214 protein-coding genes, 4 tRNA genes and 1 pseudogene (1 of these 219 running past the window's edge) are annotated in these 224,850 nt (G+C 67.5%); 149 read left to right on the forward strand and 70 right to left on the reverse strand.

All coding sequences use genetic code 11. The features are described 5' to 3' along the window. Positions 1-240: 240 nt before the first annotated feature. The 3 genes and pseudogenes from PIB44_RS05830 to PIB44_RS05840 all read left to right on the forward strand — a co-directional run. Positions 241-999, forward strand: a complete 759-nt coding sequence (locus PIB44_RS05830) for a M48 family metallopeptidase (protein ID WP_253120471.1) — start codon at positions 241-243, stop codon at positions 997-999. Positions 1,000-1,091: 92 nt separating this feature from the next. Beyond that, positions 1,092-1,168, forward strand: a tRNA-His gene (locus PIB44_RS05835). A gap of 46 nt (positions 1,169-1,214) precedes the next feature. Continuing rightward, positions 1,215-1,613 (forward strand): annotated as a pseudogene (locus tag PIB44_RS05840) (methyltransferase domain-containing protein); the annotation flags it as partial. Between the two features lie 241 nt (positions 1,614-1,854). On the opposite strand, the gene PIB44_RS05845 reads toward PIB44_RS05840, so the two are convergent. Next, entirely contained in the window at positions 1,855-3,714 is a 1,860-nt protein-coding gene (locus PIB44_RS05845) for a patatin-like phospholipase family protein (protein ID WP_278070725.1), read from the reverse strand. A gap of 79 nt (positions 3,715-3,793) precedes the next feature. On the opposite strand from PIB44_RS05845, the gene PIB44_RS05850 reads away from it, so the two are divergent. From PIB44_RS05850 to metG, 7 genes are all read left to right on the forward strand, one after another. Beyond that, positions 3,794-5,386 (forward strand): carboxyl transferase domain-containing protein, encoded by a 1,593-nt coding sequence (locus PIB44_RS05850; protein ID WP_278070726.1) that lies wholly within the window; start codon positions 3,794-3,796, stop codon positions 5,384-5,386. A 49-nt stretch (positions 5,387-5,435) separates the two neighbouring features. Next, the gene (locus PIB44_RS05855) at positions 5,436-5,921 is read left to right on the forward strand and encodes a hypothetical protein (protein ID WP_278070727.1); all 486 of its coding nucleotides are present in this window, start codon (positions 5,436-5,438) and stop codon (positions 5,919-5,921) included. Between the two features lie 68 nt (positions 5,922-5,989). After that, positions 5,990-6,892 (forward strand): enoyl-CoA hydratase-related protein, encoded by a 903-nt coding sequence (locus PIB44_RS05860; RefSeq protein ID WP_025978299.1) that lies wholly within the window; start codon positions 5,990-5,992, stop codon positions 6,890-6,892. Between the two features lie 136 nt (positions 6,893-7,028). Further along, positions 7,029-9,023 carry an ATP-binding protein gene (locus PIB44_RS05865; RefSeq protein WP_278070728.1) on the forward strand — a complete coding sequence of 665 codons (1,995 nt, stop codon included), beginning with the start codon at positions 7,029-7,031 and terminating at the stop codon, positions 9,021-9,023. Positions 9,024-9,175: 152 nt separating this feature from the next. Then, positions 9,176-9,571 carry a DUF1489 family protein gene (locus PIB44_RS05870; RefSeq protein WP_278070729.1) on the forward strand — a complete coding sequence of 132 codons (396 nt, stop codon included), beginning with the start codon at positions 9,176-9,178 and terminating at the stop codon, positions 9,569-9,571. Positions 9,572-9,634: 63 nt separating this feature from the next. Further along, positions 9,635-10,975, forward strand: a complete 1,341-nt coding sequence (locus PIB44_RS05875; RefSeq protein WP_278070730.1) for an MATE family efflux transporter — start codon at positions 9,635-9,637, stop codon at positions 10,973-10,975. 123 nt (positions 10,976-11,098) lie between these two features. Next, positions 11,099-12,805: a methionine--tRNA ligase gene (metG, locus tag PIB44_RS05880; protein WP_278070731.1), complete on the forward strand. Its 1,707-nt coding sequence runs from the start codon at positions 11,099-11,101 to the stop codon at positions 12,803-12,805. A gap of 196 nt (positions 12,806-13,001) precedes the next feature. Here the strand turns inward: metG and PIB44_RS05885 are convergent, their stop codons facing one another. From PIB44_RS05885 to rlmB, 3 genes are all read right to left on the reverse strand, one after another. Then, positions 13,002-13,568, reverse strand: a complete 567-nt coding sequence (locus PIB44_RS05885) for an IPTL-CTERM sorting domain-containing protein (RefSeq protein ID WP_278070732.1) — start codon at positions 13,566-13,568, stop codon at positions 13,002-13,004. Between the two features lie 136 nt (positions 13,569-13,704). After that, positions 13,705-14,553 (reverse strand): TerC family protein, encoded by an 849-nt coding sequence (locus tag PIB44_RS05890; protein ID WP_278070733.1) that lies wholly within the window; start codon positions 14,551-14,553, stop codon positions 13,705-13,707. A gap of 73 nt (positions 14,554-14,626) precedes the next feature. Further along, positions 14,627-15,505 (reverse strand): 23S rRNA (guanosine(2251)-2'-O)-methyltransferase RlmB, encoded by an 879-nt coding sequence (gene rlmB, locus PIB44_RS05895; protein ID WP_278070734.1) that lies wholly within the window; start codon positions 15,503-15,505, stop codon positions 14,627-14,629. A 149-nt stretch (positions 15,506-15,654) separates the two neighbouring features. Here rlmB and PIB44_RS05900 point away from each other — a divergent pair. From PIB44_RS05900 to PIB44_RS05920, 5 genes are all read left to right on the forward strand, one after another. After that, positions 15,655-15,738, forward strand: a tRNA-Tyr gene (locus PIB44_RS05900). 96 nt (positions 15,739-15,834) lie between these two features. Next, positions 15,835-15,908: transfer RNA gene (locus PIB44_RS05905), tRNA-Gly, on the forward strand. Positions 15,909-15,968: 60 nt separating this feature from the next. Next, on the forward strand, positions 15,969-17,159 hold the full coding sequence (gene tuf, locus PIB44_RS05910) for an elongation factor Tu (RefSeq protein WP_064108282.1): 1,191 nt from the start codon (positions 15,969-15,971) through the stop codon (positions 17,157-17,159). Between the two features lie 314 nt (positions 17,160-17,473). Further along, a complete protein-coding gene (locus tag PIB44_RS05915) occupies positions 17,474-19,057 on the forward strand; it encodes a PAS domain-containing hybrid sensor histidine kinase/response regulator (RefSeq protein WP_278070735.1) in 1,584 nt (527 codons plus the stop codon). A 122-nt stretch (positions 19,058-19,179) separates the two neighbouring features. Then, positions 19,180-20,493: a hemolysin family protein gene (locus PIB44_RS05920; protein ID WP_025976254.1), complete on the forward strand. Its 1,314-nt coding sequence runs from the start codon at positions 19,180-19,182 to the stop codon at positions 20,491-20,493. A 45-nt stretch (positions 20,494-20,538) separates the two neighbouring features. On the opposite strand, the gene PIB44_RS05925 is transcribed toward PIB44_RS05920, so the two are convergent. The 3 genes from PIB44_RS05925 to cydD all read right to left on the reverse strand — a co-directional run bounded on the left by PIB44_RS05925 (position 20,539) and on the right by cydD (position 24,430). Next, positions 20,539-20,910, reverse strand: coding sequence for a hypothetical protein (locus PIB44_RS05925; protein WP_025976255.1), 372 nt, complete (start codon positions 20,908-20,910; stop codon positions 20,539-20,541). Between the two features lie 197 nt (positions 20,911-21,107). Beyond that, complete coding sequence (locus PIB44_RS05930; RefSeq protein WP_278070736.1) at positions 21,108-22,772, reverse strand: amino acid ABC transporter ATP-binding/permease protein; 1,665 nt, start codon at positions 22,770-22,772, stop codon at positions 21,108-21,110. Further along, complete coding sequence (gene cydD, locus PIB44_RS05935) at positions 22,769-24,430, reverse strand: thiol reductant ABC exporter subunit CydD (RefSeq protein WP_278070737.1); 1,662 nt, start codon at positions 24,428-24,430, stop codon at positions 22,769-22,771. Before cydD ends, PIB44_RS05930 begins: the two co-directional genes overlap by 4 nt. A gap of 184 nt (positions 24,431-24,614) precedes the next feature. On the opposite strand from cydD, the gene PIB44_RS05940 reads away from it, so the two are divergent. The 4 genes from PIB44_RS05940 to PIB44_RS05955 all read left to right on the forward strand — a co-directional run bounded on the left by PIB44_RS05940 (position 24,615) and on the right by PIB44_RS05955 (position 28,341). After that, entirely contained in the window at positions 24,615-26,180 is a 1,566-nt protein-coding gene (locus PIB44_RS05940) for a cytochrome ubiquinol oxidase subunit I (RefSeq protein ID WP_278070963.1), read from the forward strand. A gap of 24 nt (positions 26,181-26,204) precedes the next feature. After that, positions 26,205-27,353 carry a cytochrome d ubiquinol oxidase subunit II gene (gene cydB / locus PIB44_RS05945; protein ID WP_278070738.1) on the forward strand — a complete coding sequence of 383 codons (1,149 nt, stop codon included), beginning with the start codon at positions 26,205-26,207 and terminating at the stop codon, positions 27,351-27,353. A gap of 22 nt (positions 27,354-27,375) precedes the next feature. Beyond that, positions 27,376-27,495, forward strand: coding sequence for a cytochrome bd-I oxidase subunit CydX (gene cydX, locus PIB44_RS05950; RefSeq protein WP_024355286.1), 120 nt, complete (start codon positions 27,376-27,378; stop codon positions 27,493-27,495). Between the two features lie 192 nt (positions 27,496-27,687). Continuing rightward, the gene (locus tag PIB44_RS05955; protein ID WP_278070739.1) at positions 27,688-28,341 is read left to right on the forward strand and encodes an OmpW/AlkL family protein; all 654 of its coding nucleotides are present in this window, start codon (positions 27,688-27,690) and stop codon (positions 28,339-28,341) included. Between the two features lie 64 nt (positions 28,342-28,405). Here PIB44_RS05955 and PIB44_RS05960 read toward each other — a convergent pair whose 3' ends face one another. Both PIB44_RS05960 and PIB44_RS05965 read right to left on the reverse strand, forming a co-directional pair. Next, positions 28,406-29,146: a Crp/Fnr family transcriptional regulator gene (locus PIB44_RS05960; protein WP_278070740.1), complete on the reverse strand. Its 741-nt coding sequence runs from the start codon at positions 29,144-29,146 to the stop codon at positions 28,406-28,408. Positions 29,147-29,205: 59 nt separating this feature from the next. Further along, positions 29,206-29,736, reverse strand: a complete 531-nt coding sequence (locus tag PIB44_RS05965) for a hypothetical protein (RefSeq protein WP_278070741.1) — start codon at positions 29,734-29,736, stop codon at positions 29,206-29,208. Between PIB44_RS05965 and PIB44_RS05970 the strand changes: the two genes are divergently transcribed. From PIB44_RS05970 to rplL, 12 genes are all read left to right on the forward strand, one after another. Next, positions 29,735-30,265 carry a pyridoxamine 5'-phosphate oxidase family protein gene (locus tag PIB44_RS05970; RefSeq protein ID WP_029972303.1) on the forward strand — a complete coding sequence of 177 codons (531 nt, stop codon included), beginning with the start codon at positions 29,735-29,737 and terminating at the stop codon, positions 30,263-30,265. The genes PIB44_RS05965 and PIB44_RS05970 overlap by 2 nt on opposite strands. A 138-nt stretch (positions 30,266-30,403) precedes the next feature. Continuing rightward, positions 30,404-30,479 (forward strand) — tRNA-Trp (locus tag PIB44_RS05975). A gap of 70 nt (positions 30,480-30,549) precedes the next feature. After that, the gene (gene secE / locus PIB44_RS05980) at positions 30,550-30,849 is read left to right on the forward strand and encodes a preprotein translocase subunit SecE (RefSeq protein ID WP_025976264.1); all 300 of its coding nucleotides are present in this window, start codon (positions 30,550-30,552) and stop codon (positions 30,847-30,849) included. 13 nt (positions 30,850-30,862) lie between these two features. After that, on the forward strand, positions 30,863-31,438 hold the full coding sequence (gene nusG, locus PIB44_RS05985; protein ID WP_025976265.1) for a transcription termination/antitermination protein NusG: 576 nt from the start codon (positions 30,863-30,865) through the stop codon (positions 31,436-31,438). Positions 31,439-31,635: 197 nt separating this feature from the next. Next, positions 31,636-32,067: a 50S ribosomal protein L11 gene (rplK, locus tag PIB44_RS05990; RefSeq protein ID WP_024355292.1), complete on the forward strand. Its 432-nt coding sequence runs from the start codon at positions 31,636-31,638 to the stop codon at positions 32,065-32,067. Positions 32,068-32,070: 3 nt separating this feature from the next. After that, positions 32,071-32,760: a 50S ribosomal protein L1 gene (gene rplA / locus PIB44_RS05995; RefSeq protein WP_134580334.1), complete on the forward strand. Its 690-nt coding sequence runs from the start codon at positions 32,071-32,073 to the stop codon at positions 32,758-32,760. A gap of 218 nt (positions 32,761-32,978) precedes the next feature. Beyond that, positions 32,979-33,635, forward strand: a complete 657-nt coding sequence (locus PIB44_RS06000; RefSeq protein ID WP_025976267.1) for a DUF47 domain-containing protein — start codon at positions 32,979-32,981, stop codon at positions 33,633-33,635. Between the two features lie 7 nt (positions 33,636-33,642). Further along, complete coding sequence (locus PIB44_RS06005; RefSeq protein ID WP_134580335.1) at positions 33,643-34,644, forward strand: inorganic phosphate transporter; 1,002 nt, start codon at positions 33,643-33,645, stop codon at positions 34,642-34,644. Then, positions 34,644-35,081 (forward strand): NUDIX hydrolase, encoded by a 438-nt coding sequence (locus tag PIB44_RS06010; protein ID WP_134580336.1) that lies wholly within the window; start codon positions 34,644-34,646, stop codon positions 35,079-35,081. Before PIB44_RS06005 ends, PIB44_RS06010 begins: the two co-directional genes overlap by 1 nt. A 63-nt stretch (positions 35,082-35,144) precedes the next feature. Next, positions 35,145-35,663, forward strand: coding sequence for a DUF2059 domain-containing protein (locus tag PIB44_RS06015; RefSeq protein ID WP_278070742.1), 519 nt, complete (start codon positions 35,145-35,147; stop codon positions 35,661-35,663). Positions 35,664-35,960: 297 nt separating this feature from the next. Beyond that, positions 35,961-36,476 (forward strand): 50S ribosomal protein L10, encoded by a 516-nt coding sequence (rplJ, locus tag PIB44_RS06020; protein ID WP_024355300.1) that lies wholly within the window; start codon positions 35,961-35,963, stop codon positions 36,474-36,476. Between the two features lie 55 nt (positions 36,477-36,531). After that, the gene (rplL, locus tag PIB44_RS06025; RefSeq protein ID WP_025976270.1) at positions 36,532-36,912 is read left to right on the forward strand and encodes a 50S ribosomal protein L7/L12; all 381 of its coding nucleotides are present in this window, start codon (positions 36,532-36,534) and stop codon (positions 36,910-36,912) included. 274 nt (positions 36,913-37,186) lie between these two features. Here the strand turns inward: rplL and PIB44_RS06030 are convergent, their stop codons facing one another. The 3 genes from PIB44_RS06030 to PIB44_RS06040 all read right to left on the reverse strand — a co-directional run bounded on the left by PIB44_RS06030 (position 37,187) and on the right by PIB44_RS06040 (position 42,178). After that, on the reverse strand, positions 37,187-39,184 hold the full coding sequence (locus tag PIB44_RS06030; protein WP_278070743.1) for a M61 family metallopeptidase: 1,998 nt from the start codon (positions 39,182-39,184) through the stop codon (positions 37,187-37,189). Between the two features lie 232 nt (positions 39,185-39,416). Then, positions 39,417-41,360, reverse strand: coding sequence for a M61 family metallopeptidase (locus PIB44_RS06035; RefSeq protein ID WP_278070744.1), 1,944 nt, complete (start codon positions 41,358-41,360; stop codon positions 39,417-39,419). Positions 41,361-41,662: 302 nt separating this feature from the next. Beyond that, positions 41,663-42,178: an FKBP-type peptidyl-prolyl cis-trans isomerase gene (locus PIB44_RS06040; protein WP_278070745.1), complete on the reverse strand. Its 516-nt coding sequence runs from the start codon at positions 42,176-42,178 to the stop codon at positions 41,663-41,665. A 458-nt stretch (positions 42,179-42,636) separates the two neighbouring features. Between PIB44_RS06040 and rpoB the strand changes: the two genes are divergently transcribed. Together rpoB and rpoC are read left to right on the forward strand one after the other, a co-directional pair. Next, positions 42,637-46,752 (forward strand): DNA-directed RNA polymerase subunit beta, encoded by a 4,116-nt coding sequence (gene rpoB, locus PIB44_RS06045; protein ID WP_253120414.1) that lies wholly within the window; start codon positions 42,637-42,639, stop codon positions 46,750-46,752. A gap of 99 nt (positions 46,753-46,851) precedes the next feature. Further along, the gene (gene rpoC, locus PIB44_RS06050; protein ID WP_025976276.1) at positions 46,852-51,045 is read left to right on the forward strand and encodes a DNA-directed RNA polymerase subunit beta'; all 4,194 of its coding nucleotides are present in this window, start codon (positions 46,852-46,854) and stop codon (positions 51,043-51,045) included. A 206-nt stretch (positions 51,046-51,251) separates the two neighbouring features. Here the strand turns inward: rpoC and PIB44_RS06055 are convergent, their stop codons facing one another. Beyond that, entirely contained in the window at positions 51,252-52,094 is an 843-nt protein-coding gene (locus PIB44_RS06055) for a hypothetical protein (protein ID WP_278070746.1), read from the reverse strand. A 370-nt stretch (positions 52,095-52,464) separates the two neighbouring features. Here PIB44_RS06055 and rpsL point away from each other — a divergent pair, with 370 nt between their 5' ends. The 4 genes from rpsL to tuf (PIB44_RS06075) all read left to right on the forward strand — a co-directional run bounded on the left by rpsL (position 52,465) and on the right by tuf (PIB44_RS06075) (position 56,881). Continuing rightward, the gene (rpsL, locus tag PIB44_RS06060) at positions 52,465-52,839 is read left to right on the forward strand and encodes a 30S ribosomal protein S12 (protein WP_003165508.1); all 375 of its coding nucleotides are present in this window, start codon (positions 52,465-52,467) and stop codon (positions 52,837-52,839) included. A 39-nt stretch (positions 52,840-52,878) separates the two neighbouring features. After that, entirely contained in the window at positions 52,879-53,352 is a 474-nt protein-coding gene (rpsG, locus tag PIB44_RS06065; RefSeq protein WP_025976278.1) for a 30S ribosomal protein S7, read from the forward strand. A 148-nt stretch (positions 53,353-53,500) separates the two neighbouring features. Then, positions 53,501-55,579, forward strand: a complete 2,079-nt coding sequence (gene fusA, locus PIB44_RS06070) for an elongation factor G (RefSeq protein WP_278070747.1) — start codon at positions 53,501-53,503, stop codon at positions 55,577-55,579. A 111-nt stretch (positions 55,580-55,690) separates the two neighbouring features. Then, entirely contained in the window at positions 55,691-56,881 is a 1,191-nt protein-coding gene (gene tuf / locus PIB44_RS06075; protein ID WP_064108282.1) for an elongation factor Tu, read from the forward strand. Positions 56,882-56,990: 109 nt separating this feature from the next. Here the strand turns inward: tuf (PIB44_RS06075) and PIB44_RS06080 are convergent, their stop codons facing one another. Further along, positions 56,991-57,155 carry a hypothetical protein gene (locus PIB44_RS06080; RefSeq protein WP_278070748.1) on the reverse strand — a complete coding sequence of 55 codons (165 nt, stop codon included), beginning with the start codon at positions 57,153-57,155 and terminating at the stop codon, positions 56,991-56,993. Between the two features lie 147 nt (positions 57,156-57,302). Between PIB44_RS06080 and PIB44_RS06085 the strand changes: the two genes are divergently transcribed. The 3 genes from PIB44_RS06085 to PIB44_RS06095 all read left to right on the forward strand — a co-directional run bounded on the left by PIB44_RS06085 (position 57,303) and on the right by PIB44_RS06095 (position 60,382). Next, the gene (locus tag PIB44_RS06085; protein WP_278070749.1) at positions 57,303-58,436 is read left to right on the forward strand and encodes a GNAT family N-acetyltransferase; all 1,134 of its coding nucleotides are present in this window, start codon (positions 57,303-57,305) and stop codon (positions 58,434-58,436) included. Positions 58,437-58,472: 36 nt separating this feature from the next. Next, complete coding sequence (locus tag PIB44_RS06090) at positions 58,473-59,405, forward strand: cupin-like domain-containing protein (RefSeq protein WP_278070750.1); 933 nt, start codon at positions 58,473-58,475, stop codon at positions 59,403-59,405. A gap of 86 nt (positions 59,406-59,491) precedes the next feature. After that, positions 59,492-60,382, forward strand: a complete 891-nt coding sequence (locus tag PIB44_RS06095) for a GIN domain-containing protein (protein WP_278070751.1) — start codon at positions 59,492-59,494, stop codon at positions 60,380-60,382. Positions 60,383-60,539: 157 nt separating this feature from the next. On the opposite strand, the gene PIB44_RS06100 is transcribed toward PIB44_RS06095, so the two are convergent. Further along, entirely contained in the window at positions 60,540-61,298 is a 759-nt protein-coding gene (locus tag PIB44_RS06100) for an outer membrane protein (RefSeq protein WP_134580346.1), read from the reverse strand. Positions 61,299-61,879: 581 nt separating this feature from the next. On the opposite strand from PIB44_RS06100, the gene rpsJ reads away from it, so the two are divergent. The 29 genes from rpsJ to PIB44_RS06245 all read left to right on the forward strand — a co-directional run bounded on the left by rpsJ (position 61,880) and on the right by PIB44_RS06245 (position 79,918). Further along, positions 61,880-62,185 carry a 30S ribosomal protein S10 gene (rpsJ, locus tag PIB44_RS06105; protein ID WP_003164367.1) on the forward strand — a complete coding sequence of 102 codons (306 nt, stop codon included), beginning with the start codon at positions 61,880-61,882 and terminating at the stop codon, positions 62,183-62,185. A 23-nt stretch (positions 62,186-62,208) separates the two neighbouring features. Then, positions 62,209-62,955, forward strand: coding sequence for a 50S ribosomal protein L3 (gene rplC / locus PIB44_RS06110; protein WP_025978157.1), 747 nt, complete (start codon positions 62,209-62,211; stop codon positions 62,953-62,955). Next, a complete protein-coding gene (rplD, locus tag PIB44_RS06115; RefSeq protein WP_025978156.1) occupies positions 62,955-63,593 on the forward strand; it encodes a 50S ribosomal protein L4 in 639 nt (212 codons plus the stop codon). The genes rplC and rplD overlap by 1 nt, the downstream gene beginning before the upstream one ends. Further along, the gene (locus PIB44_RS06120) at positions 63,593-63,898 is read left to right on the forward strand and encodes a 50S ribosomal protein L23 (protein WP_003170030.1); all 306 of its coding nucleotides are present in this window, start codon (positions 63,593-63,595) and stop codon (positions 63,896-63,898) included. The genes rplD and PIB44_RS06120 overlap by 1 nt, the downstream gene beginning before the upstream one ends. Before the next feature lie 4 nt (positions 63,899-63,902). Then, entirely contained in the window at positions 63,903-64,739 is an 837-nt protein-coding gene (rplB, locus tag PIB44_RS06125) for a 50S ribosomal protein L2 (RefSeq protein WP_025978155.1), read from the forward strand. A gap of 2 nt (positions 64,740-64,741) precedes the next feature. Further along, the gene (gene rpsS / locus PIB44_RS06130; protein WP_003164372.1) at positions 64,742-65,020 is read left to right on the forward strand and encodes a 30S ribosomal protein S19; all 279 of its coding nucleotides are present in this window, start codon (positions 64,742-64,744) and stop codon (positions 65,018-65,020) included. A 3-nt stretch (positions 65,021-65,023) separates the two neighbouring features. Continuing rightward, positions 65,024-65,404, forward strand: a complete 381-nt coding sequence (gene rplV / locus PIB44_RS06135; protein WP_003170028.1) for a 50S ribosomal protein L22 — start codon at positions 65,024-65,026, stop codon at positions 65,402-65,404. After that, positions 65,404-66,147 (forward strand): 30S ribosomal protein S3, encoded by a 744-nt coding sequence (gene rpsC / locus PIB44_RS06140; protein WP_025978154.1) that lies wholly within the window; start codon positions 65,404-65,406, stop codon positions 66,145-66,147. The genes rplV and rpsC overlap by 1 nt, the downstream gene beginning before the upstream one ends. A 6-nt stretch (positions 66,148-66,153) precedes the next feature. After that, entirely contained in the window at positions 66,154-66,591 is a 438-nt protein-coding gene (gene rplP / locus PIB44_RS06145; protein WP_003164375.1) for a 50S ribosomal protein L16, read from the forward strand. Next, complete coding sequence (gene rpmC, locus PIB44_RS06150) at positions 66,591-66,788, forward strand: 50S ribosomal protein L29 (protein ID WP_003164376.1); 198 nt, start codon at positions 66,591-66,593, stop codon at positions 66,786-66,788. The genes rplP and rpmC overlap by 1 nt, the downstream gene beginning before the upstream one ends. A gap of 10 nt (positions 66,789-66,798) precedes the next feature. Beyond that, entirely contained in the window at positions 66,799-67,041 is a 243-nt protein-coding gene (rpsQ, locus tag PIB44_RS06155) for a 30S ribosomal protein S17 (RefSeq protein WP_003164377.1), read from the forward strand. Between the two features lie 18 nt (positions 67,042-67,059). After that, positions 67,060-67,428 (forward strand): 50S ribosomal protein L14, encoded by a 369-nt coding sequence (gene rplN / locus PIB44_RS06160; RefSeq protein ID WP_003164378.1) that lies wholly within the window; start codon positions 67,060-67,062, stop codon positions 67,426-67,428. Between the two features lie 2 nt (positions 67,429-67,430). After that, on the forward strand, positions 67,431-67,739 hold the full coding sequence (gene rplX, locus PIB44_RS06165; RefSeq protein WP_025978153.1) for a 50S ribosomal protein L24: 309 nt from the start codon (positions 67,431-67,433) through the stop codon (positions 67,737-67,739). Beyond that, positions 67,739-68,296, forward strand: coding sequence for a 50S ribosomal protein L5 (gene rplE / locus PIB44_RS06170; RefSeq protein WP_025978152.1), 558 nt, complete (start codon positions 67,739-67,741; stop codon positions 68,294-68,296). The genes rplX and rplE overlap by 1 nt, the downstream gene beginning before the upstream one ends. Positions 68,297-68,315: 19 nt before the next feature. After that, complete coding sequence (gene rpsN / locus PIB44_RS06175; RefSeq protein ID WP_003170022.1) at positions 68,316-68,621, forward strand: 30S ribosomal protein S14; 306 nt, start codon at positions 68,316-68,318, stop codon at positions 68,619-68,621. A gap of 15 nt (positions 68,622-68,636) precedes the next feature. After that, positions 68,637-69,035: a 30S ribosomal protein S8 gene (gene rpsH, locus PIB44_RS06180; protein WP_025978151.1), complete on the forward strand. Its 399-nt coding sequence runs from the start codon at positions 68,637-68,639 to the stop codon at positions 69,033-69,035. Position 69,036: 1 nt separating this feature from the next. Then, complete coding sequence (rplF, locus tag PIB44_RS06185; protein ID WP_024353168.1) at positions 69,037-69,570, forward strand: 50S ribosomal protein L6; 534 nt, start codon at positions 69,037-69,039, stop codon at positions 69,568-69,570. A 3-nt stretch (positions 69,571-69,573) separates the two neighbouring features. After that, entirely contained in the window at positions 69,574-69,930 is a 357-nt protein-coding gene (gene rplR / locus PIB44_RS06190) for a 50S ribosomal protein L18 (protein WP_025978150.1), read from the forward strand. 13 nt (positions 69,931-69,943) lie between these two features. Next, positions 69,944-70,543 carry a 30S ribosomal protein S5 gene (rpsE, locus tag PIB44_RS06195; protein ID WP_024353167.1) on the forward strand — a complete coding sequence of 200 codons (600 nt, stop codon included), beginning with the start codon at positions 69,944-69,946 and terminating at the stop codon, positions 70,541-70,543. A 3-nt stretch (positions 70,544-70,546) separates the two neighbouring features. Next, complete coding sequence (gene rpmD, locus PIB44_RS06200) at positions 70,547-70,741, forward strand: 50S ribosomal protein L30 (protein WP_025978149.1); 195 nt, start codon at positions 70,547-70,549, stop codon at positions 70,739-70,741. A 162-nt stretch (positions 70,742-70,903) separates the two neighbouring features. Next, on the forward strand, positions 70,904-71,497 hold the full coding sequence (gene rplO, locus PIB44_RS06205) for a 50S ribosomal protein L15 (RefSeq protein ID WP_025978148.1): 594 nt from the start codon (positions 70,904-70,906) through the stop codon (positions 71,495-71,497). 159 nt (positions 71,498-71,656) lie between these two features. After that, complete coding sequence (gene secY / locus PIB44_RS06210) at positions 71,657-73,033, forward strand: preprotein translocase subunit SecY (RefSeq protein ID WP_025978147.1); 1,377 nt, start codon at positions 71,657-71,659, stop codon at positions 73,031-73,033. 24 nt (positions 73,034-73,057) lie between these two features. After that, positions 73,058-73,621: an adenylate kinase gene (locus PIB44_RS06215; RefSeq protein WP_227157328.1), complete on the forward strand. Its 564-nt coding sequence runs from the start codon at positions 73,058-73,060 to the stop codon at positions 73,619-73,621. A gap of 84 nt (positions 73,622-73,705) precedes the next feature. Further along, positions 73,706-74,392, forward strand: a complete 687-nt coding sequence (locus PIB44_RS06220) for an energy transducer TonB (protein ID WP_278070752.1) — start codon at positions 73,706-73,708, stop codon at positions 74,390-74,392. A 141-nt stretch (positions 74,393-74,533) separates the two neighbouring features. Next, positions 74,534-74,902 (forward strand): 30S ribosomal protein S13, encoded by a 369-nt coding sequence (gene rpsM, locus PIB44_RS06225; RefSeq protein ID WP_025978145.1) that lies wholly within the window; start codon positions 74,534-74,536, stop codon positions 74,900-74,902. Between the two features lie 16 nt (positions 74,903-74,918). After that, positions 74,919-75,308 carry a 30S ribosomal protein S11 gene (gene rpsK / locus PIB44_RS06230; protein WP_003164390.1) on the forward strand — a complete coding sequence of 130 codons (390 nt, stop codon included), beginning with the start codon at positions 74,919-74,921 and terminating at the stop codon, positions 75,306-75,308. Positions 75,309-75,396: 88 nt separating this feature from the next. Beyond that, positions 75,397-76,416 (forward strand): DNA-directed RNA polymerase subunit alpha, encoded by a 1,020-nt coding sequence (locus PIB44_RS06235; protein WP_024353160.1) that lies wholly within the window; start codon positions 75,397-75,399, stop codon positions 76,414-76,416. Positions 76,417-76,532: 116 nt separating this feature from the next. Further along, positions 76,533-76,952 carry a 50S ribosomal protein L17 gene (rplQ, locus tag PIB44_RS06240; RefSeq protein ID WP_025978144.1) on the forward strand — a complete coding sequence of 140 codons (420 nt, stop codon included), beginning with the start codon at positions 76,533-76,535 and terminating at the stop codon, positions 76,950-76,952. 203 nt (positions 76,953-77,155) lie between these two features. Further along, entirely contained in the window at positions 77,156-79,918 is a 2,763-nt protein-coding gene (locus tag PIB44_RS06245; RefSeq protein ID WP_278070753.1) for a M14 family metallopeptidase, read from the forward strand. A 75-nt stretch (positions 79,919-79,993) separates the two neighbouring features. Here PIB44_RS06245 and PIB44_RS06250 read toward each other — a convergent pair whose 3' ends face one another. Further along, entirely contained in the window at positions 79,994-81,421 is a 1,428-nt protein-coding gene (locus PIB44_RS06250) for an amino acid permease (RefSeq protein ID WP_278070754.1), read from the reverse strand. Between the two features lie 300 nt (positions 81,422-81,721). On the opposite strand from PIB44_RS06250, the gene PIB44_RS06255 reads away from it, so the two are divergent. The 14 genes from PIB44_RS06255 to PIB44_RS06320 all read left to right on the forward strand — a co-directional run bounded on the left by PIB44_RS06255 (position 81,722) and on the right by PIB44_RS06320 (position 97,089). Beyond that, on the forward strand, positions 81,722-83,227 hold the full coding sequence (locus tag PIB44_RS06255; RefSeq protein ID WP_278070755.1) for a beta-helix domain-containing protein: 1,506 nt from the start codon (positions 81,722-81,724) through the stop codon (positions 83,225-83,227). A gap of 89 nt (positions 83,228-83,316) precedes the next feature. Next, the gene (locus PIB44_RS06260) at positions 83,317-86,022 is read left to right on the forward strand and encodes a TonB-dependent receptor domain-containing protein (protein WP_278070756.1); all 2,706 of its coding nucleotides are present in this window, start codon (positions 83,317-83,319) and stop codon (positions 86,020-86,022) included. A 252-nt stretch (positions 86,023-86,274) separates the two neighbouring features. Then, positions 86,275-87,087, forward strand: a complete 813-nt coding sequence (locus PIB44_RS06265; protein WP_278070757.1) for a type II secretion system protein N — start codon at positions 86,275-86,277, stop codon at positions 87,085-87,087. Continuing rightward, complete coding sequence (gspD, locus tag PIB44_RS06270) at positions 87,084-89,204, forward strand: type II secretion system secretin GspD (protein WP_278070758.1); 2,121 nt, start codon at positions 87,084-87,086, stop codon at positions 89,202-89,204. The genes PIB44_RS06265 and gspD overlap by 4 nt, the downstream gene beginning before the upstream one ends. Beyond that, positions 89,201-90,694, forward strand: a complete 1,494-nt coding sequence (gspE, locus tag PIB44_RS06275; protein ID WP_278070759.1) for a type II secretion system ATPase GspE — start codon at positions 89,201-89,203, stop codon at positions 90,692-90,694. Before gspD ends, gspE begins: the two co-directional genes overlap by 4 nt. Continuing rightward, positions 90,694-91,905 (forward strand): type II secretion system inner membrane protein GspF, encoded by a 1,212-nt coding sequence (gene gspF / locus PIB44_RS06280; protein WP_278070760.1) that lies wholly within the window; start codon positions 90,694-90,696, stop codon positions 91,903-91,905. The genes gspE and gspF overlap by 1 nt, the downstream gene beginning before the upstream one ends. A gap of 11 nt (positions 91,906-91,916) precedes the next feature. Continuing rightward, positions 91,917-92,369, forward strand: coding sequence for a type II secretion system major pseudopilin GspG (gspG, locus tag PIB44_RS06285; RefSeq protein WP_191743141.1), 453 nt, complete (start codon positions 91,917-91,919; stop codon positions 92,367-92,369). Positions 92,370-92,484: 115 nt separating this feature from the next. Further along, positions 92,485-92,874 carry a GspH/FimT family pseudopilin gene (locus PIB44_RS06290; protein WP_278070761.1) on the forward strand — a complete coding sequence of 130 codons (390 nt, stop codon included), beginning with the start codon at positions 92,485-92,487 and terminating at the stop codon, positions 92,872-92,874. Positions 92,875-93,067: 193 nt separating this feature from the next. After that, positions 93,068-93,385 carry a type II secretion system minor pseudopilin GspI gene (gspI, locus tag PIB44_RS06295; protein WP_278070762.1) on the forward strand — a complete coding sequence of 106 codons (318 nt, stop codon included), beginning with the start codon at positions 93,068-93,070 and terminating at the stop codon, positions 93,383-93,385. Next, complete coding sequence (gspJ, locus tag PIB44_RS06300) at positions 93,382-93,969, forward strand: type II secretion system minor pseudopilin GspJ (RefSeq protein ID WP_278070763.1); 588 nt, start codon at positions 93,382-93,384, stop codon at positions 93,967-93,969. Before gspI ends, gspJ begins: the two co-directional genes overlap by 4 nt. Beyond that, on the forward strand, positions 93,966-94,952 hold the full coding sequence (gene gspK / locus PIB44_RS06305) for a type II secretion system minor pseudopilin GspK (protein ID WP_278070764.1): 987 nt from the start codon (positions 93,966-93,968) through the stop codon (positions 94,950-94,952). Before gspJ ends, gspK begins: the two co-directional genes overlap by 4 nt. Further along, positions 94,949-96,052, forward strand: a complete 1,104-nt coding sequence (gspL, locus tag PIB44_RS06310; protein ID WP_278070765.1) for a type II secretion system protein GspL — start codon at positions 94,949-94,951, stop codon at positions 96,050-96,052. The genes gspK and gspL overlap by 4 nt, the downstream gene beginning before the upstream one ends. Beyond that, complete coding sequence (locus PIB44_RS06315; protein ID WP_278070766.1) at positions 96,049-96,516, forward strand: type II secretion system protein M; 468 nt, start codon at positions 96,049-96,051, stop codon at positions 96,514-96,516. The genes gspL and PIB44_RS06315 overlap by 4 nt, the downstream gene beginning before the upstream one ends. Before the next feature lie 69 nt (positions 96,517-96,585). Further along, positions 96,586-97,089, forward strand: coding sequence for a hypothetical protein (locus PIB44_RS06320; protein ID WP_278070767.1), 504 nt, complete (start codon positions 96,586-96,588; stop codon positions 97,087-97,089). On the opposite strand, the gene PIB44_RS06325 is transcribed toward PIB44_RS06320, so the two are convergent. The 4 genes from PIB44_RS06325 to PIB44_RS06340 all read right to left on the reverse strand — a co-directional run bounded on the left by PIB44_RS06325 (position 97,086) and on the right by PIB44_RS06340 (position 102,450). Continuing rightward, on the reverse strand, positions 97,086-99,383 hold the full coding sequence (locus PIB44_RS06325) for a CHASE2 domain-containing protein (protein ID WP_278070768.1): 2,298 nt from the start codon (positions 99,381-99,383) through the stop codon (positions 97,086-97,088). The two genes, PIB44_RS06320 and PIB44_RS06325, sit on opposite strands and share 4 nt — an antisense overlap. A 1-nt stretch (position 99,384) precedes the next feature. Beyond that, entirely contained in the window at positions 99,385-100,722 is a 1,338-nt protein-coding gene (locus tag PIB44_RS06330; RefSeq protein ID WP_278070769.1) for a FecR domain-containing protein, read from the reverse strand. A 21-nt stretch (positions 100,723-100,743) separates the two neighbouring features. Next, positions 100,744-101,454: a response regulator transcription factor gene (locus tag PIB44_RS06335; RefSeq protein ID WP_134580362.1), complete on the reverse strand. Its 711-nt coding sequence runs from the start codon at positions 101,452-101,454 to the stop codon at positions 100,744-100,746. A gap of 102 nt (positions 101,455-101,556) precedes the next feature. Next, positions 101,557-102,450 carry a LysR family transcriptional regulator gene (locus tag PIB44_RS06340; protein ID WP_278070770.1) on the reverse strand — a complete coding sequence of 298 codons (894 nt, stop codon included), beginning with the start codon at positions 102,448-102,450 and terminating at the stop codon, positions 101,557-101,559. A gap of 103 nt (positions 102,451-102,553) precedes the next feature. On the opposite strand from PIB44_RS06340, the gene PIB44_RS06345 reads away from it, so the two are divergent. Continuing rightward, positions 102,554-104,056 (forward strand): CoA-acylating methylmalonate-semialdehyde dehydrogenase, encoded by a 1,503-nt coding sequence (locus PIB44_RS06345; RefSeq protein ID WP_278070771.1) that lies wholly within the window; start codon positions 102,554-102,556, stop codon positions 104,054-104,056. 138 nt (positions 104,057-104,194) lie between these two features. On the opposite strand, the gene PIB44_RS06350 is transcribed toward PIB44_RS06345, so the two are convergent. Further along, complete coding sequence (locus PIB44_RS06350; RefSeq protein WP_278070772.1) at positions 104,195-105,607, reverse strand: short-chain fatty acyl-CoA regulator family protein; 1,413 nt, start codon at positions 105,605-105,607, stop codon at positions 104,195-104,197. Between the two features lie 144 nt (positions 105,608-105,751). Between PIB44_RS06350 and PIB44_RS06355 the strand changes: the two genes are divergently transcribed. From PIB44_RS06355 to mce, 5 genes are all read left to right on the forward strand, one after another. Beyond that, positions 105,752-107,287, forward strand: a complete 1,536-nt coding sequence (locus tag PIB44_RS06355; RefSeq protein WP_278070773.1) for an acyl-CoA carboxylase subunit beta — start codon at positions 105,752-105,754, stop codon at positions 107,285-107,287. A 9-nt stretch (positions 107,288-107,296) separates the two neighbouring features. Further along, entirely contained in the window at positions 107,297-109,273 is a 1,977-nt protein-coding gene (locus PIB44_RS06360; RefSeq protein ID WP_278070774.1) for an acetyl-CoA carboxylase biotin carboxylase subunit, read from the forward strand. A gap of 223 nt (positions 109,274-109,496) precedes the next feature. Beyond that, entirely contained in the window at positions 109,497-110,873 is a 1,377-nt protein-coding gene (locus PIB44_RS06365; protein ID WP_278070775.1) for a methylmalonyl-CoA mutase family protein, read from the forward strand. After that, positions 110,870-113,026 carry a methylmalonyl-CoA mutase gene (scpA, locus tag PIB44_RS06370; protein ID WP_278070776.1) on the forward strand — a complete coding sequence of 719 codons (2,157 nt, stop codon included), beginning with the start codon at positions 110,870-110,872 and terminating at the stop codon, positions 113,024-113,026. Before PIB44_RS06365 ends, scpA begins: the two co-directional genes overlap by 4 nt. After that, positions 113,026-113,448 (forward strand): methylmalonyl-CoA epimerase, encoded by a 423-nt coding sequence (mce, locus tag PIB44_RS06375; RefSeq protein ID WP_278070777.1) that lies wholly within the window; start codon positions 113,026-113,028, stop codon positions 113,446-113,448. The genes scpA and mce overlap by 1 nt, the downstream gene beginning before the upstream one ends. Positions 113,449-113,646: 198 nt before the next feature. Here mce and PIB44_RS06380 read toward each other — a convergent pair whose 3' ends face one another. After that, a complete protein-coding gene (locus PIB44_RS06380; protein WP_278070778.1) occupies positions 113,647-116,430 on the reverse strand; it encodes a TonB-dependent receptor in 2,784 nt (927 codons plus the stop codon). Between the two features lie 234 nt (positions 116,431-116,664). Next, on the reverse strand, positions 116,665-118,791 hold the full coding sequence (locus PIB44_RS06385) for a TonB-dependent receptor domain-containing protein (RefSeq protein ID WP_278070779.1): 2,127 nt from the start codon (positions 118,789-118,791) through the stop codon (positions 116,665-116,667). Between the two features lie 145 nt (positions 118,792-118,936). On the opposite strand from PIB44_RS06385, the gene PIB44_RS06390 reads away from it, so the two are divergent. Together PIB44_RS06390 and PIB44_RS06395 are read left to right on the forward strand one after the other, a co-directional pair. Further along, positions 118,937-119,827: a DUF4232 domain-containing protein gene (locus PIB44_RS06390; protein ID WP_278070780.1), complete on the forward strand. Its 891-nt coding sequence runs from the start codon at positions 118,937-118,939 to the stop codon at positions 119,825-119,827. 51 nt (positions 119,828-119,878) lie between these two features. Next, entirely contained in the window at positions 119,879-121,069 is a 1,191-nt protein-coding gene (locus PIB44_RS06395; RefSeq protein WP_278070781.1) for a glycine C-acetyltransferase, read from the forward strand. Between the two features lie 24 nt (positions 121,070-121,093). On the opposite strand, the gene PIB44_RS06400 is transcribed toward PIB44_RS06395, so the two are convergent. Together PIB44_RS06400 and xrtH are read right to left on the reverse strand one after the other, a co-directional pair. After that, entirely contained in the window at positions 121,094-121,744 is a 651-nt protein-coding gene (locus PIB44_RS06400) for an exosortase H-associated membrane protein (RefSeq protein ID WP_278070782.1), read from the reverse strand. Further along, on the reverse strand, positions 121,744-122,277 hold the full coding sequence (gene xrtH / locus PIB44_RS06405) for an exosortase H (RefSeq protein WP_278070783.1): 534 nt from the start codon (positions 122,275-122,277) through the stop codon (positions 121,744-121,746). Before xrtH ends, PIB44_RS06400 begins: the two co-directional genes overlap by 1 nt. A 219-nt stretch (positions 122,278-122,496) precedes the next feature. Between xrtH and tdh the strand changes: the two genes are divergently transcribed. Further along, positions 122,497-123,543: an L-threonine 3-dehydrogenase gene (tdh, locus tag PIB44_RS06410; RefSeq protein ID WP_025978110.1), complete on the forward strand. Its 1,047-nt coding sequence runs from the start codon at positions 122,497-122,499 to the stop codon at positions 123,541-123,543. Positions 123,544-123,559: 16 nt separating this feature from the next. On the opposite strand, the gene PIB44_RS06415 is transcribed toward tdh, so the two are convergent. Then, positions 123,560-124,561, reverse strand: coding sequence for a DNA topoisomerase IB (locus PIB44_RS06415; RefSeq protein ID WP_278070784.1), 1,002 nt, complete (start codon positions 124,559-124,561; stop codon positions 123,560-123,562). A 216-nt stretch (positions 124,562-124,777) separates the two neighbouring features. Here PIB44_RS06415 and rlmJ point away from each other — a divergent pair, with 216 nt between their 5' ends. After that, positions 124,778-125,599 (forward strand): 23S rRNA (adenine(2030)-N(6))-methyltransferase RlmJ, encoded by an 822-nt coding sequence (gene rlmJ / locus PIB44_RS06420; protein WP_278070785.1) that lies wholly within the window; start codon positions 124,778-124,780, stop codon positions 125,597-125,599. Here the strand turns inward: rlmJ and PIB44_RS06425 are convergent. Then, the gene (locus PIB44_RS06425) at positions 125,596-125,904 is read right to left on the reverse strand and encodes an antibiotic biosynthesis monooxygenase family protein (RefSeq protein ID WP_278070786.1); all 309 of its coding nucleotides are present in this window, start codon (positions 125,902-125,904) and stop codon (positions 125,596-125,598) included. The two genes, rlmJ and PIB44_RS06425, sit on opposite strands and share 4 nt — an antisense overlap. Positions 125,905-125,996: 92 nt before the next feature. Here PIB44_RS06425 and PIB44_RS06430 point away from each other — a divergent pair, with 92 nt between their 5' ends. After that, positions 125,997-126,713, forward strand: coding sequence for a type 1 glutamine amidotransferase (locus PIB44_RS06430; protein ID WP_278070787.1), 717 nt, complete (start codon positions 125,997-125,999; stop codon positions 126,711-126,713). 88 nt (positions 126,714-126,801) lie between these two features. Next, complete coding sequence (locus PIB44_RS06435; protein ID WP_278070788.1) at positions 126,802-129,303, forward strand: hybrid sensor histidine kinase/response regulator; 2,502 nt, start codon at positions 126,802-126,804, stop codon at positions 129,301-129,303. Between the two features lie 10 nt (positions 129,304-129,313). Here the strand turns inward: PIB44_RS06435 and hemF are convergent, their stop codons facing one another. Further along, complete coding sequence (gene hemF, locus PIB44_RS06440; RefSeq protein WP_376787738.1) at positions 129,314-130,168, reverse strand: oxygen-dependent coproporphyrinogen oxidase; 855 nt, start codon at positions 130,166-130,168, stop codon at positions 129,314-129,316. A gap of 250 nt (positions 130,169-130,418) precedes the next feature. On the opposite strand from hemF, the gene PIB44_RS06445 reads away from it, so the two are divergent. Then, positions 130,419-131,705 (forward strand): dipeptidase, encoded by a 1,287-nt coding sequence (locus PIB44_RS06445; protein WP_278070790.1) that lies wholly within the window; start codon positions 130,419-130,421, stop codon positions 131,703-131,705. Positions 131,706-131,757: 52 nt separating this feature from the next. Here the strand turns inward: PIB44_RS06445 and PIB44_RS06450 are convergent, their stop codons facing one another. Further along, positions 131,758-132,213, reverse strand: a complete 456-nt coding sequence (locus PIB44_RS06450; RefSeq protein ID WP_278070791.1) for a tRNA (cytidine(34)-2'-O)-methyltransferase — start codon at positions 132,211-132,213, stop codon at positions 131,758-131,760. A gap of 195 nt (positions 132,214-132,408) precedes the next feature. Here PIB44_RS06450 and petA point away from each other — a divergent pair, with 195 nt between their 5' ends. The 5 genes from petA (at position 132,409) to PIB44_RS06475 (ending at position 138,664) form a co-directional block, all read left to right on the forward strand. Further along, the gene (gene petA, locus PIB44_RS06455) at positions 132,409-132,963 is read left to right on the forward strand and encodes a ubiquinol-cytochrome c reductase iron-sulfur subunit (protein WP_025978101.1); all 555 of its coding nucleotides are present in this window, start codon (positions 132,409-132,411) and stop codon (positions 132,961-132,963) included. Between the two features lie 17 nt (positions 132,964-132,980). Beyond that, complete coding sequence (locus PIB44_RS06460; protein WP_025978100.1) at positions 132,981-134,279, forward strand: cytochrome b; 1,299 nt, start codon at positions 132,981-132,983, stop codon at positions 134,277-134,279. Positions 134,280-134,284: 5 nt separating this feature from the next. Further along, positions 134,285-135,160 (forward strand): cytochrome c1, encoded by an 876-nt coding sequence (locus tag PIB44_RS06465; protein WP_025978099.1) that lies wholly within the window; start codon positions 134,285-134,287, stop codon positions 135,158-135,160. Positions 135,161-135,303: 143 nt separating this feature from the next. Further along, positions 135,304-136,953 (forward strand): M28 family metallopeptidase, encoded by a 1,650-nt coding sequence (locus PIB44_RS06470; RefSeq protein WP_278070792.1) that lies wholly within the window; start codon positions 135,304-135,306, stop codon positions 136,951-136,953. A 106-nt stretch (positions 136,954-137,059) separates the two neighbouring features. Next, positions 137,060-138,664, forward strand: a complete 1,605-nt coding sequence (locus tag PIB44_RS06475) for a M28 family peptidase (protein ID WP_278070793.1) — start codon at positions 137,060-137,062, stop codon at positions 138,662-138,664. 76 nt (positions 138,665-138,740) lie between these two features. Here the strand turns inward: PIB44_RS06475 and PIB44_RS06480 are convergent, their stop codons facing one another. The 6 genes from PIB44_RS06480 to PIB44_RS06505 all read right to left on the reverse strand — a co-directional run bounded on the left by PIB44_RS06480 (position 138,741) and on the right by PIB44_RS06505 (position 145,740). Continuing rightward, entirely contained in the window at positions 138,741-140,012 is a 1,272-nt protein-coding gene (locus PIB44_RS06480) for an O-acetylhomoserine aminocarboxypropyltransferase/cysteine synthase family protein (RefSeq protein ID WP_278070794.1), read from the reverse strand. Positions 140,013-140,142: 130 nt separating this feature from the next. Then, complete coding sequence (gene ychF / locus PIB44_RS06485; RefSeq protein ID WP_025978095.1) at positions 140,143-141,240, reverse strand: redox-regulated ATPase YchF; 1,098 nt, start codon at positions 141,238-141,240, stop codon at positions 140,143-140,145. A gap of 73 nt (positions 141,241-141,313) precedes the next feature. Then, on the reverse strand, positions 141,314-141,808 hold the full coding sequence (locus PIB44_RS06490; protein ID WP_278070795.1) for a copper chaperone PCu(A)C: 495 nt from the start codon (positions 141,806-141,808) through the stop codon (positions 141,314-141,316). 14 nt (positions 141,809-141,822) lie between these two features. Then, on the reverse strand, positions 141,823-143,205 hold the full coding sequence (locus PIB44_RS06495; protein ID WP_278070796.1) for a PepSY-associated TM helix domain-containing protein: 1,383 nt from the start codon (positions 143,203-143,205) through the stop codon (positions 141,823-141,825). Beyond that, a complete protein-coding gene (locus PIB44_RS06500) occupies positions 143,205-145,274 on the reverse strand; it encodes a TonB-dependent receptor family protein (protein ID WP_278070797.1) in 2,070 nt (689 codons plus the stop codon). The genes PIB44_RS06495 and PIB44_RS06500 overlap by 1 nt, the downstream gene beginning before the upstream one ends. A 79-nt stretch (positions 145,275-145,353) precedes the next feature. Further along, complete coding sequence (locus PIB44_RS06505) at positions 145,354-145,740, reverse strand: DUF2946 family protein (RefSeq protein ID WP_024353107.1); 387 nt, start codon at positions 145,738-145,740, stop codon at positions 145,354-145,356. A gap of 130 nt (positions 145,741-145,870) precedes the next feature. Between PIB44_RS06505 and PIB44_RS06510 the strand changes: the two genes are divergently transcribed. Then, the gene (locus PIB44_RS06510) at positions 145,871-147,289 is read left to right on the forward strand and encodes a DUF4139 domain-containing protein (RefSeq protein WP_278070798.1); all 1,419 of its coding nucleotides are present in this window, start codon (positions 145,871-145,873) and stop codon (positions 147,287-147,289) included. A 4-nt stretch (positions 147,290-147,293) separates the two neighbouring features. Next, positions 147,294-148,907, forward strand: a complete 1,614-nt coding sequence (locus PIB44_RS06515; protein ID WP_278070799.1) for a DUF4139 domain-containing protein — start codon at positions 147,294-147,296, stop codon at positions 148,905-148,907. Positions 148,908-149,074: 167 nt separating this feature from the next. Here PIB44_RS06515 and pth read toward each other — a convergent pair whose 3' ends face one another. The 4 genes from pth to PIB44_RS06535 all read right to left on the reverse strand — a co-directional run bounded on the left by pth (position 149,075) and on the right by PIB44_RS06535 (position 152,684). Next, positions 149,075-149,680, reverse strand: a complete 606-nt coding sequence (gene pth, locus PIB44_RS06520) for an aminoacyl-tRNA hydrolase (RefSeq protein WP_025978089.1) — start codon at positions 149,678-149,680, stop codon at positions 149,075-149,077. A 127-nt stretch (positions 149,681-149,807) separates the two neighbouring features. Further along, on the reverse strand, positions 149,808-150,425 hold the full coding sequence (locus PIB44_RS06525) for a 50S ribosomal protein L25/general stress protein Ctc (RefSeq protein WP_025978088.1): 618 nt from the start codon (positions 150,423-150,425) through the stop codon (positions 149,808-149,810). A gap of 150 nt (positions 150,426-150,575) precedes the next feature. Then, positions 150,576-151,640, reverse strand: coding sequence for a hypothetical protein (locus PIB44_RS06530; RefSeq protein ID WP_134580388.1), 1,065 nt, complete (start codon positions 151,638-151,640; stop codon positions 150,576-150,578). Positions 151,641-151,748: 108 nt separating this feature from the next. Then, positions 151,749-152,684: a ribose-phosphate pyrophosphokinase gene (locus PIB44_RS06535; RefSeq protein WP_025978086.1), complete on the reverse strand. Its 936-nt coding sequence runs from the start codon at positions 152,682-152,684 to the stop codon at positions 151,749-151,751. Between the two features lie 211 nt (positions 152,685-152,895). Between PIB44_RS06535 and PIB44_RS06540 the strand changes: the two genes are divergently transcribed. Next, entirely contained in the window at positions 152,896-153,777 is an 882-nt protein-coding gene (locus tag PIB44_RS06540; protein ID WP_278070800.1) for an outer membrane protein assembly factor BamD, read from the forward strand. Between the two features lie 95 nt (positions 153,778-153,872). After that, a complete protein-coding gene (recN, locus tag PIB44_RS06545; RefSeq protein WP_278070801.1) occupies positions 153,873-155,570 on the forward strand; it encodes a DNA repair protein RecN in 1,698 nt (565 codons plus the stop codon). Between the two features lie 33 nt (positions 155,571-155,603). Here recN and PIB44_RS06550 read toward each other — a convergent pair whose 3' ends face one another. From PIB44_RS06550 to PIB44_RS06565, 4 genes are all read right to left on the reverse strand, one after another. Next, on the reverse strand, positions 155,604-156,524 hold the full coding sequence (locus tag PIB44_RS06550) for a cobalamin biosynthesis protein CbiG (protein ID WP_278070802.1): 921 nt from the start codon (positions 156,522-156,524) through the stop codon (positions 155,604-155,606). A gap of 73 nt (positions 156,525-156,597) precedes the next feature. Continuing rightward, positions 156,598-157,140 (reverse strand): hypothetical protein, encoded by a 543-nt coding sequence (locus tag PIB44_RS06555; protein ID WP_025978082.1) that lies wholly within the window; start codon positions 157,138-157,140, stop codon positions 156,598-156,600. Positions 157,141-157,143: 3 nt separating this feature from the next. Beyond that, positions 157,144-157,929 carry an exodeoxyribonuclease III gene (locus PIB44_RS06560; RefSeq protein ID WP_025978081.1) on the reverse strand — a complete coding sequence of 262 codons (786 nt, stop codon included), beginning with the start codon at positions 157,927-157,929 and terminating at the stop codon, positions 157,144-157,146. 109 nt (positions 157,930-158,038) lie between these two features. Continuing rightward, positions 158,039-158,950: a hypothetical protein gene (locus tag PIB44_RS06565; RefSeq protein WP_278070803.1), complete on the reverse strand. Its 912-nt coding sequence runs from the start codon at positions 158,948-158,950 to the stop codon at positions 158,039-158,041. Positions 158,951-159,083: 133 nt separating this feature from the next. Between PIB44_RS06565 and PIB44_RS06570 the strand changes: the two genes are divergently transcribed. The 6 genes from PIB44_RS06570 to PIB44_RS06595 all read left to right on the forward strand — a co-directional run bounded on the left by PIB44_RS06570 (position 159,084) and on the right by PIB44_RS06595 (position 163,988). Further along, complete coding sequence (locus PIB44_RS06570) at positions 159,084-160,157, forward strand: MBL fold metallo-hydrolase (RefSeq protein WP_278070804.1); 1,074 nt, start codon at positions 159,084-159,086, stop codon at positions 160,155-160,157. Continuing rightward, positions 160,154-160,927, forward strand: coding sequence for an enoyl-CoA hydratase (locus PIB44_RS06575; protein ID WP_278070805.1), 774 nt, complete (start codon positions 160,154-160,156; stop codon positions 160,925-160,927). The genes PIB44_RS06570 and PIB44_RS06575 overlap by 4 nt, the downstream gene beginning before the upstream one ends. Before the next feature lie 63 nt (positions 160,928-160,990). Further along, positions 160,991-161,503, forward strand: a complete 513-nt coding sequence (locus PIB44_RS06580; protein ID WP_278070806.1) for a GNAT family N-acetyltransferase — start codon at positions 160,991-160,993, stop codon at positions 161,501-161,503. Positions 161,504-161,551: 48 nt separating this feature from the next. Next, positions 161,552-162,112 carry a DUF1285 domain-containing protein gene (locus PIB44_RS06585; RefSeq protein ID WP_278070807.1) on the forward strand — a complete coding sequence of 187 codons (561 nt, stop codon included), beginning with the start codon at positions 161,552-161,554 and terminating at the stop codon, positions 162,110-162,112. Continuing rightward, entirely contained in the window at positions 162,109-162,783 is a 675-nt protein-coding gene (locus PIB44_RS06590) for an NUDIX hydrolase (RefSeq protein ID WP_278070808.1), read from the forward strand. The genes PIB44_RS06585 and PIB44_RS06590 overlap by 4 nt, the downstream gene beginning before the upstream one ends. Further along, positions 162,780-163,988, forward strand: coding sequence for a CCA tRNA nucleotidyltransferase (locus tag PIB44_RS06595; RefSeq protein WP_278070809.1), 1,209 nt, complete (start codon positions 162,780-162,782; stop codon positions 163,986-163,988). Before PIB44_RS06590 ends, PIB44_RS06595 begins: the two co-directional genes overlap by 4 nt. On the opposite strand, the gene PIB44_RS06600 is transcribed toward PIB44_RS06595, so the two are convergent. Then, positions 163,969-164,919, reverse strand: a complete 951-nt coding sequence (locus PIB44_RS06600) for an endonuclease/exonuclease/phosphatase family protein (RefSeq protein WP_278070810.1) — start codon at positions 164,917-164,919, stop codon at positions 163,969-163,971. The genes PIB44_RS06595 and PIB44_RS06600 overlap by 20 nt on opposite strands. Positions 164,920-165,134: 215 nt before the next feature. On the opposite strand from PIB44_RS06600, the gene PIB44_RS06605 reads away from it, so the two are divergent. The 14 genes from PIB44_RS06605 (at position 165,135) to PIB44_RS06670 (ending at position 176,243) form a co-directional block, all read left to right on the forward strand. Next, entirely contained in the window at positions 165,135-166,622 is a 1,488-nt protein-coding gene (locus tag PIB44_RS06605) for a DUF2793 domain-containing protein (protein ID WP_278070811.1), read from the forward strand. A 4-nt stretch (positions 166,623-166,626) separates the two neighbouring features. Continuing rightward, positions 166,627-166,818 (forward strand): hypothetical protein, encoded by a 192-nt coding sequence (locus PIB44_RS06610; protein ID WP_278070812.1) that lies wholly within the window; start codon positions 166,627-166,629, stop codon positions 166,816-166,818. Further along, positions 166,815-167,072, forward strand: coding sequence for a hypothetical protein (locus PIB44_RS06615; RefSeq protein ID WP_003166816.1), 258 nt, complete (start codon positions 166,815-166,817; stop codon positions 167,070-167,072). Before PIB44_RS06610 ends, PIB44_RS06615 begins: the two co-directional genes overlap by 4 nt. Continuing rightward, positions 167,069-167,452: a M15 family metallopeptidase gene (locus PIB44_RS06620; protein ID WP_278070813.1), complete on the forward strand. Its 384-nt coding sequence runs from the start codon at positions 167,069-167,071 to the stop codon at positions 167,450-167,452. Before PIB44_RS06615 ends, PIB44_RS06620 begins: the two co-directional genes overlap by 4 nt. After that, positions 167,449-167,871: a hypothetical protein gene (locus PIB44_RS06625; protein WP_278070814.1), complete on the forward strand. Its 423-nt coding sequence runs from the start codon at positions 167,449-167,451 to the stop codon at positions 167,869-167,871. Before PIB44_RS06620 ends, PIB44_RS06625 begins: the two co-directional genes overlap by 4 nt. 4 nt (positions 167,872-167,875) lie before the next feature. Further along, positions 167,876-168,055: a hypothetical protein gene (locus tag PIB44_RS06630; RefSeq protein ID WP_134580402.1), complete on the forward strand. Its 180-nt coding sequence runs from the start codon at positions 167,876-167,878 to the stop codon at positions 168,053-168,055. A 258-nt stretch (positions 168,056-168,313) separates the two neighbouring features. Beyond that, a complete protein-coding gene (locus tag PIB44_RS06635) occupies positions 168,314-169,099 on the forward strand; it encodes a flagellin (RefSeq protein WP_025976663.1) in 786 nt (261 codons plus the stop codon). A 92-nt stretch (positions 169,100-169,191) separates the two neighbouring features. After that, the gene (locus PIB44_RS06640) at positions 169,192-169,473 is read left to right on the forward strand and encodes a flagellar protein FlaG (RefSeq protein WP_278070815.1); all 282 of its coding nucleotides are present in this window, start codon (positions 169,192-169,194) and stop codon (positions 169,471-169,473) included. Between the two features lie 119 nt (positions 169,474-169,592). Beyond that, positions 169,593-170,474 carry a flagellin N-terminal helical domain-containing protein gene (locus PIB44_RS06645; RefSeq protein WP_253120725.1) on the forward strand — a complete coding sequence of 294 codons (882 nt, stop codon included), beginning with the start codon at positions 169,593-169,595 and terminating at the stop codon, positions 170,472-170,474. Positions 170,475-170,723: 249 nt separating this feature from the next. Then, positions 170,724-173,435, forward strand: coding sequence for an NHL repeat-containing protein (locus PIB44_RS06650; protein WP_278070816.1), 2,712 nt, complete (start codon positions 170,724-170,726; stop codon positions 173,433-173,435). An 81-nt stretch (positions 173,436-173,516) separates the two neighbouring features. Next, on the forward strand, positions 173,517-174,185 hold the full coding sequence (locus PIB44_RS06655; protein ID WP_025976667.1) for a hypothetical protein: 669 nt from the start codon (positions 173,517-173,519) through the stop codon (positions 174,183-174,185). Positions 174,186-174,187: 2 nt separating this feature from the next. After that, positions 174,188-174,610 (forward strand): hypothetical protein, encoded by a 423-nt coding sequence (locus PIB44_RS06660; protein ID WP_025976668.1) that lies wholly within the window; start codon positions 174,188-174,190, stop codon positions 174,608-174,610. A 91-nt stretch (positions 174,611-174,701) separates the two neighbouring features. Beyond that, positions 174,702-175,196: a single-stranded DNA-binding protein gene (gene ssb, locus PIB44_RS06665; RefSeq protein WP_025976669.1), complete on the forward strand. Its 495-nt coding sequence runs from the start codon at positions 174,702-174,704 to the stop codon at positions 175,194-175,196. A gap of 90 nt (positions 175,197-175,286) precedes the next feature. Continuing rightward, the gene (locus PIB44_RS06670) at positions 175,287-176,243 is read left to right on the forward strand and encodes a DMT family transporter (protein ID WP_134580403.1); all 957 of its coding nucleotides are present in this window, start codon (positions 175,287-175,289) and stop codon (positions 176,241-176,243) included. Between the two features lie 6 nt (positions 176,244-176,249). Here the strand turns inward: PIB44_RS06670 and PIB44_RS06675 are convergent, their stop codons facing one another. Further along, positions 176,250-176,861, reverse strand: a complete 612-nt coding sequence (locus PIB44_RS06675) for a superoxide dismutase family protein (RefSeq protein WP_278070817.1) — start codon at positions 176,859-176,861, stop codon at positions 176,250-176,252. A gap of 123 nt (positions 176,862-176,984) precedes the next feature. Between PIB44_RS06675 and gyrA the strand changes: the two genes are divergently transcribed. The 5 genes from gyrA to PIB44_RS06700 are packed head-to-tail and all read left to right on the forward strand — an operon-like array spanning position 176,985 to position 182,875. Further along, positions 176,985-179,759 carry a DNA gyrase subunit A gene (gyrA, locus tag PIB44_RS06680; RefSeq protein WP_278070818.1) on the forward strand — a complete coding sequence of 925 codons (2,775 nt, stop codon included), beginning with the start codon at positions 176,985-176,987 and terminating at the stop codon, positions 179,757-179,759. Positions 179,760-179,765: 6 nt separating this feature from the next. Further along, on the forward strand, positions 179,766-180,569 hold the full coding sequence (locus PIB44_RS06685; protein ID WP_278070819.1) for an aminotransferase class IV: 804 nt from the start codon (positions 179,766-179,768) through the stop codon (positions 180,567-180,569). Between the two features lie 54 nt (positions 180,570-180,623). After that, positions 180,624-181,109 carry a pantetheine-phosphate adenylyltransferase gene (coaD, locus tag PIB44_RS06690; RefSeq protein WP_253108227.1) on the forward strand — a complete coding sequence of 162 codons (486 nt, stop codon included), beginning with the start codon at positions 180,624-180,626 and terminating at the stop codon, positions 181,107-181,109. A 26-nt stretch (positions 181,110-181,135) separates the two neighbouring features. After that, a complete protein-coding gene (locus PIB44_RS06695; RefSeq protein ID WP_278070964.1) occupies positions 181,136-181,957 on the forward strand; it encodes a peptidylprolyl isomerase in 822 nt (273 codons plus the stop codon). A 33-nt stretch (positions 181,958-181,990) separates the two neighbouring features. Beyond that, positions 181,991-182,875, forward strand: coding sequence for a peptidylprolyl isomerase (locus tag PIB44_RS06700; RefSeq protein ID WP_278070820.1), 885 nt, complete (start codon positions 181,991-181,993; stop codon positions 182,873-182,875). 7 nt (positions 182,876-182,882) lie between these two features. Here the strand turns inward: PIB44_RS06700 and PIB44_RS06705 are convergent, their stop codons facing one another. Further along, positions 182,883-183,995, reverse strand: coding sequence for a Ppx/GppA phosphatase family protein (locus PIB44_RS06705; RefSeq protein ID WP_278070821.1), 1,113 nt, complete (start codon positions 183,993-183,995; stop codon positions 182,883-182,885). A gap of 201 nt (positions 183,996-184,196) precedes the next feature. Between PIB44_RS06705 and phhA the strand changes: the two genes are divergently transcribed. Next, positions 184,197-185,072 (forward strand): phenylalanine 4-monooxygenase, encoded by an 876-nt coding sequence (gene phhA / locus PIB44_RS06710; protein WP_278070822.1) that lies wholly within the window; start codon positions 184,197-184,199, stop codon positions 185,070-185,072. A gap of 359 nt (positions 185,073-185,431) precedes the next feature. On the opposite strand, the gene astB is transcribed toward phhA, so the two are convergent. From astB to PIB44_RS06730, 4 genes are all read right to left on the reverse strand, one after another. Continuing rightward, on the reverse strand, positions 185,432-186,763 hold the full coding sequence (gene astB, locus PIB44_RS06715) for an N-succinylarginine dihydrolase (protein ID WP_278070823.1): 1,332 nt from the start codon (positions 186,761-186,763) through the stop codon (positions 185,432-185,434). A 173-nt stretch (positions 186,764-186,936) separates the two neighbouring features. Continuing rightward, positions 186,937-188,352: a succinylglutamate-semialdehyde dehydrogenase gene (gene astD, locus PIB44_RS06720; protein WP_278070824.1), complete on the reverse strand. Its 1,416-nt coding sequence runs from the start codon at positions 188,350-188,352 to the stop codon at positions 186,937-186,939. Between the two features lie 184 nt (positions 188,353-188,536). Next, the gene (gene astA, locus PIB44_RS06725; protein ID WP_278070825.1) at positions 188,537-189,544 is read right to left on the reverse strand and encodes an arginine N-succinyltransferase; all 1,008 of its coding nucleotides are present in this window, start codon (positions 189,542-189,544) and stop codon (positions 188,537-188,539) included. 4 nt (positions 189,545-189,548) lie between these two features. Next, positions 189,549-190,808, reverse strand: a complete 1,260-nt coding sequence (locus PIB44_RS06730) for a hydrolase (protein ID WP_278070826.1) — start codon at positions 190,806-190,808, stop codon at positions 189,549-189,551. 117 nt (positions 190,809-190,925) lie between these two features. Here PIB44_RS06730 and PIB44_RS06735 point away from each other — a divergent pair, with 117 nt between their 5' ends. The 3 genes from PIB44_RS06735 (at position 190,926) to PIB44_RS06745 (ending at position 192,501) form a co-directional block, all read left to right on the forward strand. Then, positions 190,926-191,384: a hypothetical protein gene (locus tag PIB44_RS06735; protein ID WP_253120225.1), complete on the forward strand. Its 459-nt coding sequence runs from the start codon at positions 190,926-190,928 to the stop codon at positions 191,382-191,384. Positions 191,385-191,411: 27 nt separating this feature from the next. Further along, positions 191,412-191,753, forward strand: coding sequence for an ArsC/Spx/MgsR family protein (locus PIB44_RS06740; protein ID WP_278070827.1), 342 nt, complete (start codon positions 191,412-191,414; stop codon positions 191,751-191,753). A gap of 394 nt (positions 191,754-192,147) precedes the next feature. Next, on the forward strand, positions 192,148-192,501 hold the full coding sequence (locus tag PIB44_RS06745; RefSeq protein WP_278070828.1) for an ArsC family reductase: 354 nt from the start codon (positions 192,148-192,150) through the stop codon (positions 192,499-192,501). 14 nt (positions 192,502-192,515) lie between these two features. Here the strand turns inward: PIB44_RS06745 and PIB44_RS06750 are convergent, their stop codons facing one another. Further along, the gene (locus tag PIB44_RS06750) at positions 192,516-192,752 is read right to left on the reverse strand and encodes a DUF2188 domain-containing protein (protein ID WP_278070829.1); all 237 of its coding nucleotides are present in this window, start codon (positions 192,750-192,752) and stop codon (positions 192,516-192,518) included. Between the two features lie 189 nt (positions 192,753-192,941). On the opposite strand from PIB44_RS06750, the gene PIB44_RS06755 reads away from it, so the two are divergent. The 6 genes from PIB44_RS06755 (at position 192,942) to der (ending at position 198,334) form a co-directional block, all read left to right on the forward strand. After that, on the forward strand, positions 192,942-193,325 hold the full coding sequence (locus PIB44_RS06755; protein WP_278070830.1) for a DUF6249 domain-containing protein: 384 nt from the start codon (positions 192,942-192,944) through the stop codon (positions 193,323-193,325). A gap of 25 nt (positions 193,326-193,350) precedes the next feature. Then, complete coding sequence (locus PIB44_RS06760; RefSeq protein ID WP_278070831.1) at positions 193,351-193,908, forward strand: RNA polymerase sigma factor; 558 nt, start codon at positions 193,351-193,353, stop codon at positions 193,906-193,908. Continuing rightward, positions 193,898-194,320, forward strand: a complete 423-nt coding sequence (locus PIB44_RS06765; protein ID WP_278070832.1) for a hypothetical protein — start codon at positions 193,898-193,900, stop codon at positions 194,318-194,320. The genes PIB44_RS06760 and PIB44_RS06765 overlap by 11 nt, the downstream gene beginning before the upstream one ends. Before the next feature lie 146 nt (positions 194,321-194,466). Further along, the gene (locus PIB44_RS06770; RefSeq protein WP_278070833.1) at positions 194,467-195,231 is read left to right on the forward strand and encodes a tetratricopeptide repeat protein; all 765 of its coding nucleotides are present in this window, start codon (positions 194,467-194,469) and stop codon (positions 195,229-195,231) included. Positions 195,232-195,255: 24 nt separating this feature from the next. Next, positions 195,256-196,677, forward strand: a complete 1,422-nt coding sequence (locus PIB44_RS06775; protein ID WP_025976691.1) for a PQQ-like beta-propeller repeat protein — start codon at positions 195,256-195,258, stop codon at positions 196,675-196,677. Positions 196,678-196,708: 31 nt separating this feature from the next. Beyond that, a complete protein-coding gene (gene der, locus PIB44_RS06780) occupies positions 196,709-198,334 on the forward strand; it encodes a ribosome biogenesis GTPase Der (protein ID WP_278070834.1) in 1,626 nt (541 codons plus the stop codon). A gap of 188 nt (positions 198,335-198,522) precedes the next feature. Here the strand turns inward: der and PIB44_RS06785 are convergent, their stop codons facing one another. The 6 genes from PIB44_RS06785 to radA all read right to left on the reverse strand — a co-directional run bounded on the left by PIB44_RS06785 (position 198,523) and on the right by radA (position 204,747). Beyond that, the gene (locus PIB44_RS06785) at positions 198,523-199,833 is read right to left on the reverse strand and encodes an O-antigen ligase family protein (RefSeq protein WP_278070835.1); all 1,311 of its coding nucleotides are present in this window, start codon (positions 199,831-199,833) and stop codon (positions 198,523-198,525) included. Positions 199,834-199,840: 7 nt separating this feature from the next. Further along, positions 199,841-200,602, reverse strand: coding sequence for an SDR family NAD(P)-dependent oxidoreductase (locus tag PIB44_RS06790; RefSeq protein WP_278070836.1), 762 nt, complete (start codon positions 200,600-200,602; stop codon positions 199,841-199,843). A gap of 262 nt (positions 200,603-200,864) precedes the next feature. Further along, positions 200,865-201,206, reverse strand: coding sequence for a VOC family protein (locus PIB44_RS06795; RefSeq protein ID WP_025976695.1), 342 nt, complete (start codon positions 201,204-201,206; stop codon positions 200,865-200,867). A gap of 6 nt (positions 201,207-201,212) precedes the next feature. After that, entirely contained in the window at positions 201,213-202,718 is a 1,506-nt protein-coding gene (gene purF, locus PIB44_RS06800) for an amidophosphoribosyltransferase (protein WP_278070837.1), read from the reverse strand. A gap of 81 nt (positions 202,719-202,799) precedes the next feature. Then, positions 202,800-203,336, reverse strand: a complete 537-nt coding sequence (locus PIB44_RS06805) for a CvpA family protein (RefSeq protein WP_278070838.1) — start codon at positions 203,334-203,336, stop codon at positions 202,800-202,802. 37 nt (positions 203,337-203,373) lie between these two features. After that, positions 203,374-204,747, reverse strand: coding sequence for a DNA repair protein RadA (radA, locus tag PIB44_RS06810; RefSeq protein ID WP_025976698.1), 1,374 nt, complete (start codon positions 204,745-204,747; stop codon positions 203,374-203,376). Between the two features lie 161 nt (positions 204,748-204,908). On the opposite strand from radA, the gene PIB44_RS06815 reads away from it, so the two are divergent. After that, positions 204,909-205,526, forward strand: coding sequence for a Yip1 family protein (locus PIB44_RS06815; protein ID WP_278070839.1), 618 nt, complete (start codon positions 204,909-204,911; stop codon positions 205,524-205,526). 28 nt (positions 205,527-205,554) lie between these two features. Here the strand turns inward: PIB44_RS06815 and alr are convergent, their stop codons facing one another. The 8 genes from alr to rpsF all read right to left on the reverse strand — a co-directional run bounded on the left by alr (position 205,555) and on the right by rpsF (position 213,540). Continuing rightward, on the reverse strand, positions 205,555-206,604 hold the full coding sequence (gene alr, locus PIB44_RS06820; protein ID WP_278070840.1) for an alanine racemase: 1,050 nt from the start codon (positions 206,602-206,604) through the stop codon (positions 205,555-205,557). Positions 206,605-206,824: 220 nt separating this feature from the next. Then, positions 206,825-208,330, reverse strand: coding sequence for a replicative DNA helicase (locus tag PIB44_RS06825; protein WP_278070841.1), 1,506 nt, complete (start codon positions 208,328-208,330; stop codon positions 206,825-206,827). Positions 208,331-208,450: 120 nt separating this feature from the next. Continuing rightward, a complete protein-coding gene (locus PIB44_RS06830; protein WP_278070842.1) occupies positions 208,451-208,852 on the reverse strand; it encodes a hypothetical protein in 402 nt (133 codons plus the stop codon). A 49-nt stretch (positions 208,853-208,901) separates the two neighbouring features. Continuing rightward, complete coding sequence (locus PIB44_RS06835) at positions 208,902-209,276, reverse strand: hypothetical protein (protein WP_025976703.1); 375 nt, start codon at positions 209,274-209,276, stop codon at positions 208,902-208,904. A gap of 180 nt (positions 209,277-209,456) precedes the next feature. Beyond that, positions 209,457-211,901, reverse strand: a complete 2,445-nt coding sequence (locus tag PIB44_RS06840; protein WP_278070843.1) for a TonB-dependent receptor plug domain-containing protein — start codon at positions 211,899-211,901, stop codon at positions 209,457-209,459. Positions 211,902-212,289: 388 nt separating this feature from the next. Further along, positions 212,290-212,874 carry a 50S ribosomal protein L9 gene (gene rplI / locus PIB44_RS06845; RefSeq protein ID WP_025976705.1) on the reverse strand — a complete coding sequence of 195 codons (585 nt, stop codon included), beginning with the start codon at positions 212,872-212,874 and terminating at the stop codon, positions 212,290-212,292. A gap of 1 nt (position 212,875) precedes the next feature. Next, on the reverse strand, positions 212,876-213,151 hold the full coding sequence (rpsR, locus tag PIB44_RS06850) for a 30S ribosomal protein S18 (RefSeq protein ID WP_003167100.1): 276 nt from the start codon (positions 213,149-213,151) through the stop codon (positions 212,876-212,878). 11 nt (positions 213,152-213,162) lie between these two features. Further along, a complete protein-coding gene (gene rpsF / locus PIB44_RS06855) occupies positions 213,163-213,540 on the reverse strand; it encodes a 30S ribosomal protein S6 (RefSeq protein WP_024353035.1) in 378 nt (125 codons plus the stop codon). A 269-nt stretch (positions 213,541-213,809) separates the two neighbouring features. Between rpsF and fabD the strand changes: the two genes are divergently transcribed. The 8 genes from fabD to PIB44_RS06895 all read left to right on the forward strand — a co-directional run bounded on the left by fabD (position 213,810) and on the right by PIB44_RS06895 (position 220,609). Then, a complete protein-coding gene (gene fabD, locus PIB44_RS06860) occupies positions 213,810-214,754 on the forward strand; it encodes an ACP S-malonyltransferase (protein WP_278070844.1) in 945 nt (314 codons plus the stop codon). A 106-nt stretch (positions 214,755-214,860) separates the two neighbouring features. Beyond that, complete coding sequence (gene fabG / locus PIB44_RS06865) at positions 214,861-215,601, forward strand: 3-oxoacyl-[acyl-carrier-protein] reductase (RefSeq protein ID WP_025976707.1); 741 nt, start codon at positions 214,861-214,863, stop codon at positions 215,599-215,601. Between the two features lie 186 nt (positions 215,602-215,787). Next, positions 215,788-216,027, forward strand: coding sequence for an acyl carrier protein (locus PIB44_RS06870; RefSeq protein ID WP_003165440.1), 240 nt, complete (start codon positions 215,788-215,790; stop codon positions 216,025-216,027). A 118-nt stretch (positions 216,028-216,145) separates the two neighbouring features. Then, positions 216,146-217,426: a beta-ketoacyl-ACP synthase II gene (gene fabF, locus PIB44_RS06875; RefSeq protein ID WP_278070845.1), complete on the forward strand. Its 1,281-nt coding sequence runs from the start codon at positions 216,146-216,148 to the stop codon at positions 217,424-217,426. 1 nt (position 217,427) lies between these two features. Further along, positions 217,428-218,633: an endolytic transglycosylase MltG gene (gene mltG, locus PIB44_RS06880; protein ID WP_278070846.1), complete on the forward strand. Its 1,206-nt coding sequence runs from the start codon at positions 217,428-217,430 to the stop codon at positions 218,631-218,633. Beyond that, complete coding sequence (locus PIB44_RS06885; RefSeq protein ID WP_278070847.1) at positions 218,630-219,520, forward strand: YicC/YloC family endoribonuclease; 891 nt, start codon at positions 218,630-218,632, stop codon at positions 219,518-219,520. Before mltG ends, PIB44_RS06885 begins: the two co-directional genes overlap by 4 nt. Continuing rightward, positions 219,510-220,151 (forward strand): guanylate kinase, encoded by a 642-nt coding sequence (gene gmk, locus PIB44_RS06890; RefSeq protein ID WP_025976711.1) that lies wholly within the window; start codon positions 219,510-219,512, stop codon positions 220,149-220,151. The genes PIB44_RS06885 and gmk overlap by 11 nt, the downstream gene beginning before the upstream one ends. A gap of 5 nt (positions 220,152-220,156) precedes the next feature. Next, entirely contained in the window at positions 220,157-220,609 is a 453-nt protein-coding gene (locus tag PIB44_RS06895) for a nucleoside deaminase (RefSeq protein ID WP_278070848.1), read from the forward strand. On the opposite strand, the gene PIB44_RS06900 is transcribed toward PIB44_RS06895, so the two are convergent. The 5 genes in view from PIB44_RS06900 to PIB44_RS06920 are tightly spaced (at most 36 nt apart) and all read right to left on the reverse strand, a layout consistent with a single transcriptional unit that may run on beyond the window. Beyond that, a complete protein-coding gene (locus PIB44_RS06900) occupies positions 220,606-221,652 on the reverse strand; it encodes a L,D-transpeptidase family protein (RefSeq protein WP_278070849.1) in 1,047 nt (348 codons plus the stop codon). The two genes, PIB44_RS06895 and PIB44_RS06900, sit on opposite strands and share 4 nt — an antisense overlap. 36 nt (positions 221,653-221,688) lie before the next feature. Continuing rightward, a complete protein-coding gene (locus PIB44_RS06905) occupies positions 221,689-222,846 on the reverse strand; it encodes a pyridoxal phosphate-dependent aminotransferase (protein ID WP_278070850.1) in 1,158 nt (385 codons plus the stop codon). Continuing rightward, positions 222,843-223,655, reverse strand: a complete 813-nt coding sequence (rsmA, locus tag PIB44_RS06910; protein WP_278070851.1) for a 16S rRNA (adenine(1518)-N(6)/adenine(1519)-N(6))-dimethyltransferase RsmA — start codon at positions 223,653-223,655, stop codon at positions 222,843-222,845. Before rsmA ends, PIB44_RS06905 begins: the two co-directional genes overlap by 4 nt. Positions 223,656-223,663: 8 nt before the next feature. Continuing rightward, positions 223,664-224,683 (reverse strand): 4-hydroxythreonine-4-phosphate dehydrogenase PdxA, encoded by a 1,020-nt coding sequence (gene pdxA, locus PIB44_RS06915; RefSeq protein WP_278070852.1) that lies wholly within the window; start codon positions 224,681-224,683, stop codon positions 223,664-223,666. Further along, positions 224,680-224,850, reverse strand: partial view of a peptidylprolyl isomerase gene (locus PIB44_RS06920; protein ID WP_278070853.1) — the 3' end only. Its footprint extends 1,197 nt past the window's final position; the window shows 171 of its 1,368 coding nt (coding positions 1,198-1,368); its start codon lies beyond the right edge, outside the window; it ends in the stop codon at positions 224,680-224,682. The genes pdxA and PIB44_RS06920 overlap by 4 nt, the downstream gene beginning before the upstream one ends.

Genomic DNA, 224,850 nt, shown 5'->3' on the forward strand with positions numbered 1-224,850 from the left:
GGTCATGGGCGTGGTCTCTTGCGTCCCTCATCTTCGGGCCTGTTCCGAGGATCCGAGCACGGCTCACAAGCCGTTTTGAGCGATCCGTGCGGATTACGGCTCGCATTGAGGGACTGGTTACTTGTGCGAAGGCGATGATGAGCCAGTCCGAGCCGCGCTGCCGCCGCTCAAGGTGAAGAGAGCGTGGAGCCGAGCCGACAGGCTGTGCATTATGGGACCAGAATGCTGTCTGGAGGCCCCATGTCCCACAAACCCATCCTCGTTGCTCTGGCCGTTGGCGCGAGCGTTCTTGGCGTCGGCGTCGGCGGCTGCGCCTATAATGAGGCGCTGGGGCGCAGCCAGTTCGTTCTGATGGACGACAGCGCCCTGATCCAGCAGTCGCAGGCCGCCTGGGCCGAGACGCTGAGGACGCAGAAGGTGTCGAACAACGCCGCCCAGAACGCGCGCGTTCGCCGCGTCGGCGATCGAATCGTCCAGGCGGCGAACCTGACCAATCGTCACTGGGACTATGCGGTGTTCGACGACGCCACGCCGAACGCCTTCGTGCTGCCGTCCGGCCATATGGGCGTGACGACGGGCCTGCTCGCCATCGCCAAGAACGATGACCAACTGGCGGCCGTGATCGGTCACGAGGTCGGCCACGTCGTTGCGCGCCATGCGGCTGAGCGGGCGTCGACGACGCAGACGACGGGTCTGGTGCTGGGGGCCGTGCAGAGCCGGGCAGGGGACTATGGCCAGGCGGTGCAGGCCTTCGGCGGCCTGGGCGCCCAGTTGGGCGTGCTGCTGCCTTTCTCGCGCAGCCATGAGCTGGAGGCGGATCGGCTGGGCGTCGATTACATGGCGGCGGCCGGCTACAAGCCGTCCGAGTCGCTGACGTTGTGGCGCGCGATGGCGGCAGGGCGTCAGTCGGGCACGCCGGAGTTCGCCTCGACCCACCCGTCGGACCAGACCCGGATCGCCCAGTTGCAGCAGTATATCGCCAGCCGCGGCTGGAACTGACGGGTAAAGAAGATAAAATCCGCGCGAGGGCGAAAAGGCCGCTTGCCCCCGACGGCGAGGCCCGCTAGAGAACCGCCCTCGCGCAGAGATGTGCAGCCTTAGCTCAGCTGGTTAGAGCGCCGGTTTGTGGAGCCGGAGGTCCTCAGTTCAATCCTGAGAGGCTGTACCATTCTCGCTCGAATCGCTTTCGCGATGATCGAGGGAGAATAACGACGATGACGTCGCCGGCGTGGGATCCCCGCCAATACAATCGTTTTGACCCCCAGCGTGATCGCGCGGCCATCGACCTGCTGTCGCATCTGCCGGACGATCTGGACCCGCATGAGGTCTGGGACATCGGCTGCGGCACGGGACAGCACGCGGCCCTGCTGAAACGACGCTGGCCGGGCGCGCGGGTGCATGGGCTGGATTCCAGCGCGGCTATGCTGGAACAGGCGCGCGGCCTGCCGGACGACGTGCGCTGGGTGCAGGGCGATCTGCAGAGCTGGGCGCCGGATACGCGCGTCGATCTGATCCTGGCAAACGCCTTGCTACAGTGGGCGCAGGATCATGCGGGCCTGTTCCGGCGGATGACCGAGGCGCTGGCCCCGGGCGGCGTGCTGGCGGTGCAGATGCCGATGGCGTGGGAGACGCGCCATCATGCGCTGATGCGCCAGACGGCGGCGGACGGCCCGTGGAGCGAGCGGCTGAACGGCGTGGACACCATTCAGCCTCTGCTGGGGGCCGAGGCCTATTACGACGCCGTGGCGGATCTGTGCGAGGAGGTCGACATCTGGTCCACCACCTATCTGCATGTGCTGGAAGGCGACGACGCCGTGCTGGAGTGGATGAAGGGGACGGCGCTGCGACCCTATCTCACCGCGCTTTGCGAAGACCCAGCCAGCCGCGACGCCTTCCTGACGCGCCTCGGCCAGGTGTTGGGCCAGGCGTTTCCAAAACGTCCTGAGGGAAGGACGCTTCTGCCATTTCCTCGACTGTTTCTTCTGGCGCGCCGGCGCGGCGGCGCCGGTGCAGGGTCTCGACCGGGCCGTTGAGGCTGTCCAGGGCGGCGCGCGCGGCCTCATAGCCGGCGGCGACGCCGGGCTCATAGGCCTTCCAGTCGCGGATATCGACGCCGTCGGAGGGCGGCAGGATCAACAGATCGGTCTCGGCGCGGGCCTGAATCCGTTCGGCCTCGCTGGACAGGGTGGCCGCGCGCATCAGGATAGAGACGATCGGCGGGCCGTGCTTCCACGCCCCCGACAGGATCCAGCGCCACCAGGAGGGCGGATTCTCCAGCGCCTTGGCGTCCACGCCGCGCGACTGGGACACGTCGACGCCGACGAGCGGGCCGCTGTTCAGCCGTCGCATCACGTCGCTGGGGAAGTTGCGCAGAACGGCGCCGTCGACCAGCACCTGGCCGTTCATCACCACAGGCGGCATGACGCCGGGAATGGAGATGGAGGCGCGCAAGGCGTGGCGCAGCGTGCCTTCGCGATGCACCTCCAGCTTGCCTGCGGTCAGATTGGTCGAGACGGCGAAGAAGGGCAGCAGCATGTCCTCCATCTGCACGTCGCCGAAGGCCTCCTTCATCAGCGCCTTGACCTTGCGGGCGTGGGTCATGGCGATGATGGGCGGGGCGATATCGGCCAGAGGGTCGGACAGGACGAAGGCCTGGCGGATGTGGTGCTCCAGCTCTTCGTCGGACCAGCCCAGGGCGGGACCGGCGCCGATGACCGCCCCCATCGAGGCGCCGCCGATGAAGTCGATGGGCGTGCCAGACTCGCGCAGGGCCTTCAGCGCGCCGATGTGGGCATAGGCGCGCGCGCCGCCGCCGGACAGCACCACCCCGACGGAGGAGCCGGTGATCAGCCGGGCGATCCGCGCCGTGTCGTCGAACAGGCCCTCGACCGCGTGGAACCAGCGGCCGGGTTTCAGCACGTCCAGCCAGGCGCGGGTGTTGCTGGGGCGCGGCATCCGCGGGTCGCGCAGCAGGATCAGGTCGGTGCGCTGCCCGGCGTCGTTCCATTCCTCGGCCACAGGCGGGGCGGGGGGCGGCGGGCGGTCGGCGGCGCCGACCAGGAACAGGCGGTCGACCTGACGCGCGCACAGGGCGGCCCAGTTCGGCTCGTTCGCCTCGGCGACATAGAGGACGTAGTCGTGGGCGTCCTCGACCCGCGAAAACCACTCGGCGGCGGATGACAGGGCCGAGCTGTCGATGACGTGGCAGGTGGCGCCCTGAGCCTCGACCGCGCGGGCGACGCGCTCGACGAAGGCGCGGATCGGCTTGTCGCGGGCTGAGACGAAGCCGAAGACATTGGGCTCGGTCCCGCCGCCGCGTTCACGCGCGCGGGTCAGCATGATCTGACCCAGTTCCGACATCAGCAGGGGATCAGTGCGCGCCGCGTCGAAGAAGGCCTCGCGCGGCAGGGCCAGCACGTCGCTGTCGCGCAGGGCGACCACGTCCGACATGTGCGAGGTGCCCGCCAGCATGGCCAGTTCGCCGACCGGCTCGCCGGGTTTGATGACCGCGATCATCTGCGGGACGCGGCCGTCGTCGCGACGGAAGACGCCCAGCCGCCCGGCGCGCAGCAGATAGAGGGTGTCGGCCCGGTCGCCGGCGGAAAACAGCCGCTCGCCCCGCGTCAGGGCGAACCAACTGGCGCGGCTGTCCTGCGCGCCCTCGAAGGCGCGGGTCAGGGCGGCGGCGAGGGTGTCCGGTCGAAGCGGGGCCATGAGGAGGAGATATAGCGGATTTCGTCTTCGGTGAACCGAACGGCTTCCCCCCGGCGCGGAAGCCTCCTAAACCTTAGGCATGCCCAAGCTGATTTCCGCCGTCGATCGCAACAGTCCTGCTTTCAAGTCGCTGGATGCGCACAATCGCGCCCTGCGGGACGAGCTTTATGAAAAGGTCGCCATGGCGGCCCGGGGCGGCTCGGACGCCAGCCGCGAGCGCCATGTGGCGCGGGGCAAGCTGCTGCCGCGTGATCGGGTCGAGCGCCTGCTGGATCCGGGCTCGCCCTTCCTGGAGGTCGGTCAGCTGGCCGCCAACGGCATGTATCGAGACGAGGCGCCGGGCGCTGGCATGATCTGCGGCGTCGGCCGGGTGTCGGGGCGCGAGGTCATGATCGTCGCCAACGACCCGACGGTGAAGGGCGGCGCCTACTTCCCCATGACGGTGAAGAAGCACCTGCGGGCGCAGGAGATCGCCGAGCAGAACAATCTGCCGTGCGTCTATCTGGTCGATTCGGGCGGGGCCAACCTGCCGCACCAGGCCGAGGTCTTCCCGGACCGCGATCACTTCGGCCGCATCTTCTTCAACCAGGCGCGGATGAGCGCAAAGGCCATCCCGCAGATCGCCTGCGTCATGGGCAGTTGCACCGCGGGCGGCGCCTATGTGCCGGCCATGTCGGACGAGACGGTGATCGTGCGCAATCAGGGCACCATCTTCCTGGCCGGGCCGCCGCTGGTGAAGGCCGCGACCGGCGAGGTCATCTCGGCTGAGGAACTGGGCGGGGCCGAGACCCACGGGCGCAGGTCCGGCGTGGTCGACCATGTGGCCGAGAACGACGAGCATGCGCTGGAGATCGTGCGCTCCATCGTCGCCAATCTGAACACCACCAAGCCCCAGCCGCTGGACGTGCGCGAGCCGCGCGCCCCGGCTTACGATCCGGCCGAGCTCTACGGCATCATCCCCGAGGATGTCCGCGCCCCTTATGACGTGCGCGAGGTCATCGCCCGCATCGTCGACGGCTCGGAGATGGACGAGTTCAAGGCGCTGTACGGCACGTCGCTGGTGTGCGGCTTCGCCCGCATCTGGGGCCAGCCGGTTGTCATCCTGGCCAACAACGGCGTGCTGTTCAGCGAAAGCGCCCAGAAGGGCGCGCACTTCATCGAACTGGCCTGCAAGCGCAAGATCCCGCTGCTGTTCCTGCAGAACATCTCGGGCTTCATGGTCGGCGGCAAATACGAAGCCGAAGGCATCGCCAAGCACGGCGCCAAGCTGGTCACGGCCGTCGCCAGCGCCGAGGTGCCCAAGTTCACCGTCCTGATCGGCGGGTCGTTCGGGGCCGGCAACTACGGCATGTGCGGCCGGGCCTATTCGCCCCGCTTCCTGTTCACCTGGCCCAACAGCCGCATCAGCGTGATGGGCGGCGAGCAGGCGGCCAGCGTCCTGGCCACCGTTCACCGCGACGCGGACACATGGACGCCGGAGGAGGCCGAGGCCTTCAAGGCGCCGATCCGTCAGAAGTACGAGGACGAGGGCAATCCCTATTACGCCACCGCCCGCCTGTGGGACGACGGCGTCATCGATCCGGCCCAGACGCGCGACGTGCTGGGCCTGGCCATCAGCGCCAGCCTGAACGCCCCCATCCCCGAGACGACCTTCGGCGTGTTCCGGATGTAATGACCGCCGCGCCCCGTCGGGGCCGAATGCCCGCCACGAGGACTGAGACATGAAGAAGACCGCGGCCCTGATCGCTTTGACGGCCTTGCTCGCAGCCTGCCGATCGCAGGCGGACGCTCCGACGCCAGAGGTGGCCGAGCCTGCGTTGGAAGCCGCGGCACAGCCCCAGGCCGACCCGGTTTCGGCGGCGGAAGAGGCTGCTGCCCGCGCGGGCGAACCGGCGCAGGCGGTCTTTCCCGTCGGCTATCGCGGTGAGTGGGACTATAGCGACGACGGCTGCGCCAGACAGGAAAGCGGCACGCGCTTCGTCATCACAGCCACCGAGATCAAGGGCTATGAAGACACCTCCAGGCTGGTGGCGCTGGAGCCGCTGAAGGATCAGGGCGAGGCTATTCGGGTGGTGCTGGAGAACCAGTCCTCTGAAGGCGACCAGACCATGGTTCAGATCCTGCGCCTGTCGCCGGTGGCCGGGGTGTCGCTGCGGATCGAGCAGGACGGCAAGACCGTTCGGGCCAGCCGCTGCGATCCGGTCTAGGCGGGATATTTCTCTGCGGCGCGCCGTGACGCCGCCTGATGCGTTCTACCGGCTGAGAGGAGCCGACCATGACTGATCAAAACCCTAACGAAGACGAGCTGAACGCTCTGGACATCACCGACGCCGAGGCGGCGGAGATGAACGCCATCGCCCATCCCTTCGTCGCCGACCCGGCGCCGGACGCGAACGACGATCTGGTGCAGATCGACGCCACGGCCGACGGCGTGGTCTTCGTCACCATCAACCGGCCGCAGAAGAAGAACGCCTTCGACGCCGCCACCATCGCCGCCCTGTACGAGGCGTTTGAGACCCTGCAAGGCGCCGACCGGGTGCGCGTGGTCTTCATCCGCGGCGCCGGCGGGACCTTCAGCGCGGGCGCTGACCTGAACTGGATGCGCGACGCGGCCGACTGGTCCGAAAGCGACAACCGCGACGACGCCATGGGCCTGGCCAAGATGCTGAAGGCCCTGCACGACGTGCCGGCGCTGACGGTGGCCCTGGTCGAGGGCGCGGCCATGGGCGGCGGGGCGGGCATCGTCGCCGCCTGCGACATGGCGGTGGCGGTCGAGGGGACGCGCTTCGCCTTCTCCGAGGTCAAGCTGGGCCTGATCCCGGCCACCATCGCCCCCTATGTCATCGAGGCGGTCGGCGCGCGCCGCGCGCGCCAGCTGTTCCTGACGGCCAACATTTTCGACGCCGATTACGCCGCCCATGCAGGGCTGATCGACATGGTCCTGCCCGAAGGCTCGGTGGAGGAGTTCATCTCCATGCTGACCGACAGCCTGTCGGCCAATGCGCCGGGCGCGATGGGCGACGCCAAGCGGCTGGTCAACGATGTCGCGGGCGAGGATATCGACAACCGTCTGCTGGAAGAGACCGCCAAGCGCATCGCCCGCGCCCGCGTCTCGCCCGAGGGCCAGGAGGGCGTCCGCGCCTTCCTCGACAAGCGCGCGCCGAACTGGGCGCAATGAGTGGTGAGTGGCGAGTGACGAGTGGCGAGGCTGACTCGTCGACGGATCTCGCCACGCCGACTCTTTTCGCGCGACGCATGATCGCCCGCGCCTTCTCGTCACCCGCCACTCGTCACTCGCCACTTCGGAAAGCCTGATGTTCAAATCCGTCCTGGTCGCCAATCGCGGCGAGATCGCCTGCCGCGTCTTCCGCACCGCCCGTCGCATGGGCCTGCGCACCATCGCCGTCTATTCCGAGGCCGACGCCAACGCCCTGCATGTGCGCGAGGCGGACGAGGCGGTGCTGATCGGCCCGGCGGCGGCGCGCGAGTCCTATCTGGACGCGGCCAAGGTGCTGGCGGCGGCCAAGGCGACGGGGGCGGAGGCCATCCACCCCGGCTACGGCTTCCTGTCCGAAAACGCCGACTTCGCCGAGGCGGTGGCGGCGGCCGGCATCGTCTGGATCGGCCCCAAGCCGTCGTCGATCCGCGCCATGGGTCTGAAGGACGCGGCGAAAAAGCTGATGATCGAGGCGGGCGTGCCCGTCACCCCAGGCTATCAGGGCGAGGACCAGTCGCTGGAGACCCTGGCGGCCGAGGCGAACCGTATCGGCTTCCCGGTGCTGATCAAGGCGGTCGCGGGCGGCGGCGGCAAGGGGATGCGCAAGGTCGACCGGCCTGAGGACTTCGCTGAAAATCTGGCGTCGGCTCAGCGCGAGGGGCAGTCGTCCTTCGGCGATCCGCGCGTGCTGATCGAGAGCTACATCACTCGCCCGCGCCACATCGAGGTGCAGGTCTTCGGCGACAGCCACGGCAATGTCGTCCACCTGCATGAACGCGACTGCTCGCTGCAGCGCCGCCACCAGAAGGTGATCGAAGAGGCGCCTGCGCCTGGGATGGATCAGGCCACGCGCGACGCCGTCACCGCCGCCGCAGTCCGCGCCGCCAAGGCCGTGGACTATCAGGGCGCCGGCACCATCGAGTTCATCGCCGACGCCTCCGACGGGCTGAAGGCCGACCGCATTTGGTTTATGGAGATGAACACCCGGCTGCAGGTCGAGCACCCGGTGACGGAAGCCATCACCGGCGTCGATCTGGTCGAATGGCAGCTGCGCGTCGCGGCAGGCGAGCCGATCCCGCTGGCGCAGGCCGACATCCAGATGAAGGGCTGGGCCATGGAGGCCCGCCTCTATGCTGAGGACCCGGCCAACGGCTTCCTGCCGTCGATCGGGCGTCTGGAGCACTTCGTCATGCCCGACGACATCCGCGTCGACACCGGCGTGATGCAGGGCGGCGAGGTCAGCCAGTTCTACGACCCGATGATCGCCAAGCTGATCGTCCATGAAGACACCCGCGAAGCTGCCGCCGCCCGCCTGGCCGACGCCTGCCGCGAGGTCGAGGTCTGGCCGGTGAAGACCAATGCGGGCTTCATGGCGCGTTGCCTGGAGCATCCGCGCTTCATTGAGGGCGACGTGGACACGGGCTTCATCGCGGCGGAGGAGGGAGCGCTGATCGCCCCGGCTCAGGTTTCCGCTCGCGCCCTGGCCGCTGCGGCCGGTCAGATCGGGCTCGAGGCGGACGCCGCCGCCTTTGACGCGCCGGACAATGTCCTGGCGCCCGCTCGCGCAGGCCTGTTCGGTTTCCGCCTGAACGCCGCGCCGCAAGCGCATACGGCGGTTCACCATGACGGCGCGGCCCACGCCCTGACTCTGACGGGCGAGCCCGGCTGGTACGGCCGATCGTCCAGCTTCACGGTGAACGGCGACTTCGGCTCGGCTCAGGTCTATGGCGAGCCGGGCATGGTGGTCGTGAACGGCGAGGCGGTCAGCACCCTGTCGCCCGACGCCGAGCGGGTGCTGGTGTTCGACGGCGGCGACGTGGTCGAGTTCCGGCGCCGCAAGTCCAGCGGCCCGGCCGGCGGCGCCGCCTCCGACGGCGGCCTTCGCGCGCCCATGCCGGGCAAGATCGTCGCCGCGCCCGCCAAGGCCGGGGACGCCGTGACCAAGGGGCAACCGGTCGTGGTGCTGGAGGCCATGAAGATGGAGCACGCCCTGACCGCGCCCTTCGACGGCGTGGTGGCCGAGTTCAATGTCGCCGTCGGCGATCAGGTCACCGACGGCGCGGTGCTGGCCGTAGTAAAGGCGGCGGACTAAACCCCCGCTCATCCCGGCGGACGCCGGGATCCAGTTCTCTGGCCTCATCGCCGAGGTCGGGAACTGGGCTGAGCGTTTTGTCGAGCGTCGCGTGCGGGGCTCTTACTGGGTCCCGGCGTCCGCCGGGATGAACGGAGTAGAGGCGGCGTTTCATGCCCCTGCACATGATCAAGCTCTGCGTCGGCGTCTCCGAGGTCGAGACCCTGGAAGCGAACGCCAAGCGGTCCGACTGGCGCATCGTCCACACCCGCATGACGCCCAAGCGCGCCGCTGAGATCGAGGACGGCGGCTCGCTGTACTGGGTAATGAAGGGCGTCGTGACCTGCCGTCAGCGCATTCTGGACATCACGACGGTGGGCGAGGGCAAGGCCAGCCGGTGCGAGATCAAGCTGGACAGCGAGGTCATCCGCACCGCGCCGCTGGCCCGGCGGCCGTTTCAGGGCTGGCGCTATTTCGACAAGGACGTTCCGCCGGACCTGTCGGTGGCCGAGCCGACGGACCTGCCGCCCGAGCTGGCGCGGGAGCTGCGCGAACTGGGCGCCTGGTAGGCGCCCGAAGCGCTCGGAAAATCGATTGACGCGCGCATGGGCGCGTGGCTGTTGCGGCCTCCGATGACCTACGCCCTGTTCAGCTTCAAAACCCGCGCCACCCTGTCCGAGCTGCTGAAGCTGGCCTGGCCGGTCGTCATGGCGCGTCTGGGCATCATGACGATGGGGCTGACGGACGCCATCGTCGTCGGCCATTACGCCAGCCGCGAGCTGGCCTTTCATTCCCTGGCCTGGGCGCCGTCCTCAGTCGTGCTGACCACGGCGGTCGGCCTGATGATGGGGGTGCAGGTCATGACCGCCCGCCTGCTGGGCGAGGGCAGGGGCGACGAGGTCGGCGCCGTCCTGAGGCGCGGCATGACCTATTCGCTGCAGATCGGTCTGGTCTCGATGATCGGTCTGCTGCTGCTCGGACCGTTCGGGCTCGTTCATATGGGGTTGGAGGACGGTTTGGGCGAGGGCGCGACGCCCGCCCTGATGGTCTTTGCGCTGTCGATGCCGGCCTATCTAATTTCGGTCTGCGCCCAGTTCTTCCTTGAGGGACTGCACCGGCCCAAAGCGGGCATGGTCGCCATGTGGGTGGCCAATGCGGTCAATCTGGCGCTGAACCTGCTGCTGGTGCCGGACCTGCTGGGCATCGGCCTACACGGCGCCGTGGCCTCGGCCTGGGCGACGTTCGGCGCGCGCACGGCGCTGGCGATCTTTCTGGTCATTTTCATCCTGCGTCTGCCCGAGGCGCGGGCCTGGGGCGTGTTCAAGAAGCCCAAACGCGACAAGGCGGTCGAGAGCCAGCAGATGAAGGTCGGCCTGGGCGCGGGCGCGTCGAACTTCATCGAGGTCGGCGCATTCGCCGCCATGACCCTGTTCGCCGGTCAGTTGGGCGCCGCCCAGACCGCCAGCTGGGCGGTCGTGATCAACATCTCGGCCATCGTCTTCATGGTGCCGATGGGGCTTTCGTCCGCGACGGCGGTGCTGGTCGGACGCAGCTATGGCGCAGCGGACAAGGCGGGCGTGATGCGCGGCGGTCTGGCCGGGATCGGCGTGGTGACGGTGCTGGCCTTCATCATCGCCCTGATCATCTGGCCGTCGGCGCGGCTGATCGTCGGCGCCTATACGACCGACCCGGTCATTCTGGCCATCGCGGCTCCGGCGCTGGTGCTGGCGACCCTGTTCTTCGTCGCCGACGCCATGCAGGTGGTCGCAGCACAGGCCAACCGCGCCGCAGGCGACGTGGTGTGGCCGACGCTGATGCACCTGCTGTCCTATGGCCTCATCATGATCCCGCTGGGCTGGTTCCTGGCGCATCGGATCGGGGTGGACGGACTGGTCTGGTCGGTGATCGTCGCCAGCCTGATCTCGGGCGCGCTGCTGACCGGGCGCTTCGTGCGCATCGCGCGGAGGCTTTGAGAAGTGGCGAGTGGCGGGTATCGAGTGGCGAGCGAAACGCATTAATGCGCCGTTCGGTGTTGCGGTAGCTCGCCTCACTCGCCACTAACCACTCGTCACTCGTCACTTGTCACTCGGATAATCATGGCCCGCATCCTCATCACCTCGGCGCTGCCCTACATCAACGGCATCAAGCACCTTGGGAATCTGGCCGGGTCGATGCTGCCCGCCGATGTGTGGGCGCGTTTCATGCGGGCGAGGGGGCATGACGTTCTCTATGTCTGCGCCACCGACGAACACGGCACCCCGGCCGAACTGGCCGCCGCCGCCGCCGGCCAGGACGTGCGCGCCTATTGCGACGAACAGCACGAGGTGCAGCGCCGCGCGGGCGAGGCCTTCAACCTGTCGTTCGACATCTTCGGCCGCAGCTCCAACGCCCCGAACACCCGCCTGACCCAGCACTTCGCCAAGGTGCTGGAAGAGCGCGGCCTGATCGAAGAGCGCGTCGACCGGATGATCTATTCGATCGACGACGCCCGCTTCTTGCCCGACCGCTACGTCGAAGGGACCTGCCCGCACTGCGCCTATGAGAAGGCGCGCGGGGACCAGTGCGACAACTGCGGCCGCCTGCTGGATCCGACTGACCTGATCGACCCCTATTCGGCGGTGTCGGGCAGCCGCAACCTGGAGGTCCGCGACACGCGCCACCTCTATCTGCTGCAGACCAAGGTGGCCGACGAAGTGCGCGCCTGGGTCGATGCGCGCTCGCCTCAGTGGCAGCCGCTGGCTCGCTCCATCGCCTATAAACATCTGGACGAGGGTCTGATCGACCGGGGCATCACCCGCGATCTGAAATGGGGCGTGCCGGTCGTCGGACCCGACGGCGGGCCGCGTCCGGGCATGGAGGGCAAGGTCTTCTACGTCTGGTTCGACGCCCCCATCGAATACATCGGCGCGACCGAGGAATGGGCCGACAAGACCGGCGGAAACTGGCGCTCGTGGTGGCGTCTCGACGAGGGCGCCGAGGACGTGCGCTACGTCCAGTTCATGGGCAAGGACAACGTCGCCTTCCACACCGTCAGCTTCCCCTCGACCCTCCTCGGCTCGGGCGAGCCGTGGAAGACGGTGGACCAACTGAAGGCCTTCAACTGGCTGAACTGGTACGGCGGCAAGTTCTCGACCAGCATGGGCCGGGGCGTCTTCATGGATCAGGCGCTGGAGCTGCTGCCCGCCGATTACTGGCGCTGGCACCTGACGGCCTATGGGCCGGAGCATTCCGACGCGGCCTTCACCTGGGAGCAGTTCCAGTCGACGACGAACAAGGACCTGGCCGACGTGCTGGGCAACTTCGTCAACCGCATCGTCAAGTTCACGGAATCCAAGTTCGACGGCGTCGTGCCGGCCGAAGGCGAGGCCGGGCCGCTGGAGATCAAGCTGGCCGCCGATATCAAGGCCGGGCTGGAGGAACTGACCGCCGAGTTCGAGGCGATGGAGTTCCGTAAGGCGGCCCAGGCCGCGCGCGCCCTGTGGGCCCTGGGCAATGAGTATCTGCAGGTCGCTGCGCCGTGGACGGCGCTGAAGACCGACCGCGAGCGCGCCGCCGTCGGCGTCCGCAACGGACTGAACCTGGTCGCCCTGTTCGCCCGGATCACCGCCCCCTTCATGCCCGAGGCGGCGGCCCGCATCGCCGCGACCGTGGGCTCGGCCGACCTGTCCTGGCCGGACGCGCAGGCCGATCTGCTGAACACCCTGCCGACGGGGCAGGCCGTAGCCTCTGCCCAGGTGCTGTTCGCCAAGATCGAGGACGCTCAGGTCGCCGAATGGACCGAACGCTTCGGCGGCGCTGAATAAAGCCGGAACCGCCGCCTAGTCGCTGGGTGACGCCAGTCCATCCGCGATCGGCGGACGGCCGCTTTCGGTCGTTGAAGAGGCGCTGACGACAGGGAGGCGCCGCATGACCGTCATGGGACGGCTGCGCGAACGTTGAACCGGCGGGATGCCAGAAAGGCCCGGATCGCTCAGGGCCTTTCTGGCATGTGAAACCCTGTCAGACAGACCAGTCTTTCCGCGCGGCGGGCTGCAGCGCCAGCCGCGAAGCGCCGAACAGGCCTAGCAGGCCAGCCAGGAAGATCATGGCCCATTCCGTCAACGTCGGGACGGGGGCAGGAGGAGTGGGAGGCACGTTTCCGATCAGCACGCCGCTCGTCGAGCCCACCCCGTTGAGCATTAGGGCGGCGTCCGCCCCGCCGGAGTTGGTGATCCTTGCGCCGTTGAGTTGAATATGCGCCCCGACCCCTATGCCGTCAGGGTCATGATCCGCTGCCTTGACCATGTAGCGGAAGACCAGCGCTGTCGAGCCTGAGCCGTTGAGATAGGTCGTCTGCACGGCGCCGCCGGTGTTCAGAGAGAGCGCAATAGAGGGCGTGCCTCCCGTGGTGTCGACGGTGACCGCCTCGTCGAAGTTGACTGTGAAGTAGAGATATTGTCCGGCCAAGTAAGTGGTGTTTGCGGGCACGGCGACGCTTGTGACTGTGGGTTGAGCGTAGGCCCCGCTCGCGGCGGAAAGGCAGAGGATCGCTACGGCAAGCGACCAGAACAGCTGACGAAAGGACATGTCGCGCCTTGGGGTATCGGTGATGTCCTTGTGTCTATTGGAAAATGTTCGTTTTGCAAGGACGCGCCTGCCGTGGCCGGATTTCAGGCTGCAACAAAAAAAGACCCGGATCGCTCCGGGTCTTTGTGTCGTCTGTCTACGGGGCGGCCGGGGAGAGCGTCTCCGGTGGCGGCGCGCGCTGTTCCCTTGCGCCGGGCAGGGCGGCGGGGGTGGCGCTCTGGCTGCCGGCGCCGGCGTGTTTTATGTGCTTTGCCTGTTCCTCCGCGCCGATCGCCAGGAAGGCCGGGGCCGAGGCGTTGAACTGTTCCGTATGGCCAGTGCGCACGATCACCGAACGGCCGCCGTCCCAGATCATGTGCAGCGCGACGTACAGCACGATCGCCAGACCCACATAGGCGATCCAGCGATAACGGTTCAGCAGCTTGGCGATGAAGGTGGCCGCCAGACCCATCAGGGCGATTGACAGGATCAGGCCGAACACCATGATCCACGGGTGGTCATGGCTGGCGCCCGCCACGGCCAGCACATTGTCCAGGCTCATGGTCAGGTCGGCGATCATGATCTGGATCAGGGCGGCGCCGAAGGTCTTGCGCTTCAGGCCCAACTCCTCAGGCGAGGGGCCGCCGCCGTATTCAATGGCCATGGCCCGTTCGATCTCGGCCTCGGCTTCGGCCTGATCGTGGGTGGCCTGTTCGCGAAGCTCGCGCCACATCTTCCAGCACACCCACAGCAGCAGGAAGCCGCCCGCCAGCAGCAGGCCGACGATAGCCAGCAACTGGACGGTGATCAGCGCCAGGCCGATGCGCATGACGACGGCGGCGGCCAGCCCGATCAGGATGGCCTTGCGACGCTGTTCCTGCGGCAGGGCGGCGGCGGCCAGGCCGACGGCGACAGCGTTGTCGCCAGCCAGCACCAGGTCGATCATCAGCACCTTGCCGAGCGCCGAGGCCTGACTGATCAATTCGGGATTTGAGAGGAAGTCCATGCGCGACTCTTAATGCCCGGCGGGGCCCGCGCCAAGACGCTGCAGGGGCGAGTTGACGCGGGCGTTCGCCTTCTTAGCTCGCGCGGCTTTGGGCCCTGGCGACCTCATACAGGGCGATGGCGGCGGCGTTGGAGACGTTCAGACTCTCGAAGCCGCCGGGCATGGGAATGCGGGCCATGGCCTCGCAGTGCTCGGCCACCAGACGGCGCACGCCGTCGCCTTCGGAGCCCATGACTATGACGGTCGGCCGGGCGTCCAGCGCCTGCTCCAGCGTCAGGTCCGAGCCGCCGTCCATGCCGATGGCGCGCCAGCCGTGATCGGCCAGCTTCTCCAGCGCGCGGCTGAGATTCGTCACCCGGGCGCAGGGCAGGCGCTCGGTCGCGCCGGCCGAGGCCTTGGCCAAGGCGCCGGCGAGGGCGGGGGAGTGGCGGTCCTGCACGACGATGCCGCGCGCGCCGAAGGCCAGGGCCGAGCGGAAGATGGCGCCGACGTTCTGAGGGTCCGTCAGCTGATCCAGCATAACGATGACGCCTTCAGCCGGTTCGGCCAGGTCTTCCAGATCGACGCCTTCCAGCGGCTGGACCTTGAAGGCCATGCCCTGGTGTACGGCCCCGGCGGGCAGCATCCGGCCAAGAGCGACCGAATCGACCACCTCGATTCGGTGGCCGTTCGCCAGATTCTCGCGCTGAATCTCTTCGGCGCGGTCTTCGGTGACCATCAGACGGCCCGTTCCGCGACGCGCCGGATTCGCCAAAGCGGCCAGAACCGGGTGGCGTCCCCAAAGAAAATTATCGGCGTCCGGGCGCGACCGGGCGGGTTTGCGCTCGTTTTCGGCGGGGTGGCGGCCTTGCGGCGCGGGGGTTTGAGCCCGATTTGGGCGTGTTTCGTCCCTCTTGTGGAAAGATTGTTTTTTACCGGTTTTCCGGTCGTTGCGTTCTCGAAATGACGACACTATAAGACGGCCTCCGATTTGGGCCCCAGGGCTTTCGGTTCAGGCGCTTCCTCTACTGCAGGCGTCGCCCGACAGCGAAGGCTTTCGTCGCGAAATGATCGAAAGATTGTTTTCGGCGTTTCCAGACCGGCATTGACATAAGGCGCGCTGGGGGAATGTCCCGAGCGGCAAAGGGGGCGGACTGTAAATCCGCTGCGTAAGCTTCGCAGGTTCGAGTCCTGCTTCCCCCACCACGCGCCTTCAATGCCCGCCGGGCCGGGAGTCCAGAAAGGAATCGGGTGCGGAAACGTCGCTCTTCAAACGAAGGGCGGTGCAGCCGCATTCTTCGCGCGGGTATAGCACAATGGTAGTGCAGCAGCCTTCCAAGCTGAATATGCGGGTTCGATTCCCGCTACCCGCTCCAGGTTTTATGAACTGAGCACAGCGCCCCTCCGTTCCGGACCCGGGCCACAGGAGTTTGGCCATGGCCAAGGAAAAGTTCGAACGCACTAAGCCGCACGTGAACATCGGCACGATCGGCCACGTTGACCACGGCAAGACGACGCTGACGGCGGCGATCTCGATGACGCTGGCGAAGGCCGGCGGCAGCAAGGCGATGAACTACGCCGACATCGACAACGCGCCGGAAGAAAAAGCGCGCGGCATCACGATCAACACGTCGCACGTGGAATATGAGACGGCCAACCGTCACTACGCGCACGTGGACTGCCCGGGCCACGCCGACTACGTGAAGAACATGATCACGGGCGCCGCCCAGATGGACGGCGCGATCCTGGTGTGCTCGGCCGCTGACGGCCCGATGCCGCAGACCCGCGAGCACATCCTGCTGTCGCGTCAGGTCGGCGTTCCGGCCCTGGTGGTGTTCCTGAACAAGGTCGACATGGTCGACGACGAGGAGCTGCTGGAGCTGGTCGAAATGGAAGTGCGCGAGCTGCTCAGCTCGTACCAGTTCCCGGGCGACGACATTCCGGTGATCAAGGGCTCGGCCCTGGCCGCCGTCGAAGACCGCGACCCGCAGATCGGCGAAGAGCGCATCCTGGAGCTGATGGCGGCGGTCGACGCCTACATCCCGCAACCGGAACGCCCGATCGACATGCCGTTCCTGATGCCGGTCGAAGACGTGTTCTCGATCTCGGGCCGCGGCACCGTGGTGACGGGTCGCGTCGAGCGCGGCATCGTCAAGGTCGGTGAAGAAGTCGAAATCGTCGGCATCCGTCCGGTTCAGAAGACGACCTGCACCGGCGTCGAAATGTTCCGCAAGCTGCTGGACCAGGGCCAAGCCGGCGACAACGTGGGCGTGCTGCTGCGCGGCACCAAGCGTGAAGACGTCGAGCGCGGCCAGGTGCTGTGCAAGCCGGGTTCGATCACCCCGCACACCAAGTTCGTGGCTGAGGCCTACATCCTGAACAAGGAAGAAGGCGGCCGTCACACGCCGTTCTTCACGAACTACCGTCCGCAGTTCTACTTCCGCACGACGGACGTGACCGGCATCGTGCGCCTGAAGGAAGGCGTGGAAATGATCATGCCGGGCGACAACGCCGAGCTGGACGTCGAGCTGATCACGCCGATCGCGATGGAAGAGAAGCTGCGCTTCGCCATCCGTGAAGGCGGCCGCACCGTCGGCGCCGGCGTCGTGGCCAAGATCGTCGAGTAATATCGACGTCAGAATGAGCGGGGGCCTTGGCCCTCGCTGGTTCGCCAGTAACGAGTAAGCGTAAGCGTACTGGCCTCAAGGAGCCCGCAAGGGCGTTAGGCCGAAGTAAAGGCCTCAAGCAGCGCGAAAGCGCGTTAGGCCAAGCGTAAAGCGTAACAGAGCGGCCCCCGGAGCGATCCGGGGGCCGTTTTGCATGGCCCACGGGCGCGTTGCGCGGGATCAAAGCGTAACCATAGACCTTGGTCGGTGGTTAAGATTAAGCATTTGGCAGCGATGACGGGCGCATGTGGCGGTCTGAAAGGACTTCCAACCCCATGTCTGACGTCGATTGGCCCCGCCGGGCAGGGCTCTCTGCCGCACTGGACGAGGCCGCCATTGTGGCGATCACCGATCGGGCGGGTCGGATCCTGTATTGCAACGACAAATTCGAGGCGGTCAGCGGCTATTCGCGGGCGGAACTGATCGGCCAGACGCACCGGGTGGTGAACTCAGGCGCCCACACGCGCGATTATTTTCGCAATCTGTACCGCACTATCGCGAGCGGGCAGGTCTGGCGCGGCACCATTGAAAACCGCAGCAAGGCTGGCGAGCCCTATTGGGTGGACACCACCATTGTGCCGAACCTCGGGCCTGACGGGCGGCCGGAAACCTATACGGCCATTCGGTTCGAGGTTTCGGACCACGTGCGCGCGCTGAAGGCGCTGGAGGTCGCCCAGTCCGAGGCGCGCGTGGCCGCCGAGGCGCGGGATCGGTTTTTCGCCAACATCAGCCATGAGGTCCGCACCCCGTTGAACGCCGTGCTGGGGCTGGCGTCGGCCCTGACGCACACGGCCCTGACGCCGCGTCAGAACGAGATGCTGGATCTGATTACGGGGGCGGGGGACGCGTTGCGGCGGGTGCTGGATGACATGCTGGACCTGTCGAAAATGCAGGCCGGCCAGTTCACCCTGGCGCCCGCGCCGTTTGACCTGAGGGCCGACATAGGCGCGGTCGTGGAGATGCGCCGCGCGGGCGCGGAGGCCAAGGGACTGACGCTGGCGGCGACCTTCAGCGACGCGGCGAACGGCATGGTGGTCGGCGACGGCGTAAGAATCGCGCAGATCGTCTCCAATCTGGTGTCCAATGCGGTGAAGTTCACGGCTCAGGGCCATGTGGCGGTCCGCGTCGATGTGGCCGGCGATGCACAGGCTGAACGCCTGCTGATCGAAGTGGAGGATGAGGGGATCGGTTTCGACGAACAGGCGGCGCAGCGCCTGTTCCAGCCGTTCGTCCAGGCCGACGACGCCATCTCTCGCCAGTTCGGCGGCACCGGCCTGGGTCTGTCGATCTGTCGCCTGCTGGCGGAGTTGATGGGCGGCGCGATTTCAGCGGAATCGGCCCCGGGACGGGGCAGCGTATTCCGCGTGGCCATACCCATCGAGCGGCAGGCGCCGAATCCCGCGGAGGCTCCGACGGCGACGGGGGACGAGTCTGAAGCGCCGGGACGCCTGCGCGTGCTGGCGGTGGAGGACAATCCGGCCAATCAGATGGTGGTGCGCTGTCTGCTGGAGCCGCTGGGCTTTGACATCGTCACCGCAGACAACGGCGCCGAGGGCGTCGAGCGCTTCATGCTTGAGCCGTTCGACATGGTGCTGATGGATATGCAGATGCCCGTCATGGACGGGCTTGAGGCCATGCGGCGAATTCGGGCGGCCGAGGCGCAATCAGGCCGGCGACGTACGCCGATCGTCATGCTGACCGCCAACACGACCAAGGCGCATCATGTGAAGGCCATGCAGGCCGGGGCGGACCATCTGACAGCCAAGCCGGTGACGCTGCAGATTCTGTTGGACGGGATGGAACGGGGCGCCGCAGCGGCCGAGGCCTGGTCGGAAGTCGCGATTTCAACGGCGGCCTGATGCGGGCCGGCGTAATGCTCGCCGCATAGCGGACAAGAACGCTGGCGCAGACCGAAGTTCATCTTTACTATAGGCTGCGCGGACGCCGTTAGTCGCGCCGCGTCAGGGCTTCTCCCTTTTCGATGTTGACCATCGCTATCGTCGTCGTGCTGCTGCTTGTGGTGCTGAACGGCCTTTTCGCCATGACCGAACTTGCGGTCGTGTCTTCCCGAAAGTCCAAGCTGCAGAGCCGCGCCGAAAGAGGCGACCGGGGCGCCCGAGCCGCGCTGAAGCTGGCCGAGGAGCCCACGCAGTTTCTTTCCGCCGTCCAGGTGGGCATCACCCTGATCGGCATTCTGGCGGGCGCCTATGGTCAAGCGGCCATCGCCGGCCAACTGGATGAAATCCTCAAGGCGAACCTGCCCGCCCTGGCGCCGTATTCGCAGATCATCGCCACCGCCGTGGTGGTGGTGCTGATCACCTATGTCTCGCTGATCGTCGGCGAGCTGGTGCCCAAGCGTCTGGCCCTGATCTTCCCTGAGGCGATCGCCTCCAAGATGGCCGGTCCGATTGCGACCCTGGCCCTAGCGATGAAGCCGTTCGTGCTGCTGCTCACGGCTTCGACCTCGGGCATCCTCAAGCTGATGGGCGTAAAGGACCGCGATGGTTCGGACGTCACCCAGGAAGAGGTCGAGAGCATTCTGGCCGAGGGCACCTCTGCGGGCCTGATCGAGCCGGAAGAGCAGGAGATGATCGAAGAGATCCTGCGTCTGGGCGACCGGGCCGTCCGCGTGGCCATGACGCCGCGTCACGAGGTCTACTGGATCGCGCTGGACGATTCCGAAGAGACGCTGCGCGAGGAAATCCGCACCTGTCCCTATTCGCGCATCGTCGTGGCGCGCGACAACGACATCGATAATCCGCTGGGCGTGGTCCACAAGAAGGATCTGCTGGACAGCCTGCTGACCAATGGCGAATTCAACGTCGAGACGCTGGTGGCCGAACCGGCCTTCATTCCGCAGTCGACCTCGGTGCTGAAGGCGCTGGAGATCCTGAAGGGATCGAAGGTGCACATGGCCTTCGTCGTCGACGAATACGGCGCGTTTGAAGGCGTGGTCACGGCGACGGACCTGCTGGAGATGATCGCCGGCGACTTCAACGAAAGCCACGACGAGACCGAGACCGCCGTGCGCAAGCGCACCGACGGCACCTGGGCCGTCGATGGTCAGGTCGACCTGGACGAACTGGGTGAAATCCTGGGCGAAGACTTCGGCGAACACGAAGGCTTCCACACGGTGGCGGGATTGGTGCTGCACCACCTGTCGCGCGTGCCGAACGAGGGCGACATCCTGCAACTGGGCCGTTTCGAGGTCGAAGTCATCGACATGGACGACCGCCGCATCGACAAGCTGCTGTTCCGTCCGATGATCCACACACACGCCGACGACGCCGCCTGATCTCTCAGGCGGCGTCGCGCGGACGCCTTCGATTGTCGGCGGTCGTCAGGCCGTGGGAAGCGGCTGGGCCAGGGTGACGCGATAGGCGCGCATATCCCCGCCCGGCTGGGCCAGGGAGACGTATTCGCCGACGACGAACTGTTCGTCGTCCAGACGGAAGCCCTCTGCGTCCGTATCTTCGCCTGGAAGGTCGAGAACCCACCGGCCGTCTTCGGCGCGCGTCAGTTGGCCGACGGCCAGCGTCTGGGTCCCCTTGAAGCGGCGGACGCGGGTGTTCTCTGGCGCGGCGGCGATGGCGGCTGCGTCAAGGCGGGCGTCCTTGTCCAGCGTCAGCACCAGGTCATAGCCGTCGTCGGCGTTGCCGTGCGGATGGTCAGGCTCGCGCGCCAGTTCCAGGCGGATGTGATGCAGGGCCATGATGCTCAGCCCTTCTCAGGCTTGGCCAGGCTGCTGGCGATGCAGCCGTAGGCCATGCCGACGATGAAGGTCATGAAGAAGGCGCCGATGGCGATGACGGGGGCGATGATGTCTGCGGGCATGGGTGTTCTCCTCTGCCGACAGAAAAGCGGGTGACGGCAAGCGTCGCCTTGATAGAGATCAAAGATATCGCCCTATCAGGCGGCGGCCTGCCGGGGCTTTGCGCTGATCTGGATGCGGCCGTCGGCGGCTATGCCTGAAACGGTCAGGGCGACATCGCACAGGGCGAGGGGGGCCGGGCGGTGGCTGACCACGATCAGGCCCTGGCCGCTGTGGTGCAGACGGGCGGCCAGCCGTTCAAGAACCTGCGCTTCGGTAGCGGCGTCCAGACCCTCGGTCGGTTCATCCAGCACCAGCCAGGGCGCCGGGCGCAGATAGGCGCGGGCGAGGCCCAGACGGCGGCGCTCGCCGCCCGACAGGCGGGCTCCGTTCTCGCCTACGGACGCATCCAGCCCGCCCGGCGCGGCGCGGGCGCGATCGGTTAAAGCGGCGTCTTCCAACGCGGCCCATAGATCGTCGTCGGCAGCCGACGGGGCGGCCAGGCGCAGGTTCTCGCGCACGCTGCCGGTCAGAAGCACAGCCTGTTGCGGGGCATAGGCGAACAGGGGACGCAGGGTCTCGGCGCCGAGGGCGGCGGCGTCGACCTCTCCGTGCAGGATTTCACCGGGTGAGGCGGGGCGCAGGCCCATCATGCGTTCAATCAGGGTCGTCTTGCCCGCGCCGGACGGGCCAGTGATCGCCAGGCGCTGCGGCGGGGAGACTGTCAGATCGGCGCCGGACAGGCGCAGGCTCGGCGAGACAGCAGCGACGGCCGACGTGGGCGCTTCCTCGTCCAGAAGCTCGCCCAGGCGCTGGACCGCCGCCTTCACCGCGCCGTTCTGGCGCAGGGCGTTGAGCAGGGTTCCTGCGCTTTCGACCGTGGCGACGGCGGCCAGCATGGACAGGGCGGTCAGCGCAGGAGCGCCGGCGCCCGCGGCCAGAGCCGCGCCCGTCACGCCAACGGCCGTGGCGAGGCTCTGGCTGGCCATGATCAGACCGCCGGCGCGGGCCAGTCGCTCGGCTGCGTCCTCGACCGCGTCGCCGTGCTCCGCGAGGCGGTCGGCGGCCCAGGCCTTCATGCCATAGGCCTGAAGCTCGGGCGCGGCGGCGGCCAGGGCGGCGAACTCGGTCTTCAGGGCGCCGGACGCCTGCTGGAGGCGCTGGCCGGCGGGCTCGGCGAAGCGGCGTCCGATCACGACGGCCAGGATGACGCCCAGAGCGGCGGCGCCCGCGACGACCAGCGCCGGGGCCCATCCGGCCAGGGCCGCCATGCCGACGCCGGCGATCAGACCGGCGCCCGCGCCCCAGGGCGTCGACAGGCGCACGAAACGGTCCTGGATCGCGTCCACGTCCTGAACCAGTCGAGCGGAGGCCTCGCCGCCCGCCAAGGAAAGGGCCTTGGTCGTGGGGGCGCGGGCCAGGCCGATGAACAGTTGCGGACGCAGGGCGGCCAGCGCCTTCAGCGCCGCGTCGTGGCCGGTGACGCGCTCGCCATAGCGCGAGGCGGTGCGCACGATGGCGAAGAAGCGGATCATGGCGCTGGGCACCATGTAGTTGAAGACGTGGGCCACGGCGGGTCCGGCGGCCCCGGCCAGGGCGGCGGCGGTGATGAACCAGCCCGACAGGCCCAGCAGCAGGACGGCGCCGGCCGACACCAGGGCGGCGGTGACAGAGGCGGCCAGCAGGCGCGGGCGCTGAGCCTTCTCCTGCGCGCGGATCATGGCCTTCAGGCGCGCGACGCCGGGCGAATCAGAACGGCTCACAGGCGCACCACCTTGTCGGCCAGGGCGGCCACCGCGTCGGAATGGGTGGCGATCAGCACGGTGCGGCCACGCGCGGCCTCGCGGATGACGGGCAGCAGGGCGGCTTCGGCCTCGGCGTCCAGGTTGGCGGTGGGTTCGTCCAGCAGCAGCAGGGGCGCGGGCTTCAGGAAGGCGCGGGCCAGGCCCAGACGGCGGCGCTCGCCGCCCGACAGTCCGCCGCCGCGTTCGTCGATCAGACGATCCAGCGCGCCGTTCAGGCCCGCCTTGCGCGCAGCCTGCTCCACGGCCTCGGGCGTCGCGCCGCGATGGGCCAGGGCGATGTTCTCGGCCAGGGTTCCGCGAATGACGACAGGGGCTTGGCCGGCCCAGGCGATCCAGTCGGTCAGATCGCCGGCCTGCGACAGGCGCGTCTCGCCGAGCATGACCTCTCCCGCGCTAAGAGGCGACAGGCCCAGGAAGAGGTGCAGCAGGCTGCTCTTGCCCAAGCCGCTGAGGCCGGTCAGGGCGACGATGGAGCCGGGGGCGACATCCAGAGTGAAGCCCTCGATCACAGGCGCGCCGTCATAGGCGATGGCGACGTCGCGGAAGGCGATGGCGGGCGCCTGGCCGGGGCGGGGCGGGCGCGTGGTCCGCGCGGCTTCGACGCTCAGGCGACGCAGGCTGGGGACGGCGGACTCGGCGGCCTGACGGTCGTGGTAGGCGGCGGCGAGGCGGCGCATCGGCTGATAGACTTCCGGCGCCAGGGCCAGAACGAAGAAGGCGCGAGTCAGGCTGAGCTGTTCCGGCGCCGGAAAGGGCAGCAGCTTCAGCAGGTTGAAGCCGCAATAGACAGCGACCAGGGCCACGGCCAGGGCGGAGAAGAACTCCAGCACCGCCGAGGACAGAAAGGCGACCTTGAGCACCTTGCCGGTGCGGCGGGCCAGGTCGTCCGAGGCGCGGGCGATGACGCGGCTCTGTTGCGTCTCGGCCTGAAAGGCGAGGATGGCGGGCAGGGCGCGCACCCGGTCCAGGAACAGGCCCGACAACCGTTCCAGCGCCTGGAACTGACGACGGCTTTCGGCGCCCGCCGCCATGCCGGTCAGGGCCATGCCGATGATGAAGGGCAGCAGGGTGAAGATCAGTATGCCGGCGGTGAAGGGGCTGACCACGGCGGTCACGGCGATCAGAATCAGCGGCGAGGCGGCGGCCGCCGTGCGGGCGGGCGAAAAGCGCGCGACATGGCCGTCCAGAGCCTCGACCCCTTCGACGACGGCGGTCATGGCGGCGGCGTCGGACAGGCGGCCGGACAGGGCCTCCGTCAGGATGGAGCGACGAATTCCGTTCTTGGCCGCGCGGGCGGCGCGAGTGTTCACCCTGACCGCCGTGTGGCTGAGCGCGCCGCGCGCCAGCAGGGAGACGGCCGCCAGACCCAGGCCCGGCAGGGCGCCGTCGATGCCTTGAGGCAGGGCGCCGACCGCCAGGGCCAGACCGGCTGCGAATCCGACCGCAGGCACGGTGTCGGCGATGACCAGCGCCCCGCCTAGCGTCATCAGCCGCCGCCACGGCGTCAGCGCAGCCTTCAGCCAGGCGGCGGGCGGCGTCTCGTCTAAGGCCGGGGCGTTGGGGGCGATCGGCTGGGCCGTCATCTTGTCTCCAGGGTCGATCAGCGGATCAGCCATGATCGCCGACGACGCGGGATTGGGCAAAAGGCCCATGGGACGAAAGGACCTTGGGCGAAACGCCGTCTAGTCCGAGTCGGCCCTGTCGGCTTTGATCAGGATCAAGGCGCGCCAAACCGCGTGGCTTTAGGTTAGAGTAGAACGCCGGTCGATGGGGGCTGGCGGTCAGGAGCCTGGAACGATGATCGACCTGGCGGTCGTAGACCTTTCACGCCTTCAGTTCGCACTGACGGCGCTATACCACTTTTTGTTTGTGCCCCTCACATTGGGCCTCTCCTTCATGCTGGTCATCATGGAGAGCATCTATGTGATGACCCGCCGGCCGATCTGGCGGACGATCACCCGTTTCTGGGGCGTGATTTTCGGCATCAACTTCGTGCTGGGCGTGGCCACCGGCCTGACGATGGAATTCCAGTTCGGCATGAACTGGAGCTACTATTCCCACTACGTCGGGGACATCTTCGGGGCGCCGCTGGCGATCGAGGGCCTGATGGCCTTCTTCCTGGAGGCGACCTTCGTCGGCCTGATGTTCTTCGGCTGGGACAAGCTGAAGCCGCACGCCCACCTGTTCGTCACCTTCATGGTCGCCCTGGGCACCAACCTGTCGGCCCTGTGGATCCTGGTGGCCAACGGCTGGATGCAGAACCCCGTCGGCGCGGCCTTCAACCCCGACACCATGCGTATGGAAATCACCGACTTCATGGCGGTGATCTTCAACCCGGTGGCCCAGGCCAAGTTCGTGCACACCGTGTCGGCCGGCTACGTCTGCGCCGCCGTGGTCGTGCTGGGCATCTCGGCCTTCTATCTGCTGAAGGGCAAGCACAAGGGCTTCGCCAAGCGGTCGATGACGGTCGCCGCAGCGTTCGGCCTGCTGTCCTCGCTGTCGGTGGTCGTTCTGGGCGATGAGTCGGGCTACGCCCTGACCGACAACCAGAAGATGAAGCTGGCCGCGCTGGAAGCCATGTGGCGCACCGAGCCGGCGCCGGCCGGCCTGACCCTGTTCGGCCTGCCCAGCCTTGAGGACCGTCACACCCATTTCGAGGTCAAGGTGCCCTATGTCCTGGGCCTGATCTCGACGCGCAGCATCGACAAGCCGGTCGAGGGCATCCTGGAGCTGGTCGCCGTCGCCGAGGACCGCATCGAACGCGGCGTCGTCGCCCATGACGCGCTGGAGAAGGTCAAGGCCGATCCGACCGACATGGCCGCGCGCGGTCAGTTCGAGACGGTCCGCAACGACCTGGGCTACGGCCTGCTGCTGAAACGCTATGTCGAAGATCCGCGCACGGCCACGCCGGACCAGGTCAAGCAGGCCGCCTGGTCGACGGTGCCGAACGTGCCGCTGATGTTCTGGGTGTTCCGCTTCATGGCCGGCATCGGCTTCCTGATGATCGGCCTGTTCGGCACGGCCTTCGTGCTGTGCACCCTGCGCAAGCATGAGACCAAGTGGTTCCTGCGCCTGGCCGTCCTGGCCATCCCGCTGCCGTGGATCGCCATCGAGGCCGGTTGGCTGCTGGCCGAAGTGGGGCGTCAGCCCTGGGCCGTGGAAGGCGTCCTGCCGACCTTCCTGGGCGCGTCCAGCCTGACGGTGGCGCACCTGTGGACCACGATCATCTGCTTCACCCTGCTGTACGGCGCCCTCGCCGTCGTCGAGGTCGGCCTGATCCTGCGCGCGGTCAAGAAGGGGCCGTTCGCCGAACAGGAAGCCCGTGAAGAAGACGCCCGCACGGAAGGCGAGCCCGCGGTCGCCTGACCCGGTCGTTGAAGGAAAAGAGAGATGGAACTCCCCCTCGACTACACCACCCTCCGCCTGATCTGGTGGGGACTGCTGGGCGTGCTGCTGATCGGCTTCGCCCTGACCGACGGGTTCGACATGGGCGTCGGCGCCCTGCTGCCCTTCGTCGCCAAGAAGGATGAAGAGCGTCGCATGGTGATCAACACCATCGGCGCGACCTGGGAAGGCAACCAGGTCTGGCTGATCGTGGGCGGGGCGGCGATCTTCGCCGCCTGGCCGCAGGTCTACGCCGTCAGCTTCTCGGGCTTCTACCTGGCGATGTTCCTGGTGCTGTCCGCGCTGATATTGCGGCCCGTGTCGTTCAAATACCGCTCCAAGCGGCCCGAGGCGCGTTGGCGCTCCATGTGGGACTGGGGCCTGTTCATCGGCAGCTTCTTCCCGGCTCTGGTGTTCGGCGTGGCGGTCGGCAACGTCCTCATCGGCGCGCCCTTCCGCCTGACCAGCGACCTGCGCAGCTTCTATGAAGGCGGCCTGCTGGGTCTGTTCACGCCCTTCACCCTGCTGTGCGGCCTACTGTCGGTGTCCATGCTGGTCCTGCACGGCGCCGCCTGGTTGGCGATCAAGGGCGAAGAAGGTCCGGTGCTGAAACGCGCCCGCGCCATCGGCACCGCCGCCGGCGTGGCCAGTCTGGTGCTGTTCGCCATCGGCGGGGCGATGGTGGCCTTCGGCGACATGGGCTTCCGCATCACCGGCGTGGTCGATACGGCGGGCGCCTCCAACCCGCTGCGCACGGCGGTCGAGGCGGCGCCGGGCGCCTGGATGGACAACTACGGCCGCTATCCGTGGATGATCATCGCTCCCGTTCTAGGCTTTGCGGGCGCTGCGGTCGGCCTTCTGGGGATGTGGCGCAAGTCGGCGGCCCTGGCCTTCGGCGGATCGTCGGCCTCGGCGGTCGGGATCATCTCGACGGTCGGCCTGTCGATGTTCCCCTTCATCCTGCCCAGCTCGATCGACGCCCAGTCCAGCCTGACGTTGTGGAACGCCTCGTCCAGCCATACGACCCTGTTCATCATGCTGATCGTGGTCGCGGTCTTCCTGCCCTTCGTCCTGCTCTACACCTCCTGGGTCTATAAGGTGCTGTGGGGTCGCTCGACGATGGACGCGCTGAAGACCAACCCCGACCTCTACTGATCCCGCGAAAGGAGATCATCTCATGTGGTATTTCGCCTGGATCCTGGGCCTCGGCCTGGCGGTGGCCTTCGGTGTTCTGAACGGCCTGTGGCACGAGTTCCGCCTGTTCGACGAAGGGGACGAGGGACACTCCGAGCCCTGATCCCCGTCCTCTGACGGACTGAACTGAATCATCCCCTTCGGCGCCCGCCGGAGGGGATTTTTCTTGGACGAAACCGATGAAATATCCGTCGCTTGCGATGGATCAAGGCGAGGAGGGCGGCGTGTGTCCACAGTGATTGGGACATCGAAGCCGGGCCCTCTTCCGACCCGGCGAATGTCGGGGATTGAACCGATGAAAACCGCCGCCGCCCTTATCGCCTCCGTCAGCCTGGTGGCCGTCGCCGGCGCCGCATCCGCCCAGACGACCGCCCCCGAACCGGTGGGCAAGGGCTCGCTGATTGTGACGGCCCGCATGACGGGCGTCCTGCCCCAGGCCGACGACGCCATCGTCACCGCCGCCGGGGCCGACAGCGGCCTGAAGGTCGATGTGGGCGACGACTGGATGCCGACGCTGGGCTTTACCTATTTCGTCGCCGACCACTGGGCCGTCGAGGCCATTCTGGGCGCCACCCAGCACGAGGTGCGCGCCAAGGGCGGGACGACCGATGTGGCCGTGCACGAGACCTGGGTGCTGCCGCCGGTAGTGACGCTGCAATACCGGCCGACGCCGAACGCGACGGTCAGCCCCTATGTCGGGGCGGGCGTCAGCTACATGGCCTTCTTCAGCGGCAAGGACAAAAACGGCTTCGAGGTCGATCTGGATGACGGCTTCGGCGTCGCGCTTCAGGCCGGGGCCGACTGGAACATATCCGGCCCGTGGACGCTGAACCTGGACGCCAAGAAGGTGTGGTTCGACACGGACGCCAAGATCAACGGCGGCGCGCTGAAGAGCAGCGTCAGTCTGGATCCCTGGGTCGTGTCGGTGGGCGTCGGCCGCAAGTTCTGAGCCGATGCGGGGAGGGGCGCGGAACGTCAGGCCGCGCCCCCTTCACCCTATTCGTCGAAATGGATCAGGCGGCGCCTTCGCCCAGAGCCTTCAGTGCGGCTGGATCCGGCAGGGCGACGTCATTGCCCGGCAGCAGCTGGATCAGGCCCGAGGTCTTGAACTGGGTGAAGAGCCGGCTGACGGTCTCGATCGTCAGGCCCAGGTAGTCGGCGATGTCCAGCCGCGTCATCGGCAGGTGGACCTGACCCTCCGGGCCGCCCAACTGAACCTGACGTTCCGCAAGACGGGTCAGGAAGCTGGCCAGCCGCTCGCGCGCTGTCTTGCGGCCCAGAAGGACGATCTGTTCCTGAGCCGCCATCAGCTCGTCCCCGGCCAGCGCCACCAGCCGGTGCTCCAGCGCGGGCAGGGCGTTCAGCAGTTGATCGAAATCGCTGCGCCGGAAGCGGCAGGCGTTCAGCGGCGTCAGCGCCTCGGCCGTGAAGCTGGACGCGCCGCGTCCGCCCAAGCCCAGAAAGTCGCCCTGGAACAGGAAGCCGGTGATCTGGCGTCGTCCGTCGGGCAGCAGGCGATACAGCTTCACCGCCCCGTCCACGACGTTAAAGACGAAGGGGTTGGGGTCGCCTTCGTGGAACAGGGCCTGTCCGGGCTGGGCCGTGACGGTCTCGCTGGCGCAGGCCATGCTTTGCAGCTCATGCCCCTTCAGGTCGGCGCAGACGCCCAGCGGACGGGCGCCGCAGTTGGCGCACGGATGCACGTCCTCCAGACGCACCTTTTCGATTTGGGTCTGGGCCGCAGCGGTGTTCACGAAGGTCGTCTCCCGGATGACGGAGCAGTCTAGGCCAAGCGTCGCCGATTCCGAATAGGTCAGCCTGTCCTAGCCGTCCTTTCGACGGCGCAGTCCGGCGTCTGAGCCTCTTCGGCATAGCGCAGCCGGGCGCCCAGTTGGGCGGCCAAGGCGGTCAACTCGACGGCCAGACTCTGACGCACCAGCGGCCGCACGCCCATCTCGCGCACCACGAAGGGACCGGCCCACAGCGTTTCGCCGTACTCCAGATCAGGTTGCCGCCACCAACTGACGAAGCCCAGAACCCCGCCGCGCTGATTGCGGGCGCTGAGGATGCCGCGGCTTTCCGGCGCGGCGCGCCAGGCCGACAGGAAGGCGTCCCACTGGGCGGGCTCCAGACTGGGGCGCCACAACCGCGCCAGCGCAAAGGCGGCGGGCGCCTCGGCTTTGCTGAGGGGGGACACCTCGAGACGAGGCGCTTCGGGCGCGAGGCGGGACTCTGTCATGGGACGATTGGAACCGAAGCGGCGTCCAGTCGCCTTGATCTGCGTCAAGGCCGGGTCGAAGCTGCCGCCCCAGTCTGCTGTCGCCTTCTGTTGGAGAATCGCCATGAGCTCGACCTCGCGCACGACCCCGATCCATGGCGGGGCGGTCGCCGCCATCCTGAAGCTGCTGGATAGTCAGAAGCTGATGACCCTGGCGGTGAATCGGGCGGATGGGCGGCCTCAGGCTGCGACGCTCGGCTATCTGAACGACGGGCTGAACCTCTACTTCGTCACCGGCCGCGACAGCGAGAAGCTGAAGAACCTGACCGCCGATCCGCGCGTGGGCGTGGCCGTGCGCGGCGTGGGCGAAGAGGGGGAGGCGGTCGGCGTCTCCATCGACGGTCGCGCCGAAGAGGTAACGGACGGCGACGAGGTGAAGCGGGTCAACGATCTGATCATCAAGCGCGCGCCGGAAGTCAGCCCCTGGGCGCCGGGCGGGGACGCCGTGGCGGTGGTTAAGGTTGTTCCCGAAGAGATCGAGGCTGTGGCGGTGATCGATGGCCGCAGCCGCGCCCAGACCTTCTCGATCGGCGACGCCGACGATCTGGTCAAAGGCCTGAGCTATGAGCCGAGCGCGGTGGCGCGGTTGTTCTGAGGAAAATCCGCGGCTTCATGCGTCTGCGGCGCAGATGGCCCTTGAAATGGCCGTAGGGCTCGGGCATACGCCCCCCTCTGGCGAGGGTCGCGCCGCTGGAACGATTTCCACGGCGCGCTGATCTTTGTCCGGGACACTAGGAGTGTAGCTCAGCTGGTAGAGCATCGGTCTCCAAAACCGAGGGCCGGGGGTTCGAGTCCCTCCACTCCTGCCATTCCCCCTGTTGTTATCGCCTGGGACTTCCCATGTGGGGCAGCAGGATCCAGAGGTTGAAGAGACGTCAAATGGCCAAGGCGAAGACCCCCGGCGGCCGCCGCACCACGGGGACCAAGACCGCAGCAGCCGCGCAAGGCGCAGCGACCGTGGCCGTCGACGCGCCCGCGCCGAAGAAAAAGACGTCCATCCCCCAGTTCATCAGCGAAGTCCGTGCTGAGGCCCGCAAGATCACCTGGCCCAGCCGCAAGGAGACCTGGATCACGTCGGTGATGGTCTTCATCATGGTGCTGATCGCAGCCGCTTTCTTCTGGATCGTGGATACGGGCCTTGGCTTCGCGTCCCGCATCATCCTCAGCCTTGGCCAATAAAGGAGACGCGCACATGACCGATGCAGCGCCCAAGCCGGCGGCCAATCCCCGCCACAAGTGGTATATCGTCCACGCCTATTCCAACTTCGAGAAGAAGGTCGCCGAACAGCTGCGCGACCAGGCCAGGCAACAGGGGCTGGAAGACGCCTTCTCCGAAATCCTGGTCCCGACTGAGGATGTCGTCGAGATCCGTCGCGGCAAGAAGGTCAACGCCGAGCGCAAATTCTTCCCCGGCTATGTGCTGGTGAAGATGGAGATGACCGACGAGGCCTATCACCTGGTCAAAAACACGCCGAAGGTCACGGGCTTCCTGGGCGCCGCGGGCGGCACCAAGCCGCTGCCGGTCTCGGAACGCGAAGTCCAGAACATCATCGGCCAGGTGGAAGAGGGCGTCGAGCGTCCGAAACCCACCATCCGCTTCGACATCGGCGAGAACGTCAAGGTCACCGACGGCCCGTTCGCCAGCTTCGACGGTCAGGTCGAGAGCGTCGACGAAGAGAACGCCCGCCTGCGCGTGGCTGTCTCGATCTTCGGCCGCCCGACCCCGGTCGATCTGGAATACAATCAGGTGGAGAAGGTCAGCGCCTGATCGGCCGCTGACGCCACGCAGAGATCGGGACCGTCTCCGGGCGGTCCCGTTTGCGTTTTCAGGGTCTGCCTGCTAAACGCGCGCCTTCGCTGGACGACCCTGGAGTCGCCCAGCGTCAAATCCGTGGGAGGCAGCCATGCCGGACCACGGCTCACCGGCCCGACGCACCGTCATCGGGTCATTCATAGGAGAGACCAATGGCCAAGAAGATTCTCGGCTATATCAAGCTGCAAGTGCCGGCCGCCTCGGCCACGCCTTCGCCCCCGATCGGCCCGGCTCTGGGTCAGCGCGGCGTGAACATCATGGGCTTCTGCAAGGAGTTCAACGCGCGGACCGAGAAGGAAGCCAAGGGCACCCCGCTTCCGACCGTCATCACCGTCTATCAGGACAAGTCGTTCACCTTCATCACCAAGACGCCCCCGGCGACCTGGTATCTGAAGCAAGCCGCTGGCATCAAGTCGGGCTCCAAGCTCGTCGGCCGCGAGTTCGCCGGCAAGATCACGCAGACGCAACTGCGCGAAATCGCCGAGAAGAAGATGAAGGACCTGAACGCGAACGACCTGGACGCCGCGTCGCGCATCATCGAGGGCTCGGCCCGCGCCATCGGCATTCAAGTGGTGGAGGGCTAAGACATGGCTAAGCAGACCAAAGCCCATAAGGCCCGCACGGGCGTGACCGAAGACCTGCTGGTCTTCTCGGACGCCATCAAGCTGGTGAAAGACAACGCCAAGGCCAAGTTCGACGAGTCGATCGAAATCGCCATCAACCTGGGCGTCGACCCGCGTCACGCCGACCAACAGGTCCGCGGCGTGGTGAACCTGCCCTCGGGCACAGGCCGTGACGTCCGCGTCGCCGTCTTCGCCAAGGACGCCAAGGCTGAAGAAGCCAAGGCGGCCGGCGCCGAGCACGTCGGCGCTGAAGACCTGTACGAGAAGATCGCCGGCGGCTTCATGGAGTTCGACCGCGTGATCGCATCGCCGGACATGATGGCCCTGGTCGGTCGTCTGGGTAAGGTGCTGGGCCCGCGCGGCCTGATGCCGAACCCGAAGGTCGGCACCGTGACCCCGAACGTCGCCCAGGCCGTCAAGGACGCCAAGGGCGGCGCCGTTGAGTTCCGCGTCGAGAAGGCGGGCATCGTCCACGCCGGCATCGGCAAGGCCTCCTTCACCCAGGACGCCCTGGAAGCCAACGTCAAGGCCATCGTGGACGCTCTCGTCCGCGCCAAGCCGTCGGGCGCCAAGGGCACCTATGTGAAGCGCATCGCCCTGTCCTCGACGATGGGCCCGGGCTTCAAGGTCGACCCGGCTTCGCTGGGCGCCTGATAGGCTTCACGGCTAAGAATGACGACGGCCCCGGAAGAGCGATCTTCCGGGGCCGTTTTCTTTGTTCGATGGGCCGCGCAGACGCACCGTGGGCGGGCCACGGAGCGCGGAACAGCGAGGCTAATCCACCGTTCTGTACCCGGATGACTTGACGAGGCGGGTGGGAATCCGGTCTTGGAGCCCGGGCGCCCCGGCGGCGACCGTATCGGAGAGGCTTCATGCTCAACTGGTTTCAGGCGCTGCTGCCTAAGGAAGATAACTTCTTTCGGCTGTTCGACGCCCATGCTCTGAGCCTGGCCCACGGCGCTGCCGCGCTGCGCAAGATGATGGACGGCGGGCCCGAGACCAGCGAATGGTGCGCCAAGGTGGTCGCGCATGAAGAGGAAGCCGACGAGGTCGCGCGCGAGGTTCTGTTCGCCGTGCGCCGCAGCTTCATCACCCCGTTCGACCGGGCCGACATCCGGGGGCTGACGAACTCACTGGACGACACCATCGACCAGATGCAGAAGGCGGCCAAGGTGGTCACCCTGTACGAGATGCGCGACTTCTCGCCCAAGATGCAGGAACTGGCCGACATCGCCGTGCAGTGCGCGGCCCTGACGCAGGAAGCCTTCACCCTGCTGCCGGCCATGCGCAAGAACCACGACCGGCTGAACGTCCTGACCGAACAGATCACAGATCTGGAGGCGCGCAGCGACGACCTGTACGACGCCGGGATGAAGGCGCTGTATGAGGCGCACCGCCATGACGGCACGGGCGGCAACACTCTGGGCTTCATCATCGGCAGCCAACTGCTGGATCACCTGGAGAAGGTGATCGACCGGTTCGAGGATGTGGCCAACCGCATCAACGGCGTTCTGGTCGAGCACCTGTAGGACCATCATGGATCACGCCCTCCTGATCCTGGTCTTCCTGATCGGCGTCGCCTTGCTGTTCGACTTCCTGAACGGCCTGCACGATGCGGCCAACTCTATCGCCACCATCGTCGCCACGCGCGTCCTGCCGCCGATCTATGCGGTCGGGTGGGCGGCCTTCTTCAACTTCATCGCCTTTCTGTTCTTCGGGCTGCACGTTGCGGACACGATCGGCCGAGGCATCATCTCGCCCGACGTCATTTCGGATCAGGTGATCTTCGGCGCTCTGATGGGCGCCATTCTCTGGAACGTCATCACCTGGATGTTCGGGATTCCGTCGTCCAGTTCGCACGCTTTGATCGGCGGCCTGTTGGGGGCCGGCATCGCCAAGGCGGGCAGCGGAGCCGTGGTCATCAGCGGCGTGCTGAAGACGGTCGGCGCCATCTTCATGTCTCCGGCCATCGGCTTCCTGCTGGCGCTGCTGCTGGTGCTGATCGTGTCCTGGCTGTTCGCCAAGGCCAATCCGAACTTCGCCGACAGAATCTTCCGTGGTTTGCAGTTCGTCTCCGCCTCGGCCTATTCGCTGGGGCACGGCGGCAACGACGCCCAGAAGACGATGGGCATCATCGCCATCCTGCTCTATTCGCGCGGCATGCTGGGGGGCGAGTTCCATGTGCCTTTCTGGGTGGTCATCACCTGTCAGGCGGCCATCGCCCTGGGCACGCTGTTCGGCGGCTGGAAGATCGTTCACACCATGGGGTCGCGGATCACGCGGCTTAGCCCCCAGCAGGGGTTCTGCGCCGAGACGGGCGGGGCCATCACCCTGTTCGCGGCGACCAGCATGGGCATTCCGGTGTCCACCACCCACACCATCACCGGCGCCATCGTCGGCGTGGGCGCGGCCAAGCGCGTCTCGGCCGTGCGCTGGAGCGTGGCGCGCAGCATCGTCACCGCCTGGTTCATCACCATGCCGGCGGCCGCCGCCATCGGCGCCCTGTTCTACGCCCTGGGCGGCCTGTTCCTGACCTGATGTCGAACAAGCCCCGGACCCTTTCGTCGGAGACGCGCCAGGTCGCGGCCTTGCCCTGGCGGCACGGGCCGGACGGCGTGGAGATCATGATGATCACCTCGCGCGAGACGCGGCGCTGGGTCATCCCCAAGGGCAACCGCATGGCGGGCAAGACCGACGCCGAGGCCGCCGTGATCGAGGCCTATGAGGAGGCGGGCGTTCAAGGCGACGTCATGGGCGCGCCCATCGGCTGGTTCCGGTACGGCAAGCGGCTGAAGTCGGGACGGGTTCAGGCCACCATCGCCAGCGTCTATCCGCTGGAGGTCTTCATCCAGCTGGGCGCCTGGCCCGAGGACGCCCAGCGCGAACGCCGCTGGATGTCGGCTGAGGACGCTGCAGCCGTGGTGGACGAGGCGGAACTGGCGGAACTGATCCGGGACTTCAGACCGCGCGCCTGAGGCTTGCGCTTCCTGGATATCGGTGGTCGATAAGGTTATGCTCGACCGGGAAGGGTGAACGCCATGAAAAGATCCATCGCCATCGGACTGGCCGTCGCTCTGCTGGCGTCCATCCCGGCCGCCCAGGCGCAACAGGCGCAACAGGCGGACCGGCGCGCGGCGCTCGCCGAGCGCTATGTCGAGCTGTCGATCGTTGGCCTGGAGAAGACGGTCCGCGACGGCATCGCCCGGCAGATGGAGGAACACGGCTCCGCCATGCCCGAGGCTCACGCTCAATGGTTTCGCGTCAACGCGCCGACCATCCTCCTGCCGCACCTGCAGAGAGTGATCGAGGCGATGAAGCGGGACTACGCCGAACGCTTCACTGAGCAGGAGCTGGCGGCTCTGGTCGCCTTCTATGAGGCGCCGATGGGCCGCGCCATCGCTCGCAAGCAGATGGACATGGGCGTCGAGGAGGGGCAGCGGATGGCGGCCTTCGAGGCGGCCTTCATGAACGATCTGCTGAACAAATACTGCGGGGCTTTCGACTGCGAGGCCATGGCGCGCGAGGCCGCGGGCGCCGCCAAGCCGCCCAAGCGTTGATTTTCCCGCCGGGCCGTGTATAGAGCCCGCATCTCGTCAGGGCCTCGGTTCTGACGATGCCTGTCCGAGAACTTCGGGATGCGGGGGTCGCCCGCGTCATAATCGTCCAGAGAGCCCTCTGGCGCCGTGGGGAGATGGGGATGCAAAGAGCTTTCGTCCTGCCGGTATCCGGCGGGCGGGCCGCGCTTCCTTCGGACAATAAGACCGGCCTGAACGCTGTGCAGCGATGCATGGCGCTTAAGCCAAATCCGTCGTCGGGAATAAGCCCGGCGGCGAATGCCAAAACTGGAGACCACAATGGACCGCGCACAAAAAGCCGAGTCGATCGAACAGCTGAAGAGCGTGTTCGCCGACGCGGGCGCCGTGGTCGTGACCCACAACCTGGGTCTGACCGTTGTGGAGATGGAAGACCTGCGCCGTCGCCTTCGTAAAGAAGGCGGCGCGTTCAAGGTGGTGAAGAACCGTCTGGCGCTCAAGGCGCTGGGCGTCGAGGAAGGCAGCGAGTACCACGACCTGTTCAAGGGTCCCGTGGGCATCGCTTATGCAGCCGACCCGGTCACCGCCGCCAAGGTCACGGCCGAATTCGCCAAGGGGAACGACAAGTTCAACATCCTTGGCGGTTTCATGGGCGACAAGGTTCTGGACGCCAAGGGCGTCGAGGCCCTGTCCAAGCTGCCGTCGCTGGATCAACTGCGCGGCAAGCTCATCGGCCTGCTGCAAGCCCCGGCGACCAAGGTTGCTGGCGTCCTGCAGGCGCCGGCCGGCCAACTGGCTCGCGTCTTCAACGCGTACGCGACCAAAGACGCCGCCTAAGCCCCGTCATCTCTGCATATCTCTCTGAACCTCATCCTACCGAAGGAAGACTAAAATGGCTGATCTCGCCAAAATCGTTGAAGAACTGTCGGCCCTGACCGTCCTGGAAGCCGCTGAACTGTCGAAGCTGCTGGAAGACAAGTGGGGCGTCTCGGCTGCTGCTCCGGTCGCCGTCGCTGCTGTCGCCGGCGCCGCTGCTCCGGCTGAAGCCGCTGAAGAGCAAACCGAGTTCACCGTTGTCCTGGTTGACGGCGGCGACAAGAAGATCAACGTCATCAAGGAAGTCCGCGGCGTCCGCACCGACCTGGGTCTGAAGGAAGCCAAGGACCTGGTCGAAGGCGCTCCGCAGCCGGTCGTCGAGAACGTCTCGAAGCAAGCTGCTGAAGAGCTGAAGAAGAAGCTGGAAGAAGCCGGCGCCAAGGTCGAAATCAAGTAAGATTTCGGATCTGGCCTCTGGTTCGCCAGAGACAGCTTTCAAAGCAAGACGGGCCGGAGGGAAACCTCCGGCCCGTTTTCTTTTGGGCGGTAAAGATATGCGCTGCGTTTTTCCCTCCCCGTCCCGGGGAGGGTGGCTGAGGCCGGTAGGGCGAGCCGGGTGCGACGAGGCTCTTAGGACGCCGAGGTCGGGATCGCCTGGCCGCCCCCACCCGGTCTGCGCTTCGCTTCGACCACCCTCCCCGAGACGGGGAGGGAGAGGCGTTCTGCGCGGATTACCGCCGGCGCGGGCTGAGGATGTCGCCCAGCCGATCCGGCGTGCCGGGAATGCGCTCCAGGCGCGGATAACGCAGGCCGTCGTGATAGTCGAACGCGACCGTGCGATAGCGGTCGCCGTTCTTGAGCAGCAGGCGGATCGGGGCGTCGGTTCCCTTGGCGGCGGTGACGGCGTCGCGCAGTTTCTCGGCCGAGGCGGCGACATCGTTGACGGCGACCAGCTCCCAGCCCGGCCCGATGTCGGCTTCGAAGGCGCGGCCGCCCCAGCGGATGCCGGTCAGCTTGTTCGAGGACGACAGGGTGAAGCCCAGGGAATACTGGAAATCGTTGGCCCAGCCCGACTGGACGCGCTTTTCATCGGCGGTCAGGCTGTCGGTGTAGGTGAGGCGGTAGCCGCCGCGGGTCAGACCGTCCAGCGGCGCCTTGGCGTCGGGGCCGTTGGCGTCCAGGCGCTTGCGCAGGAAGGCCGCCCAGTCATGCGGATGGACGGCGTTCAGCGCCGCGACCACGTCGTCGAAGACATAGCCGCGCGGCGCCCACGAGCCGTCGTCGCCGCCGAAGAAGCCCTTGGCGAAGTCATCCAGCGACTTCTTGCCGCCCGTCGCCTCGCGGATCAGGGTGTCGGCGTCCAGCCAGATCAGCAGGGCCTCGCGGTAGTAGTCGCCGGTGCCGCGCATCCACGAGGAATAGGGGTTCGAGGTGCGATAGCCGAGCAGATTGTGGTTGTTCGTATCCTGCAGCGGACGCCATTCGCGGCCCGGCTGATTGTCGTAGAAGGCGGCGACTTCGGCGAAGCTGGTCAGGATGTCGGCCTTGGAGGCCAGGCCCGAGCGCGCCGTCAGGACGTCGCCCCAGTATTCGGTCTGGCCCTCATAGACCCACAGCAAAGTGTTCTGCGTCGGGATGTTGTGGTTGGCGGTCAGTTCGTCGGCCGGGCGCTGGCGCTTGCCGTTCCAGGCGTGGGTGAACTCGTGCGGCAGCAGGCCGACGGCGCCCATGCTCTTGCCCCAGTTGGTGAAGAAGTCGGCCGGGACCGAGTTCTCTGACGAGCGGTGATGCTCCAGTCCGATGCCGCCCAGCTTTGACGTCGCCGCCAGCAGGAAGTCGTAGCGGTCATAGGGGCGGGCGCCGAACAGACGGTCGGTCTGGGTCACCAGATTTTCTAACCAGCCCAGTTGCTCGGCCGTGGGCGCCAGATCCTTGGCCGTATCGGCGATGATGTTCAGGTGCACGGCGCCTTCGCCGTCGCCCCGGCGCGGGTCGATGGCGATGCGCTGGAAGTGGGCGCCGCCGAACAGGGGGCTGTCGATCAGGGTGTAGAGGTCGGTCGGCTTGAACGTGGCCAAACCGTCGACGAAGCTTTCGGTGTCGAGGGCGACGCCGTATTTCCAGCCCCGCGGCAGGCGGATCGACGGGGCGAAGGTGATGCCGGTCGAGCGATAGCCCGCCGGATAGAGCAGGGCCTTCTCCCACTGCAGATTGACCATCTCGGGCGTCATTACGACGCGCCAGGTGGAGTTGTCGGGCTGGGTCAGCCACTGGACGTTGACGGTGATCTCGCTAACGCCCTGCGGCACGTCGAGGTGGAAGGCGTAGGGGTCGATTGTGTCGCGCAGCCAGTCGATGCGCTGTCCGCCGCCTTGGACCGTCACGCCAGAGACCAGCTGGATCGGGCCGGTGGCGGCGTGGTTGCCGGGCAAGAACTTCGGATAGAGCAGGACAAGATGGCCGGGCTGGACCGGGATGGTCTGGCGCACGCGGACGATCTTCTTCTCGACGTCGGTGGCGTCCACCTCATAGCGGATGACGCCAGGATAGGCCTCGGCGGTCGGCGCCGGGATCGGCGGCAGGGCGCGCGGAAGGGCCAAGGGCGTGTTCTGCGGCGTCGGTGCGGCGGGCGCCTGCGGGCCGGTCCATTGCTGGGCGAGGGCGGTCGAGGCGGCCGAGGTCAGCAGCAGGGCGAGGGCGGCGGCGGGCAGGCGTCGGGTGATGATCATACTGTTCTCGTAACCTTTCTCCCCTCGGGGGAGAAGGTGGGCGGCGACGGAGCGCGACCTTCTCCCTCCCCTTCATGGGGAGGGTGGTCGCAGCGAAGCGGAGACCGTGTGGGGAGGGCTTGGCGATGCAGGGCGCCGGCGCTTGATCAGCCTTGCCGCCCCCGCCCGGCTTCGGCCTGACGGCCTCAGCCACCCTCCCCATGAAGGGGAGGGAGAGACGCCGCGCGTGGCTTTACCGCCGGCGCGGAGCCAGAATCTCGCCCAGCCGATCCGGCGTGCCTTCGATGCGCTCCAGGTGCGGGTAGCGCAGGCCGTCGTGGTAGTCGAAGCGCACCGTCTTGAAGACGTCGCCGTTCTTCAGGATCAGCTCGATCGACTCCGACGATCCCTTGGCGGCGGTGACGGCCTCCTTCAGCGCGTCGGCCGAGGCAGCGCGGCCGCCGACGGCGACGACTTCCCAGCCCGAGGTCAGGCCCTGCTCGAACGCCGGGCCGCCCCACAGGACGGAGGTGATCTTGTTCGCCTTGTTCATCATGAAGCCGAGCGAATAGGTGAAGTCGTTGCGGCCCAGTTCCTTATACAGGGCGCCCATGTAGCCGGACGGCTCCTCCTTGAAGACCAGGCGGTAGCCGCCGCGCTCGATGCCGTCCAAGGGACCGCGCGAGCCGGGGCCGACCGCGTCCAGCCGCTCGCGCAGGAAGGCGGCCCAGTCGTTGGCCTGCACCCCGTTCAGGGTCGAGGTCACGTCGGCGAAGGTGTAGGGGGCTGGATCCCAGTTCCCGTCCTCGACGCCGAAGAAGGCCTTGGCGAAGTCGTCCAGCGATCGCTTTCCGCTCGTCTGCTCTCGGATCAGGGTGTCGGCGTCCAGCCAGATCAGGGAGCCCTCGCGGTAATAGTCCTCGCTGCGCTGATAGGAGCCCCACGGCTGCGGGCGGCGCTGGCTGATGATCGGGTCGTTGGTGGTGTCCTGCATGGCGCGCCACTGGCGGCCGGGGATGTTCTGGAAGCTGGCGGCGCTCATGGCCAGCACGTCCAGCGCCTGCTGCTTGCTCATCAGGCCGGCGCGCGCGGTCAGGACCAGGCCCCAATACTGCGTCTGGCCCTCATAGACCCACATGAGCGAGTTTTGCAGCGGCTCGTTCAGATTGGGCGTCAGCTGGTCGGCCGGGCGGCGCCACTTGCCGTTCCAGCTGTGGGTGTATTCGTGGCCCAGCAGATCGCGGTCGGCCAGGGTCGCCTCGCGGTCGGTGAAATACTTCACGTCGACGCTGTTCTCGGACGAGCGGTGATGCTCCAGGCCGATGCCGCCCAGCTTGTCGGTCACGGCCAGCAGGAAGTCGTAGTGGTTGAAGTGGCGCGCGCCGAACAGGCGGTCGGCCTGCTGGACCAGATTGCGGTGAAGCTGGATGTGCTCGTCGCTGGCTTCCAGCATCTTGGCGTCATCGGCCACGACGTTCAGGCGCACCGGCGAACGGCCGCCCGGATCCAGGTCGATCTGGCGATAGTGGGCGCCCGCAAAGACCGGGCTGTCGGCCAGATGCTCCAGCGTGATGGGGGCGAAGGTGGCCAGGCCGTTCTCGAAGCTGACGGTGTCGAGCCCGGCGCCGTAGTTCCAGCCCTGCGGCAGCTTCAGCGTCGGCTGGAAGGTGATCTGGCGCGAGTAATAGCCCGCAGGATAGAGCAGGGCCTTTTCCCACTGGATGTTCAGCATCTCGGGCGTGACGACGACGCGGCCCTGAGCACCCTCAATCGGCGTCAGCCACTGGAAGGCGACATCGACCTCGCTCACCCCGGCCGGAACCTCGATCTGATAGGCCCAGGGCTGGACGGTGTTGCGCACCCATTCCAGCCGCTGGCCGTTGGCGGTGAAGGTCAGGCCGCCGACGTTGGCGACTGGGCCGACTGGTCCGTGGTTGCCGGGAATCCACTGGGGATAGAAGAGGACCAGCGGGCCGGGGCCGCTGACGGGGATGGTCTGGCGCACCTGGATCAGGCGCCGGTCGATGTCGGTGGCGTCGACATGCAGCTTGATGACACCGGGATAGGCTTCGTCCTTGGCGGCCGGAATCGGCGCGAGCGCGACGGGAAGGGCGGGCGTGCCGACCTGGGCCAGCGCGGGCGCGCCCACTGCGAACAGGAGGACCGAGGCGCTGGCGGCCAGGAGGAAACGTTGCATGACGGCTATCTCAGGACGGCCGCCCCCACGCGACCTCGACAAGGAGGCGCAGACGACAGCGTGTCGCCGGCGTCGTCAAGACGAATGACGATTCTGTGTCGGCGCGTGGCGTGACGCCGTGGCTCCTATCCCGTTCATCCCGGCGGACGCCGAGATCCAGTGAGAGCCTCGCACTGAGACATATCCGCCGAGCGGGGCGCCTGAAGCCAAAGCACTGAGTCCCGGCGTCCGCCGGGATGAGCGGGGACTTAAAGTCCACTACCTACATTTGACGGAAGGCCGCGCACATGACGGCCTACCCGTCAGCCCTGCGGGTTCACGTCCAGCAGTTCGACCGTGAAGCGCAGCGCCGAGTTGGCGGGGATTTCCGTTCCCATCCAGCGCGAGCCGTAAGCCAGGTCGGCGGGGATGACGAACTCATAGGTCTCGCCCTCGCGCATCAGAGCCACGCCCTCGGTCCAGCCCTTGATGACGCGGTTCAGGGGGAAGGTCGCAGGCTCGTTGCGCGAATAGGAGCTGTCGAACTCGCGCCCGTCGATGAAGGTGCCGCGATAGTGGACCTTGACCGTGTCGGTCGCGGTCGGCTGCGCGCCGTTCGGATTGGCCTTGCTGACGAGGCGATATTGCAGGCCCGACGGGGTCGAGGTCCAGCCGCGACGCTGGCTGTTCCACATCAGATAGGCGGCCTGGCCGACCTCCCAATTTTCCTGAGTCGCGGGTCCGACCGCCTCGCGCAGGCCGGGGTAGCCGACATCGGACGTCGAGGCGCAGGCGGCGAGCGATAGGGCGGCGAGGAGGGGCAGGGCGATGTGCTTCATAACGCAAGGCTTATCATATCAGCGTCATCGCGCCAGATGATTGAGCGAACGCCCCGCTCTTGTCATCCTGGAAGACGCATAGCGGCTATCCGGGACCGCCGGAAGCGCCGCGTCTTGGGCGGTCCCGGCTCCGCGCGGCTGGGCCGCATGGCCGGGATGACGGTCCAGGATCAGATTATGCACAGGGCCTTTATTTCGCCGAAGAAGGGCGTATATATGCGCGCTTCGCAGATTCCATGAATCCCGCGCGAAAGCGCCGAGGCCCGGTTTGTCGCCCTCCGACCGGTGCGAAGGCGTCGCCCCTCCCCAAGGGGGCGGATACATCCAGGCGTCCTGATCCGCGTGAGGATCGAGGGTGGACGCCGAGAGACATTTAACGGTCACGGATCGCCGGTCGGCGCGCCGTGGCTGCTGCATTGAGAGCGGGCCTCGCAAGGGGCCGCGATTGGGAAAACAGAATGGCCAAGTCCACCGACGGTCTCGCCTTGGGTAAGATCGCTGCCGCCACGTCGTTTACCGGCAAGAAGCGCATTCGCTACAGCTTCGGGCGCATCCCCGAAGCCGTGCAGATGCCGAACCTGATCGAGGTTCAGCGCGCTTCCTATGAGCAGTTCCTGCAGCGCGAGTCGCGTCCGGGCCTGCGCAACGACGAGGGCATCGAGGCGGTCTTCAAGTCGGTGTTCCCGATCAAGGACTTCAACGAGCGCGCCGTCCTGGAATACGTCTCCTACGAGTTCGAGGACCCGAAGTACGACGTTGAGGAATGCATCCAGCGCGACATGACCTATGCCGCGCCGCTGAAGGTCAAGCTGCGCCTGATCGTCTTTGAGACCGAGGAAGAAACGGGCGCCCGTTCGGTCAAGGACATCAAGGAGCAGGACGTCTACATGGGCGACATCCCGCTCATGACGGACAAGGGCACCTTCATCGTCAACGGCACCGAGCGCGTGATCGTCTCGCAGATGCACCGTTCGCCGGGCGTCTTCTTCGACCACGACAAGGGCAAGACCCACTCGTCGGGCAAGCTGCTGTTCGCCGCCCGCGTGATCCCGTATCGCGGCTCGTGGCTGGACTTCGAGTTCGACGCCAAGGACATCGTCTACGTCCGTATCGACCGTCGCCGTAAGCTGCCCGCCACCACCTTCCTCTATGCCCTGGGCATGGACGGGGAAGAAATCCTCAAGACCTTCTACGAGACCGTTCCGTACGAGAAGCGCGGCGAAGGCTGGGTCACGCCCTACAAGCCGGAACGCTGGCGTGGCGTGAAGCCGGAGTTCGACCTGGTCGACGCCGACACCGGCGAAGTGGTCGCTCCGGCCGGTCAGAAGATCAGCGCCCGCGCCGCCAAGAAGCTGGCCGACGGCGGTCTGAAGTCGCTGTCGCTGGCGGCTGACGCCCTGCTGACCAAGTATCTGGCCTCTGACGCCGTCAACTATCAGACCGGCGAAATCTACGCCGAGGCGGGCGACGAGCTGGACGCCGCGGCGATCGAGCTGCTGGAAGCCAACGGCTTCACCACCATCGACGTGCTGGACATCGACCACGTCACGGTCGGCGCCTACATGCGCAACACCCTGCGCGTGGACAAGAACACGGGCCGCGAGGACGCCCTGTTCGACGTCTATCGCGTCATGCGCCCGGGCGAGCCGCCGACGCCGGAAGCGGCCGAGGCCATGTTCAACTCCCTGTTCTTCGACGCCGAGCGCTACGACCTGTCGGCCGTGGGCCGCGTGAAGATGAACATGCGTCTGGAAACCCCCGAGGTTTCGGACGAAATCCGCGTCCTGCAGAAGGACGACGTGCTGAAGGTGCTGCAGATCCTGGTCGGCCTGAAGGACGGCCGCGGCGAGATCGACGACATCGACAACCTGGGCAACCGCCGGGTCCGTTCGGTGGGTGAACTGCTGGAAAACCAGTACCGCGTCGGCCTGCTGCGCATGGAGCGCGCCATCAAGGAGCGCATGTCCTCGGTCGATATCGACACGGTCATGCCGCACGACCTGATCAACGCCAAACCGGCCGCCGCCGCGGTGCGTGAATTCTTCGGCTCGTCGCAGCTGTCGCAGTTCATGGACCAGACGAACCCGCTGTCGGAAATCACCCACAAGCGCCGCCTCTCGGCGCTTGGCCCGGGCGGTCTGACGCGTGAGCGCGCGGGCTTCGAAGTCCGCGACGTGCACCCGACGCACTACGGCCGCATCTGCCCGATCGAAACGCCGGAAGGCCCGAACATCGGTCTGATCAACTCGCTGGCCACCCACGCCCGCGTGAACAAGTACGGCTTCATTGAAAGCCCGTACCGTCGCGTGGTCGACGGCAAGGCGACGGACGAGGTGGTCTACATCTCGGCCATGGAAGAGGCGAAGCACGTCATCGCCCAGGCCAACATCGAGCTGAAGGACGGCGAGATCGTCGAGGAGCTGGTGCCGGGCCGGATCAACGGCGATTCCCAGCTGTTGACCAAGGAAGCGGTCGACATGATGGACGTGTCGCCCAAGCAGGTCGTTTCGGTCGCCGCCGCCCTGATCCCGTTCCTGGAAAACGATGACGCCAACCGCGCGCTGATGGGCGCCAACATGCAGCGTCAGGCCGTGCCGCTGGTGAAGTCGGACGCGCCGCTGGTCGGCACCGGCATGGAAGCCGTCGTGGCCGTGGATTCCGGCGCTGTCGTGGTCGCCCGTCGTGAAGGCGTGGTCGAGCAGATCGACGGCACCCGTATCGTCGTGCGCGCCACGGGCGATGTGGAAGCCGGCCGCTCGGGCGTCGACATCTATCGCCTGTCGAAGTTCCAGCGTTCGAACCAGTCGACCTGCATCAACCAGCGCCCGATCGTGCGCGTGGGCGATGCGGTGAAGGCCGGCGACGTCATCGCCGACGGCCCGTCGACGGACCTGGGCGAACTGGCTCTGGGCCGCAACGCCCTGGTCGCCTTCATGCCCTGGAACGGCTACAACTTCGAAGACTCGATCCTGATCTCCGAACGGATCGTGCGCGACGACATCTTCACCTCGATCCACCTGGAAGAGTTCGAGGTCATGGCCCGCGACACCAAGCTGGGCCCGGAAGAGATCACCCGCGACATTCCGAACGTCGGCGAGGAAGCCCTGCGCAACCTCGACGAGGCGGGCATCGTGGCCATCGGCGCCGAAGTCCAGCCGGGCGACATCCTGGTCGGCAAGGTGACGCCGAAGGGCGAGAGCCCGATGACTCCGGAAGAGAAGCTGCTGCGTGCCATTTTCGGCGAGAAGGCTTCGGACGTGCGCGACACCTCGCTGCGCCTGCCGCCCGGCGTCGCCGGCACCATCGTCGACGTGCGCGTGTTTAACCGCCACGGCATCGACAAGGACGAGCGCGCCATGGCCATCGAGCGCGCCGAGATCGAGCGTCTGGGCAAGGACCGCGACGACGAGCTCAAGATCCTTGAGCGCAACGTCTACGGCCGCGTGAAGCCGCTGCTGCTCGGCAAGACCGCCGTGTCCGGCCCGAAGGGCATGGGCCGCGGCGAGGTCACCGAAGAGAAGCTGGCCGAAGTGTCCAAGGGCCTGTGGTGGCAGGTCGCCCTCGACGACGAGAAGGCGATGGGCGAGCTGGAGGCCATGAAGAAGCAGTTCGAGGACGCCCGTAAGGCCCTCGACCGCCGCTTCGAAGACAAGGTCGAGAAGCTGCAGCGCGGCGACGAGATGCCGCCTGGCGTCATGAAGATGGTCAAGGTCTTCGTGGCCGTGAAGCGCAAGCTGCAGCCGGGCGACAAGATGGCCGGCCGTCACGGGAACAAGGGCGTCATCTCCAAGATCCTGCCGATCGAGGACATGCCGTACCTGGAAGACGGCACCCACGTCGACGTGGTGCTGAACCCGCTGGGCGTGCCGTCGCGCATGAACATCGGTCAGATCTTCGAGACCCACCTGGGTTGGGCCGCCGCCGGTCTGGGCAAGCAGATCTCCGGTCTGCTGGAAGCCTGGCAGCACGGCGGTCAGAAGCAGGCTCTGATCGAGCGTCTGACGGAAGTCTATGGCGCCGACACCCCGCTGCCGGACGACGAGGAAGACCTGATCGAGCTGGCGAAGAACCTGTCCAAGGGCGTGCCCTTCGCGACCCCGGTCTTCGACGGCGCGCGCATCTCGGACATCGAGGACCTGCTGGAATCGGCGGGCCTGGACCGTTCGGGCCAGTCGATCCTGTACGACGGTCAGACCGGCGAGCAGTTCAAGCGTCCGGTCACGGTCGGCTACATCTACATGCTGAAGCTGCACCACCTGGTCGACGACAAGATCCACGCCCGTTCGATCGGCCCGTACTCGCTCGTCACCCAGCAGCCGCTGGGCGGTAAGGCGCAGTTCGGCGGTCAGCGCTTCGGGGAAATGGAGGTCTGGGCTCTGGAAGCTTACGGCGCCGCCTACACCCTGCAGGAAATGCTGACGGTGAAGTCGGACGACGTGGCCGGCCGGACCAAGGTCTACGAGGCCATCGTCCGCGGCGACGACAGCTTCGAGGCCGGCATCCCCGAGTCGTTCAACGTGCTCGTGAAGGAAATGCGCTCGCTGGGCCTGAACGTGGAGCTGGAAAACAGCTGATCGGATCAAGCGCCCTTCCTCGCCCCGGCGGGGAAGGGCGGTCCGCCTGTTCTCCTCTCTGAATGATTTTCGCGGGGCATTCCCGCAGAAGGAAAAAAGATGAACCAGGAAGTCCTGAACATCTTCAACCCGGTCCCGGTCACCCCGACCTTCGACCAGATCAAGATCGCCCTGGCCTCGCCGGAGAAGATCCGCTCGTGGTCGTTCGGCGAGATCAAGAAGCCGGAAACCATCAACTACCGCACGTTCAAGCCTGAGCGTGACGGCCTGTTCTGCGCCCGTATCTTTGGCCCGACCAAGGACTACGAATGCCTGTGCGGCAAGTACAAGCGCATGAAGTACAAGGGCATCATCTGCGAGAAGTGCGGCGTTGAGGTCACTCTGGCCCGCGTCCGCCGCGAGCGCATGGGCCACATCGACCTGGCCGCCCCGGTCGCCCACATCTGGTTCCTGAAGTCGCTGCCCAGCCGCATCTCGCTGATGCTGGACATGGCGCTGAAGGACGTGGAACGCGTCCTGTACTTCGAGAACTACATTGTCACCGAGCCGGGCCTGACCCCGCTGAAGCAGAACCAGCTGCTGACGGAAGACGAGTTCTATCACTATCAGGAAGAGTTCGGCGACGACGGCTTCACGGCCGAGATCGGCGCTGAAGCCGTCCGCAACCTGCTGATGGCGATCGACCTGAACGCCGAGGCCGAGAAGCACCGCGCCGAGCTGGCCGACAACCCGTCGGAGCTGAAGGCCAAGAAGGCGTCCAAGCGCCTGAAACTGCTGGAGGCCTTCATCGAGTCGGGCAACAAGCCCGAGTGGATGATCCTGACCATCGTGCCGGTGATCCCGCCCGAGCTGCGCCCGCTGGTGCCGCTGGACGGCGGCCGCTTCGCGACGTCGGACCTGAACGACCTGTATCGCCGGGTCATCAACCGGAACAACCGCCTGAAGCGCCTGATCGAACTGCGCGCGCCGGACATCATCATCCGCAACGAAAAGCGGATGCTGCAGGAGTCGGTCGACGCCCTGTTCGACAACGGCCGTCGCGGCCGCGTGATCACCGGCGCCAACAAGCGTCCGCTGAAGTCGCTGGCCGACATGCTGAAGGGCAAGCAGGGCCGCTTCCGTCAGAACCTGCTGGGCAAGCGCGTCGACTACTCGGGCCGTTCGGTCATCACCGTGGGCCCCGAGCTGAAGCTGCACGAGTGCGGCCTGCCCAAGAAGATGGCGCTGGAGCTGTTCAAGCCCTTCATTTACGCGCGTCTGGACGCCAAGGGCCTGTCGGGCACCGTCAAGCAGTCCAAGCGCATGGTCGAGCGCGAACAGCCCGCCGTCTGGGACATCCTGGACGAGGTCATCCGCGAGCACCCGGTTCTGCTGAACCGCGCCCCGACGCTGCACCGTCTGGGCATCCAGGCGTTCGAGCCCAAGCTGATCGAGGGCAAGGCCATCCGCCTGCACCCGCTGGTCTGTACGGCGTTCAACGCTGACTTCGACGGCGACCAGATGGCCGTGCACGTCCCGCTGAGCCTCGAGGCCCAGCTGGAAGCGCGCGTGCTGATGATGTCGACGAACAACATCCTGTCGCCCGCCAACGGCAAGCCGATCATCGTGCCGTCGCAGGACATCGTCCTGGGCCTGTACTACCTGTCGCTGGTCAAGGAAGGTCAGCCGGGCGAGGGCAAGCTGTTCGCCAACATGGGCGAAATCGACGCGGCGCTGGACGCCCGTGTCGTGACCCTGCACACCAAGATCAAGGCGCGCTGGACCGAGATGAACTCGGAAGGCGAAGTCGTGACCAAGGTGATCGACACCACGCCGGGCCGGATGAAGCTGGGCGCTCTGCTGCCGCTCAACGCCAACATCGGCTACAACCTTCTGGACAAGAACCTGACCAAGAAGGAAATCGGCAACCTGATCGATCAGGTCTATCGCCACTGCGGTCAGAAGGCGACGGTCATCTTCGCCGACCAGATGATGCAGATGGGCTTCCGCGAGGCGGCCAAGGCCGGCATCTCGGTGGGCAAGGACGACATCGTCATCCCGGCCAAGAAGGAACAGCTGGTCAACGAAACCCGCACGCAGGTCGAGGAGTACGAGCAACAGTACGCCGACGGCCTGATCACCAAGGGCGAGAAGTACAACAAGGTCGTCGACGCCTGGGCCAAGGCTACGGACAAGATCGCCGATGAGATGATGGGCGAAATCGCCCAGCCGCGCGTCCTGATCAAGGGTCAGGAGCCGGACATCAACTCGGTCTATATGATGGCCAACTCGGGCGCCCGTGGTTCGCAGGCGCAGATGAAGCAGCTGGGCGGGATGCGCGGCCTGATGGCCAAGCCCTCGGGCGAGATCATCGAGACGCCGATTATCTCGAACTTCAAGGAAGGCCTGACCGTCCTTGAATACTTCAACTCCACCCACGGCGCCCGTAAGGGTCTGGCCGACACCGCGCTGAAGACCGCCAACTCGGGTTACCTGACCCGTCGTCTGGTGGACGTGGCGCAGGACTCCATCGTCACCGAGGAAGACTGCGGCTCGACGCGCGGCATCACCCTGCGCGCCGTGGTCGAAGGCGGCGACGTGCTCGTCTCGCTGGGCCAGCGCGTCCTGGGCCGTTACGCGGCCGAGGACATCAAGGAGCCGGGCGGCGAAGTCCTGTTCCCTGCCGATACCTATCTGCAGGAAGAGGAAGTCGAGCTGATCGACAAGGTGGGCGTCCAGTCCATCAAGGTCCGTTCGGCCCTGACTTGTGAAGCCGACACCGGCATCTGTGCGACCTGCTATGGCCGCGATTTGGCGCGCGGCACCAACGTCAACATCGGCGAAGCGGTCGGCGTCATCGCCGCCCAGTCGATCGGCGAGCCGGGCACCCAGCTGACGATGCGGACCTTCCACATCGGCGGTACAGCCCAGGTGGCGGAAACCTCCTTCTTCGAGGCGACCAACGCCGGCGTCATCAAGGTCGTCGGGCCGACCGTTATCGCCGCCCACGGCGATCCGGTGGCCATGAGCCGCAACGTCGTGGTCACCGTGACCGTCGACGGCAAGGACCGCGAATCCTACAAGGTGCCTTACGGCGCGCGCCTGCGCGTCAAGGAAGGCTCCGAAGTGGCCAAGAACCAGCGCCTGGCCGAGTGGGACCCCTACACCACCCCGATCCTGACGGAAGTCGGCGGCGTGGTGCGCTTCGAGGACCTGGTCGACGGCCTGTCCGTCAAGGAAGAGACCGACGAGGCCACGGGCATCGCCCAGCGCGTCGTCTCCGACTGGCGCGCCAGCCCGCGCGGCGCGGACCTGCGTCCGGCCATGGGCGTCACCCAGGGCGACAGCTACGCCAAGCTGTCGAGCGGTTCTGACGCGCGCTATCTGCTGCCCGTCGGCGCCATTCTGTCGGTGGCCAACGGCGACGAGGTCAAGCCGGGCGACATCGTCGCGCGTATCCCGACCGAAGGCGCCAAGACCCGCGACATCACCGGCGGTCTGCCGCGCGTGGCCGAACTGTTCGAAGCTCGTCGTCCGAAGGACTGCGCGGTCATCGCCGAGATGGACGGCCGCGTCGAATTCGGTCGCGACTACAAGAACAAGCGCCGCATCAAGATCACCCCGGAGCCCGATGCCGACGGCAACCAGGGCGAAGCGGTCGAGTTCCTGATCCCGAAGGGCAAGCACATCTCCGTCCACGACGGCGATCTGATCCAGAAGGGCGACTACATCATCGACGGCAACCCGGATCCGCACGACCTGCTGCGCATCCAGGGCGTCGAGGCGCTGGCCGAGTATCTGGTGAACGAAGTGCAGGAGGTCTACCGACTGCAGGGCGTGCCGATCAACGACAAGCACATCGAGGTGATCGTTCGCCAGATGCTGCAGAAGGTCGAGGTCATCGACTCCGGCGAAACCACCCTGATCCGTGGCGACACGGTCGAAGTGGCTGAAGCCGCTGTCGAAAACGCCAAGGTGGAGAAGCGTGGCGGCCGTCTGGCGATCACGCAGCCGGTCCTGCTGGGCATCACCAAGGCGTCGCTGCAGACCCGCAGCTTCATCTCGGCGGCGTCGTTCCAGGAGACCACCCGCGTCCTCACCGAGGCTTCGGTCCACGGCAAGAAGGACATGTTGGAAGGCCTGAAGGAAAACGTCATCGTCGGCCGCCTGATCCCGGCCGGCACCGGCGCCTACCTGCGCAGCCTGCAGAAGATCGCCAACGAGCGCGACGCTGTGCTGACCCAAGCCCGCGAAGAGGCGGTCGAGCCGCTTCCCGCGGATCTGGCCCTGGAGTTGGAACAGTCGGCCGACTGATCCGGGTTCAGACCTGAAAGACTGAAGAGGGCGGCGTCGAAAGGCGCCGCTCTTTTTTGTTGGCCTATCGCGCCTTGCGCTGCTTGAGGCCGTTTGTTTGGCCTATCGCGCCTTGCGCTGCTTGAGGCCGTTTGTCGGCCTACCGCGCCTTGCGCTACTTGAGGCTGTTGGGCGTGGCGAGCTCATGGGGGCCGTGTGCTGGAAGCCTACTGCGGCCGCATCGGCTCGCGGGGGCCGGCGGCGCCGGGCGTCATCGGGCGGCCTGAGGCGGGGGCGCCGTCGCGGCGGGTCCGGACATTGCGGCTGGAGTCCATCTGCATCGAGGAATCCAGATGGGCGCCCGCGCAGCCCGTGCCGAAGTTGGAGCCGGGGCAGTCCTGCGGCGCCAGGACGCCGACGCCCCCGCTGAGCGGGCGGCGCTTGGCCTCATAGCGTTGCAGCTCGCGCGCGCCTTCGCGAGCGAAACGGGCGTCGCGCTCTGAATTGCCGCTGCCGGTGATGGGGCGACGCGCCGCAGCCTCGGCGGCGCGCTCGTTGAACCGCTCGTCGCAGAGGGCCCGTTCGGCGCGGGTCAGCAGTTCCGGCGAGCGGCAGCCGACCGGAGAGGTGCGCAGGGCGCGCGCCGTGGCGGCGGCCTGGCTTTCGGGCGTCACCTGCCAAGGATCGGCGGCTTGCGCGGCGGGCGGGGCGGGCGCGCCCTCGGGGGCTTCGCGGGCCAGGCGCGGCGCCGGCGGCGCGGGGCGTTCGGCGGCGCTAAGAGCGGGCGCCGTTTCGCGGCTGACCGGACCCGCAGGGCGGACCTGCGGCGCGGGGGCTGGGGCGACGGCGGGCAGGCGCGGCCGCTCATCGGGCAGAAGAGGGCGCGGCTCTATATCGAGATAGACGACCGGAAGCGTGGTTGTGACCAGATTCGGCGCCGGTCTGACGGTCTGGAAGGCAAGGGGGGCCAGCAGCAGGCCGTGGATCAGCACCGAGACGCCGATCGTGGCCGCGCGTTGTCGGCCCGACGGGCGGCCCAAGGTCAATCTGTCCAGAACCGCGACGGTCATGCGACCTCCCCATCCCTCAATGAGAACATGGCTTTGCAAGCGTGGCGATATGTGGGCGGAGCGCTGAACAGGACGAACGGCGTGCGATAAGGCTGGCGCCTCTGCGAATCTCTTGACCTGTTAACGGATCGCGCGTAGAAGCCGCGCACTTTCGAGAGGTGGGCGGTTCGCCGTTCGCTCAGATCGTGACAATCGAACGGACGGGCTGCGCCCGCCGGAACGCCCGAAGCGCGCGTTCCGGTTTTTCTGTTTGGGCGTCTCGTTCGGCTCGATAACACCCGGGCGGGGCTTCGGTCCCGTTCAAAAGAAGGCTCATGAGGCGCTCCGGTCGAAAGACACACGCCTCCACATCGAAAAGAGACGAATTCGAATGCCCACGATCAACCAGCTGATCCGCAAGCCCCGCAAGCCGAAGCCGGTCCGCAACAAGGTCCCGGCCCTGGAGGGTTCGCCCCAGCGCCGCGGCGTCTGCACCCGCGTCTACACCACGACCCCGAAGAAGCCGAACTCGGCTCTGCGTAAGGTCGCCAAGGTCCGTCTGGCCAAGAACGGCGTCGAAGCCGTGTGCTACATCCCCGGCGAAGGCCACAACCTGCAGGAGCACTCGGTCGTGCTGATCCGCGGCGGCCGCGTTAAGGACTTGCCCGGCGTTCGCTACCACATCCTGCGCGGCGTGCTCGACACCCAGGGCGTCAAGGACCGCAAGCAGCGTCGTTCGCACTACGGCGCCAAGCGTCCGAAGTAATTCGCTCCTAGCGCCCTACAGATTTAAGAGGATACATCCATGTCCCGTCGTCACCGCGCTCAGAAGCGTGAAGTTCTGCCGGATCCGAAGTTTGGCGACCTGGTGGTCACCAAGTTCATGAACTACGTCATGTACGAAGGTAAGAAGGCCGTCGCCGAAAACATCGTTTACGGCGCCTTCGACATCCTGGCTGACAAGAAGAAGGAGCAGACTGCGGTCGAGACCTTCCACGCTGCGCTGGAAAACGTCGCTCCGGCCGTCGAAGTTCGTTCGCGTCGCGTCGGCGGCGCCACCTATCAGGTGCCGGTCGAGGTCCGTCCGGACCGTCGTCGCGCCCTGGCCATCCGTTGGCTGGTCAACGCTGCGCGCAACCGCGGCGAGAACACCATGACCGAAAAGCTGGCCGCCGAGCTGCTGGACGCCTCGAACAACCGTGGCACCGCCGTCAAGAAGCGCGAAGACACCCACAAGATGGCCGAAGCCAACCGCGCCTTCAGCCACTACCGCTGGTAACGTCTTAAAACCGTCCCTCTTCTTCGGATAATGGGACGGTCGCCAATCAGACGATCCGGCGCGGGCGTTCAGACTGAACCGCCCGCGCCGTCATATCCGACATCCCAGGGCGCTCGCGCGTCCGCGAAGCTCCCGGAAGGCAAATCCAATGCCCCGCACACATAAAATCGAAGACTACCGCAACTTCGGCATCATGGCCCACATCGACGCGGGCAAGACGACGACGACCGAGCGGATCCTGTTCTACACCGGCAAGAACCACAAAATGGGCGAGACGCACGATGGCGCGTCCACCATGGACTGGATGGACCAGGAGCAGGAACGCGGCATCACCATCACGTCGGCCGCGACGACCGCCTTCTGGAAAGAGAAGCGCCTCAACATCATCGACACCCCTGGCCACGTGGACTTCACCATTGAAGTCGAGCGTTCGCTGCGCGTGCTCGACGGCGCCGTGACCGTTCTGGACGGCAACGCCGGTGTCGAGCCGCAGACGGAAACCGTCTGGCGCCAGGCCGACAAGTACAAGGTTCCGCGCATCGTCTTCGTCAACAAGATGGACAAGATCGGCGCCGACTTCGAGAAGTCGGTCGAGTCGATCCGCGACCGTCTGGGCGCCAAGGCTGTGCCGATCCAACTGCCGATCGGTTCGGAATCGAACCTGAAGGGCGTGATCGACCTGGTCGAGATGAAGGCCCTGGTCTGGGAAACCGACCAAGTCGGCGCCTCGGCCGATGTGCGCGACATCCCGGCTGACCTGGCCGACGCCGCCGCCGAAGCCCGCCAGTACCTGGTCGACAACGCCGTCGAGATCGACGACGAGGCCATGGAGGCCTACCTGGGCGGCGAAGAGCCGTCGGTGGAAGTGCTGAAGCGCTGCATCCGCAAGGCCGTCATCTCGGGCGCCTTCTATCCGATCCTGTGCGGCTCGGCCTTCAAGAACAAGGGCGTGCAGCCCCTGCTGGACGCCGTCGTCGACTACCTGCCGTCGCCGGTGGACATCCCCGCTATCCCGGGCATCGACTTCAAGACCGAAGAGCCGACCTCGCGTCAGGCTTCGGACGATGAAGCCCTGTCGGTCCTGGCGTTCAAGATCATGGACGACCCCTTCGTCGGCTCGATCACCTTCTGCCGCATCTACTCGGGCAAGATGGAAACCGGTCAGTCGCTGCTGAACTCGTCGCGCGACAAGCGTGAGCGCGTCGGCCGCATGCTGCTGATGCACTCGAACAACCGTGAAGACATCAAGGAAGCCTACGCCGGCGACATCGTCGCCCTGGCCGGCCTGAAGGAAACCCGCACCGGCGACACCCTGTGTGATCCGCTGAAGTCGCCGGTCATCCTCGAGAAGATGGAATTCCCGGCGCCGGTGATCGAGATCGCCGTCGAGCCCAAGACCAAGGCCGACCAAGAGAAGCTGGGCGTCGCCCTGGCCAAGCTGGCTTCGGAAGATCCGTCCTTCACCGTCTCGACCGACCACGAGTCGGGCCAGACGATCCTGAAGGGCATGGGCGAGCTGCACCTGGACATCAAGATCGACATCCTGAAGCGCACCTACAAGGTCGAAGCGACCATCGGCGCGCCGCAGGTGGCCTATCGCGAATCCATCAGCCGCAAGGCCGAGATCGACTACACCCACAAGAAGCAGACCGGCGGTACGGGCCAGTTCGCCCGCGTCAAGCTGGTGTTCGAGCCGGGCGAGCCGGGTTCGGACTTCGTCTTCGAGTCGGCCATCGTCGGCGGCGCCGTGCCCAAGGAATACATCCCGGGCGTGGAAAAGGGCCTGAAGTCGGCCAAGGACAACGGCCTGCTGGCCGGCTTCCCGGTCATCGACGTCAAGGCGACCCTGATCGACGGCGCCTTCCACGACGTCGACTCCTCGGTGCTGGCGTTTGAAATCGCTTCGCGGGCCGCGTTCCGCGAACTGAAGGAGAAGGGCGGACCGAAGCTGCTCGAGCCGATCATGGCCGTCGAGGTCGTGACCCCGGAAGAGTACCTGGGCTCGATCATCGGCGACCTGAACGGCCGTCGCGGCATGATCCAGGGTCAGGACATGCGCGGCAACGCCGTCGTCGTGAACGCCTTCGTGCCGCTGGCCAACATGTTCGGCTATGTGAACACGCTGCGCGGCATGTCGCAGGGCCGCGCCCAGTTCACCATGCAGTACGACCACTATGAAGCGGTGCCGCAACACGTCGCCGACGAAGTGATCAAGAAGTACGCCTAAATCCGTCTTTCCGACGGACGCACTTGAAAACGGGGCGGTTTGAGCACAAATCGCCCCACCTATCCCCAAACCCATTTGGACCCCCGCTTTGGGGATTCCAGGAGCTAGAGAATGGCCAAGGAAAAGTTCGAACGCACTAAGCCGCACGTGAACATCGGCACGATCGGCCACGTTGACCACGGCAAGACGACGCTGACGGCGGCGATCTCGATGACGCTGGCGAAGGCCGGCGGCAGCAAGGCGATGAACTACGCCGACATCGACAACGCGCCGGAAGAAAAAGCGCGCGGCATCACGATCAACACGTCGCACGTGGAATATGAGACGGCCAACCGTCACTACGCGCACGTGGACTGCCCGGGCCACGCCGACTACGTGAAGAACATGATCACGGGCGCCGCCCAGATGGACGGCGCGATCCTGGTGTGCTCGGCCGCTGACGGCCCGATGCCGCAGACCCGCGAGCACATCCTGCTGTCCCGTCAGGTCGGCGTTCCGGCCCTGGTGGTGTTCCTGAACAAGGTCGACATGGTCGACGACGAGGAGCTGCTGGAGCTGGTCGAAATGGAAGTGCGCGAGCTGCTCAGCTCGTACCAGTTCCCGGGCGACGACATCCCGGTGATCAAGGGCTCGGCCCTGGCCGCCGTCGAAGACCGCGACCCGCAGATCGGCGAAGAGCGCATCCTGGAGCTGATGGCGGCGGTCGACGCCTACATCCCGCAACCGGAACGCCCGATCGACATGCCGTTCCTGATGCCGGTCGAAGACGTGTTCTCGATCTCGGGCCGCGGCACCGTGGTGACGGGTCGCGTCGAGCGCGGCATCGTCAAGGTCGGTGAAGAAGTCGAAATCGTCGGCATCCGTCCGGTCCAGAAGACGACCTGCACGGGCGTCGAAATGTTCCGCAAGCTGCTGGACCAGGGTCAAGCCGGCGACAACGTGGGCGTGCTGCTGCGCGGCACCAAGCGTGAAGACGTCGAGCGCGGCCAGGTGCTGTGCAAGCCGGGTTCGATCACCCCGCACACCAAGTTCGTGGCTGAAGCCTACATCCTGAACAAGGAAGAAGGCGGCCGTCACACGCCGTTCTTCACGAACTACCGTCCGCAGTTCTACTTCCGCACGACGGACGTGACCGGCATCGTGCGCCTGAAGGAAGGCGTCGAGATGATCATGCCGGGCGACAACGCCGAGCTGGACGTCGAGCTGATCACGCCGATCGCGATGGAAGAGAAGCTGCGCTTCGCCATCCGTGAAGGCGGCCGCACCGTCGGCGCCGGCGTCGTGGCCAAGATCGTCGAGTAATATCGACGTCAGAATGAGCGGGGGCCTCGGCCCTCGCTGGTTCGCCAGTAACGAGTAAGCGTAAGCGTAACAGAGCGGCCCCCGGAGCGATCCGGGGGCCGTCTTGCATTCAGTGGTTCGGTTCGCCGGTCGCGGGGTCGGTTTCGGTGCTGCCGGAGTTGCTGCTGCCTTCGGCGCCTTTCGGTTCGGTCGCGGGGCGCGGCGGATGACCGGCCTTGTCGGGGCGCTGGTTCTCGTTCTCGGTGTCGCGGCTCTTGGGGCGGGGCGTTGTCATGGGGACCTCCTGCCAAGACAATGCCGGGGGCGACAAGAGGCTCCGTCTCTGCGCCCACGCGACTGCGCGCTAACCCCGCCTCAAGAGCTTGGCCTTATCAGGCCGGGATGGAACGGGACTTGCTGTGATCGTTCCGAAGGGAGCGTCATGTCGGAAACACTGTCAGTCGAAATCCGCAGCCTGGCCGAGCTGACGGCCGAGGACGGCGCGCAGTGGAATGACTGGGCGCGCGCGGATCCGGACCTGAGCAGCCCCTATTTCCGCTGGGAGTTCGCACGCACGGCGGGGGCGATCTGTCCCGGCTCGGCCGTGGCTGTCTTCAAACGGGACGGCCGCGTCGTCGGATATTATCCGCATCAGCGCCGGGGCGGGACGATCCAGCCGCTGGCGGCGCCGATGAACGACTATCACGGGGTCATCGGTCCCAAGGATCAGAAGCCCTCGATGCAGGAAGCGGCGCGCCTGCTGGCCGCACCGCGCTTCGCCGCCGCCGCCTGGATCGGCGACGCGCCGGAACAGATGCCCCGTAATAACAGTGTCGTCTCGATCGTGCCGGACGAAGGCGGCTTCGACGCCTGGTACGCGCGGCGCAGGAAGGCCTTTCCGAAATACTTCAAGGACAAGGAGCGTTCGCGGCGGGGGCTGGACGGCGCCTTCAAGACGGTCGAGATCGAGATCTGCCTGCACGATCACGCCCTGCTGGAGCGGCTGATCATCGAAAAGAGCGAACAGTATCGCCGCACCGGTCTGCATGACATTTTCGCCTGCGGCTGGACCGGCCAGGTCCTGCATGCCCTGATGGACTGCGAGGGCGAAGATGGTTTCGGCGCCTCGATGGCGGTGCTGCGGGTGGATGGCCGCGTGGTGGCGATGGAATACTCCATGCACGCGGGGCGTCATTTCCACCTGTGGTTCCCGGTCTATAACCAGGAAGTCGCGCGCTGGTCGCCGGGCATAGTGCTGACGCAGGAGACGATCCGGCTGGGGTCCGAACGGGGCTACCGGACCTTCGACTACGGCGTCGGCGTAGGCGGCTACTACAAGAAATACTACGATGACGGGGGCCTGGTGACCGTCGAAGGCGTCGTGGCCCGGCCCGGCGTGTCCAGGGCCCTGTGCGCCACGATGAGCGCCGCGGTCGGCCTGGCGGGCCGTGACCGGGCGCAGCGTCTGCGCACCAGTACGCGGCGCCGCTGGGCCGTGATCGAGGCGTGTGAAACGAGTTTGACGGGCCGAGCTTCGGGGGCGTTGCGCGCCGCCGTCGACATGGTGCGGAAATAGCGGGCGGCCGGACAGGCCGGTAGAGGAGGAAACGGAATGACGGCTTCCATGACGCGTTATGCGGGTCCGATCAGCCAGGCGGCAGTCCACGCGCATGCCCTGGTCGCCAACGGCTTCGCTGAGGATCAGGCCCTGGCCGAGGTGCTGGACCGGTATCCTGCGGATCTGTTCGACATCAACCTGTACGACTACGACGACGAAGGGCAGGTCAGCCTGCGGACGGGCGCGCGCGGGCGGCTGAACGGCGCCGAACTGCTTGAGGCGATCCAGCAGGGCCGGCTCTGGGTCAATATGCGCGACGTCGAGCGCGGCTGGCCCGAGCTGTGGCAGGCGACAATGGCCGAGTTCGACCGGATCATGGACCACGCCTATCCGGGCCTGAAGGCGGTCAGCCGCAATGGTCAGCTGATCCTGTCGTCGCCGAAGGCTCGGGTGCCCTATCACTTCGACGCGTCGGGGGTGATCCTGTTCCACATGCGCGGCCGCAAGCGGCTGTTCGTCTTTCCGGGCGATGAGGCGCATCTGCCCGAGCGCAGCATGGAGCAGGTGATCGCACGGCAGACGACCGAGGAAATCCCCTATGTCCGCGCCTTCGAACAGGACGCTCAGGCGATCGACCTGGAGCCTGGTCAAGCGCTGACCTGGCCCTTCTTCGCGCCGCATCGGGTGGAGAATCTGGACCGGTTCTGCGTCTCCCTTTCGGTCGACTTCCAGACCTGGAGTTCGCGACTGAGACGAGGGGCCCTCTACACCAACGCCGTGGTGCGCAGCCGGGGAGGGGCGCCCCGCTCGACCGACCAGATGGGAACGCCCGAACTGGCCGCGCGCTGGGCGGCGTCGGTGCTGCTGAAGAAGACCGGCGCCCTGAAGAGCCGCCTGGAGAACTTCGAGCGTGACTTCGTGCCTGAGGCGGGCGCTGTGGACGGCGCCGGGCGGCTGAACGCAGAGGCGGCGGGAGGCCAAGGTTAAAAGGGGTTCATGACCTCGATTTAAACTGACTTTGCGACGTGGGGCCCCCAGTCTCGCCTGGACACAGAGACAGGGAGAGCTCGCTGATGAAACCCGCCGCTATCGCCGCCGCCTTGGGATCCGCCCTGGCCGCATCCGCCGTTCTGGCGGCTCCGGCGCTCGCCGCTGAAGTGACCATCCGCAATGCGGTGGCGCGTGTGATCGTCATTCCGGAAGACCGCGCGGATGTCGGGGTGGAGATCACCCAGGGCGCAGCCGATCTGCCGGAACTGCGCATCGAACGTCGCGGCGATCAGGTGCGGATCGACGGCGGCTTGGGCCGCGCGCGCGGCATGGGCGGCGGGCTTATCGGATCCTGCAACAATAGCCGGGCCGACGCTCGCCAGCCCGGCGACGGCGCCACGGTCGAGGTGCGGGGCAAGGGGCGGATCCGGATGGAGGATGCGCCGATGATCGTCCTGCGCACGCCGCGCGACGTGGACGTCAACGGGGGAGGGGCTGTGTTCGGCTCCGTCGGGCGCGGCGCACGCTCGGTTGACCTTGGGTCTGGCGGCTGCGGATCGTGGACGGTGGCCAATGTCGAGGGCGACGTAGACCTGTCGGTCGGCGGATCGGGCAGCATCCGTGCGGGGACCTCCCGCAATCTGGAAGCGTCGGTCGGCGGCTCCGGCTCGATCTTTGCTGGGGCGACAGGCAGGCTGGAGGCCAATGTGGGGGGCTCAGGCAATATTGAAGTGGCCCGGGTGGATGGGGAAACCGAAATCGCCATCGGCGGTTCGGGCGGCGTGCGGGTGCGCGCTGGGCGCGCTCCGTCGCTCAAGGTGTCGATCGGCGGTTCGGGCGATGTCCGCTTCGAGGGAACGGCCGGCGATGTGTCAGCGGCCATCGCCGGGTCGGGCGATGTCCGGGTGGCCGAGGCGACCGGCCGCGTGTCGCGCTCGATCGTCGGATCAGGAGACCTGCGTATAGGCCGCTGACGCCGCGAAAGGTTTCTGAAGGAAAAGGCCCGGGAGCGTGGAACCCTCCGGGCCTTTTTCATGTCTGCAGTCGGGCATGAGCCAAACAAAAACCCCGGCGGATCGCTCCGCCGGGGTTTCGTCATTCCAGGCGGCCCTTGCGGACCGCGTAGACGTCTTAGTAGCCGAACAGGGCGGCGACGCCGTTGTGCGTGCGGCCCAGGTTGGCGCCGGCTTGGTCGCGGGCTTGCAGACCGCCGCCGAAGCTGTAGCGCATGCCGATCTTGAAGACGTTGGCGTCGACGTCCAGGTCCGAGGACTTGACGTAGTCGTAGCCGCCGAAGACCGAGTACGGCGAGTTGGCGAACTGATACTCGGCAGCCACGCCGGCCGACCAGGCGTCCACGTCGCCAGCGCCGATGAAGATGTTGTCGGCGTCGACGTTGGTGTAGGCGGCGCCGCCGCTCAGGCGCAGTTGCGGCGTGGCGTAGAAGGCGGCGTCGCCGGCCACGGTCCAGATGTCGGCGTCAGCAGCCGTGCCGTACGAGACGACGCCCGTCAGGGTGGCGCGGTCCAGGTACTTCTGGCCTTCCAGGCCGAAGGTGTTCAGCGTGGTCGCGCCCAGTTCCGAAGCGCCGTAGAAGCCGCCGAAGCGCATGTCTTCGATCTTCTTCGACAGGTGGACGGCGCCGGCCAGGGTGGTTTCGTCGCCAGCGTCCTTGACGTCGGTGTAGGCGGCTTCGGCGTTGAAGGTCACGGTCCAGTCGCCGAACACCGACGAAGCGACGGTGCCGTCGATGACGCCGCGGTTCACGTCCGTGCCGTCCACGTCGGCGTAGTTATAGGCGATGCCGGCCGAGCCGATGGCGTCTTGAGCGAACGCGGGAGCGGCGATCAGGGTCGCGGCGGCGACCGAAGCGAGAAAGACGGTTTTCATTTTTTTGTCCTTATGTACTGCCGCCAGGAAGCTGAGCCGCCCGGCGATGGGCAAGACATAGGTCGCAGTTTGGCGCTTTGCCGTAACAAACATGTCGTGGCGCTGTCACACTGGGGCGATGTTGCCCAAAAGTGACGCATTGAGGCATAACTGCGTCAGTATACGGCGATCATTGCGGCGGCGCCTTTCCAGGGCGTTCATATGGCCGCTTTCCGGCCGCAGTCCCTAACGATCAGCCCGCGTTATGTTGCGGCGCACCGTTTCAGGGGCCGCGCGGGCGGTGAGTCGCAAACCCTGACGGGACGGGGATTTCCACGCTTGACGGAAACGGAATCGGAGGGCATAAGCGCCCCTCTTGTTGGACCGGCTGTGCACTTTCGGGTGCAGACGCGGTTCGCAGGAACGACCTAAGTTACTGTTCTTTGCAGCTTCTTGGGAACTTACGGCCTTCGCGGGGGACTGCGTGGGCCGCTCGTTTTTGCGGATTTGCGTTTCCTGGGGACGAGTTTTCGTCTCGGGGCTTCGGTCTTTGAAATGGTTCACAGGGACGCGGCTCCGGCCGCATGGGAATAACAACCGATATGGATCAAAGCATCCGCATCAGGCTCAAGGCCTTCGATCATCGCGTCCTCGACTTTTCGACGCGCGAAATCGTCAACACCGCCAAGCGCACGGGCGCGACCGTTCGCGGTCCGATCCCGCTGCCGACCCTGATCGAAAAGTTCACCGTGAACCGCTCGCCGCACGTCGACAAGAAGTCGCGCGAGCAGTTTGAAATCCGCACGCACAAACGCGTGCTCGACATTGTCGACCCCACCCCGCAGACCGTGGACGCGCTCATGAAGCTCGACCTGTCCGCTGGCGTGGACGTCGAGATCAAGATCTAAGAAAGAAAGAGGCGGGATCCGACATGCGCACGGGCGTGATCGCCAAGAAGCTGGGGATGACCCGCGTGTTCGCCGATGACGGCGCACACGTTCCGGTCACTGTACTCCAGCTCGACGGCTGCCAAGTCGTCGGCCAACGTACCAAGGAGCGCGACGGTTACGTCGCCCTTCAGCTGGGCGCTGGCGTTAAGAAGGCCAAGAACACGGCCAAGGCTCAACGCGAAGTTTTCGCGAAGGCCGAGGTTGAGCCGAAGGCCTATGTGACCGAGTTCCGCGTGGGCGAAGACGCCCTGCTGGACGTGGGCGCCGAACTGTCGGCCGACCACTTCCTCGCGGGTCAGAAGGTCGACATCCAGGGCCATACCATTGGTAAGGGCTTTGCCGGCGCCATGAAGCGCTGGAACTTCGGCGGTCTGCGTGCTTCGCACGGCGTGTCGATTTCGCACCGCTCGCACGGTTCGACCGGCCAGCGTCAGGATCCGGGTCGCGTCTTCAAGGGTAAGAAGATGGCCGGTCACCTGGGCCAGGAAGTCGTCACCACCCAGAACCTGACCGTCGTCCGCGTGGACGCCGAGCGTGGCCTGATCATGATCAAGGGCGCTGTCCCCGGTCACGACGGCGCTTACGTCAAGGTCAGCGACGCCATCAAGAAGGCCCGCCCTGCGGACGCTCCGTTCCCGGGCGCCGTCAAGTCGGCTGCTGCTCAACCCGCTTCGACGCCGGCTGAACAAGCTCCGGCCGTGGAAGCGACCGAAGGCGGTGAAGCGTAATGAAACTCTCGGTCATCAAACTCGACGGCAAGGCTGCTGGCGACGTTGAGCTGTCGGACGCCGTCTTCGGCATCTCCGACATCCGCGGCGACCTGCTGGCCCGTTACGTCAACTGGCAGCTGGCCAAGCGCCGCGCCGGCACCCACAAGGTTCAAACCCGCAACGAGAACTCTCGTACGGGCAAGAAGATGTACAAGCAGAAGGGCACGGGCGGCGCCCGTCACGGCTCGCGTCGTGCGCCCCAGTTCGTCGGCGGTTCGCCGGCGTTCGGCCCGGTCGTTCGCGACCACGGCTTCTCGCTGCCGAAAAAGGTCCGCGCCCTGGCGCTGAAGCACGCCCTGTCGTCCAAGGTTAAGGCCGGCGACCTAGTCGTCGTCGACAGCGTTTCGGTCAAGGAGCCCAAGACGGCTTCCCTGCGCGAAACCTTCGGCAAGCTGGGCTGGACCAAGGCTCTGATCATCGCGGGTCCGGAAGTCGACGCCAACTTCGGCCTGGCCGCGCGCAACATCCCGCACATCGACGTGCTGCCGAACGCCGGCCTGAACGTCTATGACATCCTGCGGGCGGACAAACTGGTGCTGACCAAGGCCGCCGTTGAGGCGATCGAGGCCCGCTTCGCTGAGAAGGAAGCCGCATAATGGCCGCCGCTCAACCCACCGCCAAGCACTACGACACCATCCTGGCTCCGGTGATCACCGAGAAGGCCACGATCCTGTCGGAGCAGAACAAGGTCGTGTTCCGCGTCGCCGGCACGGCGACCAAGGACGAGATCGCCGCTGCGGTCGAAAGCCTGTTCAAAGTCAACGTCCTCAAGGTCAACACCCTGGTTCAAAAGGGCAAGACCAAGCGCTTCCGGGGCATCCTCGGTCGCCGCGTGGACATCAAGAAAGCGATCGTGACGCTGGCCGATGGTCAGTCGATCGACGTCACGACGGGGCTCTAAGACCATGGCTCTGAAGCATTACAATCCGACGTCGCCGGGCCGCCGCGCCCTGGTGCTGGTCGACCGCTCCGAGCTGCACAAAGGCCGCCCGGAGAAGTCGCTGACCGAGGGCCTGACCAAGTCGGGCGGCCGTGGTCAGGGCGGTCGCATCGCTGTCCGCTTCCGCGGCGGCGGCGCCAAGAAGCTGTACCGCAAGATCGACTTCAAGCGTCGCAAGTTCGACGTGGTCGGCACGGTCGAGCGTCTGGAATACGACCCGAACCGCACGGCCTTCATCGCTCTGGTGAACTACGCCGACGGCGAGAAGACCTACATCATCGCGCCTCAGCGCCTGCACGCCGGCGACACCATCGTCGCGGGTGAAAAGGTCGACGTGAAGCCGGGCAACGCCATGCCCCTGCGTTCGATGCCGGTCGGCACCATCATCCACAACGTGGAGATGAAGCCGGGCAAGGGCGCTCAGCTGGCCCGTTCGGCCGGCGCCTACGCCCAACTGGTCGGTCGCGACCAGGGCTACGCTCAGATCCGTCTGGGCTCGGGCGAACTGCGCATGGTTCTGGACTCGTGCCTGGCCGTGGTCGGCGCGGTGTCGAACCCCGAGCACATGAACCAGAACCTGGGCAAGGCTGGTCGCAAGCGTCACATGGGCTGGCGTCCGCACGTCCGCGGCGTCGCCATGAACCCGATCGACCACCCGCATGGTGGTGGTGAAGGCCGGACCTCTGGTGGTCGTACCCCGGTTACGCCGTGGGGCAAGGACACCAAGGGCACCCGCACCCGCAAGAACAAGGCTACGGATAAGTTCATCATCCGTACTCGCCACGTGAAGAAGGCTCGCTAAGAATGGCCCGCTCCTCCTGGAAAGGCCCGTTTGTCGACGGGTATCTGCTCAAGAAGGCCGACGCCGCTCAATCGTCGGGCCGCAAGGACGTGATCAAGACCTGGTCGCGCCGCTCCACCATCCTGCCGCAGTTCGTCGGTCTGACGTTCGGCGTCCACAACGGCCAGAAGCATGTGCCGGTGTCGGTCTCCGAAGAAATGGTCGGCATGAAGTTCGGCGAGTTCGCCCCGACCCGGAACTTCCCGGGCCACGCGGCGGACAAGAAGGCCAAGAGGAAGTAATCCATGGCCCAGACCAAGAACCCCCGTCGCGTTGCTGCGACCGAGGCCCGCGCCAAGCTGGTCAACGTCCGTATCAGCCCGCAGAAGCTGAACCTGGTGGCCCAATCGATCCGCGGCCTGCCGGTGCAGAAGGCTCTCAACGAGCTGGAATTCAGCCGCAAGCGCATCGCCGGCGACGTCCGCAAGGTCCTGTACTCGGCCGTCTCGAACGCCGAGAACAACCACAACCTCGACATCGACAACCTGGTCGTCGCCGAGGCCTTCGTGGGCAAGAACCTGGTGATGAAGCGTTTCGCGAGCCGTGCTCGCGGCCGCTCGTCGCGCATCCTGAAACCGTTCAGCGAAATCACCATCGTGGTTCGCGAAGCAGGTGAGGCCGCCTGATGGGTCAGAAAATCAATCCGATCGGTCTACGCCTCGGCGTGAACCGCACGTGGGACAGCCGCTGGTTCGCCGGCGGCGCCGACTACGCCAAACTGCTCCATCAGGACCTGAAGCTGCGCACGTGGCTGAAGGAACGCCTGTCGGCCGCCGGCGTGTCGCGCATCATCATCGAGCGTCCGCACAAGAAGTGCCGCGTGACGATCTACGCCGCCCGTCCGGGTGTCGTGATCGGCAAGAAGGGCGCTGACATCGAGAAGCTGCGCAAGGACATCGCCGCTCGCACCGAAGGCGAAGTTCACCTGAACATCGTCGAGGTCCGCAAGCCGGAAACCGACGCTCAGCTGATCGCCGAGAACATCGCTCAGCAGCTGGAGCGCCGTATCGCGTTCCGCCGCGCCATGAAGCGTTCGATGCAGTCGGCCATGCGCCTGGGCGCCAAGGGCGTCCGCATCAACGTCTCGGGCCGTCTGGGCGGCGCCGAAATCGCTCGGATGGAGTGGTACCGCGAAGGTCGCGTGCCGCTGCACACCCTGCGCGCCGACATCGACTATGGCTTCTATGAAGCCAAGACGACCTACGGCATCATTGGCGTGAAGGTCTGGGTGTTTAAGGGTGAAGTGCTCGAGCACGACCCGATGGCTCAGGACAAGCGCTGGGCCCAGGAAGCCTCGGGTCCGTCGTCCAACGAAGGCCGTGGCGGCCCCCGCGGTGATCGCGGTCCTCGCCGTGGTCGTGAGGGCTGATAGGCCATGTTGCAACCGAAAAAGACCAAGTACCGCAAGGCCTTCAAAGGCCGCATCCACGGCTCGTCCAAGGGTGGTTTCTCGCTGAACTTCGGCTCCTACGGTCTGAAGGCCGTCGAGCCGGAGCGCATCACGGCGCGTCAGATCGAAGCGGCTCGCCGCGCGATCACCCGTCAGATGAAGCGTCAGGGCCGCGTCTGGATCCGTATCTTCCCCGACGTGCCGGTCTCCGGCAAGCCGGCCGAAGTGCGGATGGGTAAGGGCAAGGGTGCGGTGGACCATTGGGCCGCTCGCGTGGCCCCCGGCCGCATCATGTTCGAAATCGACGGCGTGCCGGACGACGTGGCTCGTGAAGCGCTGCGCCTCGGCGCCGCCAAGCTGCCGATCCGCACCAAGGTGGTCACCCGCCTGGACGCCGGCATCGTTACGGAGCAAGCCGCCTAATGACCAAGATCGCCGATCTCCGGTCGCAAACCGTCGACCAACTGTCCGACGAGCTGCTGAAGCTCAAGAAGGAACAGTTCAACCTGCGCTTCCAGGCCGCCACCGGCCAGATGGAAAAGACCCACCGGGTCTCGGAAGTGCGCAAGGACATCGCTCGCATCTCGACGCTTCTGCGCGAGAAGCGTGCGGCCTCGTAAGGAAACACCGATGCCCAAACGCATTCTTGAAGGCGTGGTCGTCTCCGACAAGGGCGACAAGACCGTCGTCGTGAAGGTCGAGCGCACCCTGCTGCACCCGCTGCTCCGCAAGACGGTTCGTAAGTCCAAGAACTACCACGCTCACGATGAGGCGAACGCTCTCAAAGTCGGCGATATCGCGCGCATTATCGAATGCGCCCCCAAGTCCAAGTTGAAGCGCTGGGAAATCATTTCCCCGTCTTCGGCTTCGTAAGAAGAAGGATCGGATCCCATGATCCAGATGCAAACTAACCTGGAGGTCGCCGATAACTCGGGCGCTCGCCGGGTCATGTGCATCAAGGTGCTCGGCGGTTCTAAGCGCCGTTACGCCTCGATCGGCGACACCATCGTCGCCTCGGTGAAGGAAGCGATTCCGCGCGGCCGCGTGAAGAAGGGCGACGTCGTTCGCGCCATCGTCGTGCGCACCGCGAAGGACATCCAACGCAAGGACGGCTCTGTCATTCGTTTCGACAAGTCGGCCGCCGTCATCGTCAACAAGCAGAACGAGCCTGTCGGCACCCGTATCTTCGGCCCGGTTCCGCGCGAGCTGCGCGCCAAGAACCACATGAAGATCATCTCGCTGGCTCCGGAGGTCCTGTAACCATGGCCGCGAAGATCAAGAAGGGCGACAACGTCGTCGTCCTCACCGGCAAGGACAAGGGCCGCACCGGCCAGGTGATCCGGGTCCTGCCGACCGAGAACCGCGTCGTCGTGCAAGGCGTCAACATGGTCCAGCGCCACACGCGCCCGACCCAGGCTGACCCGCAAGGCGGCATCAAGCACAAGGAAGCCTCGCTTCACCTGTCGAACGTCGCGATCGTCGACGGCAACGGCAAGGCGACCCGCGTGGGCTTCAAGGTCGAGGGGGACAAGAAGGTCCGCTTCGCCAAGTCGACGGGAGACGTCATCTGATGGCCGACACCAAGTACATGCCGCGTCTCAAGACCGAATATCAGGACCGCATCCGCGGCGCCCTGAAGGAAAAGTTCGGCTACACGAACGAGATGCAGATCCCCAAGCTGGACAAGATCGTCCTGAACATGGGCATCGGTGAAGCCGTCGCTGACTCCAAGAAGGCCACTGCGGCCCTCAAGGACCTGACGGCCATCGCCGGTCAGAAGGCCGTGCCGACCAAGGCTCGCAACTCCATCGCCGGCTTCAAGCTGCGCGAAGGCATGATCATCGGCGGCAAGGTCACCCTGCGTGGCGCCCAGATGTACGAGTTCCTGGACCGGTTCATCACGATCGCCCTGCCGCGCGTGAAGGACTTCCGTGGCCTGAAGGGCACCTCGTTCGACGGTCGCGGCAACTACGCCACGGGTCTGAAGGAGCACATCGTGTTCCCGGAGATCAACTACGACCAGATCGATCAGATGTGGGGCATGGACATCATCGTCTGCACCACGGCCAAGACCGATGAGGAAGCCAAGGCTCTCCTCACCGAGTTCAAGTTCCCGTTCGTGAACTGAGCGGGAAGGGAAGAGAACAATGGCTAAGAAAAGCGCCGTAAACCGCAACGAAGCCGTCAAGGCCCTGGTTGCGAAGTATGCCGCGAAGCGGGACGCCCTGAAGGCTATCGCCAACGACGAGAGCCTGCCGCTTGAGGAGCGTTTCGATGCGCGCCTGAAGCTGGCGGCTCTGCCGCGCAACTCGGCTCCGAGCCGCATTCGCAACCGTTGCGAAGTGACGGGTCGTCCGCGGGCTTACTACCGCAAGCTCAAGATGAGCCGTGTGGCCCTGCGCGAGCTGGGCAACATGGGTCAGATCCCCGGCTTGACGAAGTCGAGCTGGTAAGGGGAGCGAACAGACATGATGATCAACGATCCCCTGAGCGACATGATCGCTCGCATCAAGAACGCGGCCACCCGCAAGCGTTCGACGGTGCTCACCCCGGCTTCCCGCCTGCGCCAGCGCGTCCTGGACGTGCTGCAGGACGAGGGCTACATCCGCGGCTATTCGCTGGTTCAGAACCCCGGCGAGTTCCCGCAGTTCGAGATTGAGCTGAAGTACTTCGACGGCCAGCCGGTGATCGCCGAGATCGCCCGCGTGTCGAAGCCCGGCCGTCGCGTCTATTCGGCCATCGGCGATCTGAAGCCGGTCAAGAACGGCCTCGGCATCTCGATCCTTTCGACTTCGAAGGGCGTCATGTCTGACGCCGCCGCGCGCGACGCTAACGTCGGCGGCGAAGTCCTGTGCAGGGTCTACTGATATGTCTCGTATCGGCAAGAAAACCATCGCTGTGCCGAAGGGCGTGACTGTCACGCTCAACGGCCAGGACATCACCGTGAAGGGTCCCAAGGGCGAACGCTCCTGGACCGTCGCCGAAGAGATCGAAGTCAAGCAGGAAGGCGACGAACTGTCGCTGACCCCGCGTTCGGACACGCAGCGCGCCAAGGCCATGTGGGGCCTGTCGCGCACTCTGGTCGCCAACATGGTGACCGGCGTGACCGACGGCTTCGAGAAGACCCTGGAACTGGTCGGCGTCGGTTACCGCGCCGCCCTGAAGGGCAAGGATCTCTCGCTGCAGCTCGGCTTCTCGCACGACGTCGACATCGCTCCGCCGGAAGGCGTCACCTTCGCTGTGCCGAAGCAGACCGAGATCAAGATCTCGGGCGCCGACAAGCAGGTCGTTGGTGAAATCGCCGCCGTCATCCGCAAGATGCGTCCGCCGGAGCCGTATAAGGGCAAGGGCGTGCGCTACCAGGGCGAATTCGTCCGGCGCAAGGAAGGCAAGAAGAAGTAAGTCATGGCTCTCTCTCTTCAACAACAAGCCAAGCGCCGCGCCGAGCGCACTCGCCGTCGCCTGAAGGCTGTCGCCAACGGTCGCCTGCGTCTGTCGGTTCACCGTTCGGACAAGAACATCTCGGCCCAGATCATCGACGACGCCCAGGGCGTCACGGTGGCTGCCGCCTCGTCGCTGGAAGGCGGCAAGGGGTCCAAGGGTTCGGACGTCGCAGCCGCTGCCATGATCGGCAAGCTGATCGCCGAGCGCGCCATCGAGAAGGGCGTCACCGACGTCGTCTTCGACCGTGGCGGCTACATCTATCACGGCCGGGTCAAGGCGTTGGCGGAAGCCGCGCGCGAAGCCGGCCTGAACTTCTAAGGGAACGGCAAGCATGGCTCGTGAACCCCAACGCGGCGGCGGCGACCGCAACCGTCGCGACAACCGCAACGCTCCCGTTGATGGTCCGGATTCGGACATCGTCGAGAAGCTGGTGCACATCAACCGCGTGGCCGCGACCGTCAAAGGCGGCCGCCGGTTCTCGTTCGCGGCCTTGATGGTCGTCGGCGACGGCAAAGGCCGCGTCGGCTTCGGTCATGGCAAGGCGCGCGAAGTGCCGGAAGCCATCCGCAAGGCGACCGAAGAAGCCAAGAAGACCATGATCAAGGTTCCGCTGCGCGAGAACCGCACCCTGCACCACGACGGCAACGGCCGTTGGGGCGCCGGCAAGATCATGATGCGCGCGGCGCCTCCGGGCACCGGCGTCATCGCGGGCGGTCCGATGCGTGCAGTCCTCGAAACCCTCGGCGTCCAGGACGTCGTGGGCAAGTCGACCGGCTCGTCGAACCCGTACAACATGATCCGCGCCACCTTCGAAGCTCTGAAGGTTCAGTCGTCGCCGCGCCAGATCGCCTCCAAGCGGGGCAAGAAGGTGTCCGACCTGATGGGCCGCCGCAATGACGGCGCTTCGGCGCCGGAAGCCGTGGAGGGCTGATAGATGGCCAAGACCGAGAACAAGACTGTGACCGTCCGTCAGGTCGGCAGCCCTATCCGCCGCAAGGGCGATCAGCGCGCCACCCTGGTGGGCCTGGGTCTCAACCAGATCGGCCGTGAGTCGACCCTGGAAGACACCCCCTCCGTCCGTGGGATGATCGCCAAGGTCGCCCACATGGTGGAAGTGGTCGAGAAATAAGACGCTTCGCCCTCTCCCGTTCGCGGGGGAGGGCGTTTCGCTTTATGAAGAAGCATCTTGCGATGCAGACGCGGGTCGCTTAATCAGCGGCCCTTCAATTTATCCAACGCCGAGTCAGGACCGCCTGGCGGACCTGGCGCTAGAACCCGAAAGGATCAGGCAATGAAACTGAACGAAATCCGCGACAACGAAGGCGCAACCAAGAAGCGCATGCGCGTCGGCCGTGGCCCGGGCTCGGGCAAGGGCAAGACCGCCGGTCGCGGCGTCAAGGGCCAGAACTCGCGTTCGGGCGGCGGCAAGGTCGGCTTCGAAGGCGGCCAGATGCCGCTGTACATGCGTATGCCCAAGCGCGGCTTCAACGTGCCGAACGCCCCCAAGCTGGCTGAAGTTAACCTCTGGCGCCTGCAAGAAGCCATCGACGGCGGCAAGCTGGACGCCAAGGCCGAGATCAACGGCGCGGCCCTGGTCGCCGCCGGCGTGATCCGTCGCGTCAAGGACGGCGTGCGCGTCCTGGGCGAAGGCGAACTGAAGGCCAAGCTGAACCTGGTGGTCTGGTCGGCCTCGGCCGGCGCCATCAAGGCGGTGGAAGCCGCCGGCGGTTCGGTCAAGCAAGAGCGCATCGAGGCTGAAGCCAAGGCCGCCGCCCGTCTCGAGAAGCGCAACGCCGCTCGCGGCAAGGCCCCGGCGCCGAAGGCTCCGCTGGGCGACGCCAACAAGGTCTCGGCTCGCGCCAAGCGCGCTGCGGCCAAGGCCTAAAATCCGATATCGTCATCCGTCGGGGGCGCGGTTCGCTGCGCCTCCGCCGGGAACGTCCGGACAGGGATGACGATTTTCCGAAAGCGGCCCTCGCAAGAGCGCCGCTTTCCGCCTATCTGAGCACGGGCATGACTATGGTGACCGTGTGGGGAGCGCCTGATGGCTTCGGCCGCTGAACAACTTGCTGCCAATATGAACATCGGCTCGTTCGCGAAAGCGACCGAGCTGCACAAGCGCCTGCTGTTCACGCTGGGCGCGCTGCTGGTCTATCGGATCGGCACCTATGTTCCGATCCCTGGGATCAATGGCGAGGCCTTCCTGGCCTTCTTCCAGAATCCGGATGGCCAGCGCGGCATCCTGGATATGTTCAACATGTTCTCGGGCGGCGCCGTCGAGCGCATGGCCGTGTTCGCGCTGAACGTGATGCCCTACATCTCGGCGTCGATCATCGTCCAGCTGATGGGCGCGGTGTATCCGCCGTGGGAGAAGCTGAAGAAGGAAGGCGGCGAGTCGGGCCGCAAGCAGTTGAACCAGTACACCCGCTATCTGACGGTGTTCCTGGCCCTTGCCCAGTCTTTCGGCATCGCGGTGGGCCTGAACGCCCAGCCCGGCCTGATCGACCAGCCCGGCCTGTTCTTCATCATCTCGACGGTCACGGTCCTGACCGGCGGCACCATGTTCCTGATGTGGCTGGGCGAGCAGGTGACGGCGCGCGGCGTCGGCAACGGCATCTCCCTGATCATCTTCGCCGGCATCGTGGCGGTTCTGCCGTCGACGGTGGCGCGCATGCTGGGCCTGGCCCAGCAGGGCCAGATGTCGGCCTTCACCCTGTTCTTCATCGCCATCATGGCGGTGGCGGTCATCGTCTTCATCGTCTTCATGGAACGCGCCCAGCGCCGCCTTCTGATCCAGTATCCGAAGCGCCAGGAAGGCAACCGCATGACCGGCGGCGAGCGCAGCTTCCTGCCGCTGAAGGTCAACACCGCAGGCGTGATCCCGGCCATCTTCGCCTCGTCGCTGCTGATGCTGCCGACGACGGTGGCTCAGTTCACGGCGAACGCGAACTTGCCTGAGTGGATGAGCTGGCTGCCGCTGGTGACGGCGCAGCTGACGCACGGCAAGCCCGTCTTCATGGTGCTGTACGCCGCCCTGATCATCTTCTTCTGCTTCTTCTACACCTCAATCACGTTCAACCCCGAGGACACGGCCGAGAACCTGCGCAAATACGGCGGCTTCCTGCCGGGGATCCGTCCGGGCAAGCGCACGGCTGAGTATCTGGACTATGTGCTGACCCGCCTGACGGTGATCGGCGCCGGCTATATCACCGCCGTCTGCCTGCTGCCGGAGTTCATGATCAGCAGCCTGGGCAACGCCGTGTATTTTGGCGGAACGTCTATCTTGATCGTGGTCTCGGTGACGATGGACACTGTCGCCCAGATCCAGTCGCACCTGCTGGCTCACCAGTACGAGGGCCTGATCAAGAAGGCCAAGTTGCGCGGTCGTGGTCGGGGCGGTTCCGCTCCTGCCCGTCGCTGATCGGGTAGGGGGCCCGAAGACATAATGAACCTGATCCTGTTCGGGCCGCCTGCGGCCGGCAAGGGCACCCAGGCCAAGCGGCTGGTCGAGGGGCGGGGCATGGTCCAGCTCTCGACCGGCGACATGCTGCGCGCGGCGATCGCTTCCGGCTCCGAACTGGGGCTGAAGGTTAAGGACGTGCTGGCGCGCGGCGACCTCGTCACCGACGAGATCGTCATCGCTCTGATCGAAGCCCGTCTGCCGGAGGCTGAGGCCGCCGGCGGGGCCATCTTCGACGGCTTCCCCCGCACGGTGGCTCAGGCCGAGGCCCTGGACGCCATGCTGGCCAAGCGCGGCGCCCAGATCGACAGCGTCATCCGCTTGAAGGTGGACGACGCCGCCCTGACCGACCGGATCGGCAAGCGGTTCGCCGAACAGGGCCGGGCCGACGACAATCCCGAGACCTTCAAGGACCGGCTGGCCGTCTACAACCGTCAGACCGCGCCGCTGCTTCCCTACTATGAAGGCCAGGGCAAGCTGACCGAGGTGGACGGGATGGGCGACATCGCCGCCGTGGCCGCCGCCATCGACGCGGCGCTGGACGCCTGATCGGGCGCGCGATCTGATCTCCTCGACTTCTGAAGCGTTAGCGTTCGGAAGCCTGTGCGGGAGAGACGGTTGCGACCGGAACGAATGAAACAATGGCGCTGGGGCGCGGCGGGGCTGGCAGCTCTGCTGCACCTCGGCGCCTTTGTCCTTTTGGGCGTAGGGCGGCCCGAGACGACCTTGGACGCCCCGCCGCCGCTGATCATTGTCGACCTGATGCCCTTTGAGCGCCCTGAGCCGCCTCCGCCTGCAGAACCGGCCGTGACGCAAGGGGGCGGAGCGCCCGCCGCCGCCTCAAGCGTGCGTCCCCCGCGACCGCGTCCGGCGCCGCCTCCGCCCGAAGTCGTCGCGCCCCCGCGTCCCGCTCCCGAACAGCCGCTGGTCGTCGGCGCGGCGCCCGAGCCCGGTCCTGCGCCGGGTCAGGGCCAGGGCGGGCAAGGCACGGGCAGCGGCGGCGGAAGCGGGTCCGGCGTGGGACCCGGCGTCGGCGATGGCCCGCCGCGCATCATTCGCGGCCCGACGGTGGGCGAACTGCGGGGCCTGCACCCGCGCGAAGCCTTCCGCCAGCGCCGGGGAGGGCGGGCGACGCTGGCCTGCCGGGTTCGTCTGGACACCACTTTGAGCGACTGCCGCCTGGTGGACGAAACGCCGCCGGGGATGGGATTCGGCCAGGCGGCCCTTGCGGCCTCTCGATATTTCCGCTTTCGTCCTCCGACGCAGAACGGAGCGCCGATTGATGGTCGAGAGGTCCGGGTGGGGGTCGAATGGCCCTGAACCATCCTGCTCACGGCGCTTGCCCGTTGACGCATCGGGAATCCCCTGTATAAGGGCGGCCTTCCGCGAAGGGCGTACACGCTCCTGGTCTGTTGACCGGAGCGGTTTCTGCGTCTGATTAACGCGTACTTGGAGAATTTCGTGGCCCGTATCGCAGGCGTCAACATTCCGACCAACAAGCGCGTTGAAATCGCGCTTCAGTACATCCACGGCATTGGCGCGCACAACGCCAAGGAGATCACGGCCAAGATCGGCATCGAGCCGGCTCGCCGCGTGAACCAGCTGACCGACGCGGAGATCCTGCAGATCCGCGAAACCATCGATCGCGACTTCACCGTCGAAGGCGACCTGCGCCGCGAGACGTCGATGAACATCAAGCGTCTGATGGATCTGGCCTGCTACCGCGGCCTGCGTCACCGCAAGGGCCTGCCGGTCCGCGGCCAGCGCACTCACACCAACGCTCGCACCCGCAAGGGTCCGGCCAAGCCGATCGCCGGCAAGAAGAAGTAAGAGAGAGGCCTGACGGATGGCTAAGGAACCGGGTCGCGTTAAGCGCCGCGAACGCAAGAACATCACCTCGGGCGTCGCCCACGTGAACGCTTCGTTCAACAACACCATGGTGACCATCACCGACGCTCAAGGGAACGCGATTTCCTGGTCGTCGGCCGGCCACATGGGCTTCAAGGGCTCGCGCAAGTCGACGCCGTACGCCGCTCAGATGGCTGCGGAAGACGCCGGCAAGAAGGCCGCCGAGCACGGCGTCAAGACGCTGGAAGTGAACGTCTCGGGTCCGGGTTCGGGCCGTGAGTCGGCCCTGCGCGCCCTGCAGGCCGTCGGCATGACGATCACGACGATCCGCGACGTGACGCCGATGCCGCACAACGGCTGCCGTCCGCCGAAGCGCCGTCGCGTCTAAGGTTCACGCCGCCTACCCCTTCTCCCGGCGGCTCCTGTTGTTCTGAACGTGAGGACACGGAGCCGTCGAAACCCGTTCGAGGGACTTTATGATCGAAAGAAACTGGCAAGAGCTGATCCGTCCCGAGAAACCGCAAGTCGAGGGCGGGTCTGACCCGCAGCACAAGGCGCGTCTGATCGCCGAACCTCTCGAGCGCGGTTTCGGTGTGACCCTCGGCAACGCGCTTCGTCGCGTTCTGCTGTCTTCACTTCAAGGCGCGGCGGTCACGGCCATTCAGATCGACGGCGTTGTTCACGAGTTCTCGTCGCTGGAAGGCGTTCGCGAGGATGTCGTCGACATCGTTCTGAACATCAAGCAACTGGCCCTGCGCATGCACGCTGAGGGTCCGAAGCGGATGACGCTGCGCGCCACGGGCCCCGGCCCGGTGACCGCGGCTCAGATCGAGCTGCCGGCCGACATCGAGGTGCTGAACCCGGATCACGTGATCTGCACCCTGGATGACGGCGCCTCGGTCCGCATGGAACTGACGGTCCAGAACGGCAAGGGCTACGTCGCCGCCGAACTGAACCGCCCGGAAGACGCTCCGATCGGCCTGATCGCCGTCGACGCCCTGTATTCGCCGGTGAAGCGCGTCGCCTATCGCGTCGAGCCGACCCGTCAGGGCCAGTCGCTGGACTACGACAAGCTGATCCTGGAAGTTGAAACCAACGGCGCCGTCTCGCCGGTTGACGCCGTGGCCTACGCCGCGCGCATCCTGCAAGACCAGCTGCAGATCTTCATCACCTTCGATGAGCCGACCAAGGCTGTCGAGCAGTCGGACGGCAAGCCCGAACTGCCCTTCAACCCGGCCCTGCTGAAGAAGGTGGACGAGCTGGAGCTGTCGGTCCGTTCGGCCAACTGCCTGAAGAACGACAACATCGTCTACATCGGCGACCTGATCCAGAAGACCGAGGGCGAAATGCTTCGCACCCCGAACTTCGGCCGCAAGTCGCTGAACGAGATCAAGGAAGTTCTGGCGTCCATGAGCCTGAGCCTCGGCATGGATGTGCCGAATTGGCCGCCGGAAAACATCGAAGATCTGGCCAAGAAGTTCGACGACCAGATCTGATCATTAACCCTCCGCCCAGGTCCCGCGTGGATCGGTTGGGGCGGTTAGAATGAGAGGCCCCAGGTCTCGTCCGAAAAGTAGGGACGAGAAACCAGGGTCGAGTAGGAGAGACCCCGATGCGCCACGGCGCCGCCTATCGCAAGCTCGGCCGCACGGCCAGCCACCGCCAGGCCATGTTCGCCAACATGGCCGCCTCGTTGATCAAGCACGAGCAGATCACGACGACTCTGCCCAAGGCGAAGGAACTGCGTCCCTTCGTCGAGAAGCTGGTCACCCTGGCCAAGAAGGGCGACCTGCACGCTCGTCGTCAGGCCATCAGCGCCGTTCGCGACGTGCCGCAAGTCGGCAAGCTGTTCGAGACCCTGGCTCCTCGTTACGCCGAGCGTAACGGCGGCTACATCCGCATCATGAAGGCGGGCTTCCGTCACGGCGACAACGCCGCCATGGCGGTGATCGAGTTCGTCGATCGCGACGTCGCGGCCAAGGGCCTGGACTCCGGTCCAGTCTTCGCCATCGAGGGCGACGACGAGGCCTGATTTCAGACTTCACTGCTGAAATGCCGAAAGGGCGGCCGGAGCGATCCGGTCGCCCTTTCTGTTCGCCTCCGCCGTGGCTCGGCTGTGGGTAATCGCCGTCGCCGGCTTTTTCAGGCTGAGGGTAAATTGCGTCCGGGTCGCGAAGACGCCAAGCTGTCGCCAAGCCTCGCAGAAGGCTGAGAGTGAACGCATCAGGAGATTCCATGACCCGTCCGCCCGCCGTGATCGCGGCCAGCCTGGCCATTCTGGCCCTGTCTTCCGTCAGCGCCCTGGCGCTCGACGCCGCTTCCGCGCCCGCGGGGGTCGTCTCGCAGGCGGCGCCCGCGCGGGGCCTGACCACGCCGCTGGAGGCCTTTGGCCACGAGGTCGGCGCCGACTATCGCCTGATCACCTACAGCCAGTTCGAACGCTATCTGCAGACACTGGCCGGGCAGTCGGACCGGATGAAGCTGCTGGAGATCGGCAAATCGTCCGAGGGGCGGACGCAATATCTGTCGGTCGTTTCCTCGCCGCAGAACCTGGCGAACATCGACCGCTATCAGGAGATCGCGCGCCGCCTGGCGAAGGCCGAGGGCGTCAGCGAAGCCGAGGCTCGCGCCCTGGCCGCCGAGGGCAAGGCCGTGGTCTGGATCGACGGGGGTCTGCACTCCACAGAAACCGTGCCGCCCCAAGCCCTGATCGCGGCCCTCTATGAATGGCTGACGGCCGAGGACGCCGAGGCCAGGCGCATCCTGGACGACGTGGTCATCCTGTTCGCGCCGCTGAACCCGGACGGATGGGAGCTGGTCTCGACCTGGTATATGCGCAACGAGGACCCGCTGAAGCGCGAGTACGCCTCTATTCCTCGTCTGTATCAGAAGTACGTCGGTCACGATAACAACCGCGACTACTATTTGTCGGCGATGACCGAGACGACCAACGTCAACCGGCAGTTCTTCCGCGAGTGGTTCCCGCAGATCATCTATAACCATCACCAGACGGCGCCGGCGGGGACCGTGGTGTTCATGCCGCCGTTCCGAGACCCGTTCAACTACAACTACGACCCGCTGGTCATGAGCACCCTGTCCGAGGTCGGGGCCGCCATGCACAGCCGCCTGATCGAGGAGGGCAAGCCCGGCTCGACCATGCGCAGCGGGGCGAACTATTCGACGTGGAACAACGGGATGGAGCGCTCCGTCACCTATTTCCACAACGCCGTGGGCCTGCTGACCGAGATCACCGGCCATCCGACGCCCAGCCAGATCAGCCTGATCCCGGACAACCAACTGCCGCGCAACGACCTGCCCCTGCCGGTTGCGCCCCAAACCTGGCGTTTCGCCCAGTCGATTGAATACTCGCAATCGATCAACCGGGCGGTGCTGAACTACGCCTCGCGCAACAAGGACAGGGTGCTGTTCAACATCTGGCGCATGGGCCAGAACGCCATCGACAAAGGCAATACCGACACCTGGCGGATCACGCCCTCGGCGATCGACGCCCTGAACGCAGCGGCCGGCGAGAACGCTCGCCGGGTGGATACGGCGCTGTATGAGAGCGTGTTGCGCGACCCGGCCCGGCGTGATCCGCGCGGCTATGTCATCCCGGCGGACCAGGCCGACCTGCCCACGGCCGTCGCCTTCCTGAACAGCCTGATCAAGACCGGCGTGGACGTGGAGCGGGCGACGCGCGCCTTCACCATCGGGTCTAAGACCTATCCGGCCGGGTCCTATGTGGTGAAGACGGGCCAGGCCTACCGCCCGCACGTGCTGGACATGTTCGAGCCGCAGGATCACCCGCACGACCTGCAGTATCCGGGCGGCCCGCCGAAGCTGCCCTATGACGCGACCGGCTACACCCTGGCCATGCAGATGGGCGTGCAGTTCGACCGCATCCTGGACGGCTTCGAGGCGCCGACCGAGCGCGTCGCCGACGTCATGGCCCCGCCGCCGGGCAAGATCGAGGGCAATGGCCGCGCAGGCTGGTTGATCGATCACGCGCCGATCAATGGCTACGTCCTGACCAACCGCCTTCTGGCGGCGGGCGTGCCGGTTTTCTGGCAGGAAGGCGAGACCCGCGCGGGTCGCCAGACCCTGGCGCCCGGCGCCCTGTGGATTCCGGCCGATGACAAGGCTCGCCCGATCGTCGAGGCGGCGGTGCGCGAGCTGGGACTGAGCGCCCACGCCGTCGCCCGCGCGCCGGGCGGAGAGCGCATCGCACTGAAGCCGGTGAGGGTCGGGCTGGTCGACCGCTACGGCGGTTCCATGGCCTCGGGCTGGACCCAGTGGATGCTGGAGCAGTTCGAATATCCGTTCGAGGTCATCTATCCCCAGCGCCTCGATGCGGGCGACCTGAACAAGGACTTCGATGTTCTGGTCTTCGCCTCGGACATGATCCCGACCGACCTCTCCGCCGCCGCCCAGCGCGAACAGCCGACGCCGGACAGCATTCCCGCAGACTATCGCAGTTGGCTGGGCCACATCACGGCCGAAAAGACGGTGCCTCAGATCGACGCCTTCGCGCGGGCGGGCGGCAGCGTCGTCACCATCGGCTCGGCCCACCGACTGGCCGCCGCCATGGGCGCGCCGGTGCAGGACGTGCTGACGGGACCGGACGGCAAGCCCGTGGCCTCGACCGACTTCTTCATTCCCGGCGCGGTGATGCAGACCGAGGTCGACAACAGCCGTCCGCTCACCTTTGGGGCGCCGTCTCGGATGAACGTCTTCTTCAACCGAAATGCGGGCTTCCGTCCTGCGGGCGAAGGGGCGTCGATGGTGCGCTATCCGCAACAGGTCGAGGTCTCCAGCGGCTGGGCGATCGGGGCGGACAAACTGTCGGGCGCCGATGCGGTGCTGGACCTGGAGCACGGCCAGGGCCGCGTGATCGTTCTGGGTCCCGACGTGGTGAACCGAGCGCAGGCGCGAGCGTCCTCGCGGCTGCTGTTCAACGCTCTGTTTTACGGACCGGCCGTGACGGGCGCCGACGACTGAGCTTGCGCACAGATGCAAATGAAAAGGCCGCCCGATTCGCTCGGGCGGCCTTTTTGTTCGTTGCAAGCTGTCGGTTCAGCTTTCCGTGTCGTCGCCCTGGGCTGCTTTCGCTACCCGCTTGCGCCCGTAGATGAAGTAAACGCCCAGGCCGACTACGTTCCAGATCACGAACCAGATCTGCGTATTCTGCGGCAGGCTGGCCAACAGATACAGGCAGCCGGCGATGGCGATGGGGCCGACGATCCAGCCCAGCGGCGTGCGGAAGCCGCGCGCCATGTCCGGCGCGCGACGACGCAGGATCAACATGCAAAGGGCCACGGCGCTGAACGCCACCAGAGTGCCGGCGTTGGCCAGGGCGACGATTTCGTCCAGCGGGAAGAACAGGGCGATGGTCCCCACCACGCAGGCGGTGAACACGGTGATGCGCACCGGGGCGCCGCCCTTGGACACGCGGGCCAGACCGCGCGGCAGCAGGCCGTCGCGCGCCATGACGAAGAAGATGCGGCTCTGACCGTAGAAGAAGGCCAGGATCACCGTGGGCAGGGTCAGGACCGCCGTGACCGCCAGAAAATGAGCGGCGCCGGGCTGGCTGATCTCGCGCAGGATCAGGGCCAGCGGCTCGGGGCTGTTGGCGAAGCGGGTGAAGGGCGTCGCGCCGAGGGCGACCGTGGCGATGATGGTGTAGATCGCCGCGCAGACCAGCATAGAGCCGACGATGCCGATGGCCAGGTCGCGCTTGGGATTGCGCGTCTCCTCGGCCGCCGTGGCGATGGCGTCGAAGCCGTAGAAGGCCGAGAAGATGATGGCCGCGGCCGCCATCACGCCGCGCTCGACGCCGTCCGGGCCCATGTGACGGGCGAAGCCATAGGGGCTGAAGGGCTCCAGGTTGGCGGCGTTGAAGTGGGGCAGGGCGAACCAGACGAACAGGGCCAGGGCCGACAGCTTCACCGCCACCAGGATCAGGTTGAGCGTGGCGCTTTTCTTGGCGCCCGTCAGCAAAAGGGCGCCGACGGCGATGATGATGAACAGGGCGGGGATGTTGGCGATTCCGCCCGCGTGCGGCCCCTGCATCAGAGCTATGGGCAGGCCCAGCCAGTCACGCAGCAGGGGCGCCGCATAGCCCGACCAACTGACGGCCACGGCGCTGACCACCAGGCTGTATTCCAGGATCAGGCTCCAGCCGATGACCCACCCCGCCATCTGGCCCAGCACCACCCGCGAATAGGTATAGGCGCTGCCCGAAGCCGTCACCGTGCTGGCCATCTCGGCGTAGCACATGGCGGCGCAGGCGCAGACGAAGCCGGCGATCAGGAACGACAGCAGGACGGCGGGGCCCGCCTTGTCCGCGCCGATGCCGATCAGGGTCAGGATGCCGGTGCCGACGATGGCGCCCACGCCCATCGCCACCAGATGCGGCCAGCTGAGGTTGCGCGCCAGGCTCGTGGCGCCGGGCTCTGCGCCAAGGCTTGAGGTGGGGCGCGGTTGCGCGTCTGGGCCGCCCATCGGTGGCTCCTGTCTGGGGGAGGTCATAAAGCTCGCCGGTTTGCGGCGGATGGCCGGGCAATACAAGGGCCATGGGCCTATCGGCCGACAGGCGGCTCTGATTTCTGTTCCGATATCGGAATTTTCGTCACGGTTTCTCAGTTGAAACGGCACGAAACCGAGGCTGATCCGTCACCGCCTCGCGCAAGCTTCCGCCCCGCTTTTCGCTATCCCTCGCCGCCAGGCAGGAGGGGCGTCGACGTCATCGTCGGCAAAGACCGTCTCCCGCCGCAGCTATTTGACCCAATCGGTGGAACGATGATGAACAGCAGCTTCAAGACCCTGCTCGTGGCGGCGGCCAGCACCCTGGCCCTGGCGGCCTGCGGCGGCTCCGCCGAGGTAGCCTCGCCCGGCGAAGGCGATTTCGGCAATGGCGGCGGCGGCAACCCCGGCGGGCCGGGCACGCCGGGCACGGGCCAGGCGGCGGCGGATTGCCCGACCGGCTTCGCCAACGTCGGCACCATCGCCAACGGCACCCTTCGCAACTGCCAGCTGCCCCAGCAGATCAACGGCTCGCTGACCGTGCCGCTGCGCGCCGGCACCATCTACTCGATCTCGGGCCGCACGGCCGTGGGCACCGACGGCGGCGTCGACGCCTCCGCCAACGCCGGCACACAAGGCATTCTGACGGTTGAGCCGGGCGTGACCATCTTCGCATCGGGCGGCGGCGACTATCTGCTGGTGAACCGCGGCTCGCAGATCTACGCCGAAGGCACGGCTTCCCAGCCGATCATCTTCACCAGCCGTCAGAACGTCGAAGGCACGACGACCGAGACCTCGCAAGGTCAGTGGGGCGGCATCGTCATCGCCGGCCGCGCGCCCCAGGCCAACTGCCAGCTGACCGCCCCGGTCACCTGCACCGGCCAGGTCGAGGGCACCAACGCCTTCTACGGCGGCGGCAACGCCAACGACAACTCGGGCCGTCTGCGTTACGTCCAGATCCGCTATTCGGGCTTTGAAATCTCGACCGGCAACGAACTGCAAGCCCTGACCCTGGCCGGCGTCGGCGCGGGCACCACCATCGAATACGTCCAGTCCTACAACTCGTCGGACGACGGCATCGAAATCTTCGGCGGCAACGTCAACCTGAAGCGCATTGTCATCAACGGCGCGGATGACGACGCCTTCGACACCGACACCGGCTGGCGCGGCGGCGCCCAGTTCGGCATCGTGACCCAGCGCGCTCCGAACGCGACCAGCCGCTCGGCCGGGTTCGAGTTCTCGGCCGCCCCGGCCTCGACGCCGCTGGCCCAGCGCTACAACTCGCAGCCGAAGATCGCCAACTGGACGCTGGCGGGCCGCAACTCGCCGACCGACGCCCACACGGTGGCCCACTTCGACACGGGCACGAAGGCGACCGTGGTCAACTCGGTCTTCACCAGCGTCTCAGGCTCGCTGGCCGGGTGCCTGGACATCGCCGACGCCGACACCGCCAGCGTGAACCCGGTGTTCAACTCGGTCTTCATGTCCTGCGGCGTCTCCTACCGCGCCAGCGGCGCCGCCCGTTCGGGGCCGGTCTTCACGGCCGGTTCGAACAACACGGTCAAGGGAACCTCGACCCTGGCCGCCCCGACCTCGGGCGTCACCATCACCAACCAGACCCTGACCTTCATCAACGGCGCCAACGAGACCGCCGTGACCCCGGTCAAGGCCTCGAGCGTCCACGCCGCCTTCACCGACACCGACTACATCGGCGCCGTGAAGAACGCCTCGGACACCTGGTGGCAGGGCTGGACCTGCGGCCTGACGGCCAATCTGAAGTGCTGATGAACCCTCTGGCGAGGCGGCGGTCCGAAAGGGCCGCCGCCGACCCATTGAGCGTCCAGCCTATCTCGACCTTCGCAAGGCAGCCGAACATGAAGAACAAGACCCTGACCCGTAACGGGGTGCTGATGGCCAGCAGCGCCCTCGTCGCCGTATTCGGCGCGCCCAGCCTCGCGCTCGCCCAGGCTGTCGCACAGACGGCCGCCCCCGCCGCCGCCGTGGCGTTGAGCGCTGAACTGCCCGCCGATCCGGAGAGCCCGGATCAGGTGTCGCAAACCCCGGCCACCCAGTTGGGCGACATCGTCGTCCTGGGCCGCAACATCCCGCAGGAGAATCGCCAGAGCGCCGAAGTGGCTGCTTTCCTGACCTCCGAGGACCTGCAACGCACCGGCGATTCCACCGCCGCGGCCGCCCTGACCCGCGTGACCGGCCTGTCGATCGTCGATGGCCGCTTCGTCTATGTCCGCGGCCTCGGAGAGCGCTATTCCTCGGCCCTGCTGAACGGTTCGCCGCTGCCCAGCCCCGAGCCGCTGCAGCGCGTTGTGCCGCTGGACCTGTTCCCCTCCAGCATCCTGGCGGGTGTGACGGTTCAGAAGTCCTATTCCCCCAACTATCCCGGCGAGTTCGGCGGCGGGGTCATCGACCTGCGCACCGTGGACGCCCCGGCCGAGCCCTTCCTGACCTTCAAGGTCGGCGTCGGCGGCAACACTGAGACCACCGCGCGCGACAACCTCGTCTACTACGGCTCGGATTCCGACTGGACCGGCTTCGACGATGACACCCGCAAGGTCCCCGGCGCCATCGACATGGCTTTCCGCACGGGCAAGCAGATCAACCTGGCCAACTTCTCGGCCTCTGAAGTGCAGGCGATGGGCCGCTCGCTGGTCAATGCGCCGCTGCGCCTGATGCAGCGTCAGCAGACGCCCGTCGACGGCAGCCTGGAACTGGCGGGCGGCTTCCGCACGCCGACCGAGATCGGCGACCTGGGCGTCATCGCCGTCGCCGGCTACGACAACTCCTGGCGCACCCGTCAGGCGATCCAGGAAGAGGGCCAGTTCCAGGGCGATGACCTGGTGCCGGTGTCGACCTTCGACGTCGAGTCGAACCAGAACGACGTGCGCCTGAACCTGCTGGGCGGTCTGTCGCTGACGACCGACGATCACGAGGTGAAGTGGACCAACCTCTACGTTCGCACCACGACCAAGCGCGCGCGCACCTCGGCCGGGCCGGACTTTGACGCCGGCGGCAGCGTGATCCGCAACGACTACACCGAGTGGTTCGTGCGCCAGCTGTTCACCAGCCAGCTGGCCGGCGAGCACTACTTCGGCGCCGACGGCGCGTGGAAGCTGGACTGGCGTGCGGCCTACGCCACAACGTCGCGCGACGCCCCTTATGAATCGCGCTTCCAGTACGGCGTGGACGCTCAGGACCGCTTCATCCACAACGTCCAGGGCAATCAGATTTCGTTCAGCGAACTGGACGACGAAGTCTGGTCCGGCGGCGTGGATCTGGCCTACAAGCTGCCGATGGCGGCGGGCCGCGAGGCGACCATCAGCGTTGGCACCTCGACCCTGGACAACACCCGCTCGGCCGAGCGTCACGACCTGCAGTTCGAGGCCGTCAACGGCCTGACCGACAGCCAGCGGCGCTCGCGGATCGACTATCTGTTCTCGGACTTCAACATCAATCCGTGGACCCTGCAGCTGCGGGAGATCGCCGGCTCGAACGGCGCCAACGCCTACGACGCCGACATGAAGGTCAACGCCGTCTACGCCATGGTCGACGCCGAGTTCGTGCCGACCGTGCGCACCACCTTCGGCGTCCGCTTCGAGGACGGCCAACAGAGCGTGACCCCGCGGGACCTGTTCGGCGGCACGACGTCCTATGAGGCGACGAAGATCGAGGAGCAGTACTGGCTGCCGTCGTTCACGGCGACGTGGAACTTCACCGAGGACCAGCAGCTGCGCTTCGGCGCGTCCAAGACCATCGGCCGTCCGCAGTTCCGCGAGCTGGCGCCACAGGCCTATACGGACCCGGAAAGCGACCGCGTCTTCATCGGCAACCCGTATCTGACCGATACCGAAATCCTGAACCTGGACGCGCGCTGGGAATGGTATTTCGGCCGCCAGCAGTTCGTCACGGCGGGCGTCTTCTACAAGAAGCTGGACAAGCCGGTCGAGGCGGTGATCGTCGACGTCGGCAACCAGCGTCAGCAGACCTTCCTGAACGCGCCGGAAGCGACGGTCATGGGCGTCGAGGCCGAGGTGAAGAAATACTTCGAGTTCGCCGACCAGCCGTCCTTCATCTCCAACAAGCGCTGGCTGGTGCAGGCCAACTACACCTGGTCGGACTCTGACGTCTCGGTGGGCGAGGGCGACACCGTCATCACCCTGGGCGGCGGCGGTCGTCCCGAACAGGCGGCCTTCTTCATCCAGGACGGCAGCCGTCTGCAAGGCCAGTCCGAGCATGTCGCCAACCTGCAACTGGGATGGGAAGACGACACGGCCCGCTCGCAGGCGACCTTCATCCTGAACTACGTCTCGGAGCGGATCACCGCACGCGGCGCAGGCGTCGGCACGGCGCGCGAGCCGGATTACCTGCAGGAGCCGGGCGCCTTCCTCGACTTCGTCTATCGCAAGGACTTCACCGTGAAGGGCCGCGACCTGGGCTTCGCCCTGGAGCTGCGCAACCTGCTCGGCACGGAGTTCGAGGAGTATCAGGAGAAGGGCAACCGGATCCGCATCAACCAGTACGACCTGGGCCAGAGCGCCTCGGTCAGCCTGACCGCGCGTTTCTAGGCGCGGATCGCGCCTGACAGTCGAGCCGGGAGGCCCTCAGCGGTCTCCCGGCTTTTTTATTGCCTCTCTATAGGCGGGGCGTGGCGGGTGACGGTTGCGCATCATTTCATCCGAACCCGCTTCATGTGTCGTGACAACTTCTCGACGCTGTCATGGTTCGGAGCGAGCCGGGTACGGAGCATCCGCCTAGGGAGGCGAGGCGGCCGCGAGAGGCCGTTGGGGATGTCTTCCTTGCTCGCTGGCCTTCGCAAATTGAGCGCCGTTTCGTTGGGCAAGGGCGGCCTGTCCCTTCGCCGTCCGCCCCTGCGGCGCGTGGTCGAGGCGGCGCTGATCCTTCTTCTTCTGGTGCAGGGCGGGCGGCTGATCTGGCTGTTTGCCGCGCCGAGCCCGGAAACGCCGCAGGCGCGGCCCTTGTCGGACGTCGACCTGGGCGTGCTGTCGCGCTTCGACGCCTTCTTCCGCAACGGCGGGGGCGGGGCCGAGGCCACGCCGTCGGACGGCGGCGGTCTGACCCTGTTCGGCGTGCGCGCGGACGGTGCGGGCGGCGGCTCGGCCATCATCGGCCTGGCGGACGGCCGCCAGGTTTCGGTCGGCGCGGGTGAGGAGCTCGAGCCGGGGCTCACGCTGACCTCGGTGGCGCCCGATCACGTCATGCTGTCGCGCGGCGGCGCGCCGTTCCGTCTCGACTTTCCTGATATGGCCTCGGGCGTTGCACCCGCCGCGCCTGTAGCGGCGGCGCCTCCGGCCGCGTCGACGCCCGAACCGGCCTCGGCCGAGGGCGCGGTGGTCGATCCACAGCGCCTGATCGCCCAGGCGGGCCTGCGTCCGCGCATCAAAGGCCTCGGCGTCAACGGCCTGACCGTCTCCGCCTCGGGCGACGGGGGCGAGCTGCGCAATGCAGGCCTGCGCTCAGGCGACGTCATCCTGTCGGTCAACGGCACGGCCCTGAACAACCCGCAGGCCATCGCCGCCCTGCGCGGGCAGCTGGCCGACGCCCCCTCGGCCCAGATCCAGTTCGAGCGCGACGGCCAAGTCCGCTCCACCACCGTAAGGACGCGTCCATGAAGGCTCGCCGCCGCTCTCTGCTCACCGGCGTCCTGGCCGCTGTTCTGGCGGTCCAGTCGCTGGCCGCCGCGCCGGTGATGGCGCAGGAGACGCGTCAGACGCTGAACGTACAAAACGCCGACATCCGCGCCTTCGTGCAGGACGTGGCGCGCACGACGGGGCGCACCTTCATCGTCGATCCGGCGGTGACGGGCACGGTGACGGTGTCCAGCCCGCGTCCCCTGACGCGCACCCAGCTGTTCGAGGTTTTCCTGTCGACGCTGCGGGCCAACGGCCTGGTGGTGACGCCGACGTCGTCGGGCGCCTATCGCATCAGTCCGGCCCAGGGCGCGGCGCAGGGGCCGGCCACCGTCGGCGCCGAGCGCTTTTCGACCGAGGTCTTCACCCTTCGCCACATCGACGCCGCCTCAGCCGCCGAGACGATCCGGCCGCTGGTCGGGGCGCAGGGGCAGGTGCTGGCCAATCCCGGCGCAAACAGCGTGGTGGTGGCCGACTTCGCCGATAACCTGGCGCGCATCCGGGCGCTGGTCGGCCGCATCGACGTGGATCGTTCCGCCTATGAGGTCGTGGCGCTGGAGAACGCCTCGGCGCGCGAGATCGCGGGCGTGCTGCAACAGGTGACGGGCGGTCCCGGCGGGCCGGGTCTGGTGACGATCACCCCGGTCGAAAGCTCCAATGCGCTGGTGCTGCGCGGGGACGGTCAGGCGCTGGCGCGGGTGCGCGGCCTGATCGCCGATCTGGACGGCCGGGCGCGGGCCAGCCAGGACGTCAACGTCGTCTTCCTGGAGCACGCTGACGCCGAGCAGCTCCTGCCGGTCCTGCAACAGATCGTCGGTCAACCGGCGGATGCGGCGGCGACCTCTTCGCCGCGCCTTCGCACCGCGCGCGCCGGGACGACTAACCCCACCAGCGGCATGGGGCAGGGCGGCCTGACCACGGCGTCCGAGGGCGAGACCGGCCCCATCGGCTCGACCACCGTCACCGCCACCGGCCAGCGCGCCACCATCGCCCGCTTCCCCGGCGCGAACGCTCTGGTCATCTCTGGCCCGGCGGACCTGCAGCGCACCCTGACCGAGGTGATCCGCCAGTTGGACGTGCGTCGCCAGCAGGTGCTGATCGAGGCCATCGTCGTCGAACTGAGCGACAAGGCCGTGCGCGACCTGGGCGTGCAATGGCTGATGGCGGGCGAGCAGGGCGTCGGCCTGACCAACTATTCCGACCGCGCGGCACCGCTGGTTCCCCTCGGGGGGGGTGCGGCGGCGGGCCAGCTCGACAAGGACGATCCCCTGCGCGAGCGGTTGCAGAACCTGGCGCTGAACAGCCTGCTGGGCGCCAACGGCTTCGTCGGCGGGGCGGGCGGCAAGTGGGGCGACGGCCTGTTCGGCTTCATCATCAATGCGGCCAAGACCGACGCGGGCTCCAACCTGCTGCAGACCCCGTCGATCATGACGCTGGACAATCAGGAGGCGACCTTCCTGGTCGGGCAGGAGGTGCCGATCACCACCGGCCAGACCATTCTGGACGGCAACTCCAACCCCTTCACCACGACCGAGCGCAAGGACATCGGGGTGCGCCTGACGGTGCGGCCCCAGATCAACGCCGGCGGCTCCATCACCCTGACCCTGCGGCAGGAGGTGTCGAGCATTAACGGCCTGCTGACCAGCGGCGCCAACGACCTGATCCTGGACAAGCGCGAGCTGGAGACGACGCTGGTCGTCGATGACGGCGACATCGCCGTGGCGGGCGGCCTGCTGGATCAGAACGATCGGCTGGAGACGAGCAAGGTTCCCGGCCTGGGCGATATTCCGGGCGTCGGCGTCCTGTTCCGCTCGACCAGCCGCGAGCGCGGACGGACCAATCTGATGGTTTTCCTGCGCCCGACCATATTGCGCACCTCGGCGGACGCACAGGGGCTGGCGGCGGACCGCTGGGGCTATATGCGCGGCGAGCAGCAAAGGGTTCATCCCGATCGCGAGCCCAGCCTCGACGCCCTGCTGCGCGACTATATGCAGGCCCAGCCGCCTGCGGCTCCGGCGGCGGGCGAGCCGTTGGTCATCGCCCCCGTGGCGCCTGTCGCGGCGCAGCCGCTGCCGCCCGTCTCGGGAGCCGCCCGGTGATCACTGTCGTCGATCCGCGACTGCCCTACGGCTTCGCCAAGATCCACGGCGTCCTGCTGCTGGCGGCGGGCGAGGTGATGGCGGTCGGGGTGCGCGAAGGCGCCGACCCTCTGGCTCTGGTCGAGGCGCGCCGCGCGCTGGGCCGTCCGCTGGAGGCGACGCGGTTCAGCGCCGCGGCCTTCGACCGCAAGCTGTCGGAAGTCTATGCGGGCGAGCAACTGACGGCCGCCGACGGCGACGACCTGTCCCTGCCGGTAGGGCTGGACAGTCTGGTGGACGACATACCGGCGGCGGCGGATCTGCTGGACGCCACGGACGACGCGCCGGTCATCCGCCTGATCAACGGCGTCATCGCCGAGGCCGCCCGCATCGGCGCCTCGGACGTGCATCTGGAAAGCTATGAGACGCGCCTGCTGGTGCGGATGCGGGTGGACGGGGTGCTGCGCGAAGCGCTGAGCCTGAACCCGCGCGTGGCGCCCTTGCTGGTGTCGCGCATCAAGGTCATGGCGCGGCTCGACATCGCCGAGAAGCGCAAGCCCCAGGACGGGCGCATCCCCCTGACGCTGGGCGGCAAGTCGCTGGACGTGCGCGTCTCGACCCTGCCGTCGCGGGCGGGCGAGCGGGTAGTGCTGCGCATCCTGGACAAGGATCAGGCCGGGCTGACGCTGGATCGGCTGGGCATGGACCCGGCGGCGCTGGAGGCCTTCCGCCATGCGCTGGCCGAGCCGAACGGCATCATCCTGGTCACCGGGCCGACCGGCTCGGGCAAGACGACCAGCCTCTATGCCGGGCTGTCGCTGCTCAACGACGGCTCGCGCAACATCCTGACGGTCGAGGACCCGGTCGAATACGCCATGGAGGGCGTGGGCCAGACGCAGGTGAACCCCAAGGTCGGCATGACCTTCGCCGCGGGTCTGCGCGCCATCCTGCGCCAGGACCCGGACGTGGTCATGGTCGGCGAAATCCGCGACACGGAGACGGCGGCCATCGCCGTTCAGGCGTCGCTGACCGGCCATCTGGTGCTGTCGACGGTCCACACCAACGATGCGGCCGGGGCGGTGACGCGGCTGCGCGACATGGGGGTCGAGCCCTTCCTGCTGGCCTCGACCCTGCGGCTTGTGGTGGCGCAACGGCTGGTGCGGCGCCTGTGCCCGCACTGCCGGATCGAGGAGACGGCGGACAAGGCGACGGCGCGGCTGATCGGCGCCGAAGAAGGCGTGCGAGTCTGGCGGCCGCACGGCTGCGCCGACTGCGGCTCGACCGGCTATGTGGGCCGCATCGGCCTCTATGAAACGCTGACGGTGGACGAGAAGGTGCGTCGTCTGATCGCCTCGGGCGCCGACGAGGACGCGGTGTTCGACGCCGCCTTTGCGCGCGGCGGGACGCTGGCTGACCGGGCGCGGGCGCTGGTTCTTGAAGGCGTCACCTCGGTCGAGGAGGCCCTGCGCGTCGCGCGTCAGGAAACCGCCGCCGAAGAGGTCGCGGCCTGATGGCGGCCTTCGACTACATCGCCGCCGACGCGGCCGGGCGGACAGTCAGCGGCTCCGTGACCGCCGCCGACGAGGCCGCCGCGCGCAAGGCGCTGGCGAAGCGTCAGCTGGCGCCGTTGCAGCTGTCGCCCGGTCGTTTGGGCGCGGTGGCGGCGTCGAAGCCCGGCAAGGCCGGGCGGCTGTCGCCCAAAACGCTGGCGCTGACGACCCGCCAACTGGCGACGCTGATCTCCGTCTCTCCGCTGGAGGAGGCGCTGCGCAACCTGATGCTTCAGGCGGACCGGCCCAACGTCCGCCGCGTGCTGGAAGGCGTCCATGCCGGGGTGATCGAGGGGCGGCGGCTGTCCGACGCCATGGCCCAGCAGGGCGCGGCCTTTCCGCCGCTCTATCGCGCCATGACGGCGGCGGGCGAGCAGTCGGGCGCGCTTCAGCCCATCCTCGAACGCCTGGCCGACGGGCTGGAGCGCGACGAGGTCGTGCGCGGCAAGGTGCTGACGGCGCTGGTCTATCCATGCGTGCTGGCGGTGGTGGCGCTGGGCGTCATCGTCGCCATGATGACCTATATCGTGCCCAAGGTGGTCGATCAGTTCGACAGCATGGGCCAGACCCTGCCGCTGCTGACGCGGCTGGTCATCGGCCTGTCGGACCTGATGCGCGACTGGGGCTGGCTGATGCTGTTGGTGCTGGCGGCCGTCGTCGCCGGCGGGCTGATCGCGCGGCGGCGCGAGGCGGTGCGGCTGAAGCTGGACGCCTGGGTGCTCAGGCTGCCGCTGGTCGGACGGCTGACGCGCGACCTGCACGGGGCGCGCATGGCCCGCACCCTGTCGACCATGATCGCGGCGGGCCTGCCGGTGCTGGAGGGGCTGACCATCACCGCCCGCACCGTCTCCAACCGCGCCCTGCGCCGCGCCACCGAACAGATGGCCGAGGCCGTGCGCGAAGGCGGCGGCCTGTCGGCCGCCATGCGCCGGGCCGAGGTCTTCCCGCCCATCCTCGTCTACATGACCGCCTCCGGCGAAAGCAGCGGCCGGCTGGAGCCCATGCTGGAGCGCGCGGCCGACTATCTGGAGCGCGAATTCTCCAACTTCACCGCCGTGATGCTCAGCCTGCTGGAGCCGGCGATCATCGTGGTCATGGGAGGCATCGTCGCCGTGATCGTGCTGTCGATCCTGCTCCCCATCCTTCAGATCAACACCCTGGCTCTGGGGTGAGGAGACCTACCATGCGTAGCGAAGAAACTCAGGACAAGCGTCGGAAACGTCAGGGCTTCACCCTGGTCGAACTGATGGTCGTCATCGTCATCATCGGCCTGTTGGCGACGGTGGTGGCGATCAATGTCCTGCCCAGTCAGGACAAGGCCATGGTCGGCAAGGCGCGGGCCGACATCTCTGTGCTGGAGCAGGCGGTGGAGACCTATCGTCTCGACAACCTGACCTTCCCCACGGACCAGCAGGGGCTGAAGGCCCTGACGGCGCCGCCCGCCGATCTGGCGCGGCCGGAACGCTATCGCCAGGGCGGCTATGTCCGCCGCCTGCCGGAAGACCCGTGGGGCAATCCCTATCAGTACCGCCGCCGCAGCGCCCATGGCGGCCAGTTCGACATCTGGTCCTTCGGCGCCGACGGCCAGGAAGGGGGCGAGGGAAATGACGCCGATATCGGCAACTGGCAGGGTTGAGGCGCTCTCTCGCCCGGCCGGTTCGGTAGCCGTGGAAACGCCCAAACGCGCTGAAGAAGCGAGCCGCCGCGCGGCGAGCGGTAGCGCACGACAAGGGTTTACCCTTGTCGAGTTAATGGTCGTGATCGCCATCATCGGCGTGGCGGCGGGGGCGGTGGTGCTGTCCATGCCCGACCCGCGCCCGACGCTGGCCGTCGAGGCCGAGCGGTTCGCCGCGCGCCTGACCGTGGCGCGGGAGGAGGCGGTGATGACCAACCGCCCGGTCGCCCTGCGCGCCGATGCGGCGGGCTATGGTTTCGAGAGCTTCGACGGCGCCGTGTGGACGCCTTTGTCCGGCGTGCTGGCGCCCACGGCGTGGGGCGAGGGGGCAGCCGTCGGCGCGCCCGCCCGCGCCGTCTTCGACCCCACCGGCGGCGCCGACGCCGCCAGCGTACGGCTGGAGCGTGAGGGCCAGGCCGTCACCGTCGCCATCGATGGGGCGGGCGAGGTGACGATCCATGAATAGCGCGTCTGCTCCCTTCCCCCTCGATTGGGGAAGGGCCGGGGATGGGGGTGCGGGCGCGACGTTGCGGGAGAGGGCGCAGGAGGCGCGGCGTCTCCGCGCCTCGACGGCCATCGCCTTGCCTGCCCCCCCACCCAACCCTCCCCCCTCGAGGGGGAGGGCTATTAGGGGCGGCTTCACCCTGATCGAGTGTCTGGTGGCGCTGGCCGTGTTCGGCCTGGCGGCGATGGCGTTGCTGAACCTGTCGGGCGAGAGCACGCGCTCGGCGGCGCGGGTCGAGACACGGACGCTGGGCGGCATCGTCGCCGACAATGTGGCCGCTGAGGCGATGATCGCGCGCGACCTGCCCAGCGGCAGCATCTCAGGGCAGGCGTCGCTGGGCGGGCGCGAGTGGCGATGGGTGCGGGTGGTCAGCGCGACGGATATGCCGGGCGTCGGCCGCATCGACGTGCGCGTCTTCGCCGATGAGGAACAGGCCGACGAGCGCGTGCTGTTCCGGGCGGCGGGCGCATGAAGTCGCGCGCTGGATTTACGCTGGTTGAGGTCCTGATCGCCCTATTGATCTTCGCCCTGCTGGCGGGGGCGGGCGCGCTGGTGCTGGGGCAGTCGATCGATAACCGATTTGCGGTGAAGGCCAACGCGGATCGCGTGGCGGCGCTGCAACGCACGCGGGCGCTGCTGCGCGCCGATCTGGCGCAGGCGACGGCGCGGCGGGTGCGCGGGCCGACGGGGCGTCCGGCGCCTCAGGCGATCATGGGCCCGCAATTGCCGGGCGATCCCCTGCTGGTGCTGGCCCGCAGCGGCTGGAGCAACCCGGACGGAGCGCCGCGCGCCTCCCTGCAACGGATCGAGTACCGGCTGGTCGAGGATCGGCTGGAGCGCCGGGTGGCCCCCTATCTGGATGGGGCGCGGGCCGGGCCGCCGCAGGTGCTGTATCGCGGGGTGAAGGACGCCCGCGTCGCCTTCATCCAGAACGGCTCCGAGGCGCCCGCCTTTTCCGCCAGCAGCGACCGGCCCCTGCCGGACGCCGTGCGGGTGACGTTGACGCTCGACGGCTTCGGCCCGGTCGAGCAGCTGTTTCTGGTCGCCGCCGCATGAAGCTGGGCGCGCGCGATCGCCGGGGCATGGCCCTGCTGACCGTCCTGTTGCTGGTAGCGGTGATGGCGGCGCTGTGCGTGGTGCTGCTGGACGATGTTCGCTTTTCGGTGCGCCGCACCACCAACGCCGAGACCCAGGCCCAGGCGCAAGCCTATGCGGCGGGGGCGGAGGCGCTGGCGCGTCGCCGCCTGTCCGATCTGGTTCGCGCCGATCCCGCGCGCACGCCGCTTCAGCCGCACTGGAACGGCCGTGTCTTCACCCTGCCGCTGGAAGACGGCGAGGGGCGGGCGGTGATCCGCGACGGCCAGTCCTGCTTCAACCTGAACAGCCTGGTGCTGGGCCAGGGCGAGGATCTGATCGCGAGGCCTGAAGGGGCGGCGCAGTTCATCGCGCTCGGCGAGGCGCTGGGCGTGCCGCGCGGGCGGATGGCGACGGTCGCGGCGGCGCTGACCGACTGGATAGACGGCGACGCGGAGGTCTCGGCGCAGGGGGCCGAAGATTCCACCTACGCCAGCCGCCCGACGCCCTATCGCACCGGCGGGGTCATGCTGGCCGAGGTCAGCGAACTGCGCGCCGTGGCGGGGGGGGGCGACACCCTTTATCGCCGGTTGAGGCCCTATCTGTGCGCCCTGCCGGAAGCCCGGCTGTCGCCTCTGAATGTGAATACGCTGGAGCCGCAGGACGCCGTGCTGCTGGTCGCGATCAGCCGGGGCGTGGTGGGGCTGAATGCGGCCAAGTCCGCCATCGCCGCGCGCCCGGGGACGGGGTGGTCCAGCCCCGACGCCTTCTGGGCCCAGCCCGCCCTGTCGGGCGTGGTCGTCGACGAAGAGGCCAAGGGCCAGATCACCCTGGCCACCCGTTATTTCGACCTGCGGGTCGAGATCGAGCACGGCGACGCCCGCGCCGTCCGCACCGCCCTGATCCACGTCGCGCCCGATGGCGCGGCGCGCACCGTCATCCGCCGCTGGACGCCCGAAGAATGAGTCACGCTCGCATCCTGTTCATCCCGACCACCGCGACCTTGCCCGCGCGTTTCCTGCTGGTTGATCGCGAGGGCCGCGTCGTCGGGCGCGGCGAGCTGGACCCGCATCAGGCCGACGCCCCGCCGTCGATCCGCACCATCGCCGTGGCCCCCGGCGCCGACGTCATGACGCGTTGGCTGGACCTGCCGCCGGGCAATATGGCCCAGGCCAGAGCCGCCGCGCGCTGGGCGCTGCGCGATCAGGCAGCGGGCGAGGTCGAGGGGCTGGACGTCGCCCTGGGCGCGGCGCCTGCCGACGGCGGCCTGCGCCTGACGGCGGCGGTGTCGTCCAAGCTGCTGCAGGCTTGGCTGCGCTGGATGGAGACCTTCGACATCCGGCCTGACGCCGTCGTGCCGGACAATCTGTGCCTGCCCGCGCGGCTGGAGGCTGAGACGTGGACCGCTGCGCAGATCGGCGCGGACGTGGCTTTGCGCGGTCCGACCTTGGCCGTGACGGTGCAGCCTGATCTGGTCGAGGCGATGGCGGCGGGGCGCGCGCTCGACTGGGTGGAAGGCGAGGCCCTGGAGGCGGCTCTGGCGGCGGGGGCGATGGCGGCGCCGGTCGATCTGCTGCAGGTCCATGACCGGCGCGAGCGTGGGCAGGCGGCGAAGGGCTGGCGTCTTGCGGCGGGTCTGGCGGCGGCCCTGTTGATCTCGCCGCTGATCCTGATGGCGGCGGAAGGCTTGCGTGATCGGGCGGCGGCGGACGGCGCCGGAGCGGAGGCGAGGATCGGGGCGGTGAAACTCTATCCCGAACTGGCGACGACCAAGGATGCGGCGGCCGAAGCCTTGCGCCGTCTGGACGCCGGGCCGCCGCCGCGCGGAACTGCGCGCGCGATGTCCGCCGTTTTCGCCGCCGTCGAGCGCGTGCCGGGCGCCGAACTGGATGATGCGACCTTGGGCGGCGAAGGGTTGCGGGTCACGATGAACCACGCGGCCTTTAATGATCTGGACGCCGTGCGCGCCGATCTGGCCGAGGCCGGTTTGGCGGTGGTCGATGAAACCTCGGCTGAGGAGGGCGGACGGATGATCAGCACGCTGACGATCGGAGGCGCCCGATGAGGACCCCCTTCTCATCCATCGTCGCCTTGTGGGACGGGCGGTCATTGCGCGAACGGCGGATGCTGGCGGTCATGGGCGTTGTGGTGCTGGGCGTCATCGCCTGGCTGGGCGTGGTGCGTCCGCTGGACGGCTGGAAGGCCGATCAGGCGCGCGCCCGGGTCGCGGCTGAGCGGCAGATGGCGCAGGTTCAGACCGCTGTGGCCCAACGAGGCGCGCGACCGAGTGAGGCGGTCGACCTGCAGGCGCTCGTCGCGTCGACGGCCTTGACGGCGGGCGTGCAGCCGACGCTAGGCATGTCCGAAGGCGGGCGGCTCGGCTTCCGACTGGAGCGGGTCACGACGGCCCAGGCCTTCGGCTGGTTGGCGGCGCTCGAGGAAGGCGGGGCGCGGATCGAAGAACTGGGCGTTGTCGAAAACGCCGACGGGACGCTGGGCGTCACCGGGGCGCTCGCTTCCGGCGCATAGCGGCTTTTCCGTCTCGGCCCGTTGGTGGGTTGTGGACTTGAGCGTCCGGGCGGGGCAGGTATCGCAATCATGATATCTCGTCTGGCTCTTCCTGTGATCAGTGCGGCGCTCCTGGCGGGATGCGCCTCGCCGCCGCGTGTCGAGACCGTACGATCGGCCGCCGTGCCCGATGCTGTGACCGCCTATCGCCTGTTCGAGGGAGAAGCTTCGACCGAGACCGACCGCGCGGCGGCTGCGGCGGTACGACAGGCGCTGGCCGCGCGCGGCTGGCGCGAGGTCGACGACAAGACCGCCTGGCGGGTCGAGACGGCCTATGCCGTGCGGCCTCAGAAGACCGGCGTCTTCACCGATGTCGATGCGCGAGACGGCGAATGGACCGAGGCGCCCCGCCTGCCGCAGTTCTGGAGCCGCCGCCGTCAGGTCCATACGTTGAGCCTGATCCTGACAGGGCCGGGTGATGCGCCGGGGGCCTATCGCGTGTCGGCGACTTCGGTCCTGGGGCGAGGTCAGGCCGACGAGGCGCCGGGCCTGCTGGCGGATGCGGCGGTGTCCCAGCTGGGCGCAGTTGATTAGCTGGCCGGACTGGCCTGGGGGTCCATCACCCGGGGCAGGGTGAGGATGAAGGTCGCGCCTGGCGATCCGGCCTGGTGACGGATGGTTCCCCCGTGGCGCTCTGCGACCGTGCGGACGAAGGCGAGGCCCAGGCCCGCGCCTCGGTGGTCAGCGCCGCCGTGACCGAAAGCCTGGAACAGGCGCCGGGCGGCGTCTTCGGACAGACCGGGCCCCTGATCGCTGACGCTGAGGACGCAGACCGGGCGGCCGTTTTCTTCGGCGCCGCTCAGGCTGACCTGAATGGTTCCGCCGCTGGGGCCGTATTTCAGGGCGTTGTCCAGCAGATTGGTGGTCAGGCGACGCAGCAGGGCGGGATCGCCCTGAACCAGGAATTCTTCTTCGCCGTCGGGCGTCAGGATGCGGACGCCCTTCTTCGACGCCTGGGGCCACAGGATGTCGGCAGCGTCCATCGCCACCTGACCCAGGTCCATGAGCTCTGAGCGATAGGGCTGGCTCTCGGCGCGGGCCAGCTGCACATAGCCTTCAGCCAGGTCGAGGGTCTGGCGCGCGTAATCGGCGATGCGTTTCTGGACCGCTGCGTCCAGACGCGGCGCGGGGCCGTCCAGCAGCGTCAGGATCGACACCTGGGGCGCGCGCATGTCGTGGCTGAGCAGTTGCAGCGCCTCGGTGCGCTGGCGCTCGGCGGCGCGGAAACGGGTCATGTCGGCGAAGCGCACGATGTGGCCGACCGGCTGCCCCTCGGCGTCGGTCAGGACCGAGGCCGCCGCCTTCAGGATACGGCCGTCGGGCGTGGCGATCTCGCCGGGATCGCCGTTCGGGTCGAGGAAGCGGCGCCAGGCGGGCTCGCCCAGGGACTGGAACAGCAGGGGCAGGTCGGCGTCCCCCTGCAACTGGTCGCCGAACAGGGCCTCGGCCCGGTCGTTGGACAGTATGATGCGGGCGTAGGGGTCGGCCACCACCGTGGCGTCGGGCAGGCTGCGCAGGGCGTCGGAGATGAAGCGTTCGAGGTCGCGGACCTGGCGCACGGCGGCGCGCAGGGCGTCGACCTGACGGGCCACGACGTCACCGCCTCGGGCCGGGCTCGTCAGGCGCACGCCGTCGCGCTCGAAGGCTTCGACCTCGCTTTGCATATAGGCCGAGGCGGCGGCGAGACGACGCCAGCTCCACAGAGGATAGGCCAGAGCCAGACCCGCCACGGCCGCCGAGGGCAGGAACCACAGGCCGCCTGCCAGGAAGGCCAGCGCCGTGGCGAGCAAGGTCAGGATGATCAGGCCGACGCCCAGCGCCATATTGGCCGCCGGACGCAGGATCAGAAAGCCGCCGACCAGCAGGCTGAGCGGCAGCAGGGAAAAGGCCAGCACCCACCCGTGCGAAAGGCTGCGCGGGCCGCCGCCTTGCAGCAGGGTTTGCAGCAGGGCGGCCTGCACCTCGACGCCGGGGCGTAGCTCGCCGTGCGGCGTGGCCGGGGTGGCGTAGCGGTCGCCCAGTCCCGGCGCCGTGGCCCCGACCAGCACCAGACGGTCCTTCAGAAAGTCGGCGGGCGTCTCGCCGTTGAGAACGTCTACGAAAGACAGGGTGCGGAAGGCGCCGGGCGGGCTGCGATAGACCACGGCCTCCGATGCGGCGGGATAGAGGGCCTCGTCGGCCTGTGGCGCGGGCGGGGGCGGGATGGCGGTTCTCGTGGCGGCCAGAGGCAGGATCAGATGCGGCCAACTCTGACCGCCCGACTGGAGATAAAGGGGGAGGCGGCGCACGACGCCGTCGTTGTCGACCGTCAGATTAACGTGACCCATTCCCGCTGCGGCCGTGGCCAGTCGGGCGGCGGGGGCGTCTTCGCGAAAGGCGGAGCCGTTCAGGCCCGGCGCATCCACGACGACCGGGAGCTGGACCTTGCCGTTGCGGGTCAAGGCGACGGCCAGCGGCTCATCCTGCGACGAGGGCTCGGTGAACAGGACATCGTAGGCGACCGGCCCGGCGCCCGCCTCGGTCAGGCGGTCGATCAGGCGGGCGTGCAGGTCGCGCGGCCAGGGCCATTGGCCCAGGGCCTCCAGACTGCGGTCGTCGATGGCGATGATGACGATGGTCTCGTCAGCCGGCCCGGCCTTGGCCCGCATCAGGGCGTCATAGACTAGGTGGTCGGGCCCGTCGGCGACCGGCGTCAGCGCCAGCCAACTGATCAGCAGGGCGGATGAAGCCGCAACGACGACCCATTCGACCAGGGCGCGGCGGCCGGTGAGGCGAGCGCCGAACCAGCGTTTCCAGCCGCCTTTCAGCCCGGAAGGCGCGGGCGCCACCCTAGCGCCCGATGCGCAGCTGTTGCGGCTCGGACCAGGCTTCCAGCAGGCGGCCGAAACGGTGACGGGCGCTCTGCACGCGCCAGCTGTAGACGCCCGGCGGCAGGTCGCTGAGGGTGAAGGCTTCGTCGGTCAGGCCGGGCTGGTCGATCAGAAGCGGGCCGTCGACGCCGCCGTCTTCAGCCTCGCGCCACAACTGGAAGCGGAAGGCGGCTTCGCCCACGCCCTCGGCCTCCCAGCGGAAGCGATAGAAACGCCTGCGGTCGCGCCGCTCCATCGCCGAGGCCAGTCCGCCGACGCCGTTGCGGGCGCGGATGAAGCTGTAGGTCGTGGCCTTGCCCTCCAGCCCCTCGGGCGACAGGGCGGTCAGGCGCAGGAAATAGGCCCCTTCGTCCAGGTCTCCGAACGCCAGCGGGCCGCCGGGCGCGCTGTCGGCCTCGGCGAAGGCCTCGATCATGCCGGCGTCCTGGGCGACGCGGCCGCGATAGCGCTCGGCGCCCGCCAGGGGCTGGATCTCGAACACGACCTGGGCCTGGGTCTGAGGCGCGTCGGGGCGGGCGAGGGCGGGCGCGGGCAACAGAGGCAGCAGGCGAACGGCGCCTGCGGCGGCGCTGACGCCCTGATCGGCGGCGGCCAGCGCTTCGTCCTCGCCAGAGGCCACGGCGACGGCGCCGTCCAGCACTTCGGTGGCCGACCGTTCGCTGACTTCGTCGAAGGAGACGCGGAAGTCGGTGCCTCGCACGGCCGAAACCGAGACGGGGGTGCGGATGGCGAAGCCGCCCGGGCGGGTGCGCGGCGTGACCCTGGATTCCGCGCGGCCCGCCTCGACCGTCAGGGCGTGATCGACGGCGCCGTTGATGGCGTAGCGGCGCAGGCGGCTGACGCGCACGCGGCTGTTGGAAGGCACCACCACATGGCTGCCGTCTGACAAGGCCAGGCGGACGAAGGCGTTGGCGCCGGTGCTCAGGACGGCGGACTCACGAACGATCTGACCGGCTGTGGGCGCGGCCGCGACGCCGCCCTGATGCAAGGTTACGGCCCCGCGAAAGCCGGCGATGCGCGCCTCGTCCGGATCGGCGCGCAGCAGATCCACGGGCAAGGCCAGAGTGCGTCCGATCGACAGGCGGCGCGGGTTTACGACGCGGTTCTCGCGCTGCACCCGACGGTAATCCAGCGGCCGGTTCATATAGGCGGTCGCGAGGTCGATCAGGGTGTCGCCGGGGCGAACCACATAGTCGAGGGTCTCGGTCGGGCGTGCAGGGGCGGTCGACTGCGCCGCCGCCGGGGCCGCCGACAGCAGAACCGCAGCCGCCAGAACACAGGACCAGTTGGACTTCATGCCTCGCCTCATCCGCGGACCTCAGGCGTCGATGGCGGAATCGGCCCCCGCGACGCGCTCAAGGCGGTAACCGTAGCTGTAAATGGGTGTGAGGCGGAAGCCTTGCTCTGGCCGCAGCTCCAGCTTGTTGCGCACCCGCGAGACGTGCATGTCCAGCGAGCGGCTGTTGAGATTGGGCTCATTGCCCCAGACCGTTTCCAGAATATAGGTCCGCGACAGCGCCCGATGCAGGTTGCGGAACAGCAGCAGGGCCAGGGCGTATTCCTTGGCCGTCAAGGCGATGGTCTCGCCATTGCGCGCCACGCTGCCTGCCGCCTCGTGAAAGACGATGTCGTCGTAGGTCTCTATGCCCGGCGTGACCGGCTGGGCGTAGGCGCGGCGGATCAGGGCGTTGATACGTGCGGCCAGCACCGGCTTGGATAGAGGTTTTGGCAGGTAGTCGTCAGCCCCGGCGTCCAGGCCCGCGACCACGTCTTCGTCCTCGGCGCGGCTGGTGACCAGCAGCATGGGCGGCGCGGGCTTCAGATTGTTCCGCGCCCAGGTCAGGATTTCCAGCCCCGACCGATCCGGCAGGTTCCAGTCGACAATGATCATGTCGAAGGTGTCCTTGCGCAGCGCCGAGATCAGCGCCTGGCCTCGCGAAAAAAGAGTGGCGCGATAACCGGCGTCCTCGACCACGTCGGAGATGAACTCCAACTGGACAGGATCGTCGTCCAACACCGCGATTTTCATAGTTCTGCACGCTCCGGGGAATGGCTGAACCATAGCTGTGGAAGTGGCGCATTAGGCGAGTGTAAAATGTAAAATATAGTCACCTCGCGGAAAGGTTGAAATTCACTGTGACAAGCCTGGCAGGGGCGTCAAGCGGGGCGTCTGATCGCGGCACAGGGACTTGATCCATCGCCGCACTGTTTTCAGCCGGGCGGCGCCGTGAACCTCGCGGTGGGTGCTGAGCCAGAACCGGCGCTCGATCAGCACCTGATCGGGCAGAATCCGCGTCAGTCCCTCGGCCAGGAAGCAGGGCAGGACGCCGATGCCGCCGCCCGCCGCCACCATGTCCCGCTGGGCGCGGATGGACGAGGACGCCAGTCGCGGCCGCAGGTTGGGGCGGATCTCCTCCAGGTAGCGCAGCTCGGGCGCATAGATCAGGTCGTCGACATAGCCGACCATGTCGAAGCGGTTCAGGTCGTCGATGCTCTGCGGGGCGCCGTGCCGTTCCAGGTGTTCGGGGGCGGCGTAGAGCGCCAGTTGATAGGTGGTCAGCGGTTCGACGATCAGGCGCGGGCTGTCGGCGGGGCTGAGGGTGATGGCCATGTCCACCTCGCGGCGGCTGGGCGACAGGAAGCCGGAGCTGGCCGCCAGTTCGACGTTCAGTCCCGGATGCGCCGCCAGCAGGCCGGGCAGGGCGGGAGCCAACACCGCGCCGCCGAAGCCCTCCGAGGCGCTGATCCGCACGGCGCCCGCAATCAGGTCGGGCTGGGTGACGCGCCCGGCGGCCTCCATCGCGCTTTCGGCGTCCAGCGCTCGCTCCAGCAGTTGGGCGCCGGTGGCCGTCAGGTGCAGCCCGGCGGCCGAGCGGACCAGCAGAGTCGACTTCAGCGCCGTCTCCAGCCGCGCGACGCGCCGCCCGACGGTGGCCGCGTCCACGCCCAACCGCTGCGCCGCCGTGGCCAGAGACCCGGCGCGGGCGGCGGCCAGAAACACCCTCAGATCATCCCAGTCGAACATATGCAGATATGCACATCATCACCTGCAAGATTGCAATGGGCCTGACCGGTCCGCTCTGCTAGGGCAGGCTCACGAAGAACCATAATCAGCGGGAGAGACGCCAATGCGCGACATTCGCCACTTCATCGACGGTGCGGCTTTCGAAGGGGCGTCCGGCCGCTTCGGCGACGTCTTCAACCCCAACACCGGCGAGGTTCAAGCCCGCGTCCAGCTGGCGACCGTCAGCGAGATGGACCGCGCGGTCCAGTCGGCGCAGGCCGCCTTCGAAGGCTGGTCGTCGACCAACCCGCAGCGCCGCGCCCGCGTCATGTTCGAGTTCAAGCGCCTGGTCGAGGCGAACATGAACGAACTGGCCGAGATGCTGTCCAGCGAGCACGGCAAGGTCATCGCCGACTCCAAGGGCGACATCCAGCGTGGTCTGGAAGTGATCGAGTTCGCCTGCGGCATCCCGCACGCGCTGAAGGGCGAATACACGCTGGGCGCCGGTCCGGGCATCGACGTCTACTCCTCGCGTCAGGCCCTGGGCGTGGCGGCGGGCATCACCCCGTTCAACTTCCCGGCCATGATCCCGATGTGGATGTTCGGCGTCGCCATCGCCGTCGGCAACACCTTCATCCTGAAGCCGTCCGAGCGCGATCCGTCCGTGCCGGTGCGTCTGGGCGAACTGATGATGGAGGCGGGCGCGCCCAAGGGCGTGCTGAACGTCGTCCACGGCGACAAGACGGCGGTAGACGCCATCCTGGCCCACCCCGACATCCACGCCGTCAGCTTCGTCGGCTCGTCGGACATCGCCCACTACGTCTATCAAACGGGCGCCCGGCACGGGAAACGCGTCCAGGCCATGGGCGGCGCCAAGAACCACGGCATCGTCATGCCCGACGCCGATCTGGATCAGGTCATCAAGGACCTGTCAGGCGCGGCCTACGGTTCGGCGGGCGAGCGCTGCATGGCTCTGCCGGTCGTCGTGCCGGTCGGCAAGAAGACCGCCGATGAACTGCGCGAGCGTCTGGTCGCTGAAATCCCGACCCTGCGGGTCGGCGTCTCGACCGATGATCAGGCCCACTACGGCCCGGTCGTCTCGGCCCAGCACCGCGACCGCGTCGCCGGCTGGATCAGCAAGGGCGTCGAGGAAGGCGCCGAACTGGTCGTCGACGGCCGCGACTTCAGCCTGCAGGGGCATGAGAAGGGCTACTTCATCGGCCCGTCGCTGTTCGACCATGTGACGACGGACATGTCCTCCTATCAGGAAGAGATCTTCGGCCCGGTGCTGCAGATTGTCCGCGCCGCCAACTTCGAAGAGGCGCTGAGCCTGCCGTCCAAGCACCAGTACGGCAACGGCGTCGCCATCTTCACCCAGAACGGCCGCGCGGCCCGCGACTTCGCCGCCCGCGTCAACGTCGGCATGGTGGGCATCAACGTGCCGATCCCGGTGCCGGTGGCCTACCACTCCTTCGGCGGCTGGAAGCGCTCGGGCTTTGGCGACACCAACCAGTACGGCATGGAAGGCGTGAAGTTCTGGACCAAGACCAAGACCGTCACCGCCCGCTGGCCCGACAGCGCGCTGGAGCACGAGGACTCCAGCTTCATCATCCCGACGATGAGCTGACGCGTTTCCTCCCCACGTCAGTGGGGAGGGGGACCACGAAGTGGTGGAGGGGCCTCTTGGGACAGCGGAACCAAGCGGCCCCTCCGTCTCGGCCGCTCCGCGTCCGATCCACCTCCCCATTTCATGGGGAGGAGAAAGTCAGCTCAGCGTATAGGGGATCACCCCGCGCTCGTTCTCCGGCACGGCCAGCATCCGGTCGATCGGCGGGAAGGCCCGCTGGGTGCAGTCCGTCCGCTCGCAGATGCGGCAGTTCACGCCCATGCGGGTCGGGGGGCCGTTGAGGTCCAGTCCATCCGCATAGACCAACTGCGCGGCGTGCTCGATCTCGCATCCCAAACCCAGCGCATAGCGCCGGTCCGGCTCCAGGAACGACCCGCCCGGCTTGGACACGCTCTTGGCGATGCAGACGTAGCGGGCGCCGTCCGGCATTTCCGACAGATTGACCAGAATGCGGTCCGGGGCGCTGAAGGCCTCGTGCACGTTCCACAGCGGGCAGGCGCCGCCGAAGCGGGCGAACTGGAAGCGCGTCGCGCTGTGCCGCTTGGTGATGTTCCCCGCCATGTCCACCCGCGCGAAGTAGAAGGGCACGCCGCGCCATCCGGGCCTCTGTAGGGTGCTCAACCGGTGGCAGGCCTGCTCGAAGCTGACGTGGAAGCGGTTGCGCAGGCGGTCCACGTCGTGCCGCAACTCCCGCGCCGCCTCCAGAAAGGCGCGATAGGGCAGCAGCAGCGCCCCCGCCGCATAGTTGGCCAGACCGACCCGGCATACGTCGCGCGCGGCGGGAATGTCGAAGGCGGCGCGGTCCAGTTCGTGCTCGATCAGGTCCTCGAACCGCAGGCGCACCAGCTGGTGCGCCATCTGGAAGGCGCGGGTGGCGCCGGGCAGGCTGGCGTCGACGTACAGCATGCGCGCGCCCGGATCGAAGCGCCGCATGGCGCCGCGCGCCTGACCCGTGGCGACGCGCACGCCGTACAGGTCGTTGAGGGCGGTCTCCAACTCGCGTTCCGGGTGGGCGCCCTCGCCGAGGTTCAGCCGCGCGGCCAGATCCTCCGCCGCCCGGTCCAGGGCGTCGATGTAGTTGTCGCGATAGTGGAAGAAGTCGCGCACCGCCTCATAGGGCAGGGCGGGGGCGGCGACCGTCGCGCGTTCGTCGCGGCCCAGAGTCTCGTTCAGCGTCTTCAGCCGCTCGTCCAGACGGCGATAGTCCTGATGCAGGGCCAGAAATTGCCGCGCCAGCCGGGGCGCGTTCATGGCTGCGTGTTTCAGCTCGCCCGCCGTCGGCGCCTCGGCGTGGCCGGCGACGTCGGTGGTCGCCTCGCGCAGGTCGGCGATCAGGCGGGCGTCGCCGTCCAGATCGAACAGGCTGGCATCCACGTCGAAGGCGCGCGTCAGGGCGATCAGCACCCGCGCCGTGGCCGGGCGCTGGTTGGTCTCGATCTGCGACAGATAGGACGGCGACAGCGCCAGCCGCCCCGCGCATTGTTCCAGCGTCCAGCCGCGCGCTTCGCGCAGCTTGCGGACCTTGGTCCCGAGGTAGAGTTTTTCAGCCATGGTTGTTGGGCATTGCAACTTTGCAAAAACGCCTGTCCGCCTTGGCAGGCTTACGCACTTGGAAGCCTTTTGCAAAGTTGCGATTGCCTTTTTGCAACCAAGCGGCTTGTTGGACTCTGAACGAAGTCAGGGAGTCGCCCAACCATGAGCCAGGCCATCCTCGAGGAGCTCGAGCGCCGTCGCGCCGCCGCCAAGCTGGGCGGGGGCGAGAAGCGCATCGCCAGCCAGCACGCCAAGGGCAAGCTGACCGCCCGCGAACGCATCGGCGTCCTGCTGGACGAAGGCTCCTTCGAAGAGACCGACATGTTCGTGGAGCATCGCAGCCACGACTTCGGCATGGAGAAGCAGCGCATCCCCGGCGACGGCGTCGTCACCGGCCGCGGCACTATCAACGGCCGTCTGGTCTATGTCTTCTCGAAGGACTTCACCGTGTTCGGCGGCTCGCTGTCGGGCGCTCACGCGGCCAAGATCGTCAAGATCCAGAAGATGGCCCTGACGGCGGGCGCGCCGATCATTGGCCTGTTCGACGCCGGCGGCGCGCGCATTCAGGAAGGGGTGGAGTCGCTGGCGGGCTACGCCGACATCTTCCTGCAGAACACCCTGGCGAGCGGCGTCATTCCGCAGATCTCGGTCATCATGGGGCCGTGCGCGGGCGGCGACGTCTATTCGCCCGCCATCACCGACTTCATCTTCATGGTGAAGGACACCTCCTACATGTATGTGACCGGCCCCGACGTGGTGAAGACGGTCACCAACGAGGTGGTCAGCCACGAGGACCTGGGCGGCGCCCGCGTCCACGCGGGCAAGTCGGGCGTCGCCGACGGCGCCTTCGAGAACGATCTGGAGGCCCTGTCGGAGGTGCGCCGCCTGATCGGCTTCCTGCCGCTGTCGAACCGCGAGACGCCGCCGTTCCGCGAAACCTATGACGAGCCGGATCGCGACGAGGCCAGCCTCGACACCCTGGTCCCGGCCAATCCGAACCAGCCCTATGACATGAAGGAGCTGATCCTGAAGACGGTCGATGAGGCCGACTTCTTCGAGATCGGCGCCGACTTCGCCAAGAACATCATCTGCGGCTTCGGCCGTCTGGACGGCCAGCCGGTCGGCATCGTCGGCAACCAGCCCCAGACCCTGGCGGGCGTGCTGGACATCGACTCAAGCCGCAAGGCCGCGCGCTTCGTGCGCTTCTGCGACGCCTTCCACATCCCGCTGGTGACCTTCGTCGACGTGCCGGGCTTCATGCCGGGCACCAAGCAGGAGTACGGCGCCCTGATCAAGCACGGCGCCAAGCTGCTGTTCGCCTATGCCGAGGCCACCGTGCCCAAGCTGACGGTCATCACGCGCAAGGCCTATGGCGGCGCCTATGACGTCATGAGCTCCAAACACCTGCGCGGCGACGTCAACTACGCCTGGCCCACCGCCGAGATCGCGGTCATGGGCGCCAAGGGCGCGGTCGAGATTATCTTCCGCAAGGAAGCCGGCGACCCCGAGGCCCTGGCCGCGCGCGAGGCCGAATACAAGGAACGCTTCGCCAACCCCTTCGTCGCGGCCGGGCTCGGCTACATCGACGACGTCATCATGCCCCACGGCACCCGCCGTCGCCTGATCAAGGCCCTGAAGACGCTGAAGAACAAGACCCAGGAAAATCCCTGGAAGAAGCACGACAACATCCCGCTGTAAGGCCCAGAAATGTTCGATAAAATTCTGATCGCCAACCGCGGCGAGATTGCTGTTCGCGTCATCAAGACCTGCCGTCGCATGAGCATCAAAACGGTGGTCGTCTACTCCGACGCCGACGCCGGGTCGCTGGCGTGCGAGATGGCGGACGAGACGGTTCACATCGGCCCGTCGCCCGCCGCCCAGTCCTATCTGATCCAGGACAAGATCGTGGACGCCGTGAAGCAGACGGGGGCGCAGGCGGTGCACCCCGGCTTCGGCTTCCTGTCGGAAAACGCCAGCTTCGCGCGTCGGCTGAAGGCCGAGGGCATCGCCTTCATCGGGCCGAACCCCGAGGCGATCGACGCCATGGGCGACAAGATCACCTCCAAGAAGTTCGCCGCCGAGGCGGGCGTCTCGACCGTGCCGGGCCACATGGGTCTGATCGAAACGCCGGACGAGGCGGTGAAGATCGCGCGTGAGATCGGCTATCCGGTGATGATCAAGGCCTCGGCCGGGGGCGGGGGCAAGGGCATCCGCGTCGCCCATTCGGACGACGACATGGCCGAGGGCTTCGCCGCCGTGAAGGCCGAGGCGCTGAACGCCTTCGGCGACGACCGCGTCTTCCTCGAGAAGTTCATCGTCGATCCGCGCCACATCGAGATTCAGGTGCTGGGCGACAAGCACGGCAACGTCATCCACCTGTTCGAGCGCGAATGCTCGATCCAGCGCCGCAACCAGAAGGTCATCGAGGAGGCGCCGTCGCCCCTGCTGGACGAGGCGACCCGCGCCGCCATGGGGGCGCAGGCCGTCGCCCTGGCCAAGGCGGTGAACTATGACTCGGCGGGCACGGTCGAGTTCGTCGCTGGTCAGGACAAGAGCTTCTTCTTCCTGGAGATGAACACCCGTCTGCAGGTCGAGCATCCGGTGACGGAGCTGATCACCGGCGTCGATCTGGTCGAGCAGATGATCCGCTCGGCCTGGGGCGAGCAACTGGCGATCAAGCAGGACGACCTGTCGATCAACGGCTGGGCCATCGAGAGCCGCATCTACGCCGAAGACCCCTATCGCGGCTTCCTGCCGTCCATCGGCCGTCTGGTGCGCTATGAGCAGCCGGAAGAGGGCGATCAGGGCGACTATACGGTCCGCAACGACTCGGGCGTCCGCGAGGGCGACGAGATCAGCATGTTCTACGACCCCATGATCGCCAAGCTGTGCGCCTGGGGCGAGACGCGCGACGACGCCGTGCGCGGCATGGCCCGCGCGCTGGAGGACACCCATTTGGCGGGCCTGGGCCACAATGTGCCCTTCCTGGCGGCGGTCATGGATCAGGAACGCTTCCAGTCCGGCCAGCTGTCGACCAGCTACATCAAGGACGAGTTCCCCGAGGGCTTCCACGGCCTGGCGCCGAGCCCCGAGCAGGTGAAGATCCTGATCGCCTCGGCTGTGGCCATGAACGAGGTCATCGCCGAACAGGACGGCGATCCCAGCGAGCGCACCGACTGGACCGTCCTGGTCGACAAGACGGCCTATGAGGTCGAGGTCGGCTATGATGAGGCCGAAGACCTGATCGTCGCCATCGACGGCGAAGAGGTCTCCCTGTCCGAGATCGACTGGCGTCCGGGCCTGTCGCTGTTCAAGGCGGTGCTGGACGAGGACGCCTTCACCGCCGAGGTGAAGCGCGCCGCCGACGGCTTCGACATCCGCCACCGCGCGGCCAAGGCGCGGGTGCGCGTGCTGCGCCCCGACGTGGCGCATCTCTACGCCCTGCTGCCCGAGAAGCAGGCGGCGGACACCTCAAAGCTGGTGCTGTCGCCGATGCCGGGTCTGGTGGTCGACATCCCCGTGGTCGAGGGCCAGGAGGTCAAGTCCGGCGAAACCGTCGCCATCATCGAAGCCATGAAGATGCAGAACATCCTCAAGGCCGAGCGCGACGGCAAGGTGAAGGCGGTCAAGGCCAAGGCCGGCGATCCGGTCGCCGCCGACGACGTGCTGGTGGAGTTCGAGTGATGGGGGCGGCCTCCCCTCTGTTTCGTGCCTCTCCTTCCGCCGTCATCCTCGGGCTTGACCCGAGGATCGAGTGCGACGGCGCGCTCATCCCTGCCGACGTCGCGCAGACGGACGGCTCGATCCTCGGGTCAAGCCCGAGGATGACGGCGTGGGGGGCGATGGCGTGGGGCTTCGTGGCGAAGACGGCTGGCCGGAGGATGAAGAAAGTAGAAGGAGCGGCCGCATGACCTTCCCTGACCCCACCCCGCTGGAGTGGCGCGAAGCCGCCGTCAAGGCGCTGAAGGAGCGTCCGCTGGAGAGCCTCATCCATCTGGATGCGGACCATCTGGCGACCAAGCCCCTGTATGGGGCGGCGAATGGCGGTGAGCCGGTGTTTGCGCCCCGGCCCTCGGATTCCGAAGGCCGGGCGTGGGACGTGCGGGCGCTGAGCGAGGGCGAGGATGCCGACGCCTTGAACCGCGCCATCCTGACCGATCTGGAGAACGGGGCGGCGTCGATCCTGATCGCCGGGCCGGTAGAGGCGGATGCTGCGAAGCTGGCGCGCGCGCTGGATGGGGTGGCGCTGGAACTGGCGCCGGTGGCGCTGGACGCCGGGTTCGAGGGCGTGAGGGCGGCCGAGGCCCTGTCGGCGCTCGCCAAGGGTTCGCCCCGCGCCAAGCTGGCCTTCCACCTCGATCCGATCTCGGCCTATGCCGAGGCGGGCGGGGCGCCGGGCGACTTCGGGGCGATCATGGGCGAGACGGCCGAGGCGGCGGCGACCCACGCGGCGACCTATCCCGAGGCGACGCTGTTCATGGCCTCGGGCCGCGTGGCGCATGAGGCGGGCGGCTCCATCGCGCAGGAACTGGCCTTCGCTGCGTCGTCGGCCGTGGCCTATGTGAAGGCCGCCGTCGAGGCGGGCCTGTCGGCCGAGGCGGCGCTGAAGGGCGTGGTGCTCGGCGTCGCCGTGGACCAGGCTTATTTCGACTCTCTGGCGAAAATCCGCGCCCTGCGCCTGGTCTGGGCCACCCTTTCCAAAGCTTTCGGCGTTGAAGTTCAAGCAAAGATCGAAGCGCGCTCGTCTCGACGGATGCTGTCGGCGCGCGATCCGTGGCCGAACATGCTGCGTCTGACCGCGGCCGGGTTCGCCGGGGCCGTGGGCGGGGCCGATGCGGTGGTGCTGGACGGCTTCACCCGCGCGGCCGGCCTGCCGGACGACTTCGCCCGGCGTCAGGCGCGCAACACCCAACTGATCCTCATGGAGGAATCCAACCTGGGCCGCGTCGATGATCCGGCCAGCGGCTCCTGGTATCTGGACGCCCGCACCCGCGAGCTGGCTGAAGCCGCCTGGGCCGAGTTCCAGGTCTATGAGGCCGAAGGCGGCGTCATCGCCTGCCTGGAGGGCGGGGTCATCCAGCTCCGCATCGCCCGCGCCCGCGACATGGCTGAGAAGGCGTATCGGGACGGCGCTGCTCAGATCGTCGGCGTCACCAAATTCGTCGACCCGGACGTGCGCCCCGCGCCGGTGACGCCTGCGCCCGCCGCGCCTGCCGTCATCGGGGCGTTCGAGGCCCTGGCGCCTGTCCGCTTCGCCGCCGCCTTCGAGGAGGCCGCCCAATGAGTTTCCCTGACTTCTCCAAGATCGCCCTCGACCTCGACGCCACCGGCGCCGGGCCTGAGCGCGCGCCGTGGACCACGCCCGAAGGCCTGACGGTCGAGACCGCCTACGGCCCCGGGGCCGTCGAGGGGTTGGACTTCATCCACGGCCTGCCTGGCTTCGCTCCCTTCGTGCGCGGGCCCTATCCGACCATGTATGCGGGCGCGCCGTGGACCATCCGCCAGTATGCGGGCTTCTCGACCGCCGAGGAGTCCAACGCCTTCTATCGCCGCAACCTGGCGGCGGGGCAGAAAGGCCTGTCGGTCGCCTTCGATCTGGCCACCCACCGGGGCTATGACAGTGACCACCCGCGGGTGAAGGGCGACGTCGGCATGGCGGGCGTGGCCATCGACAGCATTCTGGACATGCGGACCCTGTTCGACGGCATTCCGCTGGACCAGATGTCGGTGTCTATGACCATGAACGGCGCGGTGTTGCCGATCCTGGCGCTCTACGTCGTGGCGGGCGAGGAGCAGGGCGTCGACCACGCCAAGCTGACCGGGACCATTCAGAACGACATTCTGAAGGAGTTCATGGTCCGCAACACCTACATCTATCCTCCCGCGCCCTCGATGCGGATCATCGCCGACATCTTCGAGTGGACGGCGAAGGAAACGCCCAAGTTCAACTCCATCTCCATCTCCGGCTATCACATGCAGGAGGCGGGGGCCTCGGCGGACATCGAGCTGGCCTACACCCTGTCGGACGGGATCGAATACCTGCGCGCGGGCAAGGCGGCGGGCATGGAGATCGACCGCTTCGCGCCGCGCCTGAGCTTCTTCTGGGCCATCGGCATGAACTACTTCATGGAGGTGGCCAAGATGCGCGCCGGCCGTCTGCTGTGGGCCGAGGCGGTCAAGCGGGAGGGCGGCGTCAATCCGAAGTCGCTCAGCTTGCGGACCCACTGCCAGACCTCGGGCTGGTCGCTGGCGGCGCAGGATGTGTTCAACAATGTGCCCCGCACCATGGTCGAGTGCATGGCGGCGGCGGGCGGCCAGACGCAGAGCCTGCACACCAATGCGCTGGACGAGGCGCTGGCCCTGCCGACCGACTTCTCAGCCCGGATCGCGCGCAACACGCAGATTCTGGCCCAGGCCGAAACGGGCCTGACCCGCGTCATCGATCCCTGGGGCGGCAGCTTCTACGTCGAGCGCCTGACGCAGGAGCTGGCGACCAAGGCCCGCGCCCTGATGGAGGAGGTCGAGGCCTACGGCGGCATGGCCAAGGCCATCGAGGCGGGCATTCCCAAGCTGCGGATCGAGGAATCCGCCGCCAAGACGCAGGCCCGCATCGACACGGGCCAGCAGACGGTCGTCGGCGTGAATAAATATCTGAACCCGGTCGTCGACGACATTCCGATGCTGAAGGTCGACAACGCCGAGGTGCGCGCTCGCCAGATCGAGAAGCTGCAACGGCTGAAGGCCGAGCGGGACGAGGCGGCCACGCAGGCCGCCCTGGACGCCCTGACCGAGGGGGCGCGCGGCAGCGAGAACCTGATGGAGCTGGCGGTGCGGGCCGCCCGCGCCAAGGCCACCGTCGGCGAAATCTCCGACGCGCTGGAGGCCGCCTTCGGCCGCCACATCGCCACGGTGAAGACGGTGTCGGGCGTCTACGCCAAGGAGGCCGGGAACGATCCCAAAGTCGCCCGCGCCCGCTCGATGGTCGCGGCCTTTGTCGAGAACGACGGCGGCCCGCCGCGCATCCTAATCGCCAAGCTGGGCCAGGACGGCCACGACCGGGGCCAGAAGGTCGTCGCCACCGGCTACGGCGACATCGGCTTCGACGTGACGGCGGGGGCGCTGTTCCAAACGCCCGCCGAGGCCGCGCGCGATGCGGTCGAGAAGAACGTCCACGCGGTCGGCGCCTCGTCGCTGGCGGCGGGGCACCTGACGCTGGTGCCCGAGCTGAAGGCCGAACTGGCCAAGCTGGGGCGCGAGGACATCATGATTGTGGTCGGCGGCGTCATCCCGCCGTCGGACGTGCAGCCTCTGATCGATATGGGCGCGGCCGCCGTCTATCCGCCCGGGTCGGTCATCGCCGAGACGGCCGTGGACCTGATCGAAAAGCTGAACCAGCGGCTGGGCTACGCCCAGCCGACGCCTGCGGAGAAGAAATGATGATCGGCGCTCTCAACCACGTCGGCGTCGCCACGCCCTCCATCGCCGAGTCGATCAAGCTGTATCGCGACGTGCTGGGCGCGACCAAGATCGGCGAGCCGTTCGACCTGCCGGCCCAGGGGGTGAAGGTCTGCTTCATCGACACGCCGACGGCCCAGATCGAACTGATCGAGCCCTATGACGAGACCAGCCCGATCACCGGCTTCCTGGCCAAGAACCCCAAGGGGGGCCAGCACCACGTCTGTTTCGAGGTGGCGGACATCCACGCCGCCATCGCTGAAATGCGCGCCAAGGGCGTGACCATCCTGGGCACGGGGGAGCCGCGCATCGGCGCGCACGGGACGCCGGTGGTGTTCCTGCATCCCAAGGAGATGGGCGGGGTGCTGATCGAACTGATGGAGACGCCGAAAGAGGCGCACTGAGCTTCGGTTTTGTAAACCGATGCGAGCAAAAGGCCCGGTCGCGAGACCGGGCCTTTTTCTTGATGCCTACTCCGCCGTCATCCTCGGACTTGATCCGAGGATCGGGCTATCCGCTTGCGGGACGGCGGACAAGAAGAGCGCGCTGGTCCCCTCGATCCTCGGATCAAGTCCGAGGATGACGGTGGGTGAGGACAAGGCTCAGTACAAGATCTTCCGTAGGCTGATCCGGAACGTCCGGCCCAGCGGGTCGAGGTAGTCGGGCTGGTACGACAGCGGCGTCTCGCCCAGGCCGTCGCGCACGTCCAGCCGTTGGTCGAAGATGTTCTCGACGCCGAGGCTGACGCGCGTCCCCTTCAGCCACGGATAGCGCGAGACCAGGTTTTCGCGCGACGACAGGTCAGCGAACAGGTTCAGGTTCACCGTCGTCAGGTCCGAGAAGCTGAGGTCGTCGTCGGGCGAGGCGCCGCCGTTGATGCGGGTGGATTCCTTCCAGTTGGCGTTCAGGAAGCCGCCCATGCCGCTCTTGAAGACGCCCATCTGCAACTGGACTTCGTTGCGGGACTGGCCGCCGCGCGCGCCGATGGCGGCGCCGTCCAGCAGGTCGAGCACCGGCAGGCCGTCGCGGATCGTGATCTCATCCTGGATGCGATAGGTGTGATACAGCGAGACGTTGAACCGGCCCTGGCCCGGCATCATGCCGCCGCCGCGACCACGACCGCCTGGGCCGCCCGGCCCGCCGACCTGCATCCGCATTGCTCCCGCCGGAGGAGGGCCGCCCGCGCCGGGAGACCCGCCCGGCGGGGGACCGCCCTCGACCCGCATGACGGTCGGCGCGCCGCCGCTGCGGCCGCCGCTTCCGCCTCCGGGACCGCCGCCGCTGCGTGCGTTCATCCGGGCCATGGCCGCCGGGTCCGGCTTGCCGAAGGCGGTGGAGAAGTTCAGGCCCCAGCGGATTTCCTGCTGCTCGGCCTTCTGGAAGTTCAGCGGCCGAGCGTCGATTGACAGCAGATTGCCGTCCGGATCGCGGGTAAAGCGCTCGGGCAGGGCGGCTTCCAGTTCCGGCGTGATGGTCGGGAAGGAGGCGATGGAGCCTTCGGTTTCCGTGCGGGTGTAGTTGGCCGTAAACCGCAGATCCTTGTCCTTCAGCGGCGTCAGATTGACCCCGAACTTCAGGACGCGCTTGGTCTCTTCGGACAGGTTGGGATTGCCGCCCTCGATCCGGGTGATGGTGACGGACTGGCCGGTGGCGAAGTCATAGACGGGCACGTTGGGGGTCGACAGCGTCGGGTCGTTCAGTTGCGACATCGACGGGGCCTTCTGCTCGTCGGCCCAACTGGCGTTGAAGTTGACCGGCTCCCACGGCGACCAGTTCAGCCCGACCGTATAGGCCGAAAGGCCGCCGAAATCGGACAGGTCCTCATAGGCCAGGTTCAGATTGGCCGACAGATTGCCCAGCGCGCCCAGCACTTCGCGGTCGCGGCTGGCGATGGGCATGTTGAAGTTGCCCGAGGCGCTGGTCCGGTCACGCGACAGGGAGCGTTCGGAGAAGACGCTGGCCTGTTCCTGTTCGGAGAAGCGCAGGGTCTCGGAATCCAGCGACTGGCTGTCGAAGCCGAGCTTGAAGGTCGAGGTCAGGGAACCGGCCGGACCTTCCCAGGCCGTGCCGTTGATGACGCCTTCGATGCTGGACTTGCTGGAGACGGAGCGGGCGGTGTCGAACGGATTGGTCGGCAACTGGCCCAGGTCGCCGAAGGGGTCGATAGTCCCCGCCGTCACTCCGGCCTGAAGCGCGTCGTCGTTGAGGCCGCGTCCGGTGCGGGTTTTGGTCTCGGCGCGGTCATAGCCGCCGTTCACCGTCCAGCGCCAGTCGCCCAGATAGCCGTCGACCAGGAATCCCAGCTGACCCGACAGGGTGTCGCTGCTCCGTCCCAAGGCGCCCGGCGCATCGACATAGCGGTGCAGCAGCACATCGCTGGCGAAGGGCGAATAGGGGCTGGTCGAGGGCAGGGCGAGGCTGAGGCCCGGCAGGCCCAGATAGGAGAAGCTGGTCGTATCGGACAACTCCCCGCTGAGCGTCAGGGACATGGTCTGGTTCAGGTCACGCACCAGCGAGCCGGTGATGGAGCTGTTCTCGCGCTTGGGCGACAAGGTGCGATAGGCGGTCAGGTCGTCGGTGCGCGGCCCCACGCCGAAGTCGCCCAGGCCGGCGCCGCCGCCTGCGCCCGCGCCGACCGAAGCGGTCGTCACGCTCTGGCCCAGAAGGGCGGACAGGGCGGGATCGATCTCGCCTCCGCCCGGCGCCGTGATATTGCCCATCAGGTCATAGGGAACGCCGTCGCGGCGGATGTTGCGTTCGGTCTCGAACAGGGGGCTGTCGTTCTGATAGCCGAGGTCCAGCGTCCAGCGCTGTTTGCCGGCGATACGCAGGACGTTGTTGTCGATCTGGGTCGAGGTGCGGCCGCCCTGATCGGGCCGGCGCACGCTGGCCTGCGTCGTCAGAGAGCGGAAATCGGCCTTGAGCACGAAGTTCACCACCCGCTGGTCGGCGCTGTAGCCGTAGGACAGGGCGGTTTCCTCGGGCAGGATTTCGGTGCGCTCGATCGCCTCGGGCGGAATGCCGCGAATTTCACGGAAGCCCGAGATGCGGCGGCCATTGACCAGGAAGACCGGCGAGCCGCCGCGCGAACTGCGCGTCACCGGCTCCAGCAGGGTCATCAGCTCCTGAATGCTGCTGGCGCCGTAGGCCTTGATCTGTTCTTCGTCGAGGACCAGTTCCGGCTCGTAATCGCCCAAGGCTGCGCCGCGCCGGGCGGTCGTCACGACCTCCAGCGTGCCCAGGTCATAGGCGTCGTCGTCGATCTCCTCCTGCGGCACAGGGGTTGCGGTCTGGGCGGGCGCAGCCTGGGCGGGGGAGGAGGACGCCGCCGCCGTGTCGGCAGGAGACAGGGAGGCGAGGGCGAACAGCAAAGCGACTGGCGACATGTCGAGTCCTAAAGGCAACCGGGAAATAGGCACGTTCGCGGCGAACGCCCTGTCTCATCCACCGCATCGGCCCAGGTAGAGAACGATGTGCGCCGAAAGTGGGCGCAATCGCCCTCTGGGATTAAACTCCTGTAATAAGAGGCTTAGTCCCGTCCGAACCGACATGGGTCCAACGGACGAAGGGACGGAATCCGTCGGATCCCGCCCCCTATTTTTTTGCGGTGGCGAAGAGCCTTAGAAGCGAGCGCGCACGCCGACCGTCAGGTTGCGCCCGCGCAGGGGCGCCGTCTCGGCCAGGAAGGAGGCGTGGTTGAACGCCGTCTCGTCCAGCGGATTGGTCCCGCGCAGGAAGATCTGCGAGCGCACCGGCCCCAGATCCACGTCATAGGCGATTGTGGCGTTGACCATGTCGTAGCCCGGCGTCTCGGTCTCGAAGGCGGCGATGTCGGTCTGTTTGAAGGTGCGGCTGTATTCGACGTCGCCCGACCACGGTCCCTGGAAGGCGGCCAGACGCACGCCCGCGCGCGCCGCCGGGATGCGCGGCAGGTTCCCGCCGTCGCCCTTCAGCTCGCCCTGGACGTAGTCGCCGAAGACCGTGCCCGACAGCCATGGGGTGAACTGTTGCGTCAGCTCGCCTTCGATGCCGGTAAAGGTCGCATCGGCCTGGCTGTAGCGGATCAGGCGGAAGTCCTCGAACTGGTCCAGGGTGCGGGCGAAGATGTAGTCGTCATAGACGTAGTGATAGGCGCTGATCGAGCCGGTCAGGGGGCCTTCGTTCTTCCTCAGCGTCAGTTCGACCGCATTGGCCGTCTCGACGTCCAGGGCCGCGTCGCCGATCTCATAGGTGTTGGTCGCCAGGTGGACGCCATCGGCGTAAAGTTCCTGGGCCGAGGGGGCGCGCTGCGAGCGCGACAGCGACAGGGCGCCCGACCAGCCGGGGGTGAAGTGCCACACCGCCGAGCCTGAGACGGAGAAGGGCTTGTGCTCGACGTCCGGCAGGCCCAGGGCCGAGGCCTCCTGCCATTCCTGACGCAGCGCGCCTTCCAGGTGCCACAGGCCGATCTCGTATTCCTCCATCACGAACAGGCCGGTGTTCTTGGTCGTGCTGGGCGCCAGATAGCTTTCGTCCCCGACGGCGGCGAAGTCGCTCTTGCTCAGTTGCAGGCCGACCACGCCGCGGAAGCCGGCGATCTCGCGATGCTGGGCCTCGATCCGACCGTCATAGCCCTTGTTGGTGAAGGTGGTGGCGACGACGCCTTCTTCCAACTCGCTGTGCTCATAGTCGGTGTAGCCGGCGCGCAGGCGCACGTTCTCGATGCCCGGCAGCGGATCGCGCAGTTCGCCGCGCAGATCGACCCGGCGGCTCTTCAGGCGGACTTCGGGGGCGGCGTGGTCGTGGTCGCCTTCATGCTCATGTCCGTGATCGTCGTCGCCGTGGCCATGATCGTCGTCGTGACCGTGGTCGTGACCGCCGCCGCAGTGCAGGTGGTCGCCGTGCGGGTGGCAGCCCTCGTACTCGTGGGTGTGTCCGGACAGGCCATAGCGGCTGGTCTGTTCGGTGAAGGCCGCGCCCAGGTAGCCGCGCGAGCCGATCCAGGAGGCGCCCAGAGTCGCCGTCGAGGTCTCGTTGTAGGAGCCGTCCAGGCGCGGCTCGTCCCAGCCGGGAACCTTGTAGTCGTCCGATTTGCGCGCCGCCGCTTCGACGCGCAGGGCGAAGTTTCCAGCCCCGACCGTCATGCCGACCACGCCGGCTTCCTCATTGTCGACCGAGCCGCGACGGTATTCGGCCACGCCCTCGCCGCCATTGGCCGGGACGCGGGTCGGGATCTTCTTGTCCAGCAGGTTCACCGCGCCGCCGATGGCGCCGCCGCCGTAAAGCAGGGCCGCCGGGCCGCGCAGAATCTCGACGCCTTCCAGCAGCAGGGGCTCGCCGCTGACGGCGTGGTCGGGCGAGACTTCAGAGGCGTCCATCAGGCCCGCTCCCTCGCTCAGCACCTTGACGCGCGGCGAGGTCTGGCCGCGCACCACCGGGCGGCTGGCCCCGCCGCCGAAGGTGTCGGAGTTGACGCCGGGAATGCTGTTCAGGGTGTCGCCCAGCGTCGATTGGCGCCGGTGGACCAGGTCGTCGCCGCTCAGCAGGGCGACGTGCGAGCCCACGTCGTCGCCCGCGCGGCCCAGGGGCAGGGCGCGCACCACGACCTCGTCCACCTCATAGGCGTCAGCAGCTGTGGGGGCGTGATCATGCGGATCGGCCTGCGACTGACGCTGAAGCGTATCCTCGGCGAAGGCGGGCGCAGCGGCGCCCAGGCTGGCCAGGGCGGCCGCGCTCGCGGCGGTCAGTAGGAAGGTCTGAAAACGCATGATCACGCATCCCCGTTACAATGATGGGAGGCTTGATATGTTATAGTATATCATTACGCAACCGCCCTTCTCGACGATTTCATCCCGCCGGAGCCTTCACAAGCCCCCGACGTTGCAGCAGGGTCGCTGTTTCAAGGGGGCCGCCATGACCAGATCCGCCGGGTTCCAGACCATCGCCGTCACAGCCGGGCTGGGCATTCTGGCCGCCGGTTGTTCGCAGGAGAGGCCGGCCGAGCCGACCTCGCCGATCGAGGCTCCGGCGAGCCAGGACGCGGCCGCCGTCGGCTATGCCTGCGAAAGCGGCAGGACGGTCGTGGTGGCCTATCCCGACGCCCAGACCGCCCGCGTCTCCTACGACGGCAAGGACTATGCTCTGACCAATGTCGTTTCGGCCAGCGGCGCCCGCTATGCCGGGCAGGGGCTGGAGTGGTGGACGGCCAGCCGCGGCGAGACGGAGAGCGGCACGCTGAGCCGTATGGGCCAGACCGCAGGGCAGGGAGATCAGGCGGACGGCGTCATTATCGAACGCTGCAGCCGCCCGGTCGCCGCGGTGGCGCCGCCGCCCGCCGGCGCGCCCTGCGCCGCCGAGACCCTGCGTCTTGCGGTCGAGGGCGGCGATGCGGGCATGGGCCATCGCGTGACCACTCTGGCGCTGAGGAATACAGGCGCGACCGCCTGCACGGTCACGGGCTATCCGTCCGTAAGCCTGCTGGACGGCGACGGCAGGCTGCTGACGGGCGTTCGGGCGGTGCAGACGCCGGGTAACTATTTCGCGCAAGGGCGCGCGCCGACGCCGGTCGAAATCCGTCCGCAACAGGCCGCCTGGTTCGATCTGGCCTGGACCGTCATCCCGCATGAGGACAAGGGCGAGACGACCTGTCCTTCGGCCAAGACGGTGCGGGTCACGGCGCCGGGGGCGGCCACGGCCATCGCCCTGCCGCTGGCCTTCACGCCGTGCGGCGGGCAGGTTGAGGTCAGCCCCCTGCGCCCCGTGGCCGAGGCTTCGGCTCAGGCGCCTGGGCCCGCCGCAGGCTAGGGGTTCAAACCTGCCGAGATTCAGCGTAGCGGAGCAAGCATGACCCATAATATGAACCAGGCATTCTACGACCGTGTTTCCGCCGAGCTGGCTGATATCGACGTTCAGGGGCTGACCAAGCCCGAGCGCGTGATCGCCTCGCGCCAAGGGCCGGTGATCTCCGTCAACGGCCGCGACGTGCTGAACTTCTGCGCCAACAACTATCTGGGCCTGGCCGGCGACGAGCGCGTCACCCAGGCCGGGATCAAGGCGCAGGAGAAGTGGGGAGCGGGCACGGCGTCGGTGCGCTTCATCTGCGGCACGCTCGAAATCCACAAGGAGCTTGAGCGCGCCATCGCCGACTACCTCGGCTTTGAGGACGCCATCCTGTTCGCCGCCGCCTTCGACGCCAATGGCGGCATCTTCGAGCCTCTGTTCGGGGCCGAGGACGCCATCGTCTCGGACAGCCTGAACCATGCCTCGATCATCGATGGCGTGCGCCTGTCGAAGGCTCAGCGCTACCGCTTCGCCAACTCAGACATGGCCGATCTGGACGCCAAGCTGAAGGAGGCGCGCGCCGCCGGCGCCCGCAACATCATCATCGCCACCGACGGCGCCTTCTCAATGGACGGCTACATCGGCAAGATCGATCAGATCCGCGCCCTGGCCGACCAGTATCAGGCCCTGATCATGGTCGACGACTGCCACGCGACCGGCTTCCTGGGCGACAGGGGCAAGGGCTCGTTTGCCCATTGCGGCGTCGAGGTGGACTTCGTCACCGGCACCTTCGGCAAGGCGCTGGGCGGGGCCATGGGCGGCTTCATCTGCGCCCGCTCAAACGTCGTGGAACTGCTGAAGCAGCGCGCGCGGCCCTATCTGTTCTCCAACGCCCTGGCGCCCGCCGTGTGCGGCTCGTCGCTGGAGGCCATCCGCATCGCTGCGGGCGAGGAAGGCGACAAGCTGCGGACGCAGTTGTTCGCCAACGCCGCGCGGTTCCGTTCGGCCATGGCCGAAGCGGGCTTCGACCTGCTGCCGGGCGAGCACCCGATCATCCCGGTCATGCTGGGCGACGCCAAGCTGGCGCAGGACATGGCGGCGCGCCTGCTGGAGCTGGGCGTCTACGTCATCGGCTTTAGCTTCCCCGTGGTGCCGCGCGGCCAGGCCCGCATCCGCACCCAGATGTCGGCGGCCCATACCTTCGAGCAGATCGACGCCGCCGTCGCGGCCTTCACTCAGGCGGGCAAGGAGTTGGGGGTCATCTGACCCCCGTAAGCTCAGGGAGCCGGTTCAGTCCTTCAGGCTGTCGTCGGCCATGACAACCGACCGGCCTGTTGGATTGAGCGCCGCCCACAGCAGGATGGCGGCGATCAGCGGCGCTACCGACATGCCGATATAGCGGCCCACGATGGCGACCTGGGCCGCGATCGGATGCAGCGGCGGCTGATCCAGCGAGGACAGCGCGCCAGCGCTGCGGGGCGCCAGTTCGGGGTTCAGCTGCGCCGCCAGCTCGCCCCAGATCAGGCAGACCAGCGACAGCAGGAACAGCGCGGTCAGAACCGCCGCCGCGATCAGAGCCGCTCTCAGCGGACGATCAGTGCGCGGAGGCGCCGTCAGGAAGGCGACGGCCAGCGGAACGCCTAGCAGCAGTCGGCGGATGGCGGTGTGGGCCACCTCATAAACCACCGGCGCGCCGTCCGAGGTCAGGCGCGTGCCGACGCCCCAGCCGCCATCGGCGCGGGTGATGATCTCGCCCGACAGGCCGAAGATCGGGAAGACCAAACTCGCCAGCGGCCGCAGCGCAGCCGTGGCCAGGTCCGCGCCCCACAGCCACCAGGGCGGCAGCAGCAGCAGGAACATCACCAGCGACCACAGGCCGAAGCGACGACGTGCGGCCTCTTCCGGCGTGCGGGCGCCCAGGGTGTGCAGCCAGCCGGTCATCAGACAGTCTCCTTGGCGGCGGCCTTGGCCGGCTGACGCCCCTGCCACCGCGTCCAGAAGAAGAAGACCAGCAGCCCCTCAAGGCCGATCATCGCGTCCCAGACGTAGTGGTGGAAGAACTCGAACAGCGATTCCGACCCGCGCGAGAGATAGAGCAGGCTGATGATCCGCAGCAGGTTCACCAGCTGAAGCGCGCCCACCCCCACGACGGCGCCGATCACACCGTCGCGCAGCCGCCCCGGAAAGGCCAGGATGGCGGCGGTCAGCAGGGCGCAGACCTCGACCGCATTGCAGCCGGCCAGCACCTGAACGGCGCCGCGTCCGTCGCTGAAGCGCAGGATGTCGCCCTGCGCCTGAACGCGCCCGTCGAACGGCTGAAGCACGGCGGCGCAGATATCCACCAGCAGCTGGGTGAAGGGCTGGACGAACAGCCTCTCGGCCCAGGGCGTCGCCAGGGCGCTGAACAGGGCGAGGGCCAACAGGGCGAACAGGCCCAGATATTGAACGGCAGGCGACTTGAGGAAACGCGGCATGGGCGACGAACTGATCCTTGTGGACGGGTCCGCCGGATAGGAGATCGGCGTGTAAGATCGTCATAGCTAGCTGATTCACGGCATGTCTGACAGCTAAGCTCGACTGTTGTTATCCCGGGTGCTCGTGGATCGTCGCCGTTGATGCTTTTCGCACTCGACCGCTTGCGGTCGGCGCCAAGGCGGCCTAGCGGCTGAAGCCGAGCAACGGGAGCACCCACCATGACCGACACCATGAAGGCCCTGGCCAAGACGAAACCGGCCGAAGGGCTGGAGCTGATCGACGCCCCCATCCCCGTCGCGGGCGACGAGGACGTGCTGATCAAGGTGCACCGCACCGCTGTCTGCGGCACCGACATCCACATCTGGAACTGGGACGAATGGTCTCAGAAGAACGTGCCCGTGCCGATGATCACCGGCCATGAATTCTCGGGCGAGATCGTCGCCATCGGCAAGGACGTGGATCGCCGCCTCAAGGTCGGCCAGCGCGTCTCGGCCGAGGGGCACGTCATCGACCTGAACTCCGAGGCGGCCCGGGCCGGTCACTTCCACCTCGACCCCGACACGCGCGGCATCGGCGTGAACCGTCAAGGCGCCTTCGCCGAGTACGTGGTGGCGCCGGCCTTCAACGTCATCGAACTGCCGGACGACGTGCCCTATGAGATCGGCTCGATCCTGGACCCGTTCGGGAACGCCGTGCACACGGCGCAGCAGTTCGACTTGCTGGGCGAGGATGTGATCGTCACCGGGGCCGGTCCGATCGGCATGATGGCGGCGGCGGTGGCGCGTCATGCCGGCGCGCGCACCGTAGTTCTGACGGATATCAATGACTTCCGCCTGGAACTTGCGCAAAAGGTCGCGCCGGGCGTGCGCACGGTGAACACGACCAAGGAAGATCTGCGCGACGTCATGCACGAGCTGGGCCTGAAGGTCGGCTTCGACGTGGCGCTGGAGATGTCGGGCTCGCCCATCGCCTTCAAACAGTGCGTCGACACCCTGATCATGGGCGGCGGCATGGCCATGCTGGGTATTCCGTCCAAGCCGATGGAGACGGACTGGGGCGCGATCATCCTGAAGGCCCTGACCATCAAGGGCGTCTATGGGCGTGAGATGTTCACCACCTGGCGCAAGATGCTGGGCTTGCTGAAGGCTGGTCTGGACCTGACCCCCCTGATCACCCACCAGATGCCCTATCAGGACTTCGAGGCCGGCTTTGAGGCTATGAAGTCGGGCCAGTCCGGCAAGGTCGTCCTGAACTGGGCCGACTGAAGCGGGGCGGCCTGGTTCAGGCCGCCAGCAGCTTGATCAGGGCGGTCTCGAAAGAGGCCGCTTCTGACTTCGGCAGGCTTTGCGCCAGCCGACCCTGTTCGAACAGGGCGACGACCGCAGGGTGGACGTAGGACGAGCGGCAGACGGTCGGCGTATTGCCCAGCAGACCCGCCACAGCCTTGATGCAGATCGTGACCTTGCGTTTGGCGTCGGCGGCCGAGGTCGGGGCCTCGGTGTCGCGCAGAGCGCGGGCGGCGGACACCGTGCCGGCCCAGGTGCGGAAGTCCTTGGCTGAAAACTCCTCTCCCGCCGCCTCGCGGATATAGGCGTTGACCTCGTCCGAGGTGACGGGATGCAGGGCGCCGTCCGCATCGCGGTACTTGAACAGCTGTTGGCCGGGCAGGTCGCGCAGCGCCCGCACCACTGTGGCGAGGCGCCTGTCGCGAAGGCTGACGCTGTGTTCGATCCCGCTCTTGCCGCGAAAGGCGAAGGTCAGGGCGGCGCCGTCCATTTCGAGGTGCCGCTTGCTGAGGGTGGTCAGGCCATAGGAGCGGTTCTGGCGCGCATACTGGGCGTTGCCGACACGGATCAGGGTGATCTCAAGCAGGCGCACGGCGGTGGCCAGCACCTTTTCCCGGCACGGGCCGCGCCGGGACAGATCGTCCTCGACGCGCTTGCGCAGACGGGGCAGGGCGCGGGCGAAAGCGGGCAGGCGCTCGAACTTGTTCTCTGCGGCATGGGCCGTCCAGTCGGGATGATAGCGGTACTGCTTGCGCCCGCGCGCATCGCGCCCCGTCGCCTGAATATGGCCGGTGGCGCGCGGACAGATCCAGACATCGGTCCAGGCCGGCGGGATGGCCAGGCTGCGGATGCGGTCCAGCGTGGCGGCGTCCCGGATCAGGCCTCCGTCCGCATCCCGATAGCAGAAGCCGCGACCGGAGCGACGGCGCGTCAGGCCCGGGCTGTCATCATTGCACCAGGTCAACCCTTTGGGCGGGGCGGGATAGGAAGGCGTCACGCGCCGACCTTCACTCTGCCGCGCCCATGTCGTCCGCCAACGGCCAGGAGGGCCCGGGCGGCGGCGCGGGGGGCGTGGTCGTCGTCGGGCGGGGCCGGGCGTTCGATCATCGTGGCTCTTCTCAAGCGGCATATCGCAACGGCGGCGGCGTTACGCGGTTCCTTCACCGGGGCGCCGATGGCTTGACCTGAGGGCGCGGGCGAGGGACGGAGCGGCATGAACTATCGTCACAGCTTTCACGCCGGAAACTTCGCCGACCTGGTCAAGCACGCCCTGGTGCTGTGGCTGCTGAAGGATCGCCAGAGCAGGGGGCCGGTGACGGTGCTCGACACCCACGCGGGGGCGGGCCTTTATGATCTGTCCGGAGACGCCCAGCGTTCGCGCGAGGCCGAGGCCGGGGTCGCGCGGCTGATGACCGCCGAAGCGCGGCCTCCGTTGATCGAGGCGCTGGCCGCTGAAGTGGCCGCGCTGAATCCTCAAGGCGGCGTGCGGTTCTATCCGGGCTCGCCGGTGCTGACGGCGCGGGCGCTGCGGGCCGAGGATTCCTATCGCGGCTTTGAGTTGAATCCGCCGATTGAGGCCCTGCTCAATGAGGCGCTCTCCGCGTGGCCGGACGCGCAGGGACAGGCGGGCGACGGCTATGAAGAGGCGGTGCGCGCGGCCAGGGGCGTCAAGGGCCCGCTGGTGCTGATCGACCCGCCGTTCGAGCGGCCTGACGACTATGTCCGCTCGGCCGAGACGGCGGCGGCTGTGGTGCGCGCTGACCCGACGGCGTGCGTGGCGATCTGGACGCCTTTGAAGGACCTGGAGACGTTCGACGGCTTCATCCGGCGGCTGGAGCAGGCGGGCTTGTCGCGGGTGCTGGTCGCCGAGGCGCGTCTGCGGCCGCTGAACAATCCGATGAAGATGAACGGCTGCGCGATGACGGTGGTCAATGCGCCGTCGGGGGCCGAAGCGGCGGCGGCTGAAATCTGCGGCTGGACGGTTCAGGCGCTGGGCGACGCGGGGGCGCGCGCCGAGATCTGGCGCGCCGGCTAGCGGGTCGTCACCTCGCCTGGTTCGTAGAGGTGAGGCTCGAACGTCGCGATGGCCAGGATCGGACCCATGGCGGCGACGACCTGGGGGTCGCGCGTCATGGCTTTCCAGTCTGTGGCGCTGGCCCACACCGCGTGATTGGCGGCGACGCGGCCGTTCAGCCCCCGATGCAGGGTCGCCGAGACAAAGCCGGGCAGTTCGGACTGCACCTTCGCCAGCGCCGCAAGGCGCTCGATCAGTTCGTCCAGGTGGCGCTGGTCGCACTTGAAGATGTTGATCAGCACGACCGGATCATCGGTAGCGGTCATGACGGTTCGTCCCATTGCCTTGGTTAATCTTCTACCCCAATCCAGGGGCTGACGCCTCCTTCATCGTGCGTCTGCGGGAGTGAGAACCGAGCATGAACGTCATCGCCATTCTTGAGACCGGGCGACCGCCAGAGGATCTGGCCGCCCGATACGGCGACTATGTCGATCAGTTCCGCGCGCTGCTGGGCGACGGGGTGGCCACGCGCCGCTTTGACGTTCAGGCGGGCGAACTGCCGGATGACCCTGCGGCCTTCGCCGGAGTCATCGTCACCGGCTCGGCGGCGGGCGTCTACGAGGACCTGCCGTGGATCGAGCCGCTGGCGCAGTGGCTGCGCGATGCGCGGGGCAGGACGCGTCTGGCCGGCATCTGCTTCGGACATCAGATCATGGCTCAGGCGTTCGGCGGGCGGGTCGAAAAGTCGGGGCGCGGCTGGGGCGTCGGGCTTCATGCCTATGAGGTCACCGGCGACGAGACATGGATGCAGCCGCCCGCTGCGACCTTATCTATTCCCGCCTCGCACCAGGACCAGGTGATCGCACTGGCGGACAATGCGCGAGTGATCGCGGCCAGCCCCTTCACGCCCCATGCTGGCGTGGCCTGGGGGGACGACGCCATCAGCTTTCAGTGCCATCCCGAGTTTGACCCCGCCTTCGCCGCAGCCCTGACCGAAGGACGGCGCGGGCGGATCGCCGAGCATCTGGTGGACGAGGCGCAGGCCAGCCTGAAACAGCCCAACGACAGGGCGATACTGGGCGCTTGGATCCGCAAATATCTGGGCGTATCGAACGCAGAGGAAAATAAGGCCTGATTGCGGCGGGGCGATAAGCCTTGCTCAATATCTCGCCTCCACTGTCACGCCCAAGTCAGGCGGGAGGAAGATGTTGAGGCGCCGTGTTTTGTTCAGGGGCTTCGTTCTCGCGGGCGTTGCGGCGGCCTCGGTCGCCGTCGCCGAGCCGCCCATACAGGCCGAGGCGGCGCCGCCCCCGGCGGCGATCGAATTGGCCCGCGCGGTCGAGCAGCGGGCGATGCGCACGAACTTCGACGCCCTTGAAGCTTTTGGCCGTCAGGCGCTCAAGCGAAACGACCGCGAGGGACGTAATCGCCTGTATCACGTCGCCTGGACGTTTCTGAATCAGGGTGATTTTGAGCGGGCGGCCCTGTGGAACAGTCGACTGGAGGCGCAGGCCAGGGCGGCGGACGACCGGCGCTATCTTGAGATCGCGCGGCTGAATAGGCTGACCGCGCGCTATGACCAGGGCGACCTGGCCGTCGCCGCTGATATGGGGGGCGTGGCGGCGACGACCGGCGACTGGTTCGTCAAGGCGCACGCCGCCCGGCTCTTCGCGCTGTCGCTCATGGATCAGGATCAGGTAGGCGAGGGGCTGCGCCTGCTCGCCGGGGTCGAAGCTGAAATCCCGGTTCATGATCCCTTCGCCAACACCGCCCGCGCCGGGGTGTGGGAAATGACCGGCATGGGGTTGATGAAGCTCAACGACGTGTCCGGCGCTGCTGCGGCCTTTCGCCGGTTTGAGATCGACTATTCCAATCCGGCCTATCCCCGCCCCGATTTCGACAGCCTGTATAATCTGACGCGGATGTCGGTGCAGGTCGGCGACCTCGCGCGCGCCGAGCATTTTTATGCGGCGCACCACCGCTTGGCTGAACGGGCGGGCATCCCGGCCATTCACGCCTATGACGCCGCCCTGTGCGCTGCGGTGGCCGATATGCGTCAGTCATCGGCCAGGATTCTGCAATGTCTGGCGCCTCATGAGGCTCTGATCGACCGCAAGGCCTTCCTGGCGCTCGACATCCTGCCCCTACGCGGCGTGGCGCGGGCGCGGATGGGAGACATCGAAGGCGCACGGCGTGATCTTGAACGGCTGCGCCAGCTGGCCCCGGAAGGTATCGTCGACCCGCGCGAACGCCTGGTGGAGGCGGAGGTGTTGAGGGCGTCCGGGCGCACGGCCGAGGCTTTTGACGTGCTGCGCGACTATGAACAGCGCCGCGCCGTGCAAGCGGCGCAGCGCTTCAGCGCCGGCATCCATCAGGTCACCGGCGACATGCAGGAACAGTTGGCCGAGCGTCGTCGCCAGCTCCAGACCGCGCGCGCCAATACCCAGCTTCAGCGCGCGGTCATCCGGGGCCAGAACTGGATCATGGGCATCGGCCTGCTGTTCGTTCTGTCAGCCCTGTTCGTCGTCATCTGGCAGCGGCGCCAGTCGCGGCGTCTGCGCGCCGCCCAGCGCCGGGCCGAAGAGGCCAATCAGGCCAAGAGCGAATTCCTGGCCAATATGAGCCATGAAATTCGCACGCCACTGAACGGCGTCGTGGCGATGACCGACGTGCTGTCGCGGCGGGACCTGGCGCCCAAGGACCGCGAACTGGTCGACATCATCCGGTCGTCCGGCGTCACTCTGGAGCGGTTGCTGTCGGATATTCTCGACACGGTTCGGGTTGAGACCGGAGAGATCAGGCTGGACCCGGCGCCCTTCCATCTGGGCGTCATGCTGCGGGAGATCATGGCCTTATGGACGCCGATGGCCATGCAGAAGGACGTCGCGCTCACGCTGGAGCTGGACCCCGATCTCGACGCCGCCTTCATCGGCGACGCGGTGCGCCTGCGGCAGGTGTTGACCAACCTGGTCAGCAACGCCGTGAAGTTCACCGAAACCGGTCAGGTGCGGCTTGAAGCGCGCCGCGCCGCGGAGGGGCGGGCTTCGTTCGTGGTTTCGGATACGGGGATCGGCTTCGACGAAGAGTTCAAGCAGCGCATTTTCCATCGCTTTCAGCAGGCGGATGGATCGATCACCCGCCGGTTCGGGGGCAGCGGCCTGGGGCTGGCGATTTCGGCCGATCTGGTGCGGCTGATGGGCGGGCGTCTGGATTGCGAATCGCCGACGGACGGAGGCGCGCGGTTCTGGTTCGAACTGTCTCTGCCGCCTGCGCTTGAGGCTGAGGTCCAGACTGTTGCCCCCGCCGCGCGACCCATCGCGCGCCATGAGCGCCTGAAGATCCTGTTGGCGGACGATCACCCGGCCAACCGTCTGGTCGTTCAGGTCATGCTGGAGGCCATGCCCGTCGATCTGGTCAGCGTCGAGAACGGCGCCGAGGCGCTGGAGGCCTTCAGACAGGGCGGGTTCGATCTGGTGCTGATGGACATGCAGATGCCGGTCATGGACGGCCTCACCGCGACCGCCGCCATCCGCGAGCATGAGCGGGCGACGGATGCGACGCGCACGCCCGTGCTGATGCTGACCGCCAATGCGCTGAGGGAGCACGTCGAGGCCGGGCGGGCGGCGGGCGCTGACGGCCACCTGACCAAGCCCCTGACCGTGACCGCCCTGACCCAGGCGATCGAGGCGGCCGTCATGCAGGAGGCGGATCAGGTTCCGGCCTGATCCGTGCGGATCAGGGCCACTTCACCACGGGCGGCATGGAACTGAGGATGGCGTCGACATTGCCGCCGGTCTTAAGGCCGAACATCGTCCCGCGATCGTAGAGCAGGTTGAACTCGACGTAGCGGCCGCGACGGATCAGCTGTTCCTCGCGCTCCGCGTCGGTCCAGGGCTCGTGCATCCGGCGGGCGACGATCTCTGAATAGACCTTCAGGAAGGCCTCGCCGACCATCTGGGTGAAGGCGAAGTCCTTCTCCCAGTCGCCGCTGTCGTGGTGGTCGTAGAAGATGCCGCCGGTGCCGCGCGGCTCGTTGCGGTGCGGCAGGAAGAAATATTCGTCGCACCACTGCTTGTATTTGGCGTGCCAGGCCGGATCGAAGGCGTCGCAGGCGCCCTTCATGGCGGCGTGGAAGTCGACGGTGTCGGGGTGGTCGTCGCGCCGGTCCGCGTCCAGCACGGGCGTCAGGTCGCCGCCGCCGCCGAACCAGGTCTTCGTCGTGGAGATCAGCCGGGTGTTCATATGCACGGCGGGCACGCGCGGGCTGACCGGGTGGCAGATCAGGCTGATGCCGGTGGCGTAGAAGCGCGGGTCTTCCTCTGCCCCCGGCACCTTCTTGGCGTAGTCGGCGGGGAAGGTTCCGTGAACGGTCGAGCAGTGGACGCCTACCTTTTCAAACAGGCGGCCGCTCATCATGCCCATGACGCCGCCGCCGCCTTCGGGGCGATCCCAGGGCGTGCGGACGAAGCGGCCGGCGTCTCCAGCGAACAGTTCGGCGGGGGCGGCGTCTTCCAGCGCCTCGAAACCGGCGTGGATCTTGTCGCGCAGGGTCTCGAACCAGACGCGGGCGCGCTCGCGGCGCTCAATCATCAGGGCGGGGTCAGCTTGGATCATGAGGGCTTCAACCATGACGCGGCCTTTCTGAACAGTCCGGCGGGGTGCGCGGACGACAGCCTGATGCCGCAGGCGGGGGCAGGGGGCCTTGATCCAGATCACAATCCGCTGGCGTAAGGCGGTATACGAACGGTTCCCTCTGCGGTCCGGCTGTGCCAGCCTGCCGCACCCGCAAGAAGCAGCGCCGAGGGCGCCCGGGCGGGCCAAGTATCAAAGAGGGGAACCCATGATCCGCATCGCCCTGAACGCCAGACTGCGCGCCAGTCTGCTGGCCGCCGCCTCCATCGCCGTCCTGGCGGCACCGGCTCTGGCTCAAACCCAGCCGCAAGAGGCGCGGGTGATGCAGATTCTAAAGCGCACGCCCTTGATCGACGGGCACAACGACCTGCCGTGGGCCTTGCGCCAGGGCTTCGGGAATGACCCGCACGGCGTTGATCTGAATGCGAATCTGTCGGGCTCGACGCGCCTGCATACGGATATTCCGCGTCTGCGCGCCGGGGGCGTGGGCGGTCAGTTCTGGTCGGTCTACGTCCCGGCCAGCATGGCGCCGGTCGAGGCCGCCAAGGCCACCTTCGAGCAGATCGACACCGTCAAGCGCATCGCCGCCGCCTATCCCGAGACCTTCGAGATCGCCACGACCGCCGATGACCTGGTCCGCATCCACCGCGCGGGCAAGATCGCCAGCCTGATCGGCATGGAGGGCGGCTATTCCATCGACGATTCCTTGGGCCTGCTGCGCGAGTTCTATGATTCGGGCGCGCGCTACATGACGCTGACCCACTCCAAGAGCACCACCTGGGCCGACAGCGGCACCGACGCCCCCAAATGGAACGGCCTGAACGCCTTCGGCGAGGACGTGGTCCGGGAGATGAATCGTCTGGGCATGATGGTCGACCTCAGCCACGTGTCCGAAGACACGATGGTCGATGCGATCCGGGTGTCTTCGGCGCCGGTGATCTTCTCCCACTCCTCGGCGCGGGCGGTGACGGCCCATCCGCGCAATGTGCCGGACGCGGTGCTGCGCCAGATGGCGGGCAACGGCGGCATCGTGATGGTGACCTTCGTACCGGGCTTCATCAGCGAGGCCGTGCGGGCCTCGGGCGCGGCGCGCGCCGCTGAGATGACGCGGCTCAGTGCTCTCAACCCCGGCGATCCCGCTGCGGTGAAGGCGGGCATGGACGCCTGGAACGCCGCCAACCCGGCGCCCAAGGCGACGATGGAGGACGTCATCGCTCACATCCAGCACGTTCGCGACGTGGCCGGCATCGACCATGTGGGCCTGGGCGGCGACTATGACGGGGTGGACAGCCTGCCGGTCGGGCTGGAGGGCGTGGATGGCTATCCGCGCCTGCTGGCCGAACTGATGCGCCGCGGCTGGAGCGAGGCGGATATCCGCAAGATCTCGGGCGAGAACCTGCTGCGCGTCATGCGGGCGGTGGAGCGGGTGGCTGAGTCCAAGCGGGCTGAGCGGCCCAGCCTGGCCAAACTGCCGGACGACGGCGCGCCGGAGTAAAACCGCACTCTGACTTTTCCCTCCCCTTCATGGGGAGGGAGAGACGTGGCGTTTATCGTCTCGGCAAGCCATGCATCTGCCTCAACGCCTCATGCAGGCCGATCCCGGCGCTGACGGACAGGTTCAGCGACCGGGCTTCCGGCCGGATCGGAATATAGATTCGCGCATCGGCCGCCGCGTGGACGTAGTCGGGCGACCCGGCGCTCTCCTTGCCGAACAGCAGGACGTCGTCGGGTTGGAACACGAAATCCGTCAGCGGCTCGGCCGCGCGCGTCGTGAACAGCACCAGACGACCCGGCGCGCGGTCGCGCTGGAAAGTCTCCCAGTCGGCATGGCGCGTCATATGGGACAGGGGTCCGTAATCCAGCGCCGCCCGCTTCATCGCCCGATCGTCGAAATTAAAGCTCGTGGGCTCGATGACGTGCAATTCCACGCCAAAACAGGCGCTCAGACGGATGCAGGCGCCGACATTATGGGGGATGTCAGGTTGAAAAAGGGCGAGACGCATTCTAAGGCCCTCATACGCGCGGGGCGGGGCCTTGTCGCGGCTTTTGTTGCGACTGTTTCGCAAATCGCTTTCGCGACTTGTCTGAAGCAGCCGAAACCAGGGCCGGACGGGCAGGGGTTTGCCTTCGCACAAAGGGTTCCATTCGGTTGACGTTCCATCTTGGGGCGGACGACCGGCGATGCAGAGGTGAAACGCGTGGCCGAATCGGTCGTGAATGCTGACGGGCCTGACGGCCAACACGGGGGTGGCGACGCCACCCGCCGCGACTTCATCCACATTGCGGCAGGTGCGGCTGCGGCCGGCGCTGGCGTGATGGTGGCGTGGCCGCTGATCAACCAGATGAATCCGGCGGCTGACACCCTGGCCCTGGCGTCGATCGAATTCGATCTGACCAAGGTTCAAGAAGGCCAGCAGGTCGTCATCAAGTGGCAGGGCAAGCCGGTCTTCGTGCGCTATCGCACTCCGGCCGAGCTGACCAAGGTCATCGACGAGGGCGCCGTCGGCTCCCCTCCCGAGACCGACGCCGAGCGCACCAAGGCCGGTCACGAGAAGTATCTCGTGGTCATCGGCTCGTGCACCCACCTGGGCTGCGTGCCGACCTTCAACGCCGGCGAGTACGGCGGCTGGTTCTGCCCGTGCCACGGTTCGCACTATGACGCCTCGGGGCGTATCCGTAAGGGCCCGGCGCCGCTGAACCTGATCGTGCCGAACTACGAATACATGTCCGACACCCGCGTGAAGATCGGCTGAGGACGGACAGAGGAACCATGAGCGATCACGAATCCACCTATGTCCCGAAAACCGCTGTTGAGCGGTGGATGGACACGCGCCTGCCGATCATCCGTTTCGGCATGGACTATGCGAACCTGCCGACCCCGAAGAACCTGAACTACTGGTGGACCTTCGGCGGCATCCTGGCGCTCTGCCTGATGACCCAGATCATCACCGGCATCGTCCTGGCCATGCACTACACCCCGCACGTCGACATGGCCTTCGCCTCGGTCGAGCGCATCATGCGCGACGTTAACGGCGGCTGGCTGATCCGTTATGTGCACGCCAACGGCGCGTCGATGTTCTTCATCGCCGTGTACCTGCACATGCTGCGCGGTCTCTACTACGGCTCCTACAAGGCGCCGCGCGAGATGATCTGGATCGTCGGCTGCGTGATCTTCTTCCTGATGATCGCCACCGCCTTCCTCGGCTACGTTCTGCCGTGGGGCCAGATGTCCTTCTGGGGCGCTGAGGTCATCACCAACCTGATCGGCGCCATTCCGGTCGTCGGCGAGCCGATCCTGATCTGGCTGCGCGGCGGCCCGGCGATCGACAACGCGACGCTGAATCGCTTCTTCTCGCTGCACTACCTGCTGCCGTTCGTCATCGCCGGCTGCGTGGTGCTGCACCTGTGGGCCCTGCACGCCGCCGGTCAGAACAACCCGGTCGGCATCCTGATCCCGAAGGACCGTCAGGCCAAGGACACGCTGCCCTTCCACCCGTACTTCACGGTCAAGGACGGCTTCGCGATCATCCTGTTCCTGATCCTGTTCGCGGTCTTCGTCTTCTATCAGCCGAACGCCCTGGGCCACGCCGACAACTACATCCCGGCCAACCCGCTGCAGACCCCGGCCCACATCGTGCCTGAGTGGTACATGCTGCCCTTCTACGCGATCCTGCGCGCCATCCCCGACAAGTTCGGCGGCGTGGTGGCCATGTTCGCGGCGATCGGCGTCCTGTTCGTCCTGCCGTGGCTGGATACGTCCAAGGTGCGCTCGATGCGCTACCGCCCGACGATGAAGACCTTCTTCATCATCTTCCTGTTCGTCTGCTTCGGTCTGGGCTGGTGCGGCGCGCAACTGCCGGACGCCCCGGTCGTGCCGGGCATGCCCAGCTTCAACCTGATCGACGGCCAGCTGAACTCCTACCTGTGGCTGACCCGCCTGTTCACGGCCTACTACTTCGTCTTCTTCCTGGTGCTGATGCCGGTCATCGGCCTGCGTGAGAAGCCGCTGCCGATCCCGGCGACGATCTCGGAGCCCGTGCTCCCGTCGACCGCAGCCGAGAAGGCGTGAGCGCGATGATGAGCAACGAGAAAAAGACCGTGTCCTTCCGCAAGATCCTTGTCTCTGTGACGGCCGCTGTCGGCCTGGTCGCCATCGCCGCTCCGGCGATGGCCGCCGGGGGCGCCAAGCATCCGCGCGACGGCGGCTTCAGCTTTGCCGGGCCGTTCGGCACCTTCGACCAAGGCCAGCTGCAGCGCGGCTACAAGGTCTACAAGGAGGTCTGCGCCTCCTGCCACGGCATGGACCTGGTGCACTTCCGTAACCTGGGCGACAAGCACGGGCCGTTCTGGAACCCTAAGTATCCGAACCCGAACGACAACCCGGTCGTGAAGGCTCTGGCCAAGGAAATCCAGGTTGCTGACATCGACTCGGAAACGGGCGAGGCCCTGATGCGTGACGCCACCACGGCCGACCGCTTCCCCAACCCCTATCCGAATGCGACGGCGGCGGCTGCGGCCAACGGCGGCGCCATGCCGCCGGACCTGTCGGTCATGGCCAAGGCCCGTCACGACGGCGCCAACTACATCTACTCGCTGCTGTCGGGCTATTCGGCTCCGCCGGCGGGTCTGAAGATGACCGAGACCCAGCACTACAACCCCTATATGGCCGGCGACATGACGCCGTTCTGGACCGGCAAGGGCGAGGTGCCCAAGGGCGGCTTCATCGCCATGCCGCCGCCGCTGAGCGCCGGTCAGGTCACCTATGACGACGGCACCGAGGCGACCGTGGACCAGATGTCCAAGGACGTCGCCGCCTTCATCGCCTGGACTTCCGAGCCGAAGATGGTCGAGCGGAAGCAGATGGGCTTCGGCGTGCTGATCTTCCTGCTGGCCTTCGCGGGCGTGACCTACGCCAGCTACCGCCGCATCTGGAAGGGCGTCGCTCACTAAGAGCCGCGCGCGTCAGATCGAAACGAACCCGCCGGAGCGATCCGGCGGGTTTTTTCATGGCCGGTTGGCGCCTGTCGGCGGTCGACACCCGCGGTCCGGCTGACTACGGTCCCGTCATCGAATTCTTCGAGGGGTGAACCTGTATGCGTATCTCGTCTTCCGTCGCCGTTCTGGCGTTCGCCGCCGCTCTGGGCGCGTCCGCCGCCGCCCAGGCCCAGACCACGCCCGCCTTCGACGCCGCGCGCATTTCCGAAGACATCCGCGTCCTGTCGGATGACAGCTTCGAGGGGCGCGGCATCGCCACCCCGGCCGAGCAGAAGGTCATCGACTATCTGAGCCGCCAGTACGCCGCCGCTGGCTTCGCGCCGGGCGGCGAGAACGGCGGCTGGACCCAGGCGGTCGGGCTGAACCGTTTCGCCGTTTCCAACGTGGCGGGGCGGCTGAAGCTGGGCGACTGGAGCCAGTCGCTGACGCAGGGTCAGGAAGTCACCATGACGACACGCCTGCCGGGCGCTGCGGTCGACCTGAAGGACAAGCAGATTGTCTTCGTCGGCTACGGCATCAGCGCGCCCGAGCGTGATTGGAACGACTTCAAGACCGACGTGCGGGGCAAGGTCGTCGTCGTCCTGGTCAACGACGCCGACTTTGAAGACCCGTCGCTGAACACCTTCGGCGGCGAGGCCATGACCTACTACGGCCGCTGGACCTACAAGTTCGAGGAAGCCGCGCGTCAGGGCGCTGCGGGCGTGCTGATCGTGCACGAGACCAAGCCGGCGTCCTACGGCTGGACCACGGTCGCCAACTCCTGGGGCGTGCCGCAGTTCGACATCGTGCGCGCTGATCCGGCGTCTGAGCGCGTGGCGATGGAGGGCTGGATCCAGCGGGATCTGGCCGTTGACCTGTTCCGCCGCGCCGGGCTTGATTTCGAGCAGGAGAAGATCAAGGCGCGCAGCCGCGACTTCCAGCCGGTTGAGCTGAAGGGCGCGACGGTCGACGCCAGCTTCGACGTCGCCACCGATCGCATCGTCACCCACAACGTCGTGGCCAAGCTGGAAGGCTCTACCCACCCGGACGAGACCATCCTCTACACCGGCCACTGGGACCACATCGGCATGGGCGAGCCGGACGCCAACGGCGACCGCATCTTCAACGGCGCCATCGACAACGCGTCGGGCACGGCGGGCCTGCTGGAACTGGCGCGTCAGTGGGCGGCCGGATCGAAGCCGGAACGCACCATCGTCATGATCAGCTTCACCGGAGAAGAGAGCGGCCTGCTGGGGTCGGAATTCTACGCCGCCAATCCGCTGTATCCGCTCGAGAAGACCGTCGGCGGCTTCAACATCGATTCCACGGCCGTGTTCGGCCGGATGAACAAGCTGGGCGTCACCGGCTACGGTCATTCGGAGCTGGATGAGCCGGTGATTGCGGCGGCGGCGGCGCAGGGACGCGGTTTCGTCGGCGATGCTGGGGCCGCAGCGGGCATCTACTTCCGCTCGGATCACTTCCCGCTGGCCAAGAAGGGCGTGCCGATGGCCTATCTGTCCTCGACCGGCGATTTCGTCGATGCGCCGATCGAGCCGCGCCAGGCCAGGGCCGCCGACTATCGCGCCAACCGCTATCACCAGGCGGCGGACGAGTGGGAGGCCGATTGGGACTACGCCGGCATGCTTCAGGACCTGGAGGTCATGTTCAAGGTCGGTCAGGACCTGGCCAACAGCCGCGACTGGCCCGAATGGAAGGCCGGTTCGGAGTTCGGTCCCGAACGCGCCAAGAGCGCCGCTCAGCGCCGTTGATCCGTCTTTCGAGACGAACATGACGAAAATGTAAGGGGCGGCCTCGCAAGAGGCCGCCCTATGACTATCAAAACGGGCCTCGTGGGGGAGGCTGAAGGGAATCGCCATGCACCACCGCTTCATTCGCGGCGTCGCCGCCGCCGCCCTGCTGCTGGTTGCAGGCGCGGTCTCGGCTCAGGACTTTTCGGCCCAGCGCCTGTCGGATGAGATCCGCATCATCAGCGCCGACGATTTCCAGGGCCGCTATCCGGGCACTGAGGGCGAGAAGAAGACGCTGGACTGGCTGCAGGCTCAGTATGAAGCCATGGGGATGGAGCCGGGCGGTCCTGACGGCCAATGGTTGCAGGTCATCGACCTGAAGCGGCTGACGCCCAAGGGGCAGCCGACGCTGACCTGGTCTGGCGCGACGTCTCAGGGGCGAGCCCTGATCGCGGGCACGGACTTCACCCTGCGCGCGATGAACGATGCGGCGGCCGGTGGGGTGGCGAACGCACCCGTCGTCTTCGCCGGTTACGGTATCCATGCGCCCGAGCGGGGCTGGGACGACTATGGCGATCTGGATGTGACGGGGGCGGTCGTTCTGGTCGTGGCGGGCGAGCCTGACGGCGAACTGTTCAACGGTCCCTACGCCACCAACTACCAGTCCGCCGCCTATAAGGCCGACGAGGCCAAGCGGCGCGGCGCGGTCGCGGTGCTGACGGTGATCGACGGCGACGCGGGCGCCGCCGCCTGGCGCCGCGAAACGGGCGGGGCGACGCGCACCCGCACCCTGACACCCGGTTCGGCCGAACTGACGCTCAGCGGCGCGGTCAACCGTGATATCGCGGCCGAAATGGGCGTCAATCTTGCGACGTTGAAGCCCCGGCTCCAGACCGGCGATTTCCGCGCCTTCCCGCTGGATGTGCGGATCACCGCCTCGGCCGAGGAGACGGTCGAAATCCTGCGCACCCACAATCTGCTGGCTCGCATCACCGGCAGCGAGCGCCCGAACGAGGCCATCATCTATTCGGCCCACTGGGACCATGTCGGCGTCAATGAGAACGCCGCCGGCGACGACAAGATCTTCAACGGCGCCTGGGACAACGCCTCGGGCACCATCGGCGTGGTGGAGATGGCGCGTCAGCTGAAGGCCGCCCCGACGCCCAAACGCAGCATCGTCTTCGCCCATATGGCGGCGGAGGAAATGGGCCTGCTGGGCGCCTACGCCTATGTCGCCGATCCGGTCTATCCGCTGGAGACGACGGTGGCCGACATCAATATCGACATGCTGCCTCTCAGCGGCCCGACGAAGGACATGCCGATCTTCGGCAAGGGGCAGAACAGCCTTGAGGACGACCTGCAGGCCCTGGCCGAGAAGGAGGGGCGCTACGTCTCCGACGACGGCCAGCCGGAGCAGAACTTCTACTATCGCTCCGACCACTTCCCCTTCGCTCGTGCGGGCGTCCCGGCGCTGATGCCCTGGCACGGCGTGGACTGGGTCGAGGGCGGGCGCGAGGCGGGACTGGCGGCGTGGAAGGCCAAGTTCGGCGCCGACTATCACCGTCCCAGCGACGAATGGTCGGCGGACTGGGATCTGCGCTCGGCGGTTGAGAATCTGACCCTGCTGTATCGCCTGGGTCTAGAGCTCGCCAACGGCGACGAGTGGCCGACCTGGAAGCCGACGTCGGAGTTTGGTCAGGTCCGCGACCGCAGCGCTGCCGCGCGGCGCTAGAGGCGGCTTACGCGCAAGAAGAAAGGCCCTCTGTCCATTGCCGGGCAGAGGGCCTTCTCATGTCAGCCTTTGACGGTCAGACCGCCGCCAGCGCCTGATCCAGGTCGGCGATCAGGTCGTCAATGTGCTCGATGCCCACGGACAGGCGCACGGTGTCCTCGGTCACGCCGGCCTTCTTCAGTTCATCTGGCGACAGCTGGCGATGGGTGGTCGAGGCCGGGTGGCAGACCAGCGACTTGGCGTCGCCGATATTGACCAGGCGGGTGAACAGTTTGACCGCGTCCTGGAAGCGGGCGCCTGCGTCACGGCCGCCCTTCACCCCGAACGTCAGCAGACCCGAGGCCTTGCCGCCGAAATACTTCTGGATCAGGGCGTGATCCTTGTGCTCGGGCAGGCCGGCGTAGTTGACCCAGTCGACCTTGGGGTGGGCCTTCAACCACTGGGCGATGGCGGTGGCGTTCTCGACGTGGCGGTCCATGCGCAGGGCCAGAGTCTCAAGGCCCTGCAGGATCAGGAAGCTGTTGAACGGCGAGATGGCCGCGCCGGTGTTGCGCAGCAGCACCGTCCGCACTCGGCCGATGAAGGCCGCCGGGCCGAAGGCTTCGGTATAGACCACGCCGTGATAGCTGACCTCGGGCGTGTTCAGGCGCGCGAAGCGTTCCTTGTGCTCGGCCCAGGGGAACGTCCCGCCGTCGATGATGGCGCCGCCGATGCTGGTGCCGTGCCCGCCGATGTATTTGGTCAGGGCGTGGACGACGATGTCGGCGCCATGCTCCAGCGGGCGGGTCAGGTAGGGGGTGGGCACGGTGTTGTCGACGATCAGCGGCAGGCCCTGCGCGTGGGCGGCGTCCGCCAGGGCGGCGAAGTCCACCACATTGCCCAGCGGATTGCCGATGGATTCGCAGAAGACCGCCTTGGTCCGCGCATCCGTATTGGCCGCCACCGCCGCGAAATCGTCGGCGTCGATGAAGCGCACCTCGATGCCGTACTGGGGCAGGGTGTGGGCGAACAGGTTGTAGGTGCCGCCGTACAGGGCGCCGGTGGCGATGATGTTGTCGCCGGCCTCGGCGATGGTCAGGATCGCATAGGTGATGGCCGCCATGCCCGAGGCCACGGTCAGGGCCGCGACTCCGCCCTCCAGCGCCGCCAGACGCTGCTCCAGCACATCGGACGTCGGGTTCATGATGCGGGTGTAGATGTTGCCCGCCACCTTCAGGTCGAACAGGTCGGCACCGTGCTGGGTGTCGTCAAAGGCGTAGCTGGTGGTCTGATAGATGGGCACGGCGACCGACTTGGTGGTCGGATCGGGCGAATAGCCCGCATGCACGGCGAGGGTGTCGAACTTCATGGCTTCCCTGGAGAATTTTCAGCGTCAGTCGGGCTGATTCATCCAGGGCTTTGGCGATACCCGCAAGGGCATAATTTTGCAGCAATTCTATCAGGGCGGTCAGATTTTCTAACCGCCCTGAGAAAGTGTCCTAGTTGTTGAACAGGAAATGCATCACGTCCCCGTCCTTGACGATATAGGCCTTTCCTTCGGCGCGCATCTTGCCCGCTTCCTTGGCGCCCGCTTCGCCCTTCAGCGCGACATAGTCGTCGAAGGCGATGGTCTCGCCGCGGATGAAGCCCTTTTCGAAGTCGGTGTGGATCACGCCCGCCGCCTGCGGCGCGGTGGCGCCGACGGGGATGGTCCAGGCGCGCGCTTCCTTGGGGCCGACGGTGAAGTAGGTCTGCAGGCCCAGCAGCTTGTAGGCCTCGCGGATCAGGCGGTTCAGGCCGGGCTCTTCCAGACCCAGGGTCTCGAGGAACTCCTTCTGCTCCTCGTCGTCCAGGACGGCGATCTCCGACTCGATCTGGGCCGAGATGACCACCGAGTTGGCGTTGTCCTCGGCGGCGCGCTTGGCGACCAGGTCGGACAGCTCATTGCCCTTGTCGGCCGAGCCTTCCTCGACGTTGGCGACGTAGAGGGCGGGCAGGGCGGTCAGCAGTTGCAGCATGTCCCAGGCCTTCTTGTCCTCCTTGGACACCTCGGCCAGACGCGCGGGCTTGCCGTCGCGCAGTTTTTCGAGCGCGGCGTCGATCAGCTTGAGGTTCAGCTGGGATTCCTTGTCGCCGCCCTTGGCGCGCTTCTCGATCTGGACGCGGCGGCGTTCCAGGCTTTCGAGGTCGGCCAGCATCAGCTCGGTCTCGATGATCTCGAGGTCCGAGATCGGGTCGATGCGGTTCTCGACGTGGGTGATGTCGTCATCGACGAAGCAGCGCGCGACGAAGGCGATGGCGTCGCAGTCGCGGATGTTGGCCAGGAACTGGTTGCCCAGGCCTTCGCCCTTGGACGCGCCGCGCACCAGGCCCGCCACGTCGACGAAGGTGATCCGCGCGGGGATGATCTCCTTGGACCCGGCGATGCCGGCCAGGACGTTCAGGCGCGGCTCCGGCACGGCCACGTCGCCGGTGTTCGGCTCGATGGTGCAGAACGGATAGTTGGCCGCTTGGGCCGCCGCCGTCTTGGTCAGGGCGTTGAACAGGGTGGACTTGCCGACGTTGGGCAAGCCGACGATCGCGACTTTCAGGGCCATGGTATTCCTCGTGAGCGCGAGCCTTTAGCCGGTTCGGGCCGGTTTGTCAGGCTCGCGCCTTCAAGAGAGAGGTTCACTCCTCCGAATCGACCACCGGCGGTTGCTTGATCGCCGCATGCACGCTGATCGGACCGGCCTTTTCGAAGGTCAGGGTGAAGGAGGCGATCCGGCCATCGACCAGAGGATCGCGCAGACCCATCAGCATGATGTGGTTGCCGCCCGGCTTCAGCTCGACCGGGGTTCCGGCGGGCAGGGGCAGGCCGTCGGCCAAGTGACCCATGCTCATGACGCCGTTCTCCATCTTCATCTCATGCACCTCGGCCGACTGGGCCAGGGCGGTGGAGACGCTGACCAGGCGGTCGTCGGACCCGGCGGTCAGGGTCAGGTAGCAGCCCCCGGCCTTGGCACCGTTGGGCGTGGGGCGGCACCAGGCGTCGGCGACCTGGATCGTGCCGGGGGCGACGGCCGCATCCTTGGCGGCTTCGGTCGATTTCTCGGCGGGCTGGCCGCAGGCGGCCAGGGCCAGGGCGGCGGCTGAAAGGGTGGTCAGGGCGAACAGACGTTTCATGTTGAAGCTCCTTATCAAGAGGCTGCGACGGGCGTGGACCGGGTGGACGCACGCACCGCCCGGTCGAGCAGCAGGGCGGCCACGAGGCTCAGTCCCGTCAAGGGATAGAGGATGGACAGGGGGATGACGATGCACAGCACGGCGATTCTCGCGCGCGGGCCGGGCGGAGCGGGCGGGGCGCCAGAGCGGCGGCGCGACAGGCTGGGCGGGCGGCGTTTCCACCACATGATCAGGCCGCTGATCGCCAGAAGCCAGACGGCGATGCAGCCGATCAGCATGACGATGCGGTTGATCCAGCCGTATTGCATCCCCTGGTGGACGGCGATGCCCCATTCAAAGCCCTTGGCCATGACGCCGAACTGGCTCCAGCGCAGGTCGGCCTTCACCGCGCCGCTGACGCCGTCGACATAGAGGCTGCGGGCGTCCTCGGCCTTGCGGGTCTGGCGGGCGACGGTCCAGGCCAGATCGGGCGACTGGGGGATGCTGATGGTGAAGGGGCGCGGCAGCCCTTGTTCGTGCGCTGTCTGAAGCACGCGCGTCAGGCTGGGGGCTGAAGGGCCGTGCGCGTGGCTGTCGGCGGGCAGGATGGCGTTCTCCAGCGTCCAGCCCACGCCCGACGGGGCGTCGTGGGGCTTGGCGTGGCTCCAGGGGCTGGCGGCGGCGGGCGCGGGCGGGCGGCCCAGGCCCGTGCTCCGCATGACGCCCATGAACTGATCGCCCCATACGGCGGACCAGGGCATCCCGGTGACGGCGAGGAAGATGATCACCCCCCCGACGTAGAAGCCGGTCAGGGCGTGGACATCGCGCCAGAAGGGACGGCGGCGGGCGTCCGTCTCGCTAGGCTTCAGCACGGCGCCGGTGCGGCGGCGCGGCCACCACAGGTAAAGGCCGGTGGCGCACAGGATGATGGCCCAGCCCGCGACGATCTCGACTAGAATGTTCAGCCCCGTCCCGATCGGGCCGCCGAACAGGCTGAGGGAGTGGAGTTTCTTGATGGTCTCCGTCACCCCGCCATAGGCGGTGACGCCCGTGACGCGGGCCGTGTGTGGGTCGACGAAGACGGTGCGCTGAGAGCCGTCGGGACGGTCCACGCGGACACGCACGGCCTGATCGGCGCGGGCGGGGACGATGACGTTCGCCGCGCGACCTTCGCCCGCAAGGGCGGCGGCGCTCAGCCATTGATCGGGATCAGCTTGCTGAGCGCTGGCCGGGACCTGAATCATGGGGCGATAAACGGCCTGGTCGATCTCGTCCTTGAACAGGTAGAGGCCGCCCGTCAGCGTCAGCAGCATCAGGAACGGCATGACCAGCACTCCGGCGTAGAAATGCCAGCGCCAGACGGCCCGATAGGCGCCGGACATCACGTCCGGCGCCCTGTTGTTGAGAGGGGCGCTCATCAGTAGGCCAACCGCAGGCCGACGAAGACCGAACGGCCCTCGCCGGGGAAGAAGACGGCCGTCTGTGTCGTGCGGGCGTCCGTCACAGCCGAGAACTCGCCGACGTAACGTTTGTCGGTCAGGTTGCGCGCGTCGATGTAGATCGAGGCGTTCGGGCCCATGTTGAAGCCGCCGGTCAGGCCCAGCACCGCATAGTCGGGCGCCTTCATCGTATTGGCGTAGTCGACATAGGGGCTGCTGATCCGCCACTCGACCGAGGGGGTGACGAAGACGCCCGTCGGGTGGCGCCAGGTCAGTTCGGCCCGGTACTGGTGCTCGGGCACGACCGGCAGGCGGTTGTCGCCCCAGCGCGCGTCGCCGTCGAAGCGGAAGTCGCTCCAGTTATAGACCTGACGCAGCATCAGCGATCCGTCCGCCAGTTCGAGCGGCAGGGTCCAGTCCAGCCCGGCCTCGATCCCCTGGTGGATGGTCTTTTTGGCGTTGAAGGTGGCGGCGGGAATGTCGGGGCCGGTGATGAAGTTCAGCATCTCCCCCTCGATCTGGCTGCGATAGGCGACCAGATCCCAGGTCAGAGGCCCGCGACGACCGCGCGTGCCGATCTCGCCGGTCCAGGCGTCCTGAACCTCGACCGGGGTGAAGCCGGTCAACGGCGCCTGCACCAGGGCGCCGAAGGTCGGCGGCTCGACCGAGCGGGTGACGTTGGCGAAGACCTGGGCGCCGTCCTCGGCTTCCCACAGCAGGCCCAGGCGCGGGGAGAACCAGTCGTAGTCGATGCTGTCGTCGTTCGCCGGCGTCATGCGGTCGGCGTAGTCGCGCGTGGCGCGGCCCCACGATCCGCCCGCGACCAGGGCCAGTCGGTCGGTGACGAACAGCCGACCCTCGGCGAAGACATCCAAGCCGGAGGCCTCCTGCCGCGCGTCGGCGGTCTTGGCGCCGCGCAGGCCAGCTAGGTTCACATAGCGCAGGGCGTCGATCGCGCCGTCGCGCCAGGAAAAGCCGTAGAAGGCGTCGGCGCGCAGGCCCGCGACCTGGCCGGTCCAGTCGATGCGGCCGAAGGCGCCGCGCGTCGCGCTGTCCTGATCCATCACCTGGAAGATCGGGTGATACAGCGACTTCTCCCAGCCCCAGATCGCGCCCTCGAACAGGGTGGAGTCATTGAAGCGCCAGCGGGTCTGAAGCGTCAGCCGCTTGACCGTCAGGTCGCGCGCCTGATCGCCGGACAGGGCGCCCGCCGAGGCCATGCGCGGCGTTTCCAGCGCCTGCTCCAGCGTCAGGGAGCCGGGCATGTCCTGTTTGATGTCGGCGGCCTGAGCGATCAGGCGCACCTCGCGATCCTCGCCGAACGAGCGGCCTGCGTTGACGGTCAGGCGTCCTTGGGACTGCCGGCTGTGGTCGCGCCATCCGTCGCCCTGCATGGCGGTGGCGGCGGCGTAGACATCCCAGTCGCCATAGGTCTCGGCGACGGCGCCGTGGGCGCGCACGAAGCCGTAGCTGCCGCCCTCGACCTGCATCAGGGCGCGCTGGTTCGCCGTGCGGCCGGTGGGGGTGACCAGGTTGATCGCCCCGCCCAGTTGCGCGCCGCCGAAGCGCAAGGTGTTGGCGCCCTTCCACACCTCGACATAGCGGGCGCTGAGGGAGTCCACGCTCTGGAAGTCGGAAAAGCCGTCGGCGTCGGCGAAGGGCGCGCCGTCCTGGGCGAACAGGACCCCGCGCTGGTGGAAGCCCTGGGCGATGCCCGAGCCGCGGATGGACAGGCGGCTTTCCTCGCCGAACCGCTTTTGCGCCAGCACGCCGGGGACATTGCGCAGGGTGTCGGAAAAGCCCTGCACGAAGCGGTCGGAATAGCTTTCGGCCGACACCACGGCGACGGCGCCGGGGGTGCGGCTGAGACGGTCGCGGGCCTCGGCCACGACGGCAGGATCTTCGGCGTCGCGGCGGCCGGTGACGATGATGCTGTCGACGACGGTGGGGCTGTCAGCGCCGGGCAGGTCGTAGGCGAAGGCGAGGGAGGGCGCCAGGCAGGCGCCGATCAGCAGGGCGCACGGCGCCGCAGCGGTCTTGAGAAACATGAAACTGAAGTCCTGAAAACAGAGGTGCAGTCGCAGGCGTCGCTATTGGACGCGGGCGAGGCGGCAGGGGTTCTGGTTTTCAGGCGTGAGGCGGCGCGCGCGACGGCGGACGCGGCGGAGCCCGGGCCGGGGGCGGCGGGCTGGCGATGAAGGGGGCGTAGACGACGGCCTGCGACAGACGCACGACCGGCGACGGCTCCGGCGCAGGAGGCGCAGGCAGGGCGGCCAGCAGAGGCATGACGCAGGCGGCGCATTTGGCGCCCATCTCGGCCTTGATCGGGCCGTCGACGCCGCCGGACTGGATGGTCTGGGGACCGTCGGCCGAGCAGATGACGATGGGCTGGCCGGGCGTGGAGGCGGCCAGAGCCGCAAACGGCATCAGGCTGCCGATCACGATGGCGAACGTCGCGGCCAGGAAGGCCAGCGAGCGCCAGGTCGACCAGTTTTCTGCCTGAGAGCGGGTCACGATGCAGGCCCCTTAAACCTTCCCATGCGGGGAAGCCAGACCGTGCGGAGCGGCCGACGGTCGCGCGGCGCCTCGACAATGCCGCTTTACCCGTGCCAGCGTGGCGGTCGAACAGCCATCGAGGATACGCATGATCCGCGCCATCGGACCTTTCGCTCTCGCCCTGCTTCTCGCGGCGCCCGCAAACGCGCAACAGGTGGAGGAGGGACCGGGCGGTCCCGACCGCGTCTCCCTGACGGTCTATAACCAGAACATCGCCCTGGTGGAGGACGTGCGGAACCTGAACGTGCCCGCCGGGCGCTCGCGGCAGGAGTTTCCGGGCGTTTCCGCCAGCATCCGACCCGAGACGGTCGGCCTGTCGGGGCGGGGTCTGTCGGTGGTCGAGCAGAACTTCGACTATGACCTGCTGACGCCCGGCAAGCTGATGGAAAGCGCTGTCGGCAATGAGATCGGCATCGTCCGCACCAACCCCGGCTCGGGGGCGCAAACGACCGAGCGCGCGCGCGTGCTGGCGGCAAATCAAGGCGTGGTGCTGCAGATCGGCGACCGTATCGAGGTGCTGCGCGACGACGGCGTGCCGACGCGCGTCATCTTTGACCGGGTGCCGCAGAACCTGCGCCCGCGCCCGACGCTCAGCGTCACCCTGGACGCCGAGGGCGGCGGGCGGCGCGAGACGACGTTGTCCTATCTGACCTCGGGCCTGACGTGGAAGGCGGACTATGTCGCCCGGTTCGATGAGAAGGCGGGCAAGCTGGATCTGACCGGCTGGGTGACGCTGACCAACAACTCCGGCGCGACGTTCAGCAACGCCCAGACGCGGGTGGTGGCGGGCGACGTCAATCTGATCGGCAATCAGGGCGGCGGTTATAATCCGCGCCAGCCGGTTCGCGGCGGCAGCGTGCGCGGCAATGGAACCCAGACCGGCGGGCAGGGCGCCCTGGCCGATGTCTATGTCTATCCGCTGCCTGAGGCCGTCACCGTGGCCAACAATCAGACCAAGCAGGTCGGACTGATCGACGCGGCCGGCGTGCCGGCGACCAAGCGTTATCTACGGGTCATCAACGGCTTCTCCACCGCCGAACAGCCGATCGCGGCCGAGGTCGGGGTCATCTTCGCCAACGGATCAGGCGCCGCCGCGCGCGCCCTGCCGGCGGGGGTGATCCGCGTCTATGTGAAGGATGAGGCGGGCGAGCCGCGCTTCATCGGCGAAAGCCAGGTCGATCACTCGCCTGCCGGGTCCGAGATCGTGGTGACGACGGGCGACGCCTTTGATGTGACGGTGCAGCCGCGTCTGGTCTCGTCCGAGCGGGTGTCGAAGCGGTTGGTCGACTATTTCCGTACCCGCTATGCGATGGAGTACACCGTCCGCAACGCTCGGCCCGAGCCGGTGACGGTCGAGGTGCGCCAGCGCGGTCTGGGCCGTGACACCGAACTGACGGATCAGAGCATCACGGGCGAGATGCGCGATGCGCGCACTGTCGTCTGGCGCGTGCCGGTGCCCGCCAACGGCGAGACCAAGCTGACCGCGACCATCACGACGGGCGGCTGATCCCATGCGCCGCCTTCTGGCGATCACCACGGCGCTGAGCCTTCTGGCGCCCTCCGCATGGGGCCAGACCGAGAGCGTGTCCGCGCGCCCGGACGGGGCGACGGTGGTGATCTATCGCGACCGGCCGGTCGATACGGTCGCCCTGATGGAACAGTCGCGGCAACCCTGGAGCCAGCTGGACCGGCAGGGACTGGCCCTGATCGTGGAGACGCGCACCGTCGATCTGCCCGCCGGGGAGGGGATCATCCGCTTCCGCGGACTGGCCACCGGCGTCGTGCCCCAGAGCGCGGTGCTGGAGGGGCTGCCCGCCCATGTGGTCGAGCGCAACGCCGACTTTGACCTGCTGTCGCCGTCCAGCCTGATGGAGAAGTCGGTGGGCGAGGTGGTGCGTGTCGTCCGCACTAACCCTGCGACCGGCGAACAGGTCGAAAAGGCCGCCGTCATCCGCGCGGGCGCGCAAGGCGTGGTGCTGGAGATCGACGGCCGGTTCGAGGCGCTGGACTGCTCGGGCGAGACCGAGCGGGTCGTCTTCGACCGCGTGCCCGAGGGGCTGGGCGACCAGCCGACCCTGTCGGTGCGCACACGGGCCGAGCGCGCCGGGCGGCACACGGTGACGCTGGCCTATCTGACCACGGGGCTGCAGTGGTCGGCCGACTATGTGGCGCGTCTGAACCCCACGGACGGCACGCTGGACCTGACGGGGTGGGTGACGCTGGCCAACTTCGGCGGCACGGGCTTTCCCGACGCGCCGGTGCAGGTGGTGGCGGGCACGCTGAGGAAGGACGCAGGCACCACGCCGGTCGAGCCTCTGGTCCGCTATCAGCAGAATCAGTGCTGGCCGCAGGGGACGACGACGTTTGGATCGGGACAGTTCGCGGGCTATGGCGGGGCTCCTCCGCCACCTCCGCCGCCGCCGCCTCCAGCGCCTTCTGCTCCCATGCTGCGGATGGTCGCCAATGAGGCGCTGGATGAAGTGGTTGTGACCGGCAGCCGGATCGCCCGCCAAGGCGAACTCGGCGACTACAAGATCTACTCCCTGCCCGAACCGACCACCGTCGCGGCGCGCCAGACCAAGCAGGTGCGTTTTCTGGAGCGCGACGGCGTGACCTATGAGCGGGTCTATCGCGCCGGACTGCTGAACGCAGACGAAGAATCCCGTCCGATGGGCGTCGTCCTGAAGCTGCGCAATGAGGAGCGTGCGGGGCTCGGCGTGGCCCTGCCGGGCGGCTCGGTGGCGGTGATGCAGCCGGATGGCGCGGGCGGCGTGCTGCTGGCTGGTCAGGACCGATTCGAGGACAAGGGCGTGGGTCTGCCGGTGCGGCTGAACTTCGGCCAATCGCCCGACGTGCGGGTGCAGACGCGGCTGGTGAAGAGCGGCAGTTCTCGACGGGGGGCGGTGACGACCCAGCGTTCCGAAATCGAGACCACGGTCACCAACGCCCGCTCCGAGGACGTCACCGTGGAACTGGTCGCTGACGCCGCCATGCAGCGCGGTTTCCGCATCCGCAGTCAGTCGGTGCGCAGTCGGGTGGACGACACCGGCTATCCGGTCTGGACGCTGAGCGTGCCTGCCAACGGCGCGGCGACGCTGAAGGCGACGTGGACGACGACGGATTGAGCTGTGTTTCTCCCTCCCCTTCATGGGGAGGGTGGTCGCGCAGCGACCGGGTGGGGAGGGCTAGGCGATCGACCCTCAGCGCCTGAATAGCCTCTCGCCGCCCCCACCCGACTTCGGCCTTACGGCCTCAGCCACCCTCCCCATGAAGGGGAGGGAGAGGCGTTGCGCTATTCGCCCCTGGCCGCCTGTCTGGGGCTGAACTTCGGGGCGGGGGCCAGGCGCATGACCTCGCCCTGATAGCGTTCGTCGTCGCCTTTCACCGCGAATGGCAGGGCGTCGGCGCAGGCTTGCAGCAGGGCGTCCAGCCACGGCTTGTCGGCCTTGTGAAAGTCGCCCAGGACGTGGTGCATGACCAGCTGCGGCTCGCCGGGGTGGCCGATACCCATGCGGGCGCGGCGGAAGTCGGCGCCGAGGTGGCTGATCAGGCTGCGCACGCCGTTCTGGCCCGCGGCGCCGCCCCCCTTCTTCATGCGGAAGCGGCCCGGGGCCAAGTCGATCTCGTCGTGGAAGACGATGACGTGCTCGGGCTTCACCTTGTAGAAGCGCGCCGCCTCGCCCACGGCCCGGCCGCTCTCGTTCATATAGGTCTGGGGCTTCATCAGCAGAACCTTGGTCCCCTCGACCTCGCCGTCGGCGACGATGGACTGGAACTTGGCGCGCGCGGGGCCGAAGCGCCAACGGCTGGCGATCTCGTCCACGGCCATGAAGCCGATGTTGTGGCGGTTCTTTTCGTATTTGGCGCCGGGGTTCCCCAGGCCTGCGATGATGATCATGCGGTCCTCATGCCCCGTGCTTCGGGCAAAGAAAAGCCCCGCCGGGCGAACCCGGCGGGGCTGTGTCTTGTCGTTCGAACCCCTCAAGCAGCCCTGCGCCGCGCGCAGGGCGATAGGGGAAGAAACATCAGGCCTCTTCGGCTTCGCCTTCGGCGGTGGTGTCGCCGGCGTCCGACTGGCCAGCGGCCGAGTTCTTGATCGCGGCGATCATGAAGTCGCGGTCGGTGATGACCGGCGTGGCGCCTTCCGGCAGTTGGATGTCCGAGATGCGGATGTTCTCGCCGATCTCGCGGCCCTTCAGGTCGACGATCAGTTCGGCCGGGATGCGGTCGGCGCGGACCAGGATTTCGACGGTGTGACGCACGACTTCCAGCATCCCGCCCTGACGGGTGTAGGGAGCTTCGTCAGCGTTGACGAAGGCGACCGGGATTTCGATCTTGATCTCTTCCTTGGCGCCGACGCGCATCAGGTCGAAGTGCAGCGGGCGGTCGGTGACCGGGTCGAACTGGATGTCCTTGGCGATGACCGGCTGCGATTCCTTGCCGTGCTTCAGGGTCACCAGGTGACCGATCAGCTTGCCGGTGTACAGCGACTTGCGGAACTCGCGTTCGTTCACGGAGATGGCCACCGGGGCCTTGTCGCCGCCGTACAGGACGCCGGGCACAGCCCCGTCGCGACGCGCGGCGCGGGCGCCGCCGGTGCCCACGTTTTCGCGGACATCAACGTTCAGAATGATCTCGGCCATCGGGCTCGCCTTCAATACAAGTAAACGCCTGCGCGGAACCGGGTCCCGCGCGGCGGGGTCATGAACCCTTCGAATTCAAGAGGGCGGGCTATTACACGGAACACGGGGCGGACGCAACCGCCCCGGCTCAGCCCGCAGCGATATTCAGCCTCAACCGCGCGGCGAAGGCGTCGGCCCCGACTGGTTCTGCGCCTGGGCCATAGGCGTGGGCGCGCCCGCAGGCGGGACGGCCACGGTGATGGTCGGCATCGGTCCCGTGTACTGGGCCGTGCACTGGGCCATGTCGCGCACGATGTGGCGACCGGCGCAGAAGATGTCCTCATAGTTCGGCTTGGCCGCCGCCAGACACTGGAACAGCATCAGCTTGGACATGTTGATGCAGAACTCATTGTTCGATTCGGTCGTCAGGGCGTCGGTGTTCGCCTTGGCGTCTTCGCCCGCCGCGCCAAGCGCCGCCAGGGCCGCAATGGCCAGTGAGTTGACGATGGCCGGGGTGAAGGGCGCGCCGCGCTGAGCGGCGGCCAGGTTCAGGCCCGAGCCGCTGTTGGCGGCGGCGAACAAGCGGGCGCTGTCCTCGGCCGAGGGCAGACGAGGCACGGCCGACAGGGATTTGGCGCTTTCCAGCCGGCCATTGCGGTCGGCGACCGGCTGAGTGGCCCAGCGGCGACGCGGGTCGGTGCGCTCCTGAATGGTATAGGCGTCCGTCTCGACCGCTTCGGCCAGGGCGGTCATGATTTCAGCGTCCTTGCCCATGGTGCTGGCGATCAGGCCTGCCGCTGATTCGGCGCCGGGTAGGGTGGCGGCGTAGGCCGGGTCGGCGACGATTCGCGCCACCATCTGTTGGCGCTGGGCCGGATCGACGGCGTACTGGCGAACCCCAGCCACATACTCGGGCGACTGCAGGGCCAGAATGGCCCCATAGGCGATCATGCCGCGCGACAGTTGGCCCGCTTCGACGGCGGCGCCCCTGCGGACGGCGGCCTGAATGGTCTCGGCGTCAGGGAAGCCGGCCTGGATCGAGCGGACTTCGCGCACAAAGGCGACATAGACCGATGCGGCCTCGGCCACGCTCTGATTCAGCGCCAGAGCCGGAGGCGGCGGCGGGGGAGGCGGCGGCGGGGGCGCTTCCGGTTCCGGCGTCGAACAACTGGCCAGAACGGCGGCTGCGGCGACGGCGGCTACAGAGAGGCCGTGGCGCAAGAAGGCCTTGGTCATCGGCGGTCTTCCCTTGAAATAAGCGATACGCACTTGGAGGGCTGTCCGAGGCGCGTGACGCCTCAGACTATTCGCCCTTATATCGCCGAGGGAATGGTTAGCCGAACCTTAATCGAACAGCTTGGACACCGACTCTTCGTTGGCGATGCGCCGAATGGCCTCGCCCATCAGCGGCGCCACGGACACGCGGCGGATCTTGGGGCAGTTCAAAACTTCGTCAGGCTGTTCGATGGAGTCGGTGATCACCAACTCCTTCAGCGGGCCGTTGGTGACGCGGTCGACCGCCGGGCCGGACAGGACGCCGTGGCTGATATAGGCCGAAACCTCGGTGGCGCCGCGGTCGATCAGCGCCTTGGCAGCGTTTACCAGCGTGCCGCCCGAATCGACGATGTCGTCGAACAGGATGCAGCGGCGCCCTTCGACGTCGCCGATGATGTTCATGACCTCGCTCTCGCCCGCCTTGGGGCGGCGCTTGTCGACGATGGCCAGGTCGGCGTCCAGGCGGCTGGCCAGGGTGCGGGCGCGCACCACGCCGCCGACGTCGGGCGAGACGATCATCAGGTCGTCGCCGCGCGGATAGTTTTCCTTGATGTCCTGCGCCAGCACGGGCGTGGCCACCAGATTGTCGGTGGGGATGTCGAAGAAGCCCTGAATCTGGCCTGCGTGCAGGTCCATCGTCAGGACGCGGTCGGCGCCCGCGCGGGTGATCAGATTGGCGACCAGCTTGGCCGAGATCGGGGTGCGGCCCCCGGTCTTACGGTCCTGACGGGCGTAGCCGAAATAGGGCATGACGGCCGTGATACGCTTGGCCGAGGCGCGCACCAGCGCGTCGGTCATGATCAGCATTTCCATCAGATTGTCGTTGGCCGGATAGGAGGTCGACTGGATGATGAAGACATCCTCGCCGCGCACGTTTTCCTCGACGACGGCGAACACTTCATTGTCCGCGAAACGCTTCACCTGAGCCTTGGTCAGCGGCATGTCCAGGTGGGCCGCAATGGCCTGAGCCAACGTCCGGTTCGAATTGCCTGCGAGCAGCTTCATTGACCGGTCATCCTTTCGCCGTCATCGCCCCGCCAATAGTCGCGAAGGCGTTTCTGGACGCGCTCTCTAGGCGGCGAACGGGGCGGCGTCCAGCCGTGTTCCGGACGTATCTTCGATTTCAGCCGATTGGCTTGGACGCGGGCGCTGTTATAGAGGACGCATCCTGCTAACGAGGGCGCGTGTCGCGTGTCCGCGTCCCGAAGGCATCTTGATGAGGTCGCACTTGCCTGCTTCGAACACTCGGCTCGCTTCGAAATCCCGGTCCGGCCTGATCCTGCTGACGGCGGCTGCGGCGGTCCTGACGGTCTCGGCCTGCTCGGGCACCAAGCCCCGCCAGCGCCTGGCCTATGAAGAGCGTCCGGTCGAGGCCCTGTACAACACAGGCTATCAGCGGCTGCAGTCCAGGCGCTGGATGGACGCCGTCGACTATTTCCAGGAAGTCGAGCGCCAGCACCCCTATTCGGAATGGGCGCGCCGGGCGATCCTGATGCAGGTCTACGCCTATTATCAGAACAACGCCTATCAGGACGCGATCGCCGCGGCCGACCGCTTCATCGCCCTGTTCCCCGGCAATCCCTCGGCAGGCTACGCCTTCTACATGAAGGCCGTCTGCAACTTCGAACAGATCGTCGATGTGGGCCGGGACCAGGGTTACGCCGAGGCCGCTCTGGCGGGCCTGCGCGATGTGGTGCGCCGCTATCCTGGGTCGACCTACGCCACCGATGCGCGGGTCAAGATCGACATGGTCAATGACCAGCTGGCCGGCAAGGAAATGGCCGTGGGCCGCTTCTATCAGCGCGCCAATCAGCCGCTGGGCGCCTTGAACCGTTACAAGGCGGTGATCAACAATGAGGCCTTCCAGCGCACCTCGCACACGCCTGAAGCGCTCTATCGTCTGGTCGAGGTCAATCTGAGCCTGGGCCTGACCGAGGAGGCGACGCGCAACGCCGCCGTCCTGGGCCACAACTATCCGGGCAGCCCCTGGTACGCCGAGGCCTACGCTCTGCTGAACGAGCGGGGGCAGGGCCTTGACGTCAAGCCTGAGGGCAAGCGCGAATCCTGGCTGCAACGCCTGATCCCCGGCGGCGCCTGATCCGGTCTCAGCAAAACAGGCGCGCGGTGATTAAGTCGCTGCGTTCCTGTTCTGTTTCCGGCTAGGATGCGGCGAAACCTCGAATCAGATCGCCCATGCTGACCACGCTCTCGATCCGCGACATCGTTCTTGTCGACGCCCTGGACCTTGAGGTCGAAGACGGCCTGACCGTGCTGACGGGCGAGACGGGGGCGGGCAAGTCCATCATCCTTGATGCGCTGGGCCTGGCGCTGGGCGCGCGCTCCGACGCCGGACTGGTGCGCAACGGCGCCAAACAGGCCTCGGCCACGGCTGTTTTCACGGCGCCCGACGATGAAGCCCTGATCGCCCTGCTGTCCGAACGCGGCTTTGAGGTTGCGCCAGGCGAGGAACTGATCCTGCGCCGGGTGGTGTCTGCCGACGGCCGCAGCCGCGCCTATGTCAACGACCAGCCCGCCGGGGTGACGGCCCTGCGCGAGATCGGCGCCCTGCTGGTCGAAGTGCACGGCCAGCATGAGACGGTCGGCCTGCTGGACTGGAAGACCCACCGCACCCTGCTCGACAACTACGGCGGGCTGCAGCCACAACTGTCGGGCGTGGCCGGGGCGGCCGAGCGCCTGAAGGCGGCGCAGGCTCATCTGGACGAGCTTGAGGCGTCCGCCGCCGAGGCGGCGGCCAAGGCTGAGGAAATCGCTCTTAATCTGGCGGACCTCGACGCCCTGGACCCCAAGCCGGACGAAGAAACGGAACTGGCGGGTGAACGGGCCATCCTTGGTGCGGCGGAAAAGGCGGTCGCCGATCTGGCCGACGCGCGCAACCTTCTGGGCGGGGACAAGTTGAGCCAGCGCCTGGCTTCGGCCCTGCGTGCAGTGGAACACGCGCGCCAGCGCGCCGCGCAGGCGGGCGCCGAGGGCGACAACCCCATCATCGTCAAACTGGCCCAGGCCGCTGAAGCAGTGGACCGCGCCCTGGTCGAGGCGACCGAGGCTGTGGCCTGCGTCGACGCCGCGGCTGACGCCTTCGACTTCGAACCGGGTCGTCTGGACAAGGCGGAGGAGCGGTTGTTCGCCCTGCGCGCCACGGCCCGCAAGCTGAACACGACAGTTGACGCCCTGCCGGCGCTGCGGGTGCGTCTGCGCGAGCAGTTGCGCCTGATCGAGGACGGGGAGGAGGCCCTGACCAAGGCTCGCCGCGACGTCGCCGCCGCGATCGAGGCCTATGACGTCGCCGCCCTGCTGCTGACGTCGGCGCGCGAGGCGGCGGGGGATCGTTTGGTCGCCGCTGTCATGGACGAGCTTGGCCCCTTAAAGCTGGAACGCGCCCGCTTCCGCGTGACGCTCGAACCGATCGAGGGTCGTCGTGGCCCGCTGGGCGTCGAGACGGTGCGGTTCGAGGTGGCGACGAACGCCGGGACCGCCTTCGGCCCGCTGGATACGGTGGCCTCGGGCGGAGAGCTGGCGCGCTTTGCTCTGGCGATGAAGGCGGCGCTGGCCAGCCGCGAAGACCAGCGCCAGCCGGTCATGATCTTCGACGAGGTGGATCAGGGCGTCGGCGGCGCCGTGGCCGAGGCCGTGGGCGGGCGCCTGCAACGCCTGTCGCGCGGCGCGCAGGTGCTGGTCGTGACCCACAGCCCGCAAGTCGCGGCGCGCGGTCATGCGCATTGGAAGGTCCGCAAGGCGGATGTGGAGGGTCATACGCGGACCTCCATCGAGGTGCTGGAAGAAGGCCCGCGTCAGGAAGAAATCGCGCGGATGCTGTCGGGCGCGGAGATCACCGACGAGGCGCGCGCGGCGGCGCGGGTGCTAATCGGCTGACGTTTCCATCTCCCCTTGTGGGAGAAGGAAGACTCAGACCCCCAGAATCCAGCCTTCTTCGTTTTCGACCTGGGCGATCAGGGCGTCATCCGCGCCCGCAGGCGGCGCAAAGGCCTTCTGCAAGGCCCCGGAGTCGTCCATGCGGGCGAAGGCTTCGGCGGCGGCGCGGACCTGAGCCTGGGTCTTGTATTCCTTGACGCCTTCGGCGCTCACGCCGCGCTTGGCCTCGAACATCAGCGGCCAGACCTCGACGACGATCGCCGACAGGGGCGCGATGTCGCCCTCGGTCAGCTCGCGCCAGCCTGTGCCGAAGGGCCAGACAGCCGCCGAGGCGCCCAGAGTGTCCAGCAGGCGGCGCAGCATGGGCACGCCCACCAGGGTCAGGCCGCCGATGGCGCCCGCGCCGTGCATCTGCCAGACGCTCTTGGGCGGCAGCTTGTCCTTGCGCGCGGCCAGTTCCGTGGCGCGGAACTCGGGGATGTCGGCGCCGGCGCCTTCGGGCGGCTTGGTGGTGGTCAGCCAGCGCTGCGCCTGGCTTGCGGGCGCGCCCCAGAAGGGCCAGGGCTCGTCCGTCATCAGGCGGTTCATCTTGGCCGCGACCTGATAGCGGTTGTTCGAATTGTCGGCCTTGTCGACGATGTTGGCCGCCAGGAACTTGCCCATCGCGTCCCACGGACGGCCGTCCAGCTTCAGGCGCGCGGCGGTTCCGGTCGGGAAGCCGAAGTCGAAGTCGAAGCCGACCAGCACGCGGTCGCCGCGCTTGCGATGTTCGGCCACCAGGTCGGCGATCAGCTTCTCACCCTCGGCGCGCGTGGCGACGTTGTGGGTCTCGGCATACAGGCGGAAGCGCACGTCGCGCTTGGCGACGCCGACCCACAGGGTCTGTTCGCCCAGCTTTCTGCCCTCGGCGGCGGTCCAGTTGGCGATGATGTAGGCGTCGAAAAGGCGGGCCACGGGGGCTCCTGAAGAAAGAAGCAAAGGAGGGACGAGGGGTTCTAGCCGCCCGGACTCAAGCCGTGAAGGGCGATCAGCGTTGCATCACGGCTTCGACGTGCGACAACCAGCGCCGTCCCAGCCGCAGGCCCTCGCCCGGCGAGCGGGCGCCGCTGGTCTTTTCGGCCTCCGAGGCAGGCGCGTTGTGCGTGCCGTTCCACAGGGCGATCTCAAACTCGGCGTTGTGCGGGTCGCTGAAGATCAGCCGCAGCACGACCAGTTCTGCGTCGGGCGCGTCCAGGTCGATCTCCTTGCGCCTCTGGCCACGCAGGACGCGGGCGACCAGATGGCTGTCGACGATGATTTCGGCCCCCAACACTTCTTCGAAGGCGTAGACCAGCCCCATGGCGCCTCGGTTCCACAGGACGACAAGTTGGCCGCCCTCAAGGTCGAGCCCAGCGGCGCGCCCTTCATAAGGCGAAAGCGCCAGGGTGTCGGCCGGCGCTCCCAGCGCCTTGGTCATCGCGCGTCGCAGCCGCCGCTCGGATTCCATCCACCAGGAAAACAGCAGGACGCTGGTGGTCAGGAAGGCGGCGATCAGGGCGATAAGCAGAATGGCCCTGAACGTGTCGCCCATGGATCAGGCCTCCAGATCCAGGTCGACGACGACGGGCACGTGATCGCTGGGCTTATCCATGTCGCGCGCGTCGCGGTGGGTTTCGATGGCGCGGAAGCGGTCGGCGGCCTGGGGCGACAGCATGGCGAAGTCGATGCGAATGCCGTGGTCGCGGCGCCAGGCGCCAGCCTGGTAGTCCCAGAAGGTGAAGGTCCCCGGCGGCTCGCGACCCAGTTCGTGGGAATCGGCCAGGCCTAGCCATTTCAGGGCGCGAAAGGCCTCGCGGCTCTGCGGCTGGAACAGGGCGTCCTCGGCCCAGGCGGCGGGGTTCTTGGCGTCCTCGGCCTCGGGGATGACGTTGTAGTCGCCGCACAGGGCCAGAGGCTCTTCCAGCGTCAGCAGCTCGCGCGCGTGGTTCTGAAGCCGCTCGAACCAGGCCAGCTTGTAGGTGAACTTCTCGGTGCCGATGGGATTGCCGTTGGGCAGGTAGATGGAGGCGACGCGGATCGGTCGGGGCGCCTCGATCAGGGCCTCGATGTAGCGGGCCTGTTCGTCCGCATCATCGCCGGGCAGGCCGCGCCGCACGTCCGACAGCGGAAATTTCGACAGCAGGGCGACGCCGTTGTAGCTCTTCTGGCCGTGCGTCTCGACGTTGTAGCCCAGGTCTTCAAAGGCCTCGCGCGGGAACTTCTCGTCCACGCATTTTATCTCTTGGAAACAGGCGACGTCGGGATTGGCGGCCTGAATCCACTCCAGCACCGTCGGCAGGCGGGCGTTGACCGAGTTCACGTTCCAGGTGGCGATGCGCATGGGACGCAAGGCTAAGGTGAGCCGCAACTTTGCGAAAGAGGGGCGGACAAAACAAAGACGCCGCCGGATCGCTCCGGCGGCGTCTGAAACGTCAGTCTGATGCCAAAGATCAGCTGTTCGGCGTCGCGGCCGGGGGCGTGGTCGTCAGCTTGCAGCCGCCGCCGATCTGCGAGGCGGTTGCGCAGGGATAGACCTGCTGCACGGCGTTTTCGGTGTTCACGCGGGCGATCAGGCCGTCGGCGCCGTTACAGGCGGCTTCATAGAAGGCGCCGTTGGCGTTCTTGCCCATGTAGCGGACCTGGGTCACGTCGCACGAAGCGGCGTCCGAACCGGCCAGAATGGCCTTGACCGTGGCGGCTTGCTCCTGCGGCGTGGTGAAGGTGCAGGACGCGCCGGCCGAAGCCAGTTCCAGGCAGTTCACGACCTCCCAGCCGGCGCCGGCCTTGTTGATCTGGGCGCCGTCGACGCCGGCGCAGCCGATTTCATAGACCACCGCGCCGCCCGACTTGGCGCCGACGATGCGGCCTTGGTCGACGGTGCAGGCCACGCCCGCTTCCTTGGCGAAGGCGGTGAAGACGGCCATGGCGTTGTCGTTGGCGGGCAGGGTGCATTGCGAGCCGACATCGGCGTTGGGGTCGCGCGCACGGGCCTGCTCGGCCGAGGAGGCCAGCACCATGCAGTCCGTCGCCTGGGGCGGCGTCGAGGTCAGCAGCAGGTAGCCCGGACCGGCGGCGCACGAGACTTCGTACAGCGACTCCTTGGCCGCGGACTGGCCGCGCAGCGTCGCCTCGGTGATCTGGCAGTTGGTGTTGGTGGCCGTGAGCACGGCCTGGGCGCCGGCTTGCACTTCCTCGGCGCTCGGCGGCTTGGGCTGGGCGTTGCGCGGTTGGCGCTCCCGATTGCGCGAGGTGCGGCTCTGGGCCTCGGTGGTCCGGACCTCGTCCCGGTCCAGGTCGGTGCGTTGGGCGAAAGCGGGCGAGGTCAATCCGGAGATAAGGACCGCCGCGGTCACAGCGATCATAGTACGAGCTTTACGGGACACGAGGACGCTCCTTGAGAAAGTTGCGTATCCCTGACCGCGCTAAGCCCCCGGGTCAAGAATAGACGCAACCGGCAATCCATCATAAGAACCATAGTTGCGATTGGAGACGGACTTGTCTGACGGCGAAACCCTTGCAGGAACCCGCACGGAGCGCGGTCTGACCTATCCCGCCCTGGCGATGCCCGCCGCCGGTGAGGCGACCGTGGCGGCGCCCGGCGTACTGTGGCTCAGGTTGCCCCTGCCGATGGCGCTAAACCACATCAATATCTACGCGATCGAGGACGGCGAAGGCTGGGCGGTCGTGGATGCGGGCATGGCGACGGCGGCTTCACGCGAGGGGTGGATGGAGGCGCTGGCGGGCCCGTTGGGCGGCCGGCCGATCACACGCGTTATCTGCACTCACATGCACCCCGATCACATCGGGTTGGCAGGGTGGCTGTGCGGGCAGTTCGATGCGCCGCTGCTGATGTCGCGGACGGAGTATGTGACGGCGCGACTGCTGATCGGCGACGAGACCCTGGGGCCTCCGTCAAGCGCCGAGACCTTCTATCGGGCGGCGGGCTGGTCGGACGAGCAGATCGCGCGCTGGCGCGACGGCTATGGCGGCTTTGGCCGTATGGTTCAGGATTTTCCGCGCGATTATCGCCGGGTGCAAGACGGCGAGGTCCTGATCATCGGCGGAGACGAATGGCGCGTTGTGGTCGGGGAGGGGCACAGCCCCGAACACGTCTGCCTGTGGCGCGAGAAGGACGGCGTCTTCATCGCCGGCGATCAGATCCTGCCGCGAATTTCCTCGAACATTTCGGTCTGGGCGACGGAGCCGCTGGCTGATCCCCTGGGAGATTGGCTGCGCTCGCTGACGGCGTTGAGAAGCCAGCTTCCCGGCGACCTGCTGGTGCTGCCTTCGCATGGAGAGCCTTTCTACGGCGTGACCCTGCGGCTGGACGCCCTGATCCGCGGGCATGAAACCGCGCTGAAGCGGCTGGGGAAGACGCTGCGGACGCCGCGTCGCGTCATCGATGTGTTCGGCGCCCTGTTCGCCCGTCCGGTGGGCGACGGCGTGCGGGGCATGGCGACGGGCGAAGCCCTGGCGCACCTCAATTATCTAGAACGTCAAGGACGGGTCCGCCGCGTGCGGGACGGGGACGGCGTGGACTGGTGGAGCCTTTCGGAGACAGGCCAATGAGCGAACATATTCGAACCCATCTGGAAGGCGGCGTCCTGACGGTCGTCTTCGACCGCGCCGACAAGAAGAACGCCATTACCCAGGCGATGTATACGGCGCTGGCCAATGCGACGGAGAAGGCGAAGGCCGACGACGCCGTGCGCGTCATCCTGTTCCGCAGCGAGGGCGACGCGTTCTCGGCGGGCAACGATATCGCTGACTTCATTTCCCTGGGGCAGACCGAGGGCGATCTGGTCGAGATGGGGGTGTTCCGCTTCCTGAAGGCGCTGGCCGAGCTGGACAAGCCCGCCGTGGCGGCGGTGCGCGGCCGGGCGGTGGGCATCGGCCTGACCCTTCTCCTGCACTGCGACATGGTGGTGGTGGCCGAGGACGCCCTGCTGTCCGTTCCTTTCGTCAACCTGGCCCTGGCGCCGGAAGCGGCGTCGTCGTTGCTGCTGGGCGCTAATATCGGACATCAACGGGCGTTCGAGCTCTTCGCCCTGGGCGAGGCCATCGACGGGAGGACCGCGCTGGCTTGGGGCCTGGCCAACCGCGCGGTTCCGGCCGATCAGGTCGAGGCGACGGCGGCGGAACTGGCGGCCAAGCTGGCTGCGCGGGCGCCCAACTCCATCCGCAAGACCAAGGCCCTGATGCGCGACGCCGAGGCGCTGTGGACGGTCATGCAGCGTGAGGCTGAGGCCTTCGGCTCGCAGATGCGCAGCCCCGAGGCGATGGAGGCCTTCATGGCGTTCAGCCAGAAGCGTGCTCCGGACTTCTCCAAACTGGGCTGATTTCTCGCGGTTTCGCCGAAGATCGCGATTGATTCGGCGGGCGCGGGGGACTAGGGGCCGCGCATGAACGCCGCGCCCGCCTCCGCTCCTCCCGACGACCCGCAGATTGCGGGGCCGATCACGCGTGAGACGACGGCCGATGCGGCCGCTGTCGACGCCCTGGTCATCGCCGCCTTCGGCCCCGGCCGGTTCGCCAAGACGGCCGAGCGGCTGCGTGAGCGCGCGCCGCTGGCGGCCGGGTTTTGTCTGCATGAAGACGGCCGCCTGATCGGTTCGGTGCGGCTGTGGTCGATCCTCACGGGCGAGGCGCGCTCGGTCTTTCTGGGGCCGATCGCCGTGGACCAGGCCAGCCGCAGCACCGGGCTCGGCGGCGAACTGGTGCGGGCGTGCATTGAAGAGGCGAGGGCGCTGGGGCTGGACGGCATCCTGCTGATCGGCGATCCGCCCTATTTCTCCCGTTTCGGGTTTGAGCCGGCGCCGGACGCCGTGCTGCCGGGGCCGGTGGATCAGCGCCGGGTCATGTGGCTGCCCTTCACCGCAGCCGCGCCGGTCGGAGCGGTGCGCCCCGACGCCTGAGCCGGGCGCGGCCTTCCTTTGCAGGGCGACGCATCCCATAGTTCAGACATGACGAACCCACCGACATCCTCGGGTCTGACAGGCGTGGCCGAGGCTGCGCGTCAGGCGCCGGGCAGGGGTCTGCCTCCCGTGCATCTGTGGCATCCCGAACATTGCGGCGAGATCGACATCCTGATCCGCGCCGACGGGGTGTGGATGCATGAAGGATCGCCCATTGGCCGGGCCGAACTGGTGCGGCTGTTCTCGACGGTGCTGAGGAAAGACCCGGACGGCTATCACCTGGTCACGCCCGTCGAGAAGCTGAAGATCGCGGTCGAGGACCTGCCGTTCCGCGCCGTTGCCGTGCGCGAAGAGGGCGAGGCGCTGGTGTTCACCACGGATCAGGGCGACGAGACCGTCGCGGGTCCCGACCACGCCATCATCGTCGAGACGGATGCGACGACGGGCGAGCCGGCACCCCGCGTCCATGTGCGGGGCGATCTGTGGGCGCGGATCGCGCGGCCGGTCTTTTATGAACTGGTTGAGCGGGCGCAGGAGATGGACGGGCGACTGGCCGTGCGCTCGGGCGGCGCGACGTTCCCGCTGGGGCCGAAAGGGGCGGGGCTTTGACCTGTTCCGGCTTGAAGTCGCGGCTGCAACAGCGGCTGGACCCGGTGTCGGCGTGGTCCCCTCAGCGCGGGGCGACGCGGTCCGACTATGACCTGAACCCCGATTTCAGCCGTCCGAAGGTCAAGTTGAGACCGGCGGCGGTGCTGATCCCCATCATCGCGCGTGACGACGGGCCCAGCGTCCTGCTGACCCGCAGATCCGACAGTCTGGCCAGCCATACGGGGCAGATCGCCTTTGCGGGCGGGCGGCTGGATGAGGGCGAGACGGCGCTGGACGCGGCCCTGCGCGAGGCGTGGGAGGAGATTGCGCTGGACCCGGCCGTGGTCGAGCCCTTGGGGTTGGGCGATCCCTATGAGACGGGCACCGGCTTTCTGGTGACGCCGGTGATCGGTTGGCTGACCGCGCCGCCCGCTGTCACCCCGTCGCCCGCCGAGGTGGCCGAGGTGTTCGAGGCGCCGTGGGACTTCCTGATGGATCCGGTGAACCATCGCCGCGACTATTATGATCAGGAGAACGGGCCGCGCCGCTGGTTCTGGGCCATGCCCTACCGCGAGCGCTACATCTGGGGCGCGACGGCGGGCATTCTGAAGGGGCTGTTCAACCGGCTGTACGGCGAGGAGGCCGCGCCGCACCGGGCCGCCGAGGCCGACGCCAGCGAGCGCGTCGGATGAGCAGCGTCCTTAAGGGGCAGGACTGGCTGACCGCTAGTGCGACGCAGGCGGTGATGGCGGCGTTGGCGGCGGCGGGCGGGGCGGACTGCGCCCGCTTCGTCGGCGGCTGCGTGCGCAACGCCGTGCTGGGCGCGCCGATCGACGATGTGGACATCGCCACGGTGCTGACGCCCGAGGCGGTGGTGAGGGCGCTGAAGGCGGCGGGCCTGAAGAGCGTGCCGACCGGCATGGAGCACGGCACGGTCACGGCCATATCAGAGCGCCAGCCGTTCGAGATCACCACCCTGCGCCGCGATGTCTCGACCGACGGGCGGCGCGCCACGGTCGCCTTCACCGACGACTGGGCCGAGGACGCGGCGCGGCGGGACTTCCGCCTGAACGCCCTCTATGCCGACTCCGATGGCGTGATCCTGGATCCGACGGGCGCGGGCTATGACGACGCCCTGGCCGGACGGATCGTCTTCGTCGGCCAGCCGGAGCAGCGCATCGAAGAGGATTATCTGCGCATCCTGCGCTTCTACCGCTTCTTCGCCTGGTACGGGCGGGGCGCGCCGGATGCGGCGGCGGTGGCCGCCTGCGCCGCCCTGGCCGAAGGGGTCGAACGGCTGTCGGCCGAACGGGTGTCGAAGGAGGTGCTCAAACTGCTGGCCGCGCCTGATCCGCGCCCGGCGGTGCGGCTGATGCAGGATGCGGGGGTGCTGGGTCGTATTTTGCCGCAACCCGAAGGCTTGACGCTGTTCGAGGCGATGGTCGGGGTCAGCCCGGACCCGGTGCTGCGACTGTCGGCCCTGCTGCCGGCGGACGTTGAAGCGGTGCGCGCATCGGCGAACCGGTTGCGGCTGTCCAACGCCCAGAAGGACCGGCTGATCGCCGCCGTCCGCGCGCCGCTCGACCCGGATATGAACGACGCCCAGGCGCGCGCCGTCATCTGGCGCGAGGGGCGGCAGGCGTTCGAGGATCGCGTAAGGCGCGCCTGGGCGGCGGGCGGCGAGGCGGCGAAGATGCAGGCGTTTCTGGCCCTCGCGGCCGACTGGACGCCGCCGAAGCTGCCGGTCGGCGGGCGTGATCTGGCGCGAATGGGTCTGAAGCCGGGGCCTGAGACAGGGCGCGTCCTGAAGGCCTTTGAAGACGGCTGGATCGCCGACGACTTCCCCGACCACGGTCATGAGGACCGGCTGAAGGCGCTTATTGCGTCGCCCGCGTAAGCTCGACGATGACGGGGCGGTGGTCCGAGCCGGTCCTGTCGCCCAGCCGCCGGTCCAAAAGCGCCAGATCCGGCGAGCGCCATACATGGTCGATGGTGATCCCCAGCGCCGACGGGGCCATGGCGTGCCAGGTGCCGGGCCAGGCGGGGGCGGGGATCAGGCCGGCTTGCGCCTTGATCTGACGGCCGATGCGGCCGCTGGAGACGCTGTTGAAGTCCCCCGCGATGACGATCGGCCCCGTCAGTCCGTGGCCCAATCCGGCCAGCCGCTTGGCCTGGCTGATCTGGCCGTAAGGATGCTGGAAGGGCCAGGGGCGGGTCATGTGGACGGCGATCAGATGAACCGGCCCCAGCGCCGTCTCGGCCTCGGCGACAAGGGCGGCGAGCCCCTGACCGTCGGCGTCGCGCACGCGGCGCAGCGGCCGTTTCGAGGCGATCACCGAGCGCGCCGCGCCGCTGGGGCGATCCTTGCGCGGAGTGGCGACGCGGTGGGGATAGCCCGCCAGAACCTTGTCCAGCCGGGCGTTAGGGCCGTCGCCCAGCTCGATCAGCATGACGATGTCCGCGTCTGCGGCGGCGATGGAGCGGGCGATCGCGTCCGCATCATTGTTCCGGGCCCACAGGTTGGCGGAATAGAGGGTGAGCGTTTCGGCGCCATCGGCAGGCGTCCCGCGCGGCGGCGCCCACTGCGGCCAGACCGCCACCAGCAGCAGCCCGGCGATGACTGCGCCCAGCGCCGCCATGTCCCACAGCCTCAGCAGCAGGAAGGCCACGCACGCCGCCCCCGTCGCGATCAGGGCAGGGGCGGTGAACTGCGTCAGCAGATCCGGCAGCCGGTGGCCGATACGGCTGAGCGCTGAGACGGCGACGAGGGCGGGCGGCGCCAAAACGGTCAGGGCGGTCAGACGCGCCAGGGCCTGAAACAGGGTCATGCAGCAATCGCGAACGCGGGGGAGGGGCTGTCTCGGTTAGCCGCCGATCCGGGCGCTGTCGAGGCGGCCGTTCCGGGCGCAGAAACGGCGCGGCTATCGCGACCGGAGGCGCCGATCCCTGAAAATTCCCGGCTTTGGCGAGCTCCCGGCCCGATCGACCCGCCTGCATCGGGCGGCTGCGCAGACTGACGTCTCCTGATCCACGGAGACTGAACATGAGCATCGACGCCAGCGCGCGGCTGGGCCTGCCCTATCTGGCGGCCGGACAGCTGCAGAAGCACGTCACCCTGAACGAGGCGCTGACCTTTCTGGACGCCCTGACCCAGACGGCGGTGGTCAGCCGCACCACGGCGGTCCAACCGGCAAGCGCGTCGGACGGCGATCTCTACATCCTGCCGGAAGGCGCGACGGGCCATGACTGGTCGGGCCGGGCGGCGGGGGCCCTGATGCGTCATGAAATGGGCGGCTGGACCGTCGTGGCCACGCCGGACGGGCATCTGGCCGTGGTTCTGGACAGCGAAGAGATCGTCGTGCGCCGTAATGGCGACTGGACGCGGCTTCAGACCGCGGCGCCGGACGAACTGCAGCAGATCACCCGCCTGGGCGTCAACGCCACGGCGGACGCGACGAACGTGGTGACGGTGCGGGCGAACAAGGCCCTTTGGACCGCCCTGGAAAGCGAGAGCGGCGGCGACGGCGATCTGCGCTTCACCTTCAACAAGCAGACATCGGCGGACGTGCTGTCCCTGCTGTTCCAGAGCGGCTGGGGCGGCCGGGCCGAACTGGGCCTGATCGGCGACGACGACCTGCGGCTGAAGGTCAGCCCGGACGGCGGCGCCTGGCGCGAGGTGCTGATGGCCGACCGCCACACCGGCCGCGCCTGGTTCGCCAAGGGCGCGACGCGGCGCGAGACGACGACGCTGACGACCGGCGGCGCCTGGTCGCCGCCTGAGTGGGCGCGCTGGGTCGAGGCCGTGTGCGTCGGCGGCGGCGGAGGCGGCGGGGCCGGGCTGTCCGGTCCGGCCGGGACCAGCCGCCACGGCGGCGGCGGCGGCGGCGCAGGCGGGGTGATGAGCGCACTTTGGCCTGTCGAGGCTCTCGGCGCCGGATTGAGCATCTCCGTTGGCGCAGGCGGGGGCGGCGGCTCTGGTTCGGGCGCTACAGGCGCGTCGGGCGGGGACAGCCGCATCGCCCTAGGCTCCGTGACGCTGTTGACCGGCGAGGGCGGGCGCGGCGGGGCCGGCGGCGCGTCAGCGGCCGGGCTTGGCGGCGCCGGCGGCGGCGGCCTGATTGCATCCAATGGGGGCGGAGCTTCCTCAGTCACGGCGACGGGGATGGCGGGCCAGTCCGCCGCGCGACCCGACGGCCCAGGCGGCGGCGGCGGCGGCGGAGGCGTCGGCGCGGCCAACGTCGTCCAGTCGGGCGGCGCCGGGGGCGATGGGGGCTTGTTGGCGGTCAAGGCGACCGGCGGTGCGGGCGGATCTGGAGCCGGAAACGCCGGACAGAACGCGCCTCTGAACGATCTGCATTGGGCGGGCGGCGGCGGCGCGGGGGGCGGCGCTCAGGCGTCCGGCGCCGGGCGGGCCGGGGGTGACGGGGGCCTTTACGGCGGGGGCGGCGGCGGCGGCGGCGCGGGCGTGACGGCGGCGGGCGCAGGCGGCGCGGGCGCGCCCGGCGTGGTCCGGCTGACGGCGATCGGGTGACGTCATGATCCAGCGCCTGCATCGCATCATCCAGACCGTGGAGCCGTGGGACGAGGCCGCGCCTCCTCTGCCCGAATTGCCGGATGAGGAGACCTGGTCCGCGCCTGACCGGCTCAGCGCCGACGACTGTTTCGACCATCTGGGCGCCGATTGGCGGGTCTCCGCCGCGCCCTTTGACCCGGAGGACGACCAATGACGACGCCGAAAGAACCGACGCATGATCTGGCCGAGGGCCGCTGGCTGTGGCGGCGGATCTATGTCTATGGCGCCAGCCTGGCCCTGTGGCTGTTGCTGCGGCTGGCGGTGAACCGGGCGGAGGCCTCGGACCTGCCGCGCATCGCTGACGGGCTGATGGGACTGATCGCCCTGATGCTGTTGCTCTATCTGGTGGCGCCCAGCGCCCAGCAGATCGTCAATATGATGCGACTGCGCGCGGGCGGGCGGCCATGAGCTTCCGGCTTTCGCAACGCTCGCGCTCCGCGCTGCAGGGGGTGCATCCCGATCTGGTCGTGGTCGTCGAAGCGGCCATCGAGCTGACGCCGGTAGACTTCATGGTCTCCGAGGGTCTGCGCACGGCGGCGCGTCAGGCGGAACTTGTGCGGGCGGGGGCCAGCCGGACGCTGAACTCGCGGCACCTGACCGGGCACGCGGTCGATGTGGCCGCCTGGGTCGATGGGCAGGTCCGCTGGGACTGGCCGCTCTATCCGCGCATCGCCGAGGCCTTCATGGCGGCGGCGAAAGGGCGGGGCATACGCCTGATCTGGGGCGGCGACTGGCCGCGCCTGCGCGACGGCCCGCATTTCGAACTGGACCGGAGGGCCTACCCATGAACGGCGGCCTTCTTCGCACCCTGACGCCGCTGGGCTGGCTGGCGGCGTTCGGACTGATCGTGGTTCTGATCCTGATCGTCGGGCGGGGGCTTGCGGTGCGGTGGGATCCGCTGCACCTGCAGGCGCGCCGTCTTGAGGCGGTGCAGCGCCGCGCGGACCAGGCCGAGGCCCAGACCGCCGCCCGCGCGCTGGAGGCCGCGGCGCGCGGTCGTCAGATCGAGGTTCTGGACGCCTTTCACCAGCAAGCAGAGGCCGTGGCGCGGGCGACCGCGACGGCCGAAACTCGAGCAAGGACCGCCGATGACGCCGATACCCCTCTGGACCCTGCTCGCGCTCAGCGCCTGCGTGATCATGACCGCGAGCTGCGCCGCCTCGCGCCCGCCGTCGCCGGTTGCGCCGCCGCGTCTGATCCTTCCTGACGCCGTGACGCGGCCCTGTGACCTGGCTGTGCTGCCCGAGACGGCCACGGCGGCGGATCTGGAGGCGGCCTATGTCCGGCGCGGCGGGCAGATCCTCGCCTGCGACGCGGCGCGGCGGCTGGCGGTGGAGACGCTTCAGGCTGAACGCTCGCTGATCGACGAATGGGTGCGTTCGCGCCCGTGAGTTCGCCCAAGCCGAGGGGGGCGGGCGGCAAGTCCTGCCGGGTCGCCCGGCATTTATTGCCGCTCGCGTCCTCTAGGGGCAGGAAGTGCCGGGTGTTTTCGTATGGTTTCCAGAATCTAACATCGAAGAATCAATGCGATGGCCTCTGGAGCAGGCGGCGCTGTGTTGGTCCGCCTCTTGCGACATGTCTTTCCGAGCAGAAAGCTCCCGGCAGCCAAAATGGCGTCGGACATCGTCTGAAGACAAAGGACAGCCAAAATGGCTAACAGCATCAACACGAACGTTGGCGCCCTCGTTGCGCTGCAAAACCTCAACGCGACCAACCGTGACCTCAACGTCACGCAAAACCGCGTGAACACGGGCTTCAAGGTCGCCACCGCCAAAGACAACGGCGCGATCTTCGCCATCGCCACCAACCAACGCGCTGACATCGCCTCGCTGGACGCCGTCAAGAACTCCGTCTCGCGCGGTCAATCGCTGGTTGATGTCGCCCTGGCGGCCGGCGACACCGTCGTCGAAGCCTTCAAGGAACTGAAGGGCATCGCCGTCGCCCTGGAAACCGTCGAGACCGGCAGCGCCGCCGAGACGGCCTATCAGGCGGACTATGACGCGCTGGTAGAAGAAATCGATTCGGCTATCGACGGCGCCAAGTTCGACGGCATCAACCTGTTCGACGGCACGGTCACGACCGTCCGCACGGGGCTGGATTCGACCGCGACCTATGACGTGGGCTTCGCGGCCGCTGTCACCTCGGGCGTCACGGCTGGCACCTACGCCACCGCTGACGCTGTTCAGACGGCGATTGAGGGCTTCACCGCGAACCTGGCGACGCTGGGCACCCAGTCCAAGTCGCTGGGCCGTCAGAACGTCTTCGTCGGCAAGCTGCAGGACGCTCTGGAAGTCGGTGTCGACAACCTGGTGGCGGCCGACCTAGCCAAGGAAAGCGCTCGCCTGACGGCTCTGCAGACCAAGCAGCAGCTGGGCGTGCAGGCGCTGTCGATCGCGAACCAGTCCAGCTCGATCCTGCTGGGCCTGTTCCGCTAATCCGACGCGATTAGGAAGGGGGCGGGCCGCAAGGTTCGCCCCTTTCTCGTGTCGTTCGATACGGGAGGCGCGGCAGGTCCGCGCGAAGGGATATGGCTGACAATGTCGTGGGAGTATCCAGCGTAACCTACCTCGATCGCGAACCGCAGGGCGGGGCTGTCGAGGCGCAGCAACCTGTGCAGGGCGCGCAGAAAGATAGCGACGACGCAGGTCGTTACCGATTGACGATCGAGCGCGAGTCGACCGGGTACGTCTACAAGACCCTGGATCGCGTCACCGGGGAGGTGGTTCGCCAGTTCCCTCGTGAAGAGGTCCTGAAGCTGCGTCAAAGCCCGGCCTATGATGTGGGCAAGATCATCAAGACCGAGATCTGAGCGGCGGTCTGGGCGACGGAAGGCGGCGGCGTTAACAGGCGTTGCTGCGCCGTTAACCATACGCTCAGGAATCAGCGTCATTACTGCTCGCCAGAATCGGATCTGAGGCGAGAATGGCCATGACCAACAGCGTAATCACCAATGCGTCGGCGCTTATCGCGCTTCAGAACCTGAACGCCACCAACTCCAAGTTGGCGGCGACCCAGAGCCGAGTGAACACCGGGCTGAAGGTCCAGGGCGCCAAGGACAACGCCGCCACCTGGGCCATCGCCCAGAACCAGCGCGCCGACATGAATGCGCTGGAATCGGTCAAGACCAGCCTGAACCGCGCCACATCGGTCGCCGATGTGGCCCTGGCGGCCGGTCAGCAGATTTCCGACATCCTGGTGGAGCTCCGCCAGAAGGCCACGGCGGCGGCCGACCCGTCAGCGTCGGATGCGACGCGCAAGGCCTACAACGATGAATTTCAGTCGCTGCTGAAGTCTTTGCAGTCGTTCGCCGACAACGCCACTTTTGATGGCGAGAACATTCTGAACGGCAAGGTGAATGGCGTTGTAGCGGCGACGCCTGCTGATCTTACTCCGCTGAACTTCCTGGCGAATGCGGATGCGTCCGAAACCATCACGATGAACCGCCAGGATCTGTCTCTGGCGGGGTTGAGCCTCGCGGCTACTGATTTTACGGCGCCCGCCACGGCCTTGGATCTGCTTAGCGGCGACAATGCTGCGGGCGCACTGGCGGCCGTTGAGGCCGCCCTGACCAGCGCGAGCGGCAAGCTCGCTGAACTGGGCGCTCAGTCCAAGCAGATCGAGAAGCACACCCTGTTCGTCACCAAGCTGATGGATTCGCTGGAAGTCGGGGTCGGCAATCTGGTGGACGCGGACATGGCGCGTGAAAGCGCACGTCTGCAGGCCTTGCAGGTGCAGCAGCAACTCGGCGCTCAGGCTCTGTCGATCGCCAACCAGGCGCCGCAGATCATCCTGTCGTTGTTCAAGGGCTGAGGCCGCTAACCCATTCGCCGGGTCGGTCCATATCCGAGGGTGACGGGCGGTCGCCGCCGTGGCGGCGCGGGGCGCGGCATCAGGCCGTAAAGGCTCATCAGCCGCATTAAAAGCCAGCGTACGCGCGACATGAACATCTCCACATCAGGCTGCAGACAAGTGTGAACTGCGCCTGACGCGGGGCGGTTGCGTGCGGTGATTAAACAATTCGTTACCGCGCCTGGGGCAAACTGGCCTGCGGAGGCTTTCGTGGCGGTGATCAACAACAGCTATCTGCTGGGTCTTTACGGTCTCGCCGGAGGAACGGGCGTGGGCTCGGCTGGGCAAAGCGCGCCCAAGCCCAAGACGCAGCCAACCGCGCCGTGGACCTTGAGCGGCAAGGAAAAGCCCAGCCAGTCGGACCTTCTGCGTACGGCCTTGAGCGGGCGAAAGCTCGTTAACGAGGACAATGCCGTTCTTGACGTCAAGGGCGCGTCCTCAAGCGACTACCGCAAGATTTTCGCCCTGTACCAGGGGCTGACCATGCTTGAGGCCCTGACGAACCGCGCGGGCGAGCGCGGGGTCCCCCGCATGGAGACCGAGCAACTGTCGCGGCGGTTCGCTTCCGGCATGACGGAGGTGATGGATTTCCTGAATTCCGCTCAATTCGAAGGCGTGCGCGTGGTTCAGGGCGTCTCGGCCTCGCAGAGCCAGTCGACTGCGGCCGTACCACGCGACAATCCCAAATACCTGACCGGCCCGATCCACGACGGCGCCCTGACCGACGAGGTCGCCGCCTTCCAGGGCGATGTGCGGTTCGGGATTACGGTGAAAACCACGACCGGAAGCCAGACGGTCGATATCGACCTGGCGGAGATGGGGGCGACGCCGCGCACGATGGATGCGGTGGTGCAGCACATCAACGGCAAGCTGGAAGAGGCGGGCGTCCAGACCCGCATCCACCGTCAGATGATCGAGGCCGAGCCGCGCACGGTCAAGGCGGGCGACAAGACTATAACCCTTCCGGCCGGCCCGGCGCGCTGGGGGCTGACGGTCGCCGGCGTTTCGCTCGAGACGATCAGCTTCACCCCCGCCGAGGCGCGAGATTCGATCCAGGTCGTGCAGGGCGCAGGCGGCAAGGGCGCCCATGAGGTGCTGAAATTCGACCCGGACGGCCATCCGATCGCGGGCTCCGGCGGCGGTTTCTGGGTCGAGGGCCGCAGCGGCGTCTCGTCCCTGCCGGACGGCGTCGAGACGGTGCGGGCCAGCGCGGCCGGGCCGGACGGTTCGATGTGGATCGTGGCCGATGTCAGCGCCGGCGCCTCGACCCAGCCGATCAAGGGACAGGGCGACGTCGTTCTGATGAAGCTGGATTCGGCGGGCAATGTGGTCGTCAGTCGCGCTCTGGGCGCGGCGTCCAAGGCCAGCGGCTACGCCATCGCCGTGGATGCGGACGGGCGGGTCGCCGTGGCCGGGTCAGTGATCGGCGCCCTTGTGCCCGGCGAGGCCGGCGCCTCCGCCACGACCGCCGACAGTTTCGTCACCGTCTTCGACGCCCAGGGCCGCGAACAGTGGACCCAGAGGCGCGGCGCCAAGGCCGAGGATGAAGCGACCGCCGTCTCTTTCGGCGCCGACGGGCGGGTCTATGTGGCGGGGCGGGCCAAGTCAGCCATGCCGGGGACCTTGGCCGTGGGCGGCTGGGACGGCTATGTTCAGGCCTTCAGCGAAGGTCAGGTCCACAGTCTGGCGCCGATCACGGCGACGGCGACCGGGGCGACCCAGTTCGGCACGGCTGGCGACGACAACGTCCAGGCCATGACCGTCGACGGCGACAATCTGTACACGGCGGGCGTCGAGAACGGCGCCTTTGTCGTGCGTCATTTCCGTATCGGCGCGACGGGCGCGCCCGAGCTTCTGAGCGTGCGCAATCTGGGCTCTTCTTCGGGAGGCGAGATCGCCGGTCTTGCGGTGGCCGACGGGCGACTGATCCTCTCGGGCGCGTCCGGCAACGGCGCCCTGAATGCGGGTCAGGTCGCCAATGCTCATGCCGGAGGTCAGGACGCCTTTGTCGCTGTCCTGTCCACGGACCTGGCCGCCTCGGGCGCGGATCGGGTGACCTATTACGGTGGGGCGGGCGACGACACCGCCGCCGACGTCAAGGTGCACGACGGCAAGGTCTGGCTGACCGGCGTGTCGGATCGCGCCATCGGGGCCAAGGCCGAAGACCCCTCGCGCGGCTATCTGGCGCGACTGGACGTGCAGACGGGGCAGGTAGAGTGGAGCCAGACCTGGACGGCGGCGGACGGGCAGGCCAAACCCCTGGCCCTGACGGTGTCTTCGGGCGGCGCCAGCGTGCTGGATCGGCTGGGCCTGCCGCAGGGCGAGATCAGCCAGAGCCAGTCCAAGACCCTTGTGGATGCGACCGCCGTCCGAGCGGGCGACCGTTTCTATGTGCAGAACCCGGCGACAGGCCGGAAGACGGCGGTGACGATCGACGCCAAGGACACCTTGCAGTCGCTGGCGCGCAAGATCGAAATGGCGTCGGGCCGTTATCTGAAGGTCACGGTGAAGACCGATCGCGACTACGTCACCGGCATGGACGGCGACGCGCGGGTGACCAGCGGCGGGGTCCAGCGCCTTTCCATCACCAGCGCCGACGGGCGGGCCGGGGCGGTTCTGACGCCAGGCGAAGCGGGGCGGGACGCCCTGGCGGGATTGGGCCTGACGCCCGGCTTCATCGGCAAGACCCAGGACAAGACCAAGACCTTCGGCATCGACCTGTCGCCGCTGCTGAACCTGTCCGGCCCGGAAGCCATCGCCAAGTCGCGCGATCAGGTGCAACTGGCGATCAAGGCCATGCGCGACGCCTATCGCGCCCTGGACCCGGCAAGCGACAAACCCAAGGTGACGGGTCAGGCCCCGGCCTATCTGCAGGCGCAACTGGCCAACTACCAGGCGGCCTTGGCGAGACTCACAGGCTAAGCCGGGGTTGAGGGCGCTTTCGGTTGACGGCTGTGGGGCGCTCGGGGTTAGTGGGGCCTTCTTTGGCGCGTTGAGAGCTGCATGGCCCTTTCGAAAGACAATCGTACGGTTCTGATCGTCGGCGCCGGCCTGGCCGTCGTCGGCGCCGTGGCCGCCGCCCTGGTCTTCAGCGGGGGCAAGGATGCGCCGTCCGAGCCGCCGCCTGCGTCCAAGGGCGGCCTGACCATCGACGTGGCCGAGGCCCCGACGCTGGAGCCGACGCGCGAACTGCGCTGCTTCGTGGATGGCCAGTTCGTCGGCCTGGCGACCCTGGCCGACTGCGCCCAGCGCAACGGCGTGGCCACCAGCGCCCTGGACGTGGGGCTGGATGCTTCGGGGTCGCTGGTCGCTGCGCCGACCGCCTCCTTCGCGCCGCCGCCGGAACTGCCTTCGACCCCGGCGGTCGAGATCGCCCCTGCGGGCCAGCCGGGCGCCGTCGAGGATACGCGCGCGGCGCCTTCGACCTCGGGCACGGCCTGCCTGCGTCACACCGGTTCGGAATGGCGCCAGGTGTCGGGCAATATGAGCCTGGCGGCCTGTGTTCAGGCTCTCTATTCGGGAACCTGCGTCGCGCCGGGCGAGGCGCGTTATGGCCGGTGGGGCGACACGACCCTGCGTCTGGTCCCGCGCCGCGTGGAGCAGTCGACCGACAACAATCGTTTCCGCACCCTGGCCCAGCAGGACCGCCAATGTCAGTTCCCGGAGCTGTGAGCATGAGCCGCGCTTCGATCACCCTGCTGGCGATTGTCGCGGCGTCTGCGGCTCTGGGCGCCTGCGCCAAGAAGGCGGAGGCGCCGGGCGGGACGGGCGTCTGCTACCACATGGGCCAGGACGCTGAGGGCGGGGGCGTGCGCTTCAACGTCGTCGCCCGCGACCAGCCGCAGATCGAGTTCTGCGCCGCGCGGCTGGAAGAGATGCGTCTGCGCTTCCTGCGTCTGGGCGGCAGCAAGACCGAGATGGTCGGCGCCTATCAGGGGCAGTTCATCTTCATCGATCGCGCGGGGGTCAAGTTCGGCAAGTCCCTGGACGGCCCGCGCTTCTTCGCCCTGGCGCGCACGGGGGATGGCCGCCTGGCCATTCCGGGCGCGATCCAGCGCCAGATCGACGGACGCCCGGTCGCGGTCGCCCCGAACTGATTTCAGCGCCCGGAATTGGGCGTGAACAAAACTGGAACATCTCGTCGAAATCCGCTAGGACTCGACGCAAGAAGATAAAAGGACATTCGTCATGGCGGGCAGCGTCAACAAGGTCATCCTCATCGGCAATCTGGGCCGCGATCCGGAAATCCGTTCGCTGAACAACGGCGACCGCGTCGCCAACCTGCGCATCGCCACCTCAGAAACCTGGCGCGACAAGTCGACCGGCGAGCGCAAGGAAAAGACCGAGTGGCACTCGGTGGTCATCTTCAACGACAACATCGTCAAGGTGGTCGAAAACTATCTGAAGAAGGGCTCCACCGTTTACATCGAAGGTTCGCTGCAGACCCGCAAATGGACGGATCAGCAGGGCGTCGAGAAGTATTCGACCGAGATCGTCATCCAGCGCTTCAACGGCCAGCTGACCATGCTGGGCGGCCGTGGCGACAGCCAGGGCGGCGGTGATCGCGGCGGCTACGGCGGCGGTCGCGACGACGACTATTCCTCGGGCTTCTCGACCGGCGGCGCCAACAAGCCCTCGGGCCCGAAGGAAAGCTACGACCTGAACGACGACATTCCGTTCTAAAGGTTCGCGGGATCGAAAAATGAAGGCCGCGCCTCCGCTGGGGGCGCGGCCTTTTTCGTTGAGATGCGAGGGGAGGGGTAACCTCCGCTCATGCTTCGTGAGAGGCGAAAGGTCGCGCCTTGTGGCAAGCATGAGGGCGTGTCCAGCTCCTCCTCCTCCCCGCACGCGCTGACGCCGCTTGAAATCGCGGCTATCGTGGCCGTTCTGGTCATCTGGGGCGTGAACAACGCCGCCGCCAAGGTCGCCACCGAGATGCTGCCGCCGCTGATGACGGGCGCGCTGCGTTTCGCCATCGCCGCGGCCTGTCTGGTCTGGTTCGTGCGGCCGCCGTTCCCGAACTGGAAGAGCCTGCTGATCATCGCCGTGGTGGGCGGCCCGATCCACTATGGCTTGATCTATCTGGCCTTCTGGCTGGCCCATGACGTCAGCCCGGTGACGGTCGCCACCCAGTTGTGGATCCCCCTGACCTCCCTGTTCGCCTTTCTGATGCTGGGCGAGCGGATTTCGAGGATGGCGACAGTGGGCCTGGTGATCGCCTTCGCAGGCGTGGCGTGGATGACGCTGGATCCCCACGCGCTGAACGACTGGAAGGCCATTCTGGTGGGCGCGCTGGGCGCATCGGCCTGGGCGTTGACGACGGTGATCGCGCGCCGGACGACCTCCATCCCGCCCTTGAAGATGCAGGGGCTGCTGGCTCTGATGGCCTTTCCGGTCCTGACCCTGGGGTCGGTCCTGTTCGAGAACGGGCAGTGGGAAGCCGCCAAGGCTGCGACGCCGCTGGTGTGGGGCACGTTGATCTGGGCGGGGGTGATCTCGTCCGTGTTCGCCACCAGCCTGATGTTCTGGCTGGTCCAGCGGCGCGAGGCCGGGCGGGTGACGCCCTATCTGCTGGGGTCGCCCCTGGTGTCGATCATGATCGGCGGCCTGTTCATGGGCGACGTGCTGACGCCGCAGATCCTGACAGGCGTCGCCATTTCCCTGCTGGGCGTGATCACAGTGGCCCTGGGGGAGCGCGGCCTGCGCGCCGGCGCCCCCGCCAAGGTTTAGGTTCGCTTACTGCGCCTTGATGACGGCGCAGGCCACGCGGTCGCCCGCGCCGCCGATCGGCTGGCTGGAATGGTCGTCGGCGTTGGCGTGGATCACCAGGGCCGAGCCGTCGTCGTCCAGCAGCCACTGGCCCGGACCGGCGTCGGCCAGGCGAGCGCGGGTGGTGAAGACTTCGGCATTCACCGCGCCTGTCGCGTCGGCGAAGACGTTGGGCAGGTCGCCGTCGTCGGGCCCGTCGGCGTTCAGCAGGCCGTGCGGCTGCTTCGGATCGCCGTGGTTGATATGGGCGCCGGCCGAGGTGAAGGGCGCCTCGCACTGGCCCGTGGCGTGGATGTGGATGCCGTGCCAGCCGGGCGTCAGGCCGGCAGCTTCGACCTTGATCAGCAGGCCCGTGGCGCCTTGCGTCAACGTCGCCTTGCCCGCTTCGGCGCCTTGCCCGTTGATGATGGCTACCTGCGCCGTCTGACCCGGCGTCGTGCGGGCGGCGGCCTCGGTGGAAGCTGCAGGAGCGGCGTCGGAAGCCGGCGGCGCGGCCGGGCTCTGGCTGCAAGCGGCCCCGGCGATCAGGGTGATGGCGAGAGCGCTGGGAGCGATCAGTTTCGAAGCGGCTAGACGCATGGCTTTCCTGTCCTTTTCGGCATGGGGATTTCAGCGGCGTTTCTTTGCCAGCAGGCCCCCCGGATGATAGAAACCGGAACAGCGGATCACGTTCCGATTCCGGCCATTTAAAGCCTGATTTCCTTGACCGACGACAGCTACCAAAACGCCGCCCCTTCGGCGCCGGGCGATATCTCGACCATCACCATCGAGGAGGAGCTGAAGCGCTCCTACCTCGACTACGCCATGAGCGTGATCGTCAGCCGGGCTCTGCCGGACGCGCGCGACGGTCTGAAGCCTGTGCATCGCCGCATCCTATATTCGATGCACGACCTGAACATGACGCCCGAGCGGTCGTATTCGAAGTGCGCCCGCGTGGTCGGCGACGTGCTGGGCCGGTTCCACCCGCACGGCGACGCCTCGGTTTACATGGCCCTGGTGCGGATGGCCCAGGACTTCTCCATGGGGCTGATGCTGGTCGACGGCCAGGGCAACTTCGGCTCGGTCGACGGCGATATGCCGGCCTCCATGCGTTACACCGAGGCCAAGATGGCCCCGGCCGCCGTGGCCTTGCTGACCGACATCGACAAGGACACGGTCGACTTCCAGCCGAACTACGACGAGAAGGAGCTGGAGCCTGTCGTCCTGCCGGCGCGGATTCCGAACCTGCTGGTCAACGGCGCGGGCGGCATCGCCGTCGGCATGGCCACGAACATCCCGCCGCACAATCTGCGCGAAGTGATCGACGCCTCGGTCGCCCTGCTGGACGATCCTAACGTCTCGGACGACGCCCTGCTGGACATCGTGCCGGGGCCTGACTTCCCCACCGGCGGCGAGATCATGGGCCGTACGGCCCCGCGCAACGCCCTGCGCGACGGGCGCGGCTCGGTCATCGTGCGCGGCAAGGCCTCGGTCGAAGAGATCCGCAAGGATCGCGACGCCATCATCATCACCGAACTGCCGTTCCAGGTGAACAAGCAGACCCTGATCGAGCGCATCGCCGAAATGGTGCGCGAGAAGCGTCTGGAAGGCATCGCCGACGTCCGCGACGAGTCGGACCGCGCCGGGATGCGCATCGTCATCGAGCTGAAGCGCGACGCCTCGGGCGATGTGATCCTGAACCAGCTGTATCGCTATACGGCGCTGCAATCCTCGTTCGGCGTCAACATGCTGGCGCTGAACCACGGGCGGCCCGAGCAGATGGGCCTGCGCGCCCTGCTGGAAGCCTTCCTCGAGTTCCGCGAGGAAGTGGTGGTCCGCCGCGTCAAGTTCGAGCTGGCCAAGGCCCGCGACCGCGGCCACGTCCTGGTCGGTCTGGCCGTCGCCGTCGCCAATATCGACGAGGTCATCCACATCATCCGCAGCTCGGCCGACCCCGCCGAGGCGCGCGAGCGGCTGCAGGCCAAGGCCTGGCCGGTCGGGGACATGATGGCCCTGGTGGAACTGATCGCCGATCCGCGCACCGTGCTGGTTGAAGGCGACAAGATCAGTCTGACCGACGAGCAGGCCCGCGCCATCCTGGCCCTGACGCTATCGCGTCTGACCGGCCTGGGCCGCGACGACATCTTCGGTGAGGCGCGCAGCCTGGCCGACACCATTCAGGGCCATCTGACCATCCTGTCGGACCGCAAGAACGTCCTGGCCATCATCCGCGAAGACCTGCTGTTGGTCAGGGAGCAGTTCGGCGTGGACCGCCGCACCCTCATCGGCGAAGGCGACGCCGAGATGGAGGACGAAGACCTGATCCCGCGCGAGGACATGGTCGTGACCGTCACCCACGGCGGCTACGTCAAGCGCGTGGCGCTGAACGCCTATCGGACCCAGCATCGCGGCGGCAAGGGCCGCAGCGGCATGTCGATGAAGGACGAGGACGCCATCACCGGCGTGTTCAGCGCCTCGACCCACACGCCGGTGCTGTTCTTCGCCACCAACGGCAAGGCCTATAAGCTGAAGACCTGGCGCCTGCCGCTGGGCAATCCGCAGTCGCGCGGCAAGGCCTTCGTCAACCTGCTGCCGATCGAGCCGGGCGACAGCATCATGAACGTGCTGCCCCTGCCCGAGGATGAGGCGACCTGGGGCGACTACGACATCATGTTCGCCACCCGCTCGGGCGACGTGCGTCGCAACAAGCTCAGCGACTTCGCCACGGTGAACCGCGCGGGCAAGATCGCCATGAAGCTGGAAGACGGCGACGGCATGGTCGGCGTCGGCCTGTGCACGGCCGAGGACGACGTGCTGCTGACCACCGCGCTGGGCCGGGCCATCCGCTTCAAGGCCGACGACGTGCGCGTGTTCAAGGGCCGCGATTCGACCGGCGTGCGGGGCATCCGCCTGCAGGACGGCGACACGGTCATCTCCATGGCCATTCTGGGCCGTGTGGACGCGACGCCGGAAGAACGCGCCGCCTATGTCAAACACGCCAACGCCATGCGTAAGGCGCTGGCCGGCGCCGATGCGGAAGACGAAGCCGTCACGGTCGAGGCGGACGACGAAGAGGCCGGCGACGCGCCGATCTCGCCCGAACGTATCGCCGCCTTGGGCGCGGCCGAGCAGTTCATCCTGACGGTCACGGAAACGGGCTTCGGCAAGCGGTCCTCGGCCTACGAGTATCGTCGCACGGGTCGCGGCGGGCAGGGGCTGACGGCGCACGGTCTGGGCGGCCGAGCAGGCACGCGTCTGGCCGCCGCCTTCCCGGTCGAGGAGTCGGACGACCTGATGCTGGTCACGGACGGCGGCCAGATGATCCGCACCCCCGTCAGCCAGGTTCGTATCGTCGGCCGCTCCAGCCAGGGCGTGACCATCTTCCGCACCGGCAAGGACGAGAAGGTCGTCTCGGTCGAGCGTCTGGCCGATTCCGGCGGCGATGATGAAGACGGCGACGCGGGCGACGCCACGGCGGTCGAGGGCGGCGAGGCCTGATCCTGCATGGCCGTCGCTCCTGAGCTCTGGGTCGACGGCCGTCCCGCCGGGCTTGAGGATCTGGGCCATCAGGCCCTGGTCAACTACGGCGCCCTGACCTCCTTCGTGGTGGAGCAGGGCGGCGTGCGCGGGCTGGACCGGCATCTGGACCGTCTGAACCGCTCGGCGGTTGAACTGTTCGGCGAGGCCGTCGCCGAAGATCGTCTGCGCGATCAGATGCGGACGGCGCTGGCCGGGCGGACCGAGGCCTGGCTGCGCATCAGCCTTTTCTCCCGCGAACTGTCCCTGCGTCAGCCGGACTGGATCGGCGCGCCGCAGGTGATGATCAGCGTCTCGACCCCGCCGTCGCCGCTGGCCGACGGCGTGCGGTTGCAGAGCCAGACCTACGCCCGCGAGGCGCCGCATCTGAAGCATGTCGCCACGATGGGCCTGCTGCGGGCGCGGCGCACGGCGCGGCTGGCGGGCTATGACGACGCCCTGCTCATGGACGCAGAGGGCCGTATTTGCGAAGGCTCGCTGTGGAATATCGGCTTTATTCAGGGCGATACGGTCGTCTGGCCGGATGCGTTCATGCTGGACGGCGTGGCTCAGGCCCTGATCCGTGAGGCGCTGGACCGCGCCGGATCGCCGCAGCGCAAGGCGGCGGTGAAGCTGGCTGACCTGTCGCGCTTTGATGGCGCTTTTCTGTGCAACAGCGCCACGCCCGCCGCCGAGATCGCGGCCATCGACGACCATGTTTTCAGCGCTGCCGCTGATGCAGTGCAGCAAATAGGCGCCCTTTGGCGATCACAGCCGCGTCAGAAAATCTAGGCCGTTCATTTCGCACCTGCTAAACGGACCCAAACGATGGGGAGGCCGCTGGCCATGCGTATCGGACTTTATCCGGGCACCTTCGATCCGGTCACCAACGGTCATCTCGATATTATCGGGCGGGCGGTCAAGCTGGTGGACCGTCTGGTCATCGGCGTGGCGCAGAACGACGACAAGGGCCCTCTGTTCTCGACCGCCGAGCGGGTCGAGATGATCAAGGCCGAGGTCGCGCACTTCAACGCCGACATCGAGGTGCGGCCGTTTTCCAGCCTGCTGATGCACTTCGCCGAGGAACTGAACGCCAGCGTTATCGTGCGCGGCCTGCGCGCGGTCGCCGATTTCGAGTATGAGTTCCAGATGACGGCGATGAATCAGCGCCTCAACAGCGACATAGAGACGGTGTTTCTGATGGCCGATCCGCGGCATCAGGCGATCGCCTCGCGACTGGTGAAGGAAATCGCCCGGCTGGACGGCCGGATCGACAGCTTCGTCAGCCCCGCCGTCGCCGCGAGCGTGTTGGCCAAGGTCAAGAAGGATTGAGGTCGGGTTTGAAGATCAAGTCTGTGATGGCGCTGGCGGCGGGCGTGGCCCTGCTGGCTGGCGGAGCGGTCGCCCAATCGGGTGACTGGCGCACCGTGTCGCCCGAGAACCTGTGGGTGATCGACACGGCCAAGGGGCGCATCCTGGTGGAGCTGGAGCCGCGCGCCGCGCCGAACCACATCGAGCGCATCCGCACCCTGACCAATCAGGGCTTCTATGACGGGCTGAAATTCCACCGCGTCATTCCCGACTTCATGGCCCAGACCGGCGACCCCAAGGGCACGGGCGAGGGCGGCAGCGAACTGCCCGATCTGAAGGGCGAGTTCACCTTCCGGCGCGGACGCGACAGCGGCTTCGCCCCGGTGGAGAACAGCGGGCCGGGCCTGCGCGGCGTCATGGGCTCCATTCCCATCGTGACCCAGCCGGACGCCCAGATGTTCGTGACGGCCGACTTCAAGACCTCGGCGCAAGGGTTGTTCTGCCCCGGCGTGGCGGGAATGGCGCGCGCCGGTTCGCCCGACAGCGCCAACAGCCAGTTCTTCCTGATGACGGGCCAGAACGATAATCTGAACGGCTCCTACACCGTCTTCGGCCGCGTGCTTCAGGGGCTGGACGTGGTGAAGTCGCTCAAGAAGGGCAACGACGCCAGCGATGGCGCCGTCGGTCCTGATGCGGACGCGATGGGTCGCGTGCGTCTGGCCTCGGCCATGCCGGAGGCCGAGCGGCCGATGATGCGCGTGGCCGTGCCCGGTTCGGCGCCGTTCAACGCCGCCGTTGAGGCGGCGCGCGCTGAAAAGGGCGCTTCTTTCACGATCTGCGACGTCCAGCCGCCCGTTCAGGGCGGCTGAGGCGCGCGCCACGCTCGGGGAGGGGCGGGGGACATGAAGCGGGGAGTTTACACGATCGGGGCGGCGTTGCTGGCCGCCATGCTGGCTGGTTCGGCCGTGGCTCAGGACGCGGCGGGGATTGCGGACGAGCAAGATCCGGCGGAGGCCATCGCCGCCGACGATTGGCGCTCTGTGGCGCCGGACAATCTGCTGATCATCGACACCAACAAGGGCCGGATCCTGGTCGAGATGACGCCCGAGGCGGCGCCGGGCCATGTCGCCCGCCTTCGCCTGCTGGCCAAGGCGGGTTTCTATGACGGCATACCCTGGCATCGGGTCATCGATGGCTTCATGGCTCAGACCGGCGATCCGCTGGGCACCGGCGAGGGCCAGAGCTGGCATCCCGACCTCAAGGCCGAGTTCACCTTCCGCCGCGACGCCCAGACGCCCTTCGCTCCCATAGCTGCGCCGGCGGGCGCGCTGATCGGCTTTATGCAGTCGCTGCCGGTCCAGACCCAGCCTGACGCCGTGATGGCGACGACGGCGGATCGTAAGGTTCACGCCTGGGGCCTGTATTGTCCGGGCGTGGCGGGCATGGCCCGCGACGATGCGCCCGACAGCGCCAACAGCCAGTTCTTCCTGATGCGCCAGCCCTATCCGGCGCTGGAGAAGCGTTACACCATCTGGGGCCGGGTCGTGTCGGGGCTGGATGTGGTGCGCGCCCTGAAGTTCAGCCCCAATCCGGATGGCATCGTCACGGGTCCTGACCGGATGACGCGGGTGCGCGTGGCGGGCGACCTGGCGGAGGGCGAGCGGCCGACCGTGCGGGTGCTGAGCCCGGACAGCGCCGGGTTCCGCACTCTGGTCGAGAGGACCCGAGCAGCCAGAGGGGCGGACTTCTCGGCCTGCGACATCGAGTTGCCGGTCGAGGTGGATTAGGCGGCGCCTATTCAGCCGCGCCGCCGCCGTTTGCGCCGCCGCGCTTGCGCCGCCTGCGCCGGCGCGGCTTCGGCTGCCGATCCTCGCGCATTTTCTGCAACAGAAGCCCTTCGCGCAGACCGCGGTCGGCGACGCGGACCCGCTCGCACGGCCAAGCGCGCTGGACGGCTTCCAGAATAGCGGCCCCGGCCAGCACGAGGTCGGCCCGGTCCGGCCCGATACAGCTTTCCGCCGCCCGTCCCGCGGGACCGAGCGCGATGAGGCGGTCGGCCGCTCTTTCGCAGTCGCTGCGCGTCATCCACAGACCGTCGACCAGATCGCGCTGATAACGCCTCAGCCCAAGATGAATCCCGGCCAGACTGGTGATGGCGCCCGAGGTGCCGACCATATGGCCGCGCCCCGCCTCGATACGGGCCAGGAATTCCGGGCCCGGTCCGCCAGAGGCGATGGCCGCGCCGAAGTCGGCGACCATAGCCTCATACCATTGGCTGGTTTCGCCCTCGGGTTCCGGGTGGCGCTCGGCCAGGCTGACGACGCCCAGCGGCGCCGACATCCACGCCACGGTTTCAATCCCGCGCGTGCCCTTCATCAGCCAGGACAGTTCCGTCGAGCCGCCGCCCACGTCGATCACCAGCACAGCCTCGGCGCGCGGATCGAACAGGTTCAGACAGCCCGCGACCGACAGGGCGGCCTCTTCGGAAGGGTCGATGATGCGCAGGCGAAGGCCGGTGCCGCGCCGCACCCGCTCGACGAAGGCGGGCCCGTTTTCGGCCATGCGGCAGGCCTGGGTGGCGACGGCGGTCAGGCGCTTGGGATCGACGCCCTTGCGCACCACGCGCTCGGCGCACAGGGCCAGGGCGTCATAGGCCCGGTCCATCGCCCGGTCGTCCAGCCGGCCGGTGCGCGACAGGCTTTCGCCCAGGCGCACGATGCGGCTGAAGGAATCCACCACGCGAAATCCGTCACGCGCCGGACGCGCGATCAGCAGGCGGCAGTTATTGGTCCCCAGGTCGAGCGCGCCGTACAGAGGGGCGTCTCGATCGATGCTCCCGCCGCTGCGGGAACGCCGAGGCAGGGACCGCGCGTCGCGCCGTTCAGGCGCGCCAGGGGTCTCCGGCATGGGCCGAGCTTTCATGTGGGCGGTCCGAAGCGGCGCCCGTCCCTGACAGGTTAGACCGCGACTCCCTGTCGCGCCAGTCCGTCGTCGCATGCGGTGACGAATGAGAGGCCTCGGCCCAGCGTTGCAACAGTCATGCGTGACGACGGCGAACCGCCGCGCTAATCTGCCCCGAAAGGCCATCAGAGCCGTGAGGAGCGTTCCATGTCCGACTTCGAGCACGTTTTCGAGCAGCCGCCGGAAGGCGCCGCCGCCGACTGGACCATCCCCCAGAACTGGTCGGCCTATACCGAGGTCGAGCACCAGACCTGGAACACGCTTTACGAGCGGCAGATGAAGATCCTGCCCAGCCGCGCCAGCGAGGCCTTCCTGCGCGGCCTGGATGCGCTGGACCTGAACGCCGGCGGCATCCCCGACTTCGACGTCATCAACCCCAAGCTTCAGGCCCTGACCGGCTGGACCGTGGTCTGCGTGCCGGGCCTGGTGCCGGACGAGGTCTTCTTCGACCACCTGGCCAACCGCCGCTTCGTCTCGGGCCAGTTCATCCGCAAGCCGGACCAACTGGACTACCTGCAGGAGCCGGACATCTTCCACGACGTGTTCGGCCACGTGCCCATGCTGACCGACCCCGACTTCGCCGCCTATATGGAGGCCTATGGCAAGGGCGGGCAGCGGGCGGCGTCGCTGGGCATGCTGCCGAATCTGGCGCGCCTGTACTGGTACACGGTCGAGTTCGGCCTGATGCGGGAGGCGGGCGGCCTTCGCATCTACGGCGCGGGCATCGTGTCGTCGGCGACCGAGAGCGTCTTCAGCCTGGAAGACCCCTCGCCGAACCGCCTGGGCTTCGACCTGGAGCGGGTGATGAAGACCCTCTATCGGATCGACGACTTCCAGCAGGTCTATTTCGTCATCGACAGCATCGAGGCGCTGAAGACGGTGACGCTGCAGGACTTCGGCCCGGTCTATGAGCGGCTGAAGGGCGCCGAGGCCTTGCCGATCGAGGCTGTGCTGCCGACGGATCACGTCTTCACGCGCGGGACGCAGGCCTATGCCAGGAAAGGCGGACGGTTCGCGGCATAGGCGGCGCACCCTCTCCCTCCCCTTCATGGGGAGGGTGGTCGCGTAGCGACCGGGTGGGGAGGGCCCGGGGAACCTGGGTTCGGCGCTTGAATAGCCAAGCCGCCCCCACCCGGTTTCGCCCTGCGGGCTCAACCACCCTCCCCATGAAGGGGAGGGAGAAAAACAGAGTCCAATTCGTCTGAATCGTCTGAAATCTCCTTCGCGGCGTGGGCGGGGAGGCGATGATGGCGCGCGGTGAAGGGCAGGCGGGCCAGGGCCTGCCGGACGCCCGCAAAGCCCATGTTCTTCAGGGATTGGGAGGCGGTGTTGCGATGGCTGCACGCGCCTCTGCTGTCCTTCTCCCACAAGGGGAGAAGGACCTAAGCGCGCTGGAACGGGTAGAAGCCCCCTCCCAGGTTCAGGATCTGCGTCAGTTCGTCGAGCGCGCCGCGCGTCTCGTCCAGCAGGGCGGGGTCGGCCAGGTCGCGGGCGGTCAGGCTGTCGCGATACCAGCGGCGGCCCCAGTCGCTGAGGCGGGCGTGAAGCGCCTCGGTCAGGCGCATGGCCGGGTTGGTCGCGGTCAGTTCGGCCTCGGTCAAGACGACGCGCAGACGCAGGCAGGCCGGGCCGCCGCCGTTGCGCATCGACTGGCGCACGTCGACGTATTCGACATGGCCGATCGGCCCGTTGGAGGCGGCGAGGCTCTGCGCCACCGCATGACTGCGCGGGTTGTCGCGCGTTTCGGTCGGGCAGATCAGGGTCAGGCGGTCCTGGCCCGGAACCCGGATCAGCATGGAGTTGAACAGATAGGAGCTGATGGCGTCGGCCAGCGGCAGGTCGGCGGTCGCGACCTCGACGAACTGCGGCTCGAAGCCGACGGCGGCGCCGCGGATGGCGGCCTTGGTCGCGTCCGTGTTTTCAAACGCCAGTTCATGGAAGAAGAGGGTGTCCAGCGCGCCGACGCAGACCACGTCGTTGTGGAAGGCGCCCCCCGTGATGGCGGCCTTGCCCTGACGGGCCAGGACGGCGCCGGACGCGCCATGGCGGCGCATGATCGCCTCAGACGCCTCGCGCGTCTGGCGGGCGGGGTAGGGGCCGTCCCAATGCTCCCAGGCCTCGCGGCCCCAGACCATCAGATTGACGCCCGGCTCGCCGTGGTCGCGGCACAGGCGGACGTGGTTGGCCGCGCCCTCGTCCGCCAGATGGGCGACGCAGGGCAGGGCGTCGTGGACGGCGAAGCGGCTGGCGTCGGGGAAGAGGGCGTCCAGCGCGCGCCTGGTCTGATCGTGCTCCAGAGAGCGGTGCAGGTTGGTGATCAGATTGGCGGGGGTGAAGTGGACGCGGCCGTCACGGCTGTCGGCGCTGGGCGTCACGGTGGCGGCGTTGGCGGCCCACATGGGCGAGGCCGAACAGGCGGCGGCGGCGAAGGAGGGGGCGTCCTTCCATGCGCGCTCCAGCACCTGGGCGTCGGAGCCCGAAAAGCCGAGGTCGCGCAGGAAGGGGATGCTCGGCCGCTCATGCGGGGGCAGGACGAACTGGGGCAGGCCCAGGTCGGCCAGGGTCTTCATCTTGTCGAGGCCCTGCAGCACCGCCGCGCGCGGGTTCGACGCCTCGCCCTTGTTCAGGCTGGAGGCGAGATTGCCCGGCGACAGGCCCGCATAGGAGTGCGTCGGCCCGATCAGGCCGTCGGCGTTGGCTTCGATGGCGGTCATGCTTCCTTCTCCCCTTGTGGGAGAAGGTGGGCGCCGGAGGCGCTCGGGTGAGGGGTGACGGCGGCGCCGCTTCCGATCATCCGGGACCTTGAGTTTGAACTATCCAACATGGCGCTGACACCCCTCATCCGTCTCGCTCCGCGAGCCACCTTTTCCCACAAGGGGAGAAGGCATTAGCGCAAGCCCTTGATCTCGCTTTCGATGTTCTTGACCGAGCCGGCCTCGAAGCTGGCGACCGGATAGGCGCAGTAGTCGGCGGCGTAGTAGGCGCTGGGGCGGTGGTTGCCGGAGGCGCCGAGGCCGCCGAAGGGCATGTCGCCCGCCGCCCCCGTGGTCGGACGGTTGAAGTTCACCACGCCCGCGCGGATGCGGTTGATGAAACGATCCCAATGCTTGGCGTCGTCGCTGACCAGACCGGCGGACAGGCCGTATTTGGTGGCGTTGGCGGCGGCGATGGCGGCGTCGAAGGTCGGCACGCGGATGACCTGGAGGAAGGGGGCGAACATCTCCTCGTCCTCAACGGCGACGCCGGTGACGTCGATGATGGCGGGCTTCACAAAGGCGCCGGGCAGGTTGTCGACGGGGCCGGAGGCGCGGATGACCTGGGCGCCCGCGTCGATGCGCTCTTGCAGGGCGGCAAGGGCAGCGGTCGCCGCCTTTTCCGAGATCAACGGGCCGGCGTAGGGCTCAGGGTCGCTGTCCCACGGCGCGAAGGTCAGGCGGTCGGACAGGGCGGCGACGGCTTCGACGATGGCGTTGCCCTGGCCGCCTTCCGGCACGATCAGGCGGCGCGCGCACGAGCAGCGCTGGCCGGTGGTGACGAAGGCGGACTGGACCACGATGCCGGCGACCGCCTCGGCGTCCGCGGCGTCCCAGACGACCAGCGGGTTGTTGCCGCCCAGCTCGAGCGCCAGGATGACGTGGGGATCGTCGGCGAACTTGCGCCGGAAGTGCGCGCCCGCCGCGCCCGAGCCGGTGAACATCAGGGCGTCGATGCGCTGGTCCAGCAGGGCCGCGCCCGTGTCGCGCCCGCCCTGCACCATGTTGAACACGCCCTTGGGCAGGTCGGCGGCCTCAAGGCATTCGGCCATCAGCTGGCCGGTCAGGGGCGTTTCCTCGGAGGGCTTGAACACCACGGTGTCGCCCGCCAGCAGGGCCGGGACGATGTGGCCGTTGGGCAGGTGGCCGGGGAAGTTGAATGGGCCGAGCACCGCCGAGACGCCGTGCGGGCGGTGACGCAGGACAGCGCGGCCGAAGGCGGTGTCGGTGGTGCGCTCGCCGGTGCGCTCGTCATAGGCGCGGATCGAGATGTCGACCTTGCCTTGCATGGAGGCCAGTTCGGTTTTCGTCTCCCACAGGGCCTTGCCGGTCTCTCTGGCGATGGCCTCGGCCATTTCGGGGGCGCGTTCCTTGAGCACGGCCTGATAGCGTTTCACCGCGTCGATGCGGTCCTGGCGCGGGCGGTCGGCCCAGTCGGGGAAAGCGGCGCGCGCGGCCTCGACGGCGGCGCCGACCTGGGCTTGGGAGGCGGCTTGGCCTTCCCAGACGGTTTCGCCGGTGGCGGGGTTGGTGGAGGTGAAACGGGTCATATCAAGTCTCCCCTTCTCCCCTCGGGGGAGAAGGTGGGCGGCGGAGCCGCTCGGATGAGGGGGCGGGTGGAAATGGGCTTACGGTCAGCCAGTGTCGAGTGCGAGGCGAGCGTTCCCCTCATCCGTCTCGCTGCGCGAGCCACCTTCTCCCCCAAGGGGAGAAGGGAGAGGGCGGCGATGCTCATCACGACTTCACCCGCACCGTGGCGCCGTCCTTGATCTTCAGGGCGGCGGCGACGTCGGGGGTCATGCGGGCCAGGTCGCCGTCGACCAGGACGCGGGCGCGCACGGCGCGGAAGGCGGCGACGCTGTCGGTCGAGACGAGGGAGGGCAGGTCGACCTCGACCTCCTTTTCGATGCGGGCGGTCAGGACGCGGGCGTCGCGGACCGTGCGGATGTTGTCGCGGCCGCAGGCCACGGTCGGCCCGGCGTCGAAGATGTCAACCAGACCGTTGGGGCGGAAGCCTTCGGATTCCAACAGGGCCATGGCGGGCACGCCCTGAGGATGGACCTTGCCGATCACGGCGCGGGCCGGTTCGGGCAGCAGGTCGATGTAGATCGGGTGGCGCGGCGCCAGGTCGAGGATGAACTGCTTGTCGGTCGAGCCGGTCATGCGGTCGGCCTCGTCGAAGTCCATCGGGAAGAATTTGTGCGCCACATGGTCCCAGAAGGGGCAGTAGCCGTCGGGCGTGAATACGCCGCGCAGTTCGGCCAGCACATTGTCGGCGAACAGGTCCGGCTGGGCGCCGATCAGCATATAGCGCGACTGGCTGAGCAGGCGCCCGGCGCCGCCCTTGCGCCGGTCGGCTTTCAGGAACAGGGAGCCGACCTCGGTCCAGCCGGTGCATTCGTTGACCAGCACCAGGGTCTGATGGTTCAGCTTCACGTTCAGCGACGGCGACTGGACGGTGTTGTTGACCACGCGGAAGCTGAAGAAGGGCCGCTTCAGCCCCACGGTCGCCTTGACCGAGCCGATGCCGTCGACATCGCCGGTGTCGCCGTCTTCCAGCATCAGGGTGTACCAGGCCTCTTCGGGCGCGACCTTGCCTTCAAAGCTGGCCTTGCTGAGTTCCAGCCGCTCGCTCAGGACATCGGCGTCCTCGGGCAGGCTGGTGAAGCCGGGGCCGGACAGGATGGCCAGTTCGAGAAGGTGATGGAGGTCGGCGGGGACGGCGGGGCGAACAACGAGCATGCGGTTACATCGTCTCCAGTCGGAGCTGTTTCAGTTTGAGGGCGTCGATCTCGCCCGAGGCGATCTTGCACAGGATCAGGGCGGACAACTGGGCGCGTTCGACGAAGCTGGCGGGCCAGGCGAACTCCTGATCCGAATGAATGTCGCCGCCGACGACGCCCAGGGTGTCGACGTTGGGCAGGCCCGCGGCGTGCAGGTTGTTGCCCTCGCAGACGCCGCCTGACGGCTTCCAGGCGATCGTTTGCCCGAGCAGATTGCCTGCATCGCGCACGGCGTGGAACAGGGCGGTCTGCGATGCGTCCATCGGCTTGGGCGCGCGGGTCATGCCGCCGTGCAGGTCCAGCGTCAGGCCGGGGAAGGGCGGTTCGGCGGCGAGGGTGCGCACCGTCTGGTCGATCCAGGCGGCGGCTTGCGCGTCCGGCACGCGGACGTTGAAGCGGACCACTGCGTTGTCGGCCACGACGTTCAGGGGGCCGCCGCCGGCGATCTTGGCGACATTGACGGTGACGCCCTCGCGCTGGCCGTTGAGGGCGTGCAGGCGGGCGGCGATGATGGCGGCGCCGGCGACGGCGTTGGCGCCCTCGTGGAAGGCGCGGCCCGCATGGGCGGCCTTGCCGGTGACGATCAGGTGGAAGTTGCCGCTGCCCTTGCGCTCGCCCGCCAGGGTTCCGTCCGACAGGGCGGGCTCATAGGTCAGGCCGACGTGGCCGCGCGCGCCCAGCTCAGCCAGCAGGGGGGCCGAGGCGGGCGAGCCGATCTCTTCGTCCGGTGACAGCAGCACGGTCCAGCCGACGCGGGCCTTGTCAGGATGGGTCTCGAAGGCTTCCAGCGCCGCCAGCATGACGCTGATCCCGCCCTTCATATCGGCGATGCCGGGGCCGTTCAGGGCGCCGTCGTCGCGCGTGACGACGCGCTGGAAGGCGCTGTCGGCGGGGAAGACGGTGTCATAGTGGCCGGTCAGCACGACCTGAAGCGGCGCCTCGGGCCGGGCGGTGATCTTCAAGCAATCGGCATAGCTCTCGGCGATCACCGCGCCGCTGTCGGCGACGGTGGTGGAGCCCTGGGTCGGGACGCGCTCGACCGTCGCCGCCGCGCCGAACGCCGCGCGCGCCGTGGCGTCCAGAACGTCGAGAACCCGCGCCAGCCCTTCGGCGTGACGGCTGCCTGAGTTGATGTCGGACCAGTCTATGGCGCGTTGAACAATGGCGTCGCCACGGGCCGCGACGTGGTCCAGCACGGCCTGATCCTGAGGTTCGATCCGCATGGCGGCGACCCTAGACGGGGCGAGGAAAAAGGTGAAGGCGGGGCGATATCTCTCTCACGCACTTGGGATTTCGGCGCCCGGCGGGATAGTTTCGCCGCCTCAGTCAGGGAGTCGCGCATGAACCGTCGGATCGCACCGCCCCAACCCTTCGCCCCGGTCGATTCGGCCGAGACGGCGGCGGCGCTGGCGCGCGGCAGCGCCATCGCCTTCTGGATCTGGGGCGCGGTCGGCTTGATGCAGGCGGGGCTGGTCTGGTTTCTGGCTACGCCCGAGCATGAGGCCATGCGCGGGACGACGGCAGGCTTCGCGGTCGTCTTCGCCGCCATCGCCTTTGGCTTGGGATGGGTGCAATGGCGCCGTCCGAACCGGCTGCTGCCGGGCTTCGGCATGGTGTGGGCCATCTATGAACTCAGCGCCCTGTCGGTCAGCCTGATGGTCGGCGCGCCGCTGGGCGCGGCGGGCCTGCCGGGTTGGAGCTTCGGCGTGGCGGGGGCGGCGATGGTCCTGTGCCTGCTGCTGCACATCGGCGGCCTGCGCGGGGCGACGGCGCTGGCGAAAGACGGCCCCACGGCCTAGGTCCAAAGCACAGACAGGAGTTCGCCCATGACCGTCACCCTCTATCACAACCCGAAATGCTCGACCTCGCGCAAGGTGCTGGAGCTGCTGCGCGACCGGGGGATCGAGCCGACGGTGGTCGAGTATCTGAAGACCGGCTGGGACGCCGAGACGCTGAACCGTCTGGCGCGCGGCGTCGGCGGCGGGCTGAAGGGCCTGCTGCGCAAGAAGGAGGCGAAAGCCGCCGAACTTCTGACCGCTGACGCAAACGACGCCACGGTTCTGGCCGCCATGATCGAGAGCCCGGTCATCGTCGAACGCCCGATTGTCGAGACGCCCAAGGGCGCGGTGATCGGGCGGCCGGTTGAGATGGTGTTGGGGGTGCTTTGAGAGCGCGAATTGCTGATGTCGGTTACGGGAGGGGAGCGGGCGTTGCCTCCCGAACCGACGCTCGATATCGTCGATACATGAGCATTATAGATCGAGCCCCATCTCTGGCCTTCTTCATCGCTATCGCGCTGGGACTGGCATTGATCGCCTACGCCTTAATTTCAGGCTCTGATTGGGCGGTCCTCGTCGGCTTGGTCGGGCTGCTGCTGGCGGGCAGGTCGACACTGATCTTGGTCAAGCGTTTTGGAGCGTCCGACCAGCCTCAGTAGTCACAGGGACAGGACGCTCTGGCTGCCTGCAATGGCTCGCAAAGCCGACCCTCACGCGCTCCCAAATTGACCCCTCCGCGCTTCGATGCCAGACCCCGGCTGTCTGTCACGCTTGGAGTTCGCCCATGACCCGCACCCTGTATGGCATCAAGGCCTGCGACACGATGAAGAAGGCGCGCGTCTGGCTGGATCAGAACGGCGTGGCCTATGATTTCCATGACTATAAGGCCGCAGGCGCGGATCGCGCCGATGTGGAGCGCTGGGTGGGCGAGTATGGCTGGGAGAAGGTGCTGAACCGTGCGGGCACGACCTTCCGCAAGCTGTCGGACGCCGACAAGGCCGATATCGACGCGGCCAAGGCGGTGGACCTGATGCTGGCCCAGCCGTCGATGATCAAGCGGCCGGTGCTGGATCTGGGCGACGGGCGGACGCTGCTGGGCTTCAAGCCGGACATCTACGCCGAGGCGCTGAAGGGCTGAGACGCGGCTGGGGCTCAGTCCTCGACGACGGCGTCGGGGCGGTCGCGGCCGTCGGCGCGTTCGGTGATCCATTGGCCCGAGGCGTCTTCATACTCGATCCAGGAGGTGCGGTCCGGCACGCGCTGTTCGCGCGCCGCCGCTGAGGCCGCCGCCAACGCCGCCGCGTGGCTGGAGAAGGTCTCGGAATAGCTGTCGCCAAGTTGATAGGCCCAGCCGCCGTCGTGCTGGACGATGCGATAGGTGATGTTCATTCGGCGCCTCCGAAGGGTCTGGCGACACCGTTGAACGCGGCCCGGAGCGTGTCGAGTCACGCTGTGGTGACGCATTACGAAGAGTTCATGCGCGCGGCTGCATCCGTAGGCCATCATCGCCGCCTCTTGTGATCAGAAGGCCGCCGTATCAGGCTCGGCCGAACTGTGTTTTCAAAGGGCTGATGCGCCATGAACGGTTTTGAAATTCTGATCCCCCTAGCGCCTTTCATCATGGTGATCGCCATCGTCGCCATTCCCGCCTGGCTCAAAAGCCGCGACCGACGCGAAATGCAGGCTACGTTGCGAAGCGCCATAGAAAAGGGTCAGCCGCTGCCGCCGGAAGTGATCGATTCGATCAGCAAGGAAAATGCAAAGCCTCCGGCGACTGCTGCGCGAGACCTGCGTACCGGCGTCATACTGCTGTCCGTGGCGGTGGGCGTCGCCTTGTTCGGCTATGCCGTCAGCTTCGCCGAAATGGATGCCTACTACCCCATCGTCGGGATCGCGGCGATCCCGGGGATGATCGGTCTGGCCTTTATTATCCTGAGTTTCTTTAACAAGAACAAGGGCTAAGGCGGATCGGGGCAGGGAAGCCGTCATGGCCAAACCTTTACGCGATCTGCACGATGTCGAGCTGGCCGGGCTGGCGGCTGCGGGCGGCCGCCGCGAGTTCGGCGAGCTGGTTCGTCGGCACGGCTCGGCGGTGCGGGGCCTGCTGCGCCGCATGGGCGCCCAGCCGGCGCTGGCCGACGACGTGGCTCAGGACGCCTTTCTGCTCGCGTTCGAGAAATGCGCCGAGTTCAGGGGCGAGGGCACCTTCGCCGCCTGGATCAAGCGCATCGCCGCGCGCCTGTACCTAAAGCGTATCTCGAAGGAGGCGCGGTATGTGGCTGAAACGGAAACAGAAAACGCCGCGCCCGCGGTCGACAGCATCGGCCGCGTCGATCTGGACGAGGCGCTCAAAGGGCTCAGCGAGGCTGAACGCCTGTGCGTCTCCCTGTGCCATGGCGCGGGGCTGTCGCACCCGGAAATCGCCGCGGCCATGAATTTGCCGCTTGGAACGGTGAAATCTCATGTCAAGCGTGGTCTGGATAAACTTCGGGCCCGGCTCCAGCCGGGGCCGGTTGCACTCGGGAGCGCATCCCATGTCGGCTGATGAATTCGACCCTGCGATCGAGCGCCTGTTCGCCCAGGCGCCGCAGTTCCCCGATTCGGTCTTCTTTGAAGCCGATGTGGCGGCGCGGCTGAACAAGGCGTCGCGGTTCCGCTCGATGGCCCTGTCCCTCGCGGGGCTGGCGGGCGGGGTCATCGCCGTGCGCGAACTGCTGAACGTCAACTTCCATCTGGGCCCTGAAGGCTTCGCCGCCGAGGCCGCCGCCGGATCGCTCGATTCGGCCGGCGCTCAGGGCGGGGTGGCGATTCAGTCGTTGCTGGAGCGGTCCGGACTGGGCGATGCGGCGTTCAGCGCGATGGGCTCAATGGGCGGGATGCAGATGTTCTGGGCCACGGCCGGGGTGCTGGTCGCCCTGCTGGCGGCGGGGGCGGTGAAGCTGTCGCAACAGATCTGAGCGCCGTTTTCCCGCCCCAGTCCCGGCTTAGGGCTGGAAAAAGCCGTTTCGCGCCCAATGCCTGCGTTGCGGCGATGACGCCGAACCTCTAGGGTCGCGGCGTTTTTAATGTTCGGCCTTGGCTGCATTTTTTGGGGCGACGCTTCGTGGTTGATGTCTTCGAACAAGTCGAGGAGGAGCTTCGCTCCGAACGCTATCGGCGTCTGGCCCGCACCTGGCTGCCCGTTCTGGGCGGCGTTCTGGCGGTCGCCCTCGTCGCGGCCCTGGCCTGGTGGGGCTGGCAGTCCTATGTGACCTCGCAGGCCGATAAGGCCTCGGCCGCCTATGAAAAGGGCGTCGAAGCCCTGCAGTCGGGCAAGTCGGCCGAAGCCGACGCCGCCTTCGCCGAGGCCGCCAAGGCCGGCGGCGGCTATAAGGTTCTGGCCCTGATGCAACAGGGCGGACTGGCGCTGGCCGACAAGAAGACGACTGAAGCCGTCGCCCTGTTCGACGAAGCCGCCCAGGCGACGCGCGATCCGATCCTGTCCGACATGGCCGCGCTGAAGGCCGCCTTCCTGGTCATGGACACCGGTTCGCTGGAAGACGTGCAGAAGCGTCTGGAGCCGCTGGCCGGCGACAAGCGCCCGCTGCAACCGTTCGCCCAGGAGGCGCTGGCGATGGCGCAGCTGCAGCACGGCAAGACCGCCGAGGCGCGTCAGGCCTTCGTTCAGCTGCAACTGGGACAGGACGTGCCCGACCCGGTGCGTCAGCGCGCCCAGGCAGCCGTTCAGGCGATCGACACCGGCACGGCGGCCAGCCTGCCCGCCATCGTCAAGGCCGCTGCGGCCCTGCCGACGCCCGCCGCGACGGCGGCTCCTGCGGTTGCGGCCGACGCCGCTCCCGCCGCTGCGGCCCCGGCCGCTCGCCCTTGATTTGACGCCTTCGGGATGATTCGCATGAACAAAACCCTGAAAGTCGCTCTGCTGTGCGGCCTGGCGATGACCGTCGCCTCCTGCGGCACCGTTCGCAAGGTCTTGCCGTTCGGCCTGGGCGGCGACAAGGAGCCGGTGGCGACCGCCAGCGAAGGCCAGCGGATCTCCATTCTTGAGTTCGAACAGCAGCTGACGCCGTCGGCCGCTCTGTCGGGCCGCGATTTCTTCCTGCCCGGACCGCAGGCGGCCACCAGCTGGAGCCAGCCGGGCGGCAACGCCGAGAACGCCGTCGAGCACGTCATCGCCGCGCCGGACTTCGCCGTCGCCTGGCGTCGCGACATCGGCGCCGGATCGGGGCGGACCAATCAGGTGATGTCGCCGGTCGTCGCCGACGGCGGCAAGATTTTCGTGCTGGACGGCGAGGCGGGCGTGACGGCCGTTGACGCCGGCACCGGCCAGGTGGCGTGGAAGGCCAGCGTCAAGGTCGATGAGGCCGACCGCGGTCGCCGCATCCTGGGCGTCGGCTTCGGCGGCGGCGCTGGCGGCGGCGGTTTCGGCGGCGGTCTGGCCGTCAGCGACGGCAAGGTCTTCGTCTCGTCCGGCTATCGCGTCATGACGGCGTTCGACGCCAATACGGGCGCCGAGCTGTGGCGCACCTCGGTCGACCTGCCGATCCACGGCGCGCCGACAGTGTCGGGCCAGCGGGTCTATGTCGTCGACGTCGACAACCAGTTGATGGCCTTCAACGTGGCCAACGGCCAGCAGGACTGGTCCTATCGCGGCATCACCGAGCCCGCCCGCATCATGCGCGCCTCCAGCCCGGCGGTCAGCGGCGGCACGGTGGTGGCGCCCTTCTCCTCGGGTCAGATCGTGGCCCTGCAGGCCTCGAACGGCCAGCCGGTGTGGGAGCAGGTGCTGTCGCGCACCAGCCGCACCAGCGCCCTGTCGGAACTGCGCGACATCGCCGGTCGCCCGGTGGTCAGCCGCGGCCAGGTCTACGCCGTCAGCCAGTCGGGCGTGCTGCAGTCGATGGATCTGCGCAGCGGCCAGCCGAAGTGGTCGCTGCCGGTCGCAGGCGTGAACCAGCCCCTGCCGGTCGGCGACGTGCTCTATGTGGTGTCCAAGTCGGGCGAGCTGACCGTGGTCAACCGCGAGACGGGGCAGGTCTACTGGACCCGCGACCTGAACGAAGGCCGCGTGCGAAAGGAAGGCGGCTTCCTGGGCTTCGGCAAGCGCACCGTGCGTCCGGTCTGGTCGGGTCCGATCATGGCGTCCAACCGTCTGGTTCTGGTCAACTCGGACGGCGAGGCGGTGGCCTTTGATCCGAAGACCGGCGCGCAGACCGCCAGCCTGAAGCTGGGTTCGGCCGCCTATATCGCCCCGGCCGCCTATAACGGCGCGCTTTACGTTCTGACCGACAAGGGTCAGTTGGTCAGCATCCGCTGACCTTTTCCTCGATTTAAGCTAGAAGGCCGACATGGCTCTGAAGGTCGCCATCGTCGGCCGCCCCAATGTGGGCAAGTCGACACTGTTCAACCGCCTCGTCGGCAAGCGCCTTGCGCTGGTCGATGATCGCCCCGGCGTGACCCGCGACCGCCGCTACGCCGACGGCGTGATCGGCGACATGGATCTGACCCTGATCGACACGGCGGGGTATGAGGACGTCACCGACGAAAGCCTGGAAGCCCGGATGCGCGAGCAGACCGAGGCGGCGATCGACGACGCGGACCTGATCCTGTTCATGATGGACGCGCGCGAAGGCGTGACCTCGCTGGACCGCATCTTCGCCGATCGCCTGCGCAAGGTGCACAAGCCGATCATCCTGCTGGCCAACAAGTCTGAAAGCCGCGAGAGCGGCGGCGGCGTGGGCGAGGCGCACGGCCTGGGCTTCGGCGAGCCGGTGCCGATCTCGGCTGAGCACGGCGAGGGCATGGCCGATCTGTATCAGGCGGTTCTGGCGGCCTCGGCGGACATCTTCATCGAGGAAGTCGACGAACCTGAAAAGCCGATCCGCATCGCCGTGATCGGCCGCCCGAACGCGGGCAAGTCGACCCTGATCAACCGTCTGATCGGCGACGACCGCCTGCTGACCGGGCCGGAAGCGGGGATCACGCGCGACTCCATCTCGGTGGACTGGGTCTGGGAAGGCCGCAACATCCGCCTGATCGACACCGCCGGGATGCGCCGCAAGGCCCGCGTCCAGGAGAAGCTGGAAAAGCTGTCGGTCGCCGACACCATCCGCGCCATCACCTTCGCCGAGGTGGTGATCATGGTGATGGACAAGGACGACGCCTTCGACACCCAGGACCTGCAACTGGCCGATCTGGTCGAGCGGGAAGGGCGGGCGCTGGTCTATGTCGCCGCCAAATGGGACCTGGAAGAAGAGCCCCAGTCGCGTCTGGCCGAACTGAAGCGTCTGGCCGACGACAAGCTGCCGCAGCTGCGCGGCTCGCCGTTTGTCGCCCTGTCCTCGTTCAATGGGCGCGGCGTCGAGCGCCTGATGCCCGCCGTGCTTCAGGCCTATGACACCTGGTCGGTCAAGGTGAAGACCAAGGACCTGAACGACTGGCTGTCCCTGGCGACGCAGAGGCACCCGCCGCCCGCCGTGGACGGCAAGCGCATCAAGCCCAAATACATCGCCCAGACCAAGGCCCGTCCTCCGACGTTCGTGATGATGGCCAGCCGGGCCGAGGCGATGCCGGACCACTACAAGCGCTATCTGGTCAACTCGATCCGCGAGAGCTTCGACCTGCAGGGCACGCCGATCCGCCTGAACGTCAAGTCGGGCTCGGCCAACCCCTATGCCGCGGGCGGCGCCAAGTCGGGGCCGGAACGCTTCAAGGGCGACGCCAAGACGGCGCCGCGTCGGGTCATCAAGGCCGAAAAGGCCGAGAAGCTGTCCAACCTGCCCGGCAAGGCGCTGGAGCAGAAGGCCAAGGCCGGCATCAAGCCCAAGGTGAAGCCGCTGGGCGGGCTGAAGGCCAGCGCGTCCAAGAAGTCGGGCTCCAACGCCTTCATCGGCAAGGGCGCCCGGGGCGGCGCGCGGCAAGTGTCACGCTCGGGCCGCGTCCGTACGGGCCAGAAGGGCGGCGCCAAGCGCTAAGGCGCCGCTTCTTTCATGCGGGCGTCGCCAGGTCGGCGCCTGCAGGGTTGCGACGCGGTCCTGTGTCGATGAGGCGCGGGCTATGCGGCGGCCGCCAGCCGCTATTCGATATGCAAACGTATGCTGGCTGGGTCAGAGGGGCTGATACAGGGCTGACGCCCTGTTGAGGCCGTAACAGGCTACCTGCGCTATAGCCGTCTTGGCGCGTTCGGGGCCTCGGGCTCGTCGCCGAGGGCCAGCTTGAGCGCGATGGCGACGACGACCACCCAGCGCAGCTCATGCCAGTTCATGGCGATGCTCTCGGTCATCATGGTGATGGTGTAGGAGGTCATCATCGGCAGGACCAGCCATCCCGCCGGGCTGGTATAGGCCGCCCAGAAGGACTGAGCCCAGATCTGCAGCAGGAAGAGGGCGAACAGGATGACGCCGCCCAGCCCCAGGGCGATGTAGAGCTCCAGCCAGCCGCTGTGGGCGTCGGCGGGAATGAAGTGGGCCTGATAGCCGATCCACGCCTTGGGGCCGGTGAAGCTGGGGTCGTCCCACACCGCGCCATAGCCGAAGCCGCGCCAGGGATGGTCGGCCATCTGCTGCATGATGCCGGACCAGATCTCGGTCCGGCCGGTCAGGGTGGCGTCCTTGCCCAGGAGGGCGAAGAACGTGTCCGTCTCCGTCGCGATCAGCAGACCCGCCCCGATCACCACCACGACCGCCAGCCAGGTGGCGATGACGGCCCGCATCGGGCCGGATTTCACGATCGCCACGAAGCCCATGGCGGCCATCGACAGGAACAGCACCACCAGGGCGGTTTTCGATGTCGACAGGAAGATGAGCAGGACAGGCAGCAGCGCCAGGCTGAACCAGAGCTTGCGTCGTTCCGGCGCCATCATGCCCGCGGCGATCATGAAGACGGTCGACTTCACCATGACGTTGCCGAGCGAGTTCTTTTCCAGCCACAGGCCGCGCCAGGCGCCGGGGAACAGTTCCTGCATCCGGCCCATGTCGGGCAGCAACAGGCCCAACAGGAAGGAAATCACCGCCAGCACCGCCAGCGTCCCGGCGATGATCTCGGTCAGGCTTTTCCAGCTCCAGCGCGACGCCAGCGCCACCCCGGCCAGAGTGGTGAAGACCAGAGCCGGAATGCGCCGCGCCGTCAGGTCCGGCATGATCGACCAGAAATAGGTCGCCGCCGTGAGCAGCAGCAGGGCGATCAGCAGCGGCGAGCGCAGCATCCCCTTCAACGCACGGCCGGGGCGCATGCAGACCAGCACCAGGGCCAGCAGATAGGCCGGATAGTAGAAGTTGCGCAGAAAGTCGGCCGATCGCGCGCCATAGCCGGTCAGCGGGGCGCTCCAGAAGCCGACGTAGGTCAGGACCAGTCCGATCGAGGCGATGACCGCCACGATGTCGGCCACAGAGGCGGCGCGCGCCAGCGGCAGCGCCGGGCGCTTCGCCGCCGAGGGCGGGATCACCTGTTCGTCTGCGCCCGCCTCCCTGAACATGGTGACGTCAGATCAGGGCGTCCGCCGACAGACCCTGCTTCCATTCCTTGAAGCTGACCGTCAGGGGCGGGGTGAAGTCGGGGCGGGACAGTTCGACGATCAGGGGGCCGATCTCCGAAGGATGAGGCAGGGTTTCGGGATCTTCGCCCGGAAAGGCCTGGGCGCGCAACTGGGTCCGCATCCGGCCCGGATCGACGATGCAGGCGCGAACCGGGGTGCTCTCAATCTCGTCCGCCCAGCATTTGACCAGGGCCTCGGCGCCCGCCTTGGTGGCGGCGTACATGCCCCAGAAGGCGCGCGGGTGGCTGGCGACGCTGGTGGTGAGGTGGATGGCGCGACCCGCGTCCGAGGCGCGCAGCAGAGGCTCCAGCGAGCGGATCAGGCGATAGACGCCGGTGAAGTTGATCTTCTCGACCTTGGCGAACTCGCGCGGCTCGGCGTGGGCGACCGGAGTCAGGCCCGATGGGCCCATGGTGGCGGCGGCCTGAACCCAGATGTCCAGCTTGCCGAACCGCTCGAACAGGGCGCCGCCCAGCCGGTCGATGGCGCCGCCGTCCACCAGGTCGAACGGGACCAGGCTGGCGTGCTGGCCGGTGGCGGCGAAGATCTCGTCATCCAGCTCCTCAAGCGCGCCCTGGGTGCGGGCGGCGGCGATGACGTGGGCGCCGGCCTTGGCCAGGGCGAGGGCGGCCTCGCGGCCGATGCCGCGCGAGGCGCCGACGACCAGGGCGACGCGATTGGCGAGGGGGAGGGAAGCGTTCTCGGACATGGCCCGCTGATAGCGCGGCCGGGCGTGGGGTGGAAGTGCGGGACAGCTTCCCTCTCCCAATGGGAGAGGGCTTGAGCCTCCAAGAGCCGAAGGCGATTGGTCAAGGCGAAAGGGTGAGGGTTCTCGGGTGAAGTCGGCAGAAGGCCGTAACGCGACGGCTTACGCCGACTGACAGGGCAAACCCCTCACCCTTTCGCGCAGAACGATCGCTGCGCTCCCGTGCGCTCAAGCCCTCTCCCGCCGGGAGAGGGAAGCCTAATTTTCAGTAACCCGGCGCGGGCTGCCACAGGCTGAAGCTGACGCCCTGGTCGTCGCTGACGACGGCGGACAGGCCGGACGGGCTTTCGGCCGGCACGGCGGCGCGGCCGCCCAGTTCGACCACCCGGGCGCAGGCCGCCTCTATGTCGTCGACGCGGAAGTAGAGGTTGGGGAAGGCCTTGTGCTCGCCCTTGGTGAGGCCGAACGGCGGCGTCCCCTCCGCCACATGGGCGTAGGTCGGGCTGGACGAGGCGTCGTCGAAGCGCCAGCCGAACAGGCCCGCATAGAAGGCGCGGGCCTTGTCGACGTCAGGCGTGTCGAGCGTGAAGTAGCCGAGCTGGATCATCCAGCCTTAAGCGGTCACCAGCAGAGAAAGTTGCTTCCCGCGCGGATCGCGGCCGCCTTCCTCGATCTCACGGTCCAGCAGGCGGGTCGGATAGTCGCCGGTGAAGTAGTGGTCGGTGAACTGCGGGCTCGCCGGATCGCGCGGCCCGGCGCCCAGGGCGTCGTACAGGCCGTCGATGGACAGGAAGCCGAGGGAATCGACCTCCAGCACCGCGCGCATCTCTTCCATGCTGTGGGTGGCGGCCATCAGTTGCGACCGCTCGGGCATGTCGATGCCGTAGAAGTCGGGATAGAGGATCTGCGGGCTGGCGGAGCGCAGGTGCACCTCCTTGGCGCCCGCCGCGCGCACGGCGCGGACCAGTTTCAGCGAGGTGGTGCCGCGCACGATGGAATCGTCGATCAGCACGACGCGCTTGCCTTCCAGGGCGGCGCGGTTGGGGCTGTGCTTCATCCGCACGCCCTTCTGACGGGCGCCCTGGCTGGGCTGGATGAAGGTGCGGCCCAGATAGTGGCTGCGTATGATGCCCATCTCATAGGGCAGGCCGCTTTCCTGAGCGTAGCCGAGGGCGGCGGGAACGCCGGAATCGGGCACCGGCACCACCACGTCGGCCTCGACCACGTGTTCGCGCGCCAGACGACGGCCCATCTCCTTGCGGACCTCATAGACGGCGCGGCCGTTCACGACCGAGTCGGGGCGGGCGAAATAGACGTATTCGAACAGGCAGGGACGGGCGGCGCGGGCGGCGAAGGGCTTGATCGAGGTCAGGCCGTCATCGTCGATGACCACGACCTCGCCGTGCTCGACATCGCGTACGAAGGTGGCGCCGATCAGGTCCAGCGCGCAGGTTTCGGACGCCAGCACCCAGGCCTCGCCGACCTTGCCCAGCACCAGCGGGCGGATGCCCAGCGGGTCGCGCGCGCCGATCAGCTTCAGCCGCGTCTGAGCGATCAGGGCGTAACCGCCCTCGATGCGGCTGAGGGCGTCGATGAAGCGGTCGACAATCTTGGCCTTCCGGCTGCGGGCGATCAGGTGGAGGATGGCCTCGGAGTCCGAGGTCGACTGGAAGATCGCGCCTTCCTGCACAAGTTGCGCGTGCAAGTATTTGAAATTGGTCAGGTTGCCATTGTGGGCGATGGCGATGCCGCCCTGGTCCAGATCGGCGAACATCGGCTGGATGTTGCGCAGGAAGCTGCCGCCTGCGGTCGAGTAACGGGTGTGCCCGATGGCGGCCGTGCCGGGCAGGCGCTTGCTCAGCTCGGCGTTGCCGAAGGCTTCCCCGACCAGACCCTGATGCCGCTCGGTATAGAAGAGTTCGTCGTGGACGCTGGCGATGCCGCACGCTTCCTGGCCGCGATGCTGCAGGGCGTGCAGGCCCAGGGCGACGATGGACGAGGCTTCGTTTTTCGGCGCCCCCCAGACCCCGCAGACGCCGCATTCCAGACGAAGCTGGTCGTCCTCCGGCTCACGCCAATGCTCACGGTGAACGACGGGTTCGGCGATATGGTGGCGCATCGTCAGGCTCCGATGACCGGGGGAAGATAACTCAATGGGCGGCGACGCGCACGTAGTCTGCGAATGCGTCGGGGGCAAGGCTTAAGGGGTGGAAAACCCTTCGCGGACGGAAGAACCGACCACGGGGGTGAGGGCGTCGGCGCCCTTTCCGAGGGTAGGCAAAACGATCTGTATGGCCCGCGCGGCGCCTTCGCTAACGGGGGCGGTCGCGGCCTCGGACAGCCAGCGCGGCGGATTGTCCTGCATGGCGCCCATAATGATCAGGTGGACCGCGCCGATCAGGGCCAGGGCGCGAACCAGACCGACGCCTAGGCCCAGCGTCTGGTCCAGCACGCCCAGCGCATGGCCGCGCGCGCCTTGAGAAATGGCTGAACCGATAAAGCGCAGGCCGAAATAGAGGAGGACGAAGACCAGACCCACGGCCAGCACAGACCCTGCCCAGTCGGGATCGACCAGAGAACGTCCGACCGGCGCCGTCCACGGCAGGGTGATCAGCGCCAGCAGCGCCGCCAGCAGGAAGCTGAACAGGGACGTGATCTCGCGCATGCCGCCACGGAACCATCCGGCGGCGCCCGAGGCCAGCAGGGCCAGGATCACGAAGACGTCGTAGCCGGTCACGCGCGCTGTGGGCCTCAAGAAGGATGGGGAACGCGCCTTAGTAGCGGTTCTGAGAGATTCGCTCGACCGCGTCGGTCAGGCGGGTGACGACGGTCAGGGCGACGTCGCCCTTCTTCACCTTGCCGTTGGCTTGTGGCGGGGCGAGGGCGCGCTCGAAGCCCAGCTTCTGGGCTTCGCGCAGGCGGGCCTCGGCGCGGCCGACGGCGCGGACCTCGCCGGACAGGCCGATCTCGCCGAAGACGACGCAGCCCTGCGGCAGAGGCATGTCGAGGGCGGAGGAGATCAGGGCGGCGGCGGCGGCCAGATCGGCGGCGGGTTCGTTGATCCGCATCCCCCCCGCGACGTTCAGATAGACGTCCTTGTCTCCGAACCCCAGACCGCAGCGCGCCTCCAACACCGCCAGCAGCATGGCCAGGCGGCCGGAGTCCCAGCCGACGACGGCGCGCCTTGGCGTGCCGTATGCAGAAGGGGCGACAAGGGCCTGTATTTCCACCAAAACAGGGCGCGACCCCTCGATGCCGGCGAAGACGGCGGCGCCGGGCGCCCGGTCCTTGCCTTCGCCCAGGAACAGGGCCGAGGGGTTGGGCACTTCGCGCAGGCCGGCGTCGCCCATCTCGAACACGCCGATCTCGTCGGTGGCGCCGAAACGGTTCTTGCCCGCGCGCAGGATGCGGAACGGATAGCCGCGCTCGCCCTCGAAGCTGAGCACGGCGTCGACCATGTGCTCGACCACGCGCGGCCCGGCGATCTGGCCGTCCTTGGTGACGTGGCCGACCAGGACGATGGCCGGGCCGCCGTTCTTGGCCAGCCGCACCAGTTCGGCGGCGCAGGCGCGCACCTGGGTAATGGAGCCGGGACCGGCGTCGTGCGCGTCGCTCCACAGCGTCTGGATGGAATCGATGATGACGATGTCGAACGGATCGCGCTTCAGCGTCGTCAGGATGTCGCGCAGCGCCGTGGCGGAGGCCAGCGACACCTCGGCGTCGGCCACGCCCATGCGCTTGGCGCGGGCGCGGATCTGCTCGATCGCTTCTTCGCCCGAGATATAGGCGACCTTGGCGCCGTTGCGGGCGGCCTTGGCCGTGACTTCCAGCAGCAGGGTCGACTTGCCGACGCCCGGGTCGCCGCCCAGCAGGATGGCCGAGCCGGGCACCACGCCGCCGCCGCAGACGCGGTCGAACTCGGTCACGCCGGTGACGATGCGCGGCGGCTCAGGCGTGTCGGATTGCAGCGTCTCGAACTGCACCCCACGCCCGCGCGCGGTCGAGGCGGGCTTCATGGCGCCCGGCGGGGCGGCCTTGGTTTCCTCGACCAGCGCATTCCACTCGCCGCAGGCCGAGCATTGCCCCGCCCATTTGGAATGAACCGCCCCGCAGGATTTGCAGACGAAGAGGAGAGAGTCGCGCGCCATGTGTCAGACCTAGCAGATCAGACGGGCGAGGGCAGGCGGGTTGGACCACGCTGCGTCCCAATTTGTCATAGGGCGACGGCGGGGTTGCGCTGGCGTCCACAGGGCCGTCATTCTGCCATGATACGGCCGTGATCCGACTCAACGCCTGGAAGGCAAATCGAATGACCCTGGAAAATCCCCCCGCCGTCGATCCGTCGCTTGTCGCGCGGGTCAAATACATCCTGACCCGGCCGAAGTTCGAATGGCCGGTGATCGACGCCGAGAGCGCCACCATCAAGGGGCTGTTCACGAACTACGCCGTCATCCTGGCGGCTATTCCCGCGGTGGCGACCGTGGTGGGCCAGATCGCCTTCGGTCATCGCGGTCTGGTCGGACCGCTGCTGGCGGGTGCGCTCAGCTATGTGCTGAGCCTGATCAGCGTCTACATCCTAGGCATGATCATCGACGCGCTGGCGCCGACCTTCGGCGGGACCAAGAACCCGGTGAAGGCGATGCAGGTCGCTGTCTATTCCATGACGCCTATGTGGGTGGCGGGCGTGCTGAACATCATCCCGACGCTGGGCTGGCTAGCCTTGCTGATCGGCCTTTACGGCTTCTACCTGATGTATCTGGGCCTGCCGGTGCTGATGAAGACGACGGTCGAGAAGGCGCTGGGCTACACCATCGTCGTCGTCGTGGCGGCCATCATCCTGTGGGCCATCGTCTGGTCGCTGATCGCGGCGGTGATCGCCAGCTTCGCCATCGTCGGCCTGGGCGCCGCCGCTTTCGCGCTGAGCTGAGTCAGAGAGAGGGCTGGGGCGGTGCGCCTCAGCCCTTGTAGACGCGCGGCACGCGCGGGGTGATCGAGGTCAGCAACTCATAGCTGATGGTCCCGGCCGCCGCAGCCGCGTCGTCGATCAGGCGGTTGGCGCCGTAGATCTCGACCGGATCGCCCGCCGTGACGTCCAGGCCGGTCACGTCGACGGCCAGCACGTCCATCGACACCCGGCCGATGATCGGCCGCATCTCGCCCGCGATGAAGACCTGTCCCCTGGGGCTGTAGGAGCGCAGCACGCCGTCGGCGTAGCCGGCGCCGCAGGTCGCCACGCGCATGGGCCTTTCCGCCTTGTAACCCTGCGAATAGCCGACCGTTTCGCCGGCCGGCACGTCGCGCACCTGCACCGCCTGGGCGATCAGGCTGGCGACGGGGGCGATCTTCTCGTGCGGGCGGCCTTCCGGCCCGCCGCCGTACAGGCAGATGCCCGGCCGCACCACGTCGAAGGCGAAGTCCGGTCCCAGGAAGCAGCCGCCCGAGTTGGCGAAGGAGCGCGTGACGCCAGGATAGCGCTGGACCGCCGCGGCGAAGGCGTCGCGCTGGACGCGGTTCAGCGGGTTCGACGGTTCGTCGGCGCAGGCCAGGTGGGTCATCACCAGTTCGAGGCCCTCGAACGGTTCAGGCGCGTCCTCGACGCGGAAGCCCAGCCGGTTCATGCCGGTGTCCAGTTGCAGGGCGCAGGCGCCGCCGCCCGCCGCCTGCCAGGTCTGAAGCTGGGTCGGGTGGTTGATGACGGGCCGCAGGTTCGAGGCCTTGAGCATGGCGGCCCCATCGCCGTGGCAACCGTCCAGAATGTAGATGACCGGCTCGGGCCCGATGGCCTCGCGCAGACGCACGCCCTCGGCCGCGCGGGCGACGAAGAAGGTGCGCGCGCCCTCGGCCATCAGTCGACGCGCCACGGCGGCGGCGTCCAAGCCGTAGCCGTCGGCCTTCACGACCGGATTGACGGGACGGCCGGTCACGGTTTCAAGCGTGCGATAGTTGCGGGCGAGCGCGTCCAGATCGACGTTGAGGACGGCGGGAGCAAGGGCGGGGGAGGTCATGAAAAGGGTTATAGGCCGCCGCTCAGGCGGCGCTACCGGGTTTTGCTCCAAGGCTTCCCCATCGTCATCCTCGGGCTTGACCCGAGGATCGGGCTGTCCGCCTGCGCGACATTGGAAAAGGCCGAGCGCGCCCTGCGCTCGATCCTCGGGTCAAGCCCGAGGATGACGGAGATTGGGGGGGCGAGATGGCGCGCGTAGGGGCGAGGGGCGACGCCTCGCCCTACTCCGGGATATCCGCATAGGCGCCGCCGTAGCGGCCGTCGTGGGCCAGGTTGCCGAAGCGGGTGGTGTTGGAATCGAACGCCAGCTTTACGATGCCGATGGGGCCGTGACGTTGCTTGCCGATGACCACCTCGGCCTGGTGCTGCAGGCGGTCCATGTCTTCCTGCCACTTCAGGTGTTCTTCGGTGCCTTCGCGCGGCTCGGCGCGGCCCAGGTAGTAGCTTTCGCGATAGACGAACATGACGCAGTCGGCGTCCTGCTCGATCGAGCCCGATTCCCGCAGGTCGGACAGTTGCGGCCGCTTGTCCTCGCGCTGCTCGACCTGACGCGACAGCTGCGACAGGGCGATGATGGGGACGTTCAGCTCCTTGGCCAGCGCCTTCAGGCCGCCGGTGATTTCGGAGACTTCCTGCACCCGGTTCTTCTGGCCGCCGCTGTCGCCAGTGGTGACGAGCTGGAGGTAGTCGACCACGATCAGGTCCAGACCGTTTTCCATCCGCTTCAGCCGGCGTGCGCGCGCCGCCAGCTTGGAGATGGACAGGCCGCCGGTGGCGTCGATGTAGAGCGGGCTTTCGCCGATCTCGATGGCGGCGTCGCGAATCTTGCCGAAGTCCGAGGCGTCGATCTCGCCCTTACGCAGCTTGTCCGAGGACACGCCCGACGCATCGGCCAGGATACGCATGGCCAGCTGTTCGGCGCTCATTTCCAGCGAGTAGAAGGCGACCACGCCGCCGTCCACGGTCTTGCGCCCGCCGTCCGGCGTCGGCTCCCAGCGATAGTTGCGCGCCACGTTGAAGGCGATGTTGGTCGCCAGCGCCGTCTTACCCATCGACGGACGGCCGGCGAGGATCAGGAGGTCGGAGGGGTGCAGGCCGCCCAGCTTCTGGTCCAGATCGTCCAGACGGGTGGCCAGGCCCGCCAGCTTGCCCTCGCGCTGATAGGCCTCGCCCGCCATTTCGACGGCGCCCGACAGCGCCTGCGAGAAGGACACGAAGCCCGACGACGGCTTGCCCGTCTCGGCCAGGGAATACAGCGTCTGTTCGGCCTGTTCGATTTGTTCGTCGGCGGGCGTCTCGGGGTTGGGCGCCTCCTTGATGATCTCGCCGCCGATGCGGATCAGCTCGCGGCGCAGGGCCAGATCATAGACGACGCGGGCGTAGTCGGGGGCGTTGGCCGCGGGCGGCGCACGGTCCACCAGGTCGGCGAGATAGCGCAGGCCGCCGAACTCCTGGAAAGCCGGGTCCTGCTTGAACCGCTCCATCAGGATAGTCGGCTCGGCCAGCAGGCCCTGCCGGATATGGTCCTCGATCGCGTCGAACAGGCGCTGGTGAAAGGGCTCGTAGAAATGGCTGCCGCGCAGTCGGTCCGACAGGCGCTCGAACACGGCGTTGTCGAACATCAGCGAGCCCAGCAGGGCCTGTTCCGCCTCCAGGTTGTGGGGCATGGACGACACCTGCACGGGGTCGTCGGCGGAATCATAGGGCAGGGGAGCGAAGGCGTTCATCGACATCATCAATAGCCATAGGCGCGCCCTGCGTCAGACACGGGCGCGGTCGTGGTCGTGGACAGTCGCCTGCGCCTGTGGACGGGCGCGGAAAACCACTGTCGGATCAGCGCGGGGGCGTCAGTTACGGCAGGGGTAGCGCTCGACCATCCAGTCGCGCACGGCCTGGGTCACGGTGACGCGACGCCGCGTCTCGGGCATGGTCTCGAAGCGGGCGACGAGCGTCTCAGGCGTAATGCCGGTGCCGGAGGCGGGGATGCAGTGGGCCGGGCGGCGCCCCGCCGAGACGGCCGAGGCCTGCTCGGCCTTCACCGTGCTGACGGCGCCGGTGACTTCGCGGATCAGGCGACGGGTGTCGGGCCGCATCATGGCCACGGCGCGGTTGCGCGGGATGTTCTGGCCGATGGTCATAAACTGCTGGACCGTCATGTCGGACGACTGGGCCTGGGCCGTGGGAGCGGCGGCGAACAGCGCCGCCGAAGCCAGCGGCGCGGCGATGAGGGCGGGAACGAAACGCGACATGAGGCGATAAATGCGCTCGCCGACGCCGCCGTGCAAGTGCGGGCGCCTGTCAGGCCGGGCAGGGATAACGTTCGCCCATCCATTCGCGGACGGCCTGATTGACGCTGATGTTGCGCCGCTGGGCGGGGATGGCGTTGAAGCGGGCCAGGATCTGCTCTGCCGACAGGCTGATCTTGCCTTCGGGGATGCAGGTCGCGGGGCGACGGCCGGCGGCCCTGGCGGCGGCCTGATCGTCGCGCACGGCCTTGAAGGCCCCGCCTATCTCATTCATCAGCCGCCGCGTGTCCGACCGCAGCAGGGCGGTCGGATTGCGCGGGATGCGGTTGGCCGAGGTCAGGAACTCCTGAACCGACATGGCGGCGGCGGCTCCCGGCAGGGCGGACAGAGCCAGGGCGGCGACGACGGCGAATGCAGCGGCTTTCATGGCTTTCCTCTCGAGGGACGGGGAAGCCTAACGTGCCGCTTGCGGCGGAACCATGCCCGTCGAACGCCGTCGTGCATTAAGTTTTTGTCAGGCGCGGCGGCGGCGATGCACGCCGCGCCCGACGAGACAGGCAGGCTCAAAGGCTGGAGGGGAAGCCTTCGGACGCGCGCTGTGCCGCGATCACCACTTCACCGCCAGTCGCCCGTAAACGAAGCGGCCGTTGAAGCCGTAGGGCGAGAAGTTGGAGAAGGGGAAGGCGCCGGTCGTGTTGTTCTCCCGCAGGCTCTGGCGCGGATACTGGTCCAGGATGTTGTCGGCGCCGATCGAGACGGTGACGCGATCATTGAAGCGGTAGCGGGCCTCGACATCCGCCACCAGGGCGTCGCCCAGTTGCAGGTCGGTGGCTTCGGTCGCGCCGGCGGCCAGAATGTCGCCATAGCCGGTCAGGCGGAAGGTGCCGCCCAGACGTTGCGCCTCCCAGTCCGTCTGGAAGACGACCTTCCATGGCGGCGTGCCTTCTTCAAAGCGGGTGACCGCCTGACGCCCGAACAGGGACGTCGGCGTCGGCAGGACGCCGGTCTGCGTCATCGGCGTCTTGGTCACCTTGAAGTCGTTGACGTTGCTCGCCAGGGTGAAGTCCAGGCGGTGACCGACCGAGGTTTCGGCGCGGTAGCGGGCCACGACGTCCAGGCCGGTCGTTTCGGTGTCGACCCCGTTGATGAAGAAGCGCGCCGCCGTGGCTCCATAGGGGGCCAGCAGGTCGAAGATGGTCTTGGCGTTGCTGCCCGGCGCGGCGGTGTTGCTGCCCGTCAGGGTCTCGGACAGGATGATCCGGTCGTCGATGTCGATGCGATAGGCGTCGGCCGTCAGCTCGAACGGGCCGTTACGCACGACGAAGCCCAGCGAATAGTTGACCGAGGTTTCGGCCTCCAGCGCCGTGCCGCCGAGCGCCAGACCGACGGGGCTGACCGACGGATAGGTGCCGGTCTCATAAGGAACGTTGTTGATATAGAGGACGGCGGTCTGGGTGTAATACTGCTGTTGCAGGCTGGGCGCGCGGAAGCCGGTCGAGACCGCGCCCCGGACGGCGAAGTGCGGGTTGAAGTCGTAGCGGCCCGCGATCTTGCCTGAGACGTTGTCGCCGAAGTCCGAATAGTTCTCGTAACGCAGGGCGCCGGACAGGGTCAGGTTCTCGATGACCTCGCCTTCCAGATCCAGATAGACGCCGACGTTGCTGCGGTCCTCGTCGATTTCATTGCTGGGCGTGAAGCCGGTGAAGCCGCGCGAGCCCCAGTTCAGCGTCGTGCCGCTCGCCGTCAGGACCGGGCCTCGGGCATAGGAGGCTTCTTCGCCCGCGCCGATCTTGTAGGTTTCGCGGCGCGCCTCCAGACCGAAGGCGACGTTCAGCGGACCGGCCCAGCCCAGATCGAACTGGCGCGCGGCGTCGGCGCCGAACACCAGCTGGCCGTATTCCAGCGAACCGGCGTCGAACGAGGTCTGGCCGTTGATCCCATAGGTCGGGTTCATGGTGTTTTCGGCGCCGAACTCGATCTTGTTCGAGCCGTAGCCCAGGTTGACGTCGATGGCCCAGCCGCCGGCTTCGCCGCGCAGACCGCCTGCAGCGGTCCAGTCGGTGGTGTCGGTCAGGATGTAGGGCAGATAGCCGTTCGGGTATTTGCGCCCCGAACCGTAGTCGGGGTTCTGGGCGTTGTCGGTCGGGGTGCGATAGAAGGCGGCCGCCGAGGCGTCGCGCTGCTGATACCCGGCCCAGCCATAGGCCTCCCAGCCGTTACCCAGCGGCAGGCCTGCATTCAGGTAAGCCGAAATATCCTCGACCGCCGCGTCGCCCTGACCGCCGGTGATCCGTCCGAGCGTCGGATTGATGTCGGAGCGGTTCGTGCTGTCGCGGTCGCGGTACTCCACCGAGGCGGTCAGGAAGCCGTCCTGGCCCAGGCCGAAGCCCTGCCAGGCCGAGACGGTGACGGTGTCGCCGTCGCGGATGTCGCCTTCGCGGCCGTAGAAGCCGGTGAAGTCGGTGACGTAGGAGCCGTAGGTCACGCTGGCGCCGCCGCCTTCGCGGGCTTCGCGCAGGCGCAGGTTGATGACCCCGGCGATGGCGTCAGAGCCGTATTGGGCCGCCGCGCCGTCGCGCAGGACCTCGATACGCTCGATAGCCGTGGACGGAATGGCGTTGAGATCGACGGCGGACGAGCCGCGCCCGACCGAGCCGTTCAGGTTGACCAGGGCGGTCTGATGGCGGCGCAGGCCGTTGACCAGAACCAGGGTCTGGTCGGGGCCCTGACCGCGCAGGGTGGCCGGGCGGATGGAGTCCGTGCCGTCGGTCGCCGACGGGCGGGGGAAGTTCAGGGCCGGGACCGTCGCCGCCAACTGGGCCGCCAGTTCGGTCGTGCCGCGCTGTTCCAGCGCCTCGGCGGTGACCACATCGACGGGGGCGACCGTGTCCAGGCGGGTGCGGTTGGCGACGCGGGTGCCGGTGACGACGATGTCGTCCACTGAGGTGGCGTTGTCGGGCGTGGTCTGGGCCTGGGCGGCGCCGGCGATCAGGAGGGCGGCGCTGGACGCGGCGGCCAGAAGGGCGGGGGGGCGGAACGATGCGATGGTCATGGGAGAGATCAGCTTTTCTGGTTGGACGCGGGGAAAGCGCCGCATACTGAAAGCGCGACGGTCCAAGCCTGCGTCGGTAAGGCTAACGAGAAGTTTCCGAGGGCCGAAATCAGTCACAATCGCGACAGGGAGCGGCCTGCGAACGCGGCTCCCGGGGTCGGGCAGGGCTGGACTGAAGGCATGGCGGCTCCGGCGCGTCGAATGTGGCGAGGCGCGGCGATACTGCGGCGCGAAGACGGCGTGCGGTATCGAGATTACTTCACGGCTTAGTTAGAAAAGCTAAGGGTAGGCGACGGCCCCGTCCTGTCGGCAGGGCAGGGCCCGGGCAAAGAAAAAGGGGCGCTTCCTTGCGGAAGCGCCCCTGGATCATCTCGCCGAAGCGACAGGATCAGGCTTCGTCGCCGAAGCCTTCCTGTTGGCCGGCGCCGCCTTCCAGCAGCTCCTGAGCGGCCTGATCAGCAGCTTGACGCTCGTCGTCGAACTGGCTGCGGATCACGTCCTCGCCCTTGGCCTGACGCTCGGCTTCGTCGGCCGAACGGGCGATGTTGATCTTGACGGTGGCCGAGACCTCGGGGTGCAGGCGGACCAGCACCTCGTGGACGCCCAGCGTCTTGATCGCCGTGTTCAGCACGACCTGCGAACGCTCGACCTTGCCGCCTTCGGCGCGAACGGCCTCAGCGACGTCGCGGCCGGCGACCGAGCCGTACAGCTGGCCGGTTTCGCCAGCCTGACGGATCATGACGTAGCTCTGACCGTCGATCTTGTCGGCGATCTTCTGAGCGTCCGCCTTGTTCTTCTCGTTGCGCTGCTCGATGGCGACGCGCTCGATTTCGAAGGCCTTCAGGTTGGCTTCGGTGGCGCGACGAGCCTTGTCGCGCGGCAGAAGGTAGTTACGGGCGAAGCCGTCCTTGACGGTGACGACGTCGCCGATGGCGCCGAGGTTCTCGACGCGTTCCAGCAGAACGACCTTCATCTTACTTCACCACGTACGGCAGGAGGGCCAGGTAGCGGGCGCGCTTGATGGCCTTGGCCAGTTCGCGTTGCTTCTTGGCGGAAACGGCGGTGATGCGCGAGGGCACGATCTTGCCGCGTTCGGAGACGTAACGCTGCAGCAGCTTCACGTCCTTGTAGTCGATCTTCGGCGCGTTGGCGCCCGAGAACGGGCACACCTTGCGGCGACGATAGAAGGGGCGACGGGCCGGGCCGGAGCCGGCCGGAGCGCCCGGGATGGGGGCAGTCGTATCGGTCATGATCCGGTTCCTTATTCCGAAGCCGCGGCGTCTTCGCCGCGCGGGGCGCTGCGGTCACGCTCGCGTTCGCGGCGAGCCAGCAGGGGCGACAGCTCCAGGTCGAGTTCCTCGACGCGGATGGTCAGCCAGCGCAGCACGTCTTCGTTGATCGACAGCTGGCGCTCGACTTCGGCCATGGCGGCCGGCGGGCAGTCGACGGCCATCAGCGAATAGTGAGCCTTGCGGTTCTTCTTGACCCGGTAGGTCAGGTTGCGCAGACCCCAGTACTCGATCTTGGCGACGGAGCCGCCGCCCTCTTCGATCAGAGCCTTGATGGTGTCGTTCAGCGCTTCGGCCTGTTGCGCCGAGATATCCTGGCGCGTCATGACCGTGTGCTCGTAAAGAGCCATGCGGTATTCTCCCTTGGCGGACATCGGCGCGAGCGAACCGGGGAGTTCGTCCACGATGGCTCCTGATGCGGCGGACGGGAGTTTCCCGGCCCTTTGACGTTCCGCAGCAGGACCGAAGCCCTGGAAAGGGCGCGCCTATACGGGAAAACTTGTGAAAGGGCAAGGCGCGGGCGCGGCGAGCGGCGCGTCCGTCCGCCCTTCTTCTTGCCGTAGGGGAGGGATTCGCCTACCCCTCGCGGCTTGATTCAACGGATGACGGACGATCCCGGATGAGCCTCGCGCTTCTCTTTCCCGGTCAGGGCAGCCAGTCGGTGGGCATGGGCGTCGCCCTGTCGGAGGCCTTCGCCAGCGCGCGCGAGGTCTTCGCCGAGGTGGATGACGCCCTGAACCAGAAGCTGTTCGAGCTGATGCGCGAAGGGCCGGACGATCAGCTGACCCTGACCGAGAACGCCCAGCCGGCCCTGATGGCCGTGTCGGTCGCTACGGCGCGCGTGCTGAAGGTCGAGTTCGGCGTCGACGTGGGGCGCGCCGCCTTCGTCGCCGGTCACTCGCTGGGCGAATATTCGGCCCTGGCGGCGGCGGGCGCGATCAGCCTGTCGGACACCGCCCGCCTGCTGAAGCTGCGCGGCCAGGCCATGCAGCGCGCCGTGCCGGTAGGCAAGGGCGCGATGGCCTCGCTGATCGGCCCCAAGACCGACCTGGCGCTGGCTGAAGAAGCCGCCAAGGCCGGTTCGGCCGCTGGCGTTTGCGTCGTCGCCAACGACAACAACAAGGGCAACGTCGTCATCTCGGGCGACAAGGCCGCCGTGGATCTGGCCATCGAGAAGGCCAAGGAACTGGGCGCGCGCGCCATTCCGCTGAACGTCTCGGCGCCGTTCCACTGCCCGCTGATGCAGCCTGCAGCGGACGAGATGGCTGCCGCCCTGGCGGACGCGAAGATCGTGGCGCCCGTCGTGCCTGTGGTCGCCAACGTCACCGCTCGCCCGGAAACTGACGCCGAGGTCATCCGCCGCCTGCTGGTCGAGCAGGTCACGGGCCGCGTGCGCTGGCGCGAGAGCATGGAGTGGATGGCGTCTGAAGGCGGCGTGACCCGCTTCGTCGAGGTCGGCTCGGGCAAGGTGCTGACCGGCATGGCCAAGCGCATCGCTCCTGACGCCGAGGCCCTGGCGCTGAACACGGCCGAAGAGCTGGAAGCCTTCGCGAAATCCATCTGAAGCCGCTCTTCCCCGCGGAGGCGGGACCCAGTTCTTTGGGAACGAGATGCGGCGCTTGAAGCTAAAGCCTAGGTCCCCGCCTCCGCGGGGATGAGCGGAGATTTCAATGTTCAATCTTTCAGGAAAGACCGCCCTCGTGACTGGCGCGACCGGCGGCATCGGCGGGGCCATCGCCCGCGCCCTGCACGCGCAAGGCGCGACCGTCGTCCTGTCGGGCACGCGTGAAGCCGTGCTGGCTGATCTGGCCAAGGAGCTGGGCGAGCGCGCCTTCTTCGCCGCCGCCAACCTGTCGGACGCGGAATCGGTCGACGGTCTGGTCGCGCGCGCCGAGGAAGCCGCCGGCGCGCCGCTGGACATCCTGGTCGCCAACGCGGGCATCACCAAGGACGGCCTGCTGATGCGGATGAAGGACGAGGACTTCCAGTCCGTCATCCAGATCAACCTCGAAAGCTATTTCCGCCTGACCCGCGCGGCGGTGAAGGGGATGATGAAGCGCCGTTCGGGCCGCATCATCGGCATCACCTCGGTGGTCGGCGTCACCGGCAACCCCGGTCAGACCAACTATTGCGCCTCCAAGGCCGGGATGATCGGCTTTTCCAAGTCGCTGGCCCAGGAAGTCGGCTCGCGCGGGATCACGGTCAACTGCATCGCGCCGGGCTTCATCGCTTCGCCGATGACCGACGTGCTGAACGACCAGCAGCGCGAAGCCATCCTGACCAAGATTCCGGCCGGGCGCCTGGGCGAAGGCGACGAAATCGCCTCGGCCGCCGTCTATCTGGCGTCGGATGAAGCGGGCTATGTGACGGGCCAGACGCTGCACGTTAACGGCGGCATGGCGATGATTTGATCGCAGCGTGAAGTGTCATCACGACGCGCAACAGACTATTTCCACTTCCGCACCCTGTGCTAAAGGGCACGGACGTCTTTCGGGGGTGAGTCTCATTGAGGCTTGATCCCGGCAGGCAGCCGTGACACGGCGAAACAACCCACGACCCGCCATCACGGCGATTTCAAACAGGCAAGAGAGACACTCATGTCCGACACCCTCGAACGCGTCCGCAAGATCGTGATCGACCACCTGGACGCCGATCCGGACAAGGTCACCGAGAAGGCTTCCTTCATCGACGACCTGGGCGCTGACTCGCTCGACAACGTCGAACTGGTCATGGCCTTCGAAGAAGAATTCGACGTCGAAATCCCGGATGACGCCGCTGAGCACATCCAGACCGTCGGCGACGCGGTGAAGTTCATCGACGAGAAGCTGGCCGCCTGATCCGGCTGCGATTCGTCGCACTTACCAGCTGATGGCCGCCGTGACGGACCCCTAGCGGGACCGTCCGGCGGCCATTAGTGTTTCTGGTTACGATTCTGACCAAGAAGGAGCGCGAACCATGCGCCGCGTCGTCATCACGGGCCTCGGCCTGGTCACGCCTCTGGGCACGGGCGTCGAGCACGTCTGGAAGGGCATTCTTGAAGGCCGCTCGGGCATCCGTCCGATCACCGCCTTCGACACCGAGGGCTACGGCTGCACCATCGCGGGCGAGGTGCCCAGCGTCGACGGGCGCGGCGGCGGCGAGGCGGGCCAGCCCGGCGTCTTTGATCCTGATCAGGTGATGTCCGCCAAGGACCGCAAGCGCGTCGACGACTTCATCCTGTACGCCATCGCCGCCGCCGACGAGGCGTTGGCCGATGCGAACTGGAAGCCGGAAACGGAAGACGACAAGGAAGCGACCGGCGTCATGGTCGGTTCGGGCATCGGCGGCCTGGGTCCCATCGCCGACACGGCCATCATCCTGAAGGAACAGGGCGTCCGCCGCGTCAGCCCCTTCTTCATCCCCTCGGCCCTGATCAACCTGGCGTCGGGCCAGATTTCGATCCGCCACGGCCTGAAGGGACCGAACCACTCGGTCGTCACCGCCTGCGCCACCGGCGCCCACGCCATCGGCGACGCGGCCCGGATGATCGCCCTGGGCGACGCGGCCGTCATGGTGGCGGGCGGGGCCGAGAGCTCGGTCGTGCCGATCGGCATCGCCGGCTTCCTGGCCTGCAAGGCCCTTTGCACCGCCTATAACGACACGCCGGAGAAGGCCTCGCGGCCCTATGACCGGGGTCATGCGGGCTTCGTCATGGGCGAGGGGGCAGGCGTCATGGTTCTGGAGGAATACGAACACGCCAAGGCGCGCGGCGCCAAGATCTACGCCGAGGTCGTCGGCTACGGCATGAGCGGCGACGCCTATCACATCACCGCCCCGTCGGAAGACGGCGACGGCGGCCTGCGGGCCATGAAGGCGGCGCTGAAGCGGGCCGGGATGCAGCCGTCCGACCTGGACTACGTCAACGCCCACGGCACCTCGACCATGGCCGACTGGATCGAGCTGAAGGCCGTCGAGCGGCTGGTCGGCGACCACGCCAAGGACCTGGCCGTGTCTTCGACCAAGTCGATGACGGGGCACCTGCTGGGCGCCGCCGGGGCGATCGAGAGCATCTTCTCGGTCCTGGCCATCCGCGACCAGATGGCGCCGCCGACCATCAACCTGGACGATCCGGAGATGGAGACGCCGATCGACCTGGTCCCGCACAAGGGCAAGGCCAGGAAGATCGATGTCGCCATGTCCAACAGCTTCGGCTTCGGCGGCACCAACGCCTCTGTGATCTTCAAGAAGGTCGACTGACTTGGCCAAGGCTCCGTCCCGCCGCACCCCCAAGGTTCGCATTCCCAAGTCGCGCGTTCCGAAAAAGGGAAGCGGGGGCGGAGGCGGTCGTTCCGGCTCCAAGACAGGATTGGGCGTCGGCCTGATCACCGCCGCCGGGACGCTGGGCTTGTTTCTGGTCGCGGCGCTGGTGGCGTTCTGGGCCATCTACTGGGGGCCGGGACCGAGGGCGGCGCAAGGGGAGGCGACTATCGTCACCCTGCCGTCCGGGGCGGGCGTTCCGGCCATTGCGGCGAATCTGAAATCGGCGGGGGTGATCCGCTCGACCGACCTGTTTCGTGCGGCGATCAGCCTGACCGGCGCCGACCGCAAAATCCGTGCGGGCGAATATGAGGTGCCGTCGGGCGCCTCTCTGGCGACGGTGGTGGGCCTGCTGGTCGATGGAAAATCGGTGCGCCACTACGTGACCCTGCCCGAGGGCTGGTCCAGCGCCCAGGCGGTCGACATCCTGATGAAGCAGCCGGTCCTGACCGGCGAGGTCGAGGTTCCGCCCGAGGGCAGCCTGTGGCCCGAGACCTATGAAGTCACGCGCGGCGAAACCCGCGCCGCCGTGGTCGCCCGGATGCAGCGCGCCGCCAAGACCAAGCTGGAGACCCTGTGGGCCGCCCGCTCGCCCGCCACGGTGGTGACGACGCCCGAAGAGGCGGTCATTCTGGCCTCCATCGTCGAGAAGGAGACGGGCATCGCCTCCGAACGGCCCCAGGTGGCGGCCGTCTTCACCAACCGGCTGCGGCTGGGGATGCGGCTGGAGAGCGACCCGACCATCGTTTACGGCGTGACCAAGGGGCGGCCGCTGGGGCGCGGCATCCTGCTGTCGGAGCTGCGTAAGCCGACGCCGTGGAACACCTATCTGATCGACGGCCTGCCGCCGACGCCCATCGCCAATCCGGGCGAAGAGGCGCTGAAGGCCGTGCTGAACCCGCCGCGTTCGGAATACATCTTCTTCGTCGCCGACGGCACGGGCGGCCACGTCTTCGCCCGCACCTATCAGGAGCATCTGCTGAACGTGGCCCGCTGGCGCGAGATCGAGCGCCGCAAGGCCGGCCTGGCTCCGGGCCAAGGCGCGCCGGAAACCTCGCCCGCGCCGATGACGGACGAGGCCGCGCCGGCCATCGCCATCCCGCCCGGCGCCAAGATCATTCGCGTGCCGACGGAGGCCGGACGATGAGCGGAAGTCATATCTGCGGCATGACCGGCTTCGGCCGGGCCGACGGCGGGCTGGACGGCTGGACCTGGACGGTCGAGGCGCGTTCGGTCAACGGGCGGTCGCTGGAGACGCGCTTTCGCGGGCCCGGCGGCTTTGACAATCTGGAGCGGCTGGCAAAGGCGGCGGCGCAGGCGCGCCTGAACCGGGGCCAGGTGACGCTGGGCCTGCAGGCCAAGCGAGCCGAGGGGTTCGAGCCCGCGCCGCGCGTCAATGAGGCGGTGCTGGCGACCTATCTGCGGCTGGCCAACCAGTTGGCGCAGGAGGGGGCCACTGCGCCCTCCGCTGACGGCCTGCTGGCCCTGCGCGGGGTCATCGAGGTCGCCGAAGAGGATGAGGACGCGGAAGGCCGCGCCGCCTTGGAAAGCTCCATGGCCGCCACCGTCGAGCAGGCGCTGGATGCGCTGAAAGCGTCGCGCCAGCGCGAGGGCGAGCAGTTGGCGCCGGTGATCCACGACTTCGTCGGGACCATCGAGGCCCTGGTCGCGCGCGCCGAGCTTGAGGCGTCGGCTCAGGTCGAGGCCATCCGCGACCGCTTCACCCGCCGGATCAGCGAACTGGCGCCCGACGCGCCGGGCCTGGACGAGCGGGTCTTCCTCGAGGCCGCGGCGCTGGCGACCAAGGCCGACGTGCGCGAGGAACTGGACCGGCTGACGGCCCACGTCGCCTCGGCCCGCGCACTGTTGCAGCAACCCCCCGCCGGTCGAAAACTCGACTTCCTGATGCAGGAATTCATGCGTGAGGCGAACACCCTCTGTTCGAAATCCGCTACGACCGCGCTCACTGGAATCGGCCTGGAGTTGAAGGCCGTCGTCGAACAGCTTCGAGAACAAGTTCAGAATGTCGAATAACCGCACTCCCCGCCGTGGCGTCCTATTGATCGTGGCCAGCCCGTCGGGGGCCGGAAAGACCTCGCTGTGCCGCCGCCTGATGGCTGACCACAAGGGGCTGGAGCTGTCGGTCTCCATGACGACCCGCGACATCCGTCCGGGCGAGGTGGACGGGCGCGACTACAACTTCGTCTCCGCCGAGGAATTCCAGCGTCTGATCGACGCCGACGCCTTCCTGGAATGGGCCGATGTGCACGGCAACCGCTACGGCAGCCCCAGCGCCCCCGTCGAGCGCGCGCTGGCCGAAGGCCGCGACGTCCTGTTCGACATCGACTGGCAGGGCGCCCGCGACGTGGCCGCCAAATGCCCCGGCGACGCCGTGCGGGTCTTCATCCTGCCGCCCAGCCTTGAGGAACTGCGCCGCCGTCTGGTGACGCGCTCTCAGGACGCCGAGGACGTGATCGAGCGCCGCGTCGCCAACGCCAAGGGCGAGATCGAGCACTGCGACGAGTTCGACTATGTGCTGGTCAATGAGGACTTTGATCGGTCCTACGCCGAGCTGGCCCACATCTACCACGCCGAGCGCAGCTGCCGCCGCCGCAACCTGTGGGTCGACGGCTATAAGGCGGCGCTGTTGAAGGAAGTGGTCTGACGCCCATGAACGACGCCGAACACCGTCGCTGGCTGGCCCAGGCCGTCGATCTGGCGCTGGAGAACGTCCAGGCCGGCGGGCGGCCGTTCGGCGCGGTCCTGGTCAAGGACGGGGCGGTGGTCGCGACCGGCGTCAACCGGATGCTGGCGACCTGCGACCCGAGTTCCCACGCCGAGATGGAGGCCCTGCGTCAGGCGGGGCCGGCGCTGGGCGGCGTGGACCTGACGGGCGCTGTTCTCTACGCCAGCGGCCACCCCTGCCCGATGTGCCTGGCGGCGGCGGTGATGACGCGGGTCAGCGCCGTCTGGTACGCCTTCAGCAATGCGGACGCAGAGCCCTACGGCTTCTCCAGCGCGGTGACCTATCAGGCCCTGGGCGTGAGGCTGGACCCGCCGCCGTTGCCGCTGACGCAACTGGACGTGCCGGGGCGGACGGCGGCGGAGCTTTACGGCGCCTAGCGGAAGGTCACGCGCACGCCCGGCTTTACCTTTGAGGCCAGTTGTTCGGCGTCCCAGTTGGTCAGGCGCACGCAGCCGCTGGAGAAGGTCTTGCCGACCTTGGACGGGTCCGGCGTGCCGTGGATGCCGTAGGTATCGCGCGACAGGTCGATCCACACCGATCCCACCGGATTGTTCGGCCCCGGCGGCACGATGACCTTGCGGTCGCCCCGGTCATAGCTGACCCGGTCGGGGTCGTAGGTGTAGTTCGGCTCGGGCGCGACGCCGACCACCGTCACTTCGCCCGAGGGCGCCGGGCGCGCCGAACTGCCGATGGTGGCGGGATAGAAGGCCAGCAGCTTGTCCGCCGCGTCATAGACCCGCACCGAGCGCTCGGCCTTGTCCACGACGATATGGGCCACCTCGGCCGCCAGATCGGTCTGGGCGACAGCGGCCACGACGATGGTCTGACCCGCTTTGGCGAAGTCGACGCCGGGGTTGAGCGCCTGCAGCAGGCCCTCGGTCATGTGGAACTTCTCGGCCAGCATCTCCAGCGGGGTCGCGTAGCCGACGGTCTTCAACTTGGCCATATCGGCCAGATTCGCCGGAACCTGTCCGATGAAGGGGCCGCTGAGATCAGCGGCGGTGATGGTGTAGTCGGTCAGGACGCGGCCGTCGTCGCCTGCCGTCAGGCGGCGAAAGACCTCGGCGTCCAGCACCCCGTCCTGCGGCAGGCCGGCGGCTTTCTCGAAGGCGGCGATGGCCTGGCGGGTGTTGTCGCCGCCCAGACCGTCGATCACGCCCGGCGAGAAGTTGGCGCGGTCCAGCAGGATCTGCGCGCGCGCCGTCGCCGCGTCGGGACGGGCGGGCTGGCCCTCGACGGGCGCGGGGGCGGCCTCGAACACGGCGCTCTCGACGGCGTCGCGGGTCAGGGCGGCGGGCGCCGGGGGTTGGGCCGACGCCGGCGGCTGCTGCGGCTTGGGCGTTTCAGCCGGGGAGCCGCAGGCCGCCAGGGCGGCCGCGATGAAGGGCAGGGCAGAGGCGGCGAGGCGCAATTTCGACATGAAAGCTCCGAAGGGTCCGGGACTTGTCGAACGTCCTTACGCTGTGTGCTGTTCCTGCGCCTCTTCGGTGCGGGCGGCGAAGAAGGGCTTCAGCCGGCTGAGCGCGTCTTCGATCTCGGGCGTCGAGACGGCGAAGCTGAAGCGGATGAAGCGGTGGCCGTTGACCGGGTCGAAGTCGACGCCGGGCGCCGTGGCGACGCCGGTTTCGCGAACCAGCTTCTCGCAGAAGGCCATGCTGTCGTTGGTCAGGTGGCCGATGTCCGCATAGATGTAGAAGGCGCCGTCCGGCGGCGCGATCGAGCGCAGGCCCATCGCGGGCAGGGCCTTCAGCATCAGCTCGCGGTTGGCGCGATAGACGTCGATGTTGGCTTCCAGCTCTTCCTCGCAGTCCATGGCGGCCAGGCCGGCGAACTGGCTGAGCGTCGGCGGCGTCAGGAACATGTTGCCCATGCGCGCGCGGGCCTGCTGGACCTCTTCTTCCGGCAGGATCAGCCAGCCCAGGCGCCAGCCCGCCATGCTCCAGTATTTGGAGAAGCTGTTCACGATCATGGCCTTGTCGTCGAACTGCAGCATGCAGGGCGTGTCGTGGCCGTAGGTGATGCCGTGATAGATCTCGTCCGAGATGATGCTGATGTTGCGCTCGCGGCAGACCTCGACGATGGCCTTCAGCTCGTCCTCGGCGATGACGGTGCCGGTCGGGTTGGCGGGGCTGGCGATGATGACGCCCTGGGGCGCCGGGTCCAGGTCGCGCAGGGCTTTGGCTGTCAGCTGGAAGCGCACGTCGGCGCCGCAGTCGATCTCCTGCGGGACGATGTGCAGGGCCTTCATCGTGTTGCGATAGGCGACGTAGCCGGGGCGGGCGATGGCCACGCGGTCGCCGGGGGCGAAGCGCATGTTGAGCGCCACCACCAGGGCGGGCGAGGCGCCGGCCGTCATGATGACGCGCTCGGGGTCGATCTCGACGCCGTAGCGGTCCTTGTACAGCTTGGCCACGCGGGCGCGCAGCAGGGGGCTTTCCCAATAGCCGCCCGCTTCGGCGTCGATCACGCGGTGCGCCTCAGCCAGGGCGGGCGCAGGCGCGCCGGTCGAGGGCTGGCCGAACTCCATGTGGATGACCGACTGGCCTTGGGCCTTCATCTCATGGGCGATGCGGCTGATGGCGATGGCGCGGAAGGGTTGGATTTCTACTGTCATGTCAAAGCGTCGGCCAATCTGAGGAAGCCCGCCACGTCGATGGTCTCGGCGCGGGCGTCGGGTTCGATTCCAGCGGCTTCGCACAGGGCGGCGCCGCCGAGTTGTTTCAGGCTGGAGCGCAGCATCTTGCGACGCTGGCCAAAGGCGGCCGCCGTGACCCGTTCCAGCCGCTTCAGGCGGTCGGGGGCGGGGCGCTCGGCCAAGGGTACCAGATGCACCACGGCCGAGGCCACCTTGGGCGGCGGGGTGAAGGCGGCGGCGGGCAGGTGCATGACGATGCGCGCCTCGGCCACGGCCTGGGTGATGACGGCCAGACGGCCATAGGCGTCCTCGCCGGGCTGGGCCACCACGCGTTCGGCGACTTCCTTCTGGAACATCAGGGTGAGGGCGCACGGCGTCCACGGCCCCGTCAGCCATTTGATCAGCAGCGGGGTGCCTACGTTGTAGGGCAGGTTGGAGACCAGATGCGCCGGCCCCTCGACCAGTTCGGCTTCCTTCACCTTCAGGGCGTCGGCCTCGACGATGGTCAGGCGGCCCGAGCCGTCGTCCAGTTCGGACAGCAGGGGGATGAAGCGAGGGTCCTTCTCGACCAGGACCACCTTGCCCGCGTCGCTTTCCAGCAGGGCGCGGGTCAGGCCGCCGGGGCCGGGGCCGACCTCGATGACGGCGCGGCCGTCGAACGGTCCGGCGTAGCGGACGATCTTGCGCGTGACGTTGAGGTCCAGCAGGAAGTGCTGGCCGAAGCTCTTCTTGGCCGACAGGCCGTGAGCGTCGAGCGTTTCACGCAGGGAGGGCAGATGATCGGTCACGAGGCCTGTTAGCGGTTCGCGCGGGCGGACGCCATCTCGGAGGCCAGGCGGACGGCGGCGATGAAGCTGTCGGCGCGGGCCACGCCCTTGCCGGCGATGTCGAAGCCGGTGCCGTGGTCGGGCGAGGTGCGGACGATGGGCAGGCCGAGGGTGGCGTTCACCCCGCCCCAGAAGTCCAGCGTCTTCACCGGGATCAGCGCCTGGTCGTGATAGAGGCAGACCACGGCGTCGTAGCGCGCTCGCGCTTCCTCGTGGAACAGGGTGTCGGCGGGCAGGGGATCGGTGATGTTCAGGCCTTCGGCGCGCAGGGCCTCGGCGGCGGGGCGCAGGACCGTCGCCTCCTGCAGGCCGATGGCGCCGCCTTCGCCCGCGTGGGGGTTGAGCGCGGCCATGGCCAGGCGCGGGGCGGCGATGCCGAAATCGCGCTTCATCGATTCGTGGACGACGCGGGCGACCCGGGCGACGCGCTCGCCGGTCACCAGCTCGGGCAGCTGGTCGATCGGCACATGAATGGTGACGAGGCAGGCGCGCAGGTCTTTCGCCGTCAGCATCATCACCGGGCCGCGCGTGCCGCTGAACGGAACGTCGGCGGTCAGTTCGGCGATGAACTCGGTGTGGCCCGGAAAGCGGAAGCCGGAGGCGTACATGGGCGCCTTGGCGATGGGCGCCGTCACCAGACCGGAGCCTTCGCCCGACAGCACCAGATCGACGCCGCGCTCGATCCAGTCGGCCACGGCGACGGCGTTGGCGGGTTCGGGCTGGCCGGGCGTCGCGGGCGCGGGCGCCGGATGGTGCAGGACAGGGATGGCGCGGCTGAAGACGGAGGCTGCGTCCGACGGGCTCAGCACCGCCTCGACCGGCTGGCCCTGGGCCTTCAGCACCTGCGCGTCGCCGACCACGACGAAGGGCGTGATCGGGGCGACAGGGCCGGGCGGCGACGACAGCGCCGACCAGGCGCGGGCGATGATCTCCGGCCCGACCCCGGCGGGGTCGCCCATCGTGACGATGAGCGGCCGGAGCATCGTCATTGCTTGATTTCGATCAGGGCGTCTTCACGCAGGTCGCGCAGATAGCGGCGGCCCAGCATGGCGTAGTTCTGATTCTGCAGACGCGCTTCGACCTGTTGCGGCGAGGGGGCTTCCGGGCCGCCCAGGCGGCGGTCGCAGACAGCCAGCAGGTGGACGCCCAGAGGCGT

The sequence above is a fragment of the Brevundimonas sanguinis genome, assembly GCF_029636725.1.
GTDB lineage: Bacteria > Pseudomonadota > Alphaproteobacteria > Caulobacterales > Caulobacteraceae > Brevundimonas > Brevundimonas sanguinis.

Coding starts and splice junctions, on each gene's coding strand:
- rpoC (WP_025976276.1), top strand. CDS start 46,852: ATGAACCAGGAAGTCCTGAACATCTTCAACCCGGTCCCGGTCACCCCG.
- PIB44_RS06760 (WP_278070831.1), top strand. CDS start 193,351: ATGGCCAAACCTTTACGCGATCTGCACGATGTCGAGCTGGCCGGGCTG.
- PIB44_RS06840 (WP_278070843.1), bottom strand. CDS start 211,901: ATGACCATCGCATCGTTCCGCCCCCCCGCCCTTCTGGCCGCCGCGTCC.
- PIB44_RS06895 (WP_278070848.1), top strand. CDS start 220,157: ATGAACGACGCCGAACACCGTCGCTGGCTGGCCCAGGCCGTCGATCTG.
- rplQ (WP_025978144.1), top strand. CDS start 76,533: ATGCGCCACGGCGCCGCCTATCGCAAGCTCGGCCGCACGGCCAGCCAC.
- PIB44_RS06670 (WP_134580403.1), top strand. CDS start 175,287: ATGCTTCGTGAGAGGCGAAAGGTCGCGCCTTGTGGCAAGCATGAGGGC.
- rplX (WP_025978153.1), top strand. CDS start 67,431: ATGGCCGCGAAGATCAAGAAGGGCGACAACGTCGTCGTCCTCACCGGC.
- PIB44_RS06790 (WP_278070836.1), bottom strand. CDS start 200,602: ATGTCCGAGAACGCTTCCCTCCCCCTCGCCAATCGCGTCGCCCTGGTC.
- rplF (WP_024353168.1), top strand. CDS start 69,037: ATGTCTCGTATCGGCAAGAAAACCATCGCTGTGCCGAAGGGCGTGACT.
- PIB44_RS06515 (WP_278070799.1), top strand. CDS start 147,294: ATGCGCCGCCTTCTGGCGATCACCACGGCGCTGAGCCTTCTGGCGCCC.
- PIB44_RS05865 (WP_278070728.1), top strand. CDS start 7,029: ATGTTCAAATCCGTCCTGGTCGCCAATCGCGGCGAGATCGCCTGCCGC.
- ychF (WP_025978095.1), bottom strand. CDS start 141,240: ATGGCCCTGAAAGTCGCGATCGTCGGCTTGCCCAACGTCGGCAAGTCC.
- PIB44_RS06430 (WP_278070787.1), top strand. CDS start 125,997: ATGAACGTCATCGCCATTCTTGAGACCGGGCGACCGCCAGAGGATCTG.
- PIB44_RS06495 (WP_278070796.1), bottom strand. CDS start 143,205: ATGAGCGCCCCTCTCAACAACAGGGCGCCGGACGTGATGTCCGGCGCC.
- PIB44_RS06475 (WP_278070793.1), top strand. CDS start 137,060: ATGCACCACCGCTTCATTCGCGGCGTCGCCGCCGCCGCCCTGCTGCTG.
- PIB44_RS06540 (WP_278070800.1), top strand. CDS start 152,896: ATGAGGTCGCACTTGCCTGCTTCGAACACTCGGCTCGCTTCGAAATCC.
- PIB44_RS06085 (WP_278070749.1), top strand. CDS start 57,303: ATGTCGGAAACACTGTCAGTCGAAATCCGCAGCCTGGCCGAGCTGACG.
- rpmD (WP_025978149.1), top strand. CDS start 70,547: ATGGCCAAGACCGAGAACAAGACTGTGACCGTCCGTCAGGTCGGCAGC.
- PIB44_RS06695 (WP_278070964.1), top strand. CDS start 181,136: ATGGCGCTGGCGGCGGGCGTGGCCCTGCTGGCTGGCGGAGCGGTCGCC.
- PIB44_RS06600 (WP_278070810.1), bottom strand. CDS start 164,919: ATGACCCTGTTTCAGGCCCTGGCGCGTCTGACCGCCCTGACCGTTTTG.
- PIB44_RS06235 (WP_024353160.1), top strand. CDS start 75,397: ATGATCGAAAGAAACTGGCAAGAGCTGATCCGTCCCGAGAAACCGCAA.
- PIB44_RS06530 (WP_134580388.1), bottom strand. CDS start 151,640: ATGACCAAGGCCTTCTTGCGCCACGGCCTCTCTGTAGCCGCCGTCGCC.
- tuf (WP_064108282.1), top strand. CDS start 15,969: ATGGCCAAGGAAAAGTTCGAACGCACTAAGCCGCACGTGAACATCGGC.
- PIB44_RS06340 (WP_278070770.1), bottom strand. CDS start 102,450: ATGTTCGACTGGGATGATCTGAGGGTGTTTCTGGCCGCCGCCCGCGCC.
- PIB44_RS06750 (WP_278070829.1), bottom strand. CDS start 192,752: ATGAACATCACCTATCGCATCGTCCAGCACGACGGCGGCTGGGCCTAT.
- rplL (WP_025976270.1), top strand. CDS start 36,532: ATGGCTGATCTCGCCAAAATCGTTGAAGAACTGTCGGCCCTGACCGTC.
- PIB44_RS06745 (WP_278070828.1), top strand. CDS start 192,148: ATGACCCGCACCCTGTATGGCATCAAGGCCTGCGACACGATGAAGAAG.
- PIB44_RS06465 (WP_025978099.1), top strand. CDS start 134,285: ATGATGAGCAACGAGAAAAAGACCGTGTCCTTCCGCAAGATCCTTGTC.
- PIB44_RS06380 (WP_278070778.1), bottom strand. CDS start 116,430: ATGTCGCCAGTCGCTTTGCTGTTCGCCCTCGCCTCCCTGTCTCCTGCC.
- PIB44_RS05870 (WP_278070729.1), top strand. CDS start 9,176: ATGCCCCTGCACATGATCAAGCTCTGCGTCGGCGTCTCCGAGGTCGAG.
- rlmJ (WP_278070785.1), top strand. CDS start 124,778: ATGAACTATCGTCACAGCTTTCACGCCGGAAACTTCGCCGACCTGGTC.
- gspF (WP_278070760.1), top strand. CDS start 90,694: ATGGCGGCCTTCGACTACATCGCCGCCGACGCGGCCGGGCGGACAGTC.
- PIB44_RS05855 (WP_278070727.1), top strand. CDS start 5,436: ATGAAGAAGACCGCGGCCCTGATCGCTTTGACGGCCTTGCTCGCAGCC.
- fabG (WP_025976707.1), top strand. CDS start 214,861: ATGTTCAATCTTTCAGGAAAGACCGCCCTCGTGACTGGCGCGACCGGC.
- PIB44_RS06675 (WP_278070817.1), bottom strand. CDS start 176,861: ATGCGTCTAGCCGCTTCGAAACTGATCGCTCCCAGCGCTCTCGCCATC.
- PIB44_RS06030 (WP_278070743.1), bottom strand. CDS start 39,184: ATGATCATCACCCGACGCCTGCCCGCCGCCGCCCTCGCCCTGCTGCTG.
- rpsC (WP_025978154.1), top strand. CDS start 65,404: ATGGGTCAGAAAATCAATCCGATCGGTCTACGCCTCGGCGTGAACCGC.
- PIB44_RS06445 (WP_278070790.1), top strand. CDS start 130,419: ATGATCCGCATCGCCCTGAACGCCAGACTGCGCGCCAGTCTGCTGGCC.
- PIB44_RS06705 (WP_278070821.1), bottom strand. CDS start 183,995: ATGCCGGAGACCCCTGGCGCGCCTGAACGGCGCGACGCGCGGTCCCTG.
- rplC (WP_025978157.1), top strand. CDS start 62,209: ATGCGCACGGGCGTGATCGCCAAGAAGCTGGGGATGACCCGCGTGTTC.
- PIB44_RS06640 (WP_278070815.1), top strand. CDS start 169,192: ATGGCTGACAATGTCGTGGGAGTATCCAGCGTAACCTACCTCGATCGC.
- astD (WP_278070824.1), bottom strand. CDS start 188,352: ATGACCCGTTTCACCTCCACCAACCCCGCCACCGGCGAAACCGTCTGG.
- astB (WP_278070823.1), bottom strand. CDS start 186,763: ATGACCGCCATCGAAGCCAACGCCGACGGCCTGATCGGGCCGACGCAC.
- rplA (WP_134580334.1), top strand. CDS start 32,071: ATGGCTAAGCAGACCAAAGCCCATAAGGCCCGCACGGGCGTGACCGAA.
- PIB44_RS05875 (WP_278070730.1), top strand. CDS start 9,635: ATGACCTACGCCCTGTTCAGCTTCAAAACCCGCGCCACCCTGTCCGAG.
- recN (WP_278070801.1), top strand. CDS start 153,873: ATGCTGACCACGCTCTCGATCCGCGACATCGTTCTTGTCGACGCCCTG.
- nusG (WP_025976265.1), top strand. CDS start 30,863: ATGACCGATGCAGCGCCCAAGCCGGCGGCCAATCCCCGCCACAAGTGG.
- PIB44_RS05850 (WP_278070726.1), top strand. CDS start 3,794: ATGCCCAAGCTGATTTCCGCCGTCGATCGCAACAGTCCTGCTTTCAAG.
- PIB44_RS06730 (WP_278070826.1), bottom strand. CDS start 190,808: ATGCGGATCGAACCTCAGGATCAGGCCGTGCTGGACCACGTCGCGGCC.
- PIB44_RS06815 (WP_278070839.1), top strand. CDS start 204,909: ATGACCCTGGAAAATCCCCCCGCCGTCGATCCGTCGCTTGTCGCGCGG.
- PIB44_RS06260 (WP_278070756.1), top strand. CDS start 83,317: ATGAAGAACAAGACCCTGACCCGTAACGGGGTGCTGATGGCCAGCAGC.
- rplP (WP_003164375.1), top strand. CDS start 66,154: ATGTTGCAACCGAAAAAGACCAAGTACCGCAAGGCCTTCAAAGGCCGC.
- PIB44_RS06565 (WP_278070803.1), bottom strand. CDS start 158,950: ATGATCGCTGTGACCGCGGCGGTCCTTATCTCCGGATTGACCTCGCCC.
- rplV (WP_003170028.1), top strand. CDS start 65,024: ATGGCCCAGACCAAGAACCCCCGTCGCGTTGCTGCGACCGAGGCCCGC.
- PIB44_RS06080 (WP_278070748.1), bottom strand. CDS start 57,155: ATGACAACGCCCCGCCCCAAGAGCCGCGACACCGAGAACGAGAACCAG.
- PIB44_RS06620 (WP_278070813.1), top strand. CDS start 167,069: ATGAGCTTCCGGCTTTCGCAACGCTCGCGCTCCGCGCTGCAGGGGGTG.
- PIB44_RS06885 (WP_278070847.1), top strand. CDS start 218,630: ATGAGCGGAAGTCATATCTGCGGCATGACCGGCTTCGGCCGGGCCGAC.
- PIB44_RS06625 (WP_278070814.1), top strand. CDS start 167,449: ATGAACGGCGGCCTTCTTCGCACCCTGACGCCGCTGGGCTGGCTGGCG.
- PIB44_RS06005 (WP_134580335.1), top strand. CDS start 33,643: ATGGATCACGCCCTCCTGATCCTGGTCTTCCTGATCGGCGTCGCCTTG.
- PIB44_RS06490 (WP_278070795.1), bottom strand. CDS start 141,808: ATGAAACGTCTGTTCGCCCTGACCACCCTTTCAGCCGCCGCCCTGGCC.
- pdxA (WP_278070852.1), bottom strand. CDS start 224,683: ATGACGATGCTCCGGCCGCTCATCGTCACGATGGGCGACCCCGCCGGG.
- rplJ (WP_024355300.1), top strand. CDS start 35,961: ATGGACCGCGCACAAAAAGCCGAGTCGATCGAACAGCTGAAGAGCGTG.
- PIB44_RS06870 (WP_003165440.1), top strand. CDS start 215,788: ATGTCCGACACCCTCGAACGCGTCCGCAAGATCGTGATCGACCACCTG.
- gspK (WP_278070764.1), top strand. CDS start 93,966: ATGAAGCTGGGCGCGCGCGATCGCCGGGGCATGGCCCTGCTGACCGTC.
- PIB44_RS05890 (WP_278070733.1), bottom strand. CDS start 14,553: ATGGACTTCCTCTCAAATCCCGAATTGATCAGTCAGGCCTCGGCGCTC.
- PIB44_RS06425 (WP_278070786.1), bottom strand. CDS start 125,904: ATGACCGCTACCGATGATCCGGTCGTGCTGATCAACATCTTCAAGTGC.
- PIB44_RS06775 (WP_025976691.1), top strand. CDS start 195,256: ATGAACAAAACCCTGAAAGTCGCTCTGCTGTGCGGCCTGGCGATGACC.
- PIB44_RS06470 (WP_278070792.1), top strand. CDS start 135,304: ATGCGTATCTCGTCTTCCGTCGCCGTTCTGGCGTTCGCCGCCGCTCTG.
- rpsF (WP_024353035.1), bottom strand. CDS start 213,540: ATGGCTCTTTACGAGCACACGGTCATGACGCGCCAGGATATCTCGGCG.
- PIB44_RS06655 (WP_025976667.1), top strand. CDS start 173,517: ATGGCCCTTTCGAAAGACAATCGTACGGTTCTGATCGTCGGCGCCGGC.
- PIB44_RS06400 (WP_278070782.1), bottom strand. CDS start 121,744: ATGACCGGCTGGCTGCACACCCTGGGCGCCCGCACGCCGGAAGAGGCC.
- PIB44_RS05925 (WP_025976255.1), bottom strand. CDS start 20,910: ATGGCCCTGCATCACATCCGCCTGGAACTGGCGCGCGAGCCTGACCAT.
- fusA (WP_278070747.1), top strand. CDS start 53,501: ATGCCCCGCACACATAAAATCGAAGACTACCGCAACTTCGGCATCATG.
- hemF (WP_376787738.1), bottom strand. CDS start 130,168: ATGATTGAGCGCCGCGAGCGCGCCCGCGTCTGGTTCGAGACCCTGCGC.
- PIB44_RS06255 (WP_278070755.1), top strand. CDS start 81,722: ATGAACAGCAGCTTCAAGACCCTGCTCGTGGCGGCGGCCAGCACCCTG.
- rplD (WP_025978156.1), top strand. CDS start 62,955: ATGAAACTCTCGGTCATCAAACTCGACGGCAAGGCTGCTGGCGACGTT.
- rplI (WP_025976705.1), bottom strand. CDS start 212,874: ATGAAGGTCGTTCTGCTGGAACGCGTCGAGAACCTCGGCGCCATCGGC.
- PIB44_RS06330 (WP_278070769.1), bottom strand. CDS start 100,722: ATGAAGTCCAACTGGTCCTGTGTTCTGGCGGCTGCGGTTCTGCTGTCG.
- PIB44_RS06830 (WP_278070842.1), bottom strand. CDS start 208,852: ATGTCGCGTTTCGTTCCCGCCCTCATCGCCGCGCCGCTGGCTTCGGCG.
- PIB44_RS06090 (WP_278070750.1), top strand. CDS start 58,473: ATGACGGCTTCCATGACGCGTTATGCGGGTCCGATCAGCCAGGCGGCA.
- cydD (WP_278070737.1), bottom strand. CDS start 24,430: ATGGCTGATCCGCTGATCGACCCTGGAGACAAGATGACGGCCCAGCCG.
- rplK (WP_024355292.1), top strand. CDS start 31,636: ATGGCCAAGAAGATTCTCGGCTATATCAAGCTGCAAGTGCCGGCCGCC.
- PIB44_RS06835 (WP_025976703.1), bottom strand. CDS start 209,276: ATGAAAGCCGCTGCATTCGCCGTCGTCGCCGCCCTGGCTCTGTCCGCC.
- PIB44_RS05965 (WP_278070741.1), bottom strand. CDS start 29,736: ATGGCGATTCTCCAACAGAAGGCGACAGCAGACTGGGGCGGCAGCTTC.
- PIB44_RS06100 (WP_134580346.1), bottom strand. CDS start 61,298: ATGAAAACCGTCTTTCTCGCTTCGGTCGCCGCCGCGACCCTGATCGCC.
- secY (WP_025978147.1), top strand. CDS start 71,657: ATGGCTTCGGCCGCTGAACAACTTGCTGCCAATATGAACATCGGCTCG.
- PIB44_RS06355 (WP_278070773.1), top strand. CDS start 105,752: ATGAGCCAGGCCATCCTCGAGGAGCTCGAGCGCCGTCGCGCCGCCGCC.
- rplR (WP_025978150.1), top strand. CDS start 69,574: ATGGCTCTCTCTCTTCAACAACAAGCCAAGCGCCGCGCCGAGCGCACT.
- PIB44_RS05830 (WP_253120471.1), top strand. CDS start 241: ATGTCCCACAAACCCATCCTCGTTGCTCTGGCCGTTGGCGCGAGCGTT.
- rpsQ (WP_003164377.1), top strand. CDS start 66,799: ATGCCCAAACGCATTCTTGAAGGCGTGGTCGTCTCCGACAAGGGCGAC.
- gspJ (WP_278070763.1), top strand. CDS start 93,382: ATGAAGTCGCGCGCTGGATTTACGCTGGTTGAGGTCCTGATCGCCCTA.
- PIB44_RS06595 (WP_278070809.1), top strand. CDS start 162,780: ATGAGCAGCGTCCTTAAGGGGCAGGACTGGCTGACCGCTAGTGCGACG.
- PIB44_RS06320 (WP_278070767.1), top strand. CDS start 96,586: ATGATATCTCGTCTGGCTCTTCCTGTGATCAGTGCGGCGCTCCTGGCG.
- PIB44_RS06525 (WP_025978088.1), bottom strand. CDS start 150,425: ATGGCCGAGATCATTCTGAACGTTGATGTCCGCGAAAACGTGGGCACC.
- PIB44_RS06120 (WP_003170030.1), top strand. CDS start 63,593: ATGGCCGCCGCTCAACCCACCGCCAAGCACTACGACACCATCCTGGCT.
- PIB44_RS06765 (WP_278070832.1), top strand. CDS start 193,898: ATGTCGGCTGATGAATTCGACCCTGCGATCGAGCGCCTGTTCGCCCAG.
- rpsJ (WP_003164367.1), top strand. CDS start 61,880: ATGGATCAAAGCATCCGCATCAGGCTCAAGGCCTTCGATCATCGCGTC.
- PIB44_RS06040 (WP_278070745.1), bottom strand. CDS start 42,178: ATGAAGCACATCGCCCTGCCCCTCCTCGCCGCCCTATCGCTCGCCGCC.
- PIB44_RS06685 (WP_278070819.1), top strand. CDS start 179,766: ATGGCCGTCGCTCCTGAGCTCTGGGTCGACGGCCGTCCCGCCGGGCTT.
- rpsL (WP_003165508.1), top strand. CDS start 52,465: ATGCCCACGATCAACCAGCTGATCCGCAAGCCCCGCAAGCCGAAGCCG.
- cydX (WP_024355286.1), top strand. CDS start 27,376: ATGTGGTATTTCGCCTGGATCCTGGGCCTCGGCCTGGCGGTGGCCTTC.
- rpsE (WP_024353167.1), top strand. CDS start 69,944: ATGGCTCGTGAACCCCAACGCGGCGGCGGCGACCGCAACCGTCGCGAC.
- PIB44_RS06825 (WP_278070841.1), bottom strand. CDS start 208,330: ATGAACGCCTTCGCTCCCCTGCCCTATGATTCCGCCGACGACCCCGTG.
- astA (WP_278070825.1), bottom strand. CDS start 189,544: ATGCTCGTTGTTCGCCCCGCCGTCCCCGCCGACCTCCATCACCTTCTC.
- PIB44_RS05845 (WP_278070725.1), bottom strand. CDS start 3,714: ATGGCCCCGCTTCGACCGGACACCCTCGCCGCCGCCCTGACCCGCGCC.
- rpsG (WP_025976278.1), top strand. CDS start 52,879: ATGTCCCGTCGTCACCGCGCTCAGAAGCGTGAAGTTCTGCCGGATCCG.
- PIB44_RS06660 (WP_025976668.1), top strand. CDS start 174,188: ATGAGCCGCGCTTCGATCACCCTGCTGGCGATTGTCGCGGCGTCTGCG.
- PIB44_RS06360 (WP_278070774.1), top strand. CDS start 107,297: ATGTTCGATAAAATTCTGATCGCCAACCGCGGCGAGATTGCTGTTCGC.
- PIB44_RS06610 (WP_278070812.1), top strand. CDS start 166,627: ATGATCCAGCGCCTGCATCGCATCATCCAGACCGTGGAGCCGTGGGAC.
- PIB44_RS06785 (WP_278070835.1), bottom strand. CDS start 199,833: ATGTTCAGGGAGGCGGGCGCAGACGAACAGGTGATCCCGCCCTCGGCG.
- pth (WP_025978089.1), bottom strand. CDS start 149,680: ATGATCATCATCGCAGGCCTGGGGAACCCCGGCGCCAAATACGAAAAG.
- rpsS (WP_003164372.1), top strand. CDS start 64,742: ATGGCCCGCTCCTCCTGGAAAGGCCCGTTTGTCGACGGGTATCTGCTC.
- PIB44_RS05920 (WP_025976254.1), top strand. CDS start 19,180: ATGTTGACCATCGCTATCGTCGTCGTGCTGCTGCTTGTGGTGCTGAAC.
- PIB44_RS06365 (WP_278070775.1), top strand. CDS start 109,497: ATGACCTTCCCTGACCCCACCCCGCTGGAGTGGCGCGAAGCCGCCGTC.
- PIB44_RS06560 (WP_025978081.1), bottom strand. CDS start 157,929: ATGCGCATCGCCACCTGGAACGTGAACTCGGTCAACGCCCGCCTGCCG.
- xrtH (WP_278070783.1), bottom strand. CDS start 122,277: ATGCCGCGTTTCCTCAAGTCGCCTGCCGTTCAATATCTGGGCCTGTTC.
- PIB44_RS06350 (WP_278070772.1), bottom strand. CDS start 105,607: ATGGCTGAAAAACTCTACCTCGGGACCAAGGTCCGCAAGCTGCGCGAA.
- PIB44_RS06460 (WP_025978100.1), top strand. CDS start 132,981: ATGAGCGATCACGAATCCACCTATGTCCCGAAAACCGCTGTTGAGCGG.
- PIB44_RS06385 (WP_278070779.1), bottom strand. CDS start 118,791: ATGCGTTTTCAGACCTTCCTACTGACCGCCGCGAGCGCGGCCGCCCTG.
- tuf (WP_064108282.1), top strand. CDS start 55,691: ATGGCCAAGGAAAAGTTCGAACGCACTAAGCCGCACGTGAACATCGGC.
- PIB44_RS06315 (WP_278070766.1), top strand. CDS start 96,049: ATGAGGACCCCCTTCTCATCCATCGTCGCCTTGTGGGACGGGCGGTCA.
- PIB44_RS06700 (WP_278070820.1), top strand. CDS start 181,991: ATGAAGCGGGGAGTTTACACGATCGGGGCGGCGTTGCTGGCCGCCATG.
- scpA (WP_278070776.1), top strand. CDS start 110,870: ATGAGTTTCCCTGACTTCTCCAAGATCGCCCTCGACCTCGACGCCACC.
- PIB44_RS06250 (WP_278070754.1), bottom strand. CDS start 81,421: ATGGGCGGCCCAGACGCGCAACCGCGCCCCACCTCAAGCCTTGGCGCA.
- rplO (WP_025978148.1), top strand. CDS start 70,904: ATGAAACTGAACGAAATCCGCGACAACGAAGGCGCAACCAAGAAGCGC.
- tdh (WP_025978110.1), top strand. CDS start 122,497: ATGACCGACACCATGAAGGCCCTGGCCAAGACGAAACCGGCCGAAGGG.
- rpsN (WP_003170022.1), top strand. CDS start 68,316: ATGGCTAAGAAAAGCGCCGTAAACCGCAACGAAGCCGTCAAGGCCCTG.
- rpmC (WP_003164376.1), top strand. CDS start 66,591: ATGACCAAGATCGCCGATCTCCGGTCGCAAACCGTCGACCAACTGTCC.
- PIB44_RS06735 (WP_253120225.1), top strand. CDS start 190,926: ATGAACCGTCGGATCGCACCGCCCCAACCCTTCGCCCCGGTCGATTCG.
- PIB44_RS06635 (WP_025976663.1), top strand. CDS start 168,314: ATGGCTAACAGCATCAACACGAACGTTGGCGCCCTCGTTGCGCTGCAA.
- PIB44_RS06015 (WP_278070742.1), top strand. CDS start 35,145: ATGAAAAGATCCATCGCCATCGGACTGGCCGTCGCTCTGCTGGCGTCC.
- PIB44_RS06500 (WP_278070797.1), bottom strand. CDS start 145,274: ATGTTTCTCAAGACCGCTGCGGCGCCGTGCGCCCTGCTGATCGGCGCC.
- PIB44_RS06010 (WP_134580336.1), top strand. CDS start 34,644: ATGTCGAACAAGCCCCGGACCCTTTCGTCGGAGACGCGCCAGGTCGCG.
- gmk (WP_025976711.1), top strand. CDS start 219,510: ATGTCGAATAACCGCACTCCCCGCCGTGGCGTCCTATTGATCGTGGCC.
- PIB44_RS05860 (WP_025978299.1), top strand. CDS start 5,990: ATGACTGATCAAAACCCTAACGAAGACGAGCTGAACGCTCTGGACATC.
- PIB44_RS06290 (WP_278070761.1), top strand. CDS start 92,485: ATGGTCGTGATCGCCATCATCGGCGTGGCGGCGGGGGCGGTGGTGCTG.
- PIB44_RS06055 (WP_278070746.1), bottom strand. CDS start 52,094: ATGACCGTCGCGGTTCTGGACAGATTGACCTTGGGCCGCCCGTCGGGC.
- PIB44_RS06795 (WP_025976695.1), bottom strand. CDS start 201,206: ATGATCCAGCTCGGCTACTTCACGCTCGACACGCCTGACGTCGACAAG.
- PIB44_RS05970 (WP_029972303.1), top strand. CDS start 29,735: ATGAGCTCGACCTCGCGCACGACCCCGATCCATGGCGGGGCGGTCGCC.
- radA (WP_025976698.1), bottom strand. CDS start 204,747: ATGGCGCGCGACTCTCTCCTCTTCGTCTGCAAATCCTGCGGGGCGGTT.
- PIB44_RS06605 (WP_278070811.1), top strand. CDS start 165,135: ATGAGCATCGACGCCAGCGCGCGGCTGGGCCTGCCCTATCTGGCGGCC.
- rpoB (WP_253120414.1), top strand. CDS start 42,637: ATGGCCAAGTCCACCGACGGTCTCGCCTTGGGTAAGATCGCTGCCGCC.
- alr (WP_278070840.1), bottom strand. CDS start 206,604: ATGACCTCCCCCGCCCTTGCTCCCGCCGTCCTCAACGTCGATCTGGAC.
- PIB44_RS06000 (WP_025976267.1), top strand. CDS start 32,979: ATGCTCAACTGGTTTCAGGCGCTGCTGCCTAAGGAAGATAACTTCTTT.
- PIB44_RS06755 (WP_278070830.1), top strand. CDS start 192,942: ATGAACGGTTTTGAAATTCTGATCCCCCTAGCGCCTTTCATCATGGTG.
- PIB44_RS06390 (WP_278070780.1), top strand. CDS start 118,937: ATGACCAGATCCGCCGGGTTCCAGACCATCGCCGTCACAGCCGGGCTG.
- PIB44_RS06335 (WP_134580362.1), bottom strand. CDS start 101,454: ATGAAAATCGCGGTGTTGGACGACGATCCTGTCCAGTTGGAGTTCATC.
- gspD (WP_278070758.1), top strand. CDS start 87,084: ATGAAGGCTCGCCGCCGCTCTCTGCTCACCGGCGTCCTGGCCGCTGTT.
- PIB44_RS06585 (WP_278070807.1), top strand. CDS start 161,552: ATGACGAACCCACCGACATCCTCGGGTCTGACAGGCGTGGCCGAGGCT.
- fabD (WP_278070844.1), top strand. CDS start 213,810: ATGAGCCTCGCGCTTCTCTTTCCCGGTCAGGGCAGCCAGTCGGTGGGC.
- coaD (WP_253108227.1), top strand. CDS start 180,624: ATGCGTATCGGACTTTATCCGGGCACCTTCGATCCGGTCACCAACGGT.
- PIB44_RS06480 (WP_278070794.1), bottom strand. CDS start 140,012: ATGAAGTTCGACACCCTCGCCGTGCATGCGGGCTATTCGCCCGATCCG.
- PIB44_RS06220 (WP_278070752.1), top strand. CDS start 73,706: ATGAAACAATGGCGCTGGGGCGCGGCGGGGCTGGCAGCTCTGCTGCAC.
- PIB44_RS06510 (WP_278070798.1), top strand. CDS start 145,871: ATGATCCGCGCCATCGGACCTTTCGCTCTCGCCCTGCTTCTCGCGGCG.
- secE (WP_025976264.1), top strand. CDS start 30,550: ATGGCCAAGGCGAAGACCCCCGGCGGCCGCCGCACCACGGGGACCAAG.
- PIB44_RS06740 (WP_278070827.1), top strand. CDS start 191,412: ATGACCGTCACCCTCTATCACAACCCGAAATGCTCGACCTCGCGCAAG.
- PIB44_RS05915 (WP_278070735.1), top strand. CDS start 17,474: ATGTCTGACGTCGATTGGCCCCGCCGGGCAGGGCTCTCTGCCGCACTG.
- rpsR (WP_003167100.1), bottom strand. CDS start 213,151: ATGACCGATACGACTGCCCCCATCCCGGGCGCTCCGGCCGGCTCCGGC.
- rplB (WP_025978155.1), top strand. CDS start 63,903: ATGGCTCTGAAGCATTACAATCCGACGTCGCCGGGCCGCCGCGCCCTG.
- rpsK (WP_003164390.1), top strand. CDS start 74,919: ATGGCTAAGGAACCGGGTCGCGTTAAGCGCCGCGAACGCAAGAACATC.
- PIB44_RS06580 (WP_278070806.1), top strand. CDS start 160,991: ATGAACGCCGCGCCCGCCTCCGCTCCTCCCGACGACCCGCAGATTGCG.
- purF (WP_278070837.1), bottom strand. CDS start 202,718: ATGCGCCACCATATCGCCGAACCCGTCGTTCACCGTGAGCATTGGCGT.
- phhA (WP_278070822.1), top strand. CDS start 184,197: ATGTCCGACTTCGAGCACGTTTTCGAGCAGCCGCCGGAAGGCGCCGCC.
- PIB44_RS06555 (WP_025978082.1), bottom strand. CDS start 157,140: ATGGGCGACACGTTCAGGGCCATTCTGCTTATCGCCCTGATCGCCGCC.
- PIB44_RS06615 (WP_003166816.1), top strand. CDS start 166,815: ATGACGACGCCGAAAGAACCGACGCATGATCTGGCCGAGGGCCGCTGG.
- metG (WP_278070731.1), top strand. CDS start 11,099: ATGGCCCGCATCCTCATCACCTCGGCGCTGCCCTACATCAACGGCATC.
- rplE (WP_025978152.1), top strand. CDS start 67,739: ATGGCCGACACCAAGTACATGCCGCGTCTCAAGACCGAATATCAGGAC.
- PIB44_RS06395 (WP_278070781.1), top strand. CDS start 119,879: ATGAACCAGGCATTCTACGACCGTGTTTCCGCCGAGCTGGCTGATATC.
- PIB44_RS06035 (WP_278070744.1), bottom strand. CDS start 41,360: ATGCAACGTTTCCTCCTGGCCGCCAGCGCCTCGGTCCTCCTGTTCGCA.
- gspG (WP_191743141.1), top strand. CDS start 91,917: ATGCGTAGCGAAGAAACTCAGGACAAGCGTCGGAAACGTCAGGGCTTC.
- PIB44_RS06645 (WP_253120725.1), top strand. CDS start 169,593: ATGACCAACAGCGTAATCACCAATGCGTCGGCGCTTATCGCGCTTCAG.
- ssb (WP_025976669.1), top strand. CDS start 174,702: ATGGCGGGCAGCGTCAACAAGGTCATCCTCATCGGCAATCTGGGCCGC.
- PIB44_RS06215 (WP_227157328.1), top strand. CDS start 73,058: ATGAACCTGATCCTGTTCGGGCCGCCTGCGGCCGGCAAGGGCACCCAG.
- mce (WP_278070777.1), top strand. CDS start 113,026: ATGATCGGCGCTCTCAACCACGTCGGCGTCGCCACGCCCTCCATCGCC.
- rplN (WP_003164378.1), top strand. CDS start 67,060: ATGATCCAGATGCAAACTAACCTGGAGGTCGCCGATAACTCGGGCGCT.
- PIB44_RS05955 (WP_278070739.1), top strand. CDS start 27,688: ATGAAAACCGCCGCCGCCCTTATCGCCTCCGTCAGCCTGGTGGCCGTC.
- PIB44_RS06245 (WP_278070753.1), top strand. CDS start 77,156: ATGACCCGTCCGCCCGCCGTGATCGCGGCCAGCCTGGCCATTCTGGCC.
- PIB44_RS06345 (WP_278070771.1), top strand. CDS start 102,554: ATGCGCGACATTCGCCACTTCATCGACGGTGCGGCTTTCGAAGGGGCG.
- rpsH (WP_025978151.1), top strand. CDS start 68,637: ATGATGATCAACGATCCCCTGAGCGACATGATCGCTCGCATCAAGAAC.
- gspL (WP_278070765.1), top strand. CDS start 94,949: ATGAGTCACGCTCGCATCCTGTTCATCCCGACCACCGCGACCTTGCCC.
- PIB44_RS06900 (WP_278070849.1), bottom strand. CDS start 221,652: ATGTCGAAATTGCGCCTCGCCGCCTCTGCCCTGCCCTTCATCGCGGCC.
- PIB44_RS06535 (WP_025978086.1), bottom strand. CDS start 152,684: ATGAAGCTGCTCGCAGGCAATTCGAACCGGACGTTGGCTCAGGCCATT.
- PIB44_RS06450 (WP_278070791.1), bottom strand. CDS start 132,213: ATGCGTCTCGCCCTTTTTCAACCTGACATCCCCCATAATGTCGGCGCC.
- PIB44_RS05885 (WP_278070732.1), bottom strand. CDS start 13,568: ATGTCCTTTCGTCAGCTGTTCTGGTCGCTTGCCGTAGCGATCCTCTGC.
- der (WP_278070834.1), top strand. CDS start 196,709: ATGGCTCTGAAGGTCGCCATCGTCGGCCGCCCCAATGTGGGCAAGTCG.
- PIB44_RS06575 (WP_278070805.1), top strand. CDS start 160,154: ATGAGCGAACATATTCGAACCCATCTGGAAGGCGGCGTCCTGACGGTC.
- PIB44_RS06095 (WP_278070751.1), top strand. CDS start 59,492: ATGAAACCCGCCGCTATCGCCGCCGCCTTGGGATCCGCCCTGGCCGCA.
- cydB (WP_278070738.1), top strand. CDS start 26,205: ATGGAACTCCCCCTCGACTACACCACCCTCCGCCTGATCTGGTGGGGA.
- fabF (WP_278070845.1), top strand. CDS start 216,146: ATGCGCCGCGTCGTCATCACGGGCCTCGGCCTGGTCACGCCTCTGGGC.
- PIB44_RS06905 (WP_278070850.1), bottom strand. CDS start 222,846: ATGACAGTAGAAATCCAACCCTTCCGCGCCATCGCCATCAGCCGCATC.